This is a genomic window from Streptomyces sp. NPDC107522 (assembly GCF_055657525.1).
The window spans coordinates 178,407-402,874 of sequence record NZ_JBVKAU010000004.1 but is presented as its reverse complement, the minus strand read 5'-3'; the positions used below and the strand labels follow the sequence as shown (position 1 = coordinate 402,874).

The window sequence follows — 224,468 nt, the reverse complement described above, 5'->3', positions numbered from 1 at the left end:
GAGCCGGATAGAGACCCGCCAGAAGCCCGGTCATCAGGCCGATCGCCGGGGCAGCGGCGATGGTGCCGGTGTGGATCACGGGCGTCCAGTCCCGGGCCACGGCGACCACGACGACCACGAGGGTACCGATGCTGGTCCCCACCAGGCCTCCGAGCGCACCCAGGGCACCGGACTCGGTGAGGAACTGGGAAGCGACATGCCTGCTGCGGGCTCCCACCGCACGACGCAGGCCGATCTCCCCGGTGCGCTCCAGGACGGCGACCAGGGTGGTGTTGGCGATGCCGACAGCCCCGATCACCAGGCAGATGGAGGCCAAGAGGAGAAACAGCTCGTCCAGATCGGAGGTGACCGAGGAGCGCAGTTTCCTGGGATCGGGCGGCGCTATGGCCCTGAGGTACTCGGGGTGATCCGGTCGCAGCGCCGTCGGCGCCTCGTCGGCGATCTGGACGGCCGCGCCGATACGGGTGGCGATGAGCATCTCCGCCTCCTCCGTCGGCGTGCCCCACAGCTGTTCGGCGGTGGTGTGCGGGACGAGTACCGAAAGCAGGAGATCGGGTTTGCGCTGGACGTCATCGACGATGCCGATGACGGTGAACGGGTGTTCCCCGATGAACACGGCAGGCTGCGCTTCCAACGTGGTGATCCCCAGCCGGTCCGCGACGCTGCTGCTGAGGATGACGACCCGCGCGCGGGCGTTGGCGTGGTACGCGTCGTACAGCCGCCCCTGTGCGAGATGGGGAACGGCGGCGAGCAGGGCTCCCGGAGCGGCGGCCACTACATCGGTCTTCTCGCCGGTGGCGCCTGCGACCGGCGAGGACCGGACGGACAACTGTCGTCCCTCGCTGGGACGTACGGGCCAGTGAACCCCGGCGTGCTCCACGCCGTTGAGATGCTCGATCCGCTCGCCTGCGTCTTCGGGGAAGGCCGGCCCGGCGAACTCGTTCTGTTCGCGGGCGACGTCCTCGATGGTCACCTCGGTGGCGGTCAGGAGACTGAACCGCGAGTCGATCTGGGAGGAGGCAGTGGCGGTCAGCCCCAGAACGGCAACGAACGCGCCGACGCCCAGGACGGTACCCAGGGCGGTGAGTGCCGCCCGCCCGGGGCGCTGGAGTATGCCGGCGAGGGCTTCGGCCACCAGGTCGCGCAGGCCGAAGGAGGTCAGCTCGATGCCTGGGCGTGCCTTGCCGTGCCGGTCGCCCTTTCCCGGATGTACAGCTTTGCTCAACCGTCCGGTCCCCCTCACTCGGCGGGCTCCTGTGGCTCGTCGGCCCGGGTGCGCCTGCCGTGTTCATCGCCCTCGTCTGTATGCAGTTCATGCAGGACACCGTCCCGGATGGTGATCGTCCGGACGCCGCGGGCGGCCACCTCGGGGTCGTGCGTGATCAGAACCACGGTCATGCCGTCGCTGTGCAGTGCCTCCAGCAGCTGCAGCACCGTGGCGGCGTTGTTGCTGTCCAGATTGCCGGTGGGCTCGTCGCACAGCAGCAGCGACGGCCGGGCGACCAGGGCGCGGGCGATGGCGACGCGCTGGCGCTCGCCGCCGGACATCCGGCTGGGCAGCGCGTCCAGCCGATGCGCCAGGCCCACCCGACGCAGCGCTTCGTCGGCCCGACGGCCGCGGTCCGCACGAGGGGCGGCGCCGTAGAGCATGGCCAGAGCGACATTCTCCCGGGCGCTGCGGTGCTGCATCAGATGGAAGGACTGGAAGACGAACCCGATACGTCGCCCTCGCAGCGCGGTGCGTTCGGAGTCCTTGAGGGCACCGGTGTCGATTCCGTCCAGGAGGTAGCTGCCCGTGGTGGGTGCGTCGAGCAGACCGGCGATGTTGAGGAACGTCGACTTGCCTGACCCCGAGGGTCCGACGACAGTGACGAAGTCCCCACGGCTGATGGTCAGTTCGCAGGGCCGCAAGGCCGTGACGGGTGGCGGGCCGGGGTAGGTCAGCCCGACACCGCGGAACTCGATTACCGGTGCGTGCCTCGCCTCGGGGGCGGCGGTCTCCGGTGCCTCGCCGAGGTGTGCCGCGGTTCCTCGGCGGCGGCCGGCGAGACGGTTTCGGGCGCGCGTCACGGCCTTCACCGGGCAGTCTCCACGCTGCCTGTCCCGGAGCGCCGGACACCGGTGAGCACGTTGTCTCCTACGCCGAGTGCTTTCTCGCCACCGACCGGGACGATCTCCACGAACCCGTCCCCGGTCGTTCCCGGCCGTACCTCGACACGCCGCTGGACGCCGTTGCGGGACACCACGGTGACGACCGTCCGGCCGTCTGCCGCGGAGGACACCGCGGTGACCGGCACAACCAGGACCGCTTTCCTGGTGGACGCCGCTTCGACGGTCAGGCGGACGTCCTGACCGGCGAGATCCGAGGGCAGTGGCTTGTCGGGTTTGACGACCAGCAGATGGCCCGGCCCGCTCGCCGCGTCCTGTTTGCCGGCGTCCTGCTCGGCCACGGTGTCCTGTCCCGAGGACATCTCGTCGGCCACGGAGGCCACTGTCGCGGTCGACTCCGCGCCGGTCAGTTCGGACAGGATCCGTACCTTCTGCCCGGCCCGGACCAGGTCCTTCTGGAACGACTGAAGACGACCGTGCACCACGAGGGCGCCCGTCGACAGCTTCATCACCGGTCCCGACACCGTGCTGCCGACCGTCGCGGACAGGCTGTCCACCCGGGCCGGCACGCTCTTGACGAACACCACCTCGGAGGCGGGGAGCATGGGGCCCTCCGCCGCCAGCGCCGCGGTCAGCGCGGCGCGCGCCTCGGCGAGATCCTCCTCCGCCCGCTCGACCTGGGTGCGGAGCTCGTCGAGCGCTGACGCATCGCCCCCTTCATCAGTCGCGGTGCCGGAGCCTTTCCCAGCGGTCTGGTCCGCGTCCGCCTCGCCGGACGCGGCCGCCGTCCCGCCGCCACTTCCGCCGTCGCCCTCCTCGGCGCGAGTCACTGCCCCTTGTGCGTCGTCCCGGGCCCGCTCCATGGCGGTGACCTGCTGCCGCGCCGACTTCACTGCGCCGTCGTCGGCGACTGCGGGCAGAGGGTCGTAGCCGAGGGACCGGTACAGCGAAGTGACGGCGGTCTTGGTCCCGGCCCCGAACTCCCCGGGTGGATCCGGCGCGGTGGGGTGTCCCAGATCCCTGAGTGATCGCTGCAGCTGCGTGACGTCGGCCCCTTCGGATCCGGGCTTGAGATCGCGGTAGACGGGCAGTGTGCCGCGCAGGGCGATGACGGGACGGCCGGACACCTCGGCCAGCAGTGTGCCGGCACGCACGCTGCTGCCGCTGCTGAGCGGCAGTTTGGTCACCACGGGGCTGCTGCCCTCGCCTGCTCCCGACGGCGTGACGTCCACGGTCTGGCCGGCGACCGCGGTGCCGCGCAGGATGACGGACGAGGTGAGGACCCGCTTTTCCACGGGCGCTGTCAGGACGTCGGCGGGCGGGGGCGCGGTCTCGGCCGCCGCCTGTGCCGGCGACTTGATCAGCGCGGTCGTGGCGGCACCTGCGGCGGTCAGCAGGACTGCCGAGGCCACGACGGCGACGACCAGCCGGCGCCCGCGGTCCAACGGCGATCGAGCCGCACGCCGCCCGGACTCCGTGGCCGCGTCGTTCTTGGCGCCCGCTCCCGCGATCCCGGCTCCGGCAGTGGCCTGCGGCGACGAGTCCTGTGGGGGCGAGTGGGTGGTGTCGTGGCCTGTCACTGAGTTCCTCTCCGCCTGGCGGCGGCCTTCGGGGATCGATACGGACACCGCGCGGCAGGCTCAGCCCTTGCCGAGAGCGTCCGCCGCCCTGCGGACCCGCTCCTCGTTGTCCTTCTTCGCCTGGGCGAGCGCTTCCGCGTTCTTCTCGAGCGTCTGCTCCTGGTAGGCGGTCTCCACCGCGAGCCAGACGCCGGCCAGGTTCGTGCTGATCTTGCAGGCCGCGTCGGCGGCCGCGACCTGACGTTCGCGTTCTGTAGCCGTCTCCGACTTGCCCCACTCCGGGTCGTTGTTGGAAGCCCATGGGTCGCTGTAGTCGTAGCCGGCCTCGCTCATACAGTCGCTCCACTTGGCGAACGCCTTCAGAACCTGGGGGTCCTGCTCGGCCCGCTCCGCGTCCTGCACGATGAGCTGCTCGACGTACATGTCGGTGGTGGTGTCTGCCTTGTCCATCGACTTCTTGCCGCTGAGCTGTGCCCGAGCCTTCAACACGCACTCACCCGCGGCCTTCTGGGCTGCTTCGGAGCTGTCCTGCCCCGCCTCCCGCCCCTTGGCACCCGGGCTGGTCTGGGGCGCGCCGTGGTAGCCGGTCCGCCGTGCCTCCGCCTCGTCGAGGATGCCGTACCTGCGGCCGTGCCGGTTGCCTTCGGCCAGAGCCGGACGTTCGGGTGCGGCCCACTGGAAGCCCTGCGCGGTCATGCATGTCACAACCAGCCGGTCCTGTGCGAGTTCGAGCTGGCGTGACTGCGCAGGAGTGAGTTCGTAGGTATCCAGGGGGAAGGACAGCTGCTGCGCGCTGGTGATGGTGCTGACCGCACCGATGGTGATGGGGTCCCGGTCTGAGCCTGCGGCGGACCCGACCGGGGCGATGTCGGCGCAGCCGGAGAGTGTGAGGGCAGCCAGCGCCAGGGCGACCGGTGAGGACCGGTGAAGGCGCGCGATGCGGGAGCGGTTTGGTGCGGCCAAGGTGGCGATCCGTTCTCAGGATGGGCGGTGCAGGGGGCGGGGTGTTCCCGGACCGATGTACGGTCCGGGAACAGGGGCGGGAGGAGGCGGCTCCCGCTCATCGGTGCGTGCTCAGGTCCCCGTCAGAAACTGCACTGGCTGTAGCCGCTGACACCGCCGTCGTTCCAGCAGTGGGAGCTGTACGCATCGTTGTACTCAACGGTGTTGAGCCGTGCGTACTCCGCCACGGTCTGACGCGAGCCGCCGTAGTAGGAGTTGACGAAGAACCGGACCTTCCAGTTCTGGTCCCAGCTGTCGATCGAGGATGTTCTGTCGTTGGTCCCCACGTCCGGGACGCCGCCGCCGGTATAGGTGTTGTTGATGTAGTTCGGGTCCGCGTACTGGTGGTCGATCCAACCGCCGTCGAGGTAAGTGTGCTGGTAGATGCACACTTCCTTGCTCTCGCATATCCCGTTGAACTGTGCGGCGTTCGCCGAAACTGTCATGCCCATGACCATCGCAGCAGCTGCCGTCGCAATGCCTGACGCGCGCAGGACATGCTTCATCGAAGCGTTCATGAAGTGGGTTTCTCCATCGGTGACGCTGCCCTGTGGGGAGGTGGCAGCCCTGGGGAACGGCAGAGGGCTCAGGGTGGAAGAAAACGTGAAGCCCTCGGCGCCACGTCGCCATGTAAGTGTGAGATAAGTGGCGCCCGTGCAAAGGTAGATGGAGGTTGATCATCTGACAAGGATTCGGCCATCGCTATTTGGCCACGTGGTGGTGGTGCGATACCAGTGCGGCTCACCATCGCCTCCTGGACGTCGGCGGCCGTCTGCTGTCCTGCCACGCCTGGAAGTCGCCCGAGGCAGCTGCCCAGTGAAGTACCTCCAAGGGGCGGTGGCTCGAAGGGTGCCGATCGTGATGAGCATGGCGCGGCTGAAACGCGTGACGTTCAGGGCCCCGCTCTCTCGGCTCGAGTTCAGGGTGGCGGGCGACCGCCGAGAACTCCCCTCCTGGCTCAGGACCGAGTACGGCCTGAGGCACCGCCATGCCAACGCGCTCCTGGACCACACGCTTGCCGAGAACCCCGTCGAGTGAACCGCGCCCTGTGCCCCGCGCGGGCACATGAGTGGCCAGGCCGAACAGTGGGAAGAAGCGCTCGCTGTCGCGGAAGGCACTGATACTGGAAGTCGACAGCCCACCGCCGCTTCTTGATCTGGCCAGAGCCGGGGTGTGGGGCCGGCTGCACGAGGTGGTGGGGCAAGCCGGGTCCCGGGATGCACCCTGTCGGACGCGAACGGACTGCCCCTGCTCGAGTCCAGCGAACGACTGGGTCGTCGCAGGTGGGTGATCGAGCGGACCATCTCATGGCTGCCGAGCTACCGAGGACTCAGTCCCTGGTATTTCTCGGACTCGCCGCCGCCATCCACGTGGTCTAGACAAGAAACAAACCCCAGGCCGCTGACCTGGGCCTTAATCATGGAGCGGGTGACGAGAATCGAACTCGCGCTCTCAGCTTGGGAAGCTCGGGTTTTTGACGCCAGTTGCTGTGCTGACCTGCGGTGGAGCGGTGTTGGAGTCCTGGTCGCACCCGGGGCGAGTTCCCGCTGTTCCCGGTGGTTCCCCGCAGAATCTGGCACGCGAATGGCATGGGGCCTTCGCCTCGTACATCTCTTGGCGGAGCTGTGCTGGGAGTGTCTGATCCTCAGCCGACGACAGTCAGCCACGATGGTGGGGCGCCGATCGATCAGGCGCGCGTGTGCATCGCTGCACCCTCACCAGTCTCAGCCACGCTGCCATGCCGTCGACCAGAGTAAGCCGCGCCGGCGGAAGCGTGGCGGTGAGACCTTGAGTGAAGACCTCTTCGTCACGAAGCAACTGGGGCGGGCGCTCGGCGTTGGGCCGGTGTGCCGCTCAACTGCTGCGGTGATCCGCAGGTGTGCATGCTTGTCCGCTACTGGCCGAGTGTGCCTGAGAGGTATTGAGCCTTTTCCATCCTCAGTCTGAGCTGGTCAGATGGAGGGTGAGGACGGCTTGAACGAGGCTGGTGATTCGGGTCGTCGAGCAGCGGAGCTTGCGTAGGAGCCGCCAGGTCTTGAGGGTGGCGATGGCTTGTTCGGCCAGGGCCCGGACCTTCGCATGGGACCGGTTGACGGCCTGCTGACCGGCGGAAAGGCTGTCCCATCGGCCGCGGTAAGGGAGGCGGACCGTGCCGCCCGCGCCCTGGTAGCCCTTGTCCGCCCAGCAGTTGATGCCGGCTTCGGCGAGGGCGTCGATGATGCCGTGTTCGCGTGCGGCCCGGACGTCGTGGATGGCTCCGGCCAGGGCTGGTGAAGCCCAGAGGAGACGTCCCTTCGGGTCGGCTATGACCTGCACGTTCATGCCGTGCTTCTTGTGTTTGCCCGAGTAGAAGGGGCGGTCGGCGGCGATCCGGTCGATCGGCAGCAGCGTCCCGTCCAGGATCAGGTACGCCTTCATGGACGCGGCCCGTACTGCTTCGGCGAGCGTTGGGGCGAGGGCGGCCAGGAGTTCGACGGCCTCGGTGACGTACCGGTAGACGGTGGTGGTACCGATCCCGAACCCCGCCGCGAGCTGGGCATAGGGCTGACCGTTGCGGAGGTGGGCGAGGGCGAGCAGGGCCTGCCGACCCGCGCTCAGGCGCCGCCATCGGGTGCCGAGAGCGCGTCGATGTTCCCTCAGCCGGGCGGTGAGGAAGCGGAGGGCAGAGCTGGACACGTCGACGCCGGACGGGTAGACAAGCATGCGAAGCCTCTGGTGGAGACGGTTCTCTTGGTCGAAAACCCATCTACCAGGGGCTTCATCCGTCTGTCAGGCCAACCGCCCAGCCGAGGCGGGAGGTTGGAAAGGGCTCATTGGCTGACCTAATTCGAGTCTGCCAGGTCAGTACGCTTGGACTGAGCCCGAGCACTTCGATGCGCCCGCCAAGTCCCCGATGAAGTGAATCATTGGAGTCTTGTTTATCTCCGACACCTCAAAGGCCTCACGAATGGGAACAATGTACGGCTTTTCGTCACCCTCTGTGCCGCTAATCGTAGCCGGACTTAGCCATTTGCCCCAAGTTGAAGGCCATTTAACCAAGTTTCCGCGCCTATTGCCCACCCAAAAGCTAACCTGGCTACTCGACCCCGTATTATTCTCGAGCCAGAAGTTGACTTCATTTATTCGGGTGCGCTCTTGATCTTTTCGGTTATATAGCACGCGCACGAAGAGCGTTTGGCCGTTCGTCGTGCACTTGCCTACTCGCTCTGTCGGCTCTGAGGGGGGCGCGTTCGAAGGAGCTGCCGTGAAAGGCGCGACCACCAACACGCCGAGGAGGAGATATATGGCACGGGGCTTCCCGTGCGCCAAGTTTTTGGCCATGGCTAGACACCACCTGCGGTGTGAGTGCATTCGAAATCAGATATCATCTACCCGTTCCTTAGCCAGTCGCAGATCTTCTACGTCAATCTCAGCATTTTTCAATTTTGTCGACGAATCCATGGTAACCTGATTTAGATCGACATTGAGTAGACTGGCCCCCCGCAGGTCGGCACCGCTGAAATCTGCACCGTTAAGGTTGGCGTCAGTGAAATCAATGTCGCGCAGGTCGGCGTTGGCTAGATCTGCTCTCGGTATTCTCGCGGGATAAATATCGGCGCCACGAAGATCTGCCTCGGACAGGTCTGCCCCGGTCAGATCAGTGTCCCTCAAATCCGTGTCCCGCATGTCTGCTTGATGCAATACCGCTTCGTTCAGATTCGCCCCAGTCATGACAGCCTTGCGCAAATCGGCAGCCTCAAGATGCGATTCCTTCAGCATCGCGCGAGATAGATCTGATTCTCCCAGGTTCGCAGACGGGAGTTTAATACCAGCCCAATCAACCGATACAAAACGCCCGTAGCTCAGCTCTGCTTCGCTTACGCTCAATGCGCCTAGCCTTGTACCCGAAAGGTCGATTATCACGCGCTTTCCATCGCCGTCTTCGCGCTTGGCGAGAACTTCGAATGATGCTTGTATGTCCGGCTTCAGGATATGACTGCCCTCGTGTTTTGCCGAAGTAGGGGAACTCTCGCGGATGTACCCAGCAAGCACGTGAACGGTGGCAGGTTGATCGCGCTCTGAATCCTCCATAATTCTCTGCAAGGCAAGAACTGCCCCAAGGCGGACCCCCATTTTGTCTGACCCAAGATTTTGCACGGCGTCATTAAACCGATCAGTTATCTGGCCCTCCCTGTTCAATTCAAGTTGCCGCTCGACTTGGTCAAGTTGCCGCTCGACTTGGCCAAGTTGCGGCAAAGCCAACATGCCGGTTACCAATGTTCCTGCAGCTCCCAAGATCGCCAGTATCCAGCCTACGATCAATGCGCCTCTGCCCTGCTGCTGGGCCGGTGGTCCGGTGTTCCCTGCTGTTGCCATAACTCCACTAAACTGCGCCAGTCGGCCATTCGCATCTTGGGCAGGGGAGCAAGGCTATCCACTACTGGTATGCATTTCAATCTCTAGTTGCCGAGCTATAGCTATTTCAACTGCTATAGAGGCGCTACGCTCCGGCTCCATTGCACAGGAACCAATTGTTTGCTGAGCCCATTCAGAAGGTCGGCGAAGCGGGTTGTGCCCGGAGCGAGGTCGAGCATCAGGGGGCCGTAGGCTGGTTGGAAGCACCCCAGCCACGAGGTATCCCTTGTGCTGGCACCGAGGTGGCTGATGCTGTTCGCGCGGCACGGGCGCTGGCCGGGCTGGAGCGGGGCGGAGACTGGAGCGAGCCGCCTTGACAACCTTCGTATCCATGTCCGCATCGCCGAGCCGGAGCGGATGAACGGGCGGCGGGTTCAGGGCGACACCAAGTCCGAGGCCGGAACCAGGACTGTGATTCTTCCCGCGTTCCTCCGCCGGGAGCTCCGCTGGCACCTGGAGAGCTATGCCGAGTCGGGCCCCGACGGGCTGCTGTTCGTCGGGGAGAAGGGCGTTCCCTTCCGGAGGAGCACCTTCGGGAGGGAATGGCGGAAGGCGCGTGAGATCGTCGGCATGCCGGAGGGGTTCCGTTTCTACGATCTCCGGCACACAGGGCACACGTTGTCGACGCGCTCCGGGGCCACGCTCAAGGACACCATGGTCCGTGCCGGGCAGTCCTCGGAGAAGGCGGCGCTGATCTACCAGCACTCCGACGACGAGCGGCAAGAGGAGGTCGCCGCCGGGCTGGACGCGACGGTCCGGAAGGCTCGTGCCGCCGCCCGTACACAGAAGGCGCCCGACCAGCTTTCTGGCACGAATCTGGCACGCGGCGACTGATCACAGCGGACAGCAAAAAGGCCCGGGTCTCTGACCTGGGCCTTAATCATGGAGCGGGTGACGAGAATCGAACTCGCGCTCTCAGCTTGGGAAGCTGCGATCGTTCCGGGCCGGTTCGGGCGCTGACCTGGGCGAACGTTGGAGGTGCGCCCCAGCCGGGTTCGGCGGCTTTCACCGTGATTCCCCGCTGTTCCCCGCCTGATCTGGTGCGCAAGTGGTGCGCCTCGGCTCCATCTTGCCCGATTCCGCCTTACGGCCGCTGGGCCGGGCTTACAGGTCCAGTCGAGACTCGCTGTCGCCTCGCCTGAGAACGACGTGCGCCGGCCGGAACGGCAGACCGCGCAGAGTCGGCTCCATGACCTTGAAGAGAGCATCGGCATCCGGTCCATAGGCGTACACGACTACTTCGCCCTCACCGAACTCGTTGCCGTCAACCTCCCCGACGTCGGCTGCCTCGGTCGCGGCCGCCATCGCCTGCAAGGCTTCGTAGACCAGCTCCCGCTGGTCGGCCTCGCCGAAACCGCCACTGGCGAGCCGGAAGTGTGCGATGACAGTGTGCTCCTCATTCCCGCTTTCAGGGGCAATGGGTGTCTCCATGGCCGACACACTCTCATCGGCGTCTGACATCGGCATCGTCCTGCTTCTTCCTCGGCGCACACCACCCAACTCGCTTTCCAACTGTGGTGGTGGGGTCCTGGGCTAGGTTCAGGGGCATTCACCTGCGTTCATGGATGGCGCGGCTCCTTGTCCCACCGGGCCTGTGGTCTCATCTGAACGGCCGTGAACCCCGATGAATGAGACGGAAACTGAGACGGGGCCCCTCCGGCCTCACGAGTTGCGACAGTCGGAGGCGGCCGATACGCGATCCGGGTAGGGGCCCTCGTGCGCCTTGCCCCGCAACCAGTCGGTGAGCCACTGCGCGAGTGATTGTCCGATCGGTGCAGGGGCATGCCGGATGCAGCACAGGTTGGGGTCCCAGTCCCACATCTGGCCGTCGGCCGTGCGGAAGTCGATCAGCGTCCACATCGCGCAGCCTCGGTCCATCAGTGGGACGATCCCCGACGGAAGGACGTCATCGGGGGCGGCGAATCCGCGGTAGGCCATAGTGATGTCTGAGCAGTCGCTGAACCAGTCGTCCGTCTCGGTCACGGACACCACTTCCCACGGTCCGAAGCCACCGTTGGCGACTTCGAGATAGATCCGCTTCAACAGATCGGGCATCGGATGCCCCACCAACCGTTCGAAGGCGGTGACGTCGTCAGCAGATGCCGGGCCGGGTAGCCCCCGGTCGGCCACATGCGTACGGACGGCCAGGACAAGCTCGTCATCAGTCACCCCAGGATTTTCAGCGACGCAGTTCCTCTTGTCGATGCCACTACTCACAGCACCGTGACATGAGCTTGGGAAGCTTGGGTTTCTTGGTGGCGGTTGCTGCGCCGACCTGCGGCGGAGTGGTGCTGGAGCCCTGGCCGCACCCGGGGCAAGTTCCCGCTGTTCCCCATGGTTCCCCGCAGGATCTGGCACGCGAATGGCACGGTCCCTTCCGATTGAACATCCCTTGGCGGAGTGGGGCCCCGGGGTGCCTGAACCTCAGCCGACGACAGTTAGCCACAATGAAGGGTCAGCCGACCGTGCAGGCGCGCGTATGCCTCGCTGTGCCCCCGCCGGCCTGAGCCACGCTGTCGGCCGTCGACCCGAGCAAGTCTCGACGGCTGAGGCGCATGGGTAGGGCGCCCGGCACCCTATTGGGCCAGGCCGACTGCTGTGGCGCTGCTTTTTGCCGTACCGCTGGCCCTGTGTGGAAATGGTTTATGGTGTGGGGCCTCTGACCTGGAGCTTCGCCGCTGGCGGCGGAGGCTCGTCTGTCACTGTCTGTCGTCGCTGGTTAGCATCGCGGACCCTCGGACGGCCCAGAGACGCACAGGTGGAGATGATCACGACAGGCGGCAGGAGCGCCGGGATGCCCAACGCCCGGCAGCTCGCCGCCCCCTGCGGCCACCGCCGAGGCCAGGCGATTGATATGCAGTTGCCACCTGGGATGCCTGCGCCGATAAACTCAAGGATCAGCTATTTGATCATTGGAGGGGTTATGAGTGATACGAATGATGAATGGCTCCCCTTCTCGGCCCGCCGCTCAGAAGCCGGTCGTCAGGAGTTCGTCCGCCTCTCCGATGGAGTACCCAGCTGGCTACGCGAGTCGCTCTGGACGTGGCTTTCTGAACAGATGCACAGGAGGGCGCTCGGCAGCAACCATAAGTGGTACGTGACTCCGGATGAATCCAAAATTAGAAGAGCTGAGAGAATTCTCAAGATTTCATCCGGCTGGACGTCGCTGGGAGATTCACATCCCGACAGGGTAAGTGGCCTCTCAAAGTTCAGAACCGCTCTCTACTCAAATCCGGAAGCATTTCTTGGCGCCGTAGACCTCGCCCTCTCTCAACTCGACCCGAATGCACCGCCGTGTGCTGCGTTGGAAAAGATCCTGGAAGAAGGTGCTTCCGCCTGGCGCGTGGGCCTCGTCAGCGACAGACCTGGCCTTGTTGAGCGCATTGATGCGACGGTACAACTGGCAGCCGAGACGACCGGAGCACTTGAACCAAGAGCGGGAAGGTTGCTTGCCGATGCATGGAAGCATGCCTTTTCCATGAGCCGGGACCCTTCTGCCGCTTATCGGTGCGCTGTTCGGGCAGTGGAAGCGGCAGCAGCCCCGGTCATCTCACCCAACGACAGCATCCCCACTCTCGGAAAAATGATCTCCGCATTCAGGAGCAAGCCAGAGAAGTGGGATTTCTCCTTCAAGGTCGACTCCGCTGCCAACCCCAAGGATGTCCTTTTGGGAATGCTCCAGATCCTCTGGACAAACGAGTATTCCCGGCACGTCGATCCGGACATTCAAGCCCCTCTGCACGTATCGCAAAAGGAAGCCGAAAGCGCGATCGTCCTTGCCGTTACGCTGGTCAACTGGTTCATCTCTGGATCGGTTTCTAGAAACCTGACACAGGGCACGTAAAGTCGGCGGAGTCTCAATGACTCAGCCCAGCACTGCTGCCCGGGTCCTGGAGTACCAGTTTGTACGACCGAGTCGAGTGGGGGGTTGTCCATCGGTTGAGAGCGACGCCCCGTGCCACCCTTGCAATCAGCCCCTCGATGCGAACTACGGGCGGGGCGGTCGCTGAGTTTTTATGTCAGCCCTCCGGGCTTAGGCATGGCCCTCCCCTGTGTCGCAGATCATCTCCGGGCGCCCAGGCCAGAGCGAGGTGGGGTGGTCACCTTGGCTGCCGTCTGTCAGCGTTGGTCGACCTCGGACGGCCCAGGCACGGCCCAGGCGGCTCGGGGGGTGGTAGCCGCTACTGCATGACAGCCGGTGTGATGGACGGTGAGACGAGCAGGCCAGCGGTCACCGCCTGCTCGATCGGGTCACTGTGCGACGACGGTTTACAGGCCGTGCGCCAACGGCGGCCGCGGCCTCACTGATCAGAACCCTTCCCAGGAAGGACGCAGCGCCTGACCGATTACGCTGCGGGAGCTTCAGAAAATTGCAGTTTCTGACCCGGAGAACAACAACACACGGTAGGTTCCGGGGTGACGAAGCACCACATGTTCTCCCGGGGGCCATGATGAAAACGGCAACGTCTGTCGTGCAGATAATTTTTTGGCTAGCCACTTCAACCGTTGCAGCACTCGGATACATGAATGCGCGAAAGACCATCTTCCAACCCCTCCGCACCGAAATATTCAAAAAGCAGATAGAGGCACTCTCATCCGCTCTCGAGCTCTTCGTAGGAAAGGGTGAAGAGGAGCTAGCCGAGGACTTCGACATGCGATTCGGCGTGCAAGCCAATATTTACCAAATGTACGACGCCTACTTGAAATACGCCTTCAATCGTAAGAGGTCGGACGACAAGTTGGAGTATCGTCCTGAACTGTGCCCCTCAGCCTGGGTTCATGAGGACTACTTGAAGCTAGATCTTGAAGACAAGGTAGAGGCAACCGACGAGAACGGCACACGAAAGGAGGAGGCAATCGAAGAGGGCAAATCCTGGAAATTCAGGGCTGGCGTGATCGCTGTCCCTAGGAAATACAGTGAACGTGAAGCCGAGTTCCGAGCCGTACTGGATAACCCGGTACTGCCGGTTGTGGTTGCCGATCTGATTGAACAGTACCTGGAGACCGCGCGCAGTTATTTGGGGGCAGTGGGCCCAGTCCTGGAGGAATGCTCCACCGAGATGCCGGATCGGTACCCCACCCTGGAAGACATTCTCCGCGCCAGACTTGGATGGATAGATAACCGCCTAGTTGAGTATAGGCGCAATAACGATATATTGCTTAGCGACTCGGCCGCTGCGGTAGTGCATGAAATTCGCACCTACTTTGACTCCGATAACCTCCTACCGCAGGGGAAGTCGCGAAAGCGAAAGTAGAGGTCGGCGGTGCGGCTTTGGGCTGGAGCTGCTTTGGGGCGAGTGATCTTGGCCCCGTAAGCTGATGGCGAGTCGGGCAGTCTGTGGACCTGCCCGTTAAAGCACGACGTTGGGGCCAAGATCTTAGAGGCTCGCCCCAAAGTGGCTGCCTAATCCCTTGTTATGGATGTCCCGCTGGGGTTGTTGCCGCGGGATGTTCGAGTGCCGGACCGTGACATCTTGTCGCTGCCGGGCAGACTATGCCTCGCTTTAGACAGCATGTGCGGTGCCGGTGCTCATGGTGGGGTGGTCACGCGGGCTCCGGATGGACGCCTGAGTTCACGCTGGCCGGATGCACGTCTTCCCGAAGAGTGGCGGCGTCCGGCGCCCTCGTGACCATCGCCACCGCGGCGGGTTGCTGCCCTGGTGGAACGCCTGACGTTCGGCGTCACCTTCGTCAACAACCCGCCTCTTGATCACTCGTTGGTGTTGGTGGTGCGAGCCCGTCGCACGGTGACTCCTTAGCTATGCCCGAGCCGTCGGAGCTCCGGCGCAGACCGGAGCCGGTGGGATGCGCTGGTGCCACGAACGGCTGGTGAGGTGGAGGCACTTCCGCAGGGCGGTTGATGCCTGGGATTAGGTCGCTCGCGTGGCCCGCATGTGCTCGTGACCAGTGCAAATACCGAAACGTCAGGGAGGGAAGTCTTGATCTACTGTGGAATCGACTGGGCTGAGCAAGCCCACGACGTTGCCCTGATCGACGACGCCGGCACGCTGATGGCCAAGCGGCACATCACTGACGATGCGGCCGGCTACGAGATTCTCTTGGAGCTGCTCGCCGAGTACGGGGACACCGCGGAGAACCCGATCCCGGTGGCAATCGAGACGTCGCGCGGCCTTTTGGTCGCAGTGCTGCGGGCCGGCAAGCGGCAGGTGTTCGCGATCAACCCGATGGCCGCTGCCCGTTACCGTGATCGCCACTCTGTCTCGCGCAAGAAGTCCGACCCAGGCGACGCCCTGGTCCTGGCCAACATCCTGCGCACCGACATGCACGCTCACCGGCCGCTGCCGGGAGACTCTGACCTTGGCCGCGCCATCGCCGTCCTGGCCCGCGCCCAGCAGGACTCCTTATGGAACCGGCAGCAGCTCGCCAACCAGCTCCGCTCACTGCTCCGCGAGTACTACCCATCCGCCTTGGACGCCTTCGCGACCTGGGCCAATGGCCTGTGCCGGCCCGAGGCCCGCGAACTCCTCAAGGCCGCACCGACCCCCACCAAGGCCGCGCGGCTGACCCGCGCCCAGCTCCGGGCCGCACTCAAACGCGCCGGCCGCAAGCGCGGCATCGAGGCGGAGGCCGACCGCCTCCGCGAGGTATTCCGCGCCGACCGGGCCCACCAGCCACTGCTCGTCGAGGACGCACTCGGCAGGCAGATGCTCGCTCTTGTCCTCCAGCTGGAGGCCGCCTGCACCGCCGCTGACGACCTCGCCGAGGCGGTGGAAGAGGCTTTCCCGCAGCATCCGGACGCTGAGATCCTGCTGAGTTTCCCTGGACTCGGCGTCCAGCTCGGCGCCCGGATTCTGGCTGAAATCGGGGACGACCGCGCTCGCTTCGCTGACGCCCGAGGCCTGAAGGCATACGCCGGTTCCTCACCCATCACCAGAGCCTCTGGCAAGAAGACGTCCATCTCCCGGCGGTGGGTGAAGAACGACCGCCTCAACCACGCTGGATACTTGTGGGCCTTCGCCTCCCTACGGGCGTCCGCCGGGGCGAACGCCCACTACCGCCGCCGACGCGAGCACGGCGACTGGCACGCTGCCGCCCAGAGAAACCTGTTCAACCGCATGATCGGCCAGCTCTTCCACTGCCTCCAGCACCACGAGCTGTTCGACGAGAACACCGCATTCCCCACTGAACTGGCCGCCGCAGCTTGACGCCTTGGCATCGTGAGGTGTCTAAAGCCGTGGAGCCGACCGCCCCAGCCACAGAGGGCGTCTCTTCCACTCCATGCCCGGAGCTGCCGAGCGCGCCGCCTGGCGCGGCCAGCCGGGGCGGAGACAGGAGGCAGGCCGCGCCGCAGAGGCGGCGCGCGCCCGCGCCGTGCGCGGGCCTTGAACCAGTAGAGAAAGTTGTAACTCAGTCGGCAGCGTGGGGCTTGAAGTCGTACGCGCAGACTGGAAGTTCGGTGCCGTTGCGGTGTGCGAGCGGCACGAAGAGCACGGGCCGGATTGTCCATGTGATCCGGGTGCGGGCCTGGGTGATGGACACGGTGCAGGGCTCAGACCGTAGGAGGGCTCGTCGTGTCTCGATGCGGCCTTCGTATAGCCAGTCCCACGCCTCGTCGGAGGCCTCCGCGTCCAGCGCGGGTGTGATCGTGCGCAGGGTGACCGCCACCCAGTTGTCGGCCTGTGCCGCCGAGTACGCGTCGATCGATGCCAGGAGTGCCGGCCGCCGCTGCTCGTCCAGGTCCTTGGTCCAGCACTCGCACCAGTAGCCCCACTGCGGCTTGTCCATCAGCACGGGTGGCCTCCAGGGCGCCAGTCCGCGAAGAGCTCCGCGGTAACCGTGTGGCCGCCGTCGGTCTCGTGGACCACGACCCGGTGCGCGATGACGCTGACCATGCCCAAACCGCGGCCGTGTTCCGCGTCCTGGTCCTGGTGCTCGACCTTCGGGGCACTGCCGGTGCCTCCGTCGTCTGTGACCGACAGGGCGATCACCTGCGGGGAGACGGCGAGTGCCAGGTGGAAGCCGCCCGACTCAGCGCCGCTGGCCGTGTGGAGGATCGCGTTCGCGCTCAGCTCGCTCACGATCAGCTCGGCGTCCTCCGCTAATGGTGATCCGCGCAGGATGTCGCGGGTCCATCGGCGGGCCCGGCTGACCTCTTCCGGAAATCCTGGGCAAGTGAGCCCCCAGACCCGGGCGCTACTCGTATACTCGTGCATACAAGTTCCTTCGTGCTGGTAGGCCGCCATGTGCAGCGGGTTCGGGCTAGACGAGTTTCACGCCGTCATGGGCGCGAATGGCAGGTGGAGACGCCGCGTCCATCGCGTCCAGGACGCGGATCGCGTACGCCTCGTCGGCGAGCTCGGATACCTCTTCGCGAGTGGCCCAGCGCAGTGCGCGGGTCTCGCTTCCGGTGGTGGGCGTGCCGTCGGCGGCTTCGCAGCGGAAGACCATGGAGACGATCAAGCCCGTCATGTTCTTGTAGACGCCGGTCAGGGTCGCGGGAAGTGCGATCTTGATGCCGGTCTCTTCGAGGACTTCGCGCTGGAGGGCCTCGGGGATGGTCTCCTCGCGTTCGAGGATTCCGCCCGGCGGTTCCCACTTGCCGTTGTCACGGCGCTGGATCAGGAGGGCCCGGCCGCGGGTGTCGATGACGACCCCGGCGACGCTCACGGAGTGCGGGCGTTCAGTGCTCACGTTCCTCGGCCCTCTCGGCTGGCTAGGCTCTCCACCGTAGCAACAAGACTCGCCCACTCGTCTAGATACCTAAAGGAGTACACACGTGAGCCCTGCTCTTCCTTCGGGCCTCCTCGGTGATCTCGACCCCACGAGCGATCGTGCGGTCTTCCGGCAGATCGCAGACCAGCTGCGTGAGGCCATCGACCGTGGGCGATTCAGAGAGGGCGACAAGCTGCCCTCCGAGGCTGACCTTGTCGAGCATTACGGGGTATCCCGTATGACGGTTCGAAACTCCTTCTCCATCCTCCAGGGGGAAGGGCTCGTGCACGCCGAGCACGGCAAGGGCGTCTTCGTGCGGCCCCGGCCTCCCGTGCGGCGGCTCGCCTCCGACCGGTTCGCCCGGCGGCACCGGGAGCAGGGCAAGTCCGCCTTCATCGTCGAGGCGGACGCGGCCGGCAGTCACCCGCAGGTCGACAGCTTGGAGGTCAAGGAAGAGAAGGCAAGCCAGGACGTCTCCGCCCGGCTTGGCTCCGTGCGACGAGTACTGGCTCGTCGGCGCCGGTATCTGCTCGACGGGCGGCCGGTCGAGTTCGCCACGTCCTACCTGCCGCTCGACATCGCCCGCGGTACGCCCATCGCCGAGCCGAACCCCGGCCCCGGCGGCATCTACGCCCGCCTCGAAGAGCTGGGCCACCGCCTCGACCACTTCGAGGAGGAGATCCGGGCCCGGATGCCCTCGCCCGCCGAGGTGAAGACGCTCCGGCTGGCCTCCGGCGTGCCGGTCATTCACCTGATCCGGACCGCCTTCGACACGGAAGGGCGGGCCGTCGAAGTCTGCGACACCGTCATGGCTGCGGACGCGTACGTGCTGTCGTATCAGCTTCCGGCGACCTGATCGTCATGGTTTGCGGTGGTGCGCGGGGACGCTTTCCCGAACTCGTACGCCCCAACAGGCATACTCGTATAGACGAGTGGGCAAGCTGTGTGGCAACGTGGTCCATGCGAGCCCGGAGATCGGGTTCGCGGGACGCATCATGTATAGACGAGTAGACAGGGAGAATCCCTTGCGTACCATCCGCGTTGAGACCTCCGGCGCCACGATCCTGCTGACCGAGGCTCCCGAGCCCAAGGTCCGCGACCGCCAGACCGGAGAGATCGCAAAGGACGCCAACAGCGGTGAAGCGCTGATGACCATCGGCGTCGTCTACATCGAGGACGGCGAGTCATCGCTGATCAAGGTCACGGTCCCGGAGGGCGGCATCTCCGAGGGGCTGGCCCTCGGGGCGCCGGTCTCGCTGCCTGGCCTGGTCGCCCGGCCCTGGGAGAGCGTGTTCAACGGTCAGCAGCGTCACGGCATCGCCTACCGCGCCGCCGCCGTCACCCCGGCCGCGTTCCCGGCCTCCACGGAGGCCGCCGCCTGATGAGCGACATAGCGACGCTTCTGGAGGTGGGTGGTCCTGTCGCCGCGCTTGGCGGCGGGGCCGCCTACGCCCGGGCCAAGCATCCGGCGGCGTACTGGTCCACACTCGGCCTGCCGGTGTCCACAGTCCGGCTGCTCAGCACGTACGGCTCGGTCATGGAAGCGTGCGGCCTGACCGTCACGCCGTCCCGGCTTCGGGTCCTCGCGGTCAAGGCGACCACCCGGCGTGAGGTTCGACCTGTTCCGCCGCGTCGGGGGATCATTCGGCCCCCGGCGACCGGGCTGCGACTTCGCCTGCGGCTCGCCCCAGGGCAGGAACCCGCTGACGTCGCTGCCTCGGCCGAACGGCTACGGCATGCCTGGGGCGTTCACGCCGTGTACGTCACCACTCTCAAGCCGGGTGTCGTTGAGCTGCGGGTGGTCGGCTTCGATGTGCTTCGGAAGGTGCGGATGCCTCGCAAGGTCGCGGGCGGTCTCCTCCAGGTGCCGGTCGCGCTGCGGGAGGACGCCACACCCTTCGTGCGCGATTACCGCACCATCCCGCACCAACTCGCCCTCGGTGCAACGCTGTCAGGCAAGTCCATGTACTTGCGCCACCTGATCACCGGCCTCGCTCGACAGCCCGTCGCCCTGGTCGGCATCGACTGCAAGCGCGGGGTGGAACTGGCGCCTTTCGCGCCCCGGCTCTCGGCGCTCGCTACCGACCCGGAACAGGCGGCTGACCTGCTGCCCCTGCTCGTCAAGGAAATGGAGGACCGCTACGACCTGATCAAGGCACGCCAGGGCATCGCCCCCAGCACCCCCGATGAGGAGATCACCTCCGACATCTGGGGACTGTCAGAACACGAACGGCCCGTACCCATCGTGCTGTTCGTTGATGAAGTCGCCGAACTCTTCCTCGTCGCCACACGCAAGGACGAGGAACGCCGCGACGAGATGGTCACCCAGCTCATCCGACTCGCCCAACTCGGCCGTGCCGCCGGGATCCACGTGGAAGCGTGCGGGCAGCGGTTCGGCGCCGAACTGGGGAAGGGGGCCACTCCGGGCCCAACTCACCGGCCGTGTCTGCCATCGGGTCTACGACGAAGCATCGGCCAAGATGGCGCTCGGCGACATCGATCCCGAGGCGGTCTTGGCTGCCTGCGCCATCGCTCCCGAGCGTCCCTGCCTGGCCGTTGCTGGCGACACCTCCGGCGGCTGGTCCCGCATCCGCACGCCGTACCTCTCCCTCGGCGATGCCGCCGAGACCTGCCGGGCCTCGGCACACCCAGTACCCGACCTGCCCGCACTGAAGCCCTTCCGGCCGTGACTGACTGACTTCCCAACCCGGTTGGCGTGGCCACCTCACGCCAACTCCCTACTCCTCCCATGTCTGCATCCGAACGATGCTCCGCGCGGGCCAGTCATCCGAGAAGGCGGCCATGATCTACCAGCACTCCGACGACGAGCGTCAGCGGGAGGTCGCCGCCGGCCTCGACGACATGGTCCGCGCCGAACGTGCGAAGCCCCACAACGGGGAGCGAGCCAAACCGGGCGGCGCCGACGCAGACGGCACGCGAGGATGAGCCCATGGACGACCTCATAGCGTTCCTCCGCGCCCGTAACGAGGAGGACAACCATGCCTATGCCTATGTGAGTGACACCTTCGGCGGCGAGGCCCTCCTCGACAGTCACCTGCCCATGCTCGACCTGATCGACATGCTGGCGCGGGACTTCAAGGTGATGGATCCCTCGGACTCGCGCGTCGCCGGTCTCGCCTACGCGCTTCGCGTCCTCGCGCAGTCCTACGACGGGCACCCTGACTACCGCCAGGAGTGGCGTCCCTAGGCGCGTCGGTAATGGTGCACAAGCCCTGATGGTGCGGTTGTGGTGCGCAGGGGCTGCACCGGTCTAGACAACAAGGAACCCCCAGGTCCCTGACCTGGGGGCTTCATATGGAGCGGGTGACGAGAATCGAACTCGCGCTCTCAGCTTGGGAAGCTGATGTTCTACCATTAAACTACACCCGCGTAAGACGCCCGCCCGGAGATGATCCGGAGGCGGTGTCCGATCGCCTCGTCACTGTACCTCATCTCCGGCCCCGGGCGCTGACGCCGTGGGGCCTGAGTGCGTTTCAGGGGGCGGATGTGGGTGCGGGGTACCGGAGTTGGGGCGTACGGTGGAGGGGTGGGAGAGGGGCCGGGTGGGGGCGGAGTGCCGCCTGGAGGGGCGTCCTTTTGATCCCGTAATGTGGCCTTCGTCGTCAGGCAGGTAGCAGCCGGACGCGGCTCTTGGGGAAGGGACTCTAGGACTTGATGGAGCGCACCGTCGTCCGTTGTGCCGATGGGCACGTGTTCAGCACCGCTTCGTTCCCGATGCAGCAGGCCGAGCGACTCGGCCCCGGCCGGCTCGTCCGATGTCCCCGGTGTGCCCGGCTCCGCAGTGTGGTGCCGGTGACGCTGGAGAAGCGGTAGCGGTAGCGGCAGCGGGCACAAAAGCAACAGCAGCAGTAGCAGCAGCAACAGTAGTAACAGCAGGTGCAGTGCCGGGCGCGCGGAACCCACGATTGTGGCCGTTCCGCGCGCCTTGCGTATCCTCGGGGCGTGCTTCTCTCAGACAAGGACATCCGGGCCGAGATCGACGCCGGGCGGGTACGGATCGATCCCTATGACGAATCCATGGTGCAGCCGTCGAGCATCGACGTACGGCTGGACCGGTACTTCCGGGTGTTCGAGAACCACCGGTACCCGCACATCGACCCCTCCATCGAGCAGGCCGATCTGACGCGGCTTGTCGAGCCCGAGGGGGATGAGCCGTTCATCCTGCATCCCGGGGAGTTCGTCCTCGCCTCGACGTACGAGGTCATCACGCTGCCCGACGATCTTGCCTCCCGGCTCGAAGGCAAGAGCTCGCTCGGGCGGCTCGGGCTGGTCACCCACTCCACCGCCGGGTTCATCGACCCGGGGTTCAGCGGGCACGTCACCCTCGAGCTGTCCAACCTCGCCACCCTCCCCATCAAGCTCTGGCCCGGCATGAAGATCGGCCAGCTGTGCATGTTCCGGCTCAGCTCGCCCGCCGAGTTCCCCTACGGCAGCGAGCGGTACGGGTCCCGGTACCAGGGGCAGCGCGGGCCCACCGCCTCCCGGTCCTTCAAGAACTTCCACCGGACCCAGGTGTGAGCGACGACTTCCCGATGAGCCCTGATGAGCCCCATGAGTGACAGCAGCGTGCGGGAGAACCTCAGCTACGAGCGGTTCGGCACCGCCGTCCGCGAGCTCGCGCAGACCATCGCCGACGACGGCTACGAGCCGGACATCGTGCTCAGCATCGCCCGGGGTGGGGTCTTCGTCGCCGGCGGACTCGCATACGCCCTCGACTGCAAGAACCTTCATCTCGTGAACGTGGAGGTTTAGTCGGGCCTCTCATACCACAGGGCTCTGACCTGGGCAAACGTCCTGGTCAGGGCTTCTTTGCTGTGCCCGTTCGTACCCCTTCGGTGTAGGGCGTGACGGTTGCTCTGCTGAGATTCCGCTGACCCCTGTGGGGGCTCTGCGCTGACAGTCGTGGAGCAAGTTAGTTGCCTCCTGGGCGTGTCGCCTGTACCGTCCCACGAAGCAACAGACCCCCCGAGGCTGCTACCTCAGGGGGTCGCCCGGCGGGCTGCTACCCGCTGGGAAGTACACCTAGAGAAGTGGGTCTCTAGATGCGCGTCCAGCGTACCCGGCACACCCGTGCCTATGTGCAGATCCCTAACGAGATCGCACAGTCCAACATGTCGTTGGCCGAGCTTGGCCTTCTCGTCAAGCTGCTGTCCCTGCCGGACAAGAACAACGCCACGGTAGAGAAGATCACTGCCCGCGTCCCGGACGGTCGTAGGACTGTCGCCAACGCCATGACCGGACTCGTAGAGCGTCGGTACGTCCACCGTGCCCGGGTCCAGGACCCCGAGAGCGGACGTTGGGTCACCCTCACCTCTGTCTCTGACACCCCGACTGACCACATGCCGACGGTCGGGGAGCCGACCACACCGGATGTCGGCGATTACCCCAAGGGGAAAGACGCGGAGCGAAATGACCACCTCCCTACTCCACCTGCTGAGGAGCTGGACGGCTCCGAGGAAAGCGGCAATGGGGAGGGGGAGGAAGCGGCTCCCCAGAAGACAGACGACGCCCTGATTGAGCGAGCCGTGAAGGCTCTCCACAGGCTTGCCATTCACGAGCCCCGGCTTCTGCTGACCAACCGCGAAGCTCGGCGCCTGGCGCCGCTGGCCGCTCAGTGGCTCTCTGAGGGCTTCCACGAAATGGAAGTCATCCGAACCCTGCGCAAGGCCCTGCCTACCCCCGTGGCCTCTGCTGCCGCTCTCGTCCACTTCCGGCTGAAGAACCACGAGCCCGAGCGGACTCACGCCCCCGTGCCCTCTCAGGCGCCTTCACAGCCCGTTCAGCGGGCTCAGTGCCCCGAGTGCCACAGGCCCTACCGATCGGGCCACCCCGGCGGCCTCTGCCGCGACTGCCGCAACGACGGCTGACCTCTCTCACCCACCACAACCCAAGGGACACCCATGCCTTCTGCAACCCCCTGGTACATCAAGGGCATCCTCTACGTTGCCTTGCCGGCGGCGTGCCTCGCAGCGCTCTACCTCTCCATTCCGGGAGAGGTAGCGTTGGCGAGAACGGCCGGATGGTCCGAGCACTACGCACCCGCCATGCCCGTGTGCCTCTCGGTGTACGCCCTCTCTGCGGGCGCCATCTCCACGTACCGCCGCAAGATGGAGTTGCCCGGTCAGGTGACTGCCCTGGTGGGCTCTCTCATGGCTCTGCTGCTGGCAATGTCGGCTCAGTCGATCTCTCACCTGATCGAGCAGAACTACATGAACAGCTCCGCTCTCCTGGTGGTGGCTGTCTCTTGCGTCCCACCTCTCACCATCGCGCACCTCGTACACATGGCTGAGACCCCAGCCCAGGTGAAGACCGCCTCTCAGCAGATGGGGGAACTTGCAGAGATGATCGACTTCCTGTCACTTCAGGTGGTCGACACCCTCACCCCTCAGGCTGCGGCTCTCACCGCTCGCTCTCACGCTGTGGTCTCTCAGCACGAGGCCCTAGCCCACGTTGCAGAGAGCCTGAAGGCTGAGGCTGAGACGGCCTCTCAGGAGATCGAGAAGGGCCTTGCGGAGGGCTCTCGCAAGCAGACCGTCACCCTGACGAGAGAGACCGTCAAGGAGGCTGCTGAGAGCCTGAGGGCATCTGGTGAGAGGCTGACTGTCAAGAACCTCTGCAAGGCCATCGGGATCAGTGAGGCTTCCTGGTACCGACACGGAGGCCCCGACGCTCTCACAGCAGTCGGCTAGTCCCTCAGACACGATGAGAGGCCCTGCCAGGGGTACAGGCAGGGCCTCTCAGGTGTCGAGTCTACCGGTCAGCGCCAGCGGATCGCCTACAGCTTCCGGACCATGACGGCATACAGCGGGGAGTCGTCTGAGGGCTTTGCCTCGCCTACCTTGCTGTAGCCCCAACGCTCGTACATGGCCTGAACCCTGGGGCGCTGAGCCTCCACCGTGAGGGAAACCATGTCAGCCTCCACCTCTTCGAGCAGAGCATCATGGATCTGCTGTGCCCGACCGGTGCCGCGCCACTTGGGGATCACCATGAGTTCGGACAGACCGAACACGGAGCCCTTCAGGTCTGAGGGACGCCTGTGCCCCTTCCACCAGCCACCCGGCTTGAACTTCGAGCCGTACGCATAGCCAACCGCGCCGCCCTCCTCCCAGCCGGAAACACAGAGCCAGTCTTCCCGTTTCGACCAGAGATCAACGAAGTAGGAGAAGCGCTCACGGGAGTGGAACGGGTCCGGATCGTCCGCGTATGCCTCGTCGTGGATGTCCAGCAGCAGAGACCGCACGTCCCGCGCGTCGGCGTGCGTGTAGAGCATCAAATCCACTGGGCGGACTCCTCGATCCACTCGACAACTTCGGGTGCCTTCGAGCCCGAGGCTACGAGCACCTTGCGCGTTGCTGCCAGGGTGTTCGTCGTACGCCGTGACCCGGCGCCTGAGGGAAGCAGCATGTATGCCCGTCGACCTGTCACACATGCAAGTTCCAACTCCCCTTGCTTGGCCTGAGCGACGGCCAGGTGTGCGGTGTACAAGGCTCGATTACGGACCATTTCCTCTGGAATATTCGCAAGGGTGCGATGCAGGCAGTATTCGGCCCTTCCGTGGTCCCCGAGTGCTGTCCATACGAAGCTGGACAGGGCGTCGAACTCACTGCTGTCGTAGAAACTGATCCACTCAGGGCGCTGCTGCTCGTCCGCCCGCGCAAAGGCACGTTCGGCATCGTTCAGGGCGCGCAGAGCCTCCGACCGCCGCGTCGGCACGCGTGCCAGTCCGTTGGCGTTGCGCACATGCCCGAGGGAGGCATACAGCGGATCTCGCCGTGCGATTGACGAGCGCTTCATTACCTCTGCACCCGCCACGGCTTCAGGATGGTTCTCCCGCATGCTGGACGCCAGGAACATGTGGTTCCAGACGTGAAACATCGCCTCACTGTCCCGAGACAGGCCAGCGAAGGTAAGTGCCCTGTCGAGATGTCCACGCGCCCGCTGTGGTGCGCTGGCGTCGAGCGAAGCGAAGGCCGCGGAGCTGGTGACCTCCGCTGCGAGTCGATGAAGCATGTCCCGCACGCGCGTTGAAGCCGTGGAAACCGCCAGAGAGGATTCGATTCGAGAAGCCAGCTCCACCGCAAGGTTCTCTACCCTCTTCGTACCCCGTCCCGCATCGTCAGCCCGGAGGATGGCCACATACTCTCGATGGAAGCGCCGGACATCATTGATGCCAAGTCGCCCCTGGTCGCTGACGCCTGAGGTCGCGAGGGCCAGCGCTGAGCCGCCCGCAGCGTTGAGGAACTTACGACGGTGCACAGGATCTGCCTCCTTCTTGCGGGGCACGAACCCTAGATCCTCGGCGCCGGCGGAGAGGACCCGTTCCAGGCATAGCCTGATGCGATCCTGCGGCCACTTCGTCGCGCCGCGCAGCCATCGGCGCACATCCGCATCAGTCAGCTTGCCCGGCTTGCCCGTCAGAGCCTCAATCTCATCATTGACCTGACGTGCTAACTCAGCCTGACCGAAGCCGAGTTCCTCCATCCGGTCTGCGAGCTTCTCGTTCACATAGGGCATGTCCTCAAGGTAGCTCTGAGCGACCAGAGGGACACAGGGGAAGGTAAAAATCACCGGGGTCATGCGAGGGCGTACCCCTGTATTTCACCTGGCTCGGGTGCGTCGGCCGTCGTTGACTAAGGGCCAACCCCCAAGCACGCAGCGGCACGAGGTGATGACATGTCGGAGCCCACGGCCCAGGTCGTAGAACTTCCTGGTGGCCAGTCGAACAACCGATCTCAGGACGCCTATGAGGCTCTACGAGAGCTGCTTGCAGAGATCGGTGTATCCCCGTCCCAGATGCGCGTGGACTGGGCCACCGAGGGCCGTGAGGCACCCGTCGTGATCGGAGCCCTGAGCGTCGTGGAGGTGCTGAGGCTCAGCCGAGCGCTTCGGGAAGCCAGCCGACGAACCCAGCCCGTGAACCTCCTGGAGGAGCGGCACCATCGCCCGATGGTGGGGGAAACCGTGCTGGACGAAGCCACGGACCGGATCGGCGAGGTAACGGGCTACCTTCTACGGCCCGTGGAGGACGGAGAGCCATGGGCGACTGGAGCGGAGAACATCCGGCGCCCCGACCGGGACAGGCTGATGAAGGTCCGCATGGCCCAGCTCGACAGAGACCGCCGTGCAACGCCACCGAGTCCGCCGGCACTTGAGCCCACCCAAGAGGACCGAGTAGCGACATGATCGCGGAGCCGAAGTCATGAGACGGCGACCGCTGATCTCTGGTTGGTGCGTGCTCTGCCGCAACGCGGCAATGGTGCTGTGGATTGGCCCGGTAGAACACGACGGTCAGAGCGCCCCGGTCTACGCCTGTGAGCCGTGCTGTGAATACATGCGGCAGTACATCAGTTTCTGCAACCAGCAATGGGACGCGCGTCCCGCAAGTTGACTTCCAAACTCCGTCCTCGCTGGATGAGTCCGAAGAGAGGCTTCCCCCGTCTTCCTATCGGAATTCCTAGCGGGGGCGGGTAAGCCCCCGCCCGGTTGCTTCGCCAACCCCGTGAAGAAGGACAGGTAAGCAGCCGGGCGGGTCTGCAAGTGCACAACGGCGCGGAGAACGACTCTCCGCACGAGTGAGCACCTGGAGGAAGCATGACCCCCGACACGAACCCCTACACCCTGCCGACCGAGGGAGCCGAGTTCACCGCCTACTGCGGCGGCAACCTCGGCGGTGACAACGAGACGTGCGTGGAGATCGCCGCCCACCCCAGCGCGGCGGACACCTTCATCGTGCGCGACAACAAGCCCGAAGCCCCCGCCGGCACGATGCTGCTGTTCAGCGGCCCGGAGATGGACGCGTTCGCGTCCAGGTGGGTCAGGGACCGGGGCCTGACGGTCTAGTCTGAGGCCCTCCTCAGCACACACCACGAACCGCCCCCAGAAGCCTTGGGGGCGGTTCCAAAGCCATTGGAGAACGCATGGGTTGGCCTGACGATGAACCGGGACACTGGCACGGCTACGGGCCGTGGGTCGGCAGCCCCGCCCGGTACTTCCAGGATGCCAACCGTCGGCCTCCGCACCCCGACCCTCCCGCGCCAGGAACCAAAGAAGAGCCTCGATACCGAGAGGCAGCTTCGGACTTCGCAGCCTCCAACCTGCCGCCTCTCATGCTCGGCCATTGGTTCCTGAAGAAGAACCAGGCTGCTGCCGACAGAACATGGACCGATGTAACTGATGTGGTGGAGTGGCTAAGGAAGCATTACCTGGATAACCCGCCGTTCGAACGTGGCGATGGGGGACAGGCTTACGAATCCCTGGATTCGAAGGTTGTAGGCGCTTACGACTCACTACCTCGTGGCGTGGACGTGGCTTGGGTGCATTACACCCCGTCTCAGAACATCTTCTCAGTTCACGTCGTGTGCTGTCCGAACGGATTTCATCCAGACCTTCCGTGCCCCCTGCCGCCAACGTAAAGGAGATCCGCAATGTCCCTGCGTCTCTTGCTGCCCGAGGACGGCACAACCGAACTCCTGGGCTCCTGGCCTGATGAGCCGCGGGTGTACCAGCGAGGAACCACCGAGCTGGACCGCTTCGTCACTCCCGAGTTCTTTGAGACGTGGGCCTTCAGCGGTTGCACCCCTGCTGACGAGGTGGCCGTCATGAACCTGGGCGGCAACCCTCCTCGTCCCAGCATCCATCCGATGGGCTTCAAGACGAACGGTCGGACGGACGGGGCGAAGCTCCGGGCGTACTACGAAAAGGGCTTCACGATCCGACTGGGAAACCTTCAGAGGGTCGTTCCCTTCCTCGGCGGGGTGTCTCGCTCGATCCAGAGGGAAACGGGATTCTCGAACTACCTCCACGCCTTCCTCACGCCTGCCGGCGGTCAGGGTCTTCAGCACCACTGGGATCAGCAAATGGCCGTGATCGTGCAGATTTCGGGCTCGAAGACGTGGGAACTCTGGGAACCCAAGTTCAAGGACCCGGTTCGGAGCCACTTGGACTCAACCCAAGTGTGGGACCCGCGATGGCAAGAGGAGTGGATTGCTAAGGGACCTGATCAGGTATTCGACCTGGAACCTGGGCAGTCCCTAATTCTCCCTCGCGGGTGGGTGCACAACCCGCATTCCCGGAATTCCGACGACCCCAGCATGCACCTGACCTTCGCCATCCGCGAACGAACGCCCGTGTGGCTGGTCGATCAGCTTCTTTCCGGGGTAATTCAGGATGAAGAGTTCCGTACGGTGATTCTCCCCGAGGAAATTCACGGAGATGGTCTCAGAACACGCCTGAGCCAGACTCGGAGGGAACTCATCACGTACCTGGAAGCCCTCGATCTCGATGAAAAGGCGGAATCTGTGCGTGACGCGGCTCTGACAGAGCTGGAGTACACCACCTAGGGCTCAGGGAGTCGACCATAGAGGGCGTCCCCCTTCGGAGGGGGCGCCTTCTGCTGTGTCAAGAGGTTTTGAGAGGGGGTATACCAACCGCCTCCATAGATTACGTACGCGTCCTCTGACGCAGAACGGGACAGGAGAGCCCCGAAATGTGAGCCAGAGAACAATGTTGTTGTTACCTCACCCCATGTGGTGCAGCATTACGAGCCCTCTGAGGGGTCCTGTGAAGCCGCGGTGCCGGCTGAAAGGGCCAGTAGGGGGCTCGAAGCATGTTCCCGGCGATTAGCGCTTGTGAGCTTGTGAAGCCTTCAAACCCGTACACGACGGAAGGAAGGCGCCCCCTGCGGTCCCTCGTGAACATTCTCGTTATATTACCCCCGTATATGTGCATCACATGTGTGTGCGGTAACATTAATACATTGTGCGCTTGTGAATGATAATGCACCCGCACTAAGTGAGGCATCAATAGGAGTGCATTCCTCGTGACCTTGTGAATGCATTCTTTGTGCGCTTGTGACGCACGGGGTGCAGTCGAGAGCGAGCCTGCCTCAGGTGACTTGTGTGAACTGGGTCACGGTCATTCACGCATGAATGCGGACACAATGGGCACCTTGCAATGTCCGTAATACACCATGTGTATACATGGTAGGGGTATATATGAAACAACCCTGCATATCACAGCACGGTAACGAGCCCACCTGAGATGTCCCTTTATGTGGCATGTAAAGGTAAAGGCATTGCAAATAAGTTGCCTCCTGGGTGGTGGGGTATTGTGTCCCATTTTGGGGTGATTGCCGGCCAGGCATCACACCCCTTCTGACCTGCGGTTTTGCAGCCCCAACGCGTGAGCGCGCGTCTTCACTCCTAACCCTGATTCGTAAGTTGCCTCCTGGGTGTGGATTCGGAATAGTCCTCCATGCAAGCCACCCCGAACGGGGCGGCCGGAAAGGAGGAGAGAGCGAATGAACGCGAGAGACCCGCCACCTAGAGCGCGGGTGAGTGTCCATCACTCACCGGGCCTGGAATCGGCCCTGAGAGCGCGTGAGAGCGGCTAGCTGCAACCTCCGCACCGATTCCTACTCAGACGCGTATGGCGCCCGAGAGGCGGCCACGTAGCTCCTTGAGAACTCCATAGGGCAGTGCACACACCCGAAGCGAATAGAGGGTGTGATCCCACGGTGCAAGAGCGTAGAGACAGACGCGATGACTGGCCGAGAGACCGAAAGGTTCGGGTGCACTGCTAAGCGGGGGGTTGACCGACCCTGATAGCCAATAGGTCCATGCGAGACAGAACACGGTGAAGCGAATCAAACGAGCCTGTCTCTGTGCGTGCCAGCAACGTTTGTGGACGCCGTTTGCCCATGACTCCACTGTCCCTACGGGACGTGTTGAGCGGGACGGCACGAGCAAGCGTGAGAGTGCCAGTAAGCCACGTGCAGGGGTAAGCGGAGTGCGTTGCCCAGTAGCCGTAGTAAGACGCATGAGTTCGCCCGGCGGGACTGCCAAACAGGCCGGGACTGCATTACGAGATTGCCTACGGCAGACACACACAATACGACGTGTCCAGCGTGCACAGGGCCACGGTGACTGATACTCACCCGGCCCTACTCAGCATGTCTCTAAGCGTCTGAGAGTGAGTCTGTCGGGGGGAGTGTCGTGAGGCACTTGCAAGGGCCCGTGAGGGCCGTACGGCAACCCGTAAGGGGTGGCAATGCCAGTAGCTATCAGCACGGTCAGACGTGAGCGGGGAACCATTCCTCTCCGTCAGTTTGGATTCTGGTCTGAGTACCGGGATCACTCTGTGTTCGTTGTGAGCATCATCGGACGCGGTGACCGTAAGCCGTTTGTGTTCAACGTTCGGGGATTCGGTCACATGGCGGAGCAGGTTCGTAATTTCGCCGAGTGCATGTCTCTGCCGGGTGAGGTCACGCGCGGTATGGCGGACATTTACCGCACTGGATACGGGCTCGTGAACGGGTTCAACGTGCGTGTCACGCCGCTTTCGTAAGAGCGCGTCGTAAGGGAGTCGGGTGCACGGCAGGTAGGGGTACTCTTCCGTGCACCCCATCACCCATTACGGCAAGGGACGTAGTGGAGTATGGGGAGGAATACGAGTGTTGGTTTGTGAATACGACTTGTGCCTTGGGACACGTGTGCCGGCGGCTTGGGTCATGCGTGAGGTCGCGGTTCCGTCCGAACGGCCGGAAGACTGTGTGTCGCTCGACTTCAATGCGTGTGTGAACTGCGCTGACAGCCTGGCGGAAAACCCCTGGATCTACGTGCGGAAGCTGCGGGAGATCGAGCAGGACAACAGTGGCAAGCGCGCGGACGTGGTCACCACGTTCGGGGAAAGCAAGATCACGCATGGCATTCGGGGTGAGTTCCGGTACGACCGGATGAGCGATAACCGGACCCTGTGCGGACGCTCGGGACCGTCGGGCGTGGAACAGCTCATGTCCGGCCGTCCGATGGAGATCACGTGCAACGCGTGCCAGGCTGCCGCTCCCCGCTGGATTGTCTATCTGCACGTCGACGGGCCCGGACGGGACAACTTCACCGTTACGGCCGTGGAGAACCTGAGGGACGCGCGTACGGCCCTGGTGGCGTGGTCACGAGCCATGAGTGAAGACAATGTGAGCGCGAGCCTCTACCCCTACAGCGCGGAGGCGTGGGCCGATGCGGTCGACTTCCGCACGGTGGGGTGTCCGTTCGACTACCCGTCCAGGCTCATCGAGCGCGGTAAGCGCGGCGGTCTGCGGGTGGTGGAGGCGGCATGAGTGGCACTCAGCAGGAATGCCCGAGCCCGCTGCACCCGCATCACGCGGCTACGTGTGAGCAAATGGCGGAGTACATGCGGGACTTTCCGGGTGTCTACGAGAATCGGCAGAAGTGCCGATACCTGGACACGATCATGGCGCACATCTTCATGGCTCGTTACTGGGGGAGGCCGTACCCCTGGGGGATGTCCGAGGAAACGGCAGAAGCGCACGTTAAAGACTGCTGGACGTGCACGCCGGAACTGAGCCCGTATTACCAAGCTGAGCAACGCGCTAAGGCGTATCGCGAGCGAAACGGGCTGTCGTAGTCGGTAGCCACGGAAACACGGACGGATAGGGGTACTCGCCCGTGTTTCCCTCTACCTACTGCGCCACAAAGGCACGGTAGACAAGTGAAGGGAACACGCATGAATGCGTGGCGTGAGAAGGGGCGTAAGGCACAGCGGTACTTGGGCACGTCCGTGCCCGCTCAGTACCTCAAGCGCGGTGACGTACTGCTCGGCTGGGCACTCGGTCCGGTCGCGGTGGTGGAGTCGGCCCCCCGTCCACACCCGACACATGCCGGATGGTGGCTGGTCGACGTGGCCAGTCATCACGGGGTGGGAACGCGGGTGTTCGGGGACCACATGACGGCTGAGGTGGGCCGTATCCCGCTGGTCAACACGGACCGGGACGCGTATGCGTCGCTTCTGGGGACGTGGGAGGCGCCGTGCGGGTGCGTGGTCAACAAGGGTGAGCACTGCGAGGAATGCGGCCCGTACAACGGTGCCTCCCCGCTCTGCATGAACACGTGGCAGCACCGTGCGTTTCAGCGTGCGCAGGGCCTCAAGGTCTGATCACGGGGAGTAGTGGGCCCGCCGGCACTTCGTACCGGTGGGGAAGTGGGCACGGACGGTAGGGGTACTCGGCCGTGCCTTTCTCATGTCTGGGAAAGGACAACGCAAATGATCGACCTCAACTCGGATAAGAGGATTCTCCTCAAGCCCGTTCGCAGCGTGAGTTTCGAGCTGCTGGACGTGGCACTGACCGGGCGGGAGGTGGTGCAGATGACTGACGGGTCCGTGTGGTCTGTCGCGCATCGTCGTCCGGCCTACTGGTCGCACAACCCTAAGGCGCCGCTCGCGGTGGCATTCCGCTTTCGCGGGGACGACTTCACGGCTGCCGTGGAGTTCATCCGCAACGCGGACCGTCCGTTCATCGTTCGTGAGCTTCCTGAGGTGGCCGTCTGATGCGTACTCGACTGGGAATGATCGCGCTCGCCCTGGTGGCCATGCTCGGGGGCGTGGCAAAGGCTGAGGCTCACTCGGCCCCCAACCAGCCGCACGTGTCCTACAGGGTGCGCGTGCTCGTCGGAACGGTCCAGTACCCGCCGTGCGTGGAGCTGCGGCGTACACGTGAGGGCCGTTCGTGGTTCGCGGACATGGTGAGCGACACATACGACGACGGACGCAAGCGCACGGTTGCTCAGCAGATCCGATACGTGCGTGAGGGCTGCCGCGCGATGACTCGCTAGCGATTGACCGTAGAGGGCATGGGAAGGTCACCCGGAATTCCGGGCGCTGATCACCCATGCCCTACTCGGCCAGTCTCTAGAGACAAGCTCAGAGACCTTGCCGAAAGGCGCACGAATGGCAGGAAGAGCGCTGTTCACCATCGAGACAATCCGCGCGGCTAAGCGCGGGCTGTACGAACTCCAGTCCCTTGAGATCACGTGGCTTGACGGTGAAGTGATCCTCAGGGGCCGCGTGGTCGGCATCGGTAGCCGCATTTCCGCACGCACGGACATGCGCTTGCACGAGGACATTCACGCGAATCAGGTTCTGTCCATGGAAGTCAAGTAAGGGAAGGGGCATAAACACTGTGGCCGAATGGCGGCAGGGCGGCTATGACGGAGTGTTCTACCTGGGGAAGGAGGGAACAGAGGAGTACGGCGGTTACGTCGTCCACGTGGACGGTGCACCGAACCCTGAGAAGTGGTTCGCGTACGAGTACGACACCGAGAAGCGCACAACGGTATGGGTCGGTTGGGCGCCGACTCGTGAGGTTGCACAGACGGCCGTAAAGGGTGAGTTCCTGTGCGAGATTTACCGCAACGACGAAAAGGGACACTGCCCGTTTCCTGGTGCGGTTGTGCGGACGATTCTTTACAAGGGAGAGCGACTGCGCACGATCCTTTGCGGGGAACACGCGCACGTCTTCCCCAACTGGGAAACGTTCCGGCTGGAGGAGTACCGGGGACGGTACGGGCTCATTCCGAATGACCCGATCATTGGAGAGCGCGTGACTCCTCCGCTGGATCACCCGTCCATTAAGGAGTGCGCCTACGACGCAACGACCATGACCGAGCGGAACATGTGGATTGCGCTTAACCGTGTGGTCCGTCCGCTGGCCGAACTCCAGCGCTGGAGGGCGCATTACGCGCGCTATCCGCTCGACCTGAACAAGAGGCCGTGCATCGACGCACGGGGGCAGTGGAAGCGGGCACAAGAGCAAGCAGAAGGCATGTATGCGATTTACATGCGGGAGGACCACGGGCAGGAAAACGCCACGCTCCCGCATGAGTTGCTGCGGCTCATTGAGCGTGAGGCCGTTGCATACCTCAAAAGCGAGAAGGAGGGTAAGTGATGCGTCGTTCCTCTCAGACCATCGCAATGAATCTTCGGTTCTACGTGTACGCCAGTGAGCCGGGGGCGTATTACAACACCTACCCGAATGGTCGCGGCTCGCGCCCGGTGCCCGTGGAATACACCCCGGACGAGCGGGAGGAGAACACCCGTAAGCGGGATGCTGCTTTCGCGGAATGGCAGGAGGTTGACCCGGAGGGTTACCGCCTGTGGCACCTGGCCAGCGTTGCCATGCAGGGGGGCGATACCTCCGAACTAGCCGACGGCTGGTCACTCATGATGGTCCAGCGTCACAGCGTGCGAATCGTGGACCCGTGTAAGTACTGCCGTCAATGCAGAGGACGCAACTCCACTCGATAGCGGCGGAGTTTGGGGCACGGACGGATTAGGGGTACTCCGCCGTGCCCTTTGCTTTGTCTCTAGCGAAGGACAAAACCCATGGTGCAAATGACATGCGGTTCCTGTGATGGCGTGGTCTTGGTCACCGTAAAGCAGTGGAGGGAAGAGAACATCGTTCCCTGTCCGCACTGCCCTGATGGGGGCGTGGACCTTATCCACGCACGCCGCCACGCAGACCCGATCTAACCGACGAAAGGAAAGCCCGCAATGATGGAGAACTCCCCCAACGTGCCGGACCTTGACCCTGTTCTGAAGACAGGGCAGAGCAAGCGCAACATCGCGAGCGCGGAAAGGGCGCTCGCCCGGATTCGAGACCTGGGCTGGGAACCGCTGGCCGCCTATCCCGGAAGTGACACCCACTGGAAGGTGCGTTGCCTCCTCGGATGCGGAGAGGGCGGGGAGAACTGGGAAGGCGTCATGTTCTACAGCCACATGCGCCGAGCACGGCGTCACGCCGGGTGCCTGCCAACTGAGCTTCGGGAAAAGGCGATTGAGGCACTGAACGACGCCCGCCGCTAAGCGGTGAGCTTGGGGCATGGCGGGTAGGGGTACGCCTCCATGCCCTTTGCTCAGTGCCTAGAGGAAAGGACGGTAATGAGTCACACGCACATTGCGGTTGGCCTGGATTCCATCGGGGCCGTACGTGTGGACATCCTTTGGACGCCTGGAAAGGAGGGCGTAGAGCTGCGGGTCAAGGACCCGGAGACGCTTGTTGAGCACGGCGCATGGGAGGCGCCGAGACTGGCAATCATGCCGTACAGCCCGGAAGACGGAACGCTTAACTCGGCGGTTCGGAGCATCCTCGGGAGCCTCCAAGAGCCCGCATTCTGGGTGGAGTTCGCTTACCGGTTGGCATGCCGGGATGGGCTCTCGTGGGTCCCGGAAAAGCTGGCTAAGGGGGCGGCGTGAAGTGTGCTGAGTTCTTCCCCGTCATCGTGACCCGTTACCCCCAGGACGAGGACCATGCTCCGGTCCTGGAAGACGAGGGTCACGCGCGCATCGTGCGCGCTGAGGACGTGTGCGATGGGGATTCGATCCTGGCTGTGTTTCTGGAAGACGAACACAGAAGCCTGGGCACCGACTACTTCAACGACCAATACCCGGCGAGCACATACGCCTACGACCGTACGTGTCAGTGCGGCGTGTGCTGCCTCTTGGCGGACGAGCCGGGACCGGTTGTCGTCATCGCAGATTGGGGCGGTTGGTGTGACCCCCATAGGGCCGATGCCCTCATTTTGATCATCCCTACCCCTGAGAGGCGGATACGTGAGAAAGCCTGAGTTCGTAGTTGGTGACCGGGTCTCGCACTTCCGCGAGCCCGGCAACGTGGGCAAGGTCGTGAGCGTCGAGAAGCGGGGATTCCGACCCTTCCGACGCTGGGTCTACTGGGTCCGCTGGAGGCACGGTTACGGGCCTGTCCCGCTGTCTTACGGGCTCTGGCCTGTCTACGTGACCGATGCCCAGCAGATCCACAGTGAGGCGGCATGAGCGGCTCTAACCGCTGGAGCGTGGACGTGGTGGCCGCTCGCGCTGGGGCCAGGGCAGCCGCCGGCAACCCGGACGCGAGCGCACGCATGGACGCCTTCCGGGACCTCTGCGGCGAGCTGGGCGAGACCGCCAACGCATACGCCTGCCCGCTCATGGCCGCTCGCGCCCTCGTGGGCGAGGCTGCCCGCGCATTCGTGGTCTCACAGAGAAGGGGAAGTGAGTGAGCACGGAAATGCTGTTTCTCGACACGTCGGAACTCAAAGCGGGGGACGTCGTGTGTACGCACGGAATACGGGCCCTGCTGGAAGGTGAACCGAAAACATCTACGTCGGCCAACTCTGGGACCGTCCGCACGGTCTACATATGGCAGGCCCGCGTAATCAACGTGAACGACGTGAAGCGGGACGGGATCGTTCCCCTCGGGTGGCTATACCCGGACGTGTGGGGGAAGGGCAAAAACGGCGGGTGGGGTAAGGACTGGGATGCCGTGCCCACCTGGACCATCCAAGGAAACGACCTCGCTCGGTGGAGTGTCGAGCGTGAGATGGAAGGGGCTGAGTGACGTGATTCAGATGGACGCCGGAATGCAGGAAGAGGCCGCCCGCTATCACGAGGCGCTGAGCAAGCACGAATCCATAATTCGTACCGCGCTTCACGTCTATATAGAACGGATGGAGGAGAACGCAAAGGAGTGCCAGGCCGCTTATGAGGCTGGCCGGAAATACCCGGAAGTCAAGGCCAAGCAGGACGCGTCTTACATGACGAACGCCGGACTCCGGCACTTGGCCGAGATGTCGCGTCAGAGTGCTGCGTCCGCTCGCAAGGCATCTGACGACATCCTCAACGCTGTACTCGGTCCCGATGAGGACGACGAGCAGGGCTGAGCCTCTTTGGTGAGGGCTGGAGTAGGGGTACGTCCAGCCCGATCCATGGACGCTCACACGCTCAGTGTGGACGTGCCGACACAACAGAACAGGGAAGGATGGAGTGGACGAGAAAGCGAGATATGAGCCGATGGCTTACGGGCCGATCGGCGCGGCCGTGAAGGCCGCTATGCCTCACACCGAGGCCGACCCCATCGGCGTGCACGCGGCTGTACTTGCGCTGTACTCCGCTGCCGTCAACGGGAAGCTCACACAGCCGGACGGGCGCCCGGTAGTGGTCTGGACGGCCCTTGCTGGCCGCTCGATGGTCGGTCGTAAGGGATTCGCTCTGGCCACAGCTGAGACGATTCTCAACGACGCTATCGGGGAATGGCTGGCCCTCCGCCGGCAGGGCGGTATTTCCTCGGGCCCGTCTCTCGTACAGACGCTTTACGAGACGGAACAGGACTCGCTTACTTCTGAGGGAGGGTTGGACGGTCGTACTCTCGTAATTGACGAGGAATGGCCGACCACGCTTCAGCTCACGAAGCGTTGCCCGAAGTACAGCGGCGTACTCCGTACTTCCTGGGACGGAAAGCGGATCTCGAACGTCACCAAGAAGGATGGTAAGCGTGTAGAGATCACCGTGAACGAGCCTTCGCTAGGCTTCCACGTTCACATTCAGCCCGCGCTCTGGGCCAAGTTCATCAGCGCCACCGAGGCTCAGGGAGGCTCGTACAACCGGATTCTTCCGGTCATGGTCGAGCGGTCCAAGCGTCTCCGTCGACGGGACTACAAGGGCAGCCCGCTCGATGAGGTCAAGGTCAGTGGCTCGCTCCGCCTGGCCTATGAGTGGGTGCAGAAGGAGCCCCGACAGATGGAGTTGAGCGACGCGGCAGCGGACCGCTTTGACGACATCAGTGCAGAGTACGAGGACGCTCTTGAGGAGCTGCCCGAGGACGTGTCTTGCTACATCGAGCGTTCCGGGGAACAGGTCATGCGCGTTGCCTGTGTACTCACTGCGGCCGAGCGGAAGACCACGATCACGGTCAAGGCGCTGGACGCTGCCAAGGCTTTCGTGGACTACTCCATAGCCTCTGTGAAGCAATTGATCTCTCAGAGCAACGTGGTTAAGTCCCGAACGATCCAGCCTCTTGACGCCAAGATCCGTCAGAAGCTCGAAATGTACGGGGGCGAGATGACGAGTACCCAGCTCTACCGTGCTCTCTCGTCTCGCTACTCGGCTGCCCAGATCCTCAACACGGCTGAGGACATGGCTGACGTTGAGATCACGGAACAGCCGCAGCGGCGTCCCGGAGCCAATCCCGTGATCTTCAAGTTGGTTGAGGTCATGCCCGAGCCGGACCCCGTGGAGGAGCCCAAGGCCGTGAAGGCTCCGCCCAAGCGGCGAACGGCTGCCAAGAAGGCGGTACCCGCGCAGAAGACCACCGCCAAGGCAGCGAAGGGCACCCCCGCGGGCTCTCCGCCGGCACCTCGGAAGGCGCCTGCTCGTAAGGCCGTGCCTCGCAAGAAGGTCAGTGCGTGAAGCACAAGATCCGACCCCACCCCGAGGGGCGATTGCAGTGCACTGGATGCCGAGCCGCGTTCGCCACTGAGGAGGGCGCCCGAGCCTCCAAGTTCGAGTGTCCTGGGATGCCCCTGGCTCATGGCCATCGGTACGAGAGAGAGCACGTGCTCTACCCCTTCTCATACGACAGGGGGGACGGGTACGGCCCTGATCGGCTGTGCGACGTCATCGACTGCCCGATGTGCGTTGGTCACGCGTGCGACTGCGACGTATGCGCAGATCAGTTGGAGGTGCCTTCCTTAAAGGTGCTCAATGACAGTCAAGAAAACGGGAACAGGAAGCGTTCCCCGAACTGGGAGGAAGTAGAAAAGGTGGAAGACCTCAAGGACATGCTGGCCAAGGTCAAGCCGGGCGACTGGGTGACTGCCTTCGGGAAAGACACCCGAGGGCACGAGGTGACCCGAACGGGAACGCTGCTGGCCGAACCCAAGGAGATGAAGGCGACCCACAACGGGGTCAAGGTCTCCGCCATCCGGGCATGCGTGGGAGAGAAGGGCACCGACCCCGCCACGCGGCAGACCTGGACGACGCTGATTCCCGATCACGGGTTCATCCGCAAGACCGAGCCCCCGAAGGCTGGGGAGTGGATGCACGGGGAGATCAGGAACATCCCTGCCGTGCGGTCCGCCAGGCTCGATGTGAACGCGCGACTCCTCTTCGGTGGGAAGGGCGGCAAGCGCTCCGTCGAGCCCACCGACAGCGGCACTCTCGCAGAGATCAGCTACGCGGACTCGGGACGGTACGAGGTCAAGGCCGTGGAGTCGGGAGAGGTCATCTTCAGGGGCACGCTTCAGTCTCAGGTCTGGTGGGCGTACGCGCCCGAGGAGGACGAGCACCAGGACCAGGGGCCCGCGACCGAAGTTGCAACCCAGGAGGCAACCATGACCCGGTCTGGTGAGTCTGAGCACCGGGACCAGGAGGACGACGAGCACCAGGACGTGACCGAGCTGGGCTACGGCAAGCCCGTTTACCACGTCATCACGGGCGAACTCGTCGGGTACTGGACTCTGAAGAAGTTCACGCCAATCGAAGAGGCTCAGAACTAAGCACGGCCGTAAGGAAGCACCACCATGAAGGCAATACCGTGGAGCAACCTCCACAGCCCCACTGTCGTTCTCGACACATCGCCGGACAGCGGTGAGGCCGACGACATGATGCACGACTATGCCCAGCGCATTAAGCGCCTGAGGCAGACCAAGAGGTTTGGTGTCTTCGTGCGGCAGTGCCAGGGCGTCTATCAGGTGGTGCTCAGAGACCGATACGCCGAGAAGAGAAGCCAGAGAAGTGAGTGAGACCACGACGAAGGACCGGACGAGCCCGGTCCCCTCCTCTATGCCGAAGATCCGGACCACAACTAACCGTGTGGTTCAGGGTCGTTACGCTTCTCTGTGCCGTAGATGGTCACAGGGAGAGTGGAAAGAGTAGAACCAGCTTGAAGGATTGGAGGCTATATGAAAGCCTCCGTCTGGCAGAGGGCCCGGTTTTCGTGTAGGGGTACGGCGGAAACCGGCCCGTCCACCGTAATCAGAGACTAGATAAGTAGGTACAGAAGATGGCTCAGAAGGTTCAGGTTCTCCTTGTCGATGACCTCGATGGGGTCGAGGCGGACGAGACCGTGACGTTCGCTCTGGACGGCAAGACGTATGAGATCGACCTGACCACGGCCAACGCGGACAAGCTCCGTGGACTCCTTGAGCCCTTCGTGAAGGGTGGCCGCAAGACGGGCGGTCGGTCCTCCGCCGGCAGCCGCGGGCGTGCCTCGGTGAAGCGTGCCGAGGGGGAGCCCTCCGCCGAAGAGCTTCGCGCGTGGGCCAAGGCCAACAACTATGAGGTCAACGACCGTGGCCGCGTTCCGGCCTCCATCAAGGAGGCGTACGCGGCGGCCAACGCGTAACTCCACACAGCACAGAGGCACCTGTGAGGCCCACCCCTTCGGGGGTGGGCCTCTTCTCGTTGAAGGGGAGTCGGGATGAAGAAGCGGTATCGCGTGGCGCTTCACGCGCACGCTGCGGCGGTCGTCTTCGTGGAGGCATCCAACGCTCAGGAGGCGAACCGGCTTGCGGAGGCAGAGGTCTTGGCAGGGAGGGTGAAGCCCAAGCCCATCAAGAAGTGGACGCCGGTTGCGACTTCTGACATGAGCCGGGAGTGGTGACGTGAGTCAGACGGTGCAGGAGGTCGCAGAGCCCAACACCTACGGTCCCGCGTACACGCGTCTCCTCAGGGATCTGGTAGAGGAACTGAAGAGATCTGGGAACCTGGGGCGTCCTGCTCGACGCGTTGCCAACGCTCGTGCAGACGGCATGAGGCGTGGTCTCCTGGCGATCCTCCAGGCCGAACACTTCATGGCCGAGGACTACGCGGCCTCGGTGATACTGACCCACGCTGGCTCATACGCCGAGTGTGACTGTGGCGCCTACGCTAAGCGCTGTGCCATCTGTCACGGGTAAACGAAAAAAGGCCCCCTCCCGTTTCCGGGAGGGGGCCTTTTCGTGTTTCTCTCTACCCCAGGTGCACCCCTGCACCTAGTTCATGGTCGGGCTACTCGCCCGACTCCCCGCGAAGCTCAGCCTCAAAGGGCGAGTCCGCGTATAGGGCCTTGAGGGTCTTGGTGTCCTCGTGCGAGGCCGCAGCCACACCGAGACCGATCAGACCCGCAGCGGTGGCAACAAGTGCCTCCCACGGGACAGTTGGCCAGACGAGGACGAGCGCCGGCACCAGGGCCGCGAGGACGGAATAGATCCGAACGCCGTGCTTGGAAACGAATTCCTTCATGGGTCCCCCTTAGTTGAACAGCATCTTCCAAGTGAGCGGACCGGGGTACCCGTCCGCATCACCCTTCAGTTCCTTGTGAGCAAGCTGGAATGCCTTCACGGCCGCACGGTCAACGGCAGTCCACTGAGGGCCTGGACCCTGCTTGTAGAACTTCCCGTAACCCTTCTTCACGAGCTGCTTACCGAGCATCGTCACGTACTGGTTCTTAGCCCCAGCGCGGAAGTAGTAGCGACCTGGGAAAGCCGGAATGGAAGGCTTCGGCTTAGCGGGCGTGGCGGGCTTGGAAGGAGTCGACGGCTTGGACTCGGCAGGCTTGCCCTTGGCGATGGTCGCCTTGATGTCCTTTCGGACAGCGTCCATGTCCATCATCTTGCCGGGCGCATAACCGGGGTCCCACTTACCCGGAGAACCCCACTCGCCATGACCAATGACGCTGTGCTCGTCCCAGTCGTGGAAATCGCAGACAGCCGCAGCCAGAAGGCGCAGAGTCGCGTACTGATCGTCAGACATCTTGTGAGAGCCGCTGTACCAAATCTCAACGCCGTAGAAGCGGGCGTTTCCGTCCGTATTGCTCTCGTCGTCGTGGGGAACGTCCTTCTCTGCGATAACCGCATCAAGAACGTCATCGTCCCCGAGCCCAGCGTGATTCGCGCGGCCCCAGCCGACGAGGTGAATGGTGCCGTCCTGAGCAAGGCCGAAGTGGCAGAGCGGGCCAGGGAGGCCGCTGATGCCCGCGTACAGAAGCTCTCGCTGATCCATTGCGTCAGAGCCAGTGTGGTGCACCATCAGGCCGTGTACGGGGCCCCACTTGCCCTTATGGTTCCGGTTGTGGGTCTTCCAATCCTTGTACTCCTTGAACGGAATACCGAACTTCTTGAGCTGCGCAACAATCTGCGCAGGAGTCATGGGAGTTGCCATTAGTCCTCCGTGGGGTCAGTCGCCAGGCGAATAGCAGCAAGGCGGGTGGGGTCGAGAGAAGTGAGGAGTGCGACAAGGCGCGCGTTATCGCGCTCGATGTGAGTCAGCCGCTCCTTGATTTCCTTGAGGTCGTTCTCAAGGCGTTCGGCACGGGCCTTCTGGGCTTCCGCCTCTTCCTTCCAAACCCGAGCGGTGTTCGTGCGGAAGGCGGCGAGAATCACGACGGCAGCAGCAATGAACGTCGCCAGTGGCCCCGTGTAGGAGAAGAACTGTGTGAGGGTCATAGGGGCTCCAAGAGGGCAGCAAAAAGGCGGCCACGGGGTATCCGCAGCCGCCTTCGACGTGGGGAGGTTAGGAGTTAACTCGGTCCTCGGCGTAGTTGTTGCCGGCGACCGTCGTGATAGCGGTGAACCGGATTCGCTCGTTGGCGCCTTCCTGGAAGACGCCAGCCGTGAGGCCGTGCAGGTAAGCGCCAATCACGTTCACGTCTCGCGCGTCGGAGACTCGGACGCCGTACTGAGGGGACGTGTTGGCTGTACCTCCGTCGTCCGTGCCTACGTAGCAGCCGAGCCCGGTTACGACGACTGGAGCCCGGTTGAGAAGGGCGAGGCCCGCATAACCTCCGCCGCCTGGTCCTCCATTGCGGCCGTCTCGGCGCGTGTTGAGGGCGTTGATGAGGAAGGGGCCGTTACCGGTCGCGTCAATTCGGACGCCATCATGTCCGTTACGGTCAGTCGAGCAGGAAGACATAGTCATCGAGCCGGACCCTGGCCAGTTACCCCATGCTCCCGTGAGGTGGAATCCGTGGCTACCGCACCATTCGGCGCGGCATGCTTCGAGAATGGTGTTCGCCGAGTTGACGAGCTTCACGCCGACTGCCCAGCAACCAATGACCTGAACGTCAATCATCGACAGGTCTGTCTGTCGCTCAAACACGATCCCGTTAGCGTGGCAGTTGTCCACCATTACGGAGTGAAGGCGCCAGGAGTAAGGCCATTCACCCCCGGCGTTGCTGCCAGTGATGATGCCGTTGTTCGGCAGCTTTCGAATGCACACGTCCCTCATGACGACGTTTTGGACGTTCCCCTTGGCGTAGATCCCATCGAGGTTCCCAGTCGTGACCTTGGAGCCGTCGAGCATGAGGTTGAAAATCCTCTGCTCGCCGTTGATGGCAGGGTGAGTTCCGTCAGCGTCCCCGATGATCTGAATCATTGCGCCAGTCGTGAACGACGGAAGGGCTTGGATGTAGCAGGGGAAATCCTCGTCCACCATCCCGGGACCGATCATGAGGTTGGAGTGCGAACCCATGAGGGTCACTCCGCGGGGAAGGTCGAGGGGGGCCGAGATGCGATACACCCCCTTGGGGAAGTACACGAGGCCCCCGATGCCGGCTGCGTTGATGGCGGACTGGATCGCCACCGTGTCATCACTCACCCCGTCGCCCTGGGCGCCGAACTCGGGGGACTGGACGTTGAGCCAGTCGAGCAGGTCAGGCGGGGTGAGAACGGGGATCTGAGACGTAGGCACCTTGCCCGTAGGGTCGAGCGTCGCGAGGCCGTTAGCGCTTCCGCGAAGGGCGTCCAACTCGGCCATGACGGCAGAACGTGAGCCGTGGGGGTCGTCGGCCGCTACGTGGGCTGCCAGTCGCTCACCAACGTCGTTGGCCACGAGGGCAACACGACCGCCCCCGAAGTCGAGCCACAGGCGCTCAACGCCTTCCGGCCCGTAGAAGCCAGGGATCATGCCGTCCTCGTCGGCAACCAGCTCGGTGAGCGGGGCACCCGCCACGTCCGTGAGGTCAGTGACCTGAGCAGCACCCTCCGATGAGCCGTCCCAGACAGTTCCAGTGGCGCCCGGTACGCGAGCGCCAGCAATGTCCTCGGCCACATCAGCCGCAGTGCCACCAAACAGAAGTCGAGCCATAAAGAGTCCCCCTGAAAACAAAAAAGCCCCCAAACGGGGGTCGAGCTGTCATTTCTGTGTGGTGGCTACGCGGCCTCATAGACTCCAGAGATCGTCAGGAATCCCTTGCGCGGGAAGTAGTCGATGCCGTCGAGACCGGTACCAGTGGTGTAGTTCCGGTTTGGCATGTAGAGGTATGCCGTAGACGTGCTCGAACCCCGGTTGGTCTTTGCGGTGATGTCCACGAAGTTCGGGAGGTTCGGAGAGGCGCCAGTCCCGTTGTTGTCTATGTGGCCCTGGAAGACCTGACCTGTAGCGCCGTTGGCTGGAGTCGGCAGCGAAACGCCGTAAGTCCAGCCCGTGCTTGGGATCTTCAAGTCTGAAGTGGAAGTGCTCGCGATGTAGACGGAGAACCACACGGTATTAGGGGCGATCCATCGCCAACGCCCCTGCCTGACCGCTGGGTTACCGATACCCACCATGCTCGGTGTGTACGTCAGTGACTTGCCCAGGTGGCGTGTGATGAGGCGTCCGTCCTTACCGTTGAACGCCTCGTACTGCGTGTAGTTGTTGTTATTGTCCATGTCCACGTAGAACGTGCCTCGCGGCTGAAGCGCCGCGCTCTCGTTCGCGTTCCATGGATAGGCGACCCGACCGGGGACGTTGAATGGCATCCGCCCACTGATGGAGACGGACGCGTTGTTGGCCGCTGCGTCGACCTCGTAAAGAGGCATCTCCCAGAGCCCTCCCGCCTGCCGGCGGGGAGTCGGGGCGACTGGTGTAGCCGCAGCGGTGCCCGTCACCACGGCAAGGTTCACGGCCGACTTGGCCATGTCCGCCTGAAGAACGATCAAGTCCTTGCGCGGCTTCGTGGTGCTGTTGTTGGGGATCGTCACGGACTGCTGAGCCGTGAGGCTGTAGTAGAAGCCTCCGACCCAAGCCTTGCCGGGATTGATCTGGACGGTACGGCCGTTGACGATCGTCGCGTTGAACGGCAGGGAGGTGGTTCCGTAGGTCGAGGCGGTGAGCTGGAAGTCAACTCGGTCGCCTCCCCACATGTTTGCCATGGATTGCCACTGGGCCTGAGAGACGATCTGTGATCCACCGTTGGCGTTGGCCTCGTTGAACGGGTAACTGATCTCAGCCACGGGTCATCACATCCTTGACTCAAGGCGGCGTAGCTTCCGCTGCATGTCATAAACGGTCTTGTAGAGGTTCAGCGGGTCGCCCGTGCCCTGCTGGCCGATCTTCGGAGAAACGTCCTGCACATTGCCTCCGTCATCGACGGACACAACGACCTCGCGCACGATGTCTGAATACTCAGTGCCGTCTACGGCGACGGTCACCTTGTCGCCTACGAAGTAGTCACGGCCAAATGCGCAGTCGGCAGTGTCGATCGGGTAAATCTGGAAGTTTCCGTTTCGCTCGCCCTCGGTGAGAGCGTCGGTGGCTGCCTCTGCAAGGGCGGTATTGGCTGCCTCAACGTCGTCAGCCGTCATGGTGGCGTCAGACTTCACGGGGTTGCCCGTGGTCTTATCCACCTTGAGCTGAATATCCCGGCGGTCAAGGAACTGCTCGATCTGCATTCCCCACTCGGACTCAGAGTCGGAGTCAACCTTTTGGTAGTAGTACCGCTCAAGGTTCTCGCCGGCACAGCCGACGATGACCCGCGTCACCTTGGGGGCGCTGAGGGTCCAGATGTATTCCCGAAGGTTTCCCAGCTCTGGGGAGAAGCGGACTTCCTTGGACCGATCACGTGGGGCGAAGATGTCGAGATCGATCTTCTGAGTGTTGGCGTTGTAGAGGAAGCGGTAACCGAAGTTTCGCTTCTCGTACCACTCCTCAATCTTTGCGCCGATGGTGTCGAACCTCAGGGAATCGGTCAGGCCCCAGCCAGGAACCCCCGGAACGGTCGGGGCAGTACCGAAGTTGATACCGCTCACCCGACGGTCCGAGAGAGCACCAGCACCGAGGGAGTTGTGAAGCTCATCCCAGATGGCTGAGGGTGCGTATTCCTTCCGCACGAGACGGCTGGGCAGCCGGGCTTGGTACTGCTGTGTGACGGCCTTAGAAGGGTCGGGGAAGGCCAGGCGCCTATACGCAAGGGTGTTGTGACACTTGCCCGCGATATAGACGCTTCCTGGTCCCGTGTGCTGCAACTTCGTCCAATACTTCTGAAAGCTATCTACCTGACCAGAAAGGAGGGGCTTGGAAACTCCCTCCTGCCAAATGGCGATGCCGCCGCCCTTCTCAATGAGCTGAGACTGAGGGGTGCCGTCCTTGATAAGGAGCTGCCAAGAGCCTTCCTGGCAGAGTCGTACTGTGAAGTCGAGCGAGAGCCATTCATCAATCTCCCCCACTCGCTTCAAGTTCTTGTCGAACACCTCAACTCGGTAGCCCAAGAGTCCCCCTATACGAAAGATGCGTACCGGGGTTGGAAGGTGAGGACGACTGCCGCCTTGCCTGAGCCGGTTACCACAGAAACGGTTGCGTTGGTGTCGCCAGGCTCGACCGACCAGAACATAGGGTTCGTGTCGAGCTTCGCCCAATAGTTGGCGCTTAGGTCGTCCTTCACGGTCTTCTTGCCAGGGCGCGTATCTATCGTGAGGACTCGACCCGAGGCCACGAGATCGGAGCCGTCAGAAGGCGGAGACGCCTTTACGGTCTCCCCGTCCGGACTCGTAAGCGTGAATGACTTGATCGGCCCGTAGAGCTTCCATACTGGCCAAGCCTCGATGTCGCCAGGGTTCGAAATGACGAGGCTTTCGCCAGGACCTCCCATGACACCATCACTGATCCGCATAGGAAAGAAGGCCGCGGTAGTGCTAAGAAGAGGGTCACCGGTACCGAAGTCCCAACGTATGGACTCCGAACGGTCCTGATAAAACCAGGGGTCCATAGCCGTAAAGGTGAGCCCGTACTTAGCCCAGGTGAACCCAGAGGCGTCGCTTCCCTCAGAACCCTCCATACCGCCCTTGTAGTAGGCGGTGAGCTGACGAGTCCTGCCGTTCCCCTCGGTGAACTTGAGGAGGCAGTACCCACGCTTGGGGTTGAGCGACTGAAACAGCTTGCGCTTGAGCTGATTCACTGTCTGGCGGTCAACGCCGTGGAGGTAGACAGGAATCATGATCTCTCGCGCAGCAGCGCGAGCAGACCGATAGATAGATCCGTCAAGGTTCGGGGAGTCGTCGGAGAAGAGACCGAATGGCGGCATATCCAAGCCCGTGGCTCCGGGCTGCATGAGGATCGCTGGCCAGTCACGGCCGTTGAACAGGGTCAGGGGGATTTCCTCCCCCTGACCGTTGTTCCCGACCACAGAAACGCTCGTCCGACCCCAACTGACCGGTGCCGGCGGAGTAGGCGTAATGACTACTGGCGCCGCCGGTCTGGCCCTCACCGGAATTGGCATGGGCGCCTCCTTACAGGGTCGTGTAAAGGGCCTCCGCAGTTCTAAGAGCCCTCAGCACGGCCTGAGGCGTCGGCTCAGTGCGAGCCTCATGCACGTGAATTTCGTACTTCTTGCCGTTGAGAATCCCTTCGGTCTCCTCGTTGTTGAACACCCGCTCACCACCGCCAAACGCAACCAACTCACGGCCCTTCTCGCCCACCAGGGCGAGCCCCGGAGAAGCGGAAAGAGTGCCCGTCGCGTAACCCGTGTTTCCGGCAAGTACGGACTGCCAGCGGGAGCCATAACGGTTCCTCGCATAGTTCAGACCCGCATAGATGTTGGCGAGTGGGTTCGTGCTCGTCCCGTACGAGAATGGGCCGGTGTTCTTGAACATCCCGGCATACGCCTTGAAGGTAGGTCCAATGACCTGCATAAGGCCGACCGAAGGGTGACCAGCCTGCCAGTTGCTATCCCACTTGTTGACGATGGTGGGATTGCCGCCTGACTCCATGCCGATCCGGTAAAGGACCGTAGGCAGTGCAGTTCCAGGAAGGCCAAGCATCGAAAGTGCCTGAGCTGCAACAGGAGCCCACTTCTGAGCGCCTGAGCCCTTACCGGGCGCCGCAATGCTGGCCCCCATGTCGGGAATCTTGGCGTCAACCTTGGAACCCTTATCGAAGTCGAACAGGCCCTTCGTGTTCGGCATGGCCTCTTCGGCATTGGCCATGAAGCCGTCAAAGACTCGACCTACATAAGCAAGCGGAGCGTCCTTGACTTCCTTTACCGTCTCGATCATGCCGATCAGGTTGTTGTACGAGCCCGACAGAATGTCTCCGATATCCCCGAAGACGTTGGTCACCGCATCGACAGGATTAGTGATCGTGTCCCAAATGGCGCTGAGTGAGTCCCCTACACCGGAGTACAGGTTTTCCCATACCTTGCCCAGGGTCTCCAGGCTGAAGACGTGGCCCATGTACCGCTGGCCACGCTCGATAATATTTCCGCTGCCCTTCCAGACGTCATCCCAGAAGTAATCTCCCAGGATGGGGGACAGGGTTCCACCGAGAATTCCGGCTGCCTGACCGACCAGAGTTGGGACCTTCTTGAGGACCGTGTAAACGTCCTCGGTCATCCAGTCGTACATGCCCTTGAACTTCTGAGCACCCACGGCACCGCCGATGCCGGCGGAGTGGTCACCCGTCCGCAGAATGCCACCCTGAACACTTCCGCCGAGCGGGTCAGATGACCCGTCGAGCTTCATCGTCTTGAGCATTGCAGTGCCGACGGGATAAATGTTCTGAAGCTCGATCAGTTCCTTGATCTGGTCGAGATCGAACTTTCCTCCACCACCGCTACCGCGAGCGTGACGGCTGATCTTTCCTCGGACAGCAAGAGCGTTCCAAGAATTGATCGTGTCCGGGCCGATAGCCTGAGTTACCTCAGGACGAAGAACAGCCTCACCCGGCGACAGAATCGCCGGAATGTTGTCCACCCAAGGGGCATAGCCCGGCATGACGCCGTACATCGAAACGTCAGCCTGAGTAGCGACACCACCACGGGCGTTCTTCTTGCCCTTGGAGGAGCCACCAGAGCCACCGCCAGGAGACTTCTTCCCGATCCGCCCAAGGGCGTCGTCCAGGCCGTCACCCTCGTCCTTGGCCTTCTCCAGCGCCTTACGGAGGTCGTCAACCCGCTTGGTGATGTCCTTGAGGGAACGGCCGTTGAGCAGACCGATACGACCTGCGAGCGAGCCCGCCCCCGTGCCCTGGCCCACCTTCTTGTAAGCGGCGTCCGCACCATCGGTGAGCTTCTTGAACTCCGCGATGATGTCCGTCAGTCGACGCTTGTTGAGGTTGGCGACACGGCCAGAGGTGGACGACGACATGGCGCCATCACCGATCTGGTCCGCAGCCTTCTTGGCCGCGTCTCGCAGCCCGTTGACCGAGCCAGTGACCCCATTGACGTTCTTCTTGTCGAGGTTGCCAACGCGGGTGTTGTCGGAAGTGATCTCCTTACCCGCGTCCTGGGCAGCCGTCCTGAGCTGACCGAACTCCGCGGTGACCGCGTTGAGGTTCATCCCGTCGAGCGCGGTCACGTCGTTCTTGACCGTGCCGAGACGGGAGATCACATCCCGAGCGGCCTTCTCGACCTTCTCAACTTCCTGCCTGAGCTGGTCAAGGCTGGTGGTGTTGGTCTGCTGGGCCTGCTGCTGGAGGGAGTTCACGGCCTGGCCCGCCTGGTTGGCAGACCCCTGCACCGAGCCCGAACCGCCGGCAAGGGCGGCACGGATCTGCCGCATGTTCTCTCGGTCCGTCTCACGCAGCTCGTCACGCAGCTCGTTCGCTGCGTCTCGGGCTTCCCTGATCTGGTCCTCAAGCTCACGGATACGCCGCTGTCCGTCAGCCTCACGGGAGTCACGGCCCATGAAGCCGTCCAGGACGCGCCGCGCGTTGGAGCGACTGTCACCGTTGCGGTTGGTCGTCCGCTGCTGCCTGTAGGCGTCACGGCCTGCCTGGCGAACCTCACGGCGGGAACCGCCGTTGTCCCTGGCCTCATTGCGAGCGTCCCGAGCCGCACGCCGCTGACTGCGGACATCCCGCTGTCCCTCGTACGCGCGGACACCAGCTCGTGTCAGAGCTGCGGCAGGAGCGAAGGCACGGCCTACGAGACCGACCGCCTTACCGAGGACCTTGGACAGGAGCCCAACGGCCAGGATCAGGGGACCCCACTTGAGCAGGAACTCAGCAATGGGCTTGGCCAGATCAGCCAGCCCAGATTCCTCAATCCAGGTAGCAGCACGGTCAATCGTGCTGATGAACGTCTCGACACCATCCAGGAAGAACCCAAGGAAGTCATCGACCTTCGGACCCCACTTCTTTGCAAGATCCTGGACCTGATCCAGAATCCCGCCCTTACCAGCAATCTGGTTACCAAGCTCCGTGTACTGGTACTGACCGTCCTTGCCCTCTTCCACGAACAGGTTGCCCAACTCGAAAGAGGCTCGCTCCTTCATCTGCTGAATCCGACCGGTAATGGTCTGGCTCGTCATCTTCGCAGCGAAGCCCTGAGACCCATCACCCTTCTGGGTTCCCGGATAAGCCTCCGGATTCCAGAAGTTCAGCATGGCATCCATGATCTGCTTACCGGTTACACCGCCACCATCCTTGGCAGGCGTACCAATGACCTTCCACATCTCCGTTGAGTTCTTGAACCCAAGGAGTTGAGCAAGCTCAGACGCGGGCATACCGGAGGCTGCGGCGAGCTGCTTCACGTTCTTCGTGGGCGCCCGGTCCATATCCATGATCATGTCCATCGCATACATAGCGCGCTGGAATTGCTGAGGGTTGAGGTTACCGGCTCGGGCCATCGAGTCACCGATAGCCATAATCAGGTCAGTAGTCTTCGCAGCAGCCTTGTTGGCCGCACCGGTCCGCGTGCCCGCGTTCGTGCTGTACCAGCTCTTGTCAGTACCAGCGACGGAGCGAATGAGCTTCATCTGATACTCGTGCATGACGTCGATCGAGAACGGCGTGTCAATCGCATAGTTCTGGATCGCGGCCATCTGAGCCGCAGAGACAGAGTTCGATACACCAGCCGAAGAAAGACCGAGCTGACCGAGAAGACGCTTATCCGCGTTCTCGACACCGATAGCCGTCAGCGCGGCGCCGGCACCAGCCAGCGGAGCGAGGAAGCGAGTGGTCAGAATATTCGCGGCCTCGTTGATGCTCATTCCCACCTGGTCAAACCAAGTGCCCATACGCCGCAGGGCAGTTCCAGTCTTGGTGAAGTAAGACTGAGTGGTGGTGTTGGTGGTGTTGATGTCTCGGTTGATATCCCGGATCTGGTCCCGGAGCTGGGTCATGTTCCGCTGGTGTGCGGTAATGCCGTCCTGAAGCGCTGCACGCTGAGCGGCAGCCTGCTCCCGCAGCGACGTGACAATGGCAGTGGTCGCAGCACGCTGAGCCTGTATCTGGGCCTGAAGCTGCATCCGCTGATTCGCGGTCTGCCGCTGCATCTCAGCGCGATGCATAGCTGTCTGCTGCTGCATCTGCGCTACCTGAAGGCGCGTGGCCTCGCGCATCTCCGCAATCTGAACGCGGTTTGCCTCACGGGCAGCCTGGATACGCAGACGCTCTTGGGTCTGCTCGAACCGAGTCTTCTCACGCTCAATACGGGCGTGTTCCGTCTGAGTCTGCTTGAGAGCCCGTCGACGGTCCTTCTCAAGCCTTTCAGCCGCAGCAAGCCTCTGCTTGGCGGCAGTCTCCTCCAGGCGCACGGTGTCACGAAGAGCGTTCTTCGTTTCCTGGGACGCCTTCTTGAGGGTCTTTGACTTCTTCTGCTCCAGCTCACGGAAGGCACGGAAACGGGCTGCGGCTTCCTCGCCGTACTCCTTGGTGATCTGGCGCTCAATGCGCGCGAGATCCTTAGCAGAGTCCTTCTTGGCCTTCTTGGTCTTCTCGTTGGCCTTCTTGGCCTGCTTCTCGACCTCAGCCGGCAGGGTTTCAAGGCCCTTCTTGGCTCCGGCAGAAATGTCCCTCGCAGCCTTCGCCCCGAGCTTTTCCATCTCGGAGGAGACCTTACGACGAAGCTCCTCCACGTCCTTCTGAAGGACCTTCGGAATGATCTCGATGTAGCCCGTACCGACCTTGATTGGGCCGCGTCCTTCAGCCATGGAACCCCCTAGGCGCTGTTCAGCCGCCCAAAGAAGCTCGTGAGTTCCTGCGCATCGCTGAACTCCTGCTGTCGGTCGGGCTGCGGCTCCGGATCACCGGGCCGTGGAATCGGTGGAGGAAGCTCAAGGTCTCTCGCGTCGGACTCATCGACGTTGGCCTTGAGGAAGAGGAAGTTGGAAAGCTCAAGCGCGTCAGACATACGCGCGAGCATGTAATCCCGCTCGGGCCACTTGGCGCGTTCGTCCATGGCCATAAGCAGAGTTGAGCGTCCGGGCTTGCTCATCAGAGAGCGGATGAGGACCCCGATACGGCGAAGGGAAAGCCGTCCGTGCCAGAGGTCCAGGAGGTCAACGCTGAAGAACTCCATGAGGTCTGCCTCTAGTTCGTCAGGGAACTCCTGAATGACACGGACGACTGCCATCAGTTTCCCGAGTCGTCGTCACGCCCCTGAGCCTCAGACATCTTCTTGGCGAACTCGCCGAAGTCCTCGATGTCCGGGCCAGTCGCGAGGTACGCGGCCCACTGGTCCTCGCCAAGGATGAGCTGAGTAGCCACCAGCTCGTCATCCGTCATCAGAACCTCAAGCGGGAAGTTCCTCGGGTGAGGGAGCTTGAAGGTAAGCCCGCGGTGCTCGAACGTGAAGAAGGTCTTCTTGGCCTCAGCCGCAGCCGCAGCAACCTTCTTGGCACCGTTCTTCTTTGGGCCGGACTTCTTCGCAGTAGACATGGGGGAACTCCTTGGGGTGGGGTAAGAGAGAGGGTGCCGGGGGCGTAACCCCGCCCCGGCTCAGGGGACTTCCTTACGGAAGGATGTCGTCGTTGGTGAGGACGTAACCGAGCTTCCCCGAGGCATCCATGGCCTCAATCGTCAGCTCGAACTTTCCGTTCTCCGTCCGACTGAGCTGAATTGCTCCACGGTCGGAGATCATCGCCCGTGGAATCACGCACCGGTTCCGGATAGCGCCCTGGTTCCAGTCCACAACCAGAGAGATTTCCTTGAGCTCTGGAGTGGACGAGAGGTCGAGCTTGAAGACACCGGTACCAACAGGGGTCGGGTCGGTGGACATGATCTCAACCCACTCGGCACCCCAGAACAGCTCAGTCACAACCTCGTTGGTTTCCTGGAGAGTTGCCTTCACGCTGAAACTCGCGGACGTGACGTTGTAGAGAACTGGAGTCGCGGACTGCCACGCATTCACGGGCTGCGTCTCGATAGCAGGCGTCAGAGTGACGCCACCCTCATCAACGTAGCCGAGCGCCTTGTAACCGGTAGGTGCAGTGTCAGGCGTGCCGAGATCGGCAGGCACAACAAGGGTGCCGCTCGTTGGGGCTACGTAGATGGCACCGTTCGGAGCAAACCGAATCTTCTTTGGATCATTGGCCATAGGGCCTCCTGAGGGCATAAAAAAAGCCCCCAGGAAGGGGGCTGAGAATGTGGGAGTGTCAGACTGCGGTGTAGAAGACCGCTACTTGTCCGCAATACACGTGCTCGCGCGAGGAGTCGTCTGGGTCGTACTTCGGAGAATCGATCTCCTCGACGTCCAGGACGAGAGCACCACCAACCGCAGTGTCCGGAAGATCCTCTAGAAACTTCTCTCGGACGAGAAGCGCGAGATCGACGGATTCCTTACGGTCCATCGAGTAAGCGGCGTACTCCACGTCAATCCGGTCCATGGTGTCCCGCACAACGCGGAATCCGCCCATGTGCTCAAGGTAAACGGCGGTCTCACCGGTGACATGGTTGTTGAGGTCACCCAGCACCGATCCATCAGGGATGTCCGGGATGGATTCGAGATAGGTGACCAGGAACTCTATGGGGTCAATCCTCATTCCACCCTCATTTTCAGAAGGGCGCCCTTGAGGTACCTACGGCCCTTGATCCGTCGACCGCGAGGGCTGGTGAACCCCCGCTCTTGCAGCATCGCGTGACGAACCTGGGGGTCGTCCTCAATCACGACGTTGCCGAACCATCCGTCATGGTCGAGCCGTACATACGCCTCGATGTTCTTCTTGATGGCATTCCAAGGAAGCGTCTTGTGACCGCGCCTCGGGGCGTCAGTGACGGCTCTGTGCAGGAGTTCGCCCGTGTGCTTCGCCACCAGCTCCTTCACGTCAGGAAGGGCCAGCGCCTCGCGCTGCCAGTTCTGGTGAAGCACGAGCCGGGTACGGGCGCTCTTGGGCTCGGTCATTTCAGTGCCCTCCAGATGGAGAGCTTCAGGTGCCGGCGGGAGGTGTAGCCCCATCGCTCAGGCTCCCCGTCGACCTCGTACATGTGGCCGTTGAGGCTCACCCGGTCTCCAGAGGAGACGAGAGCGGAGTAGGGGAGGAAGGCGGTGAGCCGCTCCTGAGACTGGTCACGTGCAGGGGAGTACGACTCATACGCCTTGTCCGGCTGGACACTGGCGAGCCCTTCCCAGACCTTCACGGCCTGGTCCCAGTCGGGACGGGAGGTGTACGCGTTCTTGATCGTGGGAGCCCGCCAGACCTCAACAGGGTCAGTCATGGAGTACAACGGGCCCCCTCAGGTCGAGGACGGGGCCCTCTCTGCGAAGCGTCAGGCTGGCAACACCACGGCGCCACCGCCCTTGGCGGAGGCTCGTCCTGGTGGCGGTTGAGAGCGTCTGCGCCGAGCTGGCGCCTGCGAACGTCACCTCGACTTCGCCGACCCGCTCACTCTCCACACCAGGGGAGAGGGCAAGCCAGCGGATCACTTCGGAACAGGCGATGGCTCGGAGCGAGGCGGGTATGGCCTCGTAGCCCCAGGAGGCTGTGAGGGTCACCGCGGATTCGCCCCAGTCGGTCTCACGGGTCAGCTGACGACCGTTGAAGGTGTAGTCAGTGACGGCCTGGCCGTTCTGCAGGACGCCGGCAACGGTGAGGAAGGTCTGATACCGGGCGGGGATGTAGAGGACACAGCCACCCTCCGGATAGAGGGTGATGCTCTGGCCGCTCCGCCTGTCCATGTCCCGACCGCAGTAGTCCTCAATGAGGCCCGTAACGTCAGCCAGGAAGGCCGACACACGGTCTGTTTCATCTGCGGCGATGGGCCGCCCAATGCGGGCGGCCACATCGTCAACGGAAGCCAGAGGCAATGAGACCTCCGATCAGACCGCGTTGTGGGTCGAGATCAGCGTCTCGACGTTCTGAGCCACAACGAGCTGCTCAGGGCGGATCACCTTCGCGTCATAGATGACGCGGCTCTTGATGGCGTTGGTGAACTTCGCCTCAGGCTGGTAAGCCTGCATCTCTGCGAACGGGACGATGAGCGAGACCGCAGCAGTGGAGCCCATGAACATGTCCACCGAAGAGAAGTCGGTGTGACGGTTCTTGACGAGCTTCTCAGTGGAACGGGTGTGAGAGCCAAGGGTGTTGGCGACACGAACCGGGACACCGAGAATCTGACCGATGACGCCGGAAGGCATCACAGCGCCACCACCGAAGTGCGAGGCGTCGATGAACTTCGGATCACGCAGAAGCGCAGAACGCAGCTTCGGCGAGATGAAGAGGAAACGATCCTGCGGAGCGCCCTTGATGTCGAGCTTTTCGAGCATCGACACGACGAAGTCATAGACGCTGATGTCGACACCAGCGACGAAGTCACCGTCAACGATGGCGTCAATCTTGCCGTGCAGAGCAGGCAGACCGGAAACGGTCGCGTTGCGGTCCTCAGTGCCGTTCAGGTCCTTGCTGGCGACGGCCGCAAGGAGGGTCTTGGCAATAAGGCTGTCCAGCGTGTTCGCCAGAGTCCGGGCACGCTGCTTGATGAGGTTGCTCATCAGGTCGATACCCGACTTGGTCTGAAGCTGGTGCAGGTTGTCAAGCTCCAGGTGGAAGCTGGAACCCTTGGCAACGGTCATCTTGATGTACTCAAGCTGAGCGCGGTCCGCAGTACCGATCGAGCCGTACGACTTGACAATTCCCTTGTCAGTCACGGTGTCAACGAAGTGAGGGATACGAACAACGTCGCCCTCACGCCGGAACTCGCCCTCATACTGGCGATTCACGATCTCCGGGGAACCGAGAACAAGATTGTCGTCCAGGTCCTCAAGGAGCTGGGCAACCCAAATCTCGGGGATGAAATGGCCCCCTGCGGCCTGGAGCTGGCCGGCACCGGTGTTGTTACCGGTCTGAGTGGTAAAGGTCATGCGTTACCTCATTTTTCAGAGGTCCCCCCTCATAAGCGCGTCGAGCTTGCCCGCCTTACGGGCAGCAGCAATGTCCTGGGGAGACATACGGGAAAGGGCGTCACGGCCGAGTTGACCGGCGGCATAACCCCCGGAATCGCCCTGACGGCCAAGGCCAATCCCCTGGGCAAAATCAGGGGCCTTGGACGGCTGCGGAAGGGACGACACAAACGCCTGAATGGCAGAGGAATCCGGAGACCCGTCAGCGCTAAGGAAGCGCTGGACATTCAGGAACTCGGCAGGCGGCAAATTCACACCAGCGGTAGCGGCCTGAACACGAAGCTCGGCCTCAACGAGGCGAGATCCGACTTCTGAAAGGGCAGCATTTCGCGCCTCTTCCCGGGCCTTCTCAAGCGCCTTCTCAGCGTCCGTCATGGACGCTTCCTTGAGCTGGGAAAGCTCAGTGCGGGCGTCGTTGTAATTCTTCTCGTTCTGGCGAGAAAGGGCCTTCCACCGCTCCACGTCCGCCTGAAGCTGCTCCATAGAAGGAGTGACAGGAGGAGTCGGAGGAGTGGCGGGGGGCTGCTGCTGGTCGTTCTGCTGCTGCGTGGTGTCGTCCATGGGAGCCTTCCATTTCGGTGGCATCAAAAAAGGCCCCCATTTCGGGAGCCGTCCTTTGGTGAATATGGTCTACGCTGCCTTGCGGGCTGCGTTACCTGAGTTGCCCTGTGGGGCCTTGTGGGCTGCCTTCTCGGCAGCCTGCTGGCCGTTAGGCTGTTCCGGCTGCGGGGCCGGGTACTTCTTCGCCAATTCCATTGCGTCCTTGGCGTCTTGCTCCCGCATTGAGCGGAAGCGCTCAATCTGCTGCGGGGTGTATCCCGCATCAAGAAGGAGCTGGTCTCTCGGAACACCGAGCATCTGAGCCTTGAGCAAGGCATCCATATGTTGCGCTTCAGTGCGGTTCTCAGGATCACGCCAGATAACCTCAGCCCCGTGGGCATCGGCTCTCTTGTCACCCATAACCCGGAAGGCCAGGCGCATTACGCGCTCCCAAGCCTCACCGAAGTGCAACATGCGCTCTCGCGCCTTTGCGATCAGTCCAGCCTCAGCAGAGGTAATGGACTCACCGGATGGGGCCGTACCGCCATTCAGAAGGAAGTAATGGAATGGGATACGGCTGATGCTCGCCATATGCTGAACGAGCATGTTGGTCAAGTTCACATAATTCTTGAGGTCCGCTGCTTCGAACTGACCGAACTTCACGTCGGGAGACTCGGCCTGGAGGAGCTTGTCAACGGCAACCCGGTAGGGCTCGACAGGGCGGCCCTGGTCGTCCTCCTGGATCTCCAGCCCCGTCACGTACCGCTGAGGCCAAGCCGCGTACTCGCTCGCCACCAGGGCGTCAGCCACGGTCTTGTTGATGGCGTCCTGGAGGGGGATGACCACAGCAAGGTCAGAGAGGTATGGGCCCGTCAGGCGGGACCGGTTGGGGATCGGGATGACGGGAGGTTCACCGAGCGGGTTCTTGGCGGCCTTGTAGTCGCCCCACTGCCCGGTCATGCCTGAGCCCGTGTAGACGTGGCCGTTCCACCAGAGGGTGACGAATTCCCTGCCCCAGTCGTCTGTGTAGAACTTCGCTGCGGCCTCGATGTCCCATCGACTTCCGGGCTTGTGCTGGACCACGACGTTCTCAGCGCTCTCGACGCTGATAGTCGGGTCGCCGGCACCGTCCGCCCACACGATCGCGTACGAGACTCCGTGAACCATCGAGTCCAGGTGAGCCGCGTTCGACTCGGCATCGAGGTGGTTGCGCTGCCAGATCTCCCGAGCGTCCTTGTCTCCGCCGGGCTCGTCCGTCATCTGGAACCCGTCGATGAACATGCGTTCATTGACGGAATCCACGATGAGCCCGCAGAAGTTGTCAGACCAGCGCTCGAAGACACGGCCGAACTCGCTTTGGAACTTGGCCTGAGCGAACACCATCTTCTGATGCTTGCCGTCGTAGTACTCCGAGCAGAACCGCAGGTAGGTGCGGCGCCTGAGTAGCTTTGCGTGTAGCCAATCCACCCACCCTGATGGGGTGTTGGGTGGGGACCCAACTTCAATATCGGCCAATGGCTACCACCCCACTACTCGTGACCTCCGGATCTGCATACGGCCATCAGCGATGGCGTCAGCTCTCGCCTCCAGGGCGAGCACGGCGCATACGGCAAGGTCGATCTTCCTTTTGGATCGGGGAGAGTCCTTCGTGATGAGGAGCCCCTGAGGTACTTCACGGGTCACGGCGTTCAGCACATGGCGTGTAAGCCTGTGGTCCCCGTCATGCTTCAAGTCACCGACCATGGCGGCAGTTCTGAAACGCTCGACCGCCTGAACCATGCGGGTCGGCTTGTTCGTCCAGAACTCAAAGACGTAGTCCTCGCCGTGCTCGATCGCCCAACGACCGATATTCTCTTGCCAGTAAGGCGGGTCAGCGTAGAACCACTCGACGCGATAGCGTCGGAACGTTTCCGCAACAGCGGCCTCAACCGAGAGAACATCAACTTCCCAGTCATCGGGAGCGTGCTCGGGACGCTCCCAGACACCGAGGACGAACAACTTCGCATCCCGCAAACGGACTCCGACAAGGCCCGTAGCGTCACCGCGGATCGAACCGTCAAAGCCGACGGCTATCTGATCACCCGGCTTGATCGGGTCATCATCGTCAAGACACGTATCCCACTCGCTCTTACTCATCCAGCCGTCGGAACTCTCAGCGATCTGGTTGAAGAAGAAGCGGCAATACGTGCTGTCCGGAGTCGTGCGGTCGTACAGGATCGTCCGCGTCAGGCCCTCAATATCGGCCCAACTCGCGTCGCCGTACGCCTCGATGAGGGCGGCTCGAACTGCGTCAGCATCCCGGATGTCCTCAAGAGCAATCGAGCCCTCAAGGCAGTCGTACAGCCAATAGCCCTGCGCGACCATCTCACTTTCGTGAATGATCTGGGCAACGCTGTCCTCGTTGGGGTTGTACGCGTTCGTGGTCGAGACCCACCGTGAACCGGCTTTGGTGGTCTTCTCGATATTTCGCTTCAAGGTCTGGAAGAAGTCCGGGCCCCCGTTCGACCCCACCCAGTGATGGCATTCGTCCATCAGGCAAAACGATGGTCGATTTCCCTCGTTGGTGCGGCCGGCAGTGGCCTTCGGCTTGATGGAGCCGGGCTTACCAGACTTGAATTGCACGACCATCTTGCCGATGTCGAGGCCGTAAATCGCTTCGGCTGGAGACTCCGAAAGCATGCCTCGGATCATGTCCATTGTCTGCTCTGTCTGGTCCAGCGCAGTGGCGCCGACCTGGACGACAGGCAGAGGTACAGGCTTACCAACCGGCAGCCCGAACGCGTCCCAGTGAGAGAATCGACAGGGGCCTAGAAACTCGACAATGGCGAGGGCCGCCAAGAGCGGCGTCTTCCCCCACCCTTTAGCGCGGCGAAGAGTGGCCGCGCTGAACTTCCATGTTCCATCCGGGTTGATGGCGTAAAACCAGAGTACGAAGCGGAGTTGTTCCGGAGTGAACTTCCACGGTTCACCCGCCGTGTCTCCGTCAGGCTGGACGATGAACTTCTGAGCCCATCGGATGATGCCGTAACCAAGCGTCTCGTTAGGCTTTGGGACCCCTGCGGGCAGATTGCCTGTCTGCAAGGATCACCGCCTATCTAGGAGCCGTTCAGCAGCTTGTAAAGCTCCTCATCCATATCCATCTCTTCGGGCGCCTCAGGGGCAGCCGCGGGTTCGCCCTCGCCGGGCTTCTGAAAGGTCATTCGGAGTCGGGCGCGGTCCTCGACCGTCGCGCCCCATTTGGCAACCCGCTGCCGGATCTCCCCGGCTAGCTTGAGGTCGCCCAGAAAGAGGCCGTCGACCAACTTCGTGGTCAGCTCCAGCTCAGCCCAGTCGGTCTCTGTCCAAGCTGCTGTCTGAGGGGCAGTGCTCCACGTCTTCCAAAACCGCTTGGCTCCGGGGGTCGTGATGCCGAGTCCCTTCGGCAGCTCGCGGCCGGGCTGAGCCTCCGCCGGCAACGTCTGTGCGTGCTCGTGAACGTTGCGCCGCTGCGCGTTGTCCTTGGGGGCGGGTCCTCGTGTCATGGGAGCCGCACCCCCGAGAGGTCCACGTCCACCAGGTCCGCCAGGTCCTCAAGCTCAAAGAGCGCGTCCTGACGCCAACCTCGCTTGCGCTGAGCCCTGTTGGGCACGTCAGCGGCCCTCAGCCGAGGGCCCTCGGGCTCGTCCTGGCCCTCGTACATTGCTGCATCACTTCCCTGAGGTAACAACAACAAAGGCCCCTTCGGGGGCCTGGTGGTGGTCTAGTCGGCAGGTCTCGAACCTGCGGCCTCCGCATCCCAAATGCGGCGCTCTGCCTACTGAGCTACGACCAGAGGGGGACTCGGGCCCGTTACGGCTACGGGTGCCATGCTCCAAGTCCCTTGCTGAGCCGGTTGGATTCGAACCAACATCCCCCGGTTTTGGAGACCGGTGCTCTTCCGATTGAGCTACGTCCCATTGCGAGAGAGCCGCCCTCTGGCGGCCGAGGAGTGCATGCCCCGCTTACGTCCCTCGCTCCGTGAATCTGGTTGGACTCGAACCAACGGCACCAGGATTAAGAGTCCCGTGCTCTACCAACTGAGCTACAGATCCATAGCTGACATGGCTGGACTCGAACCAGCAACCTGAGGATTAACAGTCCCCTGCTCTGCCATTGAGCTACACGTCATTGCGGCGCGGAAACCACTCCGCCCCTTATGCGCCCCCGCTGAGACTCTTACGCGACTCCTGCCGCTGGTCCCGGACCATTGCACACTTCCCAGCTCCGAGCGCTCCCTACCGGATTCGAACCGGCAGCCTTCCGCTCGACAGGCGGGCGCTCTGACCAATTGAGCTAAGGAAGCATGAGGCGCGTTACGGGATTCGAACCCGCGTCGCCTCCCGGAAGGGGAGGAGTTCTAGACCGCTAAACTAAACGCGCGTCTCCTCCGTCCCCTGATCAGGGGGAGTTTCAGAGACAGGGGAGCTACCCCACTTTCACGGACAGGTGCACGCCGCCTACGTCGTGCTTTAAGCCCTCAGGAAAGGGCGCCTGTCCTCGTCGGCCCCACTGGATTCGAACCAGTGACCTCCGGGATTTCACTCCGGTGCTCTACTCATCTGAGCTAGAGGCCGTTCCTACTTCTGCCGGCGGTCCTGTGCCGACTTCACACGGTGGCACGAGCGGCAGAGCGTCTGTGCGTTGTCCAGGGTCCAAGTACCGCCCTGGGCGATGGGAAGGATGTGGTCGACCTCAAGAGCCTCCTTGGCTCCGCACTGGACACAGGCGAAGCCGTCACGAGCGAGAGCCCTCGGCCTGACTCGGCGGTCCCACAGTCGGCGCTTAGCGTCCCGGAGCTGGTTCCTGGCGCTGGTCCTGGACCAGGGCCGTTCGGCAGGGGCATGTGTGACACATCGGCCGTTCCTTGCGCTCCGTTGGGTACAACCGACCACGAGGCAGATGGAGGCAGCTCTAGGCATGACCACCACCTCGATTCGATCGTGCGTTCGAACATCTTCGGACACGTTGGCAATGCTTACGCCAACACGCTTGGTGGTGGCCCCGGAGGCTTCTAGTCTGGCGCCGGGGCCACCTGCCCCGACTGGCTCTCTACCTGGGCTGACCACCAGCAGGGAGACTCAACAGAGGGGGAAGAGTTTTGTTGCACCGGAAGTAAGCGGATCGTCTCAGTCCGGTAAAAGCAACAGTGTTTCGTTACTCCAAGTAATTGTCTGAGTACTAAAGCAACTGCATCCGTTGTCTTTAACTCTCACTAAGTATGTACGTGTCCTGTTCGCTCCTTCAGGACGTGACGGGTGGCGCCTGAGACCTAGATCACAGAGACCTCAAAAGCCGGTGTAGACCAGATGGTTGGCCCGGTAGAGTGCTGTACGCTCCCGCGCCCCAACCCGCTGGAGGTTGCTGAAACTTGAACCGCTGCTTCGCCTGATCGAATGGAAATGGGAAATGAGACCGCCCAAGCTCCCGAGTGATGTCGAGCTTCTGAAGCGTGAAGCTGCTGGTTTTTCTCATGCGGAAATCGGGGCAGAGTTCGACGTCAGCCGGCAGGCGGTCACGAAGCGGTTCAACAACATGGATCGGTACGCGCGGCAGGCGTACCGCGACGTCACTAACGTACTTCCGTGGGACCTCTCGAAGTTCCCTGACAAGGACGCTCTGAAGAACTCCGAGGCGTTCACCGGGCTGCGGGCCTATGTGCGTCAGCGCATGGGGGGCGAGGTCTCCGACAGGTCTCAGCTCGCCCTTCGCACGTTCATGAACCACCTCGATGCTGGAGAGGTTCTTGAGTTGGACCCTGTCCAAGGAGTCCAGTGGGTGAAGCGGGACCCTCAGAGAGATGAGTCACTCGCCATCCGTTGGCCCGAGGGCGTTCCGAAAGATGAGCGGACCTCACTATTCCGATTCACTCCAGCTCAGCACGAGGTTACGGCGGAGTAACAGCCTGGCGCATATATGGGCCCGAGCAGGTATGACCTGCGCGGGCCTTCTTTGGTTGCGTTCCGAACATTGAGCGCTTGCTGTGATCCAGGCCACATCGATTTTCACGTTTGCTTCACGAGTGCTCCGGCGTACGCTCATGACCATGAACGGCCCTTCGCACGAGCGTTCGAACGCGTACGAGGGGCGCAGCACGAGGAAGGGGGGCGTGGTTCTCATGGGCCAGGGGGCATCGGCAAGCCGGTGGGAGACGCGTGAGGAGCTGTGGGACGCGATCGTTGAGGCTCAGGTCGTTCAGAGGGTGGAGGTCTACCGGTCGGACGCCCTGAGGATCGCCAGAGTAGCCACGTCCACGGTTGGGACGTACTTCGTCGTCACCGAATCTGAGCTGATGTTCGGTGAGGACATATCGGCCCTTCTGGAGATGAGCGCAGAACTAAGGGCGCCTTGGCGAAATCGGGTTGTGGAAACGGATTCCTACGATCACCCTCACAGGTGGTTCCCGTTGTCCACAAAGTTCTGGGTGCATGTGGTGCACCCGGAACTGCAACCCGATTGGGAGGCGCATGAGCGACCGTTTTTCTGTGCTGGCCAACATGCCTCGATCCGTCAGCCAAGCCGAGCAGTACGAAAAATGTCCGCACCAGTACGAGCTACAGCGGCTTAGGAAAGTAACGCCTCGTCCTGCGGCATGGTCTCATCAGGGAACGGCATTCCATGCCGCGATTGAGACGTATGAGGAGGGCGGGCGAAGGCTCACCGCGGATCAGGTTGCAGACCTGTTCCACGAGGACTACACGAGGCTCATCAATGAAAGCCTTGCCAAGGAGCCGAACCTTGACCGGTGGATGACCGCCGGCACCGATGGGCAGTCGGACATTGAGGCCCGGTACGTCCTGGGGATGGAACAGGCGCGGGCCTACGTCAGATGGGCGGAGGAGCACCAGCCATCCATCTGGAAGGACCAGGTGACGGGCAAGCCTGGCATCGAAAGGCACTTGACGGCTGACATCGGTGGTGTCACTGTCCAGGGCTACGTGGACCAGCTCCTAGACCGGCCAGACGGTTCGGTCCGGGTGCGGGACCTCAAGACGGGCTCGACCAAGAGCAAGTTTCAGCTCCAGACGTATGGCGTCCTGGTGCGCAAGGTTCTGGGGGTGGAAGTCAATGATGCGGATTGGTACATGGCCCGGACTGGCGGCCTCTCCAGGCCCGTCGACCTGACGGGGGTCACCGAGGCCGACGTTGCGGACCGGTACGTGAAGGTGGACCAGGGCGTCAAGGCGGGGGATTTCCCTGCCCGTCCTGGGTTTCACTGCCGATTCTGCGATGTCTCTCACGCGTGCTCAGCTAAGCGCGGGTAGAAACCTCGTTGCTTAGTGAGTGCCCCTGGCATATGCTGCAAGTAGCAGGACACGCCCCATCCGGGGCATTTTTTAAGGCAAGTAAGTTGCCTCCTGGGTGGGGCGTGTGACGGAAAGGAAGGTGAGCCATTGTTCTCCCTGGCGCAGTCAGTAAGGATTCGGGGGGCCGCAGGCGAGCCGATTCCTCACACGTTCAAGTCTCTGCGGCGGCTAGAGGTCGAGTTCCGAAGGTCAGAACTGTCCCTAGTCGTAGCTGGACCTGGTACGGGTAAAAGCCTCTTCGCGCTATTCCTGGCGATGACGGCTAATGTCCCTGTGCTCTACTTCTCTGCTGACTCAAGCTCGGCGACCCAGGTATCTCGGGCCACGGCCATGATCACAGGGGAAGACTCCAAGGCCATCAAGCGAGCCTTGACGGAGGGGGATTTCTCGGACTATGAAGCGGCCCTAGGGAAGCGCTGGTGGACAAGGTTCAACTTCTCCGCCAGGCCGACGCAGCAGGAGATAGAGCTTCACCTTCTGTGCTATCTGGAGGTATACGGATGTACGCCTCATCTTCTGGTGGTCGACAACGTTACGAATGTCGACACCGGAGCCGTAGGGGACGCGGAGAGCTTTACATTCGGCTTGGAGGGCTTGTGCGAATACTTGGACGACATGGCGCGGGCCACAGCCGCTCATGTGCTCGGTCTCCACCATGTAACCGGGGAGCACTCTGATGGACTCAAGCCCATTCCGCTCAGTGGCGTTAAGGGCAAAGTTCACCGCGTACCTTCCCTTATCCTCACCATCCACAAAGAGGTTGACGGAATGAACAGCCGCATCCTTCATGTGAGCCCGGTGAAGAACCGCGAGGGGTTCGAGGACTCGTCCGGTGGGACCTTCGCAAGTTTCCGCCTCAACCGCGCAAACCTGCGGCTGGAGGAGCTTGACGAAGAGCTTCCGGACCTTCTTTCTGCTTAATTAGTTGCCTCCTGGGTGTGAAAGGCGTAGCTTGAAAATGGAAAGAGTGGCAGCAGTTCAGAACATCCGCGGTGGCTTCAAGGCTGAGCGAGAGTTCGGCTTTGCTCTCGAAGGTCGATTCCCCGGACTGGATCTGTCGGGGGTAGACACGGAAGGCGTCGCGATGGTCGTTGAGATAGGCGACCCGAGGCGGTTGAACCTGCACCAGCTTTCCAGGGTCCTCGTGGGGGCCGCCAAGGGAGGCGTGAAGACAGCGGTCATCAACTTCCGCGCGAAGGAGATGGTCACGGCAGTCCCGCTCTTCAACCTCTTCGCCATGGTGGACGAGAGCGCCCGACTCAAGGAAATGCGCAAGCTGGAGAAGGCCATCAGGACGGGGGTCTAATGGCCGAACCCCGCAAGGGATACCGGGAGTGCACGAAGTGCGGGAAGAACAGATCTGAGAGGTTCTACACCTCCTCTCGGGGGAAGGTCTGTTCTTCCTGCCGCAAGGCCGGTCGCCGGCAGGCATCGCGAAACGCGAGGCTCCAAGCCGCATACGGGTTGTCTGCCGAGGACTACAAGCGCCTCTTGGAGGCGCAAGGGGGAAAATGCGCGATCTGTAGAGAGACGCGTAAGACCAATTTGGCCGTGGACCACTGTCACAAGACAGAGGCGGTTCGCGGCCTTCTTTGTGCCCGATGCAATGGCCAGCTCCTAGCACGGGGGGCACGGGACAGGCCAGACGTATTGCGGCGGGCCGCCGATTACCTAGAGGACTATCCGGCTTGGAGAGTTCTCGGACCTCGCTACACCTACGACAAAAGGACTGAACATGGCTGAGGCCAAGCGCACGACCGTTGAGAAGGTTGTCACCGAGGCGAAGAAGGTGCCGGCCGTCACGCTGACGCTGACCACTGAGGAGGCCGAGGCCCTTCACGCTCTGGTGGGCAACATCACCGGTGACAGCAAGCTCTCTCCGCGCAAGCACACGGACGGCATTTACTACGCGCTCCAGCGGGCTGGCATCGAAACCCTCGGGAAGCCGATCCTCAAGCAGCTTTCCGGCGGTACGCGCTGGCTGAACGAGCCCAAGTCGTCGTACCCGTCCTACTCCTCCGCCATCCGCTTCTGACGCTCGGGAGTACACGTGAGCGACATGAGCACGGGTTCTGACCCGTCGTACTCGCGGCAGTGGCGCGGCAATTACCACATGTGGCAGGCCGCGGCTCGGAAGTACGAATTCCCGGTGACGCGCTACAAGGTGGGTCCCAATGGTGAGCGACAGCTCATCGAAACCACCGATCGCTGAGGTTCTTACCCACTACTACGGGTTTTCCACGGAGGCGACGAGGGGGCGAGTGAAAATCGCTTGCCCCCTCCCTTCGCATCCGGACTCTAACCCTTCAGCGTCCGTGGATCTCGATAAGAACCGATGGAACTGCTTTGCATGCAACCTGTCGGAAGACTCATACGCCGTAATCATGAGGGAGGAGAAAGTTGGCTTCACTGAAGCCAAAGAACACGCACGTAGCCAATTCGGTGGAGACAGCGAAGCGGTATCACGAGAGCTACCAAGGGAGCCCGGCCGAGGCGTACGTGACGGCTCGGGGCCTCGCAGAGGTAGCAACCCGGTTCGGCCTGGGCCACGTCGCTTCGGCTCTACCTGGTCATGAGCGATACGCGGGATACCTCTGCATCCCCTACGTCCGCCCCGCTGGGGGCGAGCACGGTGTAGCAACCTGCCGCTTCCGGTGCATCGCTGACGAGTGTGTGAAGGACCCCAGCAGCGGCCTCTACTACTTCCAGACGGGCGAGAAGGAGCGGCACGAGGGGCACGGCAAGTACAAGAGCCTGCCCGGCGATCCTCCGAGGCTGTACAACACCTCAGCCCTGATCGAGCCCAGCCCAGTCTTGGTCGTCGTGGAGGGGGAGTTCGACACCCAGTCATGGACGCTCGCCGGCATCCCTGCCGTTGGCGCCCCTGGCACAGGGACATGGCGGGACTACTGGACGCCTGCCCTGCTCGGCTACGAGGTGGTCTACCTCATTGCTGAGGACGAGCCCGGCTTGGTCTTCATGGACCAGCTAGCGGCCGATCTCCCGAACGGCAAGGTCATCAAGATGACTGACGCCCGAGATTCCAATTCGGTCCTAACCAACTTCGGGCCCGAGGCCCTGACGAAACGGATCGGTCTGTGAGTTACACGGTGGATGACAAAGTCATCGTTCAGGCGGGTGAGCACACGGGGAAGCGCGGACGAGTAGTCAGCGTGAACGTGGGGGGCCTTTACCCGATCTACGTGAAAGTTTACGGCTCGGTCATTCGCTACGTCTGGTACCGAGACAACGAACTCAAGCCGATCCCGAAGGCGGTTCCTGTGAAGGCGACAGATTCCGTGAACCATCCGAGCCATTACACATGGCTCCCGAACGGCCTTGAGGTAATCGACCTCACCGAGCACATGAACTTCAACCGCGGCAACGCAGTGAAGTACCTCGCTCGCGCTGGACGAAAGTCCAAGGCAACTGAGCTGGAAGACCTCAAGAAGGCCCGTTGGTACATCGAGCGGGAGATATCTCGAATGGAGGCGTCGTGAGACGCGTAACTGTCGCTGCCGGGGCCGCACTCGCGGCCCTTTTTCTTTCCGGGTGCAGTTCCATGACTGAGCCCTGGAACGACGCTCCCGTGTCCTACAAGGACGACGGCCCGGCAGTCATTCACTCCATGCCGGATGGCTTCGCCAACTTCGCCAGTAAGTGTGATGGCTTCGGCCATCGCGTCTTCACCACCAGAGGCGGCGAGAAGGCCGGAAAGGCCGTAGCCGTTATCGCAGATCCGAAGTGCTACAAGAACGGGGACAACCGGTGACTACTGCAGTGGAAATCGAGATCACTGACGAGAAGGCCCTTGCGACGCTGCGGGAAGTCGTGGCGGAGCGTCCCGAGTACGTGTATTCGGCTCCAAACCACATGAAGGAAGACGAGAGGGACGCCTCTTGCTTCTACGTGCACACCGATGAGGACGGCTCACTAGTCTCTGCCGGCTGCGCAATTGGCGTGGTGATGCACCGGCTTGGCGTTCCCCTGGAAGCCCTGGTGAAGGAGGAGGGCTGTAGGGCCCTCGGGGTGGTTCGGCGGTTCTTCCCGAGCCTTTCCCGAAAGACGTGCGAGCGATTCAACGATATGCAGATGAGCCAGGACGACGGGAACCCGTGGGGGCTGGCTTACGCACAGGCAACGGGGGAAGCCATTTGAAGCGTGTAGTGGTCATAAGCGACCTTCAGGTTCCGTACCACGATCCCAAGGCGCTCAACAATTTGATCAACTTCATCGGGGATTACCAGCCCGATGAGCTGTATCAGATCGGAGACCTCAACGACTATGAGACTCCGAGCCGTTGGAACGAGGGAACGCGCTACGAGTACAGGCAGCAAGTCAGAAGCGATTCTGACGTAACGAAAAAGCGGGTCCTGGAGCCGATCCGGGCCGTCTATGACGGTCCCTTCGGAATCCTGGAAGGGAACCATGACCTTCGTCCGCGAACGTATCTCTCTGCCAAGGCCCCGGCTTTGGCAGAGTACGCCGACGATTTCCACTTCTCCAAACTGCTGGAGTTCGACGCCTTCGGTATCGACCTCACTCCTCCCTTCCATAAGGTCGGGCCGGACACGGGGCTGATTCACGGCCACGAGATCAAGGGCCTGTCGAGCATCGCGGGAACGACCGCCTACGGTCATGCGAGCAAAGCGACCATGAATCTGGTCATGGGCCACACTCACCGCCTGGGCGTCCGCCGGCACGGCCCTTCGCATCTCGGGGGAATGCGATGGGGCTTTGAGGTCGGACACATGATGGACCCGAGGAAAGCGCAATACCTTGGTCCTGGAGCTGTAGCGAATTGGCAAAGTGGCTTCGGAATTCTCTACGTCGGAGACCACGACGTATCCCCCTACCCCGTAGATATCCGCCGAGACGGCTCATTCGTCGTGGAAGGCGAGCGTTACGGAAAGATCGCCAGAGGCGCCGGGGGGCGCTTTGCAAAGAAGGGGGACACGTGACCACGATCGATTGGGCTCACGTGGCGGACATCGCAGACAAGACGGCCCGATCCATCGCTTCCGCCTGGAGCGTGGTGGAGAAGGACGATGTGAAGCAGGCCATTCTTCTTCACGCGTACGAGCGCCGAACGCTCATCGAGAAGAACTACACGGATACCTTCCTGTGGCAGTTCGCCAAGAAGGCAGGCGCGCAGTACGCCTCAAAGGAGCGCGACGCGCGAGACGTTGAGGACGGGAATTACTACTACACGCCCGACGAAGCGAAGTTGGCCCTTGCCACTTTCGTGTACTCGGACGAGGAGATTGGACAGATGCTCGGCCGTGAAGATGACCTTCTTTCCTGCCGTATCACAGACAATCTCGTATCCGCTCGTCTCGATGCGTCCTTGGCCCTCAACCGGCTACCTCCAAAGACGCGAGAGGTGCTGATGCGCCGCTACGTCTACGGCATGCCTCCGAAGGACGACACAGAGCGCAAGGCGAGCAACCGCGGACTCGATGCGCTCGCCCGGCAGATGAACCGCGACCTACGAAAGGTGACTGCATGACTGCTTTCCCAACCGAGACCGCCAGGACGGTCTATGAGCGTACGTACTCCCGCGTGAAGCCCAACGGCCAGCAGGAAACATGGGAGGAGACCGTTGAACGTGTCGTGGACGGCAACCTTGCCCTTGTCCCGGAGCGCTACACAGAGAAGGGCGAACGGGCGGCACTGCTCGACCTGATCCGGTCCTTCAAGGTGTTGCCGGCGGGCCGACACCTCAAGTCCAGCGGTGTTGCTCCCTTCGCCCTGAACAACTGTTGGGCGGCAGGCTGGGACCCGAAGCGGCCTGAGGAACACTTCACCTTCACGCTCCTTCGCCTGGCGGAAGGCGGGGGTGTCGGTGCCAACTACTCATCGAGGTACTTCGAGGGCTTCCCCGAACTGGTCATCCCGGTAGAGGTTCACATCGTCTGTGACCCTGACCATGCAGACTTCCTTGACCTCGTTGAGGCCGGGCTGATTAGCACGGAGTACAGCCACGAGTGGGCTGGGGCCTATCAGGTCCAGGACAGCCGCGAGGGCTGGGCTGAGGCCCTGGGGGACCTCGTACGGACGGCACACGATCCCAAGACGCGTCACGCAGCTCGGGTCTACGACGTGAGCCATGTACGGGCCAAGGGGACACCGCTCAAGGCGTTCGGCGGTACTGCAAGCGGTCCTCAGCCCTTTGGCCAGATGCTCAAGGCCGTGGGCCAGGTGCTCAAGGAGGGCCATGGTCGGCAGCTCCACGGCGTTGACGCCATGCGGATCGATCACGAGATAGCTCAGTGCATCGTCAGCGGAGGGGTAAGGCGGTCCGCCCGTATGTCGATCATGCATTGGCGTGATCCGCTGATCTGGACCTTCCTGCGAATCAAGTCTGAGGGCGGTCACTGGACGACCAACATCAGCGTGGAGATTGACGACGACTTCGTTCAGCTTCTCCGCAAGATGTCGTCTCCCTCCATGCCGATCCTCCGAGAGATCGCTAAGGGGATGCTCCGGAACGGCGAGCCCGGGATTTGGAATTCAACTCTGACGGCTGAGGGGGAGGTTGATGGGACCTACACCACAAATCCCTGTGGTGAGGCGACATTGACCCCCTGGGAGCCCTGCAATCTCGGCTCCGTCAACCTAGGCGCCTTCGTGGACGAGAACGGGGAGATAGACGACGAGGGCCTTCGGAAGGCTCACAGGTACCTCACTCGGTATCTGATCAGAGCTACATTCGCCAAGGTTGCTGATCCGAAGTCGGCCGAAGCAATCGCCAAGTACCGGCGTATCGGTGTGGGGCATCTTGGGTTCGCTGACTTCCTGGTGAAAATCGGGGTGAAGTACTCCGAGGCTGCCAGAAAGGGGGTGGACTTTGAGCTTGACATCATGGCTCAGGCGGTCACTCTTGCAGCTCGGGAGTACGCCAACGAACTGCGGATTCCCGTACCGATCAAGGCTCGGGTGATCGCGCCGACCGGTACGACGAGCAAGCTCGCCGGCACCAGTGGCGAGGCCGTTCACGCACCGTTCGCGGGGTACTTCAAGCGTCGTATCCGCTTCTCTGACCTTGAGCCTTCCGAGAAGGCCCAGGTGGAGGAGTACCGGCGCAAGGGATACCACGTGGAGCCGGACAAGTACGCGGCCAACACCTCTGTTGTCACCATCCCGACGAAGGACCCGCTTGTTGAAGTCGGGGGCGAGAACTTCCAGCACGCGGGAGACCTGACCCTTCGGGACATGTTGTCGGTTCAGGCCCTCTATCAGGAGCATTGGGCGGATCAGGCTGTCTCCTACACGGTAAATGTCGACCCCAACGCTTATTCGGTTGACGATCTCGTTGACGCTCTGGTGCCCTTCCTTCCGAGGCTTAAGGGAACCACGGTGTTCCCTGAGTTGTCCTTTGAGCAGCCGCCTTACGAGCGGATCACCAAGGAAGAGTACGAGGAGCTTGCGGCAGCCGTAGGCATTGAGACCGCGGACACCTCCTATGACGAAATCTGTGCATCGGGCGCCTGCCCGATCTAGGGCCCTTTTTCATGCCCAATTAGTTGCCTCCTGGGTAACTCGTAATGACGCGGAGTGAGCTGAATGAGCTTTCCGAATCCGTTCGACGGCCCCTCTCCATGGGGCGAACCCGAAACTCCAAAGGAGACCCCGCCTATGACCCAGCCTGCCGTGAATGCCACCTCTCCGAGCAAGTTCAAGATCGGCCTGACCTTCAAGGCCGCTGCCGGGTTTGACGCGGAGTGGATCACTCCCACTGTCTTCGGCGAGACCGCCGAAGAGGTGGCGGTGAACGCGGTGGACCTGATGAAGGCCCTTGCCGACAAGGGCGTCATCGACCTCGCGGCGCTGGCGGCAAAGAAGGTCCGGGAGACCCACCAGCCGACCGCCGGCAAGGGCGGCAACGCGGTTCCCAAGACGTTCAGCGGCGGCAAGGTCCAGCAGCAGAGCGCCCCTGCTGCGGATGGCGACTCCTGCCAGCACGGCCGGACCCTCCGAGAGGGCCAGGGCGCGAAGGGGGCTTGGGCCGCTCTGTTCTGCAATGCCCCAAAGGGCTCGCAGTGTGACCCGCTCTGGCGACAGAAGGACGGCTCTTTCTCGTAAGGGCTGATCGCTTTTTCAAGGCACCTCAGGGGGCCGGGGATTCCTCGGCCCCCTTTCCTATGGAGTCATTCAGTGGCAGACATCTCCATCCGGTCTGACGTAACCGTGAAGCTGGTCAACATCTCGGCCAACGACGCAATGGTTGCCAAGGCCGCGCGAGTCTCAACCATCGGCAAGCAGTCGGCTGCTGACGATCTGCCGACCGAGGGTCTTATCAACTTCCTCATTCGGGATAGGCACGGCAGCCCGTTTGAGCACAACTCTTTCACCTTCCTCGTAGAGGCCCCGATCTTCGTAGCCCGAGAGCACATGAGGCACAGGGCTGGTTGGAGCTACAACGAGGAATCCGGAAGGTACAAGGAGCTTGAGGGTTCCTTTTACGTACCTGCCAAGGAGCGAGCCCTTTCGCAGGTGGGCAAGCCCGGTGCCTACGCCTTCAAGGCGGGCAGTGACGCTCACTTCGCTCGTATGGCTACCAACATGCTGGAGGCATACGGCGAGGCATTCGCCGCCTACAAGGACATGCTGAAGGCGGGCATTGCACGTGAGGTAGCCCGCATGGTTCTTCCTGTCGGCATATTCACGTCGTACTACGCGACCTGTAACGCCCGATCCCTCATGCACTTTCTGAGCCTCCGAACCATCTCCGAGGACGCCCAGTACCCCTCATTCCCTCAGCGGGAAATCGAGATGGCGGCAGAGGCGATGGAGCGCGAGTTCCGTATGTCAATGCCCCATACCCATGCCGCCTTTGTCAAGCACGGCCGAGTGGCGCCGTAAAGGGGGTACGGGGGGATTCGAAAACTACTTGACCTTTACTGCTGCCAGGGGGGAGCAAGTAAGGGGTATCGCGACGCAGGGTTTGAGGTGGTGGGCGTCGACATAGCTCCGCAGCCTCGTTACCCCTGGGAGTTCGTACAGGCCGAAGCGATTCAGTTCCTACTCACGTATGGACACCGATTCGACTTCATACACGCCTCACCGCCGTGTCAGCTTTACAGCAAGACACAGCGAATCATGCAGAACGATCACCCTGACCTTTTGGGCCCTACTCGGGATGCCCTGAACGCTGTTGGAGTCCCGTGGGTGATCGAGAACGTGATGGGGGCCGAACTAGAAATGCGTGACCCCGTGCTCTTGTGCGGTGCGTATTTCGGGCTCAACACCTACAGGCATCGACTCTTTGAGCCTGGTGGGTGGGAGCTGAAAAGACCAGACCACCCGGAGCACATCAGGCGGCAAACCAAGATGGGGCGCCGCAGGAAGCCTGACGAGATGGGAATTTACGTCGGGAACTTCATCGGGGTGGACGACGCCAAGAGAGACCTTGGCGTTCCTTGGATGTCACGCGAAGGAATCCGCGAGTGCATCCCGCCTGCCTACACGGAGTACGTAGGAAAGGCGTTCCTTGAACAACTTCAGTAGACGGGGGAGGTCTCTTGAAGGAGCTTGCTTATCGGCTGAAGGGTCAGCCGATCTCGATTCACGTTGTCGAGTCTGAGAGGGACCTTCCCGCGTTCGAGGAGTTCGTTTCTCGGCATCGAATCCTCGGGTTCGACACGGAAACCACTGGGCTCGACTGGTGGGCAGAAGACTTCCGGTGCCGGCTGGCCCAGTTCGGTACGGGCTCAGAGACATGGGTGATCCCCGTGGACCTGGGCCCGGTCTTTGCCGAGGCTGTGAGACGGGCCCTTAAGCGCCTTGAGTGGCTGGTTGCGCACAACGGCACGTTTGACCTTCACGTGGCTGAAGTCGCCCTAGGGATTCCCATGGAGGAGCTTGCTCCGAAGATGTGGGATACCCGGCTCCTGGCGCACCTCGTTGACCCGAGGGCCGTCAAGGAGCGCGGGCCTGGCCTCAAGCTGGAAGAGCTGACCAAGTTCTACATCTGCGAGCAGACAGCAGATGAGGTCAAAGGCTCGATGGCCCTCATAGCCAAGAAGTACAAGACCACGAAGGAGAAGATTTGGAAGCTGGTTGAGCTGTTCGATCCGGATTTCTTGCTGTACGCAGGAATGGACCCGGCTCTTGCATACCGGCTCTTCCAACTCCTCTACCGTCTTGTACCGGCTCGCTCTAAGGCCCAAGGGCTCATTGGCTGGGAACACCAGCTAGCCCATGTCACGGCCAAGATGGAGCGGACAGGCTATCTGCTCGATGTCGAGTACGCCGAAACTCGGTGTGCGGAGTTGTCGGCCGAACAGCAAGAGTGGGAGGCGGTTGCTCGGTCGTTCGAGGTCGAGAACCCCAATTCCAATCAACAGCTAGTAGAAGCCTTCACCCGCATGGGTGTGAAGCTGACCAAGCGCACTAAAAAGGGTCAGCTAGCGATGGATGACGACGTATTGACCAGCCTCAATCACCCGCTGGCCGATGCGGTAATCAAGTCGCGCAAGGCTTCTAAATGGCGTAAGACGTGGTTTGAGCGAGCGTTGGACGGGCGGGACGCAAACAACCGCGTGCATGCCGGTATCAATTCGCTCCAGGCCAGGACGTCAAGGATGTCCATATCCGGGAGTATCCCGGCACAGACGTTCCCCTCAGGGGACGGCTATGTCAGGCATATGTTCCTGGCGGACGAAGGGCACGTCAGTTGCTCCATTGACTTCGGCAACATGGAGCTTCGCTATCTGGCGGCTTTCTCTCGTGATCCCACGATGCTAGACGCCTTTCTTCACGGAAGGGACCTGCACCAGATCACGGCGGATGCTGCTGGCGTTCCTCGCAAGATTGGCAAGATGGCCAACTTCTTGACGGTCTACGGGGGCGGTTGGGCTGCGCTTATGGAGCAAGCCCACGTTGACGAAGCGACCGCGAGGAAGGTACTTGATGCCTTCGCCGCTACCTATCCGGGGGTCGGCGCGTTTGGGCGTCGACTTGCTGACGAAGCCAAGAGAACCGGTTTCGTCTACACGGCAACTGGCAGGCGCTTGCCTGTCGACCCCGGTAAGTGGTTCCGAGCACTGAACTACTTCATCCAGGGCGGTTCGCGGGACGTTACGGCTCGTGCACTGCTGAAGCTCGACGCTGCGGGGTTCACCCCGTACATGCGCCTCCCGATTCATGACGAGATCGTTTTCTCGTTCCCGGAGAAGGAAGCGCCTGAGATGGCGCGAGAAGCCGCGAAGCTCATGGAGTTCTCCGTTCAGGGTCTCCTGATTCCGGCTGACGCAGAAATCGGTGGACGCTCCTGGGGGAGCGTGCTGGAACTAGAAGAAAGCAAGCACTAGGGGGACTGATGAGCGAGAACGAGCAGAGCGAGAACCAAAACGAGGAGACCGAAGCCGCGGGCTCCTTTGAGGACCTGATCTCAGGCATTGAGACCGAGATGAACGCCTCTCGGCTGCACAAGCAGGGCGCTTATGCCGTCACTGCTGCCCGGATCGCTGGCACGGTCCTGACTGAGGGCATGGCTTCTGGTGTCCCGCACGAACTTGCAAAGGAAATGGCGGGCGACACCTGGAACATCATCATGGGCCTGTCGCCCATCGAGTACACCACCGAGGACTGAACATGTTTCCGCGTTACGAGTACGAGGGTCCGCGATCTCACAAGCTCGACCTGACGAACATTCCGAAGGAGTGCGTCACGGTCACCGTTGATATCAGGGACGAGAAGCTGACCGAGGCTGTTCGTCGGAAGATCACCTCACTTGAGGCGAGCCGGGAACTTGGCGCCAAGCAGGAGGACTTTGCGTTGGCCCACCGTGCATCCCTGAAGCTCGAAGTTCTTCGGCAGGTCTTGAAGGAAGCGGGCCTGTGATGCACGAAGACATGGAGATGGACTGTGAGTGACGCTCTGCGAGCGTTCCTCACGGAACTCTCTGACCTGACAACGAAGTACGGATTCGTCATCGAGGGTGACGTAGACAGCGAGGGCTACAAGGGGTTCGCAAGTGTCCGGGGGAATGGAATCGTGCGGGATCTCGCCCACGACGGAGAGCGGTACGACGCGTACTAAGCGCCCCACTCGGGACATGTGGGCTCTGGGCATAGCCGATGCAGTGGCACCGATGGGTGAGTGTGTGCGCTCCAAGGTCGGTGCCGTCCTGCTCGACCGCAAAGGCCGAGTGGTGATGGACGGCTACAACGGCGTTCCGCCCAAGGAGAAGAGCTGTCTTGACGGGGTCTGCCCTCGCGGACGACTCACCTATGAGCAGGTGCCGGCGGGCTCGGACTACGGAAACTGCGTGGCGATCCACGCTGAGGAAAACCTACTGATCCACGCACGCCGTGAAGACCTTGAGGGCGGCACGGTCTACGTGACGCGTGCCCCCTGCTACCGGTGCCTTCCGCGCCTCAAGGCAGCAGGAGTCTTCCGGGTGGTCTGGCGGACGGAAACGGGCTGGGAAGCCAAGGTTCTGGACTGGGCTCAGAACCCGGCCAAGTAAGGGGGAACAAGATGGCTGCGGGTGGGTCGAACCGACTCCTGACCCCGGACGAGACCGCTGAGCGGCTGGCAGTGTCCAAGCGAACTCTCTACGCAAAGTGGCGTGAGTGGGGTGTACCGGCACACAAGGTAGGTAAGCACCTCAGGTTTCGCGAACGTGACATCGATCACTGGATAGCCCAACAGGCTTGTAACTAGGGCGAGTTGGTGTGTAGAACATCGTGCTGAGGCCGGGAAGTGGGTCCCGGTCCAGGTCAGTAAGGGGGTTGAAGCCAAGTGGCTTCGATCATCAAGCGGTGTGACTGCAAGGTGGGCGCTTGGCCGCGCTGCCGGCACTCATGGGTGGTCCGGTTCCGGGACGCCAACGGCAAGCAGGTAGAGGAGTCGTTCGCTCACAACAAGAAGACTGAGGCGAAGAACCTCGCAACCAAGGTCGAGAACGACAAGCAGCTTGGCGTGTACGTCGACCGCAAGCACTCCAAGCGGACGTTTGAGGATTGCTGGAAAGAGTGGTTGGGCTTCGGGCAGCGGGAAGAGTCCACGCTCGTTCAGTACAAGAGCATCTACAAGAACCACTTTGATGAGATGTTCGGTAGTCGCCGAATCGGCTCCATCACTCCCTCGGACATCACCAAGTGGGAAGAAGCGCAGAAGGAGCGCGGCTACAAGCCGTACGGCATCGAGGGCCGCAAGGTCGTGCTGAAGTCGTTCCTCAAGTACTGCTATGAGGCGGAGATCGTTCCGAAGTACGCCGGAAAGACGATTGCCGTGAACGGCCGGAACGAATCTGCCTATCGCCCGGTCGAGGACAACGAGATCCCGACCACGGCTGAGGTCATGGCCATCTATGAGGCCATGCGGCCGGTCTACAAGTCATCGATTTGGACTCAGGCGGGTTGCGGTCTGCGGGTGGGTGAGGCACTGGCCTTCTCTCAGTCGCATCTCACCCGCCGAGAGGGCTGGTACTTCGTTCAGAACCAGCTCACGAACTTCGGCAAGAACGGTGGGGCGAACCGAGGGACCAACGTCAAGAACGAACCGAAGTGGAGCCGCAAGGGCCGTTGGGTGCCAGTGCCTCCCTCGGTGGCTGACGAGCTGGAGAAGCACCGAGTCTTCTGGGAGCCCTGGGGGGATGAGGGCTGGTATCACGAGTCCGAGACCTACCAGCACCGCCACCCCTCGCGAACGACGTACACGGACCGCTGGAACGACGCGATCAAGAAGGCTGGGCTTGAGGGCTCGGGCTACACGCCGAAGGCTCTCCGCCACTACTTCGCGAGCATGGCCATTGCTGCGGGGGTACCCCTGTACGAGGTGGCACGGTGGATGGGGCACAGCTCCACGAAGGTCACCGAGCAGGTCTACGCGCACCTCGTAGACGGAGCCGATGAGCGGATCACGGGAGCGTTCGAGGCGTCGCTTGCGGACGCCTTCCGGAGCCGCCTCACGCTGGTGGGCGATGACGCAGCCTGATGAGGGTTGCTGACCCCCAATGCTGAGTTTTCGCTGAGTTTCAGGGCCTCTCGCCTGCGTCTTCGCAGGTGGGAGGCCCTTCCGGTTTTAACGTGGAGTTCTATACGGGCGTCGGGACGACCCTCGACATGCCCGTCATGCTCGCTCCCGTCCCCAACGCGATCGACTTCACCGACAAGAAGGTGCTGATCGCCGACGACGTCGCCGACACCGGCAAGACGCTCAAGCTGGTGCACGACTTCTGCCTCGACCATGTCGCCGAGGTGCGGTCCGCCGTCATCTATGAGAAGTCCCACTCCCTCGTGAAGTGCGAGTACGTGTGGAAGCGCACCGATGAGTGGATCAACTTTCCGTGGAGCGTGCTGCCCCCCGTGCACAAGTCCGGTGAAGCGGCGAAGGCGAACAAGGAAGCGCTCTGACCCACCGGTGGTGAAATAACGGCGTGGTGAATTGTTGGCCAACGCCGTACGCTCCCCTCTGATCAACCAAAGACTTCCGTGGGGGGAACGTTCATGCGCGCAACCACGCGCCTTGCCCTGCTCGGCACCAGCGTCGCGCTGGTCGCCACCGCCGTCAGTGCCACCGCCGCTCAGGCGGAGGACGGCGGCTCGGGCAACATCACGATCGACAAGGTCGTCGTCAACGGCGGCAAGCCGGTCGTGGTCGGTACGACCAACGTGGTGTCGGCCAAGGTCTCCGTGACCGCGTCCGACGATTCGGGCATCAAGGAGACCACGTACATCAGCGCCTTCGGGCCGAATCCGAACTACGCGCAGATCTGGTACGACGACGGCGACATCGCCTGCGTCCAGGTGAGCGCCACCACGTCGACCTGCACGGGCACGCTGACGTTCGACCCGCAGGCGTCGACCGGCTTCGTCGACAACAACGCGGCGGCCACCTGGAACCTCGGCACGCTGGTCTCCGCCCATGACTACAACTACATCCACCGGGACGCGGCCACCACGTTCAAGGTGCAGCGCGCCTCGAAGCTGACGGTCAACGCCTCGCCGGAGCCGGTGAAGAAGGGCAAGACCATCACGGTCACCGGCAAGCTCTCCCGGGCCAACTGGGAGGACAACCTGTACCACGGCTACGCGAACCAGTCGGTGAAGCTGCAGTTCCGCAAGAAGGGCAGCAGCACCTACACCACGGTGAAGACGATCAAGACGAACTCGACGGGCAACCTCAAGACGACCGTCACCGCCTCCACCGACGGTTACTTCCGCTACAGCTTCGCGGGCACGACGACGACCCCGGCGGTCAACGCGGCCGGCGACTTCGTGGACGTCCAGTAGCCCCGTACAGGGGTCAGTAGCAGCACCACAGGGAAAGGGCCCCCGCCGCGAGCGGCGGGGGCCCTTTCCCATGCCTTCTAGAACGTGCCCAGCTTCACGATCGACAGCAGCGCGACCAGCTGGATCGCGCTCGCGCCCAGGGCCTTCGGCCAGGGCAGGTCGTGGGACTTGGACACCATCAGGGTGAGGAGGGCGCCCGCCGCCACCCAGGTCGCCCAGCCCAGTACCTGGACGAACGTCGCGTCGCCGCCGGCGAACATGGCGAAGACCAGGCGGGGGGCGTCCGTGAGGGACATGATCAGCATGGAGAAGCCGACCGTGGGCTGCCAGGCGCCGTCGCCGCCGAGCTGGCGGGCCAGGGTGTGGGTGACCACGCCCAGGACGAAGGCGGACAGCACCATCGCGATCGCCGTCGTCAGGACGATCGGGACCGCGTTCGAAAGGGTCGCGTTGATCGCGTCCTGCCGCGCGCCGTCGAAGCCGAAGACCGCCAGCAGGCCGTAGAAGAAGGTCACGATCAGGGCGGGGCCCCACATCGTGTAGTCCCGCATCCGGAGGAACGTCTGGGCGGGGGACAGGACGATGCCCCGCAGCAGGTCCTTCCAGTGCAGGCGGGGGCCGATCGGGGCGGCGGGGGCCGCGCCGGCCTGGTAGGTCTCGCCCTGGCTGTAGGGGTCCTCGCCGACCGAGAAGGCCTGGGTGTGGCCCGGGTTGTTCGCCGCGTACGGGTCCGGGGCGCCGCCATCGGGGCCGTGCGGGTAGCCGCCGTCGCCGAAGTACTCCGGCTCGCCGTGCCCGCCATGACCACCGTGGCCGCCGGCGCCGTAACCGCCGTAGCCACCGCCGCCGTTCGCCTGCGGCCAGCCGCCTGCGCCGCCGCGCGAGCCGCCGTACGGCTGCTGCGGCGGCGGGGGAGAGCCGTACGGCGGTCCCTGGGGCGCCTGCTGCCCGTACGGAGGTTGTTGGGGGCGCGTTTGCGGGGTGCCGTGGTTCCGGCTGCCGCGTCCGATCCTGAATCCAGCCACGTCTTCGAACGTACCTGGTCCCGGAGATCCGCGTGCCGGGCCCTGCGGTTCGGGCCCGGCTTTGCGGCCGAGCTGTGACATCCCCCCAACATCCCCTAAGGGGGTTGGCACGCCTGCCCCTTACTTCTCCCCCAAGGGAGTTCACATCGGCTACTTCTCCCCTGAGGGAGTTCACACCGGTGGGTCAGCCCGCCAGTACGTCGCCGAAGTAGGTCAGGCCCGAGGGGCCGCCCAGGGTGGTGCTGCCGAAGGACTTCGCGCCCGTGGCCGTGATGCCGGTGGAGGTGCCCTTGAGGACCCAGGCCCCGCCCGCGCCGTCGTTCTCGCCGATGGCGCTCGTGATCAGCTCCGCGCGGCCGTTCTTGTCGGTGTCGGTGAGGAAGACCGCGTGGCCGAAGGCGTCGCGGGCTTCGGCGGTCCCGGGCACGCCGCTGGTGTCCTGGGAGAAGGACCTGGCACCGCTGCCCGTCAGGCCGGAGGCGGAGCCGCGCAGGACCACGACCGAGCCGGCGGCGTACTTGCCGCTCAGGCTCTCGTGCGTGATGCCGGCCGCGATGTCGGCGTAACCGTCACCGTTCGTGTCTCCGGCCGCGAGGCTCCAGCCGAAGGCGTCGTCCTTCTCCGCCGTGCCCGGCACACCCGTCGTGTCCTGGGTGATCCGGACCGGGGTGCGGGTGCTCAGGCCGCCCGAGGCGCCGTACGTCACGGTGATCGCGCCGCCGAGGCCGCCGTTGGGCTCGCTGGTCGACTTCTCCATGAAGTTGCCGGTGACGATGTCGCCGTAGCCGTCCTTGTCGACGTCGGCGATGACCGCGTCGTAGCCGCCGGCGACCTTGGGGCCCGCCGTCGGGCCGGAGGCCGAGCCCTTGTAGAGGACGCTGCGGGTGCGGTAGCCGCCGGTGATCTCCTCCTGACCCATGACCAGCAGGTCCGACGTGCCGTCGCCGGTGACGTCGCCCGCCACGAGCTTGTCGGTGCTGACGCCGGTCTGCTCCTGCGTGTCGATGCCGACGAGCCCGGTGGCCGCGCCGGAACGGGAGATCGGGCCCTGGAAGATGTTGAGCCCCGGGGCGGCGACGTTCGCCGCGGCCAGGTCGGTGTCGCCGTCGCCGTCGAAGTCACCGGTCGCCACGGACCAGCCCAGCTCGTTCTTGTACTGGGGCAGCGGCGACGAGATGTCGGTGCCGGACTTGATGCCGGTCGCGCCGCCCCACAGCACCGTCAGAACACCGAACTGATCGCTCGCGAGGATCCGCTCGCGGTGCACGCCGACCACGATGTCCGTGTAGCCGTCGCCGTCCAGGTCGCCGGTGGTCAGACGGTCGCCGAAGTCGTCGTAGTTCTCGGGGACGCCGGGGATGCCGTCGGTGGCCTGGCTGATGATCTGCCGCTTACTGGTGTCCAGGCCGCTCGCCGTGCCGTAGACCACGGCGACGTAGCCGGCGTCGCTCTTGCCTGCGACCGGGGCGAGCGGCGCGCCGATGACGACGTCGCGGTAGCCGTCACCGTTGAAGTCGCCGGACAGGCCGGAGGGGGCTGCGGAGGCGGTGGTGGCGGGCAGCGCCGTGAGCAGGCCGGTGGTGAGGGCGGCGGTGAGGAGGAGGGGACGGAGGGTGCGCTTGGGCAAGGTGCGTGCTCCTGGGAGAGGTCGGGATCGAGGGGGCCGGGCCCGCGGGGGACGGGCCCGGCCCGGTGTGCCGTACGACAGCTCAGGCGTGTCGTAGTACGACAGCTCAGGCGTGTCGTACGGCCGCTCAGTCGGCGAAGTTCGAGCCGAAGTACGGCGCGCCCGTCGTCGAGACGCCGGAGGTGCTCGGGGAGACGGTGCGGGCGCCGGTCGTGGTGATCTTCGTGCCGTCGGAGGGCAGGTAGAGGACCGCCCCGTTGCCGTCGTTCTCGCCCGAGCCCGCGACGAGGTCGGCCTTGCCGTCGCCGGTGACGTCGTCGAGCTTGACGTCCATGCCGAGCCGGTCGCCGTTCTCGTCCTCGCCGGGGACGCCCGCGGTGCTCTGGGCGAAGGACTGGGCGCCGGAGGCGGTGTTCAGGCCGTCCGCGGTGCCGTAGAGGATCGTGACCGCGCCGGTGTCCACGGCGCTGCCGATGTTCTCGCCCGCGACGCCGATCGCGAGGTCGAGGAAGCCGTCGCCGTTGACGTCGCCGAGGTCGAGCTCGTAGCCGAAGTAGTCGTTGCCCTCGGAGGTGCCGGGGACGTTGCCGGTGTTCTGCGTGATGCCGGTGGCCGACGAGGTGAGCGGGCCGCCGTCCGAGCCGTACGTCACCCAGACCTTGCCGCCGTTGGCGGAGTCCGGGACGGTCGTGCCGTCCTCCGTGGTGGCGTTCCAGTAGGCGCCGGAGACGATGTCGCCGTAGCCGTCCTTGTCGATGTCGCCGATCGCGGTGATCACGCCGGGCTTGAGGGCCGTGGCCTGGGAGCCCTGCAGGCCGCTTGCGCTGCCCGGTATGAAGTGGTTGCGGTTCCAGCCGTAGCCGGTCTCGGTCTCGAAGCCGTCGACCACCAGGTCGGTCTCCGGGCCGCCGTTGATGTTGCCGGCGGTCAGGTTCATCGGACCGCCGCCCGTGCCGCCCATGATCGGGGGCTTGAGGGTGTAGCGCCCGCCGGCCGTGCCGGTGGAGTTGAAGCCGCCCTTGAAGACGTGGACCGTGACGGCCGAGCTGCCGACGGCCAGGTCGGCCTTGCCGTCCCCGTCGAAGTCGCCGGCGGCGAGGGTCCGGCCCCAGCGGTCGTGCGAGGTGGGGGCCGGGTCGGCGACCGTGACGCCCTTGCCGGTGATGCCGGAGGCCGAGCCCCAGAGGATGGCGAGGCCGCCGCCGTCGACGTCACTGCCGACGTCCTCGCCGGGGGAGCCGACGGCGAGGTCGTCGTAGCCGTCGCCGTTGAAGTCGGCGTACGCGGTGTCCACGCCGAACCAGTCGCCGGCCTCGGCGGTGCCCGGGGTGCCGGTGGTGTTCTGGCTGACGGTGTGGCGCTTGGCGGAGGACACGCCGCTGCCGGTGCCGTAGAGGACGACGAGCTGGCCGGCGGCCTTCTTGCCGCCGACGTAGGCGTCCTGGGCCGAGAAGGCCACGTCGCCGATGCCGTCACCGTTGAAGTCGGCGTGCGGGACGGTGGTGGAGTCGGCGGCCGTCGCCGTCGACGCGGTGAAGGTGAGCAGACCGCCCGTCAGCGCGGCCGCGGTGGCCGTCGCGAGGGCGAGTCGCAGGGGGCGGTGCGAGTGGTGCTTGTGCATGCGGGTTCTCCTGCTGCATGCGGGATGCCTGGCCGGCATCGCAGTCGTTGGGGTGCCTCGTCCGTTCTTGTTGGCCGGGGGTTGGCCTTGGGTTCACGGACCGTTGGCGATCAGGAGACTCGCGGTGGGGCGTCAGGGTTGTACGTGAGTTCGGGGATCTTCTGAGGCGCCAGGGGCTATTCGGGTTTGGCGCCGATTTCGCACCATACGTACTTGCCGTGGCCGTCTCTTGGGCCGTTGACCTGGAACCAGCCCCAGTCGTCGGCGTAGGCGTGGATGAGGTGGAGGCCGCGGCCGGTTTCGGCGTCGTCCGGTGCCGACAGGGTCTCCGCGGGGGGTGTGGGGTCCGTGTCCCAGGCGCCCAGGCGGAAGGAGGGGCCGGAGTGGCGGAGTTTCAGGGCGGCGGGGCCGGTGGTGTGGCGGAGGGCGTTGGTGAGGAGTTCGGAGGCGAGCAGTTGAGCGGGCTCGACGAGGGTGGGGAGGTGGTGGGTGGTGAGGATGTCGGTGAGGGTGCGGCGGGAGATGGCTACGGCTCGGGGGTCGTGGGGGATGTAGAGGGTGTATTCCCAGGGGGCAGGCATGGGTGCTCCCGATGTGTGGGGTGTGGGGGTTCGGGGTGGTGGCTCCGTCGACCGCGCGGTTGAGATGAGGGCAGGGCGCGGTGATGCACTTCCGCTCCGGTGAGTGGTTGCGACATCACCGACGGTAGGGGTGGTGTATCACCCCGGTCAAGCTGAACTGGGATACTCGTACCGCCAACTCCCCGGAAGGAAGGGCGATATGCCGGCCAGAAGCATCGTCACCAAGCGCCAGCAGCGATTGGGTGCGGAGTTGCGCAAACTCCGGGAACGGGCCGGGCTGACTGCTCGGGAGGCCGCCCAGGCGACGGGCATCGCCGAGAGCAAGATCTCCATGACGGAGACGGGGCGTGTAGGGGTGAGCGCTGAGCGCCTACGGCACCTGGCCAGCCAGTACGCCTGTGATGACGCCGAATTCGTTGAGGCGCTGGTGGCCATGGCGGCGGAGCGGGGGCGTGGCTGGTGGGACGATCACCGGGAGACGGTGCCCGCCGGGTACATGAACGTGGCCGAACTTGAGTACCACGCCGCCGAGTTGAGGACGTACCAGACCGTGCACGTGCCCGGGTTGTTGCAGACCGAGGAGCAGATGCGCGGCACCTTCGCCTCGTCGGTGCCGTCGCTCTCCGAGGAGCAGCGCGAAGCGCGGGTACGTTTTCGGCTGCGCCGCCAGGAGGTCCTGGACAAGCTCCCCTACGAAGCCGTGATCCATGAAGCGGCGCTGCGGATCCGGGCTGCTGACAGCAAGGTCGCCCGGAACCAATTGCTGCACATCCTGAAGCAGTCGGAGCTGCCGCAAGTTACCGTGCGCGTAGTGCCGTTCGACGTGGACGGCGTGGCCGGCACCAGCACTCCGGTGGTGTACGCGCGTGGTCCCGTTCCGCAGCTGGACACCGTCCTGGTGGACACCGCACATGGCGGGGCCTACCTGGACGCGGAGGCGCAGCTCAGCCGCTACCGGGCGATCCTCGCCAGGATCGAGGAGGTAGCCCTGGGCGTCGTAGAGTCAAGGGACTTCATACATCGCCTCGTTCAGCAGATGTGAAAGGCCTCGACATGTCACAGGACGTCTGGCAGAAGTCCTCCTTCTCCGGTGGGGGCGACGCCGACGACTGCGTCGAACTTGCCGCCCGTCAGGACGCAGTCCTTCTGCGCGAAAGCGACGAGCCCGGCACGGTGATCACCACCACCGCCACCGGGCTCGCCGCCCTAATACGTCACCTGCGCAATAGCTAGCGCACGCGCCCCGTTGCAGACGCGAACCCCAGCCACGTATGCCGGTTGCCCCACCAGCACCAGCCCACCTTCGGCGCGTTCCGCCGCTCTCGGCCGTCCCGCCCCGTGCCGTTGCTGATCCAGATCGCCGGAGTACGGGCGTCCAACGTGCCGTTCGCCTTGCGCAGCCGGGAGCCGATCGTCATGAAGCAGCGGTTGCGTTCGAGGGCCGCCGGCTGCTGGAGCACCCAGTGGATGCCCTCGGTGAGCAGCAGCGGCGTGCGGTCCTCCTTGGTGAGGGCGGGCAGTGCCTCCTCCGGGCTCCAGTTGGCCATGTGGTCGCCGCGGTCGACGCCGGTGACGACGTAGAGGGGCGCGTCGGGCAGCTCGACCGTGTCGGGGGCGAAGTCGTCGACGTCGGGCATGTCGACGACGACGAAGCCGGGCTTGCCGTCGTGGCGGAGCAGCGGTGCGAGGGCGGACGCGGGGGCGCGGTCCGGGTGGACGGCGAGCAGGGTGTTGCCGTCGCCGCCGTGGGCGTCCTCGGCGAAGGCGCGTATGTCGTCGGCGGGTATCCCCGCCATCTCGTGGACCCCGAGCGCGATCAGGTGTTCCGCCTGGGTGGTGAGCGGCGGGAGCGGGGGCAGGGTGGCGTCGGGCGACGTATCGGGCACAGTCCTCCTCGGTCCGGGTGGCGAGTAGTTGGCCTGCGGGCAACGAAGCGGCCTGCCGGAACGTTCCCGGCCCCGGCCGTCGCGGGCGTCAGGTCCGATAGAAGTCCGCGTCCTCTTCGGAAGGCTCCAGCGGCGCGAACTGCCTCAGCTCGCCGCCCCGGATCATCCACAGCCGGAAGAACGACTCCTCCTGGTCCATGACGAAGAGCTGCACGACGTTGGGCTCCCGCCACGGCGTCTCCGCGATCCGTTTCCGGAGGGCAGCGAGATCGCAGTGGTTCAGGGCGCCCGCCCACACCCTGCATTCGGGCCACTTCCAGCCACCCCACCCGGGATCCTGGTCGGTGGTGAGATTCAGGTGGCCGACGGCGGCCTCGTCGCGCAGCCAGCCATTGAGGGCTTCGACGTTTGCCTGATCCGCGGAATCGGCCGAGATCATCACATTGGCAACCCAACTCATGACACTCGTTGTACCGCCGCACGAGCCGACCGAGCGAGCGCTTTTCGAGGGGCTCGGCGCCTGAACCGGTTCGTGTGGATTCCGTGACCCCGGCATGGTCTCTTTACCCTTCCATGGCATGATCTGGCCATTCGACGGCAGCCGTCGTTTGCGGCACGGGTGGCATCGCGGGCGACATCGCCTCCGACTTCGGCTGACCCGGGACAGGCATATGACTACGAACCTCGACAAGCAGGGCTTCGACGGCCCGGTGGCCTGGGACACCCCGGGCACCCGAACGGCGCTACGCCGCTGGACGGTGGGGAACCTGGCCAAGTTCCTGGGTTGGATGGCCCTTTGGTGGGCCGCGCTGTACGCCACGGTCGTGCTGCCGGTGGCGGCCGTGGTGCCCATGGTGCTCGTCCTGCTCGTCCTCACGGTCCTGGAGGTCCGGGCTCTCGGCCGCCTCGCCAGGGGCCTGCGGATGCGGCGCGTCCTCGCCGTCTACCCCTGGCGTCAGCAGCCGGGCGCGGTCCGGATCGACAAGGGCAAGGCGGTCTTCGTGCTGCCCGACCCCGACCACCCGGAGAAGACGGTGTCGCTGAAGCTCGCCGCCGTGCTGTTCCGGCCCTGGACCCATGAGGCCCTGAAGGACTACGACGAGGAACTCTGGTACGCGGGCGACCCCCGCTTCGCCTGTGTCGTGGCCAAGCCCGGCCTGCGCGGACTGGACTGCCTGACCCAGCCCACCGCGTACGACCACCGCACCGACCCCCGCCGCAAAGGCCTCAGCCCCGAAGCCCGCCGACGCGCCAAGGCGATCGGCGCCCGGGTGGCCGACTGACGGGGGCGGACGTCGCTCGGCTACGGCACCAGGAACTCGGAGCTGGAGAACCGCACCGAAGGCTCCGCCGCCACCAGTCCCTTCTTCGCACCCGGGTACACGGCCACCGTGTCCTTCGTCTCGCCGACATACGTCCGCACCACCAGGTCCGCCCGCCCGTCCCCGTCGAAGTCGCCGACGGTCACGACACGTGTCGTGCCCTGGGCCGGTGGCTGCACGGTCACCATGCCCGCTGTCGTGAGTCCTGCCGTACGGCCTCGGAAGATCCGCAACCGGGAGCCGCTGGAGACGAGTTCGCCGAGGCCGTCGCCGTCGAAGTCGGCGGTGTCGAGCATCGAGCCGGGGACGTCGAGGGTGCCGCGTGCCGCGGTGGCCGGGAGGTCGTAGCGCAGGGACGTGCCGCCCGGTGAGCCGATCGCCGCGTCCAGGGTGGACTTGCCCCTGCCGAAGGCGCCGAGGGCGACGTCGATGCCGGAGGGGAGGGTGACGCCCGTGCGGGTGGGGCCGGTGGGGCCGCCGAGGACGAGGGCCGAGGGGCCGGCGCCGTCCGTCGTACGGATCACCAGGTCGTCGTATCCGTCGCCGTTGACGTCGGCGGACGGTCCCGTGGGGGCGTTGCCGGGGGCCGGGACGGGTGCGCCCGCGGCCCGCGGGGTGCCTTTGCGGGTGAACGGGCCGCGCAGGAAGGACAGTTGGCCGTTCGACGCGTGGACGACCAGGTCCTGCGCCTCGTCGCCGTCGAAGTCGCCGCACACCGGCTGGTCGGGCCAGTCGTTGCCGGCGCGGGCGGTGGCGGGGATGGTGAGCTTGACCGCCTTGCCGGTGAGTCCCGCCGGGGAGCCGAAGAGGAGCTGGAGGGGGACCGGGGGCCGGCCCTGGCCGTCGTAGGGCGGGTCGGTGGAGACGACCAGGTCCGTGAAGCCGTCGCCGTTCAGGTCGCAGGTTGCTTCCGCATCGAACACGGCCGGCAGCTGGCCCTTTGTCGGAGCTGCCTGCCGCCGTGGGCTGAGCAGCTGCCGTGCGCCGGGGGTGAGTCCGCGGTCGCTGCCGTAGACGATGCCGATGCCCGCGTCGTCGGCGTGGGCCTGGGCCTTGACGAGGTCGTTGAGGACGAGGTCGCGCCGGCCGTCGCCGTTGAAGTCGTCCGCCATCTCGCTGCCCTTGCCGCGGGGGATCGGGAGCTCGGCGGGGGCGTCGGCTATCGCGAGGGGGGTGTGCCGGGTCGCCTCGGGCTCGTCGTGGTGCGTGGAGCCGCAGGCCGTCGTCAGCAGGAGGGTGGCGCTCAGGGCCGCCGTACCCAGCCCGGCTCTTCGCATCCGCACCGCTCACCTCGTCAGCACCAGGGACAACAACTGGGTAATGATGCACGCGTTCGAGAAGGGGCGACAGTCCTGTGCACGCATTACCGCACGGGTTGCGGTCCGCGGAGCTAGGTTGTGGGTGACATCCGGCCAACTCGGGGAGCTTCCATGTCACTTGAACGTCCGCTGATCAACAGCAGCGTGCCGCATTCCGCGCGGATCTGGAACTACTGGCTCGGCGGGAAGGACTGCTACGAGATAGACCGGCAGGTCGGCGACCAGATAGCGGGTGCCAACCCGGCGATCCTCGACATCGCCCTGGCCCAGCGGGCGTTCCTCGTCCGGACGGTGGAGTTCCTCGTGCGTGAGGCCGGGATACGGCAGTTCCTGGACGTCGGCACCGGCCTGCCGACCGCGAACAACACCCACGAGGTCGCCCAGCGGCTGGTCCCCGAGACCCGGATCGTCTACGTCGATCACGATCCCGTCGTGCTGGCCCACGCGGAGGCGCTGCTCACCAGCACCCCCGAGGGTGCCACCGACTACATCGACGCCGACCTGCGCGAACCCGAGGCCATCCTGGAACAGGCCGCCAAGACCCTGGACTTCAGCCGGCCGGTCGCGCTGATCCTGCTGGGGATCACCGCCCACATCACCGACGACACCGTGTACGACATCGTCGGCCGCCTCGTGGACGCGCTGCCCTCCGGCAGCTATCTCGTCCTCTGCGACGACACCGAGGTGCTCAACCCGCAGCAGATGCGCGAGATGATCGAGCAGTGGAACGAGGCGAGCGACAACCCCCGCGTCAACCGCAGCCCGGAGGAACTCGGCCGGTTCTTCGAGGGGTTCGAGCTGCTGGAGCCCGGTCTTGTGTCCGTCTCGCGGTGGCGGCCGAGCGGGTCCGGTGAGCAGGTACCGGCCGAGGTCGACGACTTCGGTGGGGTGGGGCGCAAGCCGTAGGAGGCGGGGCGGTTGGCGGAATGCCGTCAGCTGTTGGGCGTCAGACGGCGGCGGTCAGCCGTTGGCGGTGGTGTGAGGGCGGCGCGCCATGAACACGTCCACCGGATCCTCGGTCTCCACGGTGAATCCGTGCCGCTGGTAAAGCCGTCGGGCCGGACTGCCCTGCAGCACGTTGAGCCGTACGAGAAGCCCGCTGTGGTCACACCGCTCCAGCAGGTCCCGCAGGACGCCCGAACCGATGCCGCTGCCCTGAAGGTGCGAGGCCAGGTAGAAGTGCTCCAGCCAGTGGGCGTCCTCGGCCGGCCGCAGCGCCAGGCATCCGGCGAACGCGCCGCCCACCTCGATCACCCAGGTGTGGGAGGGGTCGAACCCGTCCCGCAGCCGCTGCCGCACCCGCTGCTCGTCGTACCGCCCGAGCCGCTCCAGATCCGCCCGCAGCACGACAGCACGCAACTCGGCCACCGCCTCGACGTCCGACGCCGAGGCGGGCCGTATCTCCCAGTCCGCCATGATCGGAACGCTAGCGGGGCGGGGCGTGCCCGGCTTGACTGAGGGGCATGGAGTTCTTCTGCTATCACCGTGACCGGTCCGGCTCCGTCGAGTTGCGCGAGGAGTTGGGGGAAGCGCACTGGGCCTACATGGACGGGTACGCCGAGGAGTTGATCGCCCGCGGCCCGACCTTCGCCGCCGGCGGCGAGACGCCCAGCGGCAGCGTGCACATCGTCGACCTGCCGGACCCCGCCGCCGCCCGCGCCTTCGCCTTCGACGAGCCCAACTACCAGGCCGGCGTCTACCGGGACGTGCTGCTGCGCCGGTGGCGGAACCTGCTGGGGCGCACCATGTGGGACTTCCCCGGCGGCCGGACCGGCGGCAACCGCTACCTGGTGCTCGGCCTCGGCACGGGGCAGGCCGCCGACCTCACCGTGCCATCCGACCGGGACGGACTCATCGCGTACGGGCCGCTGCTGTCGGACGACGGTACGACGTGGGTGGGTACGGCGGTGCTGCTCAGGGCGCCGGATCCGGAGGCGGCGCGGAGGGTCCTGAGCGTGGACCGGTATGCGGACGTCGAGGTGCACGACTGGGAGTTCGGGGGGCGGCGATGAGATCCGGGCGGTGGCGGGCCCTTCTGCAGTCGATGTAACAGTTGATACATTCCCGAGTGTGACTGGGGATGCGGCGTACTACGACATGCAGGACGGAGCCCGCTGGCTCGTCCTCGTCGTCAAGGTTCCGGCCGAGCCCTCCCGGCACCGGGTCGCCGTCTGGCGTGAGCTGCGCAGGATCGGTGCGCTGTCGCTCGGGCAGGGCGTGTGGGCCGTACCGGACGTGCCGGTGTTCAGTGCCGGGATCGCGCGGGCGCTGGAGCTGACCGAGCGGGCCGGGGGCGAGGCGATGTCGCTGGCGGCGACCGGGCGCGGGGTTCAGGACGGGCGGCGGCTGAGGGAGATGTTCACGGCGGCGCGGTCCGCGGACTGGGCCGAGTTCCTCGCCGACTGCGGCAAGTTCGAGGAGGAGCTCGCCAAGGAGATCCGTATCGCCAAGTTCACGCTGGCCGAACTGGAGGAAGAGGAGCAGTCGTTGGAGCGGCTGCGGCGCTGGCACCGGGATCTGACGGCGAGGGACGTGTTCGGCGCCCCTGAGGCTGCGGAGGCGGGCGAGCGGCTCAAGGGGTGTGCGGCTGCCTGCGAGGACTACGCGGAGCGGGTGTTCGCCGCACTGCATCAGGCACCGGGGCCCGTGGTGCCGGAGCGGCCGGCGCCGGAGCCGCTGGCTCCGGATCATCGGGAGCCCCCGGTGCCGGGTTCCTCGGCACTGAAGCGTCCGGCGCCGGATCAAACGGACCCGAAGCAGCCGCGGCCGGACCACCTGACCCCTGAGCGCCCGACGCCGGACCACTCGACGTCGCAGAGCCGCAAACCCCGCAGGGGAGGCGCGCGATGACCGCGACGCCGGCCCGGCGAGACTCCACCGCCCCCGCCTCCCAGATGTGGCCCCTCTACGCCGCCGGCTTCACCACCGCCTTCGGTGCCCACGGCATCGCCGCCAACCTCGGCGGGCACAGCGAGGACGCCGTGACCTCCCTGCTCGTCCTGGGTGGCCTGCTCGCCCTGTACGACGGCGCCGAGGTGCTGCTCAAGCCGCTGTTCGGGACGCTCGCCGACCGGATCGGCGCCCGGCCGGTGCTGCTCGGCGGGCTCGTCGCGTTCGCGGCCGCGTCCGCCGCCTACGTCGTCGCGGACAGCCCCGGCTGGCTCTGGGCGGCCCGCCTGGGGCAGGGCGCCGCGGCCTCCGCCTTCTCGCCGTCCGCCTCCGCGCTGGTCGCCCGGCTGAACCCGGCCACGGGGCACGGGCGCGCCTTCGGCAGCTACGGCTTCCACAAGTCCATCGGTTACACCCTCGGCCCGCTGCTCGGCGGCGTCCTGGTGTGGGCCGGTGGCCTGCGTCTGCTGTTCACCGTCCTCGCGGTGCTCGGCGCCGCCGTCGCGCTCTGGGCCGCGGTCGCCGTTCCGCACGTACCCCCGCTGCCCAAGCAACGGCAGACGGTCCTGGACCTCGCCCGGCGGCTGGCCGACCCGGCGTTCCTGCGGCCCACGGTGGCCCTGGCCGGCGCGACCGCCGCGCTCTCCGTCGGCGTCGGCTTCCTGCCGGTGTCAGGCGCCGCCGCAGGGCTCGGCACGGTGGCGACCGGCGCCGCGGTGTCGGTGCTGGCGGCCTGCGCGGCCGTCGTACAGCCGAAGGCCGGGCGGGCCCTGGACGACGGCCGCCTCAGCGTCCGCACCGGCCTCACCGCCGGGCTGCTGACCACGGCGGCGGGCCTGGCCTGCGCGATGCTCCCCGGCCTGACCGGCGTCCTCCTCGCCGCGGCCCTGATCGGCACCGGCACGGGCCTGATCACCCCGCTCGGCTTCGCCGCCCTGGCCGCCTCCACTCCCGCGGAACGACTCGGCCAGACCATGGGCTCCGCCGAACTCGGCCGCGAACTCGGCGACGCGGGCGGCCCCCTGCTCGTCGCAGCCGTCGCCTCCTTGGCCACCCTCACCTACGGCTACGCATCCCTGGCCCTCCTCCTCGCCATCGGCCCGACTCTCGCCCTGGCAGCGAGGCGCCGTGCCGGACCGGGCGCTGTCCGGGAGGAGAGGCGGGGCGGGCGATGAGGTCTCGGCCGGGGACTTGGTGACGGGGGGCCTGCTACTTGTCGTCGCCGTCGCCTTCCTGGTCACCCTCATCCATGGCTGTGTCGGCCCTCGCCGCCCTCCCCGCTCTCGGCCCGGCTTTCGCCTTGACGGCGAGGCGGCGTGCCGCGCCGGGCGCTGTGCGGGAGGGGCGGGGCGAGTGATGAGGTCTCGGGCGGGGGGTGGTCGGAGGCTCCGAGCGGGCGGAGCGTGTCGCGGCCGACGGGCGTACCTCCAGGAGGGTGTACGGCTGTGACCCGGTCGGGTCATCGGTCGGGATATCAGCCGGGCTATCGATAACACCGCACCATACATTTTCTGAATTTCAGCGCCCGGCCCGGAACTGGATCTTCCAGATAATCACCGTTGACGCATATTCCCCCGAATGCCAGATGTCCTGCCCCGCGTGGCAGTCGTTAGGTGGGCGTGACTTGGCAGGAAAAACACGTAGCTGAGGCTCTTTCGCTGGGCTCGCGTCAGGCAGCTGATCAGACCACTGCGGAGGGCATCACGCACTGCTCGGATCTGCTCGAGGACTTCCTGAAAACCATCAGCCGGATGGAGCGTGAATATCTCCGGGCTGCGCTGGAAGGGGAAAAATTCTAGCGATGAGGGCCGACTATGAAGCGGTAGACGAACAGCCCCATTACACCCAGCAGCTGGATATGCAGCACCTCTGGCAGGTTCCCGACCCGGCGATCTCGTCGGAGGGCTGGGACCTGGACGAGGAGCTGGCACAGATGCTGAGCACGACGCAGGGCCTGGAACAGGTCCGCCTGGATCCGCTTCGCCCGGATCCGTTCCGTCCGGATCCGTTTCGTCCGGATCCGGTCCCGCCCCCGCCGGACAGTGACCGGCCACCGTCCCGCCCGGCCCATCACCGGCGTCCTCAGCCGAGCGCTCAGATCATCGCCGGAAACCCGAAGATCTTCTCCGTCGGAATCCTGGTCACCCTCATCACCCTGTGCGCGGTGACGATGCTCACCTGGTCCATTTCGTATTCGTACGATCAGCTGCGCTCCATCGCGCTGACCGTGGTATCGCCGAAGCTGGCCCACTGGTGGCCGCTGACGGTGTACGGGCCGTGGCTGCTGGCGGGTCTTTCGATCCTGCGGGCATCCGTTCAGCGCCGTACTGCCCGGCGGTCCTGGGCCGTCATGCTGATCTCCTCCGGCACGGCGGTGGCTCTGTGCATCGGCCAGTCGGCGGATTCCCTGCTGGGGATGGTGGTCGTCGGAATTCCGCCGATCACCGCCCTGGTCTGCTTCCGCGAACTCGTCAGCCAGTTCTCGTCGCGGCCCGGCCCCAAGCACGCCGCCGACACGCTGAACGGACCCAAGCAGCCGAAGCCGTAGACCGCTCAGGGAGACGGCTCAGGGAGACCGCTCAGTGCCGGTACGGCTGCTGCGGCTGGCCGTACGGCTGCTGACCGCCGGCGCCGCCCGCGGCGCCCTGCGCCTGCAGCTGCTCGGCCTGCTCCGGGGTCACCTTCTGCTCGGCGCCGCAGAAGGTGCACTGCGTCGTGTACTTGGTCGAGAACGGGAACAGCGGCACGAAGAACAGCGTGAACTTCGTGACGCGCTTCCTGAGCGTGTGCGCGGAGGGGTTGCCGCACTGGCCGCACACCAGCGTGAGTATCGCGAGCTGGTACAGGTAGCCCTTGGTGCCGAAGATGATCACGCGGGGTCCTTCCGGAGGGAGCGGGCCGTGCGATGACGGATACGGAACCCAGTCTGCGTCATTGACCGGCGGACGCCTGCTTCTTGTCCCACTCCCAGCGCCACAGCGCGCTGACCCGGTGGTCGTCCGGGTGCAGGTCGCGCAGCGACCCCATCCGCTCGATCGCGTCCGCGGTGCGCGGGTCGTCGCGCTTGGCGAGCCCGTAGCCGGCCTCCAGGCGGACGTTCTGGTCGCTGTCGTCGAGCAGTGCGGCCAGGGCGTCGGCGACGGCGGGCGTACGGTCCCCGTAGGTGGCGAGCCGCTCCGCGGCTGAGCTCCGCACGGAGGCGGCCGGCTCCTCGAGGAGGAGCAGCAGCGCCCGGGTGGCGTCCGGGAGGAGGCCGTCGTCCCGCATGGCGGCCGTGCCGGCAGCGAGGCGTACCTCGGCGTCCGGGTCGCCGATGAGGGTGCGCAGGGCCTCCCTGGCCGCGGGGGAGCGGGCTACGTGCTCCTCGGACAGGGCGTACGGCACCTCGCGGCGTACGCGGGGGTCGGGGTGGCCGGCGTGGCGCAGACCGATCGCCTCCAGCTCGGGATGGGTGTACTCGGTGAAGGCGTCGAGCACCTTCGCCAGCATCTCGCTGTCCGGCTCCTCGGCCGCCCAGGCCGCCAGGAACGCGCTGTCCCTCTCCTCGTAGCCGTCGTTGCCGGTCGACATCAGCGCCCTGACCCGCAGGTAGTCCAGCACGAACCGGCGGTGCGCCGGGGAAGGGTGATCGCGGTGGGCCACCACGGCCGACCATGCCTCGTGGCTGCGCCGCTCCAGGAGGACCCAGAGCACCGCCCACCAGTTCGCGTCGTGCTCGTCCGGGTGCTCCATGGCACGGTCGATCAGTTCGTCGACGGGGGGCAGGATGCGGAAGGCCCACTCCAGGGAGGTCAGGATGCCGGCGTGTCCGGTCCGTGCGACGAGTCCGCCGAGGGAGACCTGGTCGATCTCGTCGTACTCGTCGTCCTGGACCCGGACCGTGGTGGCGGGACCCGAGGCACCGGTCCGCCGCCGCAGCTCCTCTGCCACGCCCGTCTCGTACCAGTGCCGGGCCCGGCCGAGGAGCCGCTCGCGGGCGTCCTCCGGCAGCCGCAGCCGGGGCTCCGCGCCGAGCACCGCCGAGAAGACGGCCGGGGAACCGCCGTCGACGGCCCGCTCCAGTGGGGTCGTCCCGTCCGGCAGCACCCGGTCCGGATCGGCCCCGCCCTGCACCAGCGCCTCGGCGACGGGCGCGTCGTACGCCGCGACGGCTCCGCACAGCACGGGCAGCCCGCTCTCGTCCACCACGTCCGGATCGGTGCCCCGCTCCAGCAACACCCGTACGGCATCGGCGTCCCCCGCGTGAACGGCCGCCACGAGCCCGTCCGCTTCTTTCCCCCTGGTCATGCGCATCAAGGTACGCACGAACCCCTTCCGGCTCGCCCGATTTTCGAGGCCCTCGGACACCTCGGCAGGGGCTCGCACACGACGACGCCCCCTGTCCCGTGCAGGACAGGGGGCGTCGTGATGCGCCGTCCGGACCGGTTACTTCACCGGCGCCGGCTCCGGTTCGTTCTCCGTCTCGGCCTCGCCCGCCGGCGGCTCGTCGTCCGTGACCGGCGTCTTGACCGACTCCAGCAGCAGCTGGGCGACGTCGACGACCTGGATGGACTCCTTGGCCTTGCCCTCGTTCTTCTTGCCGTTCACGGAGTCCGTGAGCATGACGAGACAGAACGGGCAGGCCGTGGAGACGATGTCCGGGTTGACGGAGAGGGCCTCGTCGACGCGCTCGTTGTTGATGCGCTTGCCGATCCGCTCCTCCATCCACATCCGCGCACCACCGGCGCCACAGCAGAAGCCGCGCTCCTTGTGGCGGTGCATCTCCTCGTTGCGGACGCCCGGGACGCTGGCGATGATCTCGCGCGGAGGCGTGTAGATCTTGTTGTGACGGCCCAGGTAGCACGGGTCGTGGTAGGTGATGATGCCCTCGACCGGGGTCACCGGGATCAGCTTGCCCTCGTCCACCAGGTGCTGGAGCAGCTGGGTGTGGTGGATGACCTCGTAGTCGCCGCCGATCTGCGGGTACTCGTTGCCGATCGTGTTGAGGCAGTGCGGGCAGGTGGCGACGATCTTCTTCGCCGACTTCGGCTTCTTGGACTCGGGCGTGACGTTGCCGTCCTCGTCCATCTCCTCGCCGAAGGCCATGTTCAGCGCGGCGACGTTCTCCATGCCGAGCTCCTGGAACAGGGGCTCGTTGCCCAGGCGACGGGCGGAGTCACCGGTGCACTTCTCGTCGCCGCCCATGATCGCGAACTTGACGCCCGCCATGTGGAGCAGCTCGGCGAAGGCCTTGGTGGTCTTCTTGGCGCGGTCCTCCAGCGCGCCGGCGCAGCCGACCCAGTACAGGTACTCGACCTCGGTGAGGTCCTCGATGTCCTTGCCGACGACCGGGACCTCGAAGTCGACCTCCTTGAGCCACTCCAGGCGCTGCTTCTTCGCCAGGCCCCAGGGGTTGCCCTTCTTCTCCAGGTTCTTGAGCATCGTGCCCGCCTCGGACGGGAACGCGGATTCGATCATCACCTGGTAGCGGCGCATGTCGACGATGTGGTCGATGTGCTCGATGTCGACCGGGCACTGCTCGACGCAGGCGCCGCAGGTGGTGCAGGACCACAGCACGTCCGGGTCGATGACGCCGTTCTCTTCCACGGTGCCGATCAGCGGACGCTCGGCCTCCGCGAGGGCGGCCGCGGGGACGTCCTTGAGCTGCTCCTCGGACGCCTTCTCCTCGCCCTCCATCGTCTTGCCGCCACCGGCCAGCAGGTACGGCGCCTTGGCGTGCGCGTGGTCCCGCAGCGACATGATCAGCAGCTTCGGGGAGAGCGGCTTGCCCGTGTTCCAGGCCGGGCACTGCGACTGGCAGCGGCCGCACTCGGTGCAGGTGGAGAAGTCCAGCAGGCCCTTCCAGGAGAACTGCTCGACCTGGGAGACACCGAAGACGTCGTCGTCACCGGGGTCGGTGAAGTCGATCGGCTTGCCGCCCGAGGTCATCGGCAGCAGCGCACCCAGCGAGGTCTCACCCGTCGCGTTGCGCTTGAACCAGATGTTCGGGAAGGCGAGGAAGCGGTGCCAGGCGACGCCCATGTTGGTGTTGAGCGAGACCGTGATCATCCAGATCATCGTCGTGCTCAGCTTGATCATCGCGAACAGGTAGACGAGGTTCTGGAGCGTGGCGACGCTCAGCCCCTTGAAGGCGAGGATCAGCGGGTACGAGGCGAAGTACGCGGCCTCGAAGTGGTCCACGTGGTGCAGCGCGCCCTCGAGCCCGCGCAGGACGTAGATGGCCAGGCCGATGGTGAAGATGACGTACTCGACGAAGTACGCCTGGCCCATCTTCGAGCCCGCGAACCGCGACTTGCGGCCCGCCCGGGAGGGCAGGCTCAGCAGGCGGATGACCATCAGCGTGACGATGCCGAGGGTCGTCATCGCGGCGATGAACTCGATGTACAGCTCGTACGGCAGGAAGCCGCCGATGACCGGCAGCGTCCAGTCGGCCTCGAAGAGCTGGCCGTACGCGGTGATGATGGTCGGCGGCAGCGTCAGGAAGCCGATGGCCACGAACCAGTGGGCGAAGCCCACGATGCCCCACCGGTTCATCCGGGTGTGGCCGAGGAACTCCCGCACCAGCGTCACGCTGCGCGCGTAGGGGTTGTCGGTCCGGCTGCCGGCCGGCACCGGCTGGCCGAGCTTGAAGTACCGGACGAACTGGCCGATGGCGCGTGCGAGCAGCGCAACGCCGACCACGGTCAGGACCAGCGACACGATGATCGCGGCGAGTTGCATTTCGGGGCTCCTCGGGCCTGCGAGGGGTCTTCGAGAGGATCGTCGAGAGGGTCGGCCTCTCGAGACTACTAAGCGGTAACTTAGGTAGTCCGTTTGAGACTACCCCCATCTTCCGTCGCACTGTAGCCAGCGGCGGGGTGATCTGAGTCGCTGAGGGTTGCCTTAAGATCCGATCGTGTTATTCGTCTCAAAATGGGTTATACGGCACTAACCTAGCTCCGTGCTGTACGGGATCGCCGCCGCCACCACCGCCCTCCTCCTCGCCGCCTTCCTTGCGGCGCTGTTCCGGCTGCCCGCGCTGCGTCTCGGCATCATCGACCGTCGGCGGCAGCGGCCGCTGCCGTTGCTCGGCGGTGCGGGGGTCGTCCTCGCGACCTGTCTGGTGGTCGCCGGCTGGGAATGGGCGGGGGTGGCCCCGCTGGGCCCCGAGATCAGGCGGCTGCTGATCGCCGCGGGCGCCGTCGCCCTGCTCGGGCTGATCGCCGACGTGCGGCGGGTGAAGGCGCGGTTCGTGGTCGGCGGTACGGCCGTGGCGGCGGCCTGCGTGGTGCCGTACAGCGAGACGGGCTTCCTGCTGGGAGTGCCGGCCGTCGGCTGGATCGTCCTCGTCGCCGTCGGTTTCAAGGCGCTCGACCATGCGGACGCGCTGGCCGGCACCGTCGGGGTCGTCACCGCCTTCGGCGTCGGTGTCCTCGCGGCGGCCGAGGTGATGGACGAACTCGCCGTGCTGCTGAGCGTGCTGGCCGCCGCCCTGACCGGTTTCCTCATGCACAACTGGCCTCCCGCGCGGATCGGGCTGGGGGCGTGCGGGTCACTGTTCGTCGGGTTCGTGCTGGCGTCGTCGGCCGTGATGACCCGCGCCGGGCACGATCCGGCGTCGAGCGCGGGCATCCTCTACTCGCTCAGCGCGCTCGCCGTCGCCGACGTACTCCTCGTGACGCTCTCCCGCCGGCTGGCCGGACGGCCGCTGCTGCGGGGCGGTCCCGACCACCTCGCCCATCGCCTGCGCCGGCTCGGCCTCGCCCCGCAGGCGGTGACCGTCCTCCTGGGTGTCGCGGGGTCCGCCGGGGTGGTCGTCGGCGTCCTCGTGCACATGGCCTGGATTCCCGTGTCCGGGGTGTACTGGGTGGGGGTGGGCGCTCTCGTCGTCGTACTCGGACTGCTGCGGATCAAGGTCCACGGGCCCCGGCGTCAACCCTCTTTTCCCGTGGGGGACCCCTTTCGGACGGTCGGCCCCTCCACATCCACGCAGGTCAGGGCCCCATTGCGTGTAAGGAACGGATAAGAGTTGAGTGGGGGCGACTCAGCTCTGTTGACCGGGCGTGGGGCGTCATGCACACTTGAGTCCGTTCCACTCAAGTCAGCTGGAGGAATCAACCATGGCACGTGCGGTCGGCATCGACCTGGGCACGACTAACTCCGTCGTCAGCGTTCTGGAGGGCGGCGAGCCCACCGTCATCACCAACGCCGAGGGCGCCAGGACCACGCCTTCCGTCGTCGCCTTCGCCAAGAACGGTGAGGTGCTCGTCGGCGAGGTCGCCAAGCGTCAGGCGGTCACCAACGTCGACCGGACCATCCGGTCCGTGAAGCGGCACATGGGCACCGACTGGAAGATGGAGCTCGACGGGAAGCCCTTCAACCCGCAGCAGATCTCCGCCTTCATCCTCCAGAAGCTGAAGCGGGACGCCGAGGCCTACCTGGGCGAGAAGGTGACCGACGCGGTCATCACCGTCCCGGCCTACTTCAACGACTCCGAGCGTCAGGCGACGAAGGAGGCCGGCGAGATCGCCGGTCTGAACGTCCTGCGTATCGTCAACGAGCCCACCGCGGCCGCGCTCGCCTACGGCCTCGACAAGGACGACCAGACGATCCTCGTCTTCGACCTCGGTGGCGGCACCTTCGACGTGTCCCTGCTGGAGATCGGCGACGGCGTCGTCGAGGTGAAGGCCACCAACGGTGACAACCACCTCGGTGGTGACGACTGGGACCAGCGCGTCGTCGACTACCTGGTGCAGCAGTTCAAGTCCGGTCACGGCGTGGACCTCGCCAAGGACAAGATGGCCCTCCAGCGCCTCCGCGAGGCCGCCGAGAAGGCCAAGATCGAGCTGTCCTCCTCCACCGAGACCTCGATCAACCTGCCCTACATCACCGCCTCCGCCGAGGGCCCGCTGCACCTGGACGAGAAGCTCACCCGGGCTCAGTTCCAGCAGCTGACCGCGGACCTCCTGGAGCGCTGCAAGACCCCGTTCTTCAACGTCATGAAGGACGCCGGCGTCTCCATCAACGAGATCGACCACGTCGTCCTCGTCGGTGGCTCCACCCGTATGCCCGCCGTCGCCGAGCTCGTCAAGGAGCTGACCGGCGGCAAGGAGGCCAACAAGGGCGTCAACCCGGACGAGGTCGTCGCCATCGGCGCCTCGCTCCAGGCCGGTGTCCTCAAGGGTGAGGTCAAGGACGTCCTGCTCCTCGACGTGACCCCGCTGTCCCTCGGTATCGAGACCAAGGGCGGCATCATGACCAAGCTGATCGAGCGCAACACCACGATCCCGACCAAGCGGTCCGAGATCTTCACGACGGCCGAGGACAACCAGCCGTCCGTGCAGATCCAGGTCTACCAGGGCGAGCGCGAGATCGCGGCGTACAACAAGAAGCTCGGGATGTTCGAGCTGACCGGTCTGCCGCCGGCGCCGCGCGGTGTCCCGCAGATCGAGGTGTCCTTCGACATCGACGCCAACGGCATCATGCACGTGACCGCCAAGGACCTGGGCACGGGCAAGGAGCAGAAGATGACCGTCACCGGCGGCTCCTCGCTGCCGAAGGACGAGGTCGACCGCATGCGCCAGGAGGCCGAGCAGTACGCGGAGGAGGACCACCGCCGCCGCGAGGCCGCCGAGACCCGCAACCAGGGCGAGCAGCTCGTCTACCAGACGGAGAAGTTCCTCAAGGACAACGAGGACAAGGTCCCCGGCGAGGTCAAGACCGAGGTCGAGTCCGCCGTCGAGGAGCTGAAGACCGCGCTCAAGGGCGAGGACACCGCCGAGATCCGCACGGCCACCGAGAAGGTCGCCGCGGTCTCCCAGAAGGTCGGCCAGGCCATGTACGCCGACGCCCAGTCCGCGCAGGCCGCGGGCGGCCCCGAGGGCGCCACGGCGGGCGGCAAGGCCGCTGACGACGACGTCGTCGACGCCGAGATCGTGGACGACGAGCGCAAGGACGGTGTCGCGTAATGACGGAGGAGACCCCGGGCTTCGAGGAGAAGCCCGACGTCCCCTCCGGCGCGACCCCTGACGACGCCGAGCCGAAGGCCGCAACCTCGCCGAACAGCGAGGGGGCGGCCCCGGCCGGGGACGGAGCAGCAGACGCGGGCCTGGTGGCCCAGCTGGACCAGGTGCGCACCGCGCTCGGTGAGCGCACGGCGGACCTGCAGCGGCTCCAGGCCGAGTACCAGAACTACCGCCGCCGCGTCGAGCGTGACCGGATCACGGTCAAGGAGATCGCCATCGCGAACCTCCTGACCGAGCTCCTGCCCGTGCTCGACGACATCGGCCGCGCGCGGGAGCACGGTGAGCTCGTCGGCGGATTCAAGTCCGTCGCGGAGTCGCTGGAGACCGTCGCGGCGAAGATGGGTCTGCAGCAGTTCGGCAAGGAGGGCGAGCCCTTCGACCCGACGATCCACGAGGCGCTGATGCACTCCTACGCGCCGGACGTCACCGAGACGACCTGCGTCGCGATCCTCCAGCCGGGGTATCGCATCGGCGAGCGCACCATCCGCCCCGCGCGGGTGGCCGTCGCCGAGCCCCAGCCGGGCGCGCAGACCGTCAAGGCCGAGGGGTCCGACGAGCAGGCCGCGGCGGCCGACGACAAGGAGAGCGGTGGCCCGGACGAGGGCTGAGCTTGACACAACGAGGAACCACGGGAAGGGGGTACGTCGAGGATGAGCACCAAGGACTTCATCGAGAAGGACTACTACAAGGTCCTCGGCGTCCCCAAGGACGCCACCGAGGCCGAGATCAAGAAGGCGTACCGGAAGCTCGCCCGCGAGTACCACCCGGACGCCAACAAGGGCAACGCCAAGGCGGAGGAGCGGTTCAAGGAGATCTCCGAGGCGAACGACGTCCTCGGTGACCCCAAGAAGCGCAAGGAGTACGACGAGGCACGCGCCCTCTTCGGCAACGGCGGCTTCCGCCCGGGGCCGGGCGGCGCGGGCGGCACCTTCAACTTCGACCTGGGCGACCTCTTCGGAGGCGGCGCCCAGGGCCAAGGGGGAGCCGGCGGCTTCGGCGGCGGACTCGGTGACGTCTTCGGGGGCCTGTTCAACCGCGGCGGTACGGGCACCACCCGTACCCAGCCCCGGCGCGGCCAGGACATCGACACCGAGGTCACCCTCAGCTTCACCGAGGCGATCGAGGGCGCGACCGTCCCGCTGCGCATGTCCTCGCAGTCACCGTGCAAGGCCTGCGCCGGCACCGGCGACAAGAACGGCACGCCCAGGGTGTGCCCGACCTGCGTCGGCACCGGCCAGGTGGCCCGGGGCTCCGGTGGCGGGTTCTCCCTCACCGACCCCTGCCCGGACTGCAAGGGGCGCGGCCTGATCGCCGAGCACCCCTGCCTGGAGTGCAAGGGCAGCGGCCGGGCCAAGTCGTCCCGCACCATGCAGGTCCGCATCCCGGCCGGGGTGTCCGACGGCCAGCGCATCCGGCTGCGCGGCAAGGGGGCGCCCGGCGAGCGCGGCGGCCCGGCGGGCGACCTGTACGTCACCGTGCACGTCGACGCCCACCCGGTGTTCGGCCGTAAGGACGACAACCTCACGGTGACCGTCCCCGTGACCTTCACGGAGGCGGCCCTCGGCGGCGAGGTCAGGGTCCCCACCCTGGGCGGACCGCCGGTCACCCTGAAACTGCCGCCCGGCACGCCCAACGGCCGCACCATGCGGGCCAGGGGCAAGGGCGCGGTCCGCAAGGACGGCACCCGCGGGGACCTGCTGGTCACCGTAGAGGTGAGTGTCCCGAAGGACCTTTCGGGGAAGGCTCGTGACGCGCTCGAGGCGTATCGCGAGGCGACCGCGGGCGAGGATCCGCGGGCGGAGCTGTTCCAGGCCGCGAAGGGAGCTTGATCGAGATGGACGGCCGTCGACGCAATCCGTATGAACTGACCGAGGAGACCCCGGTCTACGTCATCTCGGTGGCGGCCCAGCTCTCCGGCCTGCACCCGCAGACGCTGCGCCAGTACGACCGCCTTGGCCTGGTGTCTCCGGACCGCACGGCGGGCCGGGGCCGCCGCTACTCGGCCCGCGACATCGAACTGCTGCGCACCGTCCAGCAGCTGTCGCAGGACGAGGGCATCAACCTGGCCGGCATCAAGCGCATCATCGAACTGGAGAACCAGGTCGCCGCGCTGCAGTCCCGCGTCGCGGAACTGGAAGCGGCCCTCGACGGCGCGGCGGCGGCGATGCGGCAGCGCGAGGCGGCGGTGCACGCGTCGTACCGCCGGGATCTTGTGCCGTATCAGGAAGTGCAGCAGACCAGCGCGTTGGTGGTGTGGCGGCCGAAGAAGGCCAAGGACTAGCGTCGGTCGCGGGAGCTCGTGAGGCTGAGCACCGCGTATGACGACGGCCGCAGGGGCCCCTCCGGAAGCCGGAGGGGCCCCTCGCCGTTGCGTACGGGATCAGCCGGGGAGCAGCTCGCCGGCCGCCTCCACCGCGAGGATCCACATGGGCTGGGCGCCCGTACCGAAGGCGGCGGCGAGCGCGTATCCGAAGGCCGCGTCCAGGGGCTCCGGTTCGGCGTCCTCGCGCCACTCGGCGAGGACGCGGCCGTCGCCGTCGGAGGAGAAATCACCGATGTGCTGATCGTCCCGCAGCAGGCGGCTGCCCGGGATGGAGTCGGGCACCAGGCGCCAGGTGTGGCCCGCGTGGCGGACGTCGACGCGGTACGAGCGGCGGGTCAGCCGGCCCTTGGCGGGGTCGATGACGGCCTCCTCGCCGTCCACCGTCAGCGTGAGCCGGCTCCCGTCCCGGGTGCCGATCGGGACGTGGTCCTCGACCTCGGTGCCCCCCGCCCGGAGCAGCTCGACCCGGGGCACCGACTCGCCGTCGACGGTGGTTTCGCCCGCCTCCATGTCGAGCCGGACCGATATCGCGCCGAACCGCTCTTCCTCGACGACACTCTCGACGACGGGCTTGTCCTCGTGCCCGTCGTCCTCGTGATTGTCGTGCTCGTCGTGCTCGTCGTGCGCGTAGGTGGCCGTGGGTGCGGGTGCCGGGTCCTTCGGCATCAGATCTTCCTTGACTGGGTCTGCTTCTGGCGGGTGGTCAGGCTCCGTCACCGCTCGGGGCGACCACGACGGGGGCGAGACCGGAGTATGCCTCGGAACCGTCCGCTGCGACGAACGAGATGACGTAGTAGCTCGTGGTCCCGGCCGGCGTGGTCGGGTCCGTGTAGCCGCGGGCGTCGGCGGCCAGGGGTACGTCGGTCAGCCGGACGTACTGCTGTGTGGCGCGGTCCCAGCGGTACACGTGGAAGCCGGTGATCGCGCATCCGGAGCCGCAGCCCCACGACAGTGCCGCGTGGCCGGACTCGTCCGCCTGGGCCGAGAGGTTCGTGGCCGCGGTGTTCGGGGGCGCGTAGCCAGGAGTGAGGTCGAACTCGTTGACGCTCACATTGGCGGCGACGCTCTCCGGGTAACCCCTCAGCGTGTAGAGCGAGTTGTTGTTCGTGTCCACCGAGTCCACGAAGTAGAACCAGTTCTCGTCGTTCGGGACGTTGAGGTCGGTGAAGCGGGTCGTGCCGGGCTGGAGCGTGGCGAGATGCTCGTACGTGGCGGTGTCACGAAGGTCGGTCGCCCGGAAGACGTTGTACGACTTGAGGTCGGGGGCGGGGTTCTCGTCCCACTCCAGGACCGTGCCGTACTCCGTACTCGTGTGGGTCAGGCCGGTGACGGCGGGCGGCGGGGTGGTGTCCGCCAGGCCCGCGTAGACCGCTTGTGAGGGAGCCGACTCGCGGCCCGCGCTGTCGACGCTGGTGACGTGGTAGCCGTACGACGTGTTCCGCTCGGCGGAGAAGTCGGTGCAGCCGTACTGCGGGTAGTAGTCGGCCTCGTTGCCCACCCGGTACGACTCACAGGTGACCTGCGCGGGAACGGCGTTCGGGTCGGACCGGTCCCAGCGGTAGACGCGGAAGCTCGTCGGCGCCGCCTTCGACGTCGTCCAGCGCACCTCGATCCCGGTCTCCGCCTCGTTCGTGCGCGGGGTGTCCATGGAGGGCACGGCCAGCGGCCGGGCGAAGGCGAGGACCTGCGAGGCGGCGGTGTTGCCGGCGGGGTCCTTCGCGACGACCTTGTAGTACGAGGTGTCGCCGTAGGGCGCGGTCTCGTCGGTGCGGCTCGACCCGTACGAGATGCCCAGCTTGACGAACTCCCCGTCGGCGGCGGCCGCCCGGTAGACGTCGTAGGTCACCTCGTAGCTGTCGTCCTGCCAGTCGAGCTCGACCCCGCGCACGGGGTCGTCGCTCGCGGACACGACCGGCGTCAGCGGGGCGGTGCGGTCGACGGTGGTGACGAGCTTGTCGGCGCTGCCCGTCGACTCGTTGCCGGCCTTGTCGACGGCCCGGACCTCGTAGTAGTAGGCGGCGCCGGTGGGCGCCAGCGTCTCCGTGAACGACGTCGAGGTCAGCGGGTCGAAGCCGCTGACCCTGCGGTAGTCGCCGGTCCCCTGCAGCCGCCGGTAGACGCGGTACCCGGCGAGGTCCATCTCCTTGTTCCTCACCCAGGTCAGCTTGGCCTTGCCGGTGGCCGGGTCGTAGGTGACGGAGGCGCCCGTCGGGGCAAGGGGCTTGACGGTGTCGACGGTGGCGGAGGTGCGGGGCGCGTACGTGAACTTGACCTTGGCGCTGCCGGTCCAGTTGACGTAGTCGACGCGGAGGGTGTGCTTGCCGGAGGGGATGGTGAGGTTGACGGTCTTGGAGACGGTTGTGGAGGTGTTCTTCCACAGGTCGATCTTGCGGGTGCCGTCGAGGTAGACGCGGATGCCGTCCAGCCCGGAGGCGGTGAGGGAGAACGGGCCGCCCGAGCCGAAGTCGCGCGTCACGCTCCACCGCACGCCGAAGTTGTTGCTCGGCAGTCCGGAGGCGGGGGCGCCGGTGCCCCAGTTCTGGTCGATGACGCTGTCGCAGTCGGTCTTCTTCGGCGTCCCGGAGAAGGTGGTGTTCGCGAAGAACTGCCGTTTGAAGACCGGCGACGTGCAGGTCACGGCTGCGGAGGCCGGGGCGGCGGAGGCGGTGAGCAGGCCGCCGGCGGTGGCGAGCACGACGGCGGTCGCGGCGGCGGCGGTCGTGCGTCCAGGTGGGTTCATGGGTCCTCGGGCGTGATCGTCGTTGGCCGGGGAAGGCCGGCGACGATCACGACTCGCGGAGCGGTCCATGGGTTGTACGGGCCTTTCCTATGACTTCGGTCGATCATCAGGCGCCCTTGACGTGCCGTAGCGGGCGGCGAGGTCTCGTACCTTGATGGTGATCAGCTTTTGATCACAGTTCCTCCATCCGCCCCTGGAACGCCTTCAGGGGCCCTGAAAAGGAGTTGGAGTGCAGCGCACCAACCGAAGACAGCGGGTCCAGGCCGCCGCGGCGATGACGCCGGCCGGTTTCCTGGCCGGTGACCCGTCGGTCGCGCCCCTCCCGGCGCAGAAGAGCGCCGAGCCGAGGACGAAGATCTGGATCTACCGCCCCCAGCCGAAGTGGTACGGATGAGCCTGACCAATCGTGGGTGGTGGTTCGTCTCCGTCGAGGCGCTCCTGACCCTGCTCGTGGCCCGGACCCTGTGGACCTGGCGCGACGACCCGTATGTCTTCCTGGCGGACGTTCCCTACATGGAGGCGTGCAGCGTCGGTCTGTCGGTCTCGCTCCTGCTGACGCTGGCCCTGCTGTCGCGTGAGCAGGAGTGGCCGCGACGTCTGGGCTGGTCGCTGACGGTGGTACGGCTGTGCCTGCTGCCGCTGCTCCACCTCATGTGGAATCCGGCGATGTCGCCGTACATCTCCCTGTGGTGACCGGCGGTCATCGTCCGTGATGGCGACGAATGATCGGAAGAAGGGCCGGGTCCGCGCTGCGGGCCCGGCCCTTCTCAAGGGTGGCGGTCATCGATGGGACTTGCCTTGACGCGGCGCAGCAGGGCGGCCAGGCCTGCCTCCGTCGGATCAGCCGGCCGGTGCAGTGACCGCCCAGTCACCCGCCGGCAGGGACTCGGTGCCGTCGGCGGTCACGGCCGTCACCCAGTAGTACGACGTGGTGCCGCGGCGGGCGCCGGTGTCGACGTACTGGACGGCTCCGGAACCCGGGTCGGCGATCTTCTCGTACGTCGAGGTGGCCGGGTTCCAGCGGTAGACGCGGTACCCGCCCGCCTGCTCCGGGGCCGACTCGCCCAGCCCGGACCACTGGAGCAGGTTCCCCTCGTCGCCCTCGGCGCCGGTTGCGGTGAGCGTCAGCGGCGAGCCCTCCGGCGTCGCCACGCTCGGCGTCGTGTCGAGCTCGGTCGCTGTCACGATCTGGGCCTCGCCGGTCCACTTGAAGGACGAGTTCCCGGCGTCGTCGATGGCGTCGACGATGAAGCAGGACTCCTCGCCGTCCGGGAGCGTGGTGTAGGCGTACGAGGTGGTGTCGGCCGAGACGTGGAAGCCGGGGTAGAGGGAGCACACCTTCTCCTCCTCGTCCCCCCACAACTCGCCCCGGCGCACCGCATAGCTCGCAAGGTCCGCGGTCGGGTTGGCGTCCCAGCGCACCTCGAAGCCGTACTCGGTCGGCGTGACAGTCACCCCGGTGACGGCGGACGGCGGCGTGAGGTCCCGGCGCTTGCCGCTGACGGCGGCGGACCGCGCGGACTCGTTGCCCGCCGCGTCGAGGGCGGTCACCCGGTAGTAGTAGGTGGTGTCCTCGGCAGCCGAGGTGTCGACGTAGGAGAGCCCGCTCGTGTTCCCGACGCGGGTGTAGGTTCCCTCCGCGCTCGCCGCCCGGTACAGCCGGTACGACGCCGCTCCCTCGACCGAACTCCACCCGACCCGCAGCCCCTCCGGCTCGGAGCCGGTGCTCAGCCCGGTGGGCGCGGCGGGCGCGGTCCGGTCGACGGTGGTCACGAGCTGGTCGGCGGTACCGGCGGACTCGTTGCCTGCCTTGTCGTAGGCGCGGATCTCGTAGTAGTACGCGTCGCCGGTCACCGGCAGGGTCGCGTCGGTGTACGACGTCGAAGTCGTCGTCGCGAGGGGCCCGCCGCCGAACGACGTGCCCTTGAGGCGCCGGTAGACCCGGTACCCCGCGAGGTCCATCTCCTTGTTTTTCGCCCAGGTCAGCTTCGCTTTGCCCGTCGCCGCGTCGTACGACACCGAGGTGCCGGTCGGCGTGAGGGGCTTGACGGTGTCGACGGACGGCGAAGTGCGGGGTGTGTAGGCGAACTTGACGTTCGCCGCTCCCGTCCAGTTGACGAAGTCGACGCGCAGGGTGTGCTTGCCGGACGGGACGGTGACGTTGACCGTCTTCGACACTGTGGACGACACGTTCTTCCACAGGTCGACCTTGCGCACGCCGTCGAGGTAGACGCGGATGCCGTCCTGGGCGGAGGCGGCGAACGAGAACGGGCCGCCGGAGCCGAAGTCGCGGGTCACGGTCCAGCGGACGGCGAAGTAGTTGGAGGGCAGTCCGGTGGCCGGGGCGCCGGTACCCCAGTTCTCGCTGATCGTGGCGTCGCAGTCGGTCTTCTTCGGGGTGCCGGAAAAGGCCGTGTTCGCGAAGAACTGCCGTTTGAAGACGGGGGAGGTGCAGGTCACGGCGGCGGAGGCCGGGGCGGCGGTGGCGGTGAGCAGACCGCCGGCGGTGGCGAGCACGACGGCGGTCGCGGCCGCGGCGGTCGTGCGTCTGGCTGGGTTCATGGGTTCCTCTGGCAGAGCGGGACAGCGCTGACGAAGCTGTCGTGATCAGGACTCGCGAGGAACGGGGTTGGTTGTAGGACTTGCCGTCCCTTCAGCGAGCATCCGCGCCGCGCTCCCGCCGGTGTTCCCAGGCCAGGAATGCCGCTCCTGCCGCGCCGACCACGACTGCGGCGCCGTAGAGCACCAGTTGCCAGGTCGCCATCGAACCCCAGGAGTCGATCAACTCCCAGATGGACCCGCCGGCGATTCCGACGGCTGCACCCGCGGCGAAGCCGATATGGCGATGCCACCACCGGTGGGCCGTGCTGCCTGGATCGGGCGCCGGTGCCAGTGCCGGTGCCGGGTGGGCCTCCTGATAGTGCGCCGCGAGGTGGTCCTGGAACTCCGCGTGCAGGAACTGGTACACCGGGCCGACCGCGCGCAGCAGACCGAGCCGGTGCATGTCGTCGAGGAACGGCATGAGGCGGCGCGGCAGCCGGCGGTGGCACGCGGCGTGGACGACGGCGACGGCGTAGACGAGCCAGGCGCGTTCTCCACTGAACAGGGCGGTGCCCACGACGATCAGACTCAAGAGGATTCCCCCGGCGACGCTCTCCTTGTCCGATCGCTCCGTCCACATCGTCCAGCCGATCCAGGATTCGGCGACGAGGAGAATCAGCGTGAGGCGCAGCAGCCCGCCGATCCGATCGGCGCGCAACGAACCCCAGGGCGTGCTCGCGCGCCGCTCTCTCCAGTCGGCCATTCCGAAACGGATCCAGATGAACAGACCGACGGCCAGCCCGATGGCGGCCCCGGCGGCGAGCCCGTAGAGCAGGCGTGTCCCGGGATTCGGAAGGAAGGGCCCCGGGGAGTCTTCGGTGACTGCCTTCCAGAGCCAGTCGAGGACCGCTGTCACCACGACGAACCCGGCACCGCTCGGTGCGCCGATGAGGGTTCCGCGCAGGACGAGCGGCTTGAACCGCTGCGCCGCTGAAAGGTCCTCGGTGGCAGCGAGCGGGCCTTGTCTGAACCTGGGGACCGAGGCGAGGGAGTCGTACGCGAAGAAGGCTCCGACGCTCCCCAGCATGGCGCCGATGAACAGGAAAGCCATCGCTCCGGTGCCGCCGTCCGGGATGTCCTTGGAGGGGGCGATCGTTCCCACGATCGCCCCCGCGAGGGCACCGAGCAGAGCCCATGTCACGATCTGCACCCAGCGAAGAACGGGCGGGGAAAGGGACAGTGACGCCAGGGACCACCACCGCAGATCCCGCGTGGCCGGGCCCGCCCCTCCGTCCGGCCGCCGGGCGAGAGAGTTGCGCGCCATGCAGTCCGCAAGGAAGCCGAGCCAGGCCCGCACGTCGTCCGGCCGGTGCCGACGTCGGGGACGCAGCCGCTCCGGCACCTCCCGCAGCGGCTTTCGCAGCCGCTGGACGATCAGCTCGTCGAAGAGGTGACCCCGCAGGGCCTGCGGGTCGTCGAAGCGGCCGGGCTCGAGCAGCTCCCGGGGCGACCTTCCGCATTCGGCGTATGTCATCCGCAGCAGCCCGAGATCCAGCGGAGTGGCCACGGCGGCGGCGAGGACGCGGAGCGGGCCCGCGTGGGGTCCGGGTGTTTCCAGACCGGCGAACAGTGCCTCCCACTCCGGTGCCGGGTTCGGGGGCAGCGCGGTCCTGAGGTGACCGGCGGCGACGGCAGGGGTGAGCGGACGCGGCGAAACGAAGCGTGCCTGGCTCAACAGGCCGCCCCGGGCGCGAGTGGCCTCCTCGAACTCCTCGGTGCGGCAGGTCGCCACGAAGGGGTACGGGCTCTCACTGAGCACGTCGAAGACCTTGCCGCGGGTCACCGCAGGTATCTCGTCGAGCCCGTCCAGCACCGGTAGGAGGTGACCGCCGTCGAGGAGTCGCCGGGGGATGTCCCGGCCCTTCCGGGACACGTCAGGGCAGAGGCGGTCGGTCTCCGCCGCGATCCAATCGGCGAAGTCGGCCCACTCCGGTGTCCAGCCTGCGGCGGAGACGAACAGCGGTACCAACGGGGGTGTGGCGGGTGGTGCCCGCCGGACGGGTTCCAGCAGGGCCAGGGTCAGTTGTACGGCGAACGTCGTCTTGCCGGTGCCGCGGTCGCCGAGCACGAACAACCGGCGTGACCTCCGGCTCCGGAAATCCGCTGCGAACTCCGCCATCCGGTCGGCCGACTCGTCGGGCGTTGCCGCACCCGCGAGCGCTATCGCGCCCACCTGGCCCTGTCGCGAGGTCTCGTGCCACACCACGGGCATCGCCTGTTTCCCGTCCTGGTCCCGGGCCCGCGCCTCGGCATCCCAGACCAGAACGGCGACGGAGGCGAGCTGTCGCTTGGCCTCCTCGACGATCCCCTCGGACGCTCTCTCGCCGGTCCGTCCCGTCACCCGCCGATGCCACACCTGCAGGCCCACACCCGTCACGACGATCGGCACAGCAGCCGCCAGCGCGTCGATGACCGGTTCCCAGTCCTCGGCCCACAGGGCTCCGAGGTCCACCGCGAAGGCCGCGACCAGCCCCAGCATGCCGAGCCTGTACAGGGCGTCGTGCCCTCGCCGTCCCCCATTCCCCATCCGGCCATGGTGACAGCCGCCACGGCCGGTGGGGAGGGATCGGCGAGGCCTCACACGGGGGTGCTACGAGGTGCTCTCCGGTGTACTCACCGGTTCCGTCACCGTGACGTACGAGAAGTCCTCGCCGCTGGTGAAACGGGAGTTGCCGGCGTGGTCGACGGCGACCACGGCATAGCGGGCCGTCTCGCCCTGGGGCTCGTACAGCTCTTGCGAGTAGAAGAGCGTCGGCTCGACGTCCCAGCTCGGGCGGACCTCGTCCCACTTCTCGTAGTGCCAGAGCCCGTCGACGAGGATGCCCCGGTAGACGTCGTAGTGGTCGACGTCCTCCTCGGTGTTGCGCTGCCACCGCAGCTCGATGTCGGTGCCGTTCATGGCGCCGCTCAGCCCGGTCACGGCCGCGGGAGCGAGTCCGGTGGCCGGGGCGGTGCCGGTGACGGGCGCCGACGGGGCGGACTCCTGGGCCTGGCTGTCCACCGCGGTCAGTGTGTACGTGTACGAGGTGCTCTGCCGGACGCCGGTGTCGGTGTAGGAGGTCCGCGTGGCGCCCACCTCGTCGATCAGGCGGCCGTTGCGGTAGATCCGGTAGGAAGCCAGGTCGCGCGTGATCGGCGAGGTGGGTGCCTTCCAGGCCAGTGCGATGCCACTGCCGGACTGCGGTACGGCCGTCAGACCGGTGGGCGGGGAGGGCGCCCAGTCGCCGCGGTCGGCCGAGGCGGGAGCCGACTTGGCGGACTTGTTGCCGGCGGCGTCCACCGCGGTGACCCAGTAGCTGTACATCAGGCGGTCCTGGACCTTGGTGTCCAGCCAGGAGGTGGCCGTCACCTTTGCCACCTGCACGACGGGGTTGTCGCCGCCGTCGTCCACCCAGCGCCGGTGCACGAGGTACTCCGTAGCCCCTGGCACCGCGCTCCAGGCCACGGTGACGCCCGGTTGGCCGTCGGTGACCGTGACCCCGGAGGGAACCGCGGGCGCATTCCTGTCCGGCGTCGTGACCGGACGGTCGGCGCTGCCGGCCGACTCGTTGCCCGCCCTGTCGTAGGCCCGCACCTCGTAGTAGTACGTCTCCCCGGTCGCCGGCGGGGCGTCCGTGTGCGAGGTCGCCGTCGTCGAGGTCAGCTTCTTCCAGCTGCTGCTGCCCTGGAGGCGCCGGTGGACGCGGTATCCCGCGAGGTCCATCTCCTTGTTCTTCGCCCAGGTGAGCTTCGCCTTGCCGGTGGTGGAGTCGTACGACACGTAAGTGCCGGTCGGCGCAAGGGGCTTGACCGTGTCGACGGTCGCTGAGGTGCGCGGTGCGTAGGTGAACCTGACGTTCGCCGCCCCCGTCCAGTTGACATGGTCGACGCGCAGGGTGTGCTTGCCGGGCGGCATGGTCACGTTGACCGTCCTGGACACCGTGGACGACACGTTCTTCCACAGGTCGATTTTGCGGACGCCGTCGACGTACACGCGGATGCCGTCCTGGGCGGCGGCCGTCAGCGCGAAGGGGCCGCCGGAGCCGAAGTCCCTCGTCACGGTCCAGCGGACGGAGAAGTCGTTCGACGGCAGGCCGGACGCCGGGGCGGCCGTGCCCCAGTTCTCGCTGATCGAGGTGTCGCAGTCGGTCTTCTTCGGCGTGCCGGAAAAGTCCGTGTTCGCGAAGAATTGCCGTTTGTATACCGGCGACGTGCAGGTCACGGCGGCGGACGCCGGTGTGGTGACCGCGCCGAGCGGCGTGCCCGCGGTGGCGAGCGCGACCGTCGCCGCGGTCGCGGTGGTCGTGCGTCTGGCTGGGTTCATTCGATCCTCTGGTCGATCGGGGGGCGACGGCATGGAGGGCTGTCGTGCTCACGACTCATGGGGATTGGGCTTGGTTGTACGGATCTTGTCCGAGTGTTCGATCAAGGTTCGGTGGAGGGGGTGTAATGGGCGTTTGGAGAGGTTCCGTCATGTCTTCACATGCGGAGCGGAGCGTGGCGTTGCGCACTCGTTAAGTAGTTCGGCTTGACGCTGGGGGCGGTCGGCGCGTTGGCTTTTCAGTCATCTGGGCGCAATGGCGCGCCCGTGTCCCGATGGCACCAGAAGTGAGCTCCTCATATGCGTTCCATGCGCCCCACGCGTCGTATCGCCACCGCCGTGGCCGCCGCGTCCACGATGACCCTCTCGCTCGCCGCGTGCGGGGTACTGGGCGTCAGTGGGGACAGCACGGAGGCGAGCCCGACCAAGGGCAACGACATCACCGTGGGGCTGCTGCTGCCGGAGACGGCGAACACGCGCTACGACAAGTTCGACTACCCCATCATCAGGAACAAGGTCCTCGAGCTCACCGACAAGCAGGGCAAGGTCGACTACCTGAACGCCGACGCGGACGCGGCCAAGCAGGAGACCCAGCTGCAGCAGATGATCGACGACCAGGTCGACGTGATCCTGCTGGACGCCGTCGACGCGCACGCCATCGCCGACGGCGTGCAGAAGGCCAAGGACGCCGGGATCCCGGTCATCGCCTACGACCGCCTGGCCGAGGGGCCGATCGACGCGTACGTCTCCTTCGACAACGAACTGGTCGGCGAGGTCCAGGGCCGCAGCCTCCTGGAGGCGATGGCCCCCGTCGACTCCTCCGACAAGATCGTCATGATGAACGGCTCGCCCACCGACCCGAACGCCAAGCAGTTCAAGGCCGGTGCGCTCTCCGAGCTCAACGGCGCGGTGGACATCGCCAAGTCGTACGACACCAAGGACTGGAAGCCGGAGAACGCCCAGGCCAACATGGCGCAGGCGATCCAGTCGATCGGCGTGAACAACATCAAGGGCGTCTACGCCGCCAACGACGGCATGGCCGGCGGTGTCATCAAGGCCCTGGAGGCCACGGGCGTGACCAACCTGCCGCCGATCACCGGGCAGGACGCCGAACTGGACGCCGTGCAGCGGATCGTGAGCGGCGAGCAGTACATGAGCGTGTACAAGTCGTACCCGCAGGAGGCCGAGAGCGCCGCGCAGATGGCCGTGGCCAAGGTCCAGGGCAAGGACATCCAGTTCGACTCCCTCACCCAGGACCAGGTCGACAGCCCGACCGACAAGGACATCCCGGCGCTGCTGGTGCCCGTGGTCGCCCTGACCCAGAAGAACATCAAGAAGACCGTCGTCGCGGACGGGATCCACGAGCTGTCCGACATCTGCACGGCCAAGTACAAGACCGCCTGCCGGGAGATCGGGCTCAGCAAGTAGGGCGCAGAGGTCAGGAGGCAGGGGCCCCTCGGTCGTTCGACGGGCTCCCTGCCAGTTCACGCCACCCGCGTGAACTCCACCGTCACCTCCGGCGGCCCGCCCGGCACACCCCGGTAGATGCCCTTGTGCGGGGTGACGTCGTCGTAGTCCCGTCCCCGCCCGACCACGACGTGGGACTCGTCGGCCCTGGTGCGGTTGGTGGGGTCGTAGCCGCACCAGTCGCCCGCCCAGTACTCGATCCAGGCGTGGGACTGGCCGGCCACCGGGCGGTGCAGTTCCGCCTCGCGCTCGGGGTGGAGGTAGCCGGAGACGTACCGGGTCGGCAGCCCCAGGCCCCGCAGCAGCGCGATGGTGACGTGGGCGATGTCCTGGCAGACGCCGGCGCCCTGGTCCCAGGCCTCGGCGGCCGAGGTGTTCACGCCCGTGGTGCCGGGCAGGTAGGAGACCCGGTCGGCGACCAGGGCGGACACGGCGATCGCCGTCCCGTGCGGGTCGAGGCCGGCCGCCGCCTCCCGTGCCCTCTCGACCAGCTCGGCCGGGACGGTCGTACGGACTGTGGGGCCCATGTACTCCAACAGACGTGAACCGGCCGTCCGTTCGGCCAGCTCCTGCCATGTGGGCGCCTGCGGCAGGGGGCCCGCCGGGTGCGTCTCGACGAGGCTGGAGGCGGTGATGGTGAGGTGGCCGTGCGGGTCCATCAGATCGAAGCCGGTGACCTGGGTGCCCCAGTAGTCCCAGTACGACCAGGTGGTGGCGGCCGGGCTGATGGTGACCCGGGCGTCCAGCGTGGTCTGGCTCGGCAGGGTCAACGGGGTCATGCGGACCTCGTTGTGCGAGGAGGCGGCCGGCTGGGCGTACGAGACCTGCGTGATGTGCTTGATACGGAGGCGGCGGGACACTGCGGTGGTCATGCTCACGCTCCTTCCTGGGCCCACTCGACGGGCCCCTGGTACGGGAAGAACCGCTCCGCCACCGCCTCGGCGGAGGCCATGCACGCGGTCTGAAGGTCCCTGAGCAGCAACGGGAGCTGTTCCTCCAGGGCGTGTGTGTCCAGGTATTCGAGCCGGGTGCGCATCCGGCCGATCGGGCGGCGCGCCGGGTCCTGGCGGGGGCGGCCGAGGGCGGTGAGGCACTCCTCCGCCGTGGTCAGCGCGTGCAGCGCCGAGCGCGGGAAGTCGCGGTCCAGCAGCAGGAATTCGGCCACCCGAGGGGTGTCGCCGAAGCCGCCGTACACGCGCGCATACGCCTCGTCGGCGCCGGACGCGCTCAGCAGGGTCGGCCAGTCGGGCGCGTGCGCGGCGTCCAGCACCCGCACCGACAGCAGCCGTACGGTCATGTCCACCCGTTCCAGGCTCCGCCCCAGGACGACGAAGCGCCAGCTGTCGTCCCGGCTCATCGTCGAGTCGGCCAGACCGAAGAACAACGCCGCCCGCCTGCGCACCAACTCCAGATACGCGTACGGGCCCGTCCGCCGGGCCGCGAGCCGCTGGTCGGCGAGGGCATGCCACGTCGAGTTCAGGCACTCCCACATCTCGGACGAGACCGCCTCGCGGGCGCTGCGCGCGTTCAGCCGGGCAGCGCCCAGCGCGCCCTCGATCGACCCGGTCGACCGGGCGTCGAAGGCCAGCTGGTCGAGCACCTGCTGCATGTCCACCGGCTCACCGCCGGCGTCCATCCCGAGGATCGCGTACAGCGACCGGCAGGCCACGTCCTCGTCGCGCCACGGGTCCTCCAGCATCCGGTGGAGGTACGCGTCGAGGATCCGGCCCGTGGCGTCGGCGCGCTCGACATAGCGTCCGGTCCAGGTCAGGGCCTCGGCGATACGGGAGAGGATGACGTCGTTCACTGCTGCTGCGCCCCTTCCTGTACGACGGTGGGGGTCCCGTCGGGCCCGAGCTGACGCGGGGCGACGGCGAGGGGATCGCCGGCGCTCGGGGGAACCGGTGACTCCGCCGGCCCCTCGGCCAGCACCCAGGTGTCCTTGGAGCCGCCGCCCTGGCTGGAGTTGACGATCAGGTTGCCCTCCTGGAGGGCGACGCGGGTGAGGCCGCCGGGCAGCACCCAGACATCGTTGCCGTCGTTGACGGCGAAGGGTCTGAGGTCGATGTGGCGCGGTGCCATGCGCTCGCCCGCGAGGGTGGGGGAGGTGGACAGGGCGACGGGCCGCTGGGCGATGAAGCCGCGCGGATCGGCGATGACGGCTTTGCGAGTGCGCTCGATCGTCTCGCGGTCGGCCCGGGGCCCGATGACGATGCCCTGGCCGCCGGCGCCGTCGACGGGCTTGATGACGAGCTGCTCGATCTGGTCGAGGACGGCGTCCAGCTGACCGGGCTCGTCGGGGCGGTAGGACTCGACGTTGGGGAGGATCGGCTCCTCGCCGAGGTAGTACCGGATGAGCTCCGGGACGTAGGTGTAGAGGAGCTTGTCGTCGGCGATCCCGTTCCCGACGGCGTTCGCGAGTGTGACGTTGCCTGCCATGGCCGCGCTGAGGATGCCCGGGCAGCCGATCACCGAGTCGGGGCGGAAGTGGAGGGGGTCGAGGAAGTCGTCGTCCAGCCGCCGGTATACGACGTGGACGGGCACCTCGCCACGGGTCGTCCGCATCCACACGCGGTTGCCGCGGCAGACGAGGTCGTGCCCCTCGACGAGCTGCACACCCATAAGCCGGGCCAGCAGGGCGTGTTCGAAGTAGGCGGCGTTGTTGGGCCCCGGGGTGAGCACGACGACGCGCGGATCGTCGGTCCCGTCGGGTGCGGCGGCGCGCAGGGCGGCGAGCAGCTTCTGCGCGTACCCGTCGACCGGCAGGACGTGCTGCTCGGCGAAGAGGGAGGGGAAGATCCGGGTCATGGCCCGGCGGTTCTCGATGACGTACGAAACGCCGCTGGGCACCCGGACGTTGTCCTCCAGCACCCGGAAGTCGCCCGCCTCGTCGCGCACGAGGTCGATGCCGGCGACGTGGATCCGGACCCCGCCCGGTGGCTCGATGCCGTGGGCCGCCCGGTGGAAGTGCGGGGAGTTGAGCAGCAGCCGCCAGGGCACGACGCCGTCCTCGAAGGCGCGGGCGTGTCCGTAGGCGTCGGCGAGGTAGGCCTCCAGGGCGCGCACCCGCTGAGCGACCCCGCGCTGTATGAGATCCCATTCGAGGGCGTCGAGAATGCGGGGCACGAGGTCCAGCGGCCAGGGCCGCTCCTCACCCGCGAAGGCGTAGGTCACGCCCCGGTCGGTGAACGCCCGGGCCATCTGGTCGGCCCGGAACCGCAGTTCGCTCGGCTCGATCGGCTGAAGCGCAGCCAGCACCGGCTCATAGGCGGTCCTGACCTCACCCGGCCGCTCAAACATCTCGTCCCACGCGTCGGCCAACGCGTACGCGTCAAATATGTCCGCCATGGCCTGACGTTAAGTGCGGGGTGTAACGCGGTGATCACTGGGGGATTTCCGGGAGGTGCACGCGGAAGGGGGGCGTCCGGGTGGCCGTGCCGCCGGATCGCGCAAGGGAGGGGCGGGGGCGAGCGGCTTTGCTGCGCACACGGCAAAGGCCGGGGGCGACACCCCCAGCTTGTTGCAACTCGACGGACGGAGGCCTGGAAATAGCGGGAGGTACCGGTGGATTACGGCGTCCGTCCCGGCGGGAGCCGTGTTGCGGAGCACGGCCGGTCCGCGCATAGTTGCGCTGCGGAAGCGCGAGTGAACCGTAGGCCCGAAGGTTGTGCACGGTGGGTCCCTCGACCAGGGCCGGGCCGGCGAATGAGGCGAGGACCGGGGGTGGATGGGCGATGGCCGGGCACGGGGCGGAGGAGCATCCCCACGGTGCCGACCGGCTGTGCGAGGCCGGGGACCGCGTGTACTCCCGGGCCGTACGCCGCGGTCGGGTGTCGCGCCGGGACGCGGAGCCGGTGTCCTGTCTGCTGGAGCTGGCGCTGCTGCACCCCGATCCCGACGACATGGAGTGGCTGGTGCCGACCTCCCCGCAGGAGGTCATGACACGGCTGCTGCGCGGGGTGTACGACGAGGTCAGCGCGAGCCAGCGGCGGATGGGCTCGGCGGTGGCGGCCTTCGAGTGGTACGCCGGGCTCGGCGCGCAGCCGCAGGCGGCCGGCGTGGAGGGTGCGGCGATTCGGGTCCTGGACGGCGACTCTCGTATCCAGGCCGCGCTGGACGAGGCGACTCAGGCGTGCACGACGGAGGTGCTGACAGTGCAGCCCGGCGGCATCCGTCCCGAGCATGAGTTGACGGAGGGCCTGCACCGGGCCCTGGCGCTGCGCGGACGAGGAGTGCGGATGCGCGACCTCTACACGCATGTCGCGCGCCACGGACAGGGCTTGCTCAACTACCTGGAGCTGATGGGCGATTCGGTTGAGGCTCGCACACTAGACGAGGTGATCGACCGGTTGATCGTCTTTGACCGTACGGTCGCCTTCATCCCCGCGAACTCCGACCGTACGGTGGCGCTGGAGCTACGCCACCCGGCCCTGGTCCACTACTTGGTGACGGTCTTCGACCGCTTTTGGCGCCTGGCGATTCCGCTCACGGCTCCCCTCCCTGACACCGGCATCGAGGGCATCTCCCATCGGGAGCAGTCCATCGCCGCGCTTCTGGCAGAGGGGCACCAGGACGCGGTGATCGCGGAACGGCTCGGCATAAGCGTCCGCACCTGCCGTGCCCACATCGCCCGGCTCTCGGAGACGCTGGGGGCGGCCAGCCGTACACAACTGGGCGTCCGCATCGCTCAGGCAGGGCTGGACCGGCCGCCGCGTGCCGCTGATGTCGCGACGCCGCCGTCACTCAGCCTGCCTGATCGATGATCCCGGACTGTCCGATGAGATAGCCGAGTTGGGCGCGGCTTTCGCTGCCCAAGGTGGCGGCGAGTTTGGCGATGTGGACGCGGGCGGTGCGGACGTTCAATCCGAGGCGGTCCGCTATGACTGCGTCGGTGTGCCCTTCTATGAGTAGGGCGGCGATGGCGCGTTGGCGGTGCGTGATTCCGTTGAGGGAATGCCGCTGGACGGCCTCGGGGTGCATGGGGGTGGCCAGGCGCCAAAGGCGGTCGAAGGTGGCGGCGAGGAACGCGACGATGGCCGGCTGGCGGATTTCCAGGGCCAGCTTGCGATCCTTGCTGGCGGGGAGGAAGGCGACGGTCCGGTCGATGACGAGGAGGCGTTCGGGGACCTCGTCGAGAGTGCGGGCCTGGGCGTCACCGCGGAGTTGTTCGTAGCGGGCCATGACAGACGGCGAGTGGCGAAGGGTGTGTTGGTAGATGGTGCGAATGCGGCCTCCGCGGTCCAGCAGGGCTTGGTCGCGGGCTAACGCCTCGACGTGCATCTCGGGGGCTGTGTGGTGATTGTGAGAGACGTGTGGCTGGATGGCGAGGAGTTCGCCCGGGATGTCGGCCATGGCCTGGCCGATGGCCTCGCTGATGCGGTGGAGTCCGCTGAGAACGGTGACCATGGGCATGCTCTCGACTGCCGTGCTGCGGCCGTGCATCCGCATGAGCGGTTCAAAGGCTTCGGCCAGTCGCGCCTCCCGCCGTCGCTCGTCGGCGATGCGTTCTTCTGCGACCTGCAGCATTCTGTGCAGGAGGACGGCCGGCGCGACCGGCTCCAATCGGTCCAAATCCTCGACGGTGGGGTTCAGCAGGCCGAGGTCGACAAGGCAGGGTGCTGCTTCGATGTCCGCGCGGCTCACGTGCCCGTCGCGCAGGGCCTGCTCGTACAGCTTGGTCCCTGCCGCACACAGGTCTTCCATGGTGTGCTCCGGGTGTGGCAGGGCGTTCACTCAGTTACTCCCTCCTGCTTGAGGATTCCTGATTCGGCGATGAGGTAACCGAGCTGGGCGCGGCTTCCGCTGCCCAGGGCTGTGGCCAGTTTGGCTATGTGGGCCCGGCAGGTGCGTACGTTCATCCCCAGACGGCGTGCTATCGCCTCGTCGACGTGGCCCTCGATAAGGAGCTTGGCGATGGAGTGCTGGATGTCGCTGATGCCGTCGGCGGCGGTTTCGTACGGCGTCCCGACCTTGAGGGGCACGGCGCGTGCCCACATGAACTCGAAGACCTTGAGGAGGTAGCGGACCAGTCCGGGGTGGCGGATCTCCAGGGCGACCTGCCGGTCCTCTCGTATCGGGATGAACGCCACGGTCTCGTCGCAGATGATGAGGCGTTCGACGAGCTCGTCGATGGTGCGGACCTCGACCTTGCCGTTGGACATCTGTTCCACGTACGCGAGGGTCTCGGGGCTGTGCCGCGCGGTGTGCTGGTACAGCGTGCGGAATCGGACCCCACGCTCGATCAGCGGCCTGTCTCGTTCGAGACCTTTCACGAGATTGCCCTCGCGTCGGCGACCACCGGGCTGCACCGTGAGGACCTCCGTGGTGCACTCGGACGTCGCGAGGTTGAGTGCCGCGTTGATCCGCTCACGGCCCTCCAGCACCATGATGGCGTGGGTCGTTGCGGTGCTCTGCGCGCTGGCCGCCATGAACGGCTCGAAAGTATCGGCCAGCTCAACGGAGAGACGCCTACGCTCCGTGATCTCTCGCTCGAGGGGATGGAGATGCTGAGCCAAAGCTATCGACGGTGGCACGGGGCGCAGCCAGTTCGCGTCATCAGGATCCGGGTGCAAGAGGGCGAACTCCAGCAGGCACGGGGCACACTCCACGTCAACCCGGGCTATGCGTCCCGCGCGAAGCGCGCTGGCGTAGAGCCGACTGCCTTCGTCGCACAGGTCGGTTATTGCATGGGGATGATCCGCTTGCATACCGTTTGTCCCCAATTCTCCACCCCCCAGGGTCCTGAACATGCAGGAACATGATGCATCGATAGTGTGGCCATGACGTGCCTGAATGAGCCATCGTCTTGTGCGACGGGGGAAGTGGAGACCATCAAGTGAGGACGAAGCCGACTATGCGTAAGAGAATGCTTCGCTCGGTACTTGCCGCTGCACTTTCCGCCGTTGTTGTTTTCGGGATCGGGAGCGGTCTGGCAGGCAAGGCGAGTGACGCTCGGGCGGCCAGCAGCTTGAGCGCGGTGGCCGGCGGTGGCGAGCACACCGAAGACACCTCCTGGGACTGATGGCGATGACCACCCCACCCGACGACCGCTCCTTCCGCCGCGAAATGGCCACCGCCTACCGCTCCGGCTGGCACTTCATCGACCTCGTCACCGCGATCCCCCACCCCGGTGACTCGCTGATGGTGACCGTCTTCGGTGAGCCGGTCGTCGTCACGCGGGACGACGAGGAGGACGTGCGGGCGTACCGGTGTCTGCGGCGGCCTCGGGGGGCGCCGCAGCCTGTGCGGTGTGCCATCCGGTACGGAATGATCTTCGTCAACCTCGATCAGCGCGACCACCGGCTGGTGGAGCCGGAGGCCCCGGCCCCAAGGACCATCTCAGCCACCCCCCGCAGTGCCTGACGCGATTCCCCCGTCGTAACAGATCGCTCAGGTGCTTCCCCCCGCAGCGGCGTCACCGTGACCGGAACACGGTGACCCCGCTGCAGTTTTCGGGTGACATTTCCCGCTATCCGCCTGTTCCGCCGGTGGCCGAAACGGGTCGACCGGTATCCGGCCACTCGGCGCCCGCCACCGGGTCACCCACGCCCCATCGCCCGCGTCAGCTCGATCTCGATCACCACGCGATGCGGATTCAGTGCCGGCGTCCGCCCGTACCTCACCGCGTACCGCCGCTCCGCCTCCCCGACCCGCTCCGGCTCGGTCCGGACGGACGCGATCCCCTCCAGCGTCGCCCACCGCCCGCCGTCCACCTGGCAGACGGCGACCCGCGCCCCGTCGGGGCCGGCGGCCAGCACGTTGGCCACCTTCTTGCTCGACTTGTTCGTGATCACCCGAGCCAACCGCGCCTCGGGGTCGTATGTCACTCCGACGGCCACGACGTGCGGGGTGCCGTCCGGGCGCAGGGTCGTCAGGGTGCACAGGTGCCGCTCCTGCCAGAAGGTGAGGTACTCGGTGTCCGGTGCGCCGGGGTCCTGAGGGTAAGCCGCCATGCCCGGAACCTAGCGGCAGCACGGCTCCCGGGACTACCTTGAGCGGAATAGACTCAACTTTGTGTACGCTGTTTCAGTCAGTACTGGGAGACGCTGACGCCAGGAGGAGAACGGACACGTGGACGCCGAGCTGACCAACAGGAGCCGGGACGCGATCAACGCGGCCGGCGACCGGGCCGTGACCGAGGGGCACCCGGACCTCACCCCTGCCCACCTGCTCCTTGCTCTGCTCCAGGGGCAGGACAACGCGAACATCATCGACCTGCTGGCGGCCGTCGACGCCGACCAGGCCTCCGTGCGCGCCGGCGCCGAGAAGGTGCTCGCCTCGCTGCCCAGCGTGACCGGGTCCACCGTGGCGCCTCCGCAGCCCAACCGTGAGCTCCTCGCCGTGATCGCGGACGCCCAGGCGCGGGCCAAGGAGCTCGGAGACGAGTACCTCTCCACCGAGCACCTTCTCATCGGCATCGCGGCCAAGGGCGGACAGGCCGGTGAGGTGCTGGGCCAGCAGGGGGCCTCCGCGAAGAAGCTGCTGGACGCCTTCCAGAAGGCGCGCGGCGGACGCCGGGTGACCACCGCCGACCCCGAGGGGCAGTACAAGGCCCTGGAGAAGTTCGGGACGGACTTCACCGCCGCCGCGCGGGAGGGCAAGCTCGACCCCGTCATCGGGCGTGATCAGGAGATCCGGCGGGTCGTGCAGGTGCTCAGCCGCCGCACCAAGAACAACCCCGTCCTCATCGGCGAGCCCGGTGTCGGCAAGACCGCCGTCGTGGAAGGGCTGGCGCAACGGATCGTGAAGGGGGACGTGCCCGAGTCCCTCAAGGACAAGCGGCTCGTCGCGCTCGACCTGGGCGCCATGGTCGCCGGGGCCAAGTACCGGGGCGAGTTCGAGGAGCGGCTCAAGACCGTGCTCGCGGAGATCAAGGACTCCGACGGGCAGATCATCACCTTCATCGACGAGCTGCACACCGTGGTGGGCGCCGGGGCCGGCGGCGACTCCGCCATGGACGCCGGCAACATGCTCAAGCCCATGCTCGCCCGCGGCGAGCTGCGCATGGTCGGTGCCACGACCCTGGACGAGTACCGGGAGCGGATCGAGAAGGACCCCGCCCTGGAGCGCCGGTTCCAGCAGGTGCTGGTCTCCGAGCCGACCGTCGAGGACACCATCGCGATCCTGCGCGGGCTCAAGGGGCGCTACGAGGCCCACCACAAGGTGCAGATCGCGGACAGCGCGCTGGTGGCCGCGGCCACCCTCTCCGACCGGTACATCACTTCCCGCTTCCTGCCCGACAAGGCCATCGACCTCGTCGACGAGGCCGCCTCCCGCCTCCGTATGGAGATCGACTCGTCGCCCGTCGAGATCGACGAACTCCAGCGCGCCGTCGACCGGTTGAAGATGGAGGAGCTCGCGCTGGAGAAGGAGACCGACCCGGCCTCACGCGAGCGCCTGGAGCGGCTGCGCCGCGACCTCGCCGACAAGGAGGAGGAGCTGCGCGGCCTCAACGCCCGCTGGGAGAAGGAGAAGCAGTCCCTCAACCGCGTCGGTGAGCTGAAGGAGCGGCTCGACGAGGTGCGCGGGCAGGCCGAACGCGCCCAGCGCGACGGCGACTTCGACACCGCCTCCAAGCTGCTGTACGGCGAGATCCCGGCCCTGGAGAAGGAGCTTCAGGCCGCCTCGCAGGCCGAGGAGGAGGTCGCCAAGGACACGATGGTCAAGGAGGAGGTCGGCTCCGACGACATCGCGGACGTCGTCGCCTCCTGGACCGGCATCCCCGCCGGGCGCCTCCTGGAGGGCGAGACGCAGAAGCTGCTGCGCATGGAGGACGAGATCGGCAAGCGGCTCATCGGCCAGACCGAGGCCGTACGGGCCGTGAGCGACGCGGTACGGCGCTCCCGGGCCGGGATCGCCGACCCGGACCGTCCGACCGGCTCCTTCCTCTTCCTCGGCCCGACCGGCGTCGGCAAGACCGAACTCGCCAAGGCACTCGCCGACTTCCTCTTCGACGACGAGCGGGCGATGGTCCGCATCGACATGTCCGAGTACTCCGAGAAGCACAGCGTGGCCCGGCTGGTCGGCGCGCCTCCCGGGTACGTCGGCTACGAGGAGGGCGGCCAGCTGACGGAGGCGGTGCGGCGGCGACCGTACAGCGTGATCCTGCTGGACGAGGTGGAGAAGGCGCACCCCGAGGTCTTCGACATCCTGCTCCAGGTGCTGGACGACGGGCGGCTGACGGACGGTCAGGGCCGTACCGTCGACTTCCGCAACACGATCCTCGTCCTGACGTCGAACCTGGGCAGCCAGTTCCTGGTCGACCCGATCACCAGCGAGGCGGAGAAGAAGGAGCAGGTGCTGGAGGTGGTCCGGACCTCCTTCAAGCCGGAGTTCCTCAACCGCCTCGACGACCTGGTGGTCTTCTCGGCCCTCAGCAAGGAGGAGCTCAGCCGCATCGCGAAGCTCCAGATCGACCGCCTCGCCAAGCGGCTCGCGGAGCGCCGCCTCACCCTGGAGATCACCGACGAGGCGCTCGCCTGGCTGGCCGACGAGGGCATGGACCCGGCCTACGGTGCCCGCCCCCTGCGCCGCCTCGTCCAGACCGCCATCGGCGACCGGCTCGCCAAGGAGATCCTCTCCGGCGAGATCAAGGACGGCGACACGGTCCGCGTCGACCGCTTCGGCGACGGCCTGCTGGTGGGCCCGGCAACCGGCAAGACTCTCTGACCGACGCCACGATCGTGCGTACGAGCGGCTCGATCCTGTCAGCCGACGGCTGACAGGGCCCGTCTGGGGTTGCCACCCCCCTCCCCGCATGGGGGAGGATGGCGGAATCCGTACGAAGGGAAAATCACGGTGAGCATCGACCCGTCCTCGATTCCGAACTTCGGGGGCCAGCAGCCGCAGCCCGGGCCGCCGCCCGGCCCCGTAATCCCGGATCAGGACCTCGTGAAGCAGCTCCTCGACCAGATGGAGCTGAAGTACGTCGTCGACGACGAGGGTGACCTCGCGGCGCCGTGGGAGCAGTTCCGTACGTACTTCATGTTCCGCGGCGAGGGTGACCAGCAGGTCTTCTCGGTGCGGACGTTCTACGACCGGCCCCACAAGATCGACGAGAAGCCCCAGCTCCTGGAGTCGATCGACGACTGGAACCGCCGGACCCTGTGGCCGAAGGTGTACAGCCACACGCATGACGACGGCACCGTCCGCCTGATCGGCGAGGCGCAGATGCTGATCGGCACCGGCGTGAGCCTCGAGCACTTCGTCTCGTCGACGGTCAGCTGGGTGCGGGCCGCCATCGAGTTCGACAAGTGGCTCGTCGAGCAGCTCGGCCTCGAGCAGGAGGTCAACGAAGCGGACAACCCCGAGGAAGACGGCGAATAAGCCGCGCACAGCAGGCGTATCTGCAACGCGCACCTGCGCGCGGCGGCAGGCACACCTACAGCGGCGTATCGGCGATCACGACCGGATACGCGCCGTAGGCGAGGGAGAGCCCGGCCAGGGCACCGGCCACCACGGCCGCGTGCCGGGGCCGGGCTCTCGCCGTCCGCACCGGCGCCCGCGCGAGCGGCAGGTGGAGCGGGAGGCGGGCGTAGCGGGAAGCGGGGCTTGGACTCGAAGAAGCCCGAACCACCGAGCGGCGCGAGCGCGGCGCCCGTCCACAGCCTGTGGGTAACCCTGCCGACCCGCCGACGGTTCCGCCACGCCCCGCCGCCCCCGACACGACCAGTGCCGACGCACCCGCGCCGAGCGGGGCGATTGAGCGCCTCAGCGCGCGCCTTGTTCACCTGCCGGGTCCACGGTCCGGGTCTTTCCCGGCAATGGTGACCACCCGTCCGGCCGGGCCCAGCCCAGGATGGTCGTCGGCAGGGCGGACGCGGCCGGCATCAGGGTCGTCAGGACACCGGGGGCCCGGCGGGCCGCTCGGCGACTGCCTGGGTCAGGGAGCGCAGGACGCGCCCCACAGCAGCCGGTCAGCAGCAGCACCATGCCGGCGGAGGCCGCCCTGCGGTACTTCAGACGCGCGGGCGTGGGGCTGGCTCACTGGACTCCTCCGTGGGCTGGTAGACCTGCGTGGACAGCGGCGTGAAGGGGCGGCGGCTGAAGACCGCCTCGACCGGCAGCGCGAAGACCTCGCAGATACGGAAGGCGAGGTCGAGGCTGGGGTAGTAGTTGCCGCGCTCCAGAGCGCCGATCGTCTGCGGATTGACGTCCACGGCCGCGGCCGGCTCGGCTCTGCTGAGGCCGCGCTCGGCGCGCAGCACCTTCAGCCGGTTGTGGATCGGCGTGCTCTCGCCACGGCGTACGGGACTTACCCGCCAAAGTCTGTGGAAAACACAACGACCCGTCAATGTTTCCCAACGCCCGTGGCTGTACGCCGTCACATCGCCCGAAGCCGCTTCACCGCCTCCTCCAGCACGCCCGTCTGCTTGCAGAACGCGAACCGCACGAACGGCGCACCCGCCTCCCGGTGGTCGTAGAAGACCGCGTTGGGGATGGCGACGACGCCGGCCCGTTCCGGCAGGGCGCGGCAGAAGGCGAAACCGTCCGTTTCGCCGAGGGGGCGGATGTCGGTCGTGATGAAGTACGTGCCCGCGGGCTTGAACACCTCGAATCCCGCCTCCGCCAGCCCCGCCGCCAGCAGGTCCCGCTTGGCCAGCATGCCCTCGCGGAACGCGGCGAAGTAGGTCTCGGGCAGCGAGAGCGCCTCGGCGACGGCGTACTGGAACGGGCCGGAGGAGACGTACGTCAGGAACTGCTTCGCCGAGCGGACCGCGCTGACCAGCGCGGAGGTGCCGGTCACCCAGCCGACCTTCCAGCCGGTGAAGGAGAAGGTCTTGCCGGCCGAGCCGATCGACACGGTCCGCTCGCGCATGCCGGGGAAGGTCACCAGCGGCAGGTGCTCGGCCTCGTCGAAGACCAGGTGCTCGTAGACCTCGTCCGTGATCACCAGGAGGTCCCGCTCCACCGCCAGCTCGGCGATCGCGGTGAGCTCCTCGCGGGTGAGGACCGTGCCGGTGGGGTTGTGCGGGGTGTTGATCAGCAGCAGCCGGGTGCGGTCGGTGACCGCCTCGCGCAGCTCGTCGAGGTCCAGGCGGAAGCTTCCCTCGTGCGGGCGCAGGGTGACCGGCACCCGCGTCCCGCCCGCCATCGCGATGCAGGCGGCGTACGAGTCGTAGTACGGCTCGAAGGCGATCACCTCGTCGCCGGGCTCCAGCAGCGCCAGCAGCGCCGCCGCGATGGCCTCGGTGGCGCCGGCCGTGACCAGGACCTCCGTGTCCGGGTCGTACGACAGCCCGTAGCGCCGCTCCTGGTGCGCGGCCACGGCGGTACGCAGCTCGGGGACGCCGGGACCCGGCGGGTACTGGTTGCCGCGTCCGTCCCGCAGCGCCCGCACCGCCGCCTCACGGACCTCCTCGGGTCCGTCGGTGTCGGGGAAACCCTGGCCGAGGTTGATGGACCCGGTCCGCAGGGCCAGCGCGGACATCTCGGCGAAGATCGTCGTCCCGAACTCGGCGAGCCGGCGGTTGAGCAGGGGGCGGGAGGTGGAGGTCATGCCGGTCATCCTGCGCCCAAGCTCTGGAGTTCCTCAACTCACCTTCTCGGATAAGCACCTGCGCCGGCATCTGAGGTGTCGTTGCTGAGCAACGGGTGAGCCGTTGTCGGCTGTCGCCATCTGTCATCGTCGAGCACCCCTGCACGGCCCAGAGACGGCCCGAGGGGGTGTCACTTTCCGGCCTGGCGACGATCAGTGTCGACAGCTCGTGACGTACCGCTGCGTCGGTGGGCGCTCGTCGGCATTGTGGTCGGGGCGTGCTGTCAGTCTTCGCGGTACATTGCGCGAGCCATCGCCTTGTTCAGCTCGAGCCGTGGCTTCTCCAGGGCTGTGCTCCACAGCTCAGAGCGGTTCTGCTGAGAGCCGAGGTCCTCATATCGGGCGCGTTCCTTGATAGATCGGCACGCATTGTTGACAAGCCACGCCTTCTCGGTCACGTCTTCGATCCCTAGTGCATGGACCAGGTGGTAGCCGTTTTGGACCAGGGTGTCGGCTCTCGCCAGATCCTTGGAGTCAAATTCGTCATCGTCAGCCCTAAGGCATCGACGGAACTCGTCCAGGGCAGTCTGGAAGGCCTCGTAGTAGGGAAGCCGCGTCTGCATGCGAACCGTAGCGGCTGCTGACTCTGCGCTAGCTCGTGCTGCAGTGGCTGCAATCTCTGCGCTGACTCGTGCTGCAGTGGCTGCTGTCTCTGCGCTGGATCTTGCTCCTCGCCCCGCCAAGATCCCGCCGACCAGAGCACCGCCTAACGTGCCGACAAGGCCCACTCCTGCGACGATCAAGGCTGACAGTCCCTCGTCCATGAACAAGGTCTAGCACGACGCATAGGTCGGCATAGCGACTTTGGAAGATCGCGTAACAGGGTCGCTAGTGACCTTGCATGACGCTGACCTGTGCGTTCTGAGCGGCTTGCCACGGTTCCCCGCTGTTCCCCGCCGCTCACCGCCTGATCGGGCATGCAGGGGGCACGCAGGGGGCACGCACCCCCCTGCCTTGCAACGCCCTGACGAAGATCAGGGCGACGCGGTAGCGGAAGGCGCGCTGCAAGTGCCCACCCCCCGGAATACCAGCCCCTCGAATGGTTCGGCCCGGCCCTGCCGTTCGGTCGTCGGTCTGAAGGAGACAGCGTTCTCCGAGACCGTTCCGGCGACGAGGTTCAGCATCCACCCCTTCTTCTCCAGCCCTCGAGCCTCGCTGGTTGCGAAGGAGCGCTGCCTCGTCTGGCGCCATCCGCTGTCCTTCAGCCCGTCGACGATCTTGGCGACGGCCTCCGGATCCGGCTTGGCGCCGGCCCGCACGACGGCACCCACCTCGCAGGGACTGAGCAGTTCGTTCGCGGCGATGAAGCGCGGTGACCCGAAGTCCGCGGCGGCGACGGCCGCACGGATGTCGTCCTGCACCGCGTCAGGGGTCACCGTGGCCTGGTTTGCCGCCACGGCCGAACGGCCCCCGCCCTCGGCTTCCGCGCCTGAGCGTTCTTCGCTGCCGCAAGCTGTCAGCGCCACGGCCGCCACGATCACGGCCACAGCCGTCCCCACCCCGCGCATCTCTCTCCCACCTCATAGATCACACATGCAGGGGCGGAGTTTCGCACAGGGGTGCCGCGAGCCCCTCGGCACTCACCGGAACCGTGGCGACGGTGCACTCGGGGGCTGAGGCACCTCGCGCCGCGCTAAGTGATTGCCCGCAGCCTGGGGCGGCACTTGATCTGGTCACAGAGTTCGGGATCGGTCAACCCGGCCTGCGCCTCGGCCGATCTTCCGCTGAGGCCCGCCGCCGAGCGCTGCTGTTCGTGCTTGTTGGTGTCAGCCGCTGATGTCAGCCGCCGCACGCGGTCTTTGCAGGGGGCGACGCTGTTGAGCGATTGGGACTGTCCTTGGTGTGGCGGAGGATGGTGCTCATGTGCGCTCTTTTCGACCCTCCCGAGCCTCGCTGCGTCCCGCCGGGCGAGTACCCCGTGTGGGACCAGGCTCTCGCCCTTCTGAACCGGGACCTGGCGGTGACGCTTCCCCAGCTGGAACCCCTGCAACTGCTGGCCCTTCCGTCCTACGATGCGGATGAGCCGGAGAACGTCTACGTCGCCATGGCCAACGGCGAGTGGCACGGCAATTACCTGGACCCGAACTCGCAGGACAGCCTTGCCTCTGCGCTGGCGAGCGTTGCCGATGCCGCACAGGAGACTGTCATGGAGCTTTTGTGGCAGGCGTGGCCCCTGTGCCCCGAGCATGGCCTGGGCATGCATCCAATGGAGGGTGCACAGGAGCGACTGTCCTGGTGGTGCGCGGGAGAACGGTTGCGTCGCGGTCCGGCTCATATCCACGCGGCCGTGGGTTCACTCGACGCTTTGTGAGCGTCGATCCGTACACGCTCTTGAAAACCGTCGTGGCGGGAATCACCGTGGGTTTAAATCTCACCCCCACCGCGCAGGTTGAAGGCCCCTGACCAGGAATATCGGTCGGGGGGCCTTCGTCGCGCACGTTGCCCGTTGGTGACCGCGATAACCCACACATGGACGTCTGCAAGCCCGTAGAGATCACGTTGGCGTGGCGCGTGCCCGAAGGACCGAGGGTGTCCGCCCGGCTCATCTTCACGGCTGAGCAAGGCGGCATGGTGTGGCGCAGCAACTTCAACGGCAAGGAGTGGAAGCCCGCCCTCGCGGTCGCCGGGCTCATCCCGGACGCGGACGACGACGGCAAGTACGAGTCGGCGCGCGAGCATGGCATGCACGCCCTCCGGCACTTCTACGCTTCCGCGCTGCTAGACGCCGGCGAAGACATCAAGACCGTCAGCGAGTACATGGGTCACGCCGATCCGGGACTGACGCTCCGCGTGTATGCCCACCTAATGCCCGACAGTCGCCAGAGGGCCCGCTGCGCCGTCCGTGTTTGAGCGTGGCTCCGACGATTCTTGAACCGGCTGGTCGCGCAGGTTACCGAGCCAAGTCAAGGTGCCTAACCCGGTAGCAGACCATCTGGCGAACCCTGGCGAACCGTGGCGAATAGTCCCCCGCTGCCTGCGTCCCAGGTAGGTTGCGGAGACGGCACCTGTCTCCGCACTGCTCCCTGGCTCGTCTTGGCCAGGAGCCAACTGAGTGGGCTATGCGCTCCGTTGGAAGTAACGACAGACAGGAGCCAGCACGATGGGGCGACCCAAGGAGAGGAAGCGCCGCCGACGCCCGAAGCGGGACTGGGTTGAGTTGGCGGTGGTGATCCTCGGAGCGGTCACTGCCATCGCGGGGTGCGCTGAACGGTTCCTTCACTGACCTGGTGAAGGGCCGGGCGCTCCGGCCGATACGGACGGGTATGAGTGAGCCCGGCCGCGATCTAGTCGGCCGGGCTCACAATGCCCCGCGCGCGAGGTCTGGCTCCGGGTGGCTCCGGGGCCAGGCACTCGTGGATCACGCGGGAGCCTTGGGTAATCAATGGCGCGCGCAGCGTCGTCCGAGGGTCGATGACGGTTGCTCCGGATGTGACCTCGATACTACAACCGCCCTACCTGCCATTACCTCGGCTGATGCGCGTTATTGCAGGTCAGCGGGGTGGCGCAAAAGTCTGGCGGTCAGTGGCGAAGCCAGGCGAATATTTCTGGCGCTCGCCGAATGTGCAGGTCAGCGCGTTGCAGGGGTGGCGCAAAGTATAGCGGCGGGTAGCGAAGGGTGGCGAATCCGGGTCCGTGTTGGCGGGGCTCGTTTGCCTGGGATTGCTGCCTCAGAAGAGTCGGTGGCCTTCAGAATGCGGCGCGCGGACGGGTTGTGTCTTCATTGTCGGTCGGTCCTCGCTCGATCTCGCGTTTCGTGCCGGAGGGACCGAACTGGGGTGGCGCCAAGAAAGATCACGGCCCACAGGCGGCCCAGCGACTCACGGATGACCCCTGAACCGTGCTTCTGTGCAGGTCAGGGGTTGTTCCGTCGATAGAACCCTCTGAAGTTCCTCAACTCTGCTTTGGGCCGTGAGACGGCCGGGCATCTTGCTCGCACGCACCGAGCGGGAGGCGCCCACGGGGGGACGCCTCGCTCCGCTTCGGGGGAACGGAAGGAGGCTGACGCCATGTCCACAGTCTTCGTGGGGGCGCTGGTCGCATTGGTGTTCGTAGCGCTCGTCGTGTCCATCGCACGCGCCGGCGGACGTCAGGCCCACCGCACGCCCAGCCGCAGGGGCCGCTCGTCCGACAGCGGAAGCGGCAGCTGGTGGGCCGGCGGAGGTGACTCGGGGGGTTCGTCCTGCGGGAGCAGCTCGTCCTGCGGGGGTGGCTCGTCATGCGGAGGCGGGTCGTCCTGCGGGGGCGGGGGCGGATGTGGTGGCGGAGGCAGCTGACACGGGGCAGCTGAGCTCTCCGAGGGGGAACCGCATCCGAACGGAGCGGGGCCGGTGCCTGGGACCGGCCCCGCTTTCCTGTCCCTCATACGCCTTGCGTGTGCGCCCCGGCGCACGCCGGAGTTGAACAGTTGAGCTGATAAGCCCTCTGAGGGATGGAAACCCTACGAACTTGGGTAAAAACGCTGTGGCGGCGCCACAGTTCATGATTCAGTAACTTTCACCAACGCAGCCCCTCGGACGTCCCGCGGACACCCCTTCTGACCGGCCGACTGGGCTGACCGGGCCGACTCCCGGTGTCGGCCGGGGGGCGCCGGAGACCGACACCTCCCTCTCTTTGCGTGCTAGCGGAGCCGACCCATGCTCACGACCCTGAAGACCTCCTATACCGACACGCGCGCGGCCGACCTCGCCTGGGCCCTGGGGCGGGAGCCGCTGCCCGCACTGGCCGTACTGGACCTCGAACTGCCTGGAGCGAAGCTCCAGTTGAGACTGCTCGGCGCGTCCCATCAGGTGCTGCTGGAGGAGGACCGGGGCGACTGCTCGGAGACGGTGGCCTGCATGCCCGGCAGCAGCACGCCCCTTCCGCTCGGGGTGGCCAAGCGGGTGGGCGACTGGGAGTACGAGTTCGCGGCCCGGGTGGAGATCCTGTCACCGGGCCGGTTCGCGGGCCGCGCCCAGGAGTTGCTGGCCCTGGTCGCCGACCACCCGCACGGCCTCGCCGGAGTGTTCCCCGGCAGCCCGCACGCCTTCACGGCGATGCTCGCCCAGCACCACGAGGGTCAGGTCCACTGGCGGACATGGCACGCGTATCCCCAGGACGGGCAGTTGGTGGCGACGCGGACGAAGGTGGGCGTGAGGGTGGCCACGGACACTTCTCGGCGCCGGCCAAGTCGTCTGCGGCCGTCCGGCGTTTGAGGACACAAACGTCTTCCGCCTCAACAACACACGTGTGGGTGACGAAGCGTGGCCGTGCCGTAACGTACCGTCGGCAGCGTGATCGAGCCGCACGCGCCCGCCCCGCCCGGTGCCCCGCCACCCTGGGCCGGCCCCCCGCGGCTTCCGGTGCGGCCGGGCACTGGACGGTTCCTGGTCCTCGCGGGCGTCTTCGTCTGCGCCGCCTGCGGACTCGTGTACGAACTCGAACTCGTCGCCCTCGCCTCGTACTTGATCGGCGACTCGGTCACCCAGGCCTCCGTCGTCCTGTCCGTCATGGTCTTCGCGATGGGCATCGGCTCCCTCGTCGCGAAACGTCTGCGCCCGCTCGCCGCGGCCGGCTTCGGCGCCGTCGAGGCCGTCCTCGCCCTCGTCGGCGGCTGCAGCGCGCTCGCCCTGTACGCCGTCTTCGCCTGGACCGGCGACTGGGGCGGGATGTGGGCCAACGGCCCCCGCGCACTCCTCGTCGCCTTCTCCCTCACCATCGGCCTGCTGATCGGCGCCGAGGTCCCGCTGCTGATGGAGCTCATCCAGCGCATCCGGCGCCAGGACGCGGGCGGCGCGGTGGCGGACCTGTTCGCCGCGGACTACGTCGGCGCGCTCGTCGGCGGCCTTGCCTTCCCCTTCCTCCTCCTGCCCCTTCTGGGCCAGTTGACCTCGGCCCTGATCACCGGCGCGGTCAACGCCGTCGCGGGCGGTGCGCTGGTCCTCGGTCTGTTCCGGGGGGACCTCACCCGCCGTGCCCGCTGGCTGCTGGTGATCGCCAACGTCACGGTGCTCGGCGTCCTCGCCTCGGCCGCCGTACTCGTCGACGACTTCGAACGGGCGGCACGGCACGCGGTGTACGGGCGGGACGTACGGGTGGCGGTCCAGACGGACGTCCAGGAGGTCGTCATCACCGGCGGCACGCACGGCCGCCCGCTCGACCTCTTCCTCGACGGCCGCCTCCGGGCCGGCGGCCGCGACGGACGCCGCTACCACGAGGCGCTGGTCCACCCCGCGATGAGCGGCGAGCACTCGCGCGTGCTGATCCTCGGCGGCGGGGACGGGCTGGCGGCGCGTGAGGTGCTGCGCCATCCCGGGGTGCACCGGGTCGACATCGTCGAGGTCGACGCCGGGGTGGTGCGGCTGGCGCGCCGGGACCCTCCGCTGTCCCGGCTCAACGGCCATGCGTACGACGACGACCGCGTCCACGTCATGACCGGCGACGCGTTCCGCTGGCTGCGGGCGGCGCCGCCGGCCACGTACGACGTCGTGATCTCGGATCTGCCCGACCCCGGCATCACGGCCAGCACGAAGCTGTACTCGCAGGAGTTCTACGGCCTCGCCCGCCGCGCCCTGACCCCGCACGGCCGCCTGGCCGTGCACGCCGGGCCGGTCTCCTCCCGCCCCCGCGTCTTCTGGACGGTCGACGCGACACTCCGCGCGGCGGGCCTGCGCACCGCCCCGTACCGCGTCACGGGCCACGACTCCGGCTTCACACCGGGCCCCGACCGCTCGGCGGGCCCGACACGCGCGCCGCACGACTGGGGGTTCATCCTGGCCGGCCGGGGTGAGCGGCCGACGCTGCGGCTGAGGGATGGGCAGGGGGCGCCGCGGCTGGGGACGCTGACGCGGGAGGGGCTGGCGGCGGGGGCGCGGGCGGTGGAGGGGACGCGGGTCGGGGGGTTGGGGGCGTCGACGTTGGTGCATCCGCGGTATTAGGGGGTTGGGGGGCGCTTCTCGACGCCGGTGACGTCTTTTCAGGGGTCTGGGGACGGCAGCCCCCAGCGAGAGCAACACCAACGCGCGGTGAGTTTTCGGCCGACGGGGGTGCAGTCACCGGCCCCATGGGTAGGCTCGCTCACCATGGAGCATGAGGTGTTCGTTCCGGTTCCTGCCGAACGGCTCAGGGCGGTGCTGGCCGATCCCGTGCGGGTCGCCCGGGCGGTCCCCGGGCTCCAGCAGGACGCCGGCGCCGAGCCCGTCGCGGGGCGGCTGAAGATGCGCATCGGCGGTCACACCATCACGTACCGGGGGCTCGTACGGCTCACCGCGCAGGACGACGGTGCGTACGCCATCGAGGGCGACGCGACCGAGGCGCGCGGCACGGGCTCGGTGAAGCTCGCGCTCACGCTGCGGCTGCTGGACGCGGACGGCGGCACCACGGTGCGGTTCGAGGGGTCGGCCTCCGCGGACGGGCGGGTGTCGGAGCTGCCGGGGGATGCGGTCGGGACGGCCGTGACGCGCCTGCTGAACCGCTTCGCCGAGAACCTGGGGGCGGCGGGGGACTCGGCAGAGGGTGCGGAGGAGGGGCTGGCGCCCGGGGAGTTCGAGACGCGGGTGACCAGCGACTTCGAGACGACGCCGGACGCCGATGACGCGCCGGCGCCGGAGGCCGGGCAGGAAGCGGGATCCGTGGAGAGCACGGAGCGTACGTCCGTCTTCGACGCCGATGTGCCGCCGTCGTCGCTGGAGCCGTCGCCCGCGGAGGGGAAACCCAAGGACGAAGCCGGGGACGAACCGCCCGTTGCCGAGGCGGCACACGCCCGCCGGACGATGATCGGCCGCAGCGCGGAGGAAGTGGACCACGCGCCGCCACGCGGGCGTTACGCGCCGGTCCCCGCCCCGCAGACGGTTGTTCCCGGCTCCACGCTGCGGTGGGCTGCACCGGCGGCGGCGCTGGTTCTGGCGTCGGCGATCGTGGTGGGGCGGATGCTGCGGCGCAGGCGCTGAGAGCTTCTTCCGCCCCCGCCGCCCCTACCCGTCCCATCCCCAGGGGCGCTGCCCCTTCGACCCCGGCCCCTGGGGACTGCCGCCCCCAGACCCCCGCTTCGGCCCTGAAGGGGCCTCGTCCTCAAACGCCGGACAGGCTGGAAATGCCGTGACCGGCACCGAGAAGCGGCCGTCCTGAGGGCCTTTCGAGTCCAGCTTCTTGGCCGACCGAGACGGGTGGTGGGTGGGCAAAGGCCCGGGGATCCAGGGGGCGGAGCCCCCTGGCGGGGGCGAAGAAGCTCACGGTGGCTACGGGACCCGGCGTCGTACCGGTCGGCCCTCCAACGGCGGGGCCGTCACGCCGCCGTGGGTGCGGCACTCGGGGCGTGTGCAGTCCGGCGGTGGGCGCCGTACCGTCGCGAAGGCGAGCAGCGCCCCGGCCGCCAGCGCCCCCGCGCACAGCAGCATCGCCCGGCCGAACGCGTCGTCGAAGGCGTCCGGCGAGCGGTAGGCCTCCTGGCCCATCCCGGTGAGCAACGGCAGCGCCGCCACCGCGACGAGCCCCGCCGCACGCGCCGCCGCGTTGTTGATACCGCTGGCCAGACCCGCCCGCGCGACGTCCACCGAGGCGAGGACGGTGGCGGTCAGCGGGGCGACCAGGGTGACCAGACCGAGGCCGAGGACGAGCACGGCGGGGAGCACGTCGGCGACGTACGAGGCGTCCGGGCCCACGCGCAGCATCAGCAGCATGCCGGCCGCGCACAGCAGGGGCCCGACGGTGAGCGGGATGCGCGGGCCGATCCGGTCGGCGAGGGCGCCGGAGCGGGCGGACAGCAGCAGCATCAGGACGGTCGTCGGCAGCAGTGCCGTACCGGCACCGAGGGCCGAGTAGCCCGAGACGACCTGGAGCTGGAGCGCGGCGAGGAAGAAGAAGCCGCCGAGGGCTGCGTACACGCACAGGGTGACGAGGTTGACCGCGGTGAACTGGCGGGAGGCGAAGATGTCGAGCGGCATCATCGGGTCGGGGCGGCGCTTCTCGACGACCACGAAGGCGATGCCCGCGGCCACGCCCGCGACCGCGGTGAGCACGACGGTGAGGGAGCCGGTGCCCGCCTCGATCAGCGCGTACGTCACCAGGGCGAGGGACAGGGCGCCCAGGGCCGCGCCTAGCACGTCGAAGCGACCGTGCTTGCGGCCGTCCCCCGACTCGGGGACATGGCGCAGGGCGACGGGGACGCAGAGCAGCGCCAGCGGGACGTTGAGCAGGAACACCCAGCGCCAGCCCGGGCCGTCCACCAGCCAGCCGCCCAGGAACGGGCCGACAGCCGCGCCGATGCCCCCGAATCCCGACCAGAGGCCGACCGCCCGCCCCCGGTCGTCGGGATGGAAGGACGCCTGGATCAAGGCCAGGGACCCCGGCGTGAGCAGGGCCCCGCCGACGCCCTGCAGGGCCCGGGCGGCGATGAGCACCCCGGCGTTCGGGGCGATGCCGCACAGCAGTGAGGCCGCCGCGAACCAGACGACCCCTACGACGAAGATCCTGCGCCGCCCGTACCGGTCGCCCAGCGAACCGCCCAGCAGGATCAGCCCGGCCAGCGTGAGCATGTACGCGTTGACCGTCCACTGCAGCGCGGCGAGGTCGGCGTCCAGGTCGCGGCCGATGCGCGGGAGGGCGACGTTGACGACGGTCGAGTCCAGCATCGCCATGCTGGAGCCGAGGACGGTGGTGAGCAGGATCCACCTGCCCTGCGGTGAGGCCAGCCGGACGTCGGGCATGCCCCCAGGTATACAGCGAGCCGGGTGCTGTGGCACCCGGCTCGCGGAAGACGGCTGTGGAGCCGTCGGTTACTTGATCTTTGTTCCCGCTACTTGATCTTCCCGCTACTTGATCTTCGTACCAGCCGAGCGCAGGTTCGAGCAGGCCTCGACGACACGCGCGGCCATCGACGCCTCGGCGAGCTTGCCCCAGGTGCGCGGGTCGTAGGTCTTCTTCGACCCGACCTCACCGTCGACCTTGAGCACACCGTCGTAGTTCTTGAACATGTGGTCGGCGACCGGACGCGTGAAGGCGTACTGCGTGTCGGTGTCGATGTTCATCTTGACGACGCCGTTGTCCAGCGCGGTCGCGATCTCCTGCTCGGTGGAGCCGGAACCGCCGTGGAAGACGAAGTCGAACGGGGACGCCTTGCCGTACTTGGCGGCGACGCCCTCGTTGAGCTCCTTCAGCAGCTCGGGACGCAGCACGACGTTGCCCGGCTTGTACACGCCGTGGACGTTGCCGAAGGAGGCGGCCAGCAGGTAGCGGCCCTTCTCGCCCAGGCCCAGGGCCTCGGCGGTCCGGATGGCGTCGTCGACCGTCGTGTACAGGGAGTCGTTGATCTCGTGCGAGACGCCGTCCTCCTCGCCACCGGTCGGGGTGATCTCGACCTCGAGGATGATCTTCGCGGCGCGGGCGCGCTCCAGCAGCTCCTGCGCGATGGAGAGGTTGTCGGCGAGGGTCTCGGCCGAGCCGTCCCACATGTGCGACTGGAACAGCGGGTTCTCGCCGCGGGCGACGCGCTCCTCCGACACCGCGAGCAGCGGACGTACGTACCCGTCGAGCTTGTCCTTCGGGCAGTGGTCCGTGTGCAGGGCGACGGTGATGTCGTACTTCTTGGCGACGATGTGCGCGAACTCGGCCAGGGCAACGGCGCCGGTGACCATGTCCTTGCTGTGCTGACCGCCCAGGAACTCGGCGCCACCCGTGGAGATCTGGATGATGCCGTCGCTCTCCGCCTCCGCGAAACCGCGCAGGGCCGCGTGCAGGGTCTGGGAGGAGGTCACGTTGATGGCCGGGTAGGCGAACTTGCCTGCCTTCGCCCGGTCGAGCATCTCGTTGTAGACCTCGGGGGTTGCGATGGGCATCTGTCCGCTCCTTGAGTGTGCGGGTTGACGTACAGCGTTACTGCGTTTTTCTTACGGCCCTGACCTAGACCTATGGGGGGTGTGACGTCGTCGTCGGCCCCATCTTTCCAGACGAACCGGGATGCTCCGAGCGCCTGTCACCAGCCGAGATGGATGCCCCCCGGGACCGGGGTCAGTCGAGACCGAGCTCGTCCTTGGAGTAAGCGAACAGGTACGGCACTCCCGCGCCCTCCTGGATCTTCTCGGCGGCACCGGTGGCCCGGTCGACGATGGTCGCGACGGCGACGACCTCGGCACCCGCCTCACGCACGGCCTCGACGGCGGCGAGCGGGGAGCCGCCGGTGGTGGAGGTGTCCTCGACGACGAGCACGCGCCGCCCGGCGATGTCCGGCCCCTCGACCCGGCGCTGCAGCCCGTGCGCCTTGGCCGCCTTGCGTACGACGAAGGCGTCGAGCCGCTTGCCGCGCGCCGCGGCGGCGTGCAGCATCGCGGCCGCGACCGGGTCGGCGCCCATCGTGAGCCCGCCCACCGCGTCGAACTCCAGCTCCGCGGTCAGGTCGAGCAGCACCTGCCCGACCAGGGGGGCGGCCTCCCCGTCGAGGGTGATGCGCCGAAGATCGACGTAGTAGTCGGCTTCCAGACCCGACGAAAGGGTCACCTTGCCGTGCACCACGGCCTTGTCCTTGATCTGCTGCAGCAGCTCGCCGCGTACGTCAGTCATGCCGCCCAGCTTAGAGGCGCCGCCAGCTCCAGACGGTCGTGGCCTCGAGCGGCTCCAGGGGCGTGACCAGGCGGGGCGTGCTGTTCAGGCCGTTGGGGGGTCCGGTCTGCGGCTCCACGCACACGGCGGCGTCCTGCTCGTCGTAGACCACGACCCACTCCTCGCGGCTGGCCACCTTCAGCTCCAGCTGTCCCGGCCAGGTGAGCGTGACGTCGACGCCGCCGGGCATGCCGAAGCAGTCGTCCCAGGGGCCGGGCCGCGGGTCGATGCGGTTGCCGGTGGGCAGGTGGTCGGCGCCGCGTTCCTCCTGCCAGGCGGGGGTGAAGTCGAGCCGTACGTCCTCTCCGCCGAGGGTGCGGTTGAACCAGGGGTGCCAGCCGATCTGGGCCGGGAAGGACGTCTCGTACGTCTCGACGGACATGGTGAGGGTGAGGCTGTCCTCGGCGAGGCGCACGATCTGGGTGACGCGGCCGGGGTAGGGCCAGGGCTCGACCAGGTCGTACGTGATGACCGCCTCGTCACCCGTGACCCGGGCGACCTTCCAGGCGCCGTCCCGGGCGGTGCCGTGGATGGCGTGCGGCGGGGCGTTGAGCGGCATCTGCCGCACCACGGCACCGTCCAGGAACCGCCCGTCCCGGATCCGCCCGCACCAGGGGACCATCGGGAAGCATCCGAACCGCTCCCCCTGCCGCAGCAACTCCATGCCTCCGACGCGCAGCCCCCCGACCCGCCCGCCGTTCCCCGGCAGCACGACCGCCTCCGCGTCGCCCGCGGTCAGCGTGATGTCTTCGTTACTCACGGGACGACCCTACTGGCGCGATCAAGAGGGCCGGTGGCCCATGGGCCAGACTGAAGGCATGGCCATTCACGAAAACCTTCTCGGGGGCCCGCCCCCGACACACCTCCCCGACGACCCCGAGCCGCGCGAGCTGCTCGCCGGCGGGACCGCCCCGGCCGATGTCGCCGCGCGCTACCCGACGTCCTCGCTGGCCTGGGCCCAGCTGGCCGACGACGCGTTCGAGCGGGGCAGCGTCGTGGAGTCGTACGCCTATGCCCGTACGGGCTACCACCGCGGCCTGGACGCCCTGCGCCGCAACGGCTGGAAGGGCCACGGCCCCGTCCCCTGGGAGCACGAGCCGAACCGTGGCTTCCTGCGTGCCCTGCACGCCCTGGCCCGCGCCGCGGGTTCGATCGGCGAGCAGGAGGAGTACGAGCGCTGCACCCAGTTCCTGAAGGACTCCTCGCCGACGGCGGCCCAGACGCTGGGCTAGCCGGATCGTCGTCCTCGTGGCCCGCCCGGTCGATGTGCTCAGTGTGACCAGGGCGGGCCTTGCGAGGCCCGGGGGGTATCCCGGAATATGCCGGGTGGGGACCGGGGCCCCTTTGCCGATAACGGCAGGGCGGACCGCTACCCGGAGTTACACAGGAGACAGCAATGTCCCAGCAGGCTCACAAGGCCGTGGGGGCGTCCGAGGAGACGTCCGCGGTGACTCAGGAGCCCGAGACCCCGAATCTCGACTTCGCCGGCACGACGCCCTACGAGGACTACGTCAAGGCGGACGTGCTCACCCACCTCCAGCACACCCTCTCCGACGACCCCGGAGAGATGGTCTTCCTGGTCACGACCCAGGTGATGGAGCTGTGGTTCACGGTCATCGTCCATGAGTGGGAGACGGCGGCGCACGCCCTGCGCGAGGACCGCGTGGGCGTGGCGATCGACGCCCTGAAGCGTTCCGTGCGGGAGCTGGAGGCCCTCAACGCCTCCTGGAAGCCGCTCGGCCAGCTCACGCCGGCCCAGTTCAACGCGTACCGCAGCGCTCTCGGCGAGGGTTCCGGCTTCCAGTCGGCGATGTACCGGCGGATGGAGTTCCTGCTCGCCGAGAAGTCCGCGTCCATGCTGGTCCCGCACCGCGGCGCCCCGCGCGTGCACGCGGAGCTGGAGAAGGCGCTGCACGAGCCGAGCCTGTACGACGAGGTGCTGCGGTTCCTCGCCCGGCGCGGCTGCGCGATCCCCGAGGCCGTCCTGAAGCGTGACGTCTCGCAGCGGTACGATTCCTCGGAGGCGGTCGAGGCCGCCTGGACCGCGATCTACTCCGGCGACCAGAACGCCGAACTCGCCCGCCTCGGTGAGGCGCTGACCGATGTCGCGGAACTGGTGTGGCGCTGGCGCAACGACCACTTGGTCGCCACGCGCCGTGCCATGGGTGCGAAGGCCGGTACGGGTGGTTCGGCCGGGGTGGCCTGGCTGGAGAAGCGGGCGCAGAAGTCCGTGTTCCCCGAGCTGTGGACGGCGCGCTCTCATGTCTGAACTGATCAGCAGGGCAAGTGAGCTGGACGCTGCCGACGAACTCGGCAAGCTGCGTGAGCGGTTCGTGCTCGACGAGGTCGTCTACCTCGACGGCAACTCGCTCGGCGCCCTGCCGGCGAACGTGCCGGGGCGGGTCGAGGACGTCGTGCGGCGGCAGTGGGGCGAGCTGCGCATCCGGTCCTGGGACGAGAGCGGCTGGTGGACCGCGCCGGAGCGGATCGGCGACCGGATCGCTCCGCTGGTGGGCGCGGCCGAGGGCCAGATCGTGGTCGGCGACTCGACAAGTGTCAATGTCTTCAAGGCACTTGTGGCGGCGGTGCGGATGGCGGAGGCCACGGGTTCCGGTTCCGGCCGGGACGAGATCCTGGTCGACGCCTCGACCTTCCCCACGGACGGGTACATCGCCGAGTCGGCGGCCCGGATGACGGGCCGTACGCTGCGGCCCGTGGCGCCCGCGGAGGTGCCGGCGGCGCTGTCCGGCCGTACCGCCGCGGTGCTGCTCAACCACGTCGACTACCGCACCGGCCGGCTGCACGACCTGCCGTCCCTCACCGCCGCCGTGCACGCGGCGGGCGCGGTGGCCGTCTGGGACCTCTGCCACAGCGCGGGCGCGCTGCCGGTGGGGCTGGACGTGCACGGCGTCGACCTGGCCGTCGGCTGCACCTACAAGTACCTCAACGGCGGCCCGGGTTCACCGGCGTACCTCTACGTACGCCGAGAGCTGCAGGACCGCTTCGACTCCCCGCTGCCCGGCTGGAACTCGCATGCCGACCCCTTCGGCATGCGGGCTTCCTTCGAACCGGCGGCGGGCGCGCTGCGCGGTCGCGTCGGCACGCCGGACATCCTCTCCATGCTCGCCCTGGAGGCGGCGCTGGAGGTCTGGGAGGGCGTGTCGATCGAGGCGGTGCGGGCCAAGTCCCTCGCGTTGACGGACTTCTTCCTGGAGTGCGTCGGGGCGTATGTGGGGGAGGGGCGCGTGGAGTGCCTGACCCCGGTCGCCCATGACGAGCGGGGAAGTCAGGTGGCGCTGCGCTGTGACGATGCCGGGGAGGTCATGAAGCGGCTCATCGAGCGGGGGGTCGTGGGCGACTTCCGGCATCCCGATGTGCTGCGGTTCGGCTTCACGCCGCTGTATGTCGGGTTCGCGGATGTGGAGCGGGCGGCGCGGGTGCTGGGGGAGCTCCTGAGCTAGGGCCCTGGTGGGGCCGGGCGGTGCCGGGCGGTTTCCATGCGTCCATGGGCACCGCCCGGCTCAGTGCCCCCCGGCTCAGTGCCCCCCGGCTCAGTGCCCTCCGGCTCAGTGCCCTCCGGCTCAGTGCCCCCCGGCTCGGTACCCCCGGCTCAGCACCCGGCGGCTCAGTACCCGGACGGCCGCACCAGCCCCGACTCGTACGCGAACACCGCCGCCTGGGTCCGGTCCCGCAGGCCCAGCTTCACCAGGATCCGGCCCACGTGGGTCTTCACAGTCTGCTCGGCGACGACGAGGCGCTCGGCGATCTCCGCGTTCGACAGGCCCTGCGCGATCAGGGCGAGGACCTCCGTCTCGCGCTCGGTCAGGTCGCCGACGCGGTCCTTCAGCGGGGCGCGGGGCCGGTTGTCCAGGCGGGAGAACTCGGCGATCAGCCGCCGGGTGATGCCGGGCGCGAGCAGCGCGTCGCCGCCCGCCACGACCCGTACCGCCTCGGCCAGTTGGTCGGCGGAGGCGTCCTTGAGGAGAAAGCCCGAGGCTCCCGCGCGCAGTGCCTCGTACACGTACTCGTCGAGATCGAAGGTGGTCAGCACCAGCACCTTGATGTGCGGTGTCGCGGTGGTGATGCGGCGGGTGGCCTCGATGCCGCCGAGTTCGGGCATGCGGATGTCCATCAGGACGACGTCGGGGGCGAGTTCGGCGACCTTCGCGACCGCGTCCAGGCCGTCGACCGCCTGGCCGATCACATCGATGTCGGGCTTGGTGTTGAGCAGCACGCTGAATCCCTGCCGGACCATCTGCTGGTCGTCGGCGATGAGTACCCGGATGGGGCCGCTCGTCATGGGGTCGGTTCTCCTGTCAGGGGTGGAGTCGGCGGGGTGTCGCCCCGCGGGAGGAAGGCCGAGACCGCGAAACCGCCGTGCTGCGTCGGGGCCGCGGTGAGATGGCCGCCGAGCATAGCCGCACGTTCACGCATGCCGAGCAGTCCGTGCCCCGCACCCGGGGAACGCGGAACGGGCCGCTGTGGACGGGAGTTGACGACCCCCAGATGCAGGCCGTGGAAGTCGTGCGAGACCTCGACGCGCACCTCCGAACCCGGCGCGTGCCGCAGGGCGTTGCTGAGCGCCTCCTGGATGATCCGGTACGCGGACAGCTCCACGCCCGTCGGGTACGAGAGAGCCTCGCCCCTGATGTCGGTGACGACGTCCAGCCCGGCGGCACGGGTGTTCTCGATGAGGGCGTCGAGCCGGTCCAGCATGGGCTGCGGGGCGTCCGGGGCGGCTCCGCTGCCGGGTTCGCCGAGGCCGTAGGGGTCGGCGGGAGTGCCGTTGTTCTCGGAGCGGAGGACGCCCAGCACGCGGCGCAGCTCGGTGAGCGCGTCCAGGGCGTTCTGCCGGATGCCGGCGAGGTTCTCCTTCAGCTCCTCCGATGGGTTCTCCACGAGGTGCGGGGCGACCTGCGCCTGGATGGAGATCACCGACATGTGGTGGGCGACCACGTCATGCAGCTCGCGTGCGATACGGCTGCGCTCCTCCAACAGGGTGCGCCGGGCCCGCTCCTCGGCCGTCAGCGTGGCCTGCTGCCTGAGCTCCGCGCGCGCCTCGCGACGGCCGCGCAGAGCGATGCCGAGGAGCACGACGACCGAGAACAGGATGATCGCGAGCACCCCGGTGGGCTGGTAGCCGCCCGCCCCCCAGAGTCCCTGGATGACATAGGTGACGAGCGCGGTCAGGGCCAGTGCTTCGAGGGAGACGCGGGTGCGCACCCGTAGGGCGAGCAGGAGCAGCACAGCCATCTGCCCGATGATCCCGGCCGGCGACCAGGGCCAGGGGAAGTCGTGCGCGCTACCGGCCAGCAGGTGACGGTGCACCTCGACGGCACCCACCACCATGCCTGCCATCGACAGCCACCACCCGGGCACGGGCCGCCCCAGCGCGAGGACGACCGCACCGCCCTGCGCGAGCCCGATCAGGAAGGCGACCTGGCCGCCCACCCCGCCGTTGTCCGTCAGTTGCGCCACGCCGCCCAAGGTGACCCCGAACGCGACGATGCACAGCACTCCGTGCGGCAGCCAGCGCAGCCACGTGGAGGGCGGCAACGGATCCGACCGGGCGGTCCACAGGTCCTCGCGCAGCACCCGCAGCCAGCGCCGGACTCGCCTCGTGAACGCGTGCTGGATCCCCGTCTCCGTCACAGAGCCAACCCTAGGCATGGTGGTGCGCCTCCGCTTCGGTGCTGCGCGCGGCCGGCCGTGACCGGACCACGCGGGACGGGCGGCCGGTCGGGCGCCGCGGACCCTGTTCGTAGATGCGGAACGTCGTCCAGCACAGTGCCAGGGCCGCGGTGAACACGGGGAGCCAGGCCAGGCGGGCCGCCACCCAGAGGAGGTTGTCGGGGAGGGTGTGCAGGCCCGGGAGGTGGCCGACCGGCAGGCCCATGGCCGTCGTTGCCATCAAGGCCGTCTGGTGCCACAGGAAGACCGTCATGGCGGAGAGGTTGAGCAGGGCCACCGCGGCCCAGGCCACGGGGCGGCGCATCGCGCGGCGCAGTGGCTCGCGAAGGAGCAGCGCCAGGCCGCACTGGGCCAGGCCGAAGGTGACGGCGGCCAGCGTCGGCGGGTTGAGGTTGGAGATCCCGGCGCCGGGGACGCCGACCATGGCGGCCGGGTAGCCCGCCCAGGCGACCAGCGGGGCCGTCACCGCCGTCCCGCCCGCCAGCAGAATCCAGCCTGCGCGGCGGCGCTCCAGCTCGCCCCGGGTCCAGGCGGCGCCCAGGGTGTACGGCACGAGCCAGCCGGCCGCCACGTTCACCCAGCCGAGCCAGGCGGGGGCGCCCAGGCCGAAGCGGAGGAGGTCCACATGGAGCACGACGGCCAGCGGCCAGAGGGGGTTGAGCCGCCGGAGGAGGGGCGTCGCCGCCGTCAGCGCGGCGAAGACCAGGAGGAACCACAGGGGGGACAGGGCCAGTTTGAGCAGCGTGTGGATGGTGTCCGTGCTCGTGCCCGAGAGGAGCAGCAGCACGGAGGCCACCGTCCACAGGGTGAGGACGGCTGCCACCGGTTTGAACAGGCGGGACAGACGGGAGGTCAGCCACTGCCCGTACGTCGTCCCGCGTGCTCGGGCCGAGGCGTAGCCACGGGTCGCCACATGACCGCCGACCAGGAAGAACACGGCGAGGGTCTGGAACACCCAGGAGATGGGGGCGAGCCAGGGCATGTGGTGGAGCGGGCTCGCGGTGCGCAGGTCCGCTCCGCCGCCGTCCGCCACCAACGCCGTGACCAGCCAGTGGCCCAGGACGACGCCGAGGATGGCGAAGGCCCGCAGGGCGTCGACCGCCCGGTCCCGATCGGCGGGCGTGGCGGCATCGACGCGGGCGGCGCCGCGGCGTATGCCCTGCCACCTCGACTCATGTGTCGGCTCAGGCCTGGACGCACGCGTCGGCTCAGTCATGGGTCACCTCCGATGTATCGCCCAGGACGATGCGGGTCAGGTTCGTCAGGGATGTCGAGCCCGGCCTGAAGTAGTCGCTGTGGCCGCCGTCGCCGCCCGCGAAGACCCGGGCACCGAAGGACGGGGACACGGGGTCGGTGCCGAAGCCGACGGTCGTGCCGAGCAGGTCGACCTTGATGTGCGGGACCTCCGCCACCCAGTCGTCACCGCCGCGGGCCGCCCAGACGCGGGCCGGGGTGTGCAGGGCCGCGGCGGTGTCCGCGCCGGTGCCGGGGCCTCCGACCAGCACCAGGTCGTCCACGTCCAGGTGGGAGGCCGCGCGGCCGCAGACCACCGAGCCGTAGGAGTGGCACAGGAGGGAGATGCGCGGCTTTCCGTCGGCCGGCCCGTTCGGCTCGTCGTCCGTGAGGGCACGCAGCTGCCGTATGAACTCCCGGAGTTTCGGGGCCGCCTCCTCCGCCCGGCCCGTCGTCGTGACCGCGGTGCTGACGGTGCCCGGGGTCTCGTAACCGAGCCAGGCCACGACCGCGGTGCCCGTGCCCTGCGGCGCCTCGCGGGTGAGCCGCTCGTGCAGAGAGCGGGCGGCGTCGCGGAAACGGTCGTAGGTGTCGATGGACGTGTCGGAGCCGGGGACCAGGACCGCGATGCGGTCGGCGTGGGCCAGGTCGCCGAAGACCTCCGTCGCGAGGCCCGGGCCACGGCCGTCGAAGGCGAGGAAGTGCCGGTTCGGGGCGGCCATCGCCCGGTCCGCTGCGGCCCGCTCCCGGTTGCCGTGGGCCGCGGCCATACGGGACGCCTCACCCGCGTTGACGCGGTTGGCCGCGTACGCCTCGTCCAACGTCGCCGCCGTCACCGCCGAGAGGGCGGCCGGGGCCGGAGCGGGGATCTCGGGGCGCGCGGCGCCGGACAGCGGCACGACCACGGCACCGGTGATCAGGGCGGCGAGGAGGGCTCGTCGCCATCGGTGGGTGCGGGGGGTTCTACGGGCGGGGCGGTTCTTCTTCGGCCCGCCCGCTCCCTGCGCCGTATGCAGAGCGTGCGCCTCGCCGACCTCGCCGACCTCGCCGGTCGCGCTCGCCTTGCCCGCCGAGCCCGCCCCCGTCGTACGCCCCATGGTCGTGTCCCCTCCCGGTCCGCCCGGCCATCGGGCTTGCCTGGATGGGAAATTACGGATCCGTCCGCGTCGTCCGCGTCACGCCAGGGAGCTCACCTGCGACGTAGCTCTCAGGTATTAGGGGTATGACGGGGCCTCACCACGCCAACTGCGCGATCTCCTCCACCACCACCGCACACGCATCCGCCGCCGGGTCGATCAGCGGAAAGTGCCCGACGTCCTCCAGCAGCGTGAGCCCGACGACCTCCCCGGCCTTCGCCGCCGCGTCCGCGTACGACTCGGCGACCGCGTGCGGAACGACATCGTCGGTGCGGCCCTGGACGAGGGTCGTCGCGATGCCGGTCGGGAGCAGCAGCGCGGGGTCGGCGTGGGGCCGGCGCTCGGCGAACTCCACGGCGCCGCCCAGGAGTTGCCGCACAGCGCCGCCGCAGACGTCCAGCTTGTCGGCGACCGTGAAGTCGGCGATCGGGGCCAGGGCGACCACCCCCCGCAGGGGCGCCGGGCGGTCGGTGCGCCAGGGGGAGTCCGCGGGGAGGACGTGGCGGGCGGCCGCCCAGAGGGCCAGGTGGCCGCCGGCGGAGTGGCCGGTGAGGACGGTCCGGCGCGGGTCGGCCTGCGGGAGCGCCTCGCGCAGGAGCGCGGGAAGGGCGTCCACCGCGGCGGCCACGTCGTCGAAGGTCTCCGGCCAGCGCCCGGCGACCGGGCCGCCCTCGCCCGAACCGGCCGCACCCAGGCCGGCGCCCGCGTCGTCCGCCGCCCCCCGCCGGTACTCCACATTGGCCACGGCGAACCCCCGCCGCGCCAGGAAGTCCGCGAACGGCGTGACATGCCGCCGGTCGTACGGCGCCCGCCACGCCCCGCCGTGCAGCAGGACGACCAGCGGGGCCGGGCCACCCGGACCGGCCTCACCGCGCGGGGCATAGAAGTCGATCACCTGGTCGGGATGGTCACCGTACGAGGCGATGGCGTCGGGGTCGACGGGCGGATGCGAGAACGCCGACTCCTCCTCTGCGGCGGCCCGGGCTGCGGCGGCGTCGTCCGGCATGCTCCAACCTCTCAGCGACGTAACGGATTTGGACGGAAGCGGGGGTGGCGGACCAGGTGGGAATTCGGCCGTTGGCGGGGACGGTACCAGGCGGGTGACGTGCGCGGACACGCGGATGTCACGCTGGGTGAGGGGATAAACGGTTCTGCTGTCTCGTTACGCTGGCTTTGCCGCGCGTATGCGCACCGTCCGTGCACCATGGAGGCCGATATGTCCGCCGAACCCGGCACCGTACGTCCTGGAGGGCGTACCGCGCGTGTCCGCGCGGCCGTGCTGCGGGCGGCCGGGGACGTGCTGGCGGAGCAGGGTTTCGACGGCCTCGACCTCGCGGACGTCGCCCGGCGCGCGGAGGTCGGCAAGACGACCGTGTACCGCAGGTGGGGGTCGGTGGCGGGGCTGGTGGCCGACCTGCTCGGCGACATGGCCGAGCAGTCGCTGCCGCGTGAGGAGACCGGGTCCGTGCTGGGGGACCTGCGGGCCAACGCGGCGCTCGTCCAGCGGACGTTGGCGGATCCCCGGCAGGGCGCGCTGTTCCGCGCCGTCATCGCCGCGGCCACCTGCGACGAACGGACGGCGCAGGCGCTCCGCCGGTTCTACGAGGCGCGGGTGGCGGAGTGGGTGCCGTGCGTGGAACAGGGTGTCGCAAGAGGGGAGTTGCCGGTCGGGACGGACGCGGAGGCGGTCGTACGGGCGGTGTCGGCTCCCCTTTACTACCAGTTGCTCACTACCGGGGTGATTCCCGACGCCGCCGCCGCGGAGCGGGCCGCGCGGGCTGCGCATGCGGCTGCTGTTGCGGGGGCGTACGTCGTCGGCGAGTGAGCGGTCACTGCGGGAGCCGGTCCGAGCCCTGGCGGACCGGCCGGGCCGTGGTTTTGGACCGTAGTACTTGAGAGGGACCCGCAAGGACCCCTCTCCTTGGTGACGACCGCGACCCGGCCCTCCCCCTACCGTTCTGTACGTGACCGAGACGACCCACATGCAGACACCGCCACCGGGGGACGGGGCCAAGCCGCGCAGCCCGGAGATCCGGCTGGCCGCGGACGCCCTGCGCGGGCTGCGGCAGGACCTGTTCCGCGATGCCTTCGCCTACCGTCCGCTGGCGCGGATGAGTGTCGGCGGCCCGCTGACCCGGCGGCTGCCGGGCCGCCTGCGGGACTACGCGGCCTGGACCCCGCACGCCATGATCACCGCGGCCGCCCTGTTCACGCTGCTCCTGGCCACCGTCGACAACGAACGCGAGGCCGTGCTGCTCGGCCCGCTCGTCGTGATACCGATCCTGCTGACCATGATGCGGCCGGTCGGAGCGTTCTGGCTGTCCATGGCGGCCGCCCCGGTCAGCCAGGTCTTCGGCAGTTCCCTGGACGGCTATCCCTGGCAACCCGCGAGCTTCGCCTGCCATCTGACCGTGCTGACGGTCGTGGCCATACGCACCAGGCCGCGCACGGCCGCGTACATGTGGGCCGTCACCGCTGCGTACGGCTTCGTGGCGGACGTGATCTTCGGCCCCAGCTACTACTACGGCGACGACACCGCCCCCATGCTGGTCTTCTCTGCCCTCATCCTGCTCGTCGTCGCCGTCTGGCACACCCGCAGGGAGGCCCGGCAGGAGGTCACCGCCCAGCAGACCGTGACCTTGCAGGAGCGCTCCCGGCGCACCCTGCTGGAGGAGCGCACGACGATCGCCCGCGAGCTGCACGACGTGGTCGCCCACCACATGTCCGTGGTCGCCATCCAGGCGGAGGCCGCCCCCTACCGGGTGGAGAACCCGCCGCCGGAGCTGGAGAAGGCCTTCGCCACCATCCGGGAGAACGCGGTGGCGGCCCTCACCGAACTGCGCCGCGTCCTGGGCGTGGTCCGCGCCGAGGACTACGAGGCCCCGGACGCCCCGCAGCCCACCCTCGCCGACCTGGACGCGCTGCTGGCGAACGTGCGGGACGCGGGACTGAGCGTCGACAAGGCGGTGACCGGTGCGGTGCGCGAGCTGCCGCCCGGGGTGGAGCTGTCGGCGTACCGGATCGTGCAGGAGGCGCTGAGCAACAGCCTGCGGCACGCGCCGGGCGCGAGTGCCCGCGTCGAGATCGGGTACGTCCTCGGCGGCCTGGGGCTGCGCATAGTCAACGGCCCGCCGCCCGCGCCGGCCCTGGTGAAGCCCTCACCGGGCGCCGGGCACGGCATCACCGGCATGCGGGAGCGTGTCTCCATGCTGAACGGTGAGATGACGGCGGGCCGCACGGAGGACGGCGGCTATGAGGTGGCGGTGTTCCTGCCGGTCACCACGACGACAGAGGACGGCTCATGACCATCCGCGTGCTGATCGCGGACGACCAGATGATGGTGCGCGAGGGCTTCTCGGTCCTGCTGAACGCGATGCCGGACATCGAGGTCGTCGGCGAGGCCGTGAACGGCCGCGAGGCGGTGGAGCGGGTGCGGGAACTCTCCCCGGACGTCGTGCTGATGGACATCCGCATGCCGGAGCTGAACGGCATCGAGGCGACCCGGGAGATCGTCGCGGCCGACGGCTCGGCGAAGGTGCTGGTGCTCACCACCTTCGACCTCGACGAGTACGTGTACCAGGCGCTGCGCGCCGGAGCGTCGGGCTTCCTGCTGAAGGACGCCTCCGCGCGCCAGCTCGCCGACGGCGTACGGGTGGTGGCGTCCGGCGAGGCGCTGCTCGCCCCCTCGGTCACCAAGCGGCTGATCACGGAGTTCTCGAAGCTGTCCGACGCCCCGCGCATGATGTCCTCCGCGCACGCGGCGTACGGGGAACTGACCGAGCGGGAGACGGAGGTGCTGGTGCTGATCGCGCAGGGCCTGTCCAACTCGGAGATCGCCGAGCGGCTGGTGGTGGCCGAGTCGACGATCAAGACGCACGTCAGCCGGATCCTGGTGAAGCTGGGACTGCGGGACCGGACTCAGGCGGCGGTGTTCGCTTACGAGGCGCGGCTGGTCACGCCGGGCTGACGCGCCGCGGCTACCGTGAGGGCATGGAACAGCGCATCACTCTGATCACGCTGGGAGTCTCCGATCTCGCCCGGTCCAAGGCCTTCTACGAGGCCCTCGGCTGGCGGGGGCAGGAGGTCGAGGAGACCGTCTTCTTCCAGGCGGGCGGCCTGGGGCTGGTGCTGTGGGGCCGGGACAAGCTGGCGCGGGACTGCGGCCTGGAACCCGGGCGGGCGGACGGCTTCGGCGGGATCGTCCTCGCGCACAACGTCCGGTCCGAGGCGGAGGTGGACGCGCTTCTCGCGGCCGTGGAGCGGGCCGGTGGGACGGTCACCAAGCCCGCGGCGGTCAACGCGATCGGGTTCTACTCCAGCGCCTTCGTCGATCCCGACGGGCACGCCTGGGAGGTCGCGCACAACCCCGGCTTCCCGCTCGCCGAGGACGGCACGGTCACGCTTCCCGACTTCGGCGCGGCCTAGCCCCCTGGTCAGACACGGGGAGCGCGGTCTAACGTCCGTGCATGGCAGCTCCTTCCGACCTCGCTTTCGACCCCTGGGACCGGGCGTTCCTGGCCGACCCGTACCCCGCCTACGCCGATCTGCGGGCCCGGGGCCGGGTGCACTGGTTCGAGCCGACGAACCAGTGGCTGGTGCCGCACCACGCGGACGTCTCGGCGCTGCTGCGCGACCGCAGGCTCGGCCGGACCTACCAGCACCGGTTCACCCACGAGGAGTTCGGGCGGACGGCGCCGCCGCCGGAGCACGAGCCGTTCCACGTCCTCAACGACCACGGAATGCTCGACCTGGAGCCGCCGGACCACACCAGGATCAGGCGGCTGGTGTCGAAGGCGTTCACGCCGCGCACGGTGGAGCAGCTGAAGCCGTATGTGCGGGAGCTGGCGGGCGAGCTGGTCTCCGGCCTGGTGGCGGAGGGCGGCGGCGACCTGCTGACAGATGTGGCGGAGCCGCTGCCGGTCGCGGTGATCGCCGAGATGCTGGGGATTCCGGAGGGGGACGACCGGGCGCAGCTGCGTCCTTGGTCGGCGGACATCTGCGGGATGTACGAGCTGAACCCGGCCGAGGAGACGGCGGCGAAGGCGGTGCGGGCGTCGGTGGAGTTCACCGAGTACCTGCGGGAGCTGATCGCCGTGCGCCGCAAGGAGCCGGGCGAGGACCTGATCTCGGGGCTGATCGCGGCGTACGACGAGGGTGACCGGCTGACCGAGCAGGAGATGATCTCGACGTGCGTCCTCCTCCTCAACGCCGGCCACGAGGCCACGGTGAACGCCACGGTCAACGGCTGGTGGGCGCTGTTCCGCAACCCCGACCAGCTGGCGGCCCTGCGCGCGGACCACTCCCTGGTCCCGTCGGCGATCGAGGAGCTGATGCGCTACGACACGCCGCTGCAGCTCTTCGAGCGCTGGGTGCTGGACGAGATCGAGATCGACGGAACGGTGATCCCGAGGGGCGCGGAGATCGCCATGCTGTTCGGTTCCGCCAACCACGACCCCGAGGTCTTCGCGGACCCCGACCGCCTGGACCTCACCCGCAAGGAGAATCCGCACATCTCCTTCAGCGCCGGCATCCACTACTGCATCGGGGCTCCGCTGGCCCGGATCGAGCTGGCGGCGTCGATGACGGCGCTGCTGGAGAAGGCACCGACGCTGAGTCTGGCGACGGAGCCCGAGCGCAAGCCGAACTTTGTGATCCGGGGGTTGGAGGGGCTGAACGTCGAGGTGGGGTGATCACTCGTTCGGATGATCGCCAAGCGAATCCCGGTCGATGGTCGTGGGCTGCTCGTCAAGCTGGTGCCTGCCTGCGAAGGGAGGCACCATGACGGTTATGGCAGAGCGCACGTCGTCTCAGTTGTCGGTGGACATGTTCGAGCGGATCGCTGAGTTCGCCGAGCGGGAGGACGAGACCGTCAGGTTCGAGTTCATCGACGGACGGATCGGACTCAAGAAGGTGACGAACGGCAACCACGGCGCGATCACTATGTGGCTCATCCGTCAATGCATGCGTGCTCGGCCCGAGCTCGACCTCAATCCATTGCAGGGTCTCAAGGTCGAGGCATACCGCAAAGGCCGGGCCCGGCCTGACGGGGTGCTCGCTCCTGTCGATCACTTCGTGGGTCAGGGGGACTGGGCCGATCCCCGCGGCGTGCTGATGGCGGTTGAAATCACGTCGTACGACTCGGACACCCATAACCGCGACCGGATCGAGAAACCCCGGGCGTACGCCGAGGCGGCCATCCCGGTCTATCTGCTGATCGACCGGGACAACCTGTCCATCCTCGTGCACAGCGATCCGGACCTGGAGGACGGTTACCGCGACATCCATGTGGTCAGGCTCGGCGGCAAGGTCACCCTCCCCGATCCCGTCGGCATCGAACTTGACACCGAGGAACTCAAGCAGTACGTCGACTAGACCCAGTCACGTGGTCATGTCCCGCCGCCGCAACCCCGCCAGCCCTCCGGCGATCAGCACCACCGCCAGCCCCAGCAGCATCAGCACCGGCCCCCACTCCATCCCCCCGCCCGGCAGCTTCGGCAGATGTCCGAACGGCGACAGATCCAGCACCGCCTGCGGAACATCGAGGGCGGGCCCCACCCACCCGATCAGCAGCACCGCCCCGGCCACACCCCACGCCGCCATCGCCGCCCGCGGCAGCACCCCGTACAGCAGGACCGCCAGCCCGCCGACGACCCACACCGCCGGAAGCTGCACCAGGCAGGCGCCCAGGATCGGGCCCACCTGCTTGCCGTAACCGGCCGCGAAACCCAGCCCCGCGAGCAGCATGATCAGGGCGGATCCGGCGAAGGCGATCACCAGGTGGCCCGCGGCCCAGCGCAGTCGGCCGACCGCGTTGGCCAGGACCGGTTCGGCCCGCATCGAGGTCTCCTCGCCGTGCAGCCGCAGCACCGACGCCACGACGTACAGCGCGGCGATCAGGCCCAGCATCCCGACCATCGAGGCGAGGAACGCGTCCGTGATGCCGGACTGCCCACCCATCCGCCGGAAGATCTCGCGGGCGTTCTCGTTGTCGCCGACCAGGTCGGCCACCCCGTCGGTCAGCCCGCCGTAGACGACCCCGGCGAGGAAGAAGCCGATGCTCCAGCCGAGCACGCTGCCGCGCTGCAGCCGCCAGGCCAGCGCGCCCGCCGTGCCGAGGCGGCCGTCGGCGGGACCGGGCCGGGCGGGCAGGAAGCTCATGCCGACATCCCGGCGCCCGGCGAGCTCGTACGCCACCACGCCCTGCACCACGGCCGCCGCCGCGAACAGCAGCAGCACCCACCACCGCTCCCGCGCGAAGGGCCGCAGGTTCTCCAGCCAGCCCAGCGGCGACACCCACGTCAGCACCGACGAACCGTCGTCCGACGCCGAGTCGCCCGCCGCACGCAGCACGAACGCGGCCCCCAGCAGCCCCGCCGTCAGCCCCCGCGCCGGCCGGGCGCTCTCCGTGAACTGGGCGACGATCGCCGCCAGCGTGGCGAACACCATGCCGACCCCGGCGAGACCGAGCCCGAGGGCCAGCGCCCCGGCGGCGCCCCGGCCCGCGAGTCCGGCGGCCACCAGCACGGCCAGTACGGCGTTCGCGACGGCCGCCGTCAGCAGGGCGGCCGTCAGGGAGGCCCTGCGCCCCACCATCCCGGACGCCACCAGCTCCTGGCGGCCGCTCTCCTCCTCGTCCCGGGTGTGCCGTACGACGAGGAGCAGGCTCACCACGGCCGCGAGCGCGCCCGCGTACACGCCGACCCGCCAGGCCGTCAGGGCGCCGATCGAGTCGTCGAAGAGCGGGCCGATCAGCGCGCGGAAGGATGCGTTGGTGGCCGTGTTCCGCACCAGGTCGGCTCGCTCGGCCGGGGTGGCGTACAGGTTCTCCAGCGTGTTCGGCATGGAGAGGATCATCAGTGCGTTCACGCCCACCCAGACCGGGATCATCAGCCGGTCGCGGCGCAGCGCGAAGCGCAACAGGGTTGCCGTACCGGCCAGTTGGCGGGTGCCTGCGGACCGTACGGCGAAGTCGGTGGTCGTGGTCGTCATCGTGCGGCCACCCCTTCGCGCACGTCGTCCTGGTAGTGCCGCAGGAACAGCTCCTCCAGCGTCGGCGGCGTCGACGTCAGTGACCGTACGCCGGAGTCGGTCAACGACCGCAGCACGGCGTCGAGTTTGTCCGTGTCGACCTGGAGGCGGACGCGGCGGCCCTGTACGTCGAGATCGTGGACGCCGGGCAGATGGGACAGCCCGTTGGGCGGACCGGCCAGTTCGGCCGTGACGCTGGTCCGCGTCAGATGGCGCAGGTCGGCGAGCGAACCGGTCTCGACCGTACGGCCCTTGCGGATGATGCTGACCCGGTCGCAGAGCTCCTCGACCTCGCTGAGGATGTGCGAGGACAGCAGCACCGTACGGCCGCGCTCGCGCTCCTCCGCCACACAGCGCTGGAAGACCTCCTCCATCAGCGGGTCGAGGCCCGAGGTCGGCTCGTCCAGGATCAGCAGGTCGACGTCCGAGGCGAAGGCGGCGACCAGGGCGACCTTCTGCCGGTTGCCCTTGGAGTACGTGCGGCCCTTCTTCGTCGGGTCCAGCTCGAAGCGTTCGACCAGCTGGGCGCGACGGGCCGGGTCCAGGCCTCCGCGCAGCCGGCCGTACAGGTCGATGACCTCGCCGCCGGAGAGGTTGCGCCACAGGGTCACGTCGCCGGGGACGTAGGCGATGCGGCGGTGCACCTCGACCGCGTCCGTCCACGGGTCGCGGCCGAGTACCTGCGCGGCGCCCGAGTCGGCGCGCAGCAGGCCGAGCAGGACGCGGATGGTGGTGGACTTGCCGGCGCCGTTGGGGCCGAGGAAGCCGTGGACCTCGCCGGTCTCGACGTCCAGGTCGAGGCCGTCGAGCGCGTGGGTCCTGCCGAACGACTTGTGGAGCCCGGAGACCGTGATTGCCTTCGTCATGTTTCAGAACGTACGCTTCTTTCAGAAATTTGTGAAGTTAAGGAAGCGTATGAAGCACGGATAGGATGAGCCCATGACGGAAGCAGCTGGTGGTGGGCGGGACGCCGAGGCCGTGTCGAAGTTCGTCGAGTCCTTCGCGGCGCAGCTCGTCGAGGCCGGGATGCAGCGCATGGCCGCCCGGGTCTTCGCCGCGCTGCTCTCCTCCGACAAGGGCGTGCTGACCTCCGCCGAGCTGAGCGAACAGCTGCAGATCAGCCCCGCGGCGGTGTCCGGGGCGGTGCGCTACCTGGCCCAGACGCACATGGTGTCGCGCGAGCGGGAGCCCGGCTCACGCCGGGAGCGCTACCGGGTGCACGGTGACCAGTGGTACGAGGCCCTGACCAACCGCGAAGCCGTCATCAAGCGGTGGGAGGGCGCGCTGCGCGAGGGCGTCACCAGCCTCGGCCCCGACACCCCGGCGGGGCGCCGCATGGCCGAGACGCTGGCCTTCTTCGAGTTCGTCGAGGGGGAGGTCGCGGCGATGATGGAGCGGTGGCGGGAGCACCGGGAGAAGACGTTCGGGCAGGGCTGACGCTCGGCCTCAAGGGGTCACGGAACCCAGCAGATCTGCGGCTGTGCTGCGCACCCTGGTTGCCCACCAGTCGCTGCCCGCGGGCCACCGCACCTCGACGCCCACCCGTTCCGCGAGGGCCAGCAGCGGGGCGAGGAAGCCCTCGGTGAGGGAGCCGAGAACGCGGCTCCCCGTGCGGTCGTACCAGGTGAGCAGGGCCGTCACGAACTCTTCGAACGCCGCCGGATCGATCTGGCACTCGTCGTCTTCCATCGGCCCGAACCCCGACGGAACGGTCAGATGCTGCTCATAGACCCGTACGTACGCCAGGAACAGCTTGGACGTCTGGTGCCCCGGGTTCCACACCGGCTCCCCGGCCACCTCGTAGTACTGGCTCACCGCCGCCTCCCCACCTGATCGACGGCCGGTCAGCGTAACCGGGGCCGGCCCCGGTGGCCCGGGATTTCTCCGCACTCAGTGTCCCGGCAGCACCAGCCGGAGCCCCCCTTGCCCCACGGTCCAGGTCCGCCTGCGCAGCGGCCCCGACACCGCCGTGTCCGCCGCGTAGCGGAAATGCGCCCCCGACACGGTCACCGCCCGCCCCTCGGCCCGCAGCGGTGACGCCTCCGCGCCCACCGAAGCCCGCCGCACCTCCACCGCGGCCACCCCGGCGGCCCCCGGCGTCACCGACACCGCCTCCACCGGCTGGTCGAGGTCCACCAGCGTCGCCCCGTCGACCTCGACCCGCAGCCGCGCCGGCCCGGACCCGGCGGCGGAGGGGGCCCGCGCCGGCACCAGGGTGCGTACGAGGGACTGACACGTCCGCAGCCACGGCCGCCCGGCGCCCGGCCCGACCGCGGTGGCCCCGTTCGGCGCGCCAGGCTCCCGTACCGGCGGGATCCGCAGCTCGCCCAGCACGACCCCGTCACTGTCGTCCACGAGGAGATCCAGCCGTCGCTCCACGCCCTCCAGAACGGCCCGGGCCGCCGCCACCGCCCCCGTGGGCACCCCGAGGGATCCGGCCAGCGACAGCGCGCCCCCGACCGGCACCACCGACAGCACACATTCGGCCAGCTCCCGCTGCCGGTGCAAAAGGGACACCGCCCGCATCAGCGCCCGGTCGTCGCCGACGACCACCGGCCGCCGCGACCCGCGCCGGGCCAGCGCCCGGGCGAACTCGTCCGGCCCGTCCGGGAGGCACACTTTCGTCGCCGCACCCGCGCTGAGCACGTCTTTCGCGATGCGTACGGACTCCCCGTCCGTCCTGCGAGCGACCGGATCGATCACCACCAGCAGCTGATCGGACATCGCGAAAGTCGCCACCTCGGCCATGCCTCGCTTCCTCGGGTAGCATCTTTGTGCAAGAGCCCCTTGCGCTATTGCGCCAGGGGCTTCGTCTATTCCGGGGCCATCCGGTCCGACGGTTCGCGGCCAATGTCGATCGCGGCCGGTCGTGGTGCACGCGGCGGAAACCCTACGCGTGCTCCCCTGACCTTGGACATGCCCCGCCCGGAAGGGGTGTACGCGCGTGCCCGCACTTGTGCTGCTCGGTGCTCAGTGGGGTGACGAAGGCAAGGGAAAGGCGACGGACCTGCTAGGCGGATCCGTCGACTACGTGGTGCGTTACCAGGGCGGCAACAACGCCGGCCACACGGTAGTCGTGGGTGATCAGAAGTACGCCCTCCACCTTCTCCCTTCCGGAATCCTGTCCCCGGGGTGCACCCCGGTCATCGGCAACGGTGTCGTCGTCGACCCGTCGGTCCTGCTCTCCGAGCTGAGCGGGCTGAACGAGCGAGGCGTCGACACGTCCAAGCTCCTCATCAGCGGAAACGCGCACATCATCACGCCGTACAACGTGACGGTCGACAAGGTGACCGAGCGTTTCCTCGGGAAGAGGAAGATCGGGACGACCGGCCGCGGCATCGGTCCGACCTACGCCGACAAGATCAACCGCGTCGGCATCCGCGTCCAGGACCTCTACGACGAGTCGATCCTTCAGCAGAAGGTCGAAGCCGCCCTGGACGTCAAGAACCAGATCCTCACCAAGCTCTACAACCGCCGCGCGATCGCCGTCGGCCAGGTCGTCGAGGAACTGCTGGACTACGCCGAGAAGATCGAGCCGTACGTCGCCGACACCGTCCTGATCCTCAACCAGGCGCTGGAGGACGACAAGGTGGTCCTCTTCGAGGGCGGCCAGGGCACCCTCCTCGACATCGACCACGGGACCTATCCCTTCGTCACGTCCTCCAACCCGACCGCGGGCGGTGCGTGCACCGGCGCGGGTGTCGGCCCGACGAAGATCAGCCGCGTGATCGGCATCCTCAAGGCGTACACGACCCGCGTGGGCGCCGGCCCGTTCCCGACCGAGCTCTTCGACGAGGACGGCGAGGCGCTGCGCCGCATCGGCGGCGAGCGGGGCGTGACGACCGGCCGTGACCGCCGCTGCGGCTGGTTCGACGCGGTGATCGCCCGCTACGCGACCCGCGTGAACGGCCTGACCGACTTCTTCCTCACCAAGCTGGACGTCCTGACCGGCTGGGAGCAGATCCCGGTCTGCGTGGCGTACGAGATCGACGGCAAGCGCGTCGAGGAACTCCCGTACTCCCAGACCGACTTCCACCACGCGAAGCCGGTCTACGAGATGCTGCCGGGCTGGAGCGAGGACATCAGCAAGGCCAAGTCGTTCTCCGACCTGCCGAAGAACGCCCAGAACTACGTCAAGGCGCTGGAGGAGATGTCCGGCGCCCCGATCTCCGCGATCGGCGTGGGACCGGGCCGGGACGAGACGATCGAGGTCAACTCGTTCCTGTGAGCTGAGGCTCCGGTGAGCTGAAAGGGGCGCCCCGCCGGGGCGCCCCTTTTCTGATGCCTTCTTCTGATGGAGCAGTGAGCGAGCGAAGTGCGCATACGGCTCATAGCGTGAGGCCAGGAATGACCAGAAGAAAGGTGAGTGCCATGCGCATGCTGCTCAAGGCCAACATCGACACCGAGAAGTCCAACGACCTCATCCGCAGTGGCAAGATGCCCCAGGTGGTCCAGGGGATCCTGGAAAACGTCAAGCCGGAGGCCTCCTACTTCACCGTCGATCAAGGGCAGCGCACCATGCTCCTGTTCTTCGACATGCAGGAAAGCTCCCAGATGCCCTTGATCGCGGAGCGCCTCTTCCTGGAACTCGACGCCAGGGTGGACTACACGCCGGTCATGAACCCCGACGACCTGCAGAAGGGGCTGTCCCAGCTGCGCCTCAGCTGAACACGATCATCGACCCCTGCGCCAGGCTCCGCGTCGCCGCCGCGTGCAGTCCCAGCCACACGTGCCGTTCGCGGGCGAAGGGGCTCGGGTCGTAGGGGGCGGGGACGGCCGGTTCCTCTAGGGCCGTGGGTGCGAGCGGGGGCTGGGGGGCCGCCGGAGGGTTGGCCGGGTCGATGCCGATCACCGGGGCCACGAACTCCAGCTCGCGCAACAGGGCCTGGGAGGAGCCCAGCGGGCCGCCGCCCGCCAGGAGCTCGTCGTTGGAGAGCGGGTTCGGGAAGTCGACGGGGACGTAGGCGCCCGCGTGGTCGTAGTGCCAGACCAGGTGCGACTGCTGGGCCGTCGTCTCGAACATCTCCAGGAGCTGCTCGTAGTCGCCGCCCAGTTCGTCGACCGGGGTGACCGGCAGCCCGCAGACCTGGAGCAGGTAGGCGCGGCGCAGGAAATGCAGCGCGTCGTAGTCGAAACCGGCGACCGGGGCGACGTCACCGGACAGGCCCGGCATGTACTGGTACACCGGCACCGGCGGCAGCCCGGCCTCGGCGAGCACCTTGTTGTATTGCGCGAGTTCCTCGGCGAAGGGGTTGTCGGGGGTGTGGCACAACACGTCGACAAGCGGTACCAGCCACAGGTCACAGGCCAAAAGAGGGCTCCTCACACAGCGATCGCACGGCGTGGCAAAGGCGTAGCACAGTGGTCAGGGAAGGGTAATCGGTGCGGCCCGGGGGCGGACCCGTCGTGCAGCTCCCTATGCGGCTCCCGACGCAGGTCGCTGCCGCGGGATCCGCATCCGGGCCCCTCATGCGAGTCCCCGCTCGTGCAGGTCCCATACCCACACGCCGTCCACCCACCTACCGGGACCGCCCACCAGCTTCTCCACGGTCTCACGCAGCGCACCGTCGTTCGGCTGCGGAGCCAGCACCAGGACACCCGCCCGCCAGTACGCCAGATCCACCCGGGCCTGCTCCCGCCAGGAGTCGTTGACCGGCGGGACCTGGCCCGAATTGCGTACATCGCGCAGCAGGTTGGAGGTGAAGCGGGGCTCGGCGCCGTAGATGCCGACGCGTTCGTCGCCGTAGGGGCCGTTGAAGTAGCCGCCCGCCAGCCTGAAGCCGAGACCGGCCTCGGTCTGCCAGTGCAGCGCCTCCGCGTCACCGGGGTCGGGCAGCGGCACCGGCACGAGGGACTCGCCCTCGCGGACGTACGACGTCCAGGTCCCGTCCGCGATGAAGGCGGGCACGTCGATGCGGTCGACGGCCTTGAGGGGGGCCGGGACGAGGGGGAGCAGCGCGAGACCGACGCCCAGCAGACCGACGTACCGCGTGCTCAGGGGGCGGGCTGACAGGAGCCGGTCGACGGCGATCGCGAGCAGCATGCCCAGCGCGGGGGCGCAGATCATCGCGACCCGGCTCTCGATGACCGCCTCGAACAGCGGCCGGTCGGCGAGGAGTTGCCACGGGCCGGGGAGCGTGGTGTCCGTCAGCGGAATGCGGAACTCCCGCCCGAGGGACAGGAACGCGGCGGTCACCGCGGTGAACGCCAGCGCCCTGACCAGGGCCCGCTCCCACAGCCGTACGAGAATCGCGAAGGCGAGCAGGACCAGCGGCCAGCCGTAGAAGGCGTTCTGCTCGGTGGTGTTGAAGGCCAGGGCGTTCGCCGTCTCGGCGTCGCGCGCGAGCCAGGACCGCTCGGCGAAGGAGAGCAGGGCGAGGGGGCTGTTGAACGAGCGGGTGTTGTGCTCGATGCCGGTGTAGCTCTGCGGGCCGGCGAACTGCCAGACGAGGGGATACACGACCAGCGGGAGGCAGACGGAGGCGCCGATGAGGAGGCCTTTGAGCAGCGGCCGCCAGGAGGCGCGTGCGGTGTCGCGGCGTACGGCGGCGTAGGCGGCGGCGAAGAGGAGCATCCCCAATGCCGCCAGCAGCAACGGCTCCTCACCGAGGAAGACCTGGTACGCCGCCATCAGGCCCAGGACCACCCCGTCCCGTACGACCCGGGTGCCCGTGCACAGGCGCAGGGCGCGGTCGATGATCAGCGGGATCATGAACAGGACGACGAAGTTCGGGTGCGCGTGGGCGTGGCTGACCATGGGCGGGGCGAAGGCGGCCAGCGAGGCGCCGAGGAACGCCGCGATCCGTCCGCGGACGACGCGTTTGACGATCAGCCGGTACCAGGCGGCCGCGGTCGCGGCGAGGCCCAGCGTCATGACCAGGCTGAGGGTGACCGCGGGGCCCGCGAGGAGCGTGAGCGGCGTCAGGGGGACGGAGAGGCCCAGCATGACCGTGTTGGCCATGAGGTTGACGCCGTCGGGGAAGCCCTGGAGGTCGGTGAAGAGGGGGTTGCGCAGGTGGGCGACGTTGTCGGCCGTGACCGCGAAGAACCACTCCCACTGGTTCTGGTCGCGCAGGGAGTCGGGGAGGTAGCGGTGGGCCGGGTCGAAGAAGCGGCCGGAGTAGAGGGCCACCGACATGAGGAGGAAGAGGAAGGCCGAAAAGACGTCGGCGGGGCGGACCTCGCGCATGGAACGGAGGGCGATGCGGGTGGTCTCCGTGAGGGCGCGGGCGTAGTCGAGGGGGCCGACCTTCGAACCGGGCTGGTGGGACCAGCGGACGGGGACCTCGGTGACGGGGAGGCCCGCGCGGTGGAAGTGGCGTAACACCTCGACGTCGATGGCCCAGCCGCTGACGCGGGAGGCGGCGTAGGCCTCGCGGGCGCGGTCGCCGTCGTAGAGCTTGAAACCGCACTGGGTGTCGCGGATGCCGGGGACGGCCGTACGGCGTATCAGGAAGTTCCCCGCGCGGCCCAGGAGTTCGCGCAGCCGGTGCTGGCGGTCGCCGATCGTGGCGCCGGGGACCGAACGGGAGCCGATCGCCGCGCAGTTGCCCTCGCCGAGCGCCTTGTCCAGCTGCTCCAGCTCCTCGATCGGCGTCGCGAGGTCGGCGTCCGTGACCAGCACGCGACGGCCCCGGGAGGCGGCCACGCCGAGGCGGAGGGCGTGGCCCTTGCCGCGGTTGCGCGGGGCGGTGACGAGCCGGATGCGGGGGTCCTGGCGTTCGGTGACCAGATCGCCGGTGCCGTCGGTGGAACCGTCGTCGGCGACGATGACCTCCCACTCGCCCCAGCGGCCGTCACCGGCACCGAGGTAGTCGGTGAGGGCGTCCAGGGTGCGGCCGAGGCGGTGCTCCTCATTGTAGGCGGGGACGACGACGGAGAGATCGGGATCGGTCAGGTTCGCAACAGTGCGGGCACTCGGGTCCGGGGCATGGTCGACCTCGAGCGGTTCCCGCTCGCGGGTCATCCCGCCGCCAGCCGCTCGATCAGGGCGAGGGAGTCCGCGTCGTGAGCAGCGATGATCGAGCGGGCCGCGGGCAGGTCGCGGCGGGTCAGGGCGTCGACCAGGTCGGTGTGCCGGGACCACAGGTGGCCGCGCAGATCGTCGAGGCGGCGCAGGTGCTGTACCGCGCAGACCCAGGACTGCACGCGCAGCCGGTGCAGGAAGTCGGCGAGGTAGGGGTTGCCGAAGAGGGCGCCGAGTTCGCGCCAGAAGCGCAGGTCGTAGCCGATCAGCACGGTGAGGTCGCCGGCGGTGGCGGCGCGCTGTGCCTCCTCGGCGCGGCGGCGTACCCCGACGACGGCGGCGTGGACGCGGGGGTCGGCGGGGTTCCGGTGGCTCGAGCGGTCGGTGGCCAGGACCTGGAACATGCCGTCGATCACCAGGGCGCGGGCCTCGACGATGCCGCGGTAGTCGGCGACCGAGTACTCGTGGACCCGGAAGCCGCGGTGCTGGTCGGCCTCCAGGAGGCCCTGGGCGGAGAGGTCGACGAGGGCCTCACGTACGGGGGTCGCGGAGACGCCGTACTGCTCGGCGATCTCCTTGACGGTGAACTCCCGCCCTGCCTGCAGGCGGCCGGCCAGCACCTCGTCCCGCAGGGCGTCCGCGAGCTGCTGCCGCAGGGTGCTCCGGGTCACGGAGCCGTTGCCGCCGGTGCCGGGCATGGTCAGGGCGTCTCCCGTCGTCGCGATGAGGTGGCGTGCGCGTATATGTCTACGAGCACGCCACCTTACGCGTTCGGGATCCGCGGGACGTTTCTGCGGCGAACGGGGGTTTTCCTCGCCCCCGCCGCCCCTACCCGTCCCATCCTTGAAGGAGCTCCGCCCGAAAGGTGCGGACCGGCATCGCCCCAAGGGGCGCGGGGAACTGCGCGACCAGCCCCCGACAGCCGTCGGTCGCACAACCCGCACCAGCCACTACGGCGCGAGCGAAGACGTCCTACTCCGTGAACTCGTCCGCTACGGACAGCGCAGCGTCCAGCGCCGCCAGGCCCTCCTTCAGTTCGGCCTCGGTCACGTTGCACGGCGGCACGACATGGGTGCGGTTCATGTTCACGAACGGCCAGATGCCGCCCGCCTTGGCGGCGGAGCCGAACGCCGCCATCGGGGCGTTCGCCTCGCCGGCTGCGTTGTAGGGCACGAGCGGCTCCCGGGTCTCCCGGTTCCTGACCAGCTCGACCGCCCAGAACATGCCCACACCCCGCACGTCACCCACGCTCGGGTGCCGCTCGGCCAGCTCGCGCAACGCCGGCCCGACCACCTCGGCGCCCAGCCGGGCGGCGTTCTCGACGACGCCCTCCTCGGCCATGACGTTGATCGTCGCGACGGCGGCCGCACAGGCCAGCGGGTGCCCCGAGTACGTCAGACCGCCGGGGTACGGCCGCTTCGCGAACGTCTCCGCGATCGCCCCGGAGATGGCGACTCCGCCCAGCGGCACGTATCCGCTGTTCACGCCCTTGGCGAAGGTCATCAGGTCCGGCGTGACGTCGAACAGGTCCGCCGCGAACCACTCACCGGTCCGCCCGAACCCCGCCATGACCTCGTCGAGGACGAAGACGATCCCGTACCTGTCGCAGATCTCGCGCACGCCGGCCAGGTATCCGGGCGGCGGCACCATGATCCCCGCCGTCCCCGGAATCGTCTCCAGGACGATCGCGGCGACGGTCGACGGCCCCTCGAAGGCGATCGTCGTCTCCAGGTGCTCCAGCGCCCGCGCGCACTCCTGCTCCTCGGTCTCCGCGTAGAACCGGGACCGGTAGAGGAAGGGCGCCCAGAAGTGCACGACACCGGCCGTGGCGCTGTCGGAGGCCCAGCGGCGCGGGTCGCCCGTGAGGTTCACGGCCTGCTGCGTACCGCCGTGGTACGACCGGTACGCCGACAGCACCTTCGGCCGCCCGGTGTGCAGCCGCGCCATCCGTACGGCATGCTCCACGGCGTCCGCGCCACCGTTGGTGAAGAAGATCTTGTCCAGGTCGCCCGGCGTCCGCTCGGCGATCAGCCGCGCCGCCTCGGACCGGGCCTCGACGGCGAAGGCGGGCGCGAAGGTGGTCAGGTGTGCGGCCTGCTCCTGTATCGCGGCGACGACCTTCGGGTGCTGGTAGCCGACGTTCGTGTAGACGAGCCCGCTGGTGAAGTCGAGGTAGCGCCTGCCGTCGTAGTCCCAGAAGTACGACCCCTCCGCGCCGGCGACGGCGAGCGGGTCGATGAGCTCCTGTGCGGACCAGGAGTGGAAGACATGCGCACGGTCCGCGGCCTTCACGGCGGCGCCGGCCTCGGGGTTGGGAGGAGGGGTCATGCGGCGAGCGTAGGTATCCGGGAGAGGGGTGCGATATCGGCGTCCTGTCTGCGGTCGGCCGGTTTCCGCGACAGGTTGTCGACGCGGCGCACGACAGAAGGCGATTGACAGCAAACTGTCGAAGTGACAGCATATTGTCATCTTCGACAGGAGGAGCCATGAACAGCACCGGCACTGGCACCACCCGCAAGCCCGTGTACCTCGCCGTCTACGACACCCTGGCCGACTGGGAGCCGGGCCACGCCACCGCGCAGCTCGCTCGCGCCGGATACGAGATCCGCACCGTCGGCCCCACCCGCGAGCCGGTCACCACCGTCGGCGGCCTCCGCATCCAGCCCGACCTGGCCCTGGACGACGTACGCCCGTCCGACGCGTCCCTGCTGATCCTGACGGGCGCCGACCTCTGGGACACAGGCGACGAGCTCGCCCCCTTCGCCCGCACGGCCCGCGCCTTCCTGGACGCCGGGGTGCCGGTGGCCGCGATCTGCGGGGCGACGGCCGGGCTGGCGCGCGAAGGCCTGCTCGACGACCGGGACCACACCAGCGCGGTCTCCTTCTACCTGGCCGCGACCGGGTACGGCGGCGGCGAGCGCTACGTCGAGGCCGACGCCGTCACCGACAGGGGGCTCGTCACCGCCGGCCCCACCGAACCCGTCGCCTTCGCCCGGGAGATCCTGCGGCTGCTGAAGGTGTACGACGACGAGGCCGTCGACGCCTGGTACCGCCTGTTCCACGACTCCGACCCGACGGCGTACGCCGTACTCGAGAAGGCCGGCGTCCTGTGAGCCGGGAACGCCAGGACCTGCTCAGCCGCAGCGCGCTCGGGGTCTTCCGGCTCAACGGCCAGTTCCTCGCGGTCGCCGAGGAACTGGCCCGGCCGGCGGGGCTGACGGCGGCCTGGTGGCAGGTGCTCGGTGCCGTGCTCGGCGAACCCCTCCCCGTCTCCGGGATCGCCCGCGCGATGGGCATCACCCGGCAGAGCGTGCAGCGCATCGCCGACCTGCTGGTGGAGAAGGGGCTGGCCGAGTACCGGCCCAACCCGGCCCACCGCCGCGCGAAGCTCCTGGCCCCGACCGAGGAGGGGCGGGCGGCGGTCTCCCGGATCAACCCCGGCCACGCGGCCTTCGCCGACCGGCTGGCGGAGGCCTTCGGGGACGCCGAACTGGCCGAGGCCGTACGGGTTCTGGAACGGTTGTCGAAGGTGCTCGACGACCTCGCCGTTCCTGTTACGGAACCGTAGACGCCGACCCGCTCACCTCCCCGTTCGCCGCACTATCGTGGGGCCGAGGCTCGGGCGGGGGTTGGTTGGGGGGCGTGCGATGGAGCAGCTGGGGGCGGGAGATCCACTGGGGGTCCCCCCAGGCGTTCAGCACTGGGGGAGGATCGGGGTGTACCGGCTGCTGGCGCGGCTGGGGGCCGGCGGTATGGGGGACGTCTATCTCGCGCGCTCGGACCGTGGCCGTACCGTCGCCGTCAAACTCGTCCGGCGGGAGCTGGCCGCGCAGGAGGAGTTCCGCGCCCGCTTCCGGCAGGAAGTGCAGGCCGCACGGCAGGTCGGCGGGTTCTGGACCGCGCCGGTGCTGGACGCCGACACCGAGGCCGAGGTGCCCTGGGTGGCCACCGGGTATGTGGCCGGGCCCAGCCTCCAGCAGGTCGTCGGGCACGACCACGGGGCGCTGCCCGAGCGTTCGGTACGGATCCTGGCGGCGGGGCTGGCCCATGCGCTCAAGGACATCCATGCCGCGGGCATCGTGCACCGGGATCTGAAGCCCTCCAACGTGCTGGTCACCATCGACGGGCCCCGCGTCATCGACTTCGGGATCGCCCGGGCGCTGGAGACGGTCGGCGAGAGCGGGCTCACGCGCACCGGCGCGCTCGTCGGATCGCCGGGGTTCATGGCGCCCGAGCAGGTGCGCGGCGACCGGATCACGCCCGCGTGCGACGTGTTCTGCCTGGGCTCGGTGCTCGCCTACGCCGCGACCGGCAGGCTGCCCTTCGGGTCCGTCGACAGCGGCGCGCACGCCGTGATGTTCCGGATCGCCCAGGAGGAACCCGATCTGGAGGGGGTGCCGGAGGGGATCGCCGACCTGGTGCGGGACTGCCTGCGCAAGGACCCGGGGGCCCGGCCGACGCTGGACCGGATCCTGGAGCGTACGGGGGCCGAGGACACCGTCTCCGGCGGACGGTCCCGGGATCCGTGGCTGCCGAGTGCGCTGGTGGCGCAGTTGGGACGGCATGCGGTGCGGTTGCTGGACGCAGAGGATCCGGTGGGGGCGGGGGAGGGCGGTTCGGGCTCGGGTTCGGGCGCCGGTGCGGGTTGGGGTGCGGGTGCGGGTGCGGGTGCGGGTGCCGGCGCGGGGCCGGGTTCGGGCTCCGGTTCGGCAGAAGGGGGCCACGGCGAGCCGACTCCCGCGGCCTCCCCGGAGCACGCTCCGGCCGCCGGTGCGACACCGCCGGACCACCTCCCCACCGTGACCGCCCCCCGGCACGGCCAGACCTCCCCACAGCAGCACCCGCAGCAGCCGGCCTACGGCTACCCGCCGGCCGGCCCGACCCCACCGGCCGACGCGCCCTCGCCGTACGGGGGCCCGGGGCCGTCGTACGGCCCGAACTCGCCGTACGGTTCGACCCCGTCGTACGGCCCGAGCCCGTCGTACGGCGCCACCCCGCCCTACGACCCACCCCTGCCGTATCTCCCCACCACGCCCCCCGAAGGCCCCCGTCGCAGCGGCCGTTCCACGGCGGCGCTCGTCCTCGTCGCGCTGGTCGTCGCGCTCGGGGCCGGTGGTTCGGTCTACGCCCTCATGAGCGGCGACGGTGACAACGGGGCCGGCGGCGACCCGACCGCCACCCCGACGGTCTCGGCGACCGCCACGGCCGGTCCCTCGGCCTCCGGCACGACCGCCTCCACCCCAGCTCCGGACCCCACGACCTCGGCCCCCGCCGACGGCGTCATCCCCACGGAGTACCTCGGCACCTGGACGGCCTCGATCGACAACGGCACCGGCGAGAACACCCGCCGGCTGACCATCCGGCAGGGCGACGTGGGCGACACGGTCCTCTCCCTCGTCGCCGACGGCCCTTCCGGCGTCGGCACCTACCACTGCGAGTTCGTGGCGGAACTGACCGAAGCGCCCGGTACGGACGGCCCGTTGGCGCTCGGCCCCTCCGCGGTGACGGCCGGTGAGCCCGCGACCGCCTGCTCCCCGGGCGCCGCCACCGAGGTCACGCTGCTGCCGGACGGCAGGCTGGAGCGCGTGAACACGGACAGCGGGGAGAAGCTGACGTACACCAGGCAGTAGATCCAAGTGCCTTCACACGCAAGGCTGTTGAGTTCCTACGGGCCTACGGTGACCTTGGAACATCACGTCACCGTGGCTCCGGCGGCCGCTGTCGAGGCATGTTCGGTCGTGCACCGTTCGTCGGTGGTACCGGGAACCGGCCCGTCCCCACCCCCGCGTCCTGCCGGGCCCCGCCGGTCACCGCCGACTGGATTCCCAGGGGCGCCGAGCCGGTGCGGAACTCCACCATCCAGTCCGCCGTCTCCGCCCGTACCAGCTCCGTCACGTCCTCCGAGAACCGCCGCAGGACTCCTAGACAGCGCTCCGCCGCCTCGCCGGCCGTCCCCTCGGCCGGCCCGAGGATCTCCCGTACGCACTCCGTCGCCCAGTCGAACTGCAGCGCCTGCAGCCGCCGCTGCACCGCCTGAGCCGTGGCGACGTCCCTTATCCACCCGGACGTCACCCCGAAGAACCGGTCGATCGCCACGCAGGCCACGGCCAGGAGCAGCGACAGATACCCCCAGGGCGCCACCCCGCTCGCGACCCCCGTCAGATCGAGGAGAGGCAGCGCCGCCCCGACGACCGCCCCCGCCGCCGCCCCGCCGCGCAACGCCCGGGCCCCCCGCCGCTTCCACACCCGGTCCGCGAGATACCACGCGGCCGTGTTCAGGGCCCCCCGCTCCACCCACCGGTACAGCTCGTCCAGCCGCACCGCCGGCTCTCCCCAGTCGCCGAGCGGAAACGTCCGCCCCGTCAGATCGCCCGGCCGCAGTCCGGCCGCCCCTTCGCCGCCGCGCCCGTCCTGAGGCGACCTCTCGGGCTGCTTCTCCGGCTGACCCACCCGGCACTCCCTACTGTCACGGTGCGTGACACAACGTGCGGCCTGCGTCCCGGGTACGACCCCCCGCAGTGCACGGAACGTCACGCAACACCTGAGGCTGACGCGCCGGACCCTTCCTACCGCCCAATGGGTGGCGAAGAGATGCCTTTCGCCTCTTTTCCGCCCGGAAGTGGGCCTTGATCAGGTATCGGACTCCAGTTCCTCTCACTCGAAAGAGTGCTGGAGCGACGGCTGCGCCGACCACGTAGGCTCGTGCTGAACGGGAAAGCCGACGCAAGGAGCTGATCGTGATCCCCGGTGGTGGCCAGCCCAACATGCAGCAGCTGCTCCAGCAGGCCCAGAAGATGCAGCAGGATCTGCAGCGGGCGCAGGAGGAACTGGCGCGGACCGAGGTCGACGGGCAGGCCGGCGGCGGCCTGGTGAAGGCCACGGTGACGGGCGCCGGCGAGCTCCGGGCGCTGAAGATCGACCCGAAGGCGGTGGACCCGGAGGACACCGAGACCCTCGCCGACCTGATCATCGCGGCCGTACAGGCGGCCAACGAGAACGCGCAGACGCTCCAGCAGCAGAAGCTCGGCCCGCTGGCCCAGGGTCTGGGCGGCGGCAGCGGCATCCCGGGCCTGCCGTTCTGACGTCCAGGAGTTCTCCGGTCTTCGGTCTGCCTTTCTAAGACGGGCCGTGGGCAACTACCGTACGTACCGTAAGGAACCCCAGGAAGGACGGCAGTCCGTTGTACGAAGGCGTGGTCCAGGACCTCATCGACGAACTGGGGCGGCTGCCCGGCGTCGGTCCCAAGAGCGCGCAGCGGATCGCCTTCCACATCCTGCAGGCGGAACCGACGGACGTACGGCGCCTCGCCCAGGCCCTCCTCGAGGTCAAGGCGAAGGTCCGCTTCTGCGCCACGTGCGGAAACGTGGCGCAGGAAGAGCTGTGCGGCATCTGCCGGGACGCGCGCCGCGACCCGGCGGTCATCTGCGTGGTCGAGGAACCGAAGGACGTCGTGGCGATCGAGCGGACCCGCGAGTTCCGCGGCCGCTACCACGTCCTCGGCGGCGCGATCAGCCCGATCGAGGGTGTCGGGCCGGACGACCTGCGTATACGAGAACTTCTCGCGAGGTTGGCCGACGGGACGGTCACGGAGCTGATCCTGGCCACGGACCCGAATCTCGAGGGCGAGGCCACGGCCACGTACCTCGCGCGCATGATCAAGCCCATGGGCCTGAAGGTCACCCGCCTGGCCAGCGGCCTCCCGGTGGGTGGCGACCTGGAATACGCGGACGAGGTCACCCTCGGCCGCGCCTTCGAGGGGAGACGACTCCTAGATGTCTGACGCCACGCTGCACGCGACCGAGCAGAACCCGGACGACTTCGCGGTCCAGATCGCGGACCAGATCGAGAGCTTCCTGGTCGCGGTCACCGAGGTCGCGAAGGGCGACGAGCCGGGCTCGACCGTGCCCTTCCTCCTGCTGGAGGTCTCGCAACTCCTCCTGGCCGGCGGCCGCCTCGGCGCGCACGAGGACATCGTCCCCGAGGAGCGCTACGAGCCCGACCTGGGCCCGGAGCCGGACGTCGACGAACTCCGCGAGAACCTCGCCCGTCTCCTCGACCCGGTCGACGTCTACTCCGAGGTCTTCGACCCCTACGAGCCCCGCAAGGCCCCGGTCCCGGCCCGTATCTCCGACGACCTGACCGACGTCATCACCGACCTCCGCCACGGCATGGCCCACTACCGCGCCGGCCGCACCACGGAGGCCCTGTGGTGGTGGCAGTTCTCGTACTTCTCCAACTGGGGCTCAACTGCCTCCGCGACCCTGCGCGCACTCCACTCCGTCCTCGCCCACGTCCGCCTGGACCAGCCCCTGGAGGAACTGGACGGCCTGGACACGGACCAGGGCGTGATGGGCGACGAGACCCTGGAGTTCGAGGCCGGAAGGGTCATGGAGCAGGAGATCGGGGAGCAGTTGGGGCTGCGGCCGGCACAACCGTAGTGACGGCCGTCACGCTATCGATCAGGCGGCGCCGTTACACGCTGACGACTTGTCGGGACTCTCAACTCATGCCGGGGCAGGGAGCCTTGGCGCGACGAGTGAAGGGGAACCGGTCTGTCTGCTGACCGCTTTGTGGTTGCACTGGCGCACCCGGCATGAGCATGTTCAAGTCGAGCTACAGCGACGACGAGGGCGGCGCCTGCGTCGAAGTGGCGTTCTCCGCCCGCATCCACGTCCGTGACTCCAAGAACCCCGTCGGCCCCGAACTCCACCTCACCGCCCCCGCGTGGGCGGCGTTCATTTCCGCAGTTCAGCCCGGGGCTTGAGCCTCGGGCTTCGAGCCCTTCCAATGGGGTTTCTGGGGTTTGGTTTGGCTCAAATCCAACCACCAACCAGGTTTGGACGTGAGTTGAGGTGACATGCCCCGAGTGGGTGACGTTCCGTGATCGGCTTGCGTCGGAACGTAAAGCCACTCTGGGTTCGCGGCAAATAGATCGGCCCCGGTCGGTGCGCCAACACCGGCTCCGGGGCCTCGACCTACGCATCGAATGGACCCTTCGATGGTGGCTTGCTCCTACCCTAGTCCTGCCCTGCCGTCCCCGTCCCACCCCATGGCCAAATCGGGCTACGGCAAACGCTACGCGGGTGACGAAGTCCCGCACGCGGACCCGGACTTCGCACACCTGAGCCCCCGCGACCGCGAGATCGCCGTCTTCATCGACCATCTCGACGAGGGCCACGCGATGGGCTACAAGGCGATCGCGGCGGAGCATCCGCGCTATGGCCAGCAGGCCGTGCGCACCTCGATGGGCCGCATCACCCTCGCCGGTCACCTGCGCTGGATCAAGGAGCACATCACCGTCGAGGACAACTCGATGCGGTGGGTCACGCGGACGTACTGGTCGCGTACGCGCAGGTCGGAGGAGTGGTGGGCGGACTTCGCGCGGGAGCGCCACGGCAAGGACGTCACCGAGGACCACATGCCGGGCCTGGCTCGTGCCGAGCAAGAGCAAGAGCAGGAGCAGGAGCCGACCGCGGAGCCGAACCCGCAGCCTGAGCCCGACGAGCAGCCCGGTGAGTCGTCTGCCGAGCAGCCCAGCACTGCCTACCGGACCCTCGCCGAACTCCGCGCCGCAGACGCACGTATGCCCCTGTCCGACCGCGACTGCCGTTCCCTCGAATCCCTCGCCGCCGAATGGCTGTCCCGTGGCGCGACGCCCCACGACATCACCAAGGCCCTGACCGACGGGCTGCCGCCCGCCGTCACCAACCCGGGCGGGCTCGTCCGCAACCGATTGGAGAACAAGATGCCCCCGAAGAAGGCGAAGGTCCGGCAGAAAACCGCCCGCCGTGCCCAGGTGACCCGCGTGATCATGGCGTGCGGGCTGTGTGACGCGGACGAGCGGACGACGGAGATCGTGAGCGGTCTGTGCCGCGAGTGCATCGAGCTGATCGAGGCGGAGGGGCCGGTGTACGGCCACGTCCCGGACACCTTCCTGCCCGGCCCTCGCGACGGCGGCGGTCTGCCCGGCGCGGACGAGGTCATCGACGTCACCGAGCGCGTCGACGCTCTGCGCCGGGCTGCGGGGCTGTTGTGAGCGTGCAGGAGGCGCCGGTCGGGGCACCATGGTGTCGAGGAGGCGACGCCATGACCCCCAGGACCGAGCACCAGCCGCTGATGACCGTCGAGGAGTTCGAGCAACTGGAACGCCACGCCCCCGACACCGTGCGGCTGGAGTTCATCAATGGAAAGGTCCAGGTCAAGCCCGTGCCGGACGGCAACCACAGCGAGATCTACATGTGGCTTCTGGAGCAGTGCATGCAACTGCGCTCCGACCTCCGGCTGCACCCCGAGCGAGGACTGAAGACCGAGGCGTACCGCAAAGGCCGTGCCAGCGCGGACGCCGTCCTGGTGCCCAAAGGCAGTCTCAGAGGGAAGGGCGAGTGGTCTGAAGCTGACGGTGTGCTGATGGCCGTGGAGATCACGTCGTACGACTCCGACACGAACCAGCGTGACCGCGTCGAGAAGCCCGACGGCTACGCCGCCGCCGGAATCCCCGTCTACCTCCTCATCGACCGCGACGACTGCTCGATCGTCGTGTTCAACCAGCCGGAGGACGGCCGTTACCGGCACGAGGAGAAGCTCCCCTTCGGTGCCACCGTCAAGCTCCCCGAGCCGGTGAACATCACCCTCGACACCGAGCCCCTGAAGGAGTTCGCGGACTGAGCGGACACGGCTCGCGGCGCGGCACCGGGAGACCGGCGAGTCACCCGAGAATCCGTCCGGCGAGATGAGCCTTCCGACGTCGCGGCTTCAACTGCGGTCACTTTCCTGACGATTGTCCCTTCGGCACGTCATCATGTGAGGCATGAGTGGCGTGTTCGAGGGGCGGCCCGAGGTGGCAGCGTCGGGGGACGGCTCGGTCGCGGCGGGGCGGGACATCGGTGTGGCCGCCACCGGTGAGGGCGCGATCGGGACGCAGATCGGGCAGTACATCGGCAGCCTCACGCTGCAGCCGGTCGACACCTATCCACGGCCGGCGTCCGTCGACTCGCCGCGTCGCCTGACCAACCTACGTGAGCGGCCACGCCTCTTCGTCGGCCGCGATCGTGAACTGGCTGTGTTGGACGCGGCATTGACGACGCCGACTGAAGCCGTCGTGCACGCGCTGCACGGACTGGGCGGCATCGGCAAGTCCACGCTGGCCGCGCACTGGGCGGCGCAGCAGACGGCGTACGCACCCGTCTGGTGGGTCACGGCGGACAGTACGGCCGCGATCGACGGCGGTCTGGCGCGCCTCGCCTCGGCGCTGCACCCGGCCCTGGCCGCGCACCTGCCGGAGGAACAGCTGAGCGAGTGGGCGTTGCAGTGGCTGGCGTCGCATCACGACTGGCTGATCGTCCTCGACGACGTCGCCGACCCGGCCCATGTGAAGCCGCTCCTGGCGCGGGCCCCGAACGGCCGGTTCCTGATCACCAGCCGGCGGGCCACGGGCTGGAACGACACCGCCGAGCCGGTCTCCGTCGAGGTGCTGGACGAGGAGGACGCCGTCCGCCTGTTCCGCAGGATCTGCCCGGACGCCGGGCCGGGCGTCGAGGCCGTCTGCGCGGAACTGGGGTGCCTGCCACTGGCCGTCCATCAGGCGGCGGCGTACTGCGAGGAGAGCGGTGCCACCGCCGAACAGTACGGTGCCCTCCTCGCCGAGTACCCCGACGAGATGTACGCGACGGCGGCCGAAGGCGGCGACCCCCAGCGCACGGTCGCCAGGGTGTGGCGCATCACGCTGGACCGCCTGGCCGCCGACGGCCCCGCCCTGCCGATCCTGCTGCGTCTCGCCTGGTACGCCCCCGAAGGCATCCCCCGCGCCCTGCTCGACTCCTTCGCCAGCCCACCCGTGGTCCACCGGGCTATCGCCCGCCTCGCCGCCCACAGCATGATCAAGGTGCATCGAGCCACCGACACGATGTCCGTGCACGGGCTGGTCCAGCGGGTGTCACGGACCGTGCAGCCCGGCGATCCGTACCGTACGGCGGAGGCGGTGACCGCCGCCCGGGAGGGGGCGACGCAGGCGCTGGCGAAGGCACTTCCGGGAGACATCCGTGACCCCGCCGGCTGGCCGGGCTGGCGTGCCCTGCTGCCGCACGTCGAGGCGCTCGCCCAGTACCTGCCGCAGGGCGAGGAGTCGGCGGACGCGGCACGACTGCTGGCCAGGGCGGGAAACTTCGCGGCGGTGCAGGGGATGCACGGACACGCCCGGCGGCTCTCCGAACGCGCGGAGCAGGGACTCGTACGGCATCTCGGCTCCGAGAACGTCGATGTGCTCACCACCCGCAGCCTCCTGATCGGCATGGGCGACGCGACGGTCGAGGAAGCGGTCCGGCACGCGGACACGTGCGAGCGGGTGCTCGGCGCACGGCATCCGGAGACGATCACGGCGCTGTTCGCGCAGGCGGAGGCGCACCGCAGGGCGAAGGAGTACGAGCGGGCGGCGGAGGCTCTGCAGACGGTCGTGCTGCTGCGCACGGAGGAGCTGGGCGCCGGACACCGGGACACCCTGCTGGCCCGTGCGGCGCTCAGCGGGGGCCAGGCCATGCTGGGAGACATGCGATCGGCGGCCCACACCCTGCAGAGCGTCCACGCCGACTGCGTGCGTGAGCTCGGCGAGCGGGACCCGGTGACGCTGGACCTGCGTGGACGCCTGCGCGGCCTTTCCAGCCCCGGTGACCTGCTGCTCACTCTCGGGCCGGATCTCATCACGGCCATCACCCACCAGTCCACGGACCGGATGAAAGACCTCGTCATACGAATGGGGGAGGCGGTCTCCCCCGAGGTGATGCAGGAATGGGCGGAGGGGCAACTCGCCGTCGCCCAAGCCCATTTCGCCGAGTGCGAGACGGTACTGGGCCCCGGTCACGAGGACACCGTGTACGCCAAGCTGCACCTGGCCATGCTGCACGGAATGAACGAGGACTCCACGGCGGCGATCACCCATGCCCGCGAAGCCGTCGAGACCGCCACGCGGTACCTGGACACCGGGGCTCCCGCGGCCTTCCTGGCCCAGGCCGTGCTGGCCGTGGTCGTCACGCTGGCGGCAGGCCCTTCCCAGACCGGCCTTCGAGAGCTGAGCGAGCAACTGGCGCAGTTGCAGAGCCTTCACGCGGGCACGAACAACGAGCTCCCGAACGTCCCCTTCCCCATGCTGCCCGCAGGCCCGGTCGACGAGCGTGTGTCCGACGACGCGGGATCGGCGGGCGAGGACGGCCGGTGAGCCGGAACGGTGGGCGTGGTGCGTCGGCCGGGTCGTCCGGCGAGCGTTCCGGCGCCGCGGGGCGGTCGGTCGGGGTGGCGCGGACCGGGGAGGAGCCGTCGCCGCCGTCGAGGAAGTGGTGGATGACTTCCAGCGGCAACGGGGCGATGCGGACACAAGGACGTTGACCGCCGGGGTGAGATCGCGGCCGTCCGAGGGCCCCTCGCGAAGCCGGCCTCCCTGTCGGTGTGACGCGGGTTACAGAAAAGGGCTTCTGAAGTGGCGTAATGCACGGTCCCCCCGGGCCGTCTCTCAGGCACACCGGTCGGTCCACCCGGCCGGTGCCCCGCCCTCGAACGGAGCCCCACCATGCACGTCACCCTGGAGCAGCCGACCGGCGCCCGTCTGATCACCGCCGTGGATCAGGACATCGCCATACCCGCCACGCTGCGCTACACCTCGGCCGACCCGCTGGCCGTGCACCTCGACTTTCCGCCCCATGTGACGCTGGACGGCGAGGTCACGACCTGGACGTTCGCGCGGGTGCTGCTGAGTGAGGGGCTGCGTGCTCCCGCCGGGCTCGGGAGGGTGCGGGTGCGGCCGTGCGGGGCGTCCCACACGTACGTCGAGTTCCACTCGCCCGTGGGGACGGCCGTGCTCCGGTTCGTCGCCGCGGATCTGTACCGCTTCCTGGCCCGCACGTACACCGTGATCGCGCCGGGTGAGGAGACCGTGGGGGCGGAGCTGGACCAGGGGCTCGTGGCGTTGTTCGGAGGGCGGGTGTGAGCACGTCTTCGCCCTCCCCCGGCGTCCGAACTGCTCCATGATGGGCGTATGGCGACTCGGTCAAAGGCGTTGGTGTGGACGGGAATCGGGCTCTGCGTCGCGGGGGCCGTGGGCTTGGTCGTGGGCGGTGTGCTGGACGTCGACGCGGCGGATCCCTGGGCGAGCGTGGCCGGGGGAGCCGCGGGGCTGATCGGGCTGGCGGTGACGCTCTACGCCCTCCTCGGACCGGCAACGGCGGCCGCACCGGCACCGGCACCTGCATCGCCGCCCACGGCCTCCGTGACCGCGAGCGGTACGCGTGCCGTCGCCGCGGGCGGCAGCATCGGGTCCGTGGCGACGGGGGACGGGGCCTCCGTCGCGCCGCTGCCCACGATGCCCGCCTCGCCCGCAAGGCCCGCGAACGGGCCGGTCACCGCCTCCGGGGAGCGTTCCGTCGCGGCCGGCGGTGACATCGGTTCGGTGTCGACGGGGGACGCGTGAGCGGGTCGGCGGAGGCGTCCGGAGAGCGTGCGATCGCCGCTGCCGGGTCCATCGGGCAGGCGGTCACCGGGGACGGCGCCGTCGCGCACTATGTGGAGTCGCTGACGTTGCCGCCGGAGGCGCTCGCGCTGCCGCCGCAGGCTGCGCCGGGCATGATCAACCTGCCGCAGAGAACCGGGCTGTTCGTCGGGCGGCAGTCCGAACTCGCGCGGCTGGACGTGGCGTTCGCCGGCCCGGACGGGGCGGACGGCGTGGTCGTGCAGGCGGTCCACGGCCTGGGCGGTGTCGGGAAGTCGACGCTGGCCGCGAAGTGGGCGGCGGGGCGGACGGCGTCGTACAACCCGGTGTGGTGGATCACCGCCGAGACGCCGGGGGAGCTGGAGGCGGGCCTGGCCGGCCTGGCGGTCGCGCTCCAGCCGGCCCTGCGGGACGTCCTGTCGCAGGAGGCGCTGGCCGAACAGGCGGTGCGATGGCTGGCCACCCACCAGGGCTGGCTGCTGGTGCTGGACAACGTCTCCGACCCGGCGGACGTACGGCCGTTGCTGGGGCGGACGACGGGCGGCCGCTTCCTGATCACCACGCGGAGAGCCTCGGGGTGGCACGGGATCGCCCAGCCGCTGGCGCTCGACGTACTCGAACCGGCCGAGGCGGTCCAGCTGTTCGAGCGGATCCACGGCGGGCCGGCCGAGGGCGTCGAGGAGCTCTGCCGTGAACTGGGATGCCTGCCGCTGGCGGTGGAGCAGGCCGCGGCGTACTGCGCGGAGGCGCGCATCACCCCGCGCGGCTATCGGGAACTGCTCGTCCGCTACCCCGAGCGCGTCTTCGCGCACGCGGCGGAGGGCGGGGACGGCGCGCGGACGGTCGCCCGGGTGTGGCGGGTGACCATGGACCGGCTGGCGGACACACCGGTCGCGGAGGACATCCTGCGGCTCATCGCATGGTGGGCGCCGGACGGGATTCCGCGCGCGTGCGTGGAGCCGCTGGGCGATGAGCCGGAGGTCACGGAGGCGCTGCGCCGTCTTGCCGCGCACAGCATGATCGGTCTGCACGCCGACGGGACGATCTCGGTGCACCGGTTGGTGCAGGCGGTGTCGCGGGTCGGGGAGGACGCCGCCGACGCGCGCGAGGCAGCGGCCGATCTGCTGAACGAACTGGCGGAGGACATCGCCGACACCGTGTGGATCACCCACGCGGAGGCGCTCACCGAGCACGCCCGGGGAGAGACCCCCGGGCAGTTCGAGATCCTGCTGACCATCGCCATCGGCAACTGGTACGCGGCGCACCTGTCCTACGGCCGGGCCGCCGAGCTGCACGAGGCCGCGATGGCCCTCGCCGAAAGAGTCCTGGGCCGACGGCACGAAGTCACCCTGATCGCCTGTCAGGCTCTCGCCCAGCGCTGTGAGGAGGCGGGCGACCGCGACCGCGCGATGCGGCTGCTGACCGACGGACTGGACGTGGCCAGTTCCGTGTTCGGACGCGACGCACCGCAGACGATCGAGGCGCGTACCTCGCTGGCCGAGCTGAAGTTGCAGCTCGGGGACCTCGACGGCGGGCTGTCCCTGGCCGGGAAGAACGCCCGCCGAGCCGAGCGCGCCCTGGGCGAGGACGCTCCGGAGACGCTCAGCGCCCATGCGGTGCTGGCGTGGGGATGGCACCTCATGGCCGAGTCGGATCCCGGCCGGCACGCCGCACGAGCGGCTGCCGAGATCGAGCGGCTGCTGGCCGGGGCGGTCCGCTCCTACGGCGCGTCCAGCGACCAGGCCCTTCGGCTGCTGTGGGAGCTCGGCGGCGTCCTCGAGGCGGCGGGGCAGCTCGCGGGAGCCGTCCGTCTGATCGAGGAGTACATCGAGCGGCTCTCGGCGTCGCCCACCAGCAGCGAGGTGCGCAGACTGCTGGCACGTCACCGGGTCGTCCGGTTGCTGTGGAAGGCGGGGGATCTGCCGCGCGCCCGCGAGCTGGCGGTTCCTCTTCTCGCCGAGCTGGAGCAGGTCTTCGACGCCGAGGTCGCCGCCCGGCTCCGCGGCGACCTCCTCCCCCTCACAGACCCCACAGCCCCTTCCCCACCGCCGTGACCCCACCCACCAGCGCCAGCCCCAACACCACCACCCGCGCCCGCTGTTCGGACGTCCGCTCGGCGAGCCACGTGCCGAGCACCCCGCCGATCACCATCGCCGCGACCACGGTCCCCCAGCGTGCCGCACCCAGCCGCGGCACGCCGTTCGCCGCCACCGAGAACGCGTTGACGACCACCCCGTACAGCTGCGCGTTCGGCACGAACTCCCGTACCGTCCACCCCGCGTTGACCGCGTACAGGGACACCGGCGGACCGCCCACCCCGGCCGCGGAGTTCATGAACCCGCCCACCGCACCGGCCGCGACCGCACCCCGCGTGCCGCGCAGCGCGGGGACGCGGGCGCCGCGCATGACCAGCAGTACGGCGGCCGTCACCAGTCCGCCCATCGTCAACAGCAGCACCGGCTCCGGAAGTCGGCGGGTCATCCACGCCCCCGCCGGGACCGTGCACGCCGCCGCCACGCACAACGGCACCATCGCCGCCGGGCGCACGCGACGCCACCCGCCCGCGAGCCCCACCAGGCAGATGACCCCCGCGGCACAGTTGGCGAGGGCGACCCCCTCCACCGGGCCCAGCAACAGCACCAGGGCCGGTACGGCGACCAGTGCGAAACCCATCCCCGTGAGCCACTGCACCGAGGCGCCGAGCAGCACGATGCCGGCCAGCAGTACGTCGCCCGCCAAGGTGTGACCCTCTTCCTCTTCAACGCCGCCGTCGCCGCGGCAGGAGGGCCGCCGCGTAACCGTACGGCCACCGCGCGCGAATTGGGCGCGCCCTTTCCCTGGGCTGTACGTCCCCTGCACGGGCCCTAACCAGTGCCACGCGAATCTGGAGTCACTTCCGCCGCACAGGCCGCGGACGGAGAGAAACCCCAGGTCAACCCACTCGCACTGGAGATGCAATGACTCGTAGGGCAAGCAGGTCCGTCAGCAAGCGCGTAGCCATTGTCACCGCCGCCGCCCTCGCCGCCGTCGGTACCTTTGCCGCCGGAGTCGGCGTCGCCGGCACCGGGTCCAGTGGCGAGAAGGCCGGCAAGAAGGTCAGCGAGAGGCAGATAGCCGGGCTGTTCGACACCTGGAACACAACCCTGCAGACCGGCGACCCGGAGAAGGTCGCGGACCTGTACGCGAGCGACGCGGTGCTGCTGCCGACCGTGTCCAACAAGGTCCGCGCCGACCGCGCCGCCATCGTCGACTACTTCGAGCACTTCCTGGCGAACAAGCCGGTCGGCAAGAAGATCGAGACGCATGTGAACGTCCTCGACGGGAACTCCGCGCTCGACGCCGGTGTCTACCAGTTCACGTTGACCGACCCGAAGACCGGCGAGAAGAGCGTCGTCAAGGCCCGCTACACGTACGAGTACGAGAAGCGCGGCGGCGAGTGGCTCATCGTCAACCACCACTCCTCGAAGATGCCCGAAGGCTGATCGTCACCTTCAGCCCGCCCCCGGGAGCGTCCCCGAGCGTCACGGTCCCGCCGTCGTCCGTCACCAACTGCTTGACGACGGCGAGGCCGAGACCCGAGCCGGACTTCCCGGTCAGGCCCTGGCCGCGCCAGAAGCGGTCGAAGGCGCGGGACTTCTCCGCGTCGGACATGCCGGGGCCCTCGTCGAGAACCGACAGCACCACTTCCTCGCCCTTGGGTTCGATCCGGACGGTGATCGTGCCGCCGTCCGGCGACACCTCAAGGGCGTTCGAGAGCACGTTGTCCAGCACCTGGTCCAGATGACCCGGGCTGGCCAGCACCAGCAGCCGGCCGTCGGCACTCCCCCTGAGCGCGATGGTGACTCCGCGCTCGTCGGCGGCCGGCCTCCACACGTCCAGCCTCTCGCGCACGATGTCCCACAGGGCCAGCGGCTCCGTCGCCGTCACTTTCGCCTCGGCCCGGGCCAGCACCAGCAGGCCGTTGACCAGGCGGCTCATCCGGACGACCTCGGCCGTGGCCTGTTCGACGTCCTCCCGTACGAACTCGTCGTCGACGCCGTCCGAGATGTTGTCCAAGGACAGGCGCAAAGCGGTAAGAGGAGTGCGGAGTTGATGCGAGGCGTCCGCCACGAAGATGCGCTGCGAGGCGACCAGCGTGTCCAGGCGCTCCGCGCCCTGGTTCAGCGTGCGGGCGAGGGTCTGCGTCTCCGGCGGGCCGGTCACCGGGGAGCGCGCGGTCAGGTCGCCGTCGCTGAACTTGCTGGCCATGGCGTTGAGTTCACGCAGCGGTGCGGTGATCCGGCGCGCGGCGTACGCGCCGATCGCGGCCGCCGCCGCCAGGACGAGCACGGCCAGGCCGGCCCTGAAGCCCCAGATCTGCCACAGCCGCCTGGTCATGTCCGAGGTCGAGTACACGATCCGTACGGCCGCGTCCCCCTTGGCGGGGACGGTGACCGTCAGGTGCTTGCCCCAGATGAAGTCGGAACCCCAGTCGGTCGTGGCCTCGTTCTTTTCCACGGCCCGGGTCAGCGCCGCGTCCGCCGCGGGCTTCGGCAGGTCGGGAACGCAGCTGCCGGTGGGGGTGACCTCGACGTCGCCAGGTGTCTTCTTGCTGTACGCCTTGGCCACCTCCGTCAAGGCGTCGCAGGAGGTGTCGTCGCCGTTGCCCAGCAGCAGCGCCATCGTGTTGGCCTCGCGCACGACGGACAGCTTGGTGTCGTCCCGCAGCTGTTTGGTGAGCGTGAAGGCGACCGGCACGGTGAACAGGAGGATGGCGACCGCGACGAGCAGGATGTAGCTGCGGATGAGCTGGCGGTTCATGAGGCGTCACGGTCTCCGGCGATCTCCAGCCGGAAGCCGACCCCCCGCACCGCCTCGATCGTGATCGCCCCGGCGAGCTTGCGCCGCAGCGCCGCCACATGCACGTCCAGCGTCTTCGTCGGGCCGAACCAGTTCGCGTCCCAGACCGCTTCCATGATCTGCTCGCGCGACATCAGCGCCCCGGGCTCCTCGGTGAGGAAGGCCAGCAGGTCGTACTCCTTTGGCGCGAGGGCCACCTCCTCGCCGTCCAGGCGGACGCGGGCCGCCTTGCGGTCGATGGTGAGGCGGGTGCCGTAACGGTCCGGACCGGCCTCGGCGGCAGCGGCGGGCGTACGGGGCTGCACACGGCGCATGACCGCTCGTATCCGCGCGATGACCTCACGGACCCCGAACGGCTTGGACACGTAGTCGTCCGCCCCGAGCTCCAGCCCGACCACCCGGTCCGTCTCGTCGCTGCGCGCGCTGATCACGATGATCGGCACGTCGCCGCGCTCGCGCAGCGCCTTGCAGACGTCGAGGCCGTCGGTGTCGGGCAGACCGAGATCGAGGAGTACGACGTCGTAGGGGTCGTCGTGGCTCAACGCCGCGGCACCCGTGGTGACCCACGCCACCTCGAAGCCGTAGCGCAGCAGTCCTCGCCGGAGCGACTCGGCGACCGGTTCGTCGTCTTCCACCAGCAGTACGCGCACAGGCGAACCATAGTGGTTGAACTTTAAAGACGGCCGGTCACCGAGCCAGCGGGCGATCAGCGGGTGGACAAAACGGCTGTTACCACATCACCGGCAACCGCTCCGGGATCCGCTTCATGAACCCGGTCCGCCACACCAGCTGCTCGATCGGCACCGCGAGCCGGAGTTCCGGCATCCGCTCCAGCACGGTCCGCAGGGCGATCTCCGCGTGCTTGCGGCCCAGCGCGGTGGCGGGGCAGTAGTGGCGGCCGCCGCCGAAGGAGAGGTGGGCGGTGGCGTTGTCGCGGCCGAGGTCGACCGTGTGCGGGTCGGGGAAGGCGGCCGGGTCGAAGTTCGCGCCCTCGACCAGGACCAGGACGAGTTCACCGGCCTTCACCTCCACCTCGCCCAGCCGTACGTCCTCCAGGGCGAGGCGCGGCAGACCGTCGCCGATGGAGAGGTTGATGCGCAGGAGCTCGTCCACGGCCGCCGGGATCTTTCCGGGGTCCGCGACCAGCTCGGCCTGCAGGTCCGGGTGCTGGATCAGCGACACCAGGGCCATGGTCAGGAAGCCCGAGGTGGAGATGACACCCGCGCCGAACATGGTCACCCCGACCGTCGCGAGCATCTCGTCGGTGAGGTGCGCGTACTCGGGGTCCGCGCGCAGGGCGGCCAGCTCGCCCATCAGGCCCAACGTCGCGGGGTCGTCGAGCCGCTCGGTCATGTAGGCGATGTCCCGGTCCCAGTTGAGCCGGGCGCCCGTGACGGGGCAGGCCGAGTTCATGAACGCGATGTCCAGGCTCCGCATCAGCTTGGGCGCGTCCGACGGCGGGATGCCGAGGATCCGGCAGTGCATGCCCGCCGAGTACGGGTCGGCGAAGCCGCCGCGCAGGTCCGCCGGGGCGCCCTCGGCGATCAGATCGCCGACGAGCTCGGCGGCGTAGGACCGCATCCACTCGGCCAGGCCGGGGCTCTTCGGGTTGAGCGCCTTCAGTACGGCCTTGCGCAGACCGGCGCCGGTGATGTTCCCCATGTTGTTGACGACCTCGGGCGGGATCGTCAGCGCGTACTGACGGGGGACGCCGGGGGCGGAGGTGTCCTTGAGGCTGAACCGCGGGTCTTCGAGGACCTGCTTGCACAGGTCGTACGACGACACGAGCCAGGCCTCGTCGCCGGCGATGGTGCGCACGCGCCGTACCGGGCTGTCGGCGCGCAACTTCTGCACTTCTTCCGGGAGTTGGTCGCCGCGCCAGGAGAACGGGAAGTCGATCAGGTCCTCAGTGAGCATCGGTGGCCTCCGTGCCGGTGGCCTCGGCCGGCGTGACGATGGCGTGCCCCTGGTTGCGGGAGGCGCGCAGGCCGGCGCCCCGGGAGTAGAGCAGCTCGGCCATCGGCAGGAGCTGGTGGTAGCAGTTCAGGGAGGAGGGGACGTCGAGGATGGCGGGGGTGTCGAGGAAGAGGGGTGCCTCGGCGCAGACGTAGGCGAGGCAGACCTCGCGCTGGGCGTCGGTCACCTGTCCCGACTTGCCGGCCAGGAAGGAGTCGACGAGCTTCTCGCAGGTCGTGCGGAACTCGTCGTCGGTGGTGAGCCGTGCCTGGAGGTGGTCGTGGATCTCGCGGTACGCCCTGTTGCCGCGGAAGTCGGACATGGCGTGGGCGCGCAGACGGGAGCCGCCGGGGTCGACGGACGCCACGGCGCCGAGGACCTTCGCCCGCACGCCGCGCAGGTTCTTCACCGCCTTGCGGCGCGCGTCGTCGGGCGGATAGCCGGACGCCGCGTACATCTCGGCCACGTACAGGTCCGTGTAGACGAAGTCCACCCGCTCGAAGAGGGCGAGGCCCCAGCGGGCGAGGTCGTGGACCCGGCGGGCGGAGAAGTAGCTGTTGCCCGGGGAGACACCGATGACGGCGTGGTCGCCGGCCGCGCGGATGACTTCGCAGTGGGGGGTGAAGGGCTGGATCTTGAAGACCTGAGTGACGTGCTGGATCTCGGAAACGGTCGCAGTCGTCAAAGGAGGAGAATCCTTCGCGTCGCAAGTCCCGATGGAGCCTTGTGCTCCTGGTGTGGCGACGACGACGCGAAGTTAGCGGTCGACTACGGAGAGCGTCAATGGTTGATCTTTCGACGTCCGGCGGCCGCCCCAGTGAGCTGCACCACTTCCCCGTGTGCCTTCGCCTTCACCGGGCAGGGACCAGCCGAGCGCCCGAATCTCACCATCTGGGAACCCCAAGGTCGTTTTCGGACGCTCGGTAAACTGAGCCGACACACACGGACTGAGCGAGGAGCGCACGTGGGCCTTGTCGTGCAGAAGTACGGAGGCTCCTCCGTAGCCGATGCCGAAGGCATCAAGCGCGTCGCCAAGCGAATCGTCGAAGCGAAGAAGAACGGCCACCAGGTGGTCGTCGTCGTTTCCGCGATGGGCGACACGACGGACGAGCTGATCGATCTCGCCGAGCAGGTATCGCCGATGCCTGCCGGGCGTGAGTTCGACATGCTGCTGACCGCCGGGGAGCGTATCTCCATGGCACTGCTGGCCATGGCGATCAAAAACCTGGGCCACGAGGCCCAGTCCTTCACCGGCAGCCAGGCAGGCGTCATCACCGACTCGGTCCACAACAAAGCCCGGATCATCGACGTCACGCCGGGCCGGATCCGGGAGTCCATCGACCAGGGCAACATCGCCATCGTCGCGGGCTTCCAGGGCGTCAGCCAGGACAAGAAGGACATCACCACGCTGGGCCGCGGCGGCTCCGACACGACCGCCGTCGCGCTCGCGGCCGCGCTGGACGCCGAGGTGTGCGAGATCTACACCGACGTCGACGGCGTGTTCACCGCCGACCCGCGCGTGGTGAAGAAGGCGAAGAAGATCGACTGGATCTCCTTCGAGGACATGCTGGAGCTGGCTGCGTCCGGCTCGAAGGTGCTGCTCCACCGCTGTGTGGAGTACGCCCGCCGCTACAACATCCCGATCCACGTCCGGTCCAGCTTCAGTGGGCTGCAGGGCACCTGGGTCAGCAGCGAGCCGATCGATCAAGGGGACAAGAAGGTGGAGCAGGCCATCATCTCCGGTGTCGCACACGACACCTCCGAGGCCAAGATCACGGTCGTCGGTGTGCCGGACAAGCCGGGCGAGGCCGCCGCGATCTTCCGTACGATCTCCGACGCCGAGATCAACATCGACATGATCGTGCAGAACGTGTCCGCCGCCTCCACCGGCCTGACGGACATCTCCTTCACGCTCCCCAAGGCCGAGGGCCGCAAGGCCATCGACGCCCTGGAGAAGAACAAGCACGGCATCGGCTTCGACTCGCTGCGCTACGACGACCAGATCGGGAAGATCTCCCTGGTCGGCGCGGGGATGAAGACCAACCCGGGCGTCACCGCCGACTTCTTCACCGCCCTGTCCGACGCCGGCGTGAACATCGAGCTGATCTCGACCTCCGAGATCCGTATCTCGGTCGTCACCCGCGCCGACGACGTCAACGAGGCCGTCCGCGCCGTGCACACGGCCTTCGGGCTCGACTCCGACAGCGACGAGGCCGTCGTGTACGGGGGCACCGGACGCTGATGGCGGGAACGGAGTCCCGCCGGCCGACGCTCGCGGTCGTGGGAGCGACCGGAGCCGTCGGCTCGGTCATGCTCCAGATCCTGTCCCAGCGCGCGGACATCTGGGGTGAGATCCGTCTGATCGCCTCGCCGCGCTCGGCCGGCCGCAAGCTGGCCGTGCGCGGCGAGGAGGTCGAGGTGGTGGCGCTCACCGAGGAGGCCTTCGCCGGGGTCGACATCGCGATGTTCGACGTCCCCGACGAGGTGGCCGCGCGCTGGGCGCCGATCGCCGCCGCCAGGGGTGCGGTGGTGGTGGACAACTCGGGCGCCTTCCGGATGAACCCGGAGGTGCCCCTCGTCGTTCCCGAGGTCAATCCGCACGCCGTGCGGATGCGGCCGCGCGGGATCGTCGCCAACCCCAACTGCACGACCCTCTCCATGATCGTGGCGCTGGGCGCCCTGCATGCCGAGTTCGGGCTGCGCTCCCTGGTGGTGTCCTCCTACCAGGCGGTGAGCGGGGCCGGGCGGGCCGGTGTGGAGACGCTCCGGCAGCAGCTGTCCCTGGTCGCCGGTACGGAACTGGGGACCAGCCCCGGTGACGTCCGGCGGGCCGTCGGCGACAACACCGGGCCCTTCCCGGAGCCGGTCGCGCTGAACGTCGTGCCGTGGGCCGGGTCGCTGCGCGAGGACGGCTGGTCGTCGGAGGAGATGAAGGTGCGGGACGAGTCCCGCAAGATCCTCGGGCTGCCCAGGCTGCCGGTCGCGGTGACCTGTGTGCGGGTGCCGGTGCTGACCGGGCACTCGCTGACCGTGCACGCCCGCTTCGAGGGCGAGGTCACCGTCGCCAAGGCGCGCGAGATCCTGGCCACCGCACCCGGTGTCGTGCTCTACGACGACCCGGAGGCCGGGGAGTTCCCGACGCCCGCCGATGTGGTGGGCACGGACCCGACCTGGGTCGGACGGGTGCGGCGCGCGCTCGACGATCCGACGGCGCTCGAACTCTTCGTCTGCGGGGACAACCTGCGCAAGGGAGCGGCGCTCAACACCGCACAGATCGCCGAGCTCGTGGCGGCGGAGTTTGCGTGAGGCTCCCCTGGCACCGGAAATCTCCAGGGCCCCGGCTGAATCGTTTGTAGGATCTGTGTGAAGAGTGTGAGCCGAACGATGGTCCGGACCACTTGATGCGGGCCTCTGCGGCAGCAGAAGATTTCCTCCCCGCCCTGCAACCGCTTGCAGGGCGGGGAGCGTCTTTGCGGTCGCCCTCCGGGGCCGTTCTGATGGATCTCCGCGCGACGCCGCGGAGATCCATCAGAACGGCCCCAGGGGCGTGGAGGCGCGTTTTTCTGGCGTGGGGACGCCATGAGCAGGGCGTGGGGACGCGCTGCTCACATGGACATAAGGGAAGAGCGGGTAGGCATGTGGGCGTTTGACGCACGGTCGGCTGTGCTGCCTGGCACGAGAGGCCCGGCTGCGGGGACTGACGCAAAAGTGACGTCCGGCACGTACAACCCTCGCGGGGGGACGCGTGTCCAACTGGCGTGGCAGAGGTACTCGACTTCACAGCGGCGACGCGCGGCACTGCGCTGCGCCCCCGCCGACCCCGCATGCCCGGCGCGCCCGGCGGCATGCCGGTGATCGCGCCCATGCCCGCAGCGCGGCCCGCCCGCATCCCCAGTCAGCGCGACGGCGCCGAGCATGCCGAGAACACCGCGGCGGCCGGTACGACCGTCGACCACCTCACCGAGACCTACCGGGCGCACTACCGCTCGCTGCTGGGCCTCGCCGCCCTGCTCCTCGACGACACCGCCTCCTGCGAGGACGTCGTCCAGGAGGCGTTCATCCGTGTCCACTCCGCGCGCAAGCGCGTCCGTGACCCGGAGAAGACGCTGGCGTACCTCCGCCAGACCGTAGTCAACCTGTCCCGCTCCGCCCTGCGCCGCCGCATACTCGGACTGAAGCTGCTGTCCAAGCCGATGCCCGACATGGCGAGCGCGGAGGAGGGGGCCTACGACCAGCTCGAGCGCGACTCGCTGATCCGGGCGATGAAGGGCCTGCAGCGGCGGCAGCGCGAGGTGCTGGTCCTTCGGTACTTCGCGGACATGACCGAGGCGCAGGTCGCCGAGACGCTCGGCATCTCGCTGGGGTCGGTGAAGGCGTACGGCTCGCGCGGCATCGCGGCGCTGCGGGTCGCCATGGAGGCGCCGGCATGAGCACGGACAACGACGGGCGGCGGCATCTGCACGTCCCCCATGAACACGAGCCGTCCGGGGGTCCCCCCACGCCTTTCGGGCAGTGGGGGAGGCGCGAGCCGACAGGCCGGCCGGACAAGCAAGAGCCGAAGCAATCGCACGCTGGGAACGGAACTGTGAACCACGGCCCCGAAGACCAGGGCCCCGAGGGGTTCGACTCGGACGAGCTGGCACTGCGCCGCATGCTGCATGAGGCGGTCGAGGAGATCGAGCCGCGTGACGGCACGCTGGACCATCTGCGGCGGGCGGTGCCCGCGAGGCGGGCGCGCAAGCGGCAGGCGCTCGTCGGCATGGCGGCCGCGGCGCTCTTCGTCGGCACCGCCGTCCCGGCCCTGGTGCACGTCTCCAACTCCACCGACTCCAGCGTCAACCCGGAGTACGCCGGCCACGGCGAGCAGGCGCAGGGCGGGGCCGGTCAGGGCAAGGAGACGGAGGGCGGCGAGAGCACCTCCGGCGGCTCCTCGGGCAAGACCGAGGACAAGGGCAAGGGGAGCGAGAAGGAGGAGGACAAGGGCACCGGCACCGGTCCCGGCAGCGGCTCCTCGGGCTCCGGCGACTCCTCGGCGACCAGCCCGGTCGGCGTCGCCGCGTGCACCGCCGACCAGCTCGCCGGGAGTGGCACCACCGACGTCCCCGACTCCTCCGGCGCGGTGTACGGCACCTTCAGCTTCAGCAACATCTCCATGGCCGACTGCACGGTGAGCGGTCCGGGCACGATCAGCCTCGCCGCGGGCGGAGCGGCGGACGGCACGAAGATCACCGACCTGCGGCACGTCGCCGGCGACGCGGCGGCCGGCCTGCCCGACCCGTCCGTGGAACTCGCCTCACTCGTCCTCAAGCCGGGCGAGTCGTACCAGGTCAAGTTCGCCTGGGTCTCCTCGGAGGCCTGCCCCACGACGAGCGACCCCACCGGTGGCAGCACGGGCGGCCCCGACGACCCCACACCCACCCCGACCCAGACCGAGAACAGCACCGGCACGACGGACGGCACCTCCACGGGTGGCGACACCGGCACCTCCACCCAGCTGATGCGGGAGGACACGACGGCCGACGGAAGCGTCACGGTCGTCAACACGTCGGCGGCGGGTACGACGGCCACGGTGACGGTGTCGAACGCGTGCGCGGGCACCGTCTACTGGACGGGCGTGCTGACGGGGGCGTGACGCCCTCGCCCCCACCCTCTCCCTCTCAGACGCCGGACGGGCTGGAAACAGGCTCCTCGTCCGGCGTCAGGCCCAGCTCCGCGTCCCGGGCGAACTCCACCTCGCGGCGCAGCAGGCGGAACCACATGAAGACGACGAAGCCCGCGAAGACGAACCACTCGCCGGTGTAGCCGAGGTTCTGGAAGGCCTTCAGGTCGAGGCCGGTGTCGTTGGCGGCGGTCACCGGCACGGGCTTCATGCCGGAGTCGGCCTCGGTGAGGGTGATCCAGGCGTCGTAGACGTCGTACGACACCAGGTTCACCAGCGACGCCGCGCTGATCGCCGACGTCTGGCCGGACGGCAGGCCACCCTGCGCGGGCACGCCGTTCTCGCCCGGCACCTCGGACGCCTGGAGCGCGCCGGTGACCGTGACCTCGCCGGTGGGTGCCGCCGGGGCCGCGGCCCGCTTGGCGGTGCCGGGGAGCCAGCCCCGCACGACCGGCAGGGCCTTGCCGCCGTCGGTGCGCAGCAGCGTCAGGACGTAGAAACCCCGCTTGCCGTCCAGCTCCCGGTCCGGCACGAGCAGCTGCTCGCCGTACCGTCCGCGCGCGGTGACCCGCCGGCCGACCGTCGCCTTGTCCACGGGCAGCAGCTCGGTGAGCGGACGAGCCGCCTCCCGCTTGTTCTCCGCCGCCTGCTCACCGGCGCTGCGATGGTCGTCCACCCGCGCCTCGAACCGGCTCAGCTGCCACGACCCCATGAACACGCAGAACGGGATGGCGAGCAGTACGAAGACGTTGATCCCCCACCAACGGGGCGTCAGCAGAAACCGGTACACGCCCTCAACGGTACGGGGCTCCTGCGGAGGGCTGGGCCGCGGGGTCGTGGGCTCGGGCTGTCCAGCCCGCCCGGTGTCCGAGTTCGAGTACAGCCGTCCTCAGCCCCCGACGACACGTCGCCCGCGCCGCGGTGGCTGACGCCGGTGCGCGACGAACGGCCGTCGGGGGCTGGTCGCGCAGTTCCCCGCGCCCCTTGGGGACGATGCCGGTCCGCCACTTTTCAGGGCGGGTCGGCTGCATTCAGCCCGTCCGGCGTTCGAGGACGAGGTGCGGCCATCTTTTGACGCCGGTCCGTATATCCAGCCCGTCCGGCGTTTGAGGACGAGGCCCTTTCGGGGCCGACGGGGGTCCAGGGGGCGGAGCCCCCTGGCGGGGTGGAAGGGGCGGAGCCCCTTCAGGATGGGACGGGTAGGGGCGGCGGGGGCGATGCAAGGTTTGCGGAGTTATCCACAGGCTGGGGACCTCGGCAGCGAATTGTCGGCCGGGCCAGGCACTATGGGGCCATGACTGAGAGCCACGGGTCCGATTCGCGGGATCACCACATGCAGGACAAGGCCATGCCGGACTGGGAGAAGCGCTTCCGGGCGCCCCGGGTGTCGCTGCCCGACTGGGCGGAGGACGCACCCGACCGCTCCTTGTTCGTGTCGAACGCCACAGGGACGTACGAGCTGTACGCCTGGGACCGCTCGACGGGCGAACAGCGCCAGGTGACCGACCGGCCGAACGGCACGACGGACGGCGTGCTCTCCCCGGACGGCACATGGATCTGGTGGTTCGACGACAAGGACGGCGACGAGTTCGGCGTCTGGCGCCGCCAGCGCTTCGACGGCGGCGAGGACGAGCTCGCGGCACCGGGCCTGGACCCGTCGTACCCGGCGGGCCTCGCCCTGAGCCGGGACGGCCGCACGGCGATCGTGGGCCGCTCCACGGACGAGGACGGCACGACGATCCATCTCGCCCGCACCGGCGAGCCCCCGGTGGAGCTCTACCGCCACCGCGAGTCCGCGGGCGTCGGCGACCTCTCGCACGACGGCACGCTGATCGCCATCGAGCACACCGAGCACGGCGACGCGATGCACTCGGCCCTGCGCGTCCTGCGCCCCGACGGCACCGCGGTCGCCGAGCTCGACGACACCAAGGGCGGCTCCGAGGAGCTGGGCCTGGAGGTCCTGGGCTTCGCTCCGGTGGACGGGGACACGCGTCTGCTCATCGGCCACCAGAGGCGCGGCCGCTGGGAGCCCCTGGTGTGGGACGTGGCCACGGGGGAGGAGACGGACCTCGGCCTGGAGCTGCCCGGTGACGTCAGCGCGGAGTGGTACCCCGACGGGACCGGTCTGCTGATCGCGCACAGCTTCGAGGCCCGCAGCGAGCTGTTCCGCTACGACCTGGCCGCGCGGGAACTGGTGCGGATCCCGACCCCGGCGGGCTCGGTGTCGGGGGCGACGGCCCGGCCGGACGGCAGCGTGGAGTACCTGTGGTCGTCGGCGGCGGAGCCGTCGGCGGTGCGGTCGACGACGGGACGGGTGGTGCTGGACCCGCCCGGCATGAAGTCCCCCGGCTCGGTGCCGGTGCAGGACGTGTGGGTGGAGGGCCCGGGCGGCCGTATCCACGCACTCGTCCAGCGACCGGAGGGCGTCGAGGGCCCGCTCCCGACCGTCTTCGACATCCACGGGGGCCCGACCTGGCACGACAGCGACGCGTTCGCGGCGGGCCCGGCGGCCTGGGTGGACCACGGATACGCGGTCGTACGGGTCAACTACCGCGGCTCCACGGGCTACGGCCGCGCCTGGACCGACGCCCTCAAGCACCGGGTCGGCCTGATCGAGCTGGAGGACATCGCGGCGGTCCGGGAATGGGCGGTGACGTCGGGCCTGGCCGATCCCGACCGCCTGATCCTGACCGGCGGTTCCTGGGGCGGCTACCTCACCCTGCTCGGCCTCGGCACCCAGCCCGACGCGTGGACGCTCGGCATCGCGGCGGTTCCGGTCGCCGACTACGTCACGGCCTACCACGACGAGATGGAAGCGTTGAAGGCCATGGACCGCACACTGCTGGGCGGCACACCGGAGGAGGTGCCCGAGCGTTACGAGGCGTCGTCCCCGCTGACGTACGTCGACCAGGTCAAGGCCCCGGTCTACATCTCGGCGGGTGTGAACGACCCACGCTGCCCGATCCGGCAGATCGACAACTACGTGAAGCGACTTCAGGCCCGGGGCGCGGTGCACGAGGTGTACCGGTACGACGCCGGGCACGGATCCCTGGTGGTGGACGAGCGGATCAAGCAGGTGAGGCTGGAACTGGACTTCGCGGAGCGCCACTTGAAGGCACGTTCCCGTCCCTGAGGCGGGCGTGCATGGGATCGCCGCCGTGGCACTGCGACCTGTGATGGTGAACATAAAGGCTCTCGATGCCTCGGCGGTCGGCCGGTTCTGGGCTCAGGCGCTCGGCTGGAGCGCCTACAGTCCCGGCGTGACCACGTACGTCGGACCCCCCGGCGGCCTCGTCTGGCCGCATCCGGTCGCCGTCGGCATCGACGTCGTTCCCGTCCCCGAACCCAAGACGGCGGCGAAGAACCGTGTGCACATCGATCTCGCCACCACCTCGGCGGACCATCAGGCGGAGCTGGTCGCGCGCCTGAAGGCTCTCGGTGCGACGCCCGCCGACGTGGGCCAGGGCGAAGTGCCGTGGACGGTCCTCGCCGACCCGGGGGGCAACGAGTTCTGCGTGCTGGAGCCTAGAGAGACCTACCGGGACACCGGGCCGGTCGCCGCGGTGGTGGTCGACTGCGCGGATCCGCGGGCCATGGCGCGGTTCTGGGGTGAGGCGTTGGACTGGACCCTGCGCGAGGTGACCGGCGATCAGGCGGCGCTGCGCTCCGCCAAGGATGTCGGCCCGTATCTGGAGTTCCTGCGCACGCCCGATGTGAAGACCGCGCCGGACCGCGTCCATCTCGACCTGCTGCCGTACCCCGGTGACGACGAGGCGGCGGAGGTGGCCCGGCTGCGGGCGCTCGGCGCCACCGACCTCGACGTCGGCCAGGGCGACGTCCCGTGGACGTGCCTGGTCGACCCGGAGGGCCACGAGTTCTGCGTCCTCGCCCCGTCCTGACGCCGGGCCTGGGGTTGCCTCATCCGGTTCTCGGCTCGTACCGCATCGCCACCGCCCCCGAGCCGAACTCCAGCCGGCTCACGAGCTTCAGGTCGACTCGCTTCGACAGCCCCGCGAACAACGTCGGGCCGTGGCCCACCAGCCGGGGATGCACCACGAACTCGTACTCGTCGATCAGGCCCAGCTCCGCCAACGCCAGTGGGAGCTTCACACCGCCCACGAACAGCCCCTTGCCCGACTCCTGCTTGAGCTGCCGAACGGCCTTGCCCAGGTCCCCGCGCACGAGCTCCGCGTTCCAGTCGACCCGCTCCAGGGTGCTCGACACGACGTACTTCTTCGCCGCGTCGATCGTCCTGGCGAAGGGTTCCGTCCAGTCGGGCCGTGCTCCCGGCTGTGCCGGCGGCCGCCACGCCGCCTCCATCATTTCGTAGGTCACCCGGCCGAAGAGGAGGGCGTCGGCCCGCTCGAGGTTCTCGATCGCGTGGCGGTGCAGTTCTTCGTCCGCGATCCCCTCACGGTGATCACAGCATCCGTCCAGTGTGATGTTGATGGAATACCGAAGGGGTCCCATGTCGCGAGCGTATCGCCGATGGGGCGGAGCAGTGGGGCACACCGCTCATCGGCTTCAGGGGTATTTCCTGCTCACCAGCGGCAACCCGAAGGGGTTCTAAGCCCCCGCCCGCTCCCGCGACCGCCTCCCCAGCAGCTCCGCCAACCCCCTCCGCGTCGCCGCCAGCACCACCCGGTCGTCCTTCTGGAGGACGTACGAGTCGGGCAGATCCCACACCCACCCCGACTCCGCGTCCGCCCGCGACTCCTCGTACGCCTCCTCCACCGCGGGCTCCTCCCGGCGCTCCTCACGCCGTTCCTCCGGCGGCGTCCGATCCAGGGCCAGCACCCGCCAGGCACCCGCCCGAAAGGCCTCACCGACGGTCTTGTCCTCCAGCTGGGGATGCCCGGCCACATCCACCGCCGCGAACAGCAGCACCCGCCGTTCCACGGGAATCGCCCCGAGGATCTGCCGCCCCATCATCGCCCCGGCGAAGGCGGGCGCGGCCAGATGCGTCACGCTCCGGCTGCGCGTGGACGCATGCGGGTGCGCGGCGCGCAGGGTGCGATAGACGGCGGTGGCGAAGTCGTCGTCGTACAGCCGCAGGACGACCCGCAGATCGGGCCGCACGGAGCGGGCGTACAGCGCGGCCTCGAGGTTCGTCGTGTCCGCACTGGTCACCGCGAGCAGCGCATGCGCCCGGTGGATCTTGGCCGCCTCCAGGACCCCTTCCTGAGTGACGTCCCCGAGCACCACCGGCACCCGCAGCCGCCGCGCCGTCGCCAGCCCGCGTGCCTCGGGGTCGGCCTCGACGCACACCACGGGAATGTGCAGCTCCCGCAGCCTGGTCAGCACCCGGGTGCCGATCTTGCCCAGCCCGAGCAGCACCACATGGCCGCCCAGCCCCCGCGGCGGCTTGCGCAGGGCGGACGCGGAGCGGAACGTGCCCAGGGCCTCCAGCACCGCCGCCAGCAGCACCGGAAGCAGCAGCAGCCCGACCAGCCCGGACAGCAGTTGGAGGAGCTGGCGGGCCAGGGGCTGGTGGAGCGCGGGGTCGTTGATGGCGAAGAGGTCGAGGAGGGTCATGTACGTCGCGTACAGCGGGTGTTCGCCGGTCACCACCGTCAGCGCCACGGCCAGCGCCGCCACACAGCCCACCAGTCCCGCCAGCGACCACCGCAACCGCCGTGAGAACAGCGAGGCGAACGCCGGTACGACGCCCCGCCCGGCGCGGTTGGACGGCAGCGACGGGCCCGCGTACGACACCTGCTCCAGGACGACCGTCCCGCGCGTCCCGGCTCCCTGCACCGCCGTCGCGTCCGGCAGCAGCTGCGGGCCGTGGTCCTCGCCGCCCTCCGAACCGTTCGCTCCGGCCGGGTCGTTGCTGGAGAGCAGGGCCAGCGTCGCCAGCCCGGCGGGGGGCGTCTGCCCGGGGCGCAGGGGCGGCCGCTCCACCGCGCGCAGCAGCAGGCCGTCCGTCTGGACGACCTTGGTGGTGCCGGCGACCGCGGTGGCGGCCAGCGCGGGGGCGGCCGTGTCGGCGTCGGACAGGACGGTCGTGGAGGCGTCCAGACCGGCGTCTCCCACGCCGGTCGCCAACGCGGCCGCCTGGTCGAGGAGTTCCTCGATGTGCTGGCCCAACCGGCGGTTGTAGAGCCGCAGGACGAGCCGGAGGCGGGGGTTGAGGCGGCGGGCGGTGAGGGCGGCGCGGATGTTGGTCTCGTCGTCGTCATAGACGAGGGCGAGCGCGTCGGCCCGTTCCACGCCCGCCTCGGCGAGCTTGGCCTCCGTGGCCTCGGCGGCCTCCACCACCCGGATGCTGCCGGCCGGTTCACCGGCGCCGCCGGCCCCGCCGCCCGCCCGGTTGACGGCCGCGTTCACCATCCGGTCGAACAGCGCCGCCGACACGGCACGGGCCCGGCCCACGACCGGCGGCCGTTCCGTGCGCGCGGCGGGCGGCACGACAAGCGTGACCTGTTCGCCGTACACCCCACGCAACTCGGCGGCCAGCCGGTGCGCGAGCCCGTCGTCGCCGCACACCACCATGTGCGCGGCGGTGTCACTCGCTAAGCCCTGACTCGGAACGCTCCCCACGAGGGGAAAGACTGCCTCACTGTGACGGGTGGTTCCAGAGCGGCCCCTGGATCCCCTGAACGCCCGCGCCCGTCCAGCCGTACTGGAGGGGAGGGAAACCAGCGCCGAGACCAGCGCCCTTCCGCACCACCGGAGGTACCTCGCCCGTGGCGATCACCAAAGCGGCCCCGCAAGGGACCGATGACCGCGATGACCGCCGGATGCCGGGGGAGCAGCCCGCCGAGGAGGCCCGGCACCTCACCTCCCCCCTCCTCCTCACCCTGCTCCTCCTGACGCTGGTGCTCCTCCAGAGCCCGATCCGGCGCGCACTCTCCGCGCCGGTGATGCAGAGCTGGACGACGGTGTTCGTCGCGGTGATGGTCCAGGCGCTGCCCTTCCTGGTCCTCGGCGTGCTGCTCTCGGCGGCGATCGCGGTGTTCGTGCCGCCGTCCTTCTTCGCCCGCGCCCTGCCCCGCCGCCCCGCCCTCGCCGTCCCGGTCGCCGGAGCGGCGGGCGCGGTGCTGCCGGGCTGCGAGTGCGCGTCGGTGCCGGTCGCCGGGGCGCTGGTGCGGCGCGGGGTCACCCCGGCCGCGGCACTGGCGTTCCTGCTGTCCGCCCCGGCGATCAACCCGATCGTGCTGACGGCGACGGCCGTCGCCTTCCCCGGCAACCCCGAGATGGTCCTCGCCCGCCTCGTCGCGAGCCTGCTGGTGGCCTGCGCGATGGGCTGGCTGTGGCTGCGCCTCGGCCGTACCGACTGGCTGCGCCCTCAGTTCCGCGCGTCCCACGACGGTCAGACCAAGGGCGAGGCCTTCTGGGACTCCGTCCGGCACGACGTGATGCACGCGGGCGGCTTCCTGGTGGTCGGCGCGATGGCCGCGGCGACCCTCAAGGCGGTGGCCCCGGAGAGCTGGCTGCGCGCGGCGGCCGACAACCCGGTGCTGTCGGTGCTCGCCCTCGCGGTGCTCGCCGTGGTGCTGTCGATCTGCTCGGAGGCGGACGCGTTCGTGGCGGCGTCGCTGTCGCAGTTCTCGCTCACGGCCCGGCTCACCTTCCTGGTCGTGGGCCCGATGATCGACCTGAAGCTGTTCGCGATGCAGGCGGGCACGTTCGGCCGCGCCTTCGCCCTGCGCTTCGCACCGGCCACCTTCGCCCTGGCCGTGGCCGTCTCGGTGCTGACGGGGTGGGTGATCCTGTGAACCGCCAGGCCCAGTCGGCCGTCCTGTTCCTGCTCGGCGCGTCCCTGCTGCACGCGGGCACCACCGACCTCTACCTGCGCTACGTCAAGCAGGGCCTGCGCCCGCTGGTGCTGGTGGCCGGCGCGGTGCTGATCGCGGCGGCGGCGGCGACGGCCTGGTACGAGCGCAAGCGCGCCCGGCGGACGCGGCGCGAGGCCGATCAGGGAACGCACAAGGACGCCCCCGCCCACGGAGAACGCGAGGACGCCCCCGCCCACTCCGACCCAGAGGACAACCACACCCACCCCGAACCCCGCATCTCCTGGCTCCTGGTCCTCCCCCTCCTCGCCCTGATCCTGGTCGCCCCACCGGCCCTCGGCTCCTACAGCGCCACCCGCACCGGCACCGCCCTCCAGGAACCCCTCGCCTACCCCGCCCTCCCCACGGCCGACCCCCTGCCCCTCGGCGTGGTCGACTACGCGGGCCGCGCCGTCTACGACCACGGCCGCACCCTGCAGGGCCGCCGGGTCCAGCTCACCGGCTTCCTGGCCCTGGACCGCGACGGCACCCCCTACCTCGTCCGCATGGCCCTCAACTGCTGTGCCGCCGACGCCCAGCCGGTCAAGGTCGCCCTGACCGGCCAGGTCCCGCCGGTCCTCCAGCCGGACACCTGGCTCCGGATCACCGGCACCTACACGCCCCGCCGCGTCACGGACCCGGTCAACGGCGGACCCATCCCGTACATCGAGGTCACGGAGGCGAAGCCGGTGGCGGCACCCAAGGACCCGTACGACGAGAGCTGGAACAACTGACGCGTGCTCTCTCTTGCCGCTCCCCAGGGCGCCCCCTACGCTAAATCTGATGGACCGTCAGATTCGGGAGGCGTGGCGTGGCCAGTACCGAGAGCGGCACCAAGGACCTGCCCAAGGTCATCAGCGTGGACGATCACGTGATCGAGCCCGCGCACCTCTTCGAGACCTGGCTCCCGGCCAAGTACCGGGACCGGGGCCCGAAACCCCTCACCGCCGGGATCGGTGAACTCGCCTACGTCGGCGGGAAGTACCGGTTCACCACGGACCCGGAGGGCCAGCTCACCGACTGGTGGGAGTACGAGGGCGACCTCTTCCCGTACAAGCGCATCATCGCGGCCGTCGGCTTCTCCCGGGACGAGATGACGCTCGACGGCATCACGCGCGAGCAGATGCGGCGCGGCTGCTGGGACCCGAAGGCCCGGCTGGCGGACATGGACATCAACCACGTCGAGGCCTCGCTCTGCTTCCCCACCTTCCCGCGCTTCTGCGGCCAGACCTTCGCCGAGGCCAAGGACAAGGAGGTCGGGCTGGCCTGCGTACGCGCCTACAACGACTGGATGGTCGAGGAGTGGTGCGGCGACAGCGGCGGCCGGCTGATCCCGCTGTGCCTGATCCCGCTGTGGGACATCGACCTCGCGGTCGCGGAGATCCACCGCAACGCCGCGCGCGGGGTGCGGGCGGTGACGTTCAGTGAGATCCCCACGTATCTCGGGCTGCCGTCCATCCACTCCGGCTACTGGGACCCGTTCTTCGCGGCCTGCGAGGAGACCGGGACGGTCGTCAACATGCACATCGGCAGCAGCTCCCAGATGCCCGCCGCGTCCCCCGACGCCCCACCCGCCGTCCAGGCCTCGCTGAGCTTCAACAACGCCATGGCGTCGATGATGGACTTCCTCTTCTCCGGGGTGCTGGTGAAGTTCCCGCGACTGAAGCTGGCGTACAGCGAGGGGCAGATGGGCTGGATCCCGTACGCCCTGGAACGCGCGGACGACGTGTGGGAGGAGCACCGGGCCTGGGGCGGCGTGAAGGACCTGATCCCGGAGCCGCCGTCGACGTACTACTACCGCCAGATCTTCTGCTGCTTCTTCCGCGACAAGCACGGCATCGAGGCCATCGAGACGGTCGGCGTCGACAACGCGACCTTCGAGACGGACTATCCGCACGTCGACTCGACCTGGCCGGAGACGAAGCGGGTGGCCGAGGAGCATGTGGGCGGGCTGCCCGAGGACGTGGCCTACAAGCTGCTGCGCGGCAACGCGATCCGGATGCTCGAACTGCCCTTTGATCAGGAGGGCTGAGCCGGGAGGGCCGAGTCGGGAGCACAGGGATACCGCCATCCGAAGGCCGCCAGCGCCCGCGCCCTGGCCTCCACCACGGCCATGCGGGCGGCCCGCTCCGCCGGGTCGACGTGGGTCGGCCGGCTCGTCGCCTGCCCCTCCCACTTCCGGTACAGGAGCCCGACCTCCCCGGAGAACCAGCCCCGGCTCACCGAGTTGAGGGCGAGCAGCAGGCCCGTGTCCTCCGAGGCCGGGAGGGCCATCCAGCCGCCGAGGCCGAGGAGCAGGTCCCGGCGTACGCACAGGGTCGCCGGGTGGACCTGGGCGCGGAAGTCGTTCGCCTTCCAGAAGTCGAGGACGGCGCCCCGCTCGATCGGCCCGTCGTCGGGGTCCCCGGGGAAACCGGCCGTCGAGCCGTCCGGCAGGAGGTCCAGGACCCGTGAGGTGGTCCAGCCGATGGCGGGGTCGGCTTCGAGGGCGGCCAGGTCACGGGCCAGCGTCCCCGGCGTGAGCTGGTCGTCGGCGTCCAGGATCTTCACGTACGCGCCCTCGGCGTGCGCCAGCGCGATGGTGCGCGCCACGCCGGGCCCTCCGGGCCGGCCCTGACGGAAGGTCACGCGCGCGTCGTCGGGGACGTACGGGCGGACCTCCTCGGTCGTCCCGTCCTCCTGGATCACCCACCGCCACTCCCAGCCCGCCGGCAACTCCTGCTGGTCCAGCGACTTGTAGGCCTCCGGCAGGAACGGCGCCGAAGGGCCGTGGACAGCGGTGACGATGATGACGCGCCGGGTCACGGCGGGACTCACCACCTCTCCAGTGGGGTCGTGAAGAGCAGTTCGGTACGGTCGCCGGGCAGCGTGGCCAGGGACACGTCCACGACGCGGCCGTCGGTGTCGTACGACGTCTTGCGCAGCAGGAGCACCGACGTCCCCGGCGGCAGGTCCAGCTCCCGCGCCTCCTCGGGCGTCGGCGGCCGTGCGGTGACCCGCTCCTCGACCCGGCCCACCTCGATGCCGACCGTGTGGAGCTGGTGCTGGGTGCCGCCGGGCCAGGGCTCGTTGGTCTCGTCCAGCAGCTCGGGGTTCGCGGCGATCATGTCGCGGACGAGGTAGGAGGTCACGAGGGCGAACGGGGCGCTCTCGGCGGAGCACCGGGTGCGGTAGGTGCGTTCCAGGAGTGTCGTCCCCTGCGGCACCCCGAAGGCGTCCGCGAGGTCCGGCGGCGCGGCGACCTCGCGGTACCGCGCGTGGAAGACGAGGTCCCGTGGCTCCAGACCGGTCTCGTGCTCCGTGGCCCCGGTCGCGGCCCGGGTGACGAGCGGGCAGCGGGCCCGGTCCTTCTCCCACTGGTGTCGGTGGTTGTCGCGCAGGATCGGGGTGCGGGGCTTGGGCACAGGATCAGCGTACGACTGCTCGAAGCCGTGGACATGAGAAGGCCCGATCGCTGGCGACGGGGGATGCACCAGCGATCGGGCTGTGCCCAACAGTAACAAGGCTGCCTGCGTCACGGGAGTCGACTGATCGGGTGCGGGGAGGGGTTGTGATCGGGATCACGGAAACCGCTGTCCGCCGAGCCCTCGTCATATCACTTCCGTTTTGGCTCCGTCACTGTGCGCATGGAGGCTCGTACGGCAGCCGGGGCAGGTACTCGTGCCACTTCTCCCGCGTCAGCACGCCCTGCGTCGTCGAGCAGACGCGGCGGACGGCCTCGTCGACGTCCAGGTTCCAGAGCCGGACGGTGTCGGTGCCGCTGGAGACGCCGAGCATGCGGCTCGTCGGGCTGAACGACAGGAAGTTGCCCGTCTTGGCGTTGGGGCTCATCGCCTGGCCGATGGGCGAGGCGTCGGACGGGTCGGTGACGTTCCAGGCCCGGACCGTGTTGTCGTTGCCTCCGCTGGCCAGGGTGCGGCCGCCCTTGCTGAACGTCACGGACACGACCGCCTCGGTGTGGCCGATGAGGGGGGAGCCCTGCGGGCTCGCCTCGCGGGGGTCGGTGACGTCCCACAGCCGTACGGTGTCGTCGTCGCTGCCGCTGGCCAGCGTCCGGCCGTCCGGGGTGTAGGCCAGCGCGTTGACGGGCCCGGTGTGACCGGTGAGCGGTGTGCCGAGCAGGGTGGGGCGGCGGGGGTCGGTCACCTTCCACAGCCGGATGCTGCTGTCCGCGCTGCCGCTGGCGAGGGTGTGCCCGTCCGGGCTGAAGGCGAGGGAGTTGATGTAGCCGGTGTGCCCGGTGATCGGCGCGCCGAGCGGGACGACGTGGGCGGGGTCGCTGACGTTCCACAGCCGGATGGTGCGGTCGTCGTAGGCGGTGGCCAGCGTGCGGCCGTCCGGGCTGTACGCCAGCGCGTCGGGGCCCATGAAGCGGGTGCGCAGGAAGATGGGGGAGCCGTAGGCGACCGGCCGTGCCGGGTCGCTGACGTTCCACAGGCGCACGCTCTGCTCACCCGTCGTCACCGCGAGCGTGCGCCCGTCGGGTGAGAACACCAGGGAGCGCCGGCCGGTGTCCCCGGGCAGGAAGGGCTTGCTCAGCGCCACCGGCCGGGCGGGGTCCCGTACGTCCCACAGCCGGATCTGTCCGTCGCGGGCAGCTGTGGCGAGCACCTTGCCGTCCGGGCGGAACGCCCCGTTGCCGCCGATCATGTCCGACGTCGGTATCGACCACAGCCGGACCTTGCTGTCGCCGCTGCCGGTGGCGAGGGTGCGGCCGTCCGGGCTGAACCCGAGCGCGTACATCTCCCCGCTGGCGCCCGCGAGGGGCTCGCCGACCTGGGAGGGATACGCCGGGTCGCTGACGTTCCACAGGCTCGCGGTGCTGTCCGCGCTGGCGGCGGCGAGCATCGTGCCGGCGGGGTTGAAGGCCACCGACCAGATCGGGCCGGTGTGCCCGGTGAGCGGTGCGCCGATCTGGCTGCCGTGGTGCCGGTCGGAGACGTCCCAGAGCCGTACGGTGTCGTCCGCGCTGCCGCTGGCGAGGGTGCGGCCGTCCGGGCCGAAGGCCACGGAGTGCACCAGGTCGGTGTGCCCGGTCAGCGTGGAAAGCGCCTTCGGCCGGTCCGGTTCGGCCACGTCCCACAGGCGGATCGTGTCGTCGTCGCCCCCGGCCGCCAGCGTGCGGCCGTCGGGGCTGAACGCCACGGACCGCACGGCGGCCTCGGCGCCGCTCAGCGTGGCGCGCGCCTTCGGCCGCGTCGGATCGGCCACGTCCCACAGCCGTACGGTGCGGTCCTCGCTGACGGAGGCGAGCGTGCGGCCGTCCGGGCTGAAGGCGATCAGGTAGATCGTGCCCTCGTGCCCGGTCAGGGGCGCGGCGAGCGGACGCGGCCGGCTCGGCTGCCGTACGTCCCACAGCCGGATCGTGCCGTCGTCGGCGGCACTGGCGAGGGTGCGGCCGTCCGGGCTGAAGACCGCGCTGCTCACCCAGCTCCCGTGCCCGGTCAGCGGCTTGCCCAGCGACTCGGGCCGGGCCCTGTCCGCCACGTCCCACAGCCGTACGGTCCGGTCGTAGCTGGCGGTGGCCAGGAGCCGTCCGTCCGGGCTGAAGGTGGTGAGGTAGACGGCGCCGGTGTGGCCGCGCAGGGGTGTGGCCAGCGGGGCGTTCACGATCGAGATCAGCCGGCTGTTGGCGTCCTCGTCGTCCGGGCGCAGCCGGTGCGCCACCAGGTCGAGCTGGGCGGACAGCGAGGGGTCCGTGTACTGGAAGCGGTCGGCCTCGGCGAGCACCTGCGCGAACATGGCGTCGTTCCGCTGCTGCCAGGCGACCACCGCCGCACCGACGGCCAGCACCGCCAGCGCGACCAGCGCCGCGACCGCGCTCCGCATGATCCAGACGGTGCGCCTGCGCAGCCGGACCGAAGCGGCCAGGAACTCCACCGCGCTCCGGGTCAGGAAGGTGTCACCGGCCGAGCGCGCCCAGCCGTGGGCCTGCTCCAGCCGGGAGCCCCGGTACAGCAGCGACGAGTCCCGTTCGGACTCCTCCCAGGCCCGGCCGTCCTCCTCCAGCCGCTGGCGCAGCAGATTTCCCTGCCGGTCGTCGTCGATCCAGTCCCGCAGCCGCGGCCAGGCATGGAGGAGCGCCTCATGCGTGATCTCCACGGTCTCCGCGTCCAGCGTCACGAGCCGGGCCCGCACCAGCGCCTCGAGCGACTCCTCGGTCTTGCCCGGGTCCGCCGACTCCGCCGCCAGCTGCCGCCGCGTCCCGCGCCGCCGGGTCGCCTGTGTGTCCTCGCCCAGCCGGACCAGCCTGAGCAGCAGCAGCCGCGCGGCCGAACGCGCCGCCGGGTCCAGCCCGGACCAGGCCCGCTCGGCGGTGGCCGCCACGGCTCCCTGAATCCCGCCGGCCGCGCGATACCCGGCCAGCGTCAGCCGCCCCGCCTTGCGGCGCTGCCAGGTGGCGAGCAGCGCGTGCGACAGCAGCGGCAGCACCCCCGCGTCATGCGTGCCGCGCGGCCCGTCCGCACTCACCTCCCGCACGATCAGCTCCGCCAGCCCCGGCTCCAGCTCCAGCCCCACCGCCTTGGCCGGCCCGGTCACCGCCTCCCGCAACTCCGGGGTCGTGAGCGGCCCCAGCACCATGTGCCGGTGCTGCAGCGCGTCGGCCAGCTCCGGATGGACCAGGCACTGCTCGTAGAAGTCGGCACGGATGCCGAGGACGACGAGGACGGGGGCCGGGTCGTCGGGTTCGGGCGGGGTACAGGCCGCGTGCAGGAGCTGGACGAAGGCATGGCGGGCCGATTCGTCGGGGCAGAGGGTGAAGGTCTCCTCGAACTGGTCGACGATCAGGACGGGAGGAGCGCCCGAGGACGCCGCCTCGCGCCGGGCCCAGGCGTGGACGGCGTCGCGTGCGGCTTGCAGGAAGCCGGTGCCGAGGTCCTGCCCGTCGCTGTCGTCGGGCCGCTCCGGTGCGGTTTCCTGCGGTTCCTCCGGGTTTCGCAGGCCCTCGGTGTCTGCTGGATGTTCTGAGGACAGGAGAACGTCCGCGAGACCCGGAACACGACGGGTCAGCTCGGCGAGCGGATCACTGCCCGGAACCAGCTGCACGACCGTGCTCGCCCGACCGCCGCTCTCGCCGCCCCCCAGCGCACCGTTCTGCAGGGCAGGCACCAGGCCGGCGTTCAGCAGGGACGACTTCCCGGCCCCGGAGGCGCCGACGAGCATGACCAGGCCGCCGGTCTTCTCCACGGCGCGGAGCTGCCCGACCAGGTCGTCCGTGCTCCGCTCCCGGCCGAAGAACCAGCGGGCGTCCTCCTGCCGGTACGAGGCCAGCCCCCGATACGGACACACCCCACCGGAAACCGCCGGGACCTCGACGGCACCCTGGTCCCCGTCCTCCCCTTCCCCGGAGGTCGCGCGCTCCCACAGGCGCTGCCACTGACCCAGGTCGTACAGCCCGGCGGAAACGGGAGTGGGGCGGGCCCGCCGCGCCTGGGGAATCAACACGTGCAGCACGGCCACCAGGGCGGCGAACTGCGCCGGCACGTTCTTGGCCCGCCGCCAGTCGCTGATCCGCTGTGCGGAGACCCGTACGGGCCGCCCTCGCTCGTCGACCCGCTGCAGCCGGACGACCGCTTCCGAGACGCTCTTGAGCGGAGGGTTGCCGGCCTCCTTGTACAGCAGCGCCAGCCGTTCCGCGAAGGCGGTGCGCGCCCCGGAGTCGGAACTCAAAGCCTCCACTCCTTCACTTCCGCTACGTCCGCCGCACCCGGCCATCCGGACCGGAAAACTCACTTTATACGGCTGACCTGCGGTTAAGGCCTCGTCCGGAGACCGGAACCTCCTCGCCGGCACCTTGCAACTGGCAGGATCACGACGCAAGTGCGCAACCCTCACGCGTCGCTCAGGCAGGCCACCGGCCCGGAGCCCGGGGAGACCACTCATGGCGCCGCACGTTCTCGGTCACCCCCTACGCCCGCTCGATCCCCACTGACCCGCCGCCCACCGACACGGCCCGTCACCTTGCGGATCGACACCACTCCGCCGTCCGGTACCGGTCCCCACGAGGGGAGGGACCGGTGCCGGACGACGCGGTTCCCGGCGAGGTCATGGGACCGCGCTGAGGCCTCAGCGCTCGTGGTCCAGTTCATCGCCCGCGATCAGCACCCTGTGGTGCCCACCGTCCGGCGCGACCAGGACGGGCTGCAGGGTGAGGGTGATGCGATGGGTGCGGGAAGAGGCGATGGACGTGTCGGCGTTCGCCTCGACCACCCAGAAGTTCACCTTGCCGCCCACCCCACCGGACCGGTCGACCGCAATGACCGCCTCGATCTCCACCGGCCCCAACTCGAAGCGGACCGGTCCAGGGCCCGACTCGGACAGGGTGGAGTTGAGCTGACTCCTCAACTCCCGTACCACCTCGGTCAGTTCGATCACAGAGCCTCCCTGCGCGCGGACAGGCGGCGATGCTACGGGGAAATCCGGGACAAGTCACCCATGCCCCCGCCGCGGCCGGGGACGCCTGCGGCGTAGGGAGCGGAGCGGAGGGGTAGAGGCCTGATGTGGGCGAACACGAGAGGAGGACCACGGGGCTGGAGATCAGCCGGGTGGCCGAGGTGATCACCGGCAGGCCCCACGGCACACCAGGCCGCCGCGGTTCTGGCTACCGTGTCACCGACGAATACGTCGTGACCTGCGCACATGTCGTCGAGCCGCCCCTGGCCGCACTCCGGGTCCGTTTCGACGCGGACCGTCCCACCGAGTGGACCGCCCGCGCCCGTGTCGCCCTGTGTTCCGTCTCCGCCGACCTGGCTCTGCTGGAGCTGACCGCTTTGCCGGCCGGGGCACCGACCGCCCTCCGCCCGCCCCGGTACACCGCTGTCCCGGAGGCAGATGTGACCCTGCCCGTCTCCGCGGTCGGCTTCCCTCTCTTCAAACGCCGCCGGGACACTCACGCCGACGGTGGCCCGCCCGGCTGGTACCGCGACTCCTGCCATGTCGAGGGCAAGGTGTCGGTTCTCTCCAACCGCCGTGAGGGAACCCTGGAAGTCGCCGTCCCGCCTCCCGCCGACCACGTCGCACCGGAACACTCGCCCTGGGAAGGAATGTCAGGAGCGGCCGTCTGGTGGGACGACGCGGTCATCGGCCTGATCACGGCCCACCATCGGTCGGACGGCCTGGCTCGGCTGACCGCCGTACCGATGGCGCGGTGGTACGACGTGCTGGACAAGGGCGAGTCGGACCTGCTGCGCAGATGCCTGGGCCTGCCGCGGGAAACCGCCGGCTCAGGGACTTTCGGCACCGGGCCCCCCGCCCGGCCGCTGCCCTTGCTGAGCCCGGCGGAACTCTGGGAACTGACGGATGCGATCGCCGCGTTGCCCTGCCTGCGCCGGCCCGACGGACTGGACACCGTCCTGGACGGCACCGACCCCCGCCTCGCCGCCCATCGGCCGCGTGACAGCCGCCTGCGGTTCGAGGTCCACGGCCTGCTGCGCACCTGCCGTAGCTATCCCGGCACGTTCGGCCCCCTGGTGGCGGCCTTGCGGGACGCGGAGCAGGGTTCCGAGGAAATGCGCCGAGTCGAGCACGTCCTGCACCGGATGAACCTCGAGTACGGCTGACGTCATGCGGTGACTGGCCGGTACGCAGGGTTTCGGGTCTTCCGCCACTGGGTCATCATGGGAGGGAACGCCGAATGCGCCAACGGCCATCAACAGGAGGGAACTTGGCAGCCGTGGAGCGGGCTACGCCTGCCACTGGTCCCGGGATCATGGATCTCTCGGGTGTGTCCCTTGAGACGCTGCGCACGATGGACGGCCCAGTCCTGTCGGAGTCGCTCGATCGCCTGATGAGTGACATCGACGACCCGTACTCGGTCAGAGTGGCGGGCACCAACCCGTCCCACCGGGAGTGAGGCGGGAAGAGCCGGTGCGTGCTGAGGCCGACGTGGCGCGGGATCGTCCGGCCTTCCACACGCTTTCGGCGGAAGGAATCCGGTCACTTGTCGACGGTGACGACCAGGGTGAGACGGTCGGCGAGTTATTGAGGGCCGAACGCAGCCGCCGCCTGCTGTTCCTTCGGGCCCTCTACGACCGGGCCGGCGCCGGCACCGAGGCGGCGGAGGCGGCGGTCACCGAGGCCTGGAGCCTGCTCGAACTCGCGCAGCGGACAGCGCCCGAGGCCGTCGAGGAGATCCTGATGGCTCCGGGAACGGGCGTATGGGTGTCCTCGGCGTTACGGCGTCTTCGGGACGGGTCCGCGGAGGAGCCCCCGCTCTGGGTCACCACCGGACATCTGTCCACCCTGGCCGTCGCCGCGGCGACCCGTGCGCGGCTGACGTTCTCCCTGGAGGTTCCGGCGTGGTGGGGCGCCGTGGCCCTGCCCGGCCTGGGCTGCGCGACGCTCCCGGTAAGGGAGGCCTGGACCGTCGCACGTGCCACGGGACACGACGGAACCCTCCGCATCACCGCGGCCGGCACCGAGGTTCGCATCGGCCCCGACTGGCAGCGGCCCGCGACGGGCTGGCAGCCGACCCGCCGACTCGTGGTCGGTCCGCAGGAGTCGCCCCTCCGCCTCGTACTGGAGGAGCACGATCCCTACCGGGCCTTCTCCGGACCCCAGGCACCGCGCGTCCTGTCACCGGCCGAGGACCGCGCCTGGCGGTCGTCGCTGGCCGAGACGTGGGAGATCCTGCTGCGCGACGAGCCGGCCGTCGCTGAGGCCATGCGGCGAGGCGGACTCGTCTCGATCGCGCCCACGGAACCAAGAGAAAGGTTTCGGCCGTACAGCAGCTCCGCCGGGGAGGCCTTCGGCGGGGTCAGCGCCTCCCTCCCGGACAGCCCTTCCCAGCTGGCGGCCACGCTGGTGCACGAGTTCCAGCACATCAAACTCGGCGCCGTGATCCACCTCGATCCGCTGCTCCACAGGGCCGATGCGCCCGACGAGCAGGAGAAGCTGTTCTACGCCCCGTGGCGGGACGATCCCCGTCCGCTGGAAGGGCTTCTGCAAGGGATCTACGCCTTCTTCGGAGTGACCCGGTTCTGGCGTTCTCACCGCCGGGTCACGGGGGCGAGGCGTTCGCCGCTGGCCGACTTCGAGTTCGCCTTCTGCCGTGAACAGGTGTGGTCGACGCTGAACGCCGTCCGGTACCACGCACGGCTGACTCCGGTGGGGCGCCGCCTCTTGGACTCCATGCGGGAGCTGTGTGCCCGCTGGCTGACGGAGGAGGTGCCCGGTGCGGAGCTTCGCCTGGCCCGCGAGGCAGGGGCCGACCACCGCGCCAGGTGGCGTGCGCACCATCTGCGTCCGTCGGCTCGTGCCGTCGAGGAGGCCGCACAAGCGTGGCGGAGGGGGGACGCGCGTCCGCCCACTCCCCTCGCGGCACCACCGCGTCCGGCACCCGACACCGCCGCGGGCTGCCTGGACACGGCCGCCGTTCTCGCCCGGCACGGGATCATGGATCCACGAGGAGAGTGGACCCACGAGGCCGGAAACCCGGTGCGCGGGGCAGGCCGGGCCGACGTCCTCCTGGCCCAGGGCGAGCGGGCCGCCGCCCGCCGGCTTCTGGTGGAGCAACTGCTGACCGAGGAACACCCGGCAGGTACGTGGGCGGTTCTCGGCCGGGCGCTGGCAGACGACCCGGAGCACGGCGCCGCCTCCCGGCTCCTGCTCCGGTTCCCGGAGCGGGCCAGGGCCACACAGGAGGCCCTGGAGGCGGCCTACGGGAACCGGGCCGATCCCGTACGCCTGGCCGCCTGGCTGGCCGAAGGCGCCGGACCGGCCTGAACCCCGGCGGCTTGAGGGGTACGCCTCACAGAGGCAAGGGGTCGATGTCGCAGTTCGCCCGGATGCCCTCCCGGAAGTCCACGGCCGCGGGGTGGGGAGCAGCGCTCTCCTGTCCTGTGGGCGAGGTGTCCAGGACCCGCTCGAGGCGTTCCCTCGTGTCCCCGCGCAGGGCCGTGCCCTCGTCGTCCAGGCCGGCGGACACCAGGTCCAGGGCCAGATTGCCGGCGCAGGCGAGCGTGGTCGGATGGTCCGGGCCGAACGTCTCCAGGCACCCCTCCAGCGTCTCCCGGCCCTTGGCGACCGCTTCCTGGTGTTCGCCCAGTGCGGCCAGGTCGCTGGCCAGGTTGATGGCAGCCACGAGAGTGAAGGGGTGACGCCCGCCGAGTCCGTCGGTCAGTGTGGCCAGCGCCGTCTCGTCCAGGCGGCGCGCCTCGTCCGGGCGGCCCAGGAGGCGTTCGGACACCGCCAGCCCGACGTCCGCCGACATGGTGTACGGATGCCGGGCGTGGAACACCTTGCGATAGCCGGCGCAAGCCTGCGCACCCCGGGCACGAGCCGCTTCCAGGTCGCCGTTCTGACGCAGGGCGATGGCGAGCGACAGGGCACTCGACAGGGACCGGGGGTGGGTCTCGCCGTAGCGGCGGGTGAACGCCTCGTGCGCCTCGATGGCGTATTCCAGGGCATGGACGTGATCTCCCGCCTTGCGGCAGGCGATACCCAGTTCGCGGACGGTGTCGATGGTGCCGGGATAGCGGCTGCCGAACAGGTCGCGGGACGCCGCCAGGGCGCTCTCCTGGAGTTGGCGCGCACCGATGTAGTCCCCGGTCTCGCGGACGTCGACCGCGATCGAGTTCTCGGTGATGAGGCTGCGCTGTTCGTCACGGCCGAACACCCGCAGCTTCAGGCCCCAGGTCTTGCGGTCCAGGTCGAGCGCCTCCCGGAACGCGCCGGTGAGACGGAGACTCACGCCCAGGTTGTGGGCGATGTTGAGGGTGACGGGATCGTCCTCGCCGAAGGCCCGGACCGCCCGCTCGTAGGCGACGCGGTCGAGTTCCGCCGATACCAGGAAACGGCCCTCGGCACGGCGTACGGCTGCCTCGGTCTGAATCGCGTCGAGGGCGCTCTCGCTGTCGGGGGCCGCGACGCGGTCGTACACCCGCCGAATGCGCTCGACCAGATCCGAGGCGTCGCGGTACCGGCCGACCGTCCAGTACATCCAGGTCAGCCACTGGCCCATCAGCAGCGTCTGCTCGTCCTCCTCGCCGAAGAGTTCCCGCCAGGTGGTCCAGGCGGACTCGGAGAAGTCGACGGCGACTTCGTGATCGCCCCAGTGGTAGAGGTACTTGGCGATGTTGATCACCAGTTCACGGGTCCACGACTGGTCCGACGTGACGGCGTCGGAGGCCATCACGTGCGTGTAAAGCTCAGCGTATCGATCCCAGCTCTTGGGGTCGGTCGGTGTCTGTGGATCGGCTGCCGCCATCAGGGAGTGGGCGCTCTCGCGCATGCGGTTCTGCTCCTGTGGGCTCATACGGTTGATCAGAACGTGCTGGACCAACCTGTGCATCTCGATGGAGTTCGTACGGTGGTCAATACGGGCGAGCGAGTACCGGTTGATCTCCCGAATCGCACGTGCGAGCTTCATGGGGTCGTTCAGAGCCGCATCCAGCTCGGGGAACGAGCTGCTGTTCCCGCGGCTGGAAAGGATCTTCCGCGAGATGGGGTCCGGTGCGAAGTACGAGCACAGCTGGAGCAGCCGGAGCGCGGCGGGGCTGCGGGTCTCCAGGTGGTCGAGGGAGACGTTCCAGGCCGCGGCCACGGGCAGCTGGTAGTCCGGCGGCGGGGCGGTCTCCAGGAGTTCGTTCTTCTTGCTCTCGAACAGGCGCAGATACTCCGAGGCCGGCATGCCCGTCTCGGCCCGCCAGGCCGCGGCCTGCACCAGGGCCAGGGGCAGGTCGCCCAGTGCCTTGGCCAGCTCCTCGGCCTCCTCGTCCGCGAGGGCGGGCCCGGAGCCGCGGAGCAGCTCCTTGCTTTCCTCCCGGGTGAACACGTCCACTTCGAGGGAACCGCCCACCAGTCCCCAGCGCCGGTTCCGGGAGGTCACCAGGATCGTCCCCGAGCCGCCGGTCGGGAAATAGGGACGTACCTGCTCCGGGCTGTCCGCGTTGTCGAAGATCAGCATCCAGCGGGAGTACGGGTGTCCCTCGCGCAGCGCCTCGCGCACCGCCGGTCCCGCCACGTTGATTTCGGAGGACGAGGTCAGGCCCAGCCTCCGGGCCAGTTCCACCAGGGACTGGCCGATCTGTCCCGGCCGCTCGGACGGGATCCACCAGACGATGTCGTACTCGGACTGGTGGCGGTAGGCGTACTCGATCGCCAGCTGCGTCTTCCCGACCCCGCCCATACCGTGGATCGCTTCCGGCAGGACCGTCGTCGTGCCCTCGCTCAGCCGCTGGTCGAGCAGATCGAGGAGCTCGGTGCGGCCCGTGAAGTTCTGGTTGCGTGGGGGCAGGTTCCCCCAGATGCGCGGCTGTGTGGTGCGCTCTCCTTCCTCTGTGCGCTGGGGTGTCCTCGACATGCGCGGCGCTCCTTCGTCTGCTGCGGAAGGGGGGGACGGGGTGACGTCGGAAACGGCGGGCGGCTGCTTGGTGAGGCGCACCCCGTACCGTCGATCGTGCCATTTCAGGGCATTACGCAGAATTCCGGCACGCTGAAGGAAGGACACGGCGATCAGCGCCTGCAGTTCCACGCGGAGGAACCCGGCGTTGCGAGACGTGACAGCCGGGACGGCCGTGTCGCTCAGTGACGCCGATGGCGGCGGCAGCAGCGATGCGCTCGCCGGGTCGGCGGCCAGCACGTCGCGGACCTCGCGAAGCGTGCGGAGGGTCGCGCTGCGCCGCCCCAGGGCGAGGAGTTGTGCACGGACACCCGGCAGGAACTCGTACACCACGGCCGCCGCGGCGTCGTCACGGATGCCCGTGGCGCGCACCAGGCCGCTCAGGAAGAGTTCGGCGGCGTGCACAGGTCCGGCCCCGGGCGTGCAGCGGATCAGTCTGCGGACGACAGGCAGGCTCAGCGGCGCTGCGGCGAGGCGGGTGGCGAGCTGGAAGGCGGTGGGGGAGGCGGCGGCGCGGAAGTCGGAGACCCAGCCGGCCGCGGACCCCGGACTCGGGGCGCCGGGGACATCGGACACCCAGGGCAGAGCCCGGGCGGAGTCCGGCCGGGCTTTCCAGCGGTGGGCGAATATCGCCGGCATGTCCAGCCAGCGTGGCTCGTTGCCGGCCAGCACGGCGGACAGGGCGCGCGCCCCGTGGTGGGCGAGCGAGAGGACGGGCACGACGACCCGCGCGCTCCCTGCCTCCGCACCCTCTCCTTCGCCTGCCCCCTCCGCTTCCCCTTCGCCTTCGCATTCGCCGAGCTCCATCGCCCGGAACTCGGGCGGTACCTCCCGTGGGCGCCACTCCCAGGCTTCGTTGGCCGTCCAGGGCCGTGGCGCGCTCACCTGAACGTGGGACACGTCGAGGCCGGTGCGGTACCACAGATGGGGCGGGAGTACGTCGATCACGGTGACCGGCAGGACGAGCCCCCAGTCCCGCAGCAGAGGCTGTACCGCACCCAGATGCCAGCCGGCTGCCAGGCCGTCAGTGACGAGCAGGATCACGCGCCGGGTCGCGTCTCGCGCGGGTCCCGGCACCGGTTCGTCGGTCCGTACCCGGGACGGCGCCGTTTCGTCCGTGCCGTACAGGTGGACGACCCGCACATCGGTGAAGCTCTCGGCCAGGATTCCCGGCAGTGCCCGGAGGACCTGGTCCCACACGCGCATGCTCACGTGGGAGTCGACGACCAGGACCGCTTCCGTCCGCGTGGCATCGTCCTCGGAGATCGGAGCGTCCCGCATGGCCGCGGAGGCCGCCCTGCCCCATAACCGCTCGTACCGAGCGTCGTCACTGGGCATGGTCACTCGCAGGGGATCGGTGGTGGTGTCGTTGCGGTGACGGGGACGCGTCTCCGCCGACAAATGCGACAACCACCCCGTGCACGGGGCAGCTTACCCGCGACGCGGACGTGTGGTCGCCTGCTCCGACGGACGTACTTGGCATCACGGAGTGCGACCTCCTCTCTCCCCCGACCGTGGGCGACTTCTATCGAGTGCCGCCGGAATCACCACCCGGAGCCGATGGCCCGGGCATGCGTTCCGGGTCGTCCAGGAGCAGAGCCAGATGGCGCCCGACATGACCGTCCCAGCCCTCGGGCCCGAGCGCCAGCGCCTCGTTCCGCCATCGCCGGGTGCGTTCCAGGAGCCCGGCCAGACCCCTGTCCCGGACGATGTCCGCCGCGGCCTCGCGAAACGCGACACCCGAGCCGCTCCTGTCCCAGAGCAGGGCCGGGATGCCGGCTCTGAGGGCCGCGACGAACTCCTGCCGGGCGGCCGGTGACTCGGCGCCGGGTGGCTCGCTGAGGATGAGGCAGACGATCTGCTCGTCCTCCTTGAGTTCACGTTCCAGATGGAAGGCGGACCGGTCCGGCTGGCTCCAGTGCGAGCGGCTCTCGGCCGGCCGCTCCTTCAGCTGCCTCCAGCGGTTGTTCCAAGGCCGGTGCCAGGCTCCCTTGCGCAGCCGGTCGAAACTCCGCAGCACAACGGTGTAGTCCATCACCAGCGGCGTGGGGATGGGCGCGTCGCGCTCCTTGTTCCACCACTCCACCGGCTCTCCCAGCAGGTCCCAGGGCAGGATGTACTCGATCACCACTGGCTGACGCAGGTCCGACCAGAGCTCCTCGGCCTCCTCGATCAGCCGGTCCACCGCGCCGGGGAGCTCGTCCCGGTGGAGCTTGACGGTCTCACCCGGTATCGGATGCCACCCATCGGTGTCGGACTGCCGCCAGTGCGACACGTAGTAGCTGTCCGGGTCCACGCCGTCCGGTTCCAACTGGATCAGCAGATACGCCGGATGGAGGGACGGTTCGACCGACGGCGCGGCGCTCCCGCCGTGCTGCCAGCCGGCCATCTCGTCCGTCAGCCCGCGCAGTTGGGCCTGTCTGCGGTTCCAGCGCCGTAACTCCTCCGCGTCCTGGGTGCGGCCCTCCTTCACCAGATGCTCGGCAGCCAGCGAAAGGAAGGCCATGGAAGGGGGGAGTTCGTCGGCCGCGGTGTTGTTCCCGGCCAGATGCAGGAACACCTCCCAGCCGGTGGTGCACCAGCCATGCAGTTCCTGAGTGCGTGCGTGGCTGGCACGGCGGGCGAGTGTGGTCAGTAAAGAGGTGGAGCGGATGCTCTGCAGCACGGGTCGCAAGGGACGCAGGTCGGTGTCCTGGAAGAAGGCCGCAGCCTCCCATTCGTCCACCAGCCGCCACAGTGCGAGCGCGCTCTCCGACCCCTGCTCCGCGTAGTCCAGACACCGCGCCAGTGTCTGCAGCCCTTCGTCGGCGGCCGCACAGGACTTGACCAGCTGCCTCAGCCACAGCCCCAGTGGAGCGTCCTGCCGCGGGTCCAGACCGGTACGCGGCCCCAACTCCTCGGTGAGATCCTGGATCACCATGTCGGCACCGGCCTGTCGCCGCATGGTCTCCGATGTCGTGAGTACACGGGTGATCTCCGCCATGAGCTCATTGCGCACGCGTGCGGCGCTGCGGTCCTCCACCTCGTGACCTCCCCCAGATGCCATCGAGTTCGTTCCCGCCTGGTCCCGACAGCCTACGACTAGCCTTCCCAGCCGTCATCGGCGTGAAAGGTCGTTAATTCCACAGGAGTTGGCAACAGGAGCGGCCGTGGAAATGATCGGGCCACCGCCACCGCTGCCCAGATCGCCGACACCCCGCCCGCGAACCGTCGACAGACCCGCGACGCCTCTGGATCGTCCCTGGTCGCGGGCCACGTTCGGAGCAGGGGAGCGAGAGCCGAGAGGCGCTGCTCGTCGGATGACTGCCGAGGGTCCCGGGCAGGCGTGGTCTCGGCCCGGTCCAGGCGCGTTCCACCAGGGCCCACTGGATCCTGAGGCCGTCGTACGGGCCGCCGCTGCCCCGTGGGATCCCCTGCTCGTACGACTCGCGACAGCGGAACCGGTCGTGCACGCAGAGTGTTTGTGCCCGCGGCCAGGCGGGACGCGGCCTCCCTCCCCACCGTGCGCAAGACATGGCAGACATGCCTGATCCCCAGGGCCAGGCGGCACAGAGGGGGCCGCCGGGTTTGAACGCAGGGCTCTTCGGATTCCTGGCCGTCGGTAATCGCCGTGGACCGGGCCTATGGTGATTGCGAACTCGCGGAGGCTGTAACCGCGCTCTGCGGTGGGGGAGAACTTGGCCGGAGATGACCTCTGTCCTGGGAGGCGCTCGAGAACGGATCTTCGGGATGGGCTCCGGATCAGCGCCGACCACTCAGGGGCCCGACCCGGGTTGCGGATCAGGCCCCTGGTACTTCACGGTCGGGGTGGCGGGATTTGAACCCACGACCTTTTCGTCCCGAAGCAACTTGGGCGGGCACTCTGCCTTGGGCTTGTGCGCCTCTCACCTGCTCCACGCGTGTGTGCGGCTGTCCGCTGTTGCGCATGAGCGTTGTCACGCAGTTAGACACTCACCCAGGTGACGAGCTGGCGCTTACAGGATGCGGGCAAGGGCTAACGGTCCCGTCTCGCGGGTTCGCGCCAATGCCGTTACTGATCGTCGAGCGCCGTCGCCGTTCGTGCTCGCTGCGTCACTGCCGTCGGGGGGCGGCCGTGTGAGTGCGGTACGAATTCGCCATCACCCACGTGAGAACAATAAACAGACACAGGGTCCCCCTCAGCAAGCTGACGGGGACCCATGAACGAGCGAAGGCCGCCGGGTGGCAGTCTAAGGCCTAAGGGGCGAGGCGGTACGCAAAGCGTGCCTGTGCCGTCGTCCTTACGTGGACTTGGTGATGAACGCGGCCGACTTGAACCTGGTCAGTGCTGGGCAGTAGACCTGTGACCAGCCGCTCGTACGCCAACGGGGAGCATCGATGTCGATAAGGCCGCCCCCGTCCAGGCGTATACACGTGACGCTGGCCTTGTAGTGGCCGCCGTTGCTGTCATCGCACTTGGCCATCGCGCCGTTGTTGAAGTTGCTCTGTGCTCTGCAGCCCGTTGGCCAAGCCTTTACCCCCGTGGGCGCTGCGGATGCTGCCCCCTGGAATCCGAGGGAGAAGGCGGCTATCACGCCACCCATTACAAGAGCCGACATTTTCTTCATTGGTGCGAATCCTTTCGACGCGCGGTCATTTAGAGGGGTGCCATGTGTGGAGGGTTGGCGCGTCGATATCAGGTCACCTTGGTTTCGATGCCGGCGCTCTGAACTCTGGTCGAGCCTTGGCAGTAGGCCTTCGACCACGAGCCATTGTTCCGCCAGTCGCCATCGAAGAGGTAGATGCGGCCATTGTCTGTGTCCTTGCATACCGCCACGGCGCGGTAGTGGCCCCCGTGCGAGTTGCTGCACTTCGCCACAGTCAGCTTTGTGTCGACGACCTGTTGCGTGCATCCGGTCGGTCGGCCCTTAGTAGCAGCTGATGCTGTGGCAGGCGCCGAGATTAAGAGGCCGAGTGTTGCTGTTCCGGCTAGGATTAGTTTTGTTGTCGTGTGCACTAAATTCCCCGTTCTTTGGATTCGGTTCCCCATGTCGGGTCGACATCTTCAACCTATGAGGCAACTGAAAAGCATGTCAATCGAGTTCCAAAAGTTGAGGATCATTTGAGGTTCCTATCGCCAGGTGGCGGAATTCGGCCATTGACGTAAATCCATTGCCAGTCATGAGGAATACACGTTAAGGCCGCGTCCTGCATGGTGAGGGCTGACGTAGGCCCGTATGAGGTGGGTACCTGGAGCTGGATCGTGCGGGTCGCTGTTCCCAGAGCAACGAACGCGGTCAGAGGTGGCGGAGCGGACAACGTCCTTAGGTTGGGTCAGTGGGTGTGCCTGGCGGGGGTTGCCACAGGGCTTCGGCACCTCATAGTCGACCACCCATGGCGGTTTTGATCTGGTCCAGAAGCGGCAAACGCTGTCGGTGGAGTCTTAATGACCGGGTCAAGCTGCGTCGGCCGTGGCTGTGCCTGTGGGCGGGGTTGCGGTGAAGGTGCGGTTGTCGCGGAGTAGGGCCCACAGGACGTCGACGCGGCGGCGGGCGAGGGCGATGACGGCGGGGATGTGCTTGTGGCCCTCGGCTCGTTTCTTGAGGTAATAGGTGCGGTTGGGGCCGTCGCGGATGATGCTGGTCTGGGCAGAGAGGTAGAAGACGCGGCGTAGGCGGCGGCTGTAGCGGTGGGGCCGGTGCAGGTTGCCCGTGCGGCGTCCGGAGTCCTTGGCGACCGGGACCAGACCGGCGGCGGAGGCGAGATGGCCGGCGTCAGGGTAGGTGGCCAGGTTGCCCGCGGCGGCGAGGAATTCGGCGCCCAGGATGGGGCCTATACCGGGCATCGACTCGATGACGGGGGCTTGCGGGTGGGTGCGGAATGTGTCGCGGATCTGCCGGTCGAGCTGCTTGAGCCGGTCGTCCAGGGCCAGCACCTGTCGGGCGAGGTCTGCGGTGATGTCAGCGGCGGTGTCCTGGCCGGGCAGCGTGATGTGCTGGGCGTGCGCGGCCTGGACGGCGGTGGCGGCCACCGTGTTGGGGTGGCGCACGCCTCGGGTGGCGAGCCAGCGGGTGAGGCGGGCTTGGCCGCAGCGGCGCAGGGCGGCGGGCGTCTGGTATCCGGTGAGCAGGATGAGGGCGCCCTTGTGGTCGGCGTAGTCGAAGGCCGCTTCCAGAGCGGGGCTGATACCCGTGAGCACGTCGTGCAGGCGGTTGAGCAGGCGGACCCGGTCGGCGATCAGGTCGGAGCGGTGGGCGGTGAGCAGGGCCAGGTCGGCGGCCAGGCGTGTGGGTACGTCGACGGGGGCGAAGTCGCGTCGCAGGCGGGCGGTGTCGGCGATCACGTAGGCGTCGCGGGCATCGGTCTTGGCCTCGCCCCGGTAGGCGCCGGCCATGCGGTTGACCGTCCGTCCGGGAACATAGACGACCCGTTGGCCCTGACTGGCGAGCAGGGCCAGCAGCAGGGCGGGGGCGGTGCCGGTGAGGTCAACTAGCCCATCGGGCATCGCCGGTCCGTGCAAGGACCTCGCTCAGGCCGGCCAGGATCGCAGCCTCGTCGTTGCTGACCTTCCGGCTCCACACGGTGGTGCCGGTGTCGTCGATCGCGACCCACCAGTGGTGGGCCTTGCTGGCGTCGATACCGACCCATAAACAGGGCGCCTGTGTGGTCATGTGTGCCTCCTTCGCCCTCGGACAGCGTGTGCCGCTTCAGTCCGAGGACACCCCGCCGTCAGCTCCGTAAACAGCGACCGATCCGCACATCTCAATCAGCGGTCAAGGCGTCCCGAGGAGCGGGGCGGCCACTCCGCCGGAGCCACTCGGGCAAGCGACTTTAGAGCCACACCCCACTCTTCCGGACCGCCTACCAACTTACGGAGCGGCTTTGGGCTGGAGCTGCTTTGGGGCGAGTGATCATGGCCCCGTAGGCTTCCGGCGAGTCGGGCTTCGACGGCCCGGAAGGACCCGACACCCCGCCGCCCGCCTGGGCCACCGTCGACCTCCTCGCCGATGCGATCCGGGCTGCCGCCGTGCGCTCGTACACCTCGGTCTCGGTCCCGGCCGCCGACGACCAACCCGCCCGCACCTTCCGTTGGGGCACACAGCTCGGCGTACGGCCCGTGAAGGCCTTCGGCGACGGCTCCGACATCACCGAACAGGCCGTCGCCTCCTACGTCGCCAAGTACGCCACCAAGGCCGCCGAGAACACCGGAACCCTCGAACGCCGCATCGGTGAACCTTCCGAACTCGACCGCCAACCGGACCCGGGCCACACCCGCCGCCTGATCGAAGCCTGCAAGGCACTCGATCCGCACTACCCGGACCGCCGCCTTTGGGCCTGGGCCCACATGCTCGGCTTCCACGGCCACTTCTCGTCCAAGTCCCGCCGCTACTCGACCACTCTCGGCGCCCTTCGTCAGGCCCGCGCCGACTTCCGCGCCGCCCAGGAACGCGAAGCACTCGGTCTGGACGGCTGCGAGCCGGACACCGTCCTCGTCCTCGCCGACTGGCAGTACGCCGGACACGGCCACACCCCCGGTGAATCCGCCCTCGCCGCCACCATCGCCCGCGACCTGCAGCTCAACCGCGAAACCGCCCGCGAAGCCCTACGTGATCACCTCGCCCTGGAAGGAGCCGCAGCATGACCACCGCCACCCTGAACTGCTGACCGTGTCGGACGCCATGGCGCGGCTCAAGGTCGGACGATCCAAGCTCTACCACCTGATCCGTACTCACCGGCTGGCCTCGATCAAGATTGATGGTGCCCGCCGGATACCTGCCGACGCCGTACGCGACTTCATCCAGCACCAGCTGGAAGAGGCCGCTTGATGACCAAGCGACGCAGCCGCGGTGACGGCGGGCCCCACTGGCATGAGAAGCGACAGCGTTGGATCGCCACGGCGAACCTTGGCTTCGATCCCAGCGGCAAGCGGATCGTCAAGCGGGGGAGTGGCAAGACCAAAACAGAGGCGAAGAACATGCTCAAGGGGGTGCTGCGGGATCATGAGGACGCTCTCGCTATCGCGCCCACGGGCTATACGGTCGCCGATGCCGTGAACGACTGGCTTGCCTATGGCCTGGCGGGCCGTGACCCCGGCACGGTTGAGAACTGCACCATCCTGACCCAGAACCACGTGATTCCGGCTCTGGGTGCCCGCAAGCTCCGCGACCTCAGTGTCGAGGACGCGATCGCTGGCTGGCTGCCAAGGCCAAGACCCTCAGCACCCGCACGCTGCAGGCCGTCCATTCCTGCCTGAACCGCTCGGTCAAGCGGGCCATGGCTCGGGACAAGATGAAGCGCAACGTCGTCGAACTGTGCTCAGTACCCCAGGGCCAGGCGGGTGTCCAAGGCGCTCACCTTGGCCCAGGCCGAGGCAGTGCTCAAGGCTGCCGAGGGGACCTCGATGCACGCTTACATCGTCGTAGCCCTGCTGACCGGTGCCCGAACAGAGGAGCTGAGGGCTCTCACCTGGGACCACGTCTTCCTGAAGGGAAGGCCGGACGCCGATCCGCCGCAGCCTCCGCACATCGCGGTATGGCGCTCGGTCCGGCGCGGCGGCGACATCAAGACCCGGAAGTCCCGGCGAACGCTCGCTCTGCCGGCGCGTTGCGTGGAGGTCCTCTGGCAGCACTTCGAAGACCAGGCCTGGGAGCGGCTCGCTGCTGGCGACAAGTGGGGGGACACGGCCTGGTCTTCTCGTCGGCCGTCGGCAAGCCGCTCGACGCGACCAACGTCCGGCGCGCCTGCCGCCAGGCACTCAAGGAGGCCGAGGGCATCAACGCCGACGACTGGACGCCCCGAGAGCTCCGCCACAGCTTCGTGTCCCTACTCTCCGACCGCGGTGTCCCGATGGAGGAGATCTCCCGTCTTGTCGGCCACTCCGGCACGGCCGTGACCGAGGAGGTCTACCGCAAGCAGATCTGCCCCGTGATCCAAACGGGTGCGGTCGTCATGGACAGCATTTTCGAGAGTGAGACTGACCGCTGATGTTGGTCAGAACCGCTACGCTCTGCGCTCCACACATGCACTCACGGCACAGCCCAGGGGGACCATGCCACGTGACCTGGATGGCTACATGCTGCCGGATCTTCCAGACGGACCCAATCGGCGTCGTACGGCCTGGCGCCCTGAGGGTTTCGAACTCCATCACCAAGCGATGGGGGAGGTGGAGTGCGAGTGCCCGTGTCGGCTGGCGCACCCACACCACCTCGTTGAGGACTGCGAGAACACCGCACAGCGCGTGGCGATGGTGGGCATTGGCACGGTTGGCATGAGTCAGCACGTTCTGCAGTTGTGCGCTGTTTGCTCGGCCGCACAGCTGCACGGACGTTGGCGTGAAGCCAGGTGGGATAGAGACGGTTGGCGGCTCGCGTGCGAGGGCATCGGCAAATTCGCGGTGCTGGTGGCCGTGGCCGGTACCTTGGTCGGCGCTCCACTTGGCTACATGAGTGCTGGGTTGTGGCTGGGGACCGGCGTTGGCATCGCCGCGGCATACGCAGCCTTTGAGCGGTGGTACTACCAGCGGAAGACGCCTCGCTAAGGCCCGAAGCGATCAACGCGTCGGCGCCCCACCGAACAACCTCGGGGCGGAACTCCATACGTGGTTCGCGGAGCTTAGTCACGCAGATAGACACGCACTGACGAGCAGAGGCCCCCTTCCTGGAGGAAGGGGGCCTCTGACCTGCTACTTCTCTGTCGGGGTGGCGGGATTTGAACCCACGACCTCTTCGTCCCGAACGAAGCGCGCTGCCAAGCTGCGCTACACCCCGATGTCACTGCTTGTCGCGGCGACGACGTTTACTTTAGCCCACTGGTGGCTGGAGACGAAATCCGGTTTTCGTGCGGTGATGGATGCGGCGGCGGATCGGGTTGGGGCGGGCGTGGTCGAGGGCTACGAGGAGGATGGCCAGGGCGTAGATGGCGAGGCCGATGAGGAGGGCGTTGGCCAGGACGCTCTTGTAGCCGTGCCGGGCCACATCGAGGAACGGGTAGAGGTAGCGGGCCGGGCTGTCGGGGAGGAGCTCGCCTCGGATGAGGGAGAACGCCAGGTAGGCGAGGGGGTAGAGCATCCAGGTCACCGCCTGGCGCAGGCGCAGCCGGCCGGGGGATGTGAGGAGCAGCCAGTCCAGGACGGCCGCCAGGGGCGTCGCCGTGTGCAGGATCTGGTTGGTGAGCGCGTGCCAGCCGGTCGGGGTGGTGGCCTCGCCGGTGAGGACGCCGGGGAGCGCGAAGGAGCTCGCCCCGTGTGCCAGCAGCAGGTGGTAGACGAGGCCCGTGACCGCGGCGTAGAGCAGCGCCGCGCCCGTCAGGGCCGACGGCAGCGGGCGGCGGGCGGTCCAGGCGCGGCGGGCCGCGGCGGCGAGGACCAGGGCCAGCAGGATGTTGCTCTGGATCGCGAAGTGGCTCAGGGTGCGCAGGGGGCTGCCGAGGGCCAGCTCGACCGTCACCGCCGCGGCCGCGGCCAGTGCGACCAGCAGGCGGTATGCGGCGGCCAAGGGGCGAGGCACGGGGCTCATCACCGCCGTGGCGGGGACATGGGAGGGCAGCAGCACGGGCATGCCCGGTATCGCGGGGAGATCCGGGATGTCCCTGGGTATCGGGGCGGTCATGCCCTTCACGCTAAGCAGGACGGGCGAATGGGGCGATACGGGTAACCCGTGCGGGTTACCCGAGAACCACAGGAATCCCCCGCCATCGTTACGCCGCCGACCCGCCGACCCGCCGACCCGCCGACCCGCCGACCCGCCGACCCGCCGACCCGCCGACCCGCCGACCCGCCGACCCGCCGACCCGCCGACCCGCCGAAC

At 67.8% G+C, this 224,468-nt stretch carries 212 protein-coding genes, 9 tRNA genes and 10 pseudogenes (1 of these 231 only partly in view); 125 read left to right on the top strand and 106 right to left on the bottom strand.

Annotated features, from left to right (window positions below):
- The 5 genes from ACZ7L6_RS15850 to ACZ7L6_RS15830 form a co-directional block, all read right to left on the bottom strand.
- Positions 1 to 1,225, bottom strand: partial view of an ABC transporter permease gene (locus ACZ7L6_RS15850; RefSeq protein ID WP_471924087.1) — the 5' portion only. Its footprint begins 44 nt before the window's first position; the window shows 1,225 of its 1,269 coding nt (coding positions 1-1,225); it begins with the start codon at positions 1,223 to 1,225; its stop codon lies off the left edge, out of view.
- 14 nt (positions 1,226 to 1,239) lie between these two features.
- Positions 1,240 to 1,965 (bottom strand): ABC transporter ATP-binding protein, encoded by a 726-nt coding sequence (locus tag ACZ7L6_RS15845; RefSeq protein WP_471924592.1) that lies wholly within the window; start codon positions 1,963 to 1,965, stop codon positions 1,240 to 1,242.
- Between the two features lie 110 nt (positions 1,966 to 2,075).
- Positions 2,076 to 3,689, bottom strand: a complete 1,614-nt coding sequence (locus ACZ7L6_RS15840) for an efflux RND transporter periplasmic adaptor subunit (protein ID WP_471924085.1) — start codon at positions 3,687 to 3,689, stop codon at positions 2,076 to 2,078.
- A gap of 60 nt (positions 3,690 to 3,749) precedes the next feature.
- A complete protein-coding gene (locus ACZ7L6_RS15835; RefSeq protein WP_471924083.1) occupies positions 3,750 to 4,652 on the bottom strand; it encodes a hypothetical protein in 903 nt (300 codons plus the stop codon).
- 122 nt (positions 4,653 to 4,774) lie between these two features.
- The gene (locus ACZ7L6_RS15830; RefSeq protein ID WP_471924081.1) at positions 4,775 to 5,137 is read right to left on the bottom strand and encodes a hypothetical protein; all 363 of its coding nucleotides are present in this window, start codon (positions 5,135 to 5,137) and stop codon (positions 4,775 to 4,777) included.
- A 421-nt stretch (positions 5,138 to 5,558) separates the two neighbouring features.
- Here ACZ7L6_RS15830 and ACZ7L6_RS15825 point away from each other — a divergent pair, with 421 nt between their 5' ends.
- Positions 5,559 to 5,729: a hypothetical protein gene (locus tag ACZ7L6_RS15825; protein ID WP_471924079.1), complete on the top strand. Its 171-nt coding sequence runs from the start codon at positions 5,559 to 5,561 to the stop codon at positions 5,727 to 5,729.
- 89 nt (positions 5,730 to 5,818) lie between these two features.
- A pseudogene (locus ACZ7L6_RS15820) lies at positions 5,819 to 6,035 on the top strand (hypothetical protein); the annotation flags it as partial.
- A 594-nt stretch (positions 6,036 to 6,629) separates the two neighbouring features.
- Here ACZ7L6_RS15820 and ACZ7L6_RS15815 read toward each other — a convergent pair.
- Positions 6,630 to 7,394: an IS5 family transposase gene (locus tag ACZ7L6_RS15815; RefSeq protein WP_471924077.1), complete on the bottom strand. Its 765-nt coding sequence runs from the start codon at positions 7,392 to 7,394 to the stop codon at positions 6,630 to 6,632.
- Between the two features lie 654 nt (positions 7,395 to 8,048).
- Entirely contained in the window at positions 8,049 to 9,047 is a 999-nt protein-coding gene (locus ACZ7L6_RS15810; protein ID WP_471924075.1) for a pentapeptide repeat-containing protein, read from the bottom strand.
- A 270-nt stretch (positions 9,048 to 9,317) separates the two neighbouring features.
- On the opposite strand from ACZ7L6_RS15810, the pseudogene ACZ7L6_RS15805 reads away from it, so the two are divergent.
- Positions 9,318 to 9,920, top strand: a pseudogene (locus ACZ7L6_RS15805) (tyrosine-type recombinase/integrase); the annotation flags it as partial.
- 270 nt (positions 9,921 to 10,190) lie between these two features.
- Here ACZ7L6_RS15805 and ACZ7L6_RS15800 read toward each other — a convergent pair.
- Together ACZ7L6_RS15800 and ACZ7L6_RS15795 are read right to left on the bottom strand one after the other, a co-directional pair.
- Positions 10,191 to 10,553 carry a hypothetical protein gene (locus ACZ7L6_RS15800; RefSeq protein ID WP_471924073.1) on the bottom strand — a complete coding sequence of 121 codons (363 nt, stop codon included), beginning with the start codon at positions 10,551 to 10,553 and terminating at the stop codon, positions 10,191 to 10,193.
- 195 nt (positions 10,554 to 10,748) lie between these two features.
- Entirely contained in the window at positions 10,749 to 11,303 is a 555-nt protein-coding gene (locus tag ACZ7L6_RS15795; RefSeq protein WP_471924071.1) for an SMI1/KNR4 family protein, read from the bottom strand.
- 577 nt (positions 11,304 to 11,880) lie between these two features.
- Between ACZ7L6_RS15795 and ACZ7L6_RS15790 the strand changes: the two genes are divergently transcribed.
- The 3 genes from ACZ7L6_RS15790 to ACZ7L6_RS15780 all read left to right on the top strand — a co-directional run bounded on the left by ACZ7L6_RS15790 (position 11,881) and on the right by ACZ7L6_RS15780 (position 16,252).
- A complete protein-coding gene (locus ACZ7L6_RS15790) occupies positions 11,881 to 12,930 on the top strand; it encodes a hypothetical protein (protein ID WP_471924069.1) in 1,050 nt (349 codons plus the stop codon).
- A 526-nt stretch (positions 12,931 to 13,456) separates the two neighbouring features.
- On the top strand, positions 13,457 to 14,341 hold the full coding sequence (locus ACZ7L6_RS15785) for a hypothetical protein (protein ID WP_471924067.1): 885 nt from the start codon (positions 13,457 to 13,459) through the stop codon (positions 14,339 to 14,341).
- A gap of 684 nt (positions 14,342 to 15,025) precedes the next feature.
- The gene (locus ACZ7L6_RS15780) at positions 15,026 to 16,252 is read left to right on the top strand and encodes an IS110 family RNA-guided transposase (protein ID WP_471924065.1); all 1,227 of its coding nucleotides are present in this window, start codon (positions 15,026 to 15,028) and stop codon (positions 16,250 to 16,252) included.
- 202 nt (positions 16,253 to 16,454) lie between these two features.
- Here ACZ7L6_RS15780 and ACZ7L6_RS15775 read toward each other — a convergent pair whose 3' ends face one another.
- The 3 genes from ACZ7L6_RS15775 to ACZ7L6_RS15765 are packed head-to-tail and all read right to left on the bottom strand — an operon-like array spanning position 16,455 to position 17,714.
- Positions 16,455 to 16,832, bottom strand: a complete 378-nt coding sequence (locus ACZ7L6_RS15775) for a hypothetical protein (RefSeq protein WP_471924590.1) — start codon at positions 16,830 to 16,832, stop codon at positions 16,455 to 16,457.
- Complete coding sequence (locus tag ACZ7L6_RS15770) at positions 16,832 to 17,260, bottom strand: ATP-binding protein (protein WP_471924063.1); 429 nt, start codon at positions 17,258 to 17,260, stop codon at positions 16,832 to 16,834. The genes ACZ7L6_RS15775 and ACZ7L6_RS15770 overlap by 1 nt, the downstream gene beginning before the upstream one ends.
- Before the next feature lie 46 nt (positions 17,261 to 17,306).
- Complete coding sequence (locus tag ACZ7L6_RS15765; protein ID WP_471924588.1) at positions 17,307 to 17,714, bottom strand: NUDIX hydrolase; 408 nt, start codon at positions 17,712 to 17,714, stop codon at positions 17,307 to 17,309.
- Positions 17,715 to 17,823: 109 nt separating this feature from the next.
- Here ACZ7L6_RS15765 and ACZ7L6_RS15760 point away from each other — a divergent pair, with 109 nt between their 5' ends.
- From ACZ7L6_RS15760 to ACZ7L6_RS15740, 5 genes and pseudogenes are all read left to right on the top strand, one after another.
- Positions 17,824 to 18,615, top strand: a complete 792-nt coding sequence (locus ACZ7L6_RS15760) for a GntR family transcriptional regulator (protein ID WP_461696713.1) — start codon at positions 17,824 to 17,826, stop codon at positions 18,613 to 18,615.
- 169 nt (positions 18,616 to 18,784) lie between these two features.
- Positions 18,785 to 19,141, top strand: coding sequence for an SCO3933 family regulatory protein (locus ACZ7L6_RS15755; protein ID WP_461696711.1), 357 nt, complete (start codon positions 18,785 to 18,787; stop codon positions 19,139 to 19,141).
- Positions 19,141 to 20,449: pseudogene (locus ACZ7L6_RS15750) on the top strand (FtsK/SpoIIIE domain-containing protein). Before ACZ7L6_RS15755 ends, ACZ7L6_RS15750 begins: the two are co-directional and overlap by 1 nt.
- A 73-nt stretch (positions 20,450 to 20,522) precedes the next feature.
- Positions 20,523 to 20,705, top strand: a pseudogene (locus ACZ7L6_RS15745) (tyrosine-type recombinase/integrase); the annotation flags it as partial.
- Positions 20,706 to 20,709: 4 nt separating this feature from the next.
- The gene (locus ACZ7L6_RS15740; protein WP_471924059.1) at positions 20,710 to 20,967 is read left to right on the top strand and encodes a DUF6221 family protein; all 258 of its coding nucleotides are present in this window, start codon (positions 20,710 to 20,712) and stop codon (positions 20,965 to 20,967) included.
- 108 nt (positions 20,968 to 21,075) lie between these two features.
- Here the strand turns inward: ACZ7L6_RS15740 and ACZ7L6_RS15735 are convergent.
- Positions 21,076 to 21,149, bottom strand: a tRNA-Gly gene (locus ACZ7L6_RS15735).
- Between the two features lie 573 nt (positions 21,150 to 21,722).
- Between ACZ7L6_RS15735 and dcd the strand changes: the two genes are divergently transcribed.
- Entirely contained in the window at positions 21,723 to 22,298 is a 576-nt protein-coding gene (gene dcd / locus ACZ7L6_RS15730; protein WP_234761692.1) for a dCTP deaminase, read from the top strand.
- Between the two features lie 33 nt (positions 22,299 to 22,331).
- Positions 22,332 to 22,526, top strand: a pseudogene (locus ACZ7L6_RS15725) (phosphoribosyltransferase); the annotation flags it as partial.
- Positions 22,527 to 22,759: 233 nt separating this feature from the next.
- Here ACZ7L6_RS15725 and ACZ7L6_RS15720 read toward each other — a convergent pair.
- Positions 22,760 to 23,506 carry a hypothetical protein gene (locus ACZ7L6_RS15720; protein ID WP_471924056.1) on the bottom strand — a complete coding sequence of 249 codons (747 nt, stop codon included), beginning with the start codon at positions 23,504 to 23,506 and terminating at the stop codon, positions 22,760 to 22,762.
- 174 nt (positions 23,507 to 23,680) lie between these two features.
- Between ACZ7L6_RS15720 and ACZ7L6_RS15715 the strand changes: the two genes are divergently transcribed.
- On the top strand, positions 23,681 to 24,469 hold the full coding sequence (locus ACZ7L6_RS15715; RefSeq protein WP_471924054.1) for a hypothetical protein: 789 nt from the start codon (positions 23,681 to 23,683) through the stop codon (positions 24,467 to 24,469).
- 86 nt (positions 24,470 to 24,555) lie between these two features.
- Here the strand turns inward: ACZ7L6_RS15715 and ACZ7L6_RS15710 are convergent, their stop codons facing one another.
- Complete coding sequence (locus ACZ7L6_RS15710; RefSeq protein ID WP_471924052.1) at positions 24,556 to 25,059, bottom strand: GNAT family N-acetyltransferase; 504 nt, start codon at positions 25,057 to 25,059, stop codon at positions 24,556 to 24,558.
- A complete protein-coding gene (locus ACZ7L6_RS15705) occupies positions 25,050 to 26,294 on the bottom strand; it encodes an XRE family transcriptional regulator (RefSeq protein WP_471924050.1) in 1,245 nt (414 codons plus the stop codon). Before ACZ7L6_RS15705 ends, ACZ7L6_RS15710 begins: the two co-directional genes overlap by 10 nt.
- Before the next feature lie 159 nt (positions 26,295 to 26,453).
- On the opposite strand from ACZ7L6_RS15705, the gene ACZ7L6_RS15700 reads away from it, so the two are divergent.
- From ACZ7L6_RS15700 to ACZ7L6_RS15610, 19 genes are all read left to right on the top strand, one after another.
- Positions 26,454 to 26,963 carry a hypothetical protein gene (locus ACZ7L6_RS15700; protein WP_471924048.1) on the top strand — a complete coding sequence of 170 codons (510 nt, stop codon included), beginning with the start codon at positions 26,454 to 26,456 and terminating at the stop codon, positions 26,961 to 26,963.
- Positions 26,964 to 27,371: 408 nt separating this feature from the next.
- Positions 27,372 to 27,620, top strand: a complete 249-nt coding sequence (locus ACZ7L6_RS15695) for a DUF397 domain-containing protein (RefSeq protein ID WP_471924046.1) — start codon at positions 27,372 to 27,374, stop codon at positions 27,618 to 27,620.
- Positions 27,621 to 28,204: 584 nt separating this feature from the next.
- The gene (locus ACZ7L6_RS15690; RefSeq protein WP_471924044.1) at positions 28,205 to 29,119 is read left to right on the top strand and encodes a JmjC domain-containing protein; all 915 of its coding nucleotides are present in this window, start codon (positions 28,205 to 28,207) and stop codon (positions 29,117 to 29,119) included.
- Between the two features lie 2,168 nt (positions 29,120 to 31,287).
- On the top strand, positions 31,288 to 31,893 hold the full coding sequence (locus tag ACZ7L6_RS15685; protein ID WP_471924042.1) for a hypothetical protein: 606 nt from the start codon (positions 31,288 to 31,290) through the stop codon (positions 31,891 to 31,893).
- 407 nt (positions 31,894 to 32,300) lie between these two features.
- Positions 32,301 to 32,729: a hypothetical protein gene (locus ACZ7L6_RS15680; protein ID WP_471924040.1), complete on the top strand. Its 429-nt coding sequence runs from the start codon at positions 32,301 to 32,303 to the stop codon at positions 32,727 to 32,729.
- Positions 32,730 to 32,837: 108 nt separating this feature from the next.
- Positions 32,838 to 33,122 carry a hypothetical protein gene (locus ACZ7L6_RS15675; RefSeq protein ID WP_471924038.1) on the top strand — a complete coding sequence of 95 codons (285 nt, stop codon included), beginning with the start codon at positions 32,838 to 32,840 and terminating at the stop codon, positions 33,120 to 33,122.
- Positions 33,122 to 33,406 carry a hypothetical protein gene (locus ACZ7L6_RS15670; RefSeq protein ID WP_471924036.1) on the top strand — a complete coding sequence of 95 codons (285 nt, stop codon included), beginning with the start codon at positions 33,122 to 33,124 and terminating at the stop codon, positions 33,404 to 33,406. The genes ACZ7L6_RS15675 and ACZ7L6_RS15670 overlap by 1 nt, the downstream gene beginning before the upstream one ends.
- Before the next feature lie 115 nt (positions 33,407 to 33,521).
- A complete protein-coding gene (locus ACZ7L6_RS15665; protein WP_471924034.1) occupies positions 33,522 to 33,734 on the top strand; it encodes a hypothetical protein in 213 nt (70 codons plus the stop codon).
- A gap of 19 nt (positions 33,735 to 33,753) precedes the next feature.
- Positions 33,754 to 34,518: a hypothetical protein gene (locus ACZ7L6_RS15660; RefSeq protein WP_471924032.1), complete on the top strand. Its 765-nt coding sequence runs from the start codon at positions 33,754 to 33,756 to the stop codon at positions 34,516 to 34,518.
- A 605-nt stretch (positions 34,519 to 35,123) separates the two neighbouring features.
- Positions 35,124 to 35,435, top strand: coding sequence for a hypothetical protein (locus ACZ7L6_RS15655; RefSeq protein WP_471924030.1), 312 nt, complete (start codon positions 35,124 to 35,126; stop codon positions 35,433 to 35,435).
- Between the two features lie 75 nt (positions 35,436 to 35,510).
- Positions 35,511 to 35,825, top strand: coding sequence for a hypothetical protein (locus ACZ7L6_RS15650; RefSeq protein WP_471924028.1), 315 nt, complete (start codon positions 35,511 to 35,513; stop codon positions 35,823 to 35,825).
- Positions 35,826 to 36,400: 575 nt separating this feature from the next.
- Positions 36,401 to 36,628, top strand: coding sequence for a hypothetical protein (locus ACZ7L6_RS15645; protein ID WP_471924026.1), 228 nt, complete (start codon positions 36,401 to 36,403; stop codon positions 36,626 to 36,628).
- A complete protein-coding gene (locus tag ACZ7L6_RS15640; RefSeq protein ID WP_471924024.1) occupies positions 36,625 to 36,966 on the top strand; it encodes a hypothetical protein in 342 nt (113 codons plus the stop codon). The genes ACZ7L6_RS15645 and ACZ7L6_RS15640 overlap by 4 nt, the downstream gene beginning before the upstream one ends.
- A 1-nt stretch (position 36,967) precedes the next feature.
- Complete coding sequence (locus ACZ7L6_RS15635; RefSeq protein WP_471924022.1) at positions 36,968 to 37,288, top strand: hypothetical protein; 321 nt, start codon at positions 36,968 to 36,970, stop codon at positions 37,286 to 37,288.
- Between the two features lie 103 nt (positions 37,289 to 37,391).
- Positions 37,392 to 38,813: a DUF3987 domain-containing protein gene (locus ACZ7L6_RS15630; RefSeq protein ID WP_471924020.1), complete on the top strand. Its 1,422-nt coding sequence runs from the start codon at positions 37,392 to 37,394 to the stop codon at positions 38,811 to 38,813.
- A gap of 146 nt (positions 38,814 to 38,959) precedes the next feature.
- Positions 38,960 to 39,901 (top strand): hypothetical protein, encoded by a 942-nt coding sequence (locus ACZ7L6_RS15625; protein WP_471924018.1) that lies wholly within the window; start codon positions 38,960 to 38,962, stop codon positions 39,899 to 39,901.
- Positions 39,902 to 39,925: 24 nt separating this feature from the next.
- Positions 39,926 to 40,147 (top strand): hypothetical protein, encoded by a 222-nt coding sequence (locus tag ACZ7L6_RS15620; protein WP_471924016.1) that lies wholly within the window; start codon positions 39,926 to 39,928, stop codon positions 40,145 to 40,147.
- Positions 40,148 to 40,407: 260 nt separating this feature from the next.
- Complete coding sequence (locus ACZ7L6_RS15615; protein WP_369272377.1) at positions 40,408 to 40,749, top strand: histone-like nucleoid-structuring protein Lsr2; 342 nt, start codon at positions 40,408 to 40,410, stop codon at positions 40,747 to 40,749.
- Positions 40,750 to 40,824: 75 nt separating this feature from the next.
- Positions 40,825 to 41,007 carry a hypothetical protein gene (locus ACZ7L6_RS15610; RefSeq protein ID WP_471924014.1) on the top strand — a complete coding sequence of 61 codons (183 nt, stop codon included), beginning with the start codon at positions 40,825 to 40,827 and terminating at the stop codon, positions 41,005 to 41,007.
- Positions 41,008 to 41,393: 386 nt separating this feature from the next.
- Here the strand turns inward: ACZ7L6_RS15610 and ACZ7L6_RS15605 are convergent, their stop codons facing one another.
- The 28 genes from ACZ7L6_RS15605 to ACZ7L6_RS15470 all read right to left on the bottom strand — a co-directional run bounded on the left by ACZ7L6_RS15605 (position 41,394) and on the right by ACZ7L6_RS15470 (position 62,168).
- Complete coding sequence (locus ACZ7L6_RS15605) at positions 41,394 to 41,627, bottom strand: hypothetical protein (protein ID WP_471924012.1); 234 nt, start codon at positions 41,625 to 41,627, stop codon at positions 41,394 to 41,396.
- 9 nt (positions 41,628 to 41,636) lie between these two features.
- Positions 41,637 to 42,545 (bottom strand): peptidoglycan-binding protein, encoded by a 909-nt coding sequence (locus tag ACZ7L6_RS15600; protein ID WP_471924010.1) that lies wholly within the window; start codon positions 42,543 to 42,545, stop codon positions 41,637 to 41,639.
- The gene (locus tag ACZ7L6_RS15595; protein WP_471924008.1) at positions 42,545 to 42,829 is read right to left on the bottom strand and encodes a hypothetical protein; all 285 of its coding nucleotides are present in this window, start codon (positions 42,827 to 42,829) and stop codon (positions 42,545 to 42,547) included. Before ACZ7L6_RS15595 ends, ACZ7L6_RS15600 begins: the two co-directional genes overlap by 1 nt.
- A 67-nt stretch (positions 42,830 to 42,896) precedes the next feature.
- Entirely contained in the window at positions 42,897 to 44,432 is a 1,536-nt protein-coding gene (locus ACZ7L6_RS15590; protein ID WP_471924006.1) for a right-handed parallel beta-helix repeat-containing protein, read from the bottom strand.
- A 101-nt stretch (positions 44,433 to 44,533) separates the two neighbouring features.
- Complete coding sequence (locus tag ACZ7L6_RS15585) at positions 44,534 to 45,595, bottom strand: hypothetical protein (RefSeq protein WP_471924004.1); 1,062 nt, start codon at positions 45,593 to 45,595, stop codon at positions 44,534 to 44,536.
- Positions 45,596 to 45,601: 6 nt separating this feature from the next.
- Positions 45,602 to 46,831 carry a siphovirus ReqiPepy6 Gp37-like family protein gene (locus tag ACZ7L6_RS15580; protein ID WP_471924002.1) on the bottom strand — a complete coding sequence of 410 codons (1,230 nt, stop codon included), beginning with the start codon at positions 46,829 to 46,831 and terminating at the stop codon, positions 45,602 to 45,604.
- Positions 46,832 to 46,857: 26 nt separating this feature from the next.
- Positions 46,858 to 47,763 carry a phage tail domain-containing protein gene (locus tag ACZ7L6_RS15575; protein WP_471924000.1) on the bottom strand — a complete coding sequence of 302 codons (906 nt, stop codon included), beginning with the start codon at positions 47,761 to 47,763 and terminating at the stop codon, positions 46,858 to 46,860.
- Positions 47,764 to 47,866: 103 nt separating this feature from the next.
- The gene (locus ACZ7L6_RS15570) at positions 47,867 to 52,507 is read right to left on the bottom strand and encodes a lytic transglycosylase domain-containing protein (RefSeq protein WP_471923998.1); all 4,641 of its coding nucleotides are present in this window, start codon (positions 52,505 to 52,507) and stop codon (positions 47,867 to 47,869) included.
- 8 nt (positions 52,508 to 52,515) lie between these two features.
- Positions 52,516 to 52,929, bottom strand: coding sequence for a hypothetical protein (locus ACZ7L6_RS15565; protein WP_471923996.1), 414 nt, complete (start codon positions 52,927 to 52,929; stop codon positions 52,516 to 52,518).
- The gene (locus ACZ7L6_RS15560) at positions 52,929 to 53,234 is read right to left on the bottom strand and encodes a hypothetical protein (protein WP_471923994.1); all 306 of its coding nucleotides are present in this window, start codon (positions 53,232 to 53,234) and stop codon (positions 52,929 to 52,931) included. Before ACZ7L6_RS15560 ends, ACZ7L6_RS15565 begins: the two co-directional genes overlap by 1 nt.
- A gap of 73 nt (positions 53,235 to 53,307) precedes the next feature.
- Positions 53,308 to 53,892: a phage tail tube protein gene (locus ACZ7L6_RS15555; RefSeq protein WP_471923992.1), complete on the bottom strand. Its 585-nt coding sequence runs from the start codon at positions 53,890 to 53,892 to the stop codon at positions 53,308 to 53,310.
- A gap of 58 nt (positions 53,893 to 53,950) precedes the next feature.
- Entirely contained in the window at positions 53,951 to 54,337 is a 387-nt protein-coding gene (locus tag ACZ7L6_RS15550; protein ID WP_471923990.1) for a hypothetical protein, read from the bottom strand.
- Positions 54,334 to 54,696, bottom strand: coding sequence for a hypothetical protein (locus tag ACZ7L6_RS15545; RefSeq protein ID WP_471923988.1), 363 nt, complete (start codon positions 54,694 to 54,696; stop codon positions 54,334 to 54,336). The genes ACZ7L6_RS15550 and ACZ7L6_RS15545 overlap by 4 nt, the downstream gene beginning before the upstream one ends.
- Complete coding sequence (locus tag ACZ7L6_RS15540) at positions 54,693 to 55,010, bottom strand: hypothetical protein (RefSeq protein ID WP_471923986.1); 318 nt, start codon at positions 55,008 to 55,010, stop codon at positions 54,693 to 54,695. The genes ACZ7L6_RS15545 and ACZ7L6_RS15540 overlap by 4 nt, the downstream gene beginning before the upstream one ends.
- Positions 55,003 to 55,575 (bottom strand): phage gp6-like head-tail connector protein, encoded by a 573-nt coding sequence (locus tag ACZ7L6_RS15535; RefSeq protein ID WP_471923984.1) that lies wholly within the window; start codon positions 55,573 to 55,575, stop codon positions 55,003 to 55,005. Before ACZ7L6_RS15535 ends, ACZ7L6_RS15540 begins: the two co-directional genes overlap by 8 nt.
- Positions 55,576 to 55,611: 36 nt before the next feature.
- A complete protein-coding gene (locus tag ACZ7L6_RS15530) occupies positions 55,612 to 56,652 on the bottom strand; it encodes a hypothetical protein (protein ID WP_471923982.1) in 1,041 nt (346 codons plus the stop codon).
- A gap of 15 nt (positions 56,653 to 56,667) precedes the next feature.
- Complete coding sequence (locus tag ACZ7L6_RS15525; RefSeq protein ID WP_471923980.1) at positions 56,668 to 57,252, bottom strand: hypothetical protein; 585 nt, start codon at positions 57,250 to 57,252, stop codon at positions 56,668 to 56,670.
- A 69-nt stretch (positions 57,253 to 57,321) separates the two neighbouring features.
- The gene (locus tag ACZ7L6_RS15520; protein WP_471923978.1) at positions 57,322 to 58,746 is read right to left on the bottom strand and encodes a phage portal protein; all 1,425 of its coding nucleotides are present in this window, start codon (positions 58,744 to 58,746) and stop codon (positions 57,322 to 57,324) included.
- 3 nt (positions 58,747 to 58,749) lie between these two features.
- Positions 58,750 to 60,312 carry a hypothetical protein gene (locus tag ACZ7L6_RS15515; RefSeq protein ID WP_471923976.1) on the bottom strand — a complete coding sequence of 521 codons (1,563 nt, stop codon included), beginning with the start codon at positions 60,310 to 60,312 and terminating at the stop codon, positions 58,750 to 58,752.
- A 14-nt stretch (positions 60,313 to 60,326) separates the two neighbouring features.
- On the bottom strand, positions 60,327 to 60,752 hold the full coding sequence (locus ACZ7L6_RS15510) for a phage terminase small subunit (protein WP_471923974.1): 426 nt from the start codon (positions 60,750 to 60,752) through the stop codon (positions 60,327 to 60,329).
- A 214-nt stretch (positions 60,753 to 60,966) separates the two neighbouring features.
- Positions 60,967 to 61,042, bottom strand: a tRNA-Pro gene (locus ACZ7L6_RS15505).
- Between the two features lie 51 nt (positions 61,043 to 61,093).
- Positions 61,094 to 61,166, bottom strand: a tRNA-Trp gene (locus ACZ7L6_RS15500).
- Positions 61,167 to 61,228: 62 nt separating this feature from the next.
- A tRNA-Lys gene (locus tag ACZ7L6_RS15495) sits at positions 61,229 to 61,301 on the bottom strand.
- A 4-nt stretch (positions 61,302 to 61,305) separates the two neighbouring features.
- Positions 61,306 to 61,377: transfer RNA gene (locus ACZ7L6_RS15490), tRNA-Asn, on the bottom strand.
- 101 nt (positions 61,378 to 61,478) lie between these two features.
- Positions 61,479 to 61,552 (bottom strand) — tRNA-Asp (locus ACZ7L6_RS15485).
- A gap of 4 nt (positions 61,553 to 61,556) precedes the next feature.
- Positions 61,557 to 61,629 (bottom strand) — tRNA-Glu (locus ACZ7L6_RS15480).
- Positions 61,630 to 61,749: 120 nt separating this feature from the next.
- Positions 61,750 to 61,823: transfer RNA gene (locus ACZ7L6_RS15475), tRNA-Phe, on the bottom strand.
- A 3-nt stretch (positions 61,824 to 61,826) separates the two neighbouring features.
- Positions 61,827 to 62,168, bottom strand: coding sequence for an HNH endonuclease (locus tag ACZ7L6_RS15470; RefSeq protein WP_471924586.1), 342 nt, complete (start codon positions 62,166 to 62,168; stop codon positions 61,827 to 61,829).
- Positions 62,169 to 62,655: 487 nt separating this feature from the next.
- On the opposite strand from ACZ7L6_RS15470, the gene ACZ7L6_RS15465 reads away from it, so the two are divergent.
- The 26 genes and pseudogenes from ACZ7L6_RS15465 to ACZ7L6_RS15340 all read left to right on the top strand — a co-directional run bounded on the left by ACZ7L6_RS15465 (position 62,656) and on the right by ACZ7L6_RS15340 (position 79,798).
- Positions 62,656 to 63,147 (top strand): hypothetical protein, encoded by a 492-nt coding sequence (locus tag ACZ7L6_RS15465; protein ID WP_471923972.1) that lies wholly within the window; start codon positions 62,656 to 62,658, stop codon positions 63,145 to 63,147.
- A gap of 566 nt (positions 63,148 to 63,713) precedes the next feature.
- Positions 63,714 to 64,511, top strand: a complete 798-nt coding sequence (locus ACZ7L6_RS15460; RefSeq protein ID WP_471923970.1) for a RecB family exonuclease — start codon at positions 63,714 to 63,716, stop codon at positions 64,509 to 64,511.
- 129 nt (positions 64,512 to 64,640) lie between these two features.
- Positions 64,641 to 65,474 carry an AAA family ATPase gene (locus ACZ7L6_RS15455; RefSeq protein ID WP_471923968.1) on the top strand — a complete coding sequence of 278 codons (834 nt, stop codon included), beginning with the start codon at positions 64,641 to 64,643 and terminating at the stop codon, positions 65,472 to 65,474.
- Between the two features lie 46 nt (positions 65,475 to 65,520).
- The gene (locus tag ACZ7L6_RS15450; protein WP_471923966.1) at positions 65,521 to 65,859 is read left to right on the top strand and encodes a hypothetical protein; all 339 of its coding nucleotides are present in this window, start codon (positions 65,521 to 65,523) and stop codon (positions 65,857 to 65,859) included.
- Positions 65,859 to 66,296, top strand: coding sequence for an endonuclease VII domain-containing protein (locus tag ACZ7L6_RS15445; protein ID WP_471923964.1), 438 nt, complete (start codon positions 65,859 to 65,861; stop codon positions 66,294 to 66,296). Before ACZ7L6_RS15450 ends, ACZ7L6_RS15445 begins: the two co-directional genes overlap by 1 nt.
- Entirely contained in the window at positions 66,289 to 66,588 is a 300-nt protein-coding gene (locus ACZ7L6_RS15440) for a hypothetical protein (protein WP_471923962.1), read from the top strand. The genes ACZ7L6_RS15445 and ACZ7L6_RS15440 overlap by 8 nt, the downstream gene beginning before the upstream one ends.
- A gap of 15 nt (positions 66,589 to 66,603) precedes the next feature.
- A complete protein-coding gene (locus ACZ7L6_RS15435; RefSeq protein WP_471923960.1) occupies positions 66,604 to 66,765 on the top strand; it encodes a hypothetical protein in 162 nt (53 codons plus the stop codon).
- Entirely contained in the window at positions 66,728 to 67,129 is a 402-nt protein-coding gene (locus tag ACZ7L6_RS15430) for a CHC2 zinc finger domain-containing protein (RefSeq protein ID WP_471923958.1), read from the top strand. The genes ACZ7L6_RS15435 and ACZ7L6_RS15430 overlap by 38 nt, the downstream gene beginning before the upstream one ends.
- On the top strand, positions 67,053 to 67,655 hold the full coding sequence (locus ACZ7L6_RS15425; RefSeq protein WP_471923956.1) for a topoisomerase: 603 nt from the start codon (positions 67,053 to 67,055) through the stop codon (positions 67,653 to 67,655). Before ACZ7L6_RS15430 ends, ACZ7L6_RS15425 begins: the two co-directional genes overlap by 77 nt.
- Complete coding sequence (locus tag ACZ7L6_RS15420; RefSeq protein ID WP_471923954.1) at positions 67,652 to 68,053, top strand: DUF3310 domain-containing protein; 402 nt, start codon at positions 67,652 to 67,654, stop codon at positions 68,051 to 68,053. The genes ACZ7L6_RS15425 and ACZ7L6_RS15420 overlap by 4 nt, the downstream gene beginning before the upstream one ends.
- A gap of 62 nt (positions 68,054 to 68,115) precedes the next feature.
- Positions 68,116 to 68,325 (top strand): hypothetical protein, encoded by a 210-nt coding sequence (locus ACZ7L6_RS15415; protein WP_471923952.1) that lies wholly within the window; start codon positions 68,116 to 68,118, stop codon positions 68,323 to 68,325.
- Complete coding sequence (locus tag ACZ7L6_RS15410) at positions 68,322 to 68,711, top strand: hypothetical protein (protein ID WP_471923950.1); 390 nt, start codon at positions 68,322 to 68,324, stop codon at positions 68,709 to 68,711. Before ACZ7L6_RS15415 ends, ACZ7L6_RS15410 begins: the two co-directional genes overlap by 4 nt.
- A complete protein-coding gene (locus tag ACZ7L6_RS15405) occupies positions 68,708 to 69,514 on the top strand; it encodes a metallophosphoesterase (protein WP_471923948.1) in 807 nt (268 codons plus the stop codon). The genes ACZ7L6_RS15410 and ACZ7L6_RS15405 overlap by 4 nt, the downstream gene beginning before the upstream one ends.
- Positions 69,511 to 70,062 (top strand): hypothetical protein, encoded by a 552-nt coding sequence (locus tag ACZ7L6_RS15400; protein ID WP_471923946.1) that lies wholly within the window; start codon positions 69,511 to 69,513, stop codon positions 70,060 to 70,062. Before ACZ7L6_RS15405 ends, ACZ7L6_RS15400 begins: the two co-directional genes overlap by 4 nt.
- The gene (nrdJ, locus tag ACZ7L6_RS15395; protein ID WP_471923944.1) at positions 70,059 to 72,056 is read left to right on the top strand and encodes a ribonucleoside-triphosphate reductase, adenosylcobalamin-dependent; all 1,998 of its coding nucleotides are present in this window, start codon (positions 70,059 to 70,061) and stop codon (positions 72,054 to 72,056) included. The genes ACZ7L6_RS15400 and nrdJ overlap by 4 nt, the downstream gene beginning before the upstream one ends.
- A 63-nt stretch (positions 72,057 to 72,119) precedes the next feature.
- A complete protein-coding gene (locus tag ACZ7L6_RS15390; RefSeq protein WP_471923942.1) occupies positions 72,120 to 72,638 on the top strand; it encodes a hypothetical protein in 519 nt (172 codons plus the stop codon).
- Positions 72,639 to 72,710: 72 nt separating this feature from the next.
- Positions 72,711 to 73,418: an FAD-dependent thymidylate synthase gene (gene thyX, locus ACZ7L6_RS15385; RefSeq protein WP_471923940.1), complete on the top strand. Its 708-nt coding sequence runs from the start codon at positions 72,711 to 72,713 to the stop codon at positions 73,416 to 73,418.
- A 306-nt stretch (positions 73,419 to 73,724) separates the two neighbouring features.
- The gene (locus tag ACZ7L6_RS15380) at positions 73,725 to 74,063 is read left to right on the top strand and encodes a hypothetical protein (RefSeq protein WP_471923938.1); all 339 of its coding nucleotides are present in this window, start codon (positions 73,725 to 73,727) and stop codon (positions 74,061 to 74,063) included.
- A 14-nt stretch (positions 74,064 to 74,077) separates the two neighbouring features.
- Complete coding sequence (locus ACZ7L6_RS15375; protein ID WP_471923936.1) at positions 74,078 to 75,868, top strand: DNA polymerase; 1,791 nt, start codon at positions 74,078 to 74,080, stop codon at positions 75,866 to 75,868.
- A gap of 8 nt (positions 75,869 to 75,876) precedes the next feature.
- Positions 75,877 to 76,149, top strand: coding sequence for a hypothetical protein (locus ACZ7L6_RS15370; RefSeq protein ID WP_471923934.1), 273 nt, complete (start codon positions 75,877 to 75,879; stop codon positions 76,147 to 76,149).
- 2 nt (positions 76,150 to 76,151) lie between these two features.
- The gene (locus ACZ7L6_RS15365; RefSeq protein WP_471923932.1) at positions 76,152 to 76,400 is read left to right on the top strand and encodes a hypothetical protein; all 249 of its coding nucleotides are present in this window, start codon (positions 76,152 to 76,154) and stop codon (positions 76,398 to 76,400) included.
- A 145-nt stretch (positions 76,401 to 76,545) separates the two neighbouring features.
- Complete coding sequence (locus ACZ7L6_RS15360) at positions 76,546 to 77,028, top strand: cytidine/deoxycytidylate deaminase family protein (protein ID WP_471924584.1); 483 nt, start codon at positions 76,546 to 76,548, stop codon at positions 77,026 to 77,028.
- A gap of 11 nt (positions 77,029 to 77,039) precedes the next feature.
- Positions 77,040 to 77,225, top strand: a complete 186-nt coding sequence (locus ACZ7L6_RS15355) for a helix-turn-helix domain-containing protein (protein ID WP_471923930.1) — start codon at positions 77,040 to 77,042, stop codon at positions 77,223 to 77,225.
- Positions 77,226 to 77,303: 78 nt separating this feature from the next.
- Positions 77,304 to 78,500 (top strand): tyrosine-type recombinase/integrase, encoded by a 1,197-nt coding sequence (locus ACZ7L6_RS15350; protein WP_471923928.1) that lies wholly within the window; start codon positions 77,304 to 77,306, stop codon positions 78,498 to 78,500.
- An 89-nt stretch (positions 78,501 to 78,589) separates the two neighbouring features.
- Positions 78,590 to 78,919, top strand: a pseudogene (locus ACZ7L6_RS15345) (phosphoribosyltransferase); the annotation flags it as partial.
- A 93-nt stretch (positions 78,920 to 79,012) separates the two neighbouring features.
- Complete coding sequence (locus tag ACZ7L6_RS15340; protein WP_471923926.1) at positions 79,013 to 79,798, top strand: calcium-binding protein; 786 nt, start codon at positions 79,013 to 79,015, stop codon at positions 79,796 to 79,798.
- Positions 79,799 to 79,875: 77 nt separating this feature from the next.
- On the opposite strand, the gene ACZ7L6_RS15335 is transcribed toward ACZ7L6_RS15340, so the two are convergent.
- From ACZ7L6_RS15335 to ACZ7L6_RS15320, 4 genes are all read right to left on the bottom strand, one after another.
- The gene (locus tag ACZ7L6_RS15335) at positions 79,876 to 80,904 is read right to left on the bottom strand and encodes a Yip1 family protein (RefSeq protein WP_471923924.1); all 1,029 of its coding nucleotides are present in this window, start codon (positions 80,902 to 80,904) and stop codon (positions 79,876 to 79,878) included.
- 103 nt (positions 80,905 to 81,007) lie between these two features.
- Positions 81,008 to 82,450 carry an FG-GAP-like repeat-containing protein gene (locus tag ACZ7L6_RS15330; protein WP_471923922.1) on the bottom strand — a complete coding sequence of 481 codons (1,443 nt, stop codon included), beginning with the start codon at positions 82,448 to 82,450 and terminating at the stop codon, positions 81,008 to 81,010.
- 127 nt (positions 82,451 to 82,577) lie between these two features.
- Positions 82,578 to 84,071, bottom strand: a complete 1,494-nt coding sequence (locus ACZ7L6_RS15325; protein ID WP_471923920.1) for a VCBS repeat-containing protein — start codon at positions 84,069 to 84,071, stop codon at positions 82,578 to 82,580.
- A gap of 176 nt (positions 84,072 to 84,247) precedes the next feature.
- Positions 84,248 to 84,652 (bottom strand): ATP-binding protein, encoded by a 405-nt coding sequence (locus ACZ7L6_RS15320; RefSeq protein WP_471923918.1) that lies wholly within the window; start codon positions 84,650 to 84,652, stop codon positions 84,248 to 84,250.
- Between the two features lie 199 nt (positions 84,653 to 84,851).
- On the opposite strand from ACZ7L6_RS15320, the gene ACZ7L6_RS15315 reads away from it, so the two are divergent.
- Both ACZ7L6_RS15315 and ACZ7L6_RS15310 read left to right on the top strand, forming a co-directional pair.
- A complete protein-coding gene (locus ACZ7L6_RS15315) occupies positions 84,852 to 85,694 on the top strand; it encodes a helix-turn-helix domain-containing protein (protein WP_471923916.1) in 843 nt (280 codons plus the stop codon).
- An 11-nt stretch (positions 85,695 to 85,705) separates the two neighbouring features.
- Complete coding sequence (locus ACZ7L6_RS15310; RefSeq protein ID WP_471923914.1) at positions 85,706 to 85,885, top strand: DUF397 domain-containing protein; 180 nt, start codon at positions 85,706 to 85,708, stop codon at positions 85,883 to 85,885.
- Here the strand turns inward: ACZ7L6_RS15310 and ACZ7L6_RS15305 are convergent.
- Together ACZ7L6_RS15305 and ACZ7L6_RS15300 are read right to left on the bottom strand one after the other, a co-directional pair.
- Complete coding sequence (locus ACZ7L6_RS15305; RefSeq protein ID WP_471923912.1) at positions 85,882 to 86,538, bottom strand: DUF5701 family protein; 657 nt, start codon at positions 86,536 to 86,538, stop codon at positions 85,882 to 85,884. The two genes, ACZ7L6_RS15310 and ACZ7L6_RS15305, sit on opposite strands and share 4 nt — an antisense overlap.
- Positions 86,539 to 86,626: 88 nt before the next feature.
- Complete coding sequence (locus ACZ7L6_RS15300; protein WP_471923910.1) at positions 86,627 to 86,998, bottom strand: squamosa promoter-binding protein 15; 372 nt, start codon at positions 86,996 to 86,998, stop codon at positions 86,627 to 86,629.
- Positions 86,999 to 87,209: 211 nt separating this feature from the next.
- Between ACZ7L6_RS15300 and ACZ7L6_RS15295 the strand changes: the two genes are divergently transcribed.
- Positions 87,210 to 87,821, top strand: a complete 612-nt coding sequence (locus ACZ7L6_RS15295) for a hypothetical protein (protein ID WP_471923908.1) — start codon at positions 87,210 to 87,212, stop codon at positions 87,819 to 87,821.
- A 20-nt stretch (positions 87,822 to 87,841) separates the two neighbouring features.
- Here ACZ7L6_RS15295 and ACZ7L6_RS15290 read toward each other — a convergent pair whose 3' ends face one another.
- Positions 87,842 to 89,137, bottom strand: coding sequence for an FG-GAP repeat domain-containing protein (locus ACZ7L6_RS15290; RefSeq protein ID WP_471923906.1), 1,296 nt, complete (start codon positions 89,135 to 89,137; stop codon positions 87,842 to 87,844).
- Between the two features lie 153 nt (positions 89,138 to 89,290).
- Between ACZ7L6_RS15290 and ACZ7L6_RS15285 the strand changes: the two genes are divergently transcribed.
- A complete protein-coding gene (locus tag ACZ7L6_RS15285) occupies positions 89,291 to 90,085 on the top strand; it encodes an SAM-dependent methyltransferase (RefSeq protein ID WP_471923904.1) in 795 nt (264 codons plus the stop codon).
- 54 nt (positions 90,086 to 90,139) lie between these two features.
- Here ACZ7L6_RS15285 and ACZ7L6_RS15280 read toward each other — a convergent pair whose 3' ends face one another.
- Positions 90,140 to 90,595 carry a GNAT family N-acetyltransferase gene (locus ACZ7L6_RS15280; protein ID WP_471923902.1) on the bottom strand — a complete coding sequence of 152 codons (456 nt, stop codon included), beginning with the start codon at positions 90,593 to 90,595 and terminating at the stop codon, positions 90,140 to 90,142.
- A gap of 47 nt (positions 90,596 to 90,642) precedes the next feature.
- On the opposite strand from ACZ7L6_RS15280, the gene ACZ7L6_RS15275 reads away from it, so the two are divergent.
- The 5 genes from ACZ7L6_RS15275 (at position 90,643) to ACZ7L6_RS15255 (ending at position 94,616) form a co-directional block, all read left to right on the top strand.
- Positions 90,643 to 91,191 carry a YciI family protein gene (locus tag ACZ7L6_RS15275; RefSeq protein WP_471923900.1) on the top strand — a complete coding sequence of 183 codons (549 nt, stop codon included), beginning with the start codon at positions 90,643 to 90,645 and terminating at the stop codon, positions 91,189 to 91,191.
- A gap of 58 nt (positions 91,192 to 91,249) precedes the next feature.
- A complete protein-coding gene (locus ACZ7L6_RS15270; RefSeq protein ID WP_471923898.1) occupies positions 91,250 to 92,029 on the top strand; it encodes a Chromate resistance protein ChrB in 780 nt (259 codons plus the stop codon).
- Positions 92,026 to 93,243: an MFS transporter gene (locus ACZ7L6_RS15265; protein WP_471923896.1), complete on the top strand. Its 1,218-nt coding sequence runs from the start codon at positions 92,026 to 92,028 to the stop codon at positions 93,241 to 93,243. Before ACZ7L6_RS15270 ends, ACZ7L6_RS15265 begins: the two co-directional genes overlap by 4 nt.
- 444 nt (positions 93,244 to 93,687) lie before the next feature.
- Positions 93,688 to 93,867: a hypothetical protein gene (locus ACZ7L6_RS15260; protein WP_471923894.1), complete on the top strand. Its 180-nt coding sequence runs from the start codon at positions 93,688 to 93,690 to the stop codon at positions 93,865 to 93,867.
- A 2-nt stretch (positions 93,868 to 93,869) separates the two neighbouring features.
- Positions 93,870 to 94,616, top strand: coding sequence for a DUF2637 domain-containing protein (locus tag ACZ7L6_RS15255; protein WP_471923892.1), 747 nt, complete (start codon positions 93,870 to 93,872; stop codon positions 94,614 to 94,616).
- 31 nt (positions 94,617 to 94,647) lie between these two features.
- Here the strand turns inward: ACZ7L6_RS15255 and ACZ7L6_RS15250 are convergent, their stop codons facing one another.
- From ACZ7L6_RS15250 to ACZ7L6_RS15240, 3 genes are all read right to left on the bottom strand, one after another.
- On the bottom strand, positions 94,648 to 94,941 hold the full coding sequence (locus ACZ7L6_RS15250; protein WP_471923890.1) for a zinc-ribbon domain-containing protein: 294 nt from the start codon (positions 94,939 to 94,941) through the stop codon (positions 94,648 to 94,650).
- Between the two features lie 58 nt (positions 94,942 to 94,999).
- Positions 95,000 to 96,355, bottom strand: a complete 1,356-nt coding sequence (locus ACZ7L6_RS15245; protein ID WP_471923888.1) for a HEAT repeat domain-containing protein — start codon at positions 96,353 to 96,355, stop codon at positions 95,000 to 95,002.
- 138 nt (positions 96,356 to 96,493) lie between these two features.
- Complete coding sequence (locus tag ACZ7L6_RS15240; protein WP_471923886.1) at positions 96,494 to 98,788, bottom strand: heterodisulfide reductase-related iron-sulfur binding cluster; 2,295 nt, start codon at positions 98,786 to 98,788, stop codon at positions 96,494 to 96,496.
- Between the two features lie 220 nt (positions 98,789 to 99,008).
- Between ACZ7L6_RS15240 and ACZ7L6_RS15235 the strand changes: the two genes are divergently transcribed.
- From ACZ7L6_RS15235 to ACZ7L6_RS15215, 5 genes are all read left to right on the top strand, one after another.
- The gene (locus ACZ7L6_RS15235) at positions 99,009 to 100,073 is read left to right on the top strand and encodes an MraY family glycosyltransferase (protein WP_471923884.1); all 1,065 of its coding nucleotides are present in this window, start codon (positions 99,009 to 99,011) and stop codon (positions 100,071 to 100,073) included.
- A gap of 94 nt (positions 100,074 to 100,167) precedes the next feature.
- Positions 100,168 to 102,015, top strand: coding sequence for a molecular chaperone DnaK (gene dnaK / locus ACZ7L6_RS15230; RefSeq protein ID WP_471923882.1), 1,848 nt, complete (start codon positions 100,168 to 100,170; stop codon positions 102,013 to 102,015).
- Positions 102,015 to 102,680, top strand: coding sequence for a nucleotide exchange factor GrpE (grpE, locus tag ACZ7L6_RS15225; protein ID WP_471923880.1), 666 nt, complete (start codon positions 102,015 to 102,017; stop codon positions 102,678 to 102,680). The genes dnaK and grpE overlap by 1 nt, the downstream gene beginning before the upstream one ends.
- Positions 102,681 to 102,722: 42 nt before the next feature.
- Entirely contained in the window at positions 102,723 to 103,901 is a 1,179-nt protein-coding gene (gene dnaJ / locus ACZ7L6_RS15220; RefSeq protein WP_471923878.1) for a molecular chaperone DnaJ, read from the top strand.
- A gap of 5 nt (positions 103,902 to 103,906) precedes the next feature.
- Positions 103,907 to 104,353, top strand: a complete 447-nt coding sequence (locus tag ACZ7L6_RS15215) for a heat shock protein transcriptional repressor HspR (RefSeq protein WP_471923876.1) — start codon at positions 103,907 to 103,909, stop codon at positions 104,351 to 104,353.
- 99 nt (positions 104,354 to 104,452) lie between these two features.
- Here ACZ7L6_RS15215 and ACZ7L6_RS15210 read toward each other — a convergent pair whose 3' ends face one another.
- Together ACZ7L6_RS15210 and ACZ7L6_RS15205 are read right to left on the bottom strand one after the other, a co-directional pair.
- Positions 104,453 to 105,061 carry a hypothetical protein gene (locus ACZ7L6_RS15210; RefSeq protein ID WP_471923874.1) on the bottom strand — a complete coding sequence of 203 codons (609 nt, stop codon included), beginning with the start codon at positions 105,059 to 105,061 and terminating at the stop codon, positions 104,453 to 104,455.
- Positions 105,062 to 105,098: 37 nt separating this feature from the next.
- Positions 105,099 to 107,135 carry a fibronectin type III domain-containing protein gene (locus ACZ7L6_RS15205; RefSeq protein WP_471923872.1) on the bottom strand — a complete coding sequence of 679 codons (2,037 nt, stop codon included), beginning with the start codon at positions 107,133 to 107,135 and terminating at the stop codon, positions 105,099 to 105,101.
- Between the two features lie 229 nt (positions 107,136 to 107,364).
- Here ACZ7L6_RS15205 and ACZ7L6_RS15200 point away from each other — a divergent pair, with 229 nt between their 5' ends.
- Both ACZ7L6_RS15200 and ACZ7L6_RS15195 read left to right on the top strand, forming a co-directional pair.
- The gene (locus ACZ7L6_RS15200) at positions 107,365 to 107,529 is read left to right on the top strand and encodes a hypothetical protein (protein ID WP_471923870.1); all 165 of its coding nucleotides are present in this window, start codon (positions 107,365 to 107,367) and stop codon (positions 107,527 to 107,529) included.
- Positions 107,526 to 107,828 carry a hypothetical protein gene (locus tag ACZ7L6_RS15195; protein WP_471923868.1) on the top strand — a complete coding sequence of 101 codons (303 nt, stop codon included), beginning with the start codon at positions 107,526 to 107,528 and terminating at the stop codon, positions 107,826 to 107,828. The genes ACZ7L6_RS15200 and ACZ7L6_RS15195 overlap by 4 nt, the downstream gene beginning before the upstream one ends.
- A 147-nt stretch (positions 107,829 to 107,975) precedes the next feature.
- Here the strand turns inward: ACZ7L6_RS15195 and ACZ7L6_RS15190 are convergent, their stop codons facing one another.
- The 3 genes from ACZ7L6_RS15190 to ACZ7L6_RS15180 all read right to left on the bottom strand — a co-directional run bounded on the left by ACZ7L6_RS15190 (position 107,976) and on the right by ACZ7L6_RS15180 (position 114,039).
- On the bottom strand, positions 107,976 to 109,697 hold the full coding sequence (locus ACZ7L6_RS15190; protein WP_471923866.1) for a PA14 domain-containing protein: 1,722 nt from the start codon (positions 109,695 to 109,697) through the stop codon (positions 107,976 to 107,978).
- A gap of 91 nt (positions 109,698 to 109,788) precedes the next feature.
- Positions 109,789 to 112,263: a hypothetical protein gene (locus ACZ7L6_RS15185; protein WP_471923864.1), complete on the bottom strand. Its 2,475-nt coding sequence runs from the start codon at positions 112,261 to 112,263 to the stop codon at positions 109,789 to 109,791.
- 63 nt (positions 112,264 to 112,326) lie between these two features.
- Positions 112,327 to 114,039 carry a fibronectin type III domain-containing protein gene (locus ACZ7L6_RS15180; RefSeq protein WP_471923862.1) on the bottom strand — a complete coding sequence of 571 codons (1,713 nt, stop codon included), beginning with the start codon at positions 114,037 to 114,039 and terminating at the stop codon, positions 112,327 to 112,329.
- Positions 114,040 to 114,336: 297 nt separating this feature from the next.
- Between ACZ7L6_RS15180 and ACZ7L6_RS15175 the strand changes: the two genes are divergently transcribed.
- Positions 114,337 to 115,464 (top strand): sugar ABC transporter substrate-binding protein, encoded by a 1,128-nt coding sequence (locus ACZ7L6_RS15175; protein ID WP_471923860.1) that lies wholly within the window; start codon positions 114,337 to 114,339, stop codon positions 115,462 to 115,464.
- A gap of 56 nt (positions 115,465 to 115,520) precedes the next feature.
- Here ACZ7L6_RS15175 and ACZ7L6_RS15170 read toward each other — a convergent pair whose 3' ends face one another.
- The 3 genes from ACZ7L6_RS15170 to ACZ7L6_RS15160 are packed head-to-tail and all read right to left on the bottom strand — an operon-like array spanning position 115,521 to position 118,851.
- On the bottom strand, positions 115,521 to 116,363 hold the full coding sequence (locus ACZ7L6_RS15170) for a transglutaminase family protein (RefSeq protein WP_471924582.1): 843 nt from the start codon (positions 116,361 to 116,363) through the stop codon (positions 115,521 to 115,523).
- A 14-nt stretch (positions 116,364 to 116,377) separates the two neighbouring features.
- Complete coding sequence (locus tag ACZ7L6_RS15165) at positions 116,378 to 117,310, bottom strand: alpha-E domain-containing protein (protein ID WP_471923858.1); 933 nt, start codon at positions 117,308 to 117,310, stop codon at positions 116,378 to 116,380.
- Positions 117,307 to 118,851: a circularly permuted type 2 ATP-grasp protein gene (locus ACZ7L6_RS15160; protein WP_471923856.1), complete on the bottom strand. Its 1,545-nt coding sequence runs from the start codon at positions 118,849 to 118,851 to the stop codon at positions 117,307 to 117,309. The genes ACZ7L6_RS15165 and ACZ7L6_RS15160 overlap by 4 nt, the downstream gene beginning before the upstream one ends.
- Positions 118,852 to 119,237: 386 nt before the next feature.
- Between ACZ7L6_RS15160 and ACZ7L6_RS15155 the strand changes: the two genes are divergently transcribed.
- Positions 119,238 to 120,266: a helix-turn-helix transcriptional regulator gene (locus tag ACZ7L6_RS15155; RefSeq protein WP_471923854.1), complete on the top strand. Its 1,029-nt coding sequence runs from the start codon at positions 119,238 to 119,240 to the stop codon at positions 120,264 to 120,266.
- Here ACZ7L6_RS15155 and ACZ7L6_RS15150 read toward each other — a convergent pair.
- Together ACZ7L6_RS15150 and ACZ7L6_RS15145 are read right to left on the bottom strand one after the other, a co-directional pair.
- Positions 120,247 to 121,236, bottom strand: a complete 990-nt coding sequence (locus ACZ7L6_RS15150; RefSeq protein WP_471923852.1) for a helix-turn-helix transcriptional regulator — start codon at positions 121,234 to 121,236, stop codon at positions 120,247 to 120,249. The two genes, ACZ7L6_RS15155 and ACZ7L6_RS15150, sit on opposite strands and share 20 nt — an antisense overlap.
- Positions 121,233 to 122,252, bottom strand: a complete 1,020-nt coding sequence (locus ACZ7L6_RS15145) for a helix-turn-helix transcriptional regulator (RefSeq protein ID WP_471923850.1) — start codon at positions 122,250 to 122,252, stop codon at positions 121,233 to 121,235. The genes ACZ7L6_RS15150 and ACZ7L6_RS15145 overlap by 4 nt, the downstream gene beginning before the upstream one ends.
- Positions 122,253 to 122,529: 277 nt before the next feature.
- Between ACZ7L6_RS15145 and ACZ7L6_RS15140 the strand changes: the two genes are divergently transcribed.
- Positions 122,530 to 122,865 carry a Rieske (2Fe-2S) protein gene (locus tag ACZ7L6_RS15140; RefSeq protein WP_031482824.1) on the top strand — a complete coding sequence of 112 codons (336 nt, stop codon included), beginning with the start codon at positions 122,530 to 122,532 and terminating at the stop codon, positions 122,863 to 122,865.
- Positions 122,866 to 123,041: 176 nt separating this feature from the next.
- Here the strand turns inward: ACZ7L6_RS15140 and ACZ7L6_RS15135 are convergent, their stop codons facing one another.
- On the bottom strand, positions 123,042 to 123,455 hold the full coding sequence (locus ACZ7L6_RS15135; RefSeq protein ID WP_471923848.1) for a pyridoxamine 5'-phosphate oxidase family protein: 414 nt from the start codon (positions 123,453 to 123,455) through the stop codon (positions 123,042 to 123,044).
- Positions 123,456 to 123,573: 118 nt separating this feature from the next.
- On the opposite strand from ACZ7L6_RS15135, the gene clpB reads away from it, so the two are divergent.
- Both clpB and ACZ7L6_RS15125 read left to right on the top strand, forming a co-directional pair.
- Positions 123,574 to 126,171 carry an ATP-dependent chaperone ClpB gene (gene clpB / locus ACZ7L6_RS15130; RefSeq protein ID WP_471923846.1) on the top strand — a complete coding sequence of 866 codons (2,598 nt, stop codon included), beginning with the start codon at positions 123,574 to 123,576 and terminating at the stop codon, positions 126,169 to 126,171.
- 129 nt (positions 126,172 to 126,300) lie between these two features.
- A complete protein-coding gene (locus tag ACZ7L6_RS15125; RefSeq protein ID WP_471923844.1) occupies positions 126,301 to 126,828 on the top strand; it encodes a YbjN domain-containing protein in 528 nt (175 codons plus the stop codon).
- Positions 126,829 to 127,460: 632 nt separating this feature from the next.
- Here ACZ7L6_RS15125 and ACZ7L6_RS15120 read toward each other — a convergent pair.
- The 4 genes from ACZ7L6_RS15120 to ACZ7L6_RS15105 form a co-directional block, all read right to left on the bottom strand.
- The gene (locus ACZ7L6_RS15120) at positions 127,461 to 127,709 is read right to left on the bottom strand and encodes a helix-turn-helix transcriptional regulator (RefSeq protein ID WP_471923842.1); all 249 of its coding nucleotides are present in this window, start codon (positions 127,707 to 127,709) and stop codon (positions 127,461 to 127,463) included.
- A gap of 116 nt (positions 127,710 to 127,825) precedes the next feature.
- Positions 127,826 to 129,010 (bottom strand): pyridoxal phosphate-dependent aminotransferase, encoded by a 1,185-nt coding sequence (locus ACZ7L6_RS15115; RefSeq protein ID WP_471923840.1) that lies wholly within the window; start codon positions 129,008 to 129,010, stop codon positions 127,826 to 127,828.
- Positions 129,011 to 129,264: 254 nt separating this feature from the next.
- A complete protein-coding gene (locus tag ACZ7L6_RS15110; RefSeq protein ID WP_471923838.1) occupies positions 129,265 to 129,804 on the bottom strand; it encodes a hypothetical protein in 540 nt (179 codons plus the stop codon).
- Positions 129,805 to 130,014: 210 nt separating this feature from the next.
- The gene (locus ACZ7L6_RS15105; RefSeq protein ID WP_471923836.1) at positions 130,015 to 130,527 is read right to left on the bottom strand and encodes a hypothetical protein; all 513 of its coding nucleotides are present in this window, start codon (positions 130,525 to 130,527) and stop codon (positions 130,015 to 130,017) included.
- 473 nt (positions 130,528 to 131,000) lie between these two features.
- Between ACZ7L6_RS15105 and ACZ7L6_RS15100 the strand changes: the two genes are divergently transcribed.
- From ACZ7L6_RS15100 to ACZ7L6_RS15080, 5 genes and pseudogenes are all read left to right on the top strand, one after another.
- Entirely contained in the window at positions 131,001 to 131,351 is a 351-nt protein-coding gene (locus tag ACZ7L6_RS15100) for a hypothetical protein (RefSeq protein WP_471923834.1), read from the top strand.
- Positions 131,352 to 131,506: 155 nt separating this feature from the next.
- Positions 131,507 to 131,890 (top strand): annotated as a pseudogene (locus ACZ7L6_RS15095) (tyrosine-type recombinase/integrase); the annotation flags it as partial.
- A 1,784-nt stretch (positions 131,891 to 133,674) separates the two neighbouring features.
- Complete coding sequence (locus ACZ7L6_RS15090) at positions 133,675 to 134,232, top strand: DUF2617 family protein (protein ID WP_471923832.1); 558 nt, start codon at positions 133,675 to 133,677, stop codon at positions 134,230 to 134,232.
- Positions 134,233 to 134,310: 78 nt separating this feature from the next.
- The gene (locus ACZ7L6_RS15085; RefSeq protein WP_471923830.1) at positions 134,311 to 135,954 is read left to right on the top strand and encodes a polyamine aminopropyltransferase; all 1,644 of its coding nucleotides are present in this window, start codon (positions 134,311 to 134,313) and stop codon (positions 135,952 to 135,954) included.
- Positions 135,955 to 136,098: 144 nt separating this feature from the next.
- Positions 136,099 to 136,965 carry an SRPBCC domain-containing protein gene (locus tag ACZ7L6_RS15080; RefSeq protein WP_471923828.1) on the top strand — a complete coding sequence of 289 codons (867 nt, stop codon included), beginning with the start codon at positions 136,099 to 136,101 and terminating at the stop codon, positions 136,963 to 136,965.
- 288 nt (positions 136,966 to 137,253) lie between these two features.
- Here ACZ7L6_RS15080 and ACZ7L6_RS15075 read toward each other — a convergent pair whose 3' ends face one another.
- The 4 genes from ACZ7L6_RS15075 to ACZ7L6_RS15060 form a co-directional block, all read right to left on the bottom strand.
- Entirely contained in the window at positions 137,254 to 138,720 is a 1,467-nt protein-coding gene (locus ACZ7L6_RS15075; RefSeq protein ID WP_471923826.1) for an MFS transporter, read from the bottom strand.
- Between the two features lie 105 nt (positions 138,721 to 138,825).
- On the bottom strand, positions 138,826 to 139,848 hold the full coding sequence (gene fbaA, locus ACZ7L6_RS15070) for a class II fructose-bisphosphate aldolase (RefSeq protein WP_471923824.1): 1,023 nt from the start codon (positions 139,846 to 139,848) through the stop codon (positions 138,826 to 138,828).
- A gap of 172 nt (positions 139,849 to 140,020) precedes the next feature.
- Complete coding sequence (gene pyrE / locus ACZ7L6_RS15065) at positions 140,021 to 140,569, bottom strand: orotate phosphoribosyltransferase (protein ID WP_003999325.1); 549 nt, start codon at positions 140,567 to 140,569, stop codon at positions 140,021 to 140,023.
- Between the two features lie 10 nt (positions 140,570 to 140,579).
- A complete protein-coding gene (locus tag ACZ7L6_RS15060) occupies positions 140,580 to 141,368 on the bottom strand; it encodes an aldose epimerase family protein (RefSeq protein ID WP_471923822.1) in 789 nt (262 codons plus the stop codon).
- Positions 141,369 to 141,426: 58 nt separating this feature from the next.
- Between ACZ7L6_RS15060 and ACZ7L6_RS15055 the strand changes: the two genes are divergently transcribed.
- From ACZ7L6_RS15055 to kynU, 3 genes are all read left to right on the top strand, one after another.
- Positions 141,427 to 141,840, top strand: coding sequence for a DUF3151 domain-containing protein (locus ACZ7L6_RS15055; RefSeq protein WP_471923820.1), 414 nt, complete (start codon positions 141,427 to 141,429; stop codon positions 141,838 to 141,840).
- A 164-nt stretch (positions 141,841 to 142,004) separates the two neighbouring features.
- Positions 142,005 to 142,877, top strand: a complete 873-nt coding sequence (locus ACZ7L6_RS15050) for a tryptophan 2,3-dioxygenase family protein (RefSeq protein ID WP_471923818.1) — start codon at positions 142,005 to 142,007, stop codon at positions 142,875 to 142,877.
- Positions 142,870 to 144,069: a kynureninase gene (gene kynU, locus ACZ7L6_RS15045; RefSeq protein WP_471923816.1), complete on the top strand. Its 1,200-nt coding sequence runs from the start codon at positions 142,870 to 142,872 to the stop codon at positions 144,067 to 144,069. The genes ACZ7L6_RS15050 and kynU overlap by 8 nt, the downstream gene beginning before the upstream one ends.
- Positions 144,070 to 144,233: 164 nt before the next feature.
- Here kynU and ACZ7L6_RS15040 read toward each other — a convergent pair whose 3' ends face one another.
- The 5 genes from ACZ7L6_RS15040 to ACZ7L6_RS15020 form a co-directional block, all read right to left on the bottom strand.
- On the bottom strand, positions 144,234 to 144,908 hold the full coding sequence (locus ACZ7L6_RS15040; protein WP_471923814.1) for a response regulator: 675 nt from the start codon (positions 144,906 to 144,908) through the stop codon (positions 144,234 to 144,236).
- Positions 144,905 to 146,278 (bottom strand): sensor histidine kinase, encoded by a 1,374-nt coding sequence (locus ACZ7L6_RS15035; RefSeq protein WP_471923812.1) that lies wholly within the window; start codon positions 146,276 to 146,278, stop codon positions 144,905 to 144,907. Before ACZ7L6_RS15035 ends, ACZ7L6_RS15040 begins: the two co-directional genes overlap by 4 nt.
- Positions 146,271 to 147,515 (bottom strand): acyltransferase family protein, encoded by a 1,245-nt coding sequence (locus tag ACZ7L6_RS15030; RefSeq protein ID WP_471923810.1) that lies wholly within the window; start codon positions 147,513 to 147,515, stop codon positions 146,271 to 146,273. Before ACZ7L6_RS15030 ends, ACZ7L6_RS15035 begins: the two co-directional genes overlap by 8 nt.
- Entirely contained in the window at positions 147,508 to 148,629 is a 1,122-nt protein-coding gene (locus ACZ7L6_RS15025; protein ID WP_471923808.1) for an alpha/beta hydrolase, read from the bottom strand. Before ACZ7L6_RS15025 ends, ACZ7L6_RS15030 begins: the two co-directional genes overlap by 8 nt.
- A 136-nt stretch (positions 148,630 to 148,765) precedes the next feature.
- On the bottom strand, positions 148,766 to 149,674 hold the full coding sequence (locus ACZ7L6_RS15020; protein WP_471923806.1) for an alpha/beta hydrolase family protein: 909 nt from the start codon (positions 149,672 to 149,674) through the stop codon (positions 148,766 to 148,768).
- 210 nt (positions 149,675 to 149,884) lie between these two features.
- On the opposite strand from ACZ7L6_RS15020, the gene ACZ7L6_RS15015 reads away from it, so the two are divergent.
- From ACZ7L6_RS15015 to ACZ7L6_RS14990, 6 genes are all read left to right on the top strand, one after another.
- Positions 149,885 to 150,493 (top strand): TetR/AcrR family transcriptional regulator, encoded by a 609-nt coding sequence (locus ACZ7L6_RS15015; RefSeq protein ID WP_471923804.1) that lies wholly within the window; start codon positions 149,885 to 149,887, stop codon positions 150,491 to 150,493.
- Positions 150,494 to 150,632: 139 nt separating this feature from the next.
- Positions 150,633 to 151,973 carry a sensor histidine kinase gene (locus ACZ7L6_RS15010; RefSeq protein ID WP_471923802.1) on the top strand — a complete coding sequence of 447 codons (1,341 nt, stop codon included), beginning with the start codon at positions 150,633 to 150,635 and terminating at the stop codon, positions 151,971 to 151,973.
- Entirely contained in the window at positions 151,970 to 152,635 is a 666-nt protein-coding gene (locus tag ACZ7L6_RS15005) for a response regulator (protein WP_398813365.1), read from the top strand. The genes ACZ7L6_RS15010 and ACZ7L6_RS15005 overlap by 4 nt, the downstream gene beginning before the upstream one ends.
- Before the next feature lie 23 nt (positions 152,636 to 152,658).
- On the top strand, positions 152,659 to 153,093 hold the full coding sequence (locus ACZ7L6_RS15000; RefSeq protein ID WP_471923800.1) for a VOC family protein: 435 nt from the start codon (positions 152,659 to 152,661) through the stop codon (positions 153,091 to 153,093).
- Positions 153,094 to 153,134: 41 nt separating this feature from the next.
- A complete protein-coding gene (locus ACZ7L6_RS14995) occupies positions 153,135 to 154,358 on the top strand; it encodes a cytochrome P450 (RefSeq protein ID WP_471923798.1) in 1,224 nt (407 codons plus the stop codon).
- Positions 154,359 to 154,446: 88 nt separating this feature from the next.
- Positions 154,447 to 155,040, top strand: a complete 594-nt coding sequence (locus ACZ7L6_RS14990; protein WP_471923796.1) for a Uma2 family endonuclease — start codon at positions 154,447 to 154,449, stop codon at positions 155,038 to 155,040.
- A gap of 6 nt (positions 155,041 to 155,046) precedes the next feature.
- Here ACZ7L6_RS14990 and ACZ7L6_RS14985 read toward each other — a convergent pair whose 3' ends face one another.
- Positions 155,047 to 156,657 carry an ABC transporter permease gene (locus tag ACZ7L6_RS14985; RefSeq protein WP_471923794.1) on the bottom strand — a complete coding sequence of 537 codons (1,611 nt, stop codon included), beginning with the start codon at positions 156,655 to 156,657 and terminating at the stop codon, positions 155,047 to 155,049.
- Positions 156,654 to 157,562, bottom strand: a complete 909-nt coding sequence (locus tag ACZ7L6_RS14980; RefSeq protein ID WP_471923792.1) for an ABC transporter ATP-binding protein — start codon at positions 157,560 to 157,562, stop codon at positions 156,654 to 156,656. The genes ACZ7L6_RS14985 and ACZ7L6_RS14980 overlap by 4 nt, the downstream gene beginning before the upstream one ends.
- A gap of 73 nt (positions 157,563 to 157,635) precedes the next feature.
- Here ACZ7L6_RS14980 and ACZ7L6_RS14975 point away from each other — a divergent pair, with 73 nt between their 5' ends.
- Positions 157,636 to 158,133, top strand: coding sequence for a GbsR/MarR family transcriptional regulator (locus ACZ7L6_RS14975; RefSeq protein ID WP_471923790.1), 498 nt, complete (start codon positions 157,636 to 157,638; stop codon positions 158,131 to 158,133).
- Positions 158,134 to 158,142: 9 nt separating this feature from the next.
- Here ACZ7L6_RS14975 and ACZ7L6_RS14970 read toward each other — a convergent pair whose 3' ends face one another.
- Both ACZ7L6_RS14970 and ACZ7L6_RS14965 read right to left on the bottom strand, forming a co-directional pair.
- Positions 158,143 to 158,511 (bottom strand): DUF6086 family protein, encoded by a 369-nt coding sequence (locus tag ACZ7L6_RS14970; RefSeq protein ID WP_471923788.1) that lies wholly within the window; start codon positions 158,509 to 158,511, stop codon positions 158,143 to 158,145.
- Positions 158,512 to 158,586: 75 nt separating this feature from the next.
- Entirely contained in the window at positions 158,587 to 159,444 is an 858-nt protein-coding gene (locus tag ACZ7L6_RS14965) for a diacylglycerol kinase (RefSeq protein WP_471923786.1), read from the bottom strand.
- Between the two features lie 196 nt (positions 159,445 to 159,640).
- On the opposite strand from ACZ7L6_RS14965, the gene ACZ7L6_RS14960 reads away from it, so the two are divergent.
- Both ACZ7L6_RS14960 and ACZ7L6_RS14955 read left to right on the top strand, forming a co-directional pair.
- Positions 159,641 to 160,924 (top strand): adenylosuccinate synthase, encoded by a 1,284-nt coding sequence (locus tag ACZ7L6_RS14960; protein WP_471923784.1) that lies wholly within the window; start codon positions 159,641 to 159,643, stop codon positions 160,922 to 160,924.
- Between the two features lie 143 nt (positions 160,925 to 161,067).
- Positions 161,068 to 161,364, top strand: a complete 297-nt coding sequence (locus ACZ7L6_RS14955) for a hypothetical protein (RefSeq protein WP_471923782.1) — start codon at positions 161,068 to 161,070, stop codon at positions 161,362 to 161,364.
- Here ACZ7L6_RS14955 and ACZ7L6_RS14950 read toward each other — a convergent pair.
- From ACZ7L6_RS14950 to ACZ7L6_RS14935, 4 genes are all read right to left on the bottom strand, one after another.
- Entirely contained in the window at positions 161,357 to 162,007 is a 651-nt protein-coding gene (locus ACZ7L6_RS14950; RefSeq protein ID WP_433044498.1) for a phospholipase D-like domain-containing protein, read from the bottom strand. The genes ACZ7L6_RS14955 and ACZ7L6_RS14950 overlap by 8 nt on opposite strands.
- Positions 162,008 to 162,163: 156 nt before the next feature.
- Entirely contained in the window at positions 162,164 to 164,662 is a 2,499-nt protein-coding gene (locus ACZ7L6_RS14945; protein ID WP_471923780.1) for a dolichyl-phosphate beta-glucosyltransferase, read from the bottom strand.
- Positions 164,659 to 165,360, bottom strand: a complete 702-nt coding sequence (locus tag ACZ7L6_RS14940) for a GntR family transcriptional regulator (RefSeq protein WP_471923778.1) — start codon at positions 165,358 to 165,360, stop codon at positions 164,659 to 164,661. Before ACZ7L6_RS14940 ends, ACZ7L6_RS14945 begins: the two co-directional genes overlap by 4 nt.
- Positions 165,361 to 165,634: 274 nt before the next feature.
- Complete coding sequence (locus ACZ7L6_RS14935) at positions 165,635 to 166,990, bottom strand: aminotransferase class III-fold pyridoxal phosphate-dependent enzyme (protein ID WP_471923776.1); 1,356 nt, start codon at positions 166,988 to 166,990, stop codon at positions 165,635 to 165,637.
- Between the two features lie 158 nt (positions 166,991 to 167,148).
- On the opposite strand from ACZ7L6_RS14935, the gene ACZ7L6_RS14930 reads away from it, so the two are divergent.
- The 3 genes from ACZ7L6_RS14930 to ACZ7L6_RS14920 all read left to right on the top strand — a co-directional run bounded on the left by ACZ7L6_RS14930 (position 167,149) and on the right by ACZ7L6_RS14920 (position 170,292).
- Positions 167,149 to 167,775, top strand: coding sequence for a type 1 glutamine amidotransferase family protein (locus ACZ7L6_RS14930; protein ID WP_471923774.1), 627 nt, complete (start codon positions 167,149 to 167,151; stop codon positions 167,773 to 167,775).
- Positions 167,772 to 168,230 carry a MarR family winged helix-turn-helix transcriptional regulator gene (locus tag ACZ7L6_RS14925; RefSeq protein WP_471923772.1) on the top strand — a complete coding sequence of 153 codons (459 nt, stop codon included), beginning with the start codon at positions 167,772 to 167,774 and terminating at the stop codon, positions 168,228 to 168,230. Before ACZ7L6_RS14930 ends, ACZ7L6_RS14925 begins: the two co-directional genes overlap by 4 nt.
- 79 nt (positions 168,231 to 168,309) lie before the next feature.
- Entirely contained in the window at positions 168,310 to 170,292 is a 1,983-nt protein-coding gene (locus ACZ7L6_RS14920) for a serine/threonine-protein kinase (protein WP_471923770.1), read from the top strand.
- Between the two features lie 67 nt (positions 170,293 to 170,359).
- Here the strand turns inward: ACZ7L6_RS14920 and ACZ7L6_RS14915 are convergent, their stop codons facing one another.
- Positions 170,360 to 171,112, bottom strand: a complete 753-nt coding sequence (locus ACZ7L6_RS14915; RefSeq protein ID WP_471923768.1) for an SLATT domain-containing protein — start codon at positions 171,110 to 171,112, stop codon at positions 170,360 to 170,362.
- 287 nt (positions 171,113 to 171,399) lie between these two features.
- Here ACZ7L6_RS14915 and ACZ7L6_RS14910 point away from each other — a divergent pair, with 287 nt between their 5' ends.
- From ACZ7L6_RS14910 to ACZ7L6_RS14865, 10 genes are all read left to right on the top strand, one after another.
- Positions 171,400 to 171,744 (top strand): YbaB/EbfC family nucleoid-associated protein, encoded by a 345-nt coding sequence (locus ACZ7L6_RS14910; RefSeq protein ID WP_433044522.1) that lies wholly within the window; start codon positions 171,400 to 171,402, stop codon positions 171,742 to 171,744.
- A gap of 98 nt (positions 171,745 to 171,842) precedes the next feature.
- Entirely contained in the window at positions 171,843 to 172,442 is a 600-nt protein-coding gene (gene recR, locus ACZ7L6_RS14905; protein ID WP_132856910.1) for a recombination mediator RecR, read from the top strand.
- The gene (locus ACZ7L6_RS14900) at positions 172,435 to 173,100 is read left to right on the top strand and encodes a DUF5063 domain-containing protein (RefSeq protein WP_471923765.1); all 666 of its coding nucleotides are present in this window, start codon (positions 172,435 to 172,437) and stop codon (positions 173,098 to 173,100) included. The genes recR and ACZ7L6_RS14900 overlap by 8 nt, the downstream gene beginning before the upstream one ends.
- Positions 173,101 to 173,255: 155 nt before the next feature.
- The gene (locus ACZ7L6_RS14895; RefSeq protein ID WP_471923763.1) at positions 173,256 to 173,426 is read left to right on the top strand and encodes a DUF397 domain-containing protein; all 171 of its coding nucleotides are present in this window, start codon (positions 173,256 to 173,258) and stop codon (positions 173,424 to 173,426) included.
- A 285-nt stretch (positions 173,427 to 173,711) separates the two neighbouring features.
- Positions 173,712 to 174,698, top strand: a complete 987-nt coding sequence (locus ACZ7L6_RS14890; protein ID WP_471923761.1) for a hypothetical protein — start codon at positions 173,712 to 173,714, stop codon at positions 174,696 to 174,698.
- 50 nt (positions 174,699 to 174,748) lie between these two features.
- Complete coding sequence (locus ACZ7L6_RS14885) at positions 174,749 to 175,327, top strand: Uma2 family endonuclease (RefSeq protein WP_471923759.1); 579 nt, start codon at positions 174,749 to 174,751, stop codon at positions 175,325 to 175,327.
- Between the two features lie 142 nt (positions 175,328 to 175,469).
- Positions 175,470 to 177,869 (top strand): NB-ARC domain-containing protein, encoded by a 2,400-nt coding sequence (locus ACZ7L6_RS14880; protein WP_471923757.1) that lies wholly within the window; start codon positions 175,470 to 175,472, stop codon positions 177,867 to 177,869.
- A gap of 348 nt (positions 177,870 to 178,217) precedes the next feature.
- Positions 178,218 to 178,634, top strand: coding sequence for an SsgA family sporulation/cell division regulator (locus ACZ7L6_RS14875; protein WP_471923755.1), 417 nt, complete (start codon positions 178,218 to 178,220; stop codon positions 178,632 to 178,634).
- 48 nt (positions 178,635 to 178,682) lie between these two features.
- Complete coding sequence (locus ACZ7L6_RS14870) at positions 178,683 to 179,114, top strand: hypothetical protein (RefSeq protein ID WP_471923753.1); 432 nt, start codon at positions 178,683 to 178,685, stop codon at positions 179,112 to 179,114.
- The gene (locus ACZ7L6_RS14865; RefSeq protein ID WP_471923751.1) at positions 179,111 to 181,186 is read left to right on the top strand and encodes an NB-ARC domain-containing protein; all 2,076 of its coding nucleotides are present in this window, start codon (positions 179,111 to 179,113) and stop codon (positions 181,184 to 181,186) included. The genes ACZ7L6_RS14870 and ACZ7L6_RS14865 overlap by 4 nt, the downstream gene beginning before the upstream one ends.
- On the opposite strand, the gene ACZ7L6_RS14860 is transcribed toward ACZ7L6_RS14865, so the two are convergent.
- Positions 181,152 to 181,871, bottom strand: coding sequence for a sulfite exporter TauE/SafE family protein (locus tag ACZ7L6_RS14860; protein WP_471923749.1), 720 nt, complete (start codon positions 181,869 to 181,871; stop codon positions 181,152 to 181,154). The two genes, ACZ7L6_RS14865 and ACZ7L6_RS14860, sit on opposite strands and share 35 nt — an antisense overlap.
- 218 nt (positions 181,872 to 182,089) lie before the next feature.
- Here ACZ7L6_RS14860 and ACZ7L6_RS14855 point away from each other — a divergent pair, with 218 nt between their 5' ends.
- Positions 182,090 to 182,614, top strand: coding sequence for an SgcJ/EcaC family oxidoreductase (locus tag ACZ7L6_RS14855; protein WP_471923747.1), 525 nt, complete (start codon positions 182,090 to 182,092; stop codon positions 182,612 to 182,614).
- Here the strand turns inward: ACZ7L6_RS14855 and ACZ7L6_RS14850 are convergent.
- The 4 genes from ACZ7L6_RS14850 to ACZ7L6_RS14835 all read right to left on the bottom strand — a co-directional run bounded on the left by ACZ7L6_RS14850 (position 182,580) and on the right by ACZ7L6_RS14835 (position 186,612).
- Complete coding sequence (locus tag ACZ7L6_RS14850) at positions 182,580 to 183,932, bottom strand: sensor histidine kinase (RefSeq protein ID WP_471923745.1); 1,353 nt, start codon at positions 183,930 to 183,932, stop codon at positions 182,580 to 182,582. The two genes, ACZ7L6_RS14855 and ACZ7L6_RS14850, sit on opposite strands and share 35 nt — an antisense overlap.
- Positions 183,929 to 184,621 carry a response regulator transcription factor gene (locus ACZ7L6_RS14845; RefSeq protein WP_471923743.1) on the bottom strand — a complete coding sequence of 231 codons (693 nt, stop codon included), beginning with the start codon at positions 184,619 to 184,621 and terminating at the stop codon, positions 183,929 to 183,931. The genes ACZ7L6_RS14850 and ACZ7L6_RS14845 overlap by 4 nt, the downstream gene beginning before the upstream one ends.
- Positions 184,622 to 184,700: 79 nt before the next feature.
- Positions 184,701 to 185,888, bottom strand: a complete 1,188-nt coding sequence (locus ACZ7L6_RS14840; protein ID WP_471923741.1) for a cytochrome P450 — start codon at positions 185,886 to 185,888, stop codon at positions 184,701 to 184,703.
- Positions 185,878 to 186,612 (bottom strand): cyclodityrosine synthase, encoded by a 735-nt coding sequence (locus tag ACZ7L6_RS14835; protein WP_471923739.1) that lies wholly within the window; start codon positions 186,610 to 186,612, stop codon positions 185,878 to 185,880. Before ACZ7L6_RS14835 ends, ACZ7L6_RS14840 begins: the two co-directional genes overlap by 11 nt.
- Positions 186,613 to 186,891: 279 nt before the next feature.
- On the opposite strand from ACZ7L6_RS14835, the gene ACZ7L6_RS14830 reads away from it, so the two are divergent.
- The 4 genes from ACZ7L6_RS14830 (at position 186,892) to ACZ7L6_RS14815 (ending at position 191,559) form a co-directional block, all read left to right on the top strand.
- Complete coding sequence (locus tag ACZ7L6_RS14830) at positions 186,892 to 188,169, top strand: aspartate kinase (protein WP_471923737.1); 1,278 nt, start codon at positions 186,892 to 186,894, stop codon at positions 188,167 to 188,169.
- Positions 188,169 to 189,233: an aspartate-semialdehyde dehydrogenase gene (locus ACZ7L6_RS14825; protein ID WP_471923735.1), complete on the top strand. Its 1,065-nt coding sequence runs from the start codon at positions 188,169 to 188,171 to the stop codon at positions 189,231 to 189,233. The genes ACZ7L6_RS14830 and ACZ7L6_RS14825 overlap by 1 nt, the downstream gene beginning before the upstream one ends.
- A 452-nt stretch (positions 189,234 to 189,685) precedes the next feature.
- Positions 189,686 to 190,357, top strand: a complete 672-nt coding sequence (locus ACZ7L6_RS14820; protein ID WP_398813463.1) for a SigE family RNA polymerase sigma factor — start codon at positions 189,686 to 189,688, stop codon at positions 190,355 to 190,357.
- A gap of 155 nt (positions 190,358 to 190,512) precedes the next feature.
- The gene (locus tag ACZ7L6_RS14815; RefSeq protein ID WP_471923733.1) at positions 190,513 to 191,559 is read left to right on the top strand and encodes a hypothetical protein; all 1,047 of its coding nucleotides are present in this window, start codon (positions 190,513 to 190,515) and stop codon (positions 191,557 to 191,559) included.
- Between the two features lie 25 nt (positions 191,560 to 191,584).
- On the opposite strand, the gene ACZ7L6_RS14810 is transcribed toward ACZ7L6_RS14815, so the two are convergent.
- Positions 191,585 to 192,376 (bottom strand): SURF1 family protein, encoded by a 792-nt coding sequence (locus tag ACZ7L6_RS14810; RefSeq protein WP_471923731.1) that lies wholly within the window; start codon positions 192,374 to 192,376, stop codon positions 191,585 to 191,587.
- 504 nt (positions 192,377 to 192,880) lie between these two features.
- Between ACZ7L6_RS14810 and ACZ7L6_RS14805 the strand changes: the two genes are divergently transcribed.
- A complete protein-coding gene (locus tag ACZ7L6_RS14805) occupies positions 192,881 to 194,719 on the top strand; it encodes a S9 family peptidase (protein ID WP_471923729.1) in 1,839 nt (612 codons plus the stop codon).
- Between the two features lie 25 nt (positions 194,720 to 194,744).
- Positions 194,745 to 195,485, top strand: coding sequence for a VOC family protein (locus tag ACZ7L6_RS14800; RefSeq protein WP_471923727.1), 741 nt, complete (start codon positions 194,745 to 194,747; stop codon positions 195,483 to 195,485).
- 19 nt (positions 195,486 to 195,504) lie between these two features.
- Here ACZ7L6_RS14800 and ACZ7L6_RS14795 read toward each other — a convergent pair whose 3' ends face one another.
- Positions 195,505 to 196,056: a dihydrofolate reductase family protein gene (locus ACZ7L6_RS14795; protein ID WP_471923725.1), complete on the bottom strand. Its 552-nt coding sequence runs from the start codon at positions 196,054 to 196,056 to the stop codon at positions 195,505 to 195,507.
- A 96-nt stretch (positions 196,057 to 196,152) separates the two neighbouring features.
- Positions 196,153 to 198,081: an NAD-binding protein gene (locus ACZ7L6_RS14790; RefSeq protein ID WP_471923723.1), complete on the bottom strand. Its 1,929-nt coding sequence runs from the start codon at positions 198,079 to 198,081 to the stop codon at positions 196,153 to 196,155.
- Between the two features lie 194 nt (positions 198,082 to 198,275).
- Between ACZ7L6_RS14790 and ACZ7L6_RS14785 the strand changes: the two genes are divergently transcribed.
- The 3 genes from ACZ7L6_RS14785 to ACZ7L6_RS14775 all read left to right on the top strand — a co-directional run bounded on the left by ACZ7L6_RS14785 (position 198,276) and on the right by ACZ7L6_RS14775 (position 201,396).
- A complete protein-coding gene (locus tag ACZ7L6_RS14785; RefSeq protein WP_471923721.1) occupies positions 198,276 to 199,307 on the top strand; it encodes a permease in 1,032 nt (343 codons plus the stop codon).
- On the top strand, positions 199,304 to 200,098 hold the full coding sequence (locus ACZ7L6_RS14780) for a TIGR03943 family putative permease subunit (RefSeq protein WP_471923719.1): 795 nt from the start codon (positions 199,304 to 199,306) through the stop codon (positions 200,096 to 200,098). Before ACZ7L6_RS14785 ends, ACZ7L6_RS14780 begins: the two co-directional genes overlap by 4 nt.
- Positions 200,099 to 200,175: 77 nt before the next feature.
- On the top strand, positions 200,176 to 201,396 hold the full coding sequence (locus tag ACZ7L6_RS14775) for an amidohydrolase family protein (RefSeq protein WP_471923717.1): 1,221 nt from the start codon (positions 200,176 to 200,178) through the stop codon (positions 201,394 to 201,396).
- Here the strand turns inward: ACZ7L6_RS14775 and ACZ7L6_RS14770 are convergent.
- The 4 genes from ACZ7L6_RS14770 to ACZ7L6_RS14755 form a co-directional block, all read right to left on the bottom strand.
- Entirely contained in the window at positions 201,384 to 202,169 is a 786-nt protein-coding gene (locus tag ACZ7L6_RS14770; RefSeq protein ID WP_471923715.1) for a glycosyltransferase family 2 protein, read from the bottom strand. The two genes, ACZ7L6_RS14775 and ACZ7L6_RS14770, sit on opposite strands and share 13 nt — an antisense overlap.
- 8 nt (positions 202,170 to 202,177) lie before the next feature.
- Complete coding sequence (locus tag ACZ7L6_RS14765; RefSeq protein WP_471924580.1) at positions 202,178 to 202,816, bottom strand: UTRA domain-containing protein; 639 nt, start codon at positions 202,814 to 202,816, stop codon at positions 202,178 to 202,180.
- A gap of 163 nt (positions 202,817 to 202,979) precedes the next feature.
- On the bottom strand, positions 202,980 to 207,044 hold the full coding sequence (locus ACZ7L6_RS14760) for an nSTAND1 domain-containing NTPase (protein ID WP_471923713.1): 4,065 nt from the start codon (positions 207,042 to 207,044) through the stop codon (positions 202,980 to 202,982).
- Positions 207,045 to 207,431: 387 nt separating this feature from the next.
- Positions 207,432 to 207,740, bottom strand: a complete 309-nt coding sequence (locus ACZ7L6_RS14755) for a trypco2 family protein (protein ID WP_471923711.1) — start codon at positions 207,738 to 207,740, stop codon at positions 207,432 to 207,434.
- A 125-nt stretch (positions 207,741 to 207,865) separates the two neighbouring features.
- On the opposite strand from ACZ7L6_RS14755, the gene ACZ7L6_RS14750 reads away from it, so the two are divergent.
- Positions 207,866 to 208,924: an effector-associated domain 2-containing protein gene (locus ACZ7L6_RS14750; protein ID WP_471923709.1), complete on the top strand. Its 1,059-nt coding sequence runs from the start codon at positions 207,866 to 207,868 to the stop codon at positions 208,922 to 208,924.
- A 307-nt stretch (positions 208,925 to 209,231) separates the two neighbouring features.
- On the top strand, positions 209,232 to 211,088 hold the full coding sequence (locus ACZ7L6_RS14745; RefSeq protein WP_471923707.1) for an HEXXH motif domain-containing protein: 1,857 nt from the start codon (positions 209,232 to 209,234) through the stop codon (positions 211,086 to 211,088).
- A 25-nt stretch (positions 211,089 to 211,113) separates the two neighbouring features.
- Here the strand turns inward: ACZ7L6_RS14745 and fxsT are convergent, their stop codons facing one another.
- From fxsT to ACZ7L6_RS14725, 4 genes and pseudogenes are all read right to left on the bottom strand, one after another.
- The gene (gene fxsT, locus ACZ7L6_RS14740; protein ID WP_471923705.1) at positions 211,114 to 215,043 is read right to left on the bottom strand and encodes an FxSxx-COOH system tetratricopeptide repeat protein; all 3,930 of its coding nucleotides are present in this window, start codon (positions 215,041 to 215,043) and stop codon (positions 211,114 to 211,116) included.
- A gap of 187 nt (positions 215,044 to 215,230) precedes the next feature.
- Positions 215,231 to 216,727, bottom strand: coding sequence for a VMAP-C domain-containing protein (locus ACZ7L6_RS14735; protein ID WP_471923703.1), 1,497 nt, complete (start codon positions 216,725 to 216,727; stop codon positions 215,231 to 215,233).
- Between the two features lie 1,237 nt (positions 216,728 to 217,964).
- Positions 217,965 to 218,147, bottom strand: coding sequence for a hypothetical protein (locus ACZ7L6_RS14730; protein ID WP_471923701.1), 183 nt, complete (start codon positions 218,145 to 218,147; stop codon positions 217,965 to 217,967).
- Between the two features lie 971 nt (positions 218,148 to 219,118).
- Positions 219,119 to 220,334: pseudogene (locus ACZ7L6_RS14725) on the bottom strand (IS110 family RNA-guided transposase).
- A 275-nt stretch (positions 220,335 to 220,609) separates the two neighbouring features.
- Here ACZ7L6_RS14725 and repSA point away from each other — a divergent pair.
- The 3 genes and pseudogenes from repSA to ACZ7L6_RS14710 all read left to right on the top strand — a co-directional run.
- Positions 220,610 to 221,305 (top strand): annotated as a pseudogene (gene repSA, locus ACZ7L6_RS14720) (replication initiator protein RepSA); the annotation flags it as partial.
- 37 nt (positions 221,306 to 221,342) lie between these two features.
- On the top strand, positions 221,343 to 221,489 hold the full coding sequence (locus ACZ7L6_RS14715) for a helix-turn-helix domain-containing protein (protein ID WP_471924578.1): 147 nt from the start codon (positions 221,343 to 221,345) through the stop codon (positions 221,487 to 221,489).
- Positions 221,489 to 222,648 (top strand): annotated as a pseudogene (locus tag ACZ7L6_RS14710) (site-specific integrase). Before ACZ7L6_RS14715 ends, ACZ7L6_RS14710 begins: the two are co-directional and overlap by 1 nt.
- Positions 222,649 to 223,356: 708 nt before the next feature.
- On the opposite strand, the gene ACZ7L6_RS14705 reads toward ACZ7L6_RS14710, so the two are convergent.
- Together ACZ7L6_RS14705 and ACZ7L6_RS14700 are read right to left on the bottom strand one after the other, a co-directional pair.
- Positions 223,357 to 223,430 (bottom strand) — tRNA-Pro (locus tag ACZ7L6_RS14705).
- A gap of 33 nt (positions 223,431 to 223,463) precedes the next feature.
- Positions 223,464 to 224,270: a Pr6Pr family membrane protein gene (locus ACZ7L6_RS14700; protein ID WP_471923699.1), complete on the bottom strand. Its 807-nt coding sequence runs from the start codon at positions 224,268 to 224,270 to the stop codon at positions 223,464 to 223,466.
- Positions 224,271 to 224,468: the final 198 nt, after the last annotated feature.

What these genes read in the sequence shown, in the direction of transcription:
- ACZ7L6_RS15830 (WP_471924081.1), bottom strand. Translation starts at nt 5,137, where the DNA reads ATGACAGTTTCGGCGAACGCCGCACAGTTCAACGGGATATGCGAGAGC.
- ACZ7L6_RS15825 (WP_471924079.1), top strand. Translation starts at nt 5,559, where the DNA reads ATGGCGCGGCTGAAACGCGTGACGTTCAGGGCCCCGCTCTCTCGGCTC.
- ACZ7L6_RS15815 (WP_471924077.1), bottom strand. Translation starts at nt 7,394, where the DNA reads ATGCTTGTCTACCCGTCCGGCGTCGACGTGTCCAGCTCTGCCCTCCGC.
- ACZ7L6_RS15810 (WP_471924075.1), bottom strand. Translation starts at nt 9,047, where the DNA reads ATGGCAACAGCAGGGAACACCGGACCACCGGCCCAGCAGCAGGGCAGA.
- ACZ7L6_RS15800 (WP_471924073.1), bottom strand. Translation starts at nt 10,553, where the DNA reads ATGCCGATGTCAGACGCCGATGAGAGTGTGTCGGCCATGGAGACACCC.
- ACZ7L6_RS15790 (WP_471924069.1), top strand. Translation starts at nt 11,881, where the DNA reads ATGCCCAACGCCCGGCAGCTCGCCGCCCCCTGCGGCCACCGCCGAGGC.
- ACZ7L6_RS15775 (WP_471924590.1), bottom strand. Translation starts at nt 16,832, where the DNA reads ATGGACAAGCCGCAGTGGGGCTACTGGTGCGAGTGCTGGACCAAGGAC.
- ACZ7L6_RS15770 (WP_471924063.1), bottom strand. Translation starts at nt 17,260, where the DNA reads ATGCACGAGTATACGAGTAGCGCCCGGGTCTGGGGGCTCACTTGCCCA.
- ACZ7L6_RS15740 (WP_471924059.1), top strand. Translation starts at nt 20,710, where the DNA reads ATGGACGACCTCATAGCGTTCCTCCGCGCCCGTAACGAGGAGGACAAC.
- ACZ7L6_RS15715 (WP_471924054.1), top strand. Translation starts at nt 23,681, where the DNA reads ATGCCTTCTGCAACCCCCTGGTACATCAAGGGCATCCTCTACGTTGCC.
- ACZ7L6_RS15705 (WP_471924050.1), bottom strand. Translation starts at nt 26,294, where the DNA reads ATGCCCTATGTGAACGAGAAGCTCGCAGACCGGATGGAGGAACTCGGC.
- ACZ7L6_RS15700 (WP_471924048.1), top strand. Translation starts at nt 26,454, where the DNA reads ATGTCGGAGCCCACGGCCCAGGTCGTAGAACTTCCTGGTGGCCAGTCG.
- ACZ7L6_RS15695 (WP_471924046.1), top strand. Translation starts at nt 27,372, where the DNA reads ATGACCCCCGACACGAACCCCTACACCCTGCCGACCGAGGGAGCCGAG.
- ACZ7L6_RS15690 (WP_471924044.1), top strand. Translation starts at nt 28,205, where the DNA reads ATGTCCCTGCGTCTCTTGCTGCCCGAGGACGGCACAACCGAACTCCTG.
- ACZ7L6_RS15685 (WP_471924042.1), top strand. Translation starts at nt 31,288, where the DNA reads ATGCGTGAGGTCGCGGTTCCGTCCGAACGGCCGGAAGACTGTGTGTCG.
- ACZ7L6_RS15680 (WP_471924040.1), top strand. Translation starts at nt 32,301, where the DNA reads ATGAATGCGTGGCGTGAGAAGGGGCGTAAGGCACAGCGGTACTTGGGC.
- ACZ7L6_RS15675 (WP_471924038.1), top strand. Translation starts at nt 32,838, where the DNA reads ATGATCGACCTCAACTCGGATAAGAGGATTCTCCTCAAGCCCGTTCGC.
- ACZ7L6_RS15670 (WP_471924036.1), top strand. Translation starts at nt 33,122, where the DNA reads ATGCGTACTCGACTGGGAATGATCGCGCTCGCCCTGGTGGCCATGCTC.
- ACZ7L6_RS15665 (WP_471924034.1), top strand. Translation starts at nt 33,522, where the DNA reads ATGGCAGGAAGAGCGCTGTTCACCATCGAGACAATCCGCGCGGCTAAG.
- ACZ7L6_RS15655 (WP_471924030.1), top strand. Translation starts at nt 35,124, where the DNA reads ATGATGGAGAACTCCCCCAACGTGCCGGACCTTGACCCTGTTCTGAAG.
- ACZ7L6_RS15650 (WP_471924028.1), top strand. Translation starts at nt 35,511, where the DNA reads ATGAGTCACACGCACATTGCGGTTGGCCTGGATTCCATCGGGGCCGTA.
- ACZ7L6_RS15645 (WP_471924026.1), top strand. Translation starts at nt 36,401, where the DNA reads ATGAGCGGCTCTAACCGCTGGAGCGTGGACGTGGTGGCCGCTCGCGCT.
- ACZ7L6_RS15620 (WP_471924016.1), top strand. Translation starts at nt 39,926, where the DNA reads ATGAAGGCAATACCGTGGAGCAACCTCCACAGCCCCACTGTCGTTCTC.
- ACZ7L6_RS15615 (WP_369272377.1), top strand. Translation starts at nt 40,408, where the DNA reads ATGGCTCAGAAGGTTCAGGTTCTCCTTGTCGATGACCTCGATGGGGTC.
- ACZ7L6_RS15610 (WP_471924014.1), top strand. Translation starts at nt 40,825, where the DNA reads ATGAAGAAGCGGTATCGCGTGGCGCTTCACGCGCACGCTGCGGCGGTC.
- ACZ7L6_RS15605 (WP_471924012.1), bottom strand. Translation starts at nt 41,627, where the DNA reads ATGAAGGAATTCGTTTCCAAGCACGGCGTTCGGATCTATTCCGTCCTC.
- ACZ7L6_RS15600 (WP_471924010.1), bottom strand. Translation starts at nt 42,545, where the DNA reads ATGGCAACTCCCATGACTCCTGCGCAGATTGTTGCGCAGCTCAAGAAG.
- ACZ7L6_RS15595 (WP_471924008.1), bottom strand. Translation starts at nt 42,829, where the DNA reads ATGACCCTCACACAGTTCTTCTCCTACACGGGGCCACTGGCGACGTTC.
- ACZ7L6_RS15570 (WP_471923998.1), bottom strand. Translation starts at nt 52,507, where the DNA reads ATGGCTGAAGGACGCGGCCCAATCAAGGTCGGTACGGGCTACATCGAG.
- ACZ7L6_RS15565 (WP_471923996.1), bottom strand. Translation starts at nt 52,929, where the DNA reads ATGGCAGTCGTCCGTGTCATTCAGGAGTTCCCTGACGAACTAGAGGCA.
- ACZ7L6_RS15560 (WP_471923994.1), bottom strand. Translation starts at nt 53,234, where the DNA reads ATGTCTACTGCGAAGAAGTCCGGCCCAAAGAAGAACGGTGCCAAGAAG.
- ACZ7L6_RS15555 (WP_471923992.1), bottom strand. Translation starts at nt 53,892, where the DNA reads ATGGCCAATGATCCAAAGAAGATTCGGTTTGCTCCGAACGGTGCCATC.
- ACZ7L6_RS15550 (WP_471923990.1), bottom strand. Translation starts at nt 54,337, where the DNA reads ATGAGGATTGACCCCATAGAGTTCCTGGTCACCTATCTCGAATCCATC.
- ACZ7L6_RS15545 (WP_471923988.1), bottom strand. Translation starts at nt 54,696, where the DNA reads ATGACCGAGCCCAAGAGCGCCCGTACCCGGCTCGTGCTTCACCAGAAC.
- ACZ7L6_RS15540 (WP_471923986.1), bottom strand. Translation starts at nt 55,010, where the DNA reads ATGACTGACCCTGTTGAGGTCTGGCGGGCTCCCACGATCAAGAACGCG.
- ACZ7L6_RS15530 (WP_471923982.1), bottom strand. Translation starts at nt 56,652, where the DNA reads ATGACCTTTACCACTCAGACCGGTAACAACACCGGTGCCGGCCAGCTC.
- ACZ7L6_RS15525 (WP_471923980.1), bottom strand. Translation starts at nt 57,252, where the DNA reads ATGGACGACACCACGCAGCAGCAGAACGACCAGCAGCAGCCCCCCGCC.
- ACZ7L6_RS15510 (WP_471923974.1), bottom strand. Translation starts at nt 60,752, where the DNA reads ATGACACGAGGACCCGCCCCCAAGGACAACGCGCAGCGGCGCAACGTT.
- ACZ7L6_RS15470 (WP_471924586.1), bottom strand. Translation starts at nt 62,168, where the DNA reads ATGCCTAGAGCTGCCTCCATCTGCCTCGTGGTCGGTTGTACCCAACGG.
- ACZ7L6_RS15465 (WP_471923972.1), top strand. Translation starts at nt 62,656, where the DNA reads ATGAGACCGCCCAAGCTCCCGAGTGATGTCGAGCTTCTGAAGCGTGAA.
- ACZ7L6_RS15460 (WP_471923970.1), top strand. Translation starts at nt 63,714, where the DNA reads ATGAGCGACCGTTTTTCTGTGCTGGCCAACATGCCTCGATCCGTCAGC.
- ACZ7L6_RS15445 (WP_471923964.1), top strand. Translation starts at nt 65,859, where the DNA reads ATGGCCGAACCCCGCAAGGGATACCGGGAGTGCACGAAGTGCGGGAAG.
- ACZ7L6_RS15440 (WP_471923962.1), top strand. Translation starts at nt 66,289, where the DNA reads ATGGCTGAGGCCAAGCGCACGACCGTTGAGAAGGTTGTCACCGAGGCG.
- ACZ7L6_RS15430 (WP_471923958.1), top strand. Translation starts at nt 66,728, where the DNA reads ATGGTGAGCGACAGCTCATCGAAACCACCGATCGCTGAGGTTCTTACC.
- ACZ7L6_RS15415 (WP_471923952.1), top strand. Translation starts at nt 68,116, where the DNA reads ATGACTGAGCCCTGGAACGACGCTCCCGTGTCCTACAAGGACGACGGC.
- nrdJ (WP_471923944.1), top strand. Translation starts at nt 70,059, where the DNA reads ATGACTGCTTTCCCAACCGAGACCGCCAGGACGGTCTATGAGCGTACG.
- ACZ7L6_RS15390 (WP_471923942.1), top strand. Translation starts at nt 72,120, where the DNA reads ATGAGCTTTCCGAATCCGTTCGACGGCCCCTCTCCATGGGGCGAACCC.
- ACZ7L6_RS15370 (WP_471923934.1), top strand. Translation starts at nt 75,877, where the DNA reads ATGAGCGAGAACGAGCAGAGCGAGAACCAAAACGAGGAGACCGAAGCC.
- ACZ7L6_RS15365 (WP_471923932.1), top strand. Translation starts at nt 76,152, where the DNA reads ATGTTTCCGCGTTACGAGTACGAGGGTCCGCGATCTCACAAGCTCGAC.
- ACZ7L6_RS15360 (WP_471924584.1), top strand. Translation starts at nt 76,546, where the DNA reads ATGGAATCGTGCGGGATCTCGCCCACGACGGAGAGCGGTACGACGCGT.
- ACZ7L6_RS15355 (WP_471923930.1), top strand. Translation starts at nt 77,040, where the DNA reads ATGGCTGCGGGTGGGTCGAACCGACTCCTGACCCCGGACGAGACCGCT.
- ACZ7L6_RS15340 (WP_471923926.1), top strand. Translation starts at nt 79,013, where the DNA reads ATGCGCGCAACCACGCGCCTTGCCCTGCTCGGCACCAGCGTCGCGCTG.
- ACZ7L6_RS15335 (WP_471923924.1), bottom strand. Translation starts at nt 80,904, where the DNA reads ATGTCACAGCTCGGCCGCAAAGCCGGGCCCGAACCGCAGGGCCCGGCA.
- ACZ7L6_RS15325 (WP_471923920.1), bottom strand. Translation starts at nt 84,071, where the DNA reads ATGCACAAGCACCACTCGCACCGCCCCCTGCGACTCGCCCTCGCGACG.
- ACZ7L6_RS15320 (WP_471923918.1), bottom strand. Translation starts at nt 84,652, where the DNA reads ATGCCTGCCCCCTGGGAATACACCCTCTACATCCCCCACGACCCCCGA.
- ACZ7L6_RS15315 (WP_471923916.1), top strand. Translation starts at nt 84,852, where the DNA reads ATGCCGGCCAGAAGCATCGTCACCAAGCGCCAGCAGCGATTGGGTGCG.
- ACZ7L6_RS15310 (WP_471923914.1), top strand. Translation starts at nt 85,706, where the DNA reads ATGTCACAGGACGTCTGGCAGAAGTCCTCCTTCTCCGGTGGGGGCGAC.
- ACZ7L6_RS15300 (WP_471923910.1), bottom strand. Translation starts at nt 86,998, where the DNA reads ATGAGTTGGGTTGCCAATGTGATGATCTCGGCCGATTCCGCGGATCAG.
- ACZ7L6_RS15295 (WP_471923908.1), top strand. Translation starts at nt 87,210, where the DNA reads ATGACTACGAACCTCGACAAGCAGGGCTTCGACGGCCCGGTGGCCTGG.
- ACZ7L6_RS15290 (WP_471923906.1), bottom strand. Translation starts at nt 89,137, where the DNA reads ATGCGAAGAGCCGGGCTGGGTACGGCGGCCCTGAGCGCCACCCTCCTG.
- ACZ7L6_RS15285 (WP_471923904.1), top strand. Translation starts at nt 89,291, where the DNA reads ATGTCACTTGAACGTCCGCTGATCAACAGCAGCGTGCCGCATTCCGCG.
- ACZ7L6_RS15280 (WP_471923902.1), bottom strand. Translation starts at nt 90,595, where the DNA reads ATGGCGGACTGGGAGATACGGCCCGCCTCGGCGTCGGACGTCGAGGCG.
- ACZ7L6_RS15275 (WP_471923900.1), top strand. Translation starts at nt 90,643, where the DNA reads ATGGAGTTCTTCTGCTATCACCGTGACCGGTCCGGCTCCGTCGAGTTG.
- ACZ7L6_RS15265 (WP_471923896.1), top strand. Translation starts at nt 92,026, where the DNA reads ATGACCGCGACGCCGGCCCGGCGAGACTCCACCGCCCCCGCCTCCCAG.
- ACZ7L6_RS15255 (WP_471923892.1), top strand. Translation starts at nt 93,870, where the DNA reads ATGAGGGCCGACTATGAAGCGGTAGACGAACAGCCCCATTACACCCAG.
- ACZ7L6_RS15245 (WP_471923888.1), bottom strand. Translation starts at nt 96,355, where the DNA reads ATGACCAGGGGGAAAGAAGCGGACGGGCTCGTGGCGGCCGTTCACGCG.
- ACZ7L6_RS15240 (WP_471923886.1), bottom strand. Translation starts at nt 98,788, where the DNA reads ATGCAACTCGCCGCGATCATCGTGTCGCTGGTCCTGACCGTGGTCGGC.
- dnaK (WP_471923882.1), top strand. Translation starts at nt 100,168, where the DNA reads ATGGCACGTGCGGTCGGCATCGACCTGGGCACGACTAACTCCGTCGTC.
- grpE (WP_471923880.1), top strand. Translation starts at nt 102,015, where the DNA reads ATGACGGAGGAGACCCCGGGCTTCGAGGAGAAGCCCGACGTCCCCTCC.
- dnaJ (WP_471923878.1), top strand. Translation starts at nt 102,723, where the DNA reads ATGAGCACCAAGGACTTCATCGAGAAGGACTACTACAAGGTCCTCGGC.
- ACZ7L6_RS15215 (WP_471923876.1), top strand. Translation starts at nt 103,907, where the DNA reads ATGGACGGCCGTCGACGCAATCCGTATGAACTGACCGAGGAGACCCCG.
- ACZ7L6_RS15210 (WP_471923874.1), bottom strand. Translation starts at nt 105,061, where the DNA reads ATGCCGAAGGACCCGGCACCCGCACCCACGGCCACCTACGCGCACGAC.
- ACZ7L6_RS15205 (WP_471923872.1), bottom strand. Translation starts at nt 107,135, where the DNA reads ATGAACCCACCTGGACGCACGACCGCCGCCGCCGCGACCGCCGTCGTG.
- ACZ7L6_RS15195 (WP_471923868.1), top strand. Translation starts at nt 107,526, where the DNA reads ATGAGCCTGACCAATCGTGGGTGGTGGTTCGTCTCCGTCGAGGCGCTC.
- ACZ7L6_RS15190 (WP_471923866.1), bottom strand. Translation starts at nt 109,697, where the DNA reads ATGAACCCAGCCAGACGCACGACCGCCGCGGCCGCGACCGCCGTCGTG.
- ACZ7L6_RS15185 (WP_471923864.1), bottom strand. Translation starts at nt 112,263, where the DNA reads ATGGGGAATGGGGGACGGCGAGGGCACGACGCCCTGTACAGGCTCGGC.
- ACZ7L6_RS15180 (WP_471923862.1), bottom strand. Translation starts at nt 114,039, where the DNA reads ATGAACCCAGCCAGACGCACGACCACCGCGACCGCGGCGACGGTCGCG.
- ACZ7L6_RS15175 (WP_471923860.1), top strand. Translation starts at nt 114,337, where the DNA reads ATGCGTTCCATGCGCCCCACGCGTCGTATCGCCACCGCCGTGGCCGCC.
- ACZ7L6_RS15160 (WP_471923856.1), bottom strand. Translation starts at nt 118,851, where the DNA reads ATGGCGGACATATTTGACGCGTACGCGTTGGCCGACGCGTGGGACGAG.
- ACZ7L6_RS15155 (WP_471923854.1), top strand. Translation starts at nt 119,238, where the DNA reads ATGGCCGGGCACGGGGCGGAGGAGCATCCCCACGGTGCCGACCGGCTG.
- ACZ7L6_RS15145 (WP_471923850.1), bottom strand. Translation starts at nt 122,252, where the DNA reads ATGTTCAGGACCCTGGGGGGTGGAGAATTGGGGACAAACGGTATGCAA.
- ACZ7L6_RS15140 (WP_031482824.1), top strand. Translation starts at nt 122,530, where the DNA reads ATGACCACCCCACCCGACGACCGCTCCTTCCGCCGCGAAATGGCCACC.
- ACZ7L6_RS15135 (WP_471923848.1), bottom strand. Translation starts at nt 123,455, where the DNA reads ATGGCGGCTTACCCTCAGGACCCCGGCGCACCGGACACCGAGTACCTC.
- ACZ7L6_RS15115 (WP_471923840.1), bottom strand. Translation starts at nt 129,010, where the DNA reads ATGACCGGCATGACCTCCACCTCCCGCCCCCTGCTCAACCGCCGGCTC.
- ACZ7L6_RS15110 (WP_471923838.1), bottom strand. Translation starts at nt 129,804, where the DNA reads ATGGACGAGGGACTGTCAGCCTTGATCGTCGCAGGAGTGGGCCTTGTC.
- ACZ7L6_RS15090 (WP_471923832.1), top strand. Translation starts at nt 133,675, where the DNA reads ATGCTCACGACCCTGAAGACCTCCTATACCGACACGCGCGCGGCCGAC.
- ACZ7L6_RS15080 (WP_471923828.1), top strand. Translation starts at nt 136,099, where the DNA reads ATGGAGCATGAGGTGTTCGTTCCGGTTCCTGCCGAACGGCTCAGGGCG.
- ACZ7L6_RS15075 (WP_471923826.1), bottom strand. Translation starts at nt 138,720, where the DNA reads ATGCCCGACGTCCGGCTGGCCTCACCGCAGGGCAGGTGGATCCTGCTC.
- fbaA (WP_471923824.1), bottom strand. Translation starts at nt 139,848, where the DNA reads ATGCCCATCGCAACCCCCGAGGTCTACAACGAGATGCTCGACCGGGCG.
- pyrE (WP_003999325.1), bottom strand. Translation starts at nt 140,569, where the DNA reads ATGACTGACGTACGCGGCGAGCTGCTGCAGCAGATCAAGGACAAGGCC.
- ACZ7L6_RS15055 (WP_471923820.1), top strand. Translation starts at nt 141,427, where the DNA reads ATGGCCATTCACGAAAACCTTCTCGGGGGCCCGCCCCCGACACACCTC.
- ACZ7L6_RS15050 (WP_471923818.1), top strand. Translation starts at nt 142,005, where the DNA reads ATGTCCCAGCAGGCTCACAAGGCCGTGGGGGCGTCCGAGGAGACGTCC.
- kynU (WP_471923816.1), top strand. Translation starts at nt 142,870, where the DNA reads ATGTCTGAACTGATCAGCAGGGCAAGTGAGCTGGACGCTGCCGACGAA.
- ACZ7L6_RS15040 (WP_471923814.1), bottom strand. Translation starts at nt 144,908, where the DNA reads ATGACGAGCGGCCCCATCCGGGTACTCATCGCCGACGACCAGCAGATG.
- ACZ7L6_RS15035 (WP_471923812.1), bottom strand. Translation starts at nt 146,278, where the DNA reads ATGCCTAGGGTTGGCTCTGTGACGGAGACGGGGATCCAGCACGCGTTC.
- ACZ7L6_RS15030 (WP_471923810.1), bottom strand. Translation starts at nt 147,515, where the DNA reads ATGACTGAGCCGACGCGTGCGTCCAGGCCTGAGCCGACACATGAGTCG.
- ACZ7L6_RS15025 (WP_471923808.1), bottom strand. Translation starts at nt 148,629, where the DNA reads ATGGGGCGTACGACGGGGGCGGGCTCGGCGGGCAAGGCGAGCGCGACC.
- ACZ7L6_RS15020 (WP_471923806.1), bottom strand. Translation starts at nt 149,674, where the DNA reads ATGCCGGACGACGCCGCCGCAGCCCGGGCCGCCGCAGAGGAGGAGTCG.
- ACZ7L6_RS15015 (WP_471923804.1), top strand. Translation starts at nt 149,885, where the DNA reads ATGTCCGCCGAACCCGGCACCGTACGTCCTGGAGGGCGTACCGCGCGT.
- ACZ7L6_RS15005 (WP_398813365.1), top strand. Translation starts at nt 151,970, where the DNA reads ATGACCATCCGCGTGCTGATCGCGGACGACCAGATGATGGTGCGCGAG.
- ACZ7L6_RS15000 (WP_471923800.1), top strand. Translation starts at nt 152,659, where the DNA reads ATGGAACAGCGCATCACTCTGATCACGCTGGGAGTCTCCGATCTCGCC.
- ACZ7L6_RS14995 (WP_471923798.1), top strand. Translation starts at nt 153,135, where the DNA reads ATGGCAGCTCCTTCCGACCTCGCTTTCGACCCCTGGGACCGGGCGTTC.
- ACZ7L6_RS14990 (WP_471923796.1), top strand. Translation starts at nt 154,447, where the DNA reads ATGACGGTTATGGCAGAGCGCACGTCGTCTCAGTTGTCGGTGGACATG.
- ACZ7L6_RS14985 (WP_471923794.1), bottom strand. Translation starts at nt 156,657, where the DNA reads ATGACGACCACGACCACCGACTTCGCCGTACGGTCCGCAGGCACCCGC.
- ACZ7L6_RS14980 (WP_471923792.1), bottom strand. Translation starts at nt 157,562, where the DNA reads ATGACGAAGGCAATCACGGTCTCCGGGCTCCACAAGTCGTTCGGCAGG.
- ACZ7L6_RS14975 (WP_471923790.1), top strand. Translation starts at nt 157,636, where the DNA reads ATGACGGAAGCAGCTGGTGGTGGGCGGGACGCCGAGGCCGTGTCGAAG.
- ACZ7L6_RS14965 (WP_471923786.1), bottom strand. Translation starts at nt 159,444, where the DNA reads ATGGCCGAGGTGGCGACTTTCGCGATGTCCGATCAGCTGCTGGTGGTG.
- ACZ7L6_RS14955 (WP_471923782.1), top strand. Translation starts at nt 161,068, where the DNA reads ATGCGCATGCTGCTCAAGGCCAACATCGACACCGAGAAGTCCAACGAC.
- ACZ7L6_RS14945 (WP_471923780.1), bottom strand. Translation starts at nt 164,662, where the DNA reads ATGACCCGCGAGCGGGAACCGCTCGAGGTCGACCATGCCCCGGACCCG.
- ACZ7L6_RS14940 (WP_471923778.1), bottom strand. Translation starts at nt 165,360, where the DNA reads ATGCCCGGCACCGGCGGCAACGGCTCCGTGACCCGGAGCACCCTGCGG.
- ACZ7L6_RS14935 (WP_471923776.1), bottom strand. Translation starts at nt 166,990, where the DNA reads ATGACCCCTCCTCCCAACCCCGAGGCCGGCGCCGCCGTGAAGGCCGCG.
- ACZ7L6_RS14930 (WP_471923774.1), top strand. Translation starts at nt 167,149, where the DNA reads ATGAACAGCACCGGCACTGGCACCACCCGCAAGCCCGTGTACCTCGCC.
- ACZ7L6_RS14920 (WP_471923770.1), top strand. Translation starts at nt 168,310, where the DNA reads ATGGAGCAGCTGGGGGCGGGAGATCCACTGGGGGTCCCCCCAGGCGTT.
- ACZ7L6_RS14900 (WP_471923765.1), top strand. Translation starts at nt 172,435, where the DNA reads ATGTCTGACGCCACGCTGCACGCGACCGAGCAGAACCCGGACGACTTC.
- ACZ7L6_RS14895 (WP_471923763.1), top strand. Translation starts at nt 173,256, where the DNA reads ATGAGCATGTTCAAGTCGAGCTACAGCGACGACGAGGGCGGCGCCTGC.
- ACZ7L6_RS14890 (WP_471923761.1), top strand. Translation starts at nt 173,712, where the DNA reads ATGGCCAAATCGGGCTACGGCAAACGCTACGCGGGTGACGAAGTCCCG.
- ACZ7L6_RS14885 (WP_471923759.1), top strand. Translation starts at nt 174,749, where the DNA reads ATGACCCCCAGGACCGAGCACCAGCCGCTGATGACCGTCGAGGAGTTC.
- ACZ7L6_RS14880 (WP_471923757.1), top strand. Translation starts at nt 175,470, where the DNA reads ATGAGTGGCGTGTTCGAGGGGCGGCCCGAGGTGGCAGCGTCGGGGGAC.
- ACZ7L6_RS14875 (WP_471923755.1), top strand. Translation starts at nt 178,218, where the DNA reads ATGCACGTCACCCTGGAGCAGCCGACCGGCGCCCGTCTGATCACCGCC.
- ACZ7L6_RS14870 (WP_471923753.1), top strand. Translation starts at nt 178,683, where the DNA reads ATGGCGACTCGGTCAAAGGCGTTGGTGTGGACGGGAATCGGGCTCTGC.
- ACZ7L6_RS14855 (WP_471923747.1), top strand. Translation starts at nt 182,090, where the DNA reads ATGACTCGTAGGGCAAGCAGGTCCGTCAGCAAGCGCGTAGCCATTGTC.
- ACZ7L6_RS14850 (WP_471923745.1), bottom strand. Translation starts at nt 183,932, where the DNA reads ATGAACCGCCAGCTCATCCGCAGCTACATCCTGCTCGTCGCGGTCGCC.
- ACZ7L6_RS14840 (WP_471923741.1), bottom strand. Translation starts at nt 185,888, where the DNA reads ATGCTCACTGAGGACCTGATCGACTTCCCGTTCTCCTGGCGCGGCGAC.
- ACZ7L6_RS14825 (WP_471923735.1), top strand. Translation starts at nt 188,169, where the DNA reads ATGGCGGGAACGGAGTCCCGCCGGCCGACGCTCGCGGTCGTGGGAGCG.
- ACZ7L6_RS14805 (WP_471923729.1), top strand. Translation starts at nt 192,881, where the DNA reads ATGACTGAGAGCCACGGGTCCGATTCGCGGGATCACCACATGCAGGAC.
- ACZ7L6_RS14795 (WP_471923725.1), bottom strand. Translation starts at nt 196,056, where the DNA reads ATGGGACCCCTTCGGTATTCCATCAACATCACACTGGACGGATGCTGT.
- ACZ7L6_RS14790 (WP_471923723.1), bottom strand. Translation starts at nt 198,081, where the DNA reads ATGGTGGTGTGCGGCGACGACGGGCTCGCGCACCGGCTGGCCGCCGAG.
- fxsT (WP_471923705.1), bottom strand. Translation starts at nt 215,043, where the DNA reads ATGCCCAGTGACGACGCTCGGTACGAGCGGTTATGGGGCAGGGCGGCC.
- ACZ7L6_RS14730 (WP_471923701.1), bottom strand. Translation starts at nt 218,147, where the DNA reads ATGGCCAAGTGCGATGACAGCAACGGCGGCCACTACAAGGCCAGCGTC.
- ACZ7L6_RS14715 (WP_471924578.1), top strand. Translation starts at nt 221,343, where the DNA reads ATGGCGCGGCTCAAGGTCGGACGATCCAAGCTCTACCACCTGATCCGT.
- ACZ7L6_RS14700 (WP_471923699.1), bottom strand. Translation starts at nt 224,270, where the DNA reads ATGACCGCCCCGATACCCAGGGACATCCCGGATCTCCCCGCGATACCG.